This window comes from Mesorhizobium sp. B2-2-4, assembly GCF_006442375.1.
GTDB lineage: Bacteria > Pseudomonadota > Alphaproteobacteria > Rhizobiales > Rhizobiaceae > Mesorhizobium.
The window spans coordinates 112,813-332,864 of the sequence record NZ_VFWB01000003.1 but is presented as its reverse complement, the minus strand read 5'-3'; the positions used below and the strand labels follow the sequence as shown (position 1 = coordinate 332,864).

The window sequence follows — 220,052 nt, the reverse complement described above, 5'->3', positions numbered from 1 at the left end:
CAGCGGGTTTTCCCTGTCCCAGGCCGGGCACGGATACGACACCCGAAACGCCTTTCGATATCACGCCAACGAAGATGCGGCCCTGCTTCGGCGGGTGGTGAGAAGAGGCGAACCGATCTACGCGGAGGATAAAGACTTCGCGGCCGAAAGTGGATTACCCTTGTGGCAGGAGCAGATGCCATGACGGCGACGTCAGCAGGGGCTGGGGAAGTGGTGCCGCTTGCGTGACTCGAACACGCGACCCCATCATTACGAATGATGTGAACTGGCCGCTTTTCAAGGGTTTTGTAGAGCAAAAGGCGAGGAACGCAACGGAAACATTCAAGGGTTTCTGTACGGTTTCTGTACAACGTGCGCGGAAGGTGATGAACTATAGCCGGAGCTTCAATTGTAGTGCCGGCCATGGTGTTGCGCGAGTGGCTGGAAACCAAGGCCTATCTCCCGGTGCGCCAAATCGATGAGGACAGCGAAACAGACGGGAGCGCTTAGTACGCTCCGCTTCGGGCAAGCGAAAGCCCGCGCCTCGGCGGAGGACACGGGCCCGATCGGGGGGCCGATCTTCGGCAGGCGATGGGGGGCACCACCTGCCGCGCACATCAACTATTAGCAGTAGCTAATGTTCCGTCCGGGCTGGATCAGGGCTGGTCTCATCCCCGAAACCGCTCGGTGTGCCAGGTGATCTTGCCGTCGACCTTCATGGGCTTATGGATCATCAGCCGCTTCGGCAGGTGCTCGGGATGCACTTCAAGCAGGGTGATCGTCACCTGCGGCTTGCACCGGCTGCAATCGAACTTCAGCGACAGCGGGTCGACACCGCCGCCATACACCATCATCAGATCGGCCGACCGACAGTAGCGAACATTGCCGCAACTGCATTCCACCTTCACAAGCATGTTGTGCCGGGTTGCCTTGCCCAGCGTGTTGATCGGATCGTGTGCCATGCTGACAAATGAGGAACATATTCCTCACTCGTCAAGAGCCTCTTGACTCCAATGTTCTCTTTTCGTTCACTGTAGGCAGGATAGCCACAAGGAGGATGATATGGACCTCGTTCTGTCAGTTCCGGGTGCATCGCCCGAGGAAATTTCGCGAGGCTTGGAGGCAGCAGAGGAGGCACTAGAACGCGCTGGTTTCACTGCCGAGGAAGCCGCTTACGGTGCCTTCGTTGTTGAAGGCTGGGACATCAACGGTCCGCCCGAAGATGGTCCCGACCATTCGGCGTCCCGCGCCGCAAGTGCTTGGGGGCAAGCCCATGCCGCAGCATTGGAGGCCTGTTGTGGCGGCTGGCCGGAGAGCCGCATGCCCATATCTGTAACGCTGGAGTTGTTGACCGATCCGGAGACGCAACTCGCCGATCGTTCGACAGCGCTGGCGATGCTTCGCGAACATCTCGAGCAAGATGGCAAGGACACGTTGAACGGGGAGGACGCGGTTTTGGCTTGGCGGGTTGCTACCGAGGTCGTCGACCAGCTTTCAATGCGCGACCTTATTGGCGACCTGTCTATGGCCTTTACCGCCCTCTCCCTTTCGCATCGTCGCCCGGATGAGCCGATCGAATCGAAGCGCCGAGCTGTTCGCGACGCAATCAACGCGCTGGAGGCAGCAACCGAGAAGCCGACGTCACACTGATGCCGAAACGCAACCGCGTCACGCCGGCGCCATCGGTTATCGACCGGGATTGGCCGCACCAGGTCGCCTTGCCGGATGACATCTGCACGGACCGGAACCTGACCATGATCACGAAGTTCTGCCAGGACATCGGCGTCAAGCCGCAGATAAGGCGTGTGCAGGCGATATGGCCGAACGGCAAATACGAGGACTATCGCATCCACTGCTTCGCCGACGTCACCGCGGCGAAGGCGTTCCTTGACCATTTTGGCGGCGACGTGTTCGATCCGAAACGCGATCGGGAGGGTGGGAAGATCCGGGGTGTCTGGCGCCGCACTGGCGAATACAAGCGCATCCTCGACCTTGGCCCTTTGAGCGTTCCCGAGATCCTGCGCAACTAGGGGCAAGATATGTGTAATCTCTACAACCTCACCACCAGCCAGGAGGCCATACGCCAGTGGACGGGTGCCCTCCGGGATATCCTCGGCAACCTGGAACCGTCGATCGACATCTATCCGAACAGGCCGGGCCCGGTGGTTCGGAACGCTCAAGATGGGCAGCGGGAGGTCGCCAATCTCCTTTGGGGCATGCCGACGCCGGCCGAGCGCGTGAAAGGTGCCGCCGACTACGGCACGACGAACATTCGCAATCCACAGTACGGCCACTGGCAGCAATATGTTGGTATCGAGCATCGTTGCGTCGTTCCCGTAACCAGCTTCGCCGAGCCGTCGCCGGCGCCTGGCGACAAAGACCCCGAAACCGGCATCCAGCGGAACTACTGGTTCGCGTTGAGCGAGGACCGCCCCTTGTTCTTCTTCGCAGGTCTGTGGACGCCCTGGCATGGCGTGCGCAAGGTCAAGGATGGTCCGGGCGACTTCGAGCTCTACGGCTTCATGACGACCGCGCCCAACGCGCTGGTCAAGCCAATCCACGAGAAGGCTATGCCGGTGATCCTGACGAGCCAGGAAGAGATCGAGACCTGGCTTACCGCGCCCTGGTCGGAGGCGAAGAAATTGCAGCGCCCCGCACCCGACGATGTCCTCGTGATCGTTGACAAGCCAGCGACCCAGATCAAGTTCCCGCAACAGGCGCCGCAGCAGGGCTCATTATTTTAAAAGCGGCGGAGTTATAGCCGTGCGATGATCCCCCCGGCGCACGGCTCATTACGTGCAGCTGTGGACCGTGCCTTCCTTCAATAGCTTTTGCCAATCTGGCCCGAGCGTGTCGCGGGCGGGGATCGCCTGGGCTGCACCTTGCTCTCCATCCTTGAACATCTTCACCCCGAGTGCTTGGTGGTGTCCACCTGACACGATGGTCGGTCCAGGGATGTATTGGGTATTGGCGTTGAACGTCGCCGTGTTGCCGTACACCGACGCGCTACCCATGGTCTGGTAGCTGCCAGGCATCTGGGTTACGCGAACGTCATTGCTCGCCGCCGCGTCATAGATGATGTAGCGATCATATCCTGCCTTCAGCGTTTCAATCGCCGCCTGCTTTTCGGCAACGCGTGCCGCGCCAATGCCGCCACACACTGGCGCGGCCGAAGACTGAATGATCGCGGTGTTGGCGGACGTTCTCATGGCGCTGCTTGCAGCACACGCTGACAGAAGCCCGCATGATAGCGCGAGCGCGATGGAATTGGCTTTCATGATGCCCCTGCTCCTGACCCATGTCGAATAGAGCCGGGGCGCGCTGCGCTGTCAATCTGGTGCGGCGAGATCTGTCGTCTCGTCCGCGGCGTGTTTTTTGCGCGACGCACGGTTCGTTTTCGCTCGACCGCCGCAGGAATCGCATTTGGTTCTCCAGGTCGTCATGCAGATGGCGAGCGATTTCTGTAGCCGCTTAGCTCTCCCAGAAGTCCTTCAGCTTGGCGTGGCGCAGCTTTTCCTCACCCTTGAGGAATTTGACCCGTCCGACCAAACCCGGCTTCAGCCATTCGGCCTTTTCCTTTTTCAGACCCTTCGGCACTGGCCCGCCGACCTTGCCCTGCACGCGATCCCACAGGCGCTGGCGCTTGTCGGCCTTGAAGGTGACGAAGGCACCGCCCTTGTAGTGGCCCTTGTCGGCCATCAGCACCATGGCCGGCTTCCCGGTCTCGCGCTGCACACCAATGATGTCCATCTCCTTTTCGTCGAAGCATTTGATCTTGCGCCAGTTCATTGTCGGGCCACTGCGGTGGATGCTGATCTTGCGCTTCGAGACAACGCCCTCAAGGTTCGTCTCGCAGGCAAGGTGATAAACGGCATCGCCGGTGCCCGGCAGCGCCTCGCTGAACTGGATCCGGCCACCGGCCGGGATCATCGCATGCAGGATCTCGCGGCGGTCCTCCACCGGCATGTCGCGCAGGTCGTGGCCGTTGAGATAGAGCAGATCGAAGGCGACGAGATAGAGGTCAGGCGACGGCGTGCGCTTGCTGACCGCAGCCTGCAAGCCATGGAAGTCGGACAGGCCGGCCTCATTGATCATGATCGTCTCGCCCTCGAGGATGAAGGTCTCGGCCTCTATTGCCGCGGCTTCTTCAGCGAGGTGGCGATATCGCCCCGTCCAGTTGTGCCCTCTCCGGGTGAGCAGGCGGATGCCGTCGGCGTCCTTGATGACCTGTGTGCGGTAACCGTCGAACTTCACCTCATGCAGCCAGTCGCCACCCTCGGGCGGGGTGTCGACAAGCTCCGGCTCCATTGGCGGGATGAACTTCAAACGCATGAACTGACTCGCGAGGCCGCGATTCAATTAGTTTTAGCTAAAATGGTTCCGGAACTTTTGCCGCGGCGCTGTGTTCGATCGGTCATGAAGATCGAAGTGGACGAATGCAGGCTGGCGTTGACCATGATCCGAAGGACCATAGAGGAGCACTGCCCGCCGGGGGTGCTGCCCAACGAAGAAATGATCAATGGGCTCTACAGCCCTGATCTGATGGGCGAGGCGCAGGCCATCTCTGCGGCAATCGTGGCCACGGTCGAAAAATTGCAGTTGCAAGCGACGGTGAAGCCGCCAGCGCCAAGCATCAAGGCATAGCCGAAAAGCACCCGCCCAGAGCACGGAAAGTCCCCTCGGCTACCTGGCAGAGCCCTTCAATTCTTTCCAAATCTTGGCTTCGCGCACCAGGGAATTCCAGTCGGTGCCGATGAGCTTGATCAGGCCGCGCGCCTCTGCCACGGAGATGTCAACCTCTCTGGCCAGCCTCCGGGCGAGGAACTGAATGCCCGGATCATCCTCTTGTCCGTCGCCGGTATCTGTCATCGGAACCTCCTCTGGGTTCCAGAAACTTGCCGGAAGCCGTTTCGTTTCGCTCGGCAAACAAAAAGCCCGCCCCGGCCTGAGCCGAGACGGGCTATTGAGCCGACGTTGAGGGAGGGAGGGAGGAGCATCGGCCAGACGCCTAACCTCTCACGGCGCCGGTCGTTCCAGGTCGAACGAAAAAGCCCGCCACGGCATCTGGCTTGAAGATCACCGTCGCCGGTCAAACGGCAGCAACGCCTTCGCCCTGCTTGGCGGCGCGCAATCATTCTGTGTCGCGGGTTTGGGCTGGCTATTGGCAGCGGAGTGCGGCATGAAAACCCTTAGAGCTTGTCGCCGATACGGTTTTGACAAATTCGCCAGTTTATATATCGTGTGGAACGCGGCTTCGTGATTTGCGTTAATCCTTGCTTAGAATTATCGCCAGACACTGATGATACCTCCGGAAGCTGAATGTCTGCTGCCTTGTTAAAAGAACATGAACCAAGTTTGCATGCTCGCGAGCGCGGCAACCGCATCGCGAATGCTCAGCTGTCCGCCATAGCCGCTGATCTTAGGCATATCCTCATGGAGGATAACGCTTTTCAGAAATGGCAGGTCGAGGCAATCATCGATATCGTAGTAGGCGCATTGAGGCAGAATGAGCGCCTAGACGCCTCTGCTTGGCAAAAAAGGTTGCACTCAAAGGGATTCCCAAAGGAATTCGCGCAAGCCTTAGCTTCTAAGTTGTCTAATAAATAGTCATTGCCGTATACGATTGATTCGAGAATCAATAAGAACCAATTTAGGTTCTTTTCAAACGGCAACAATGAATTCGCCCACAGAGCGACGTGAAGTCCAACTCCAAAAAGCCGAGAAAGTGCGGGACTTTCTCGGCAAAACTGATTCCGTCAAAGATTTGGCAACGCGCGCCACCCTAATGCATGATCGGGTGGCCGACAGCGTGCGTGATATATGCGCACAAGAAAACGACTGTTTTAACGACAGGCAGATTACCATCTTGGCCGACATCGCAATCCATGTTGCGCTCCTGATGGACCCTAGCCAAAAGAAGCCGAAGGGCTTGTGGGGACGGTTTTGGTACGAGTTTCGCGAGCTAAGTATGCTCTCGCGCGTCGGTGCATTGTCAGGCGTTTTGGCGTTAGGTATCGGGCTTTTGACGATGGGAGCGTGGTCCGTGAGTGGGATTAAACTAGCGATGACTTGGATGGATAAACAGAGCGTGGCAGCAGAGATTCAGCCAGGTACGGCACCGAAAGCCGCGCCAACTGAACCTGCTACAAAATAGTTCGCAGCATAGCCCGCCGCTGCCAGCCCTTTGCGGTCTTGATGTTGTTCATGGGCGGCTCTACGAGCGCGGCACCCCATCCCTCACGATCCGCCTTGCGGTCTCGCGGTTTGACGCGCTCCACAGCGGCCAGGCGCAAAACTAGTCTTCAGGCGCCGGCTTGATCTTCCGCACGACATACTCAAACAGGATGTCGGATATCCACATTGCCGAGACGCCGATCAGGAAGGCCGCCGCCAGTGTGGTTGTGTCGTTGGTTGGATCAGGCATCGGCAGGCCAGTTGCCTGGAAGTAGGCGACAGCCGGTAGCGTGAGATACGCTGCCGCCAGGGCTCCGCAGATGGGCGACGCGATCATTTCCCGCAGCTTGTATCGATGGCGGGACAATGCGCGCAGAATGCCTCCGGCGAGGCCCGCAACAACAACCGGCCCTTTGATGCCGAGGAGGTCGAACAGATCATGCATCACGGCTTCCATCCGCAGAGTTTCTGGCCAGTACGATTGTGCGCGAGAATGCCCCTCACCTCGGCATCCGAGAGGGCCGCAATGGCCGCCGCAGAGAGCCGTATGGGGCTTTCGAGGGCGCAGAAACTGCCTTTCGTTGTCGTGCAGCCGGCAAGCGCGATGAGGAGCGCGAGCGTCAATCCCTTGACCATGTGCCGAGCTCCTTTCGTGCAGCATCGGCCGGCAACGCGCCAACATCGTTCTGCACCTGGTCCTTGATGTCTCGAGCCTCGACTTCAGCCGCAGCCTGCTTGTCGCGCTCACGCTTGGCGCCACGCAGATTCCCCCAGCCGATGCCGAGGACGGTCGCCAGAGCGCCAAGTGCGGCAATGGCGATTGAGGTGTGGGTGAGCAGGAAAGCGATGATCGCGGTCATTGCTGCACCACGACGACATTCGGCTTGTCCCTGGTGAACCAGCCGGCGATGAAAACAAGCAGCACGGGGACGCCCGAGGAAACGGCGGCGATGAGATCCGGCGAATACCAGGTGGGCGCCAGGTTCTGAAGCGCCAGCGAGCCGACCGACACAATGATGGCCCATGCCGCCGTGGCAGCCGTCGCAACCGCGACTTTGTTCGTTGGCTGGCTGCTGGGCTGGTTGATCGTTTCCATGTCAGCCTCCGAAGTGAAGTTTGGCGATCACCGCGGCAATTGCGGCGACGATGATCCCGAGCAGCCCCCACCCCGTTTTGCTCTTGGGCACTGTCGGGGCCGTGGATGGTGCGGGAGCGACCGGCGTAATAACCGGCGGCTGATTGCCCTGCTGGGTCACAACGACCACGCTGGGGGCCGCAGGAGCGGCGGGAGGCACGGCGGGCTGGATGAAGGTAGGCGCAGGCGCTTTGCTCATCAGCAGAGCCTGGGAACGGACAGAGGCCACGCGGCTTGTCCAGCCCTTGCCGAACTCGCCCCATGTCGGCAGGCGCTTCAGGAAGGCCATTCGGGCATCGCACAGCGCATCGATCACGACGCCGGCCGGCTTTGCCTTTGCCGCCATCACGGTCGCTGGCCCCATGCGCCCGTCCTGAACGACGCCAGCAACTGCCTGAAGGTATTTCGCCGCCCTCCCTGGTCCGCTATTCACCGCGAAATCGAACACGGCGTAATCGACGCCATCGGGCAGCTCGGCGCCGGCAACGGCATCCCAATAGAAGCGGCGGTAGACTGTCGCCACCTGGTCATCGGTGATCTTGCGCAGGTCTGCCTTTGTGGCGTCCGCCTTCACGTAGCGGCGGAAATTGGCGAGGGTGACGCCCTTCATGGTGGCGCCACCGGGGTCTTTCGGGTTGTCGCTCCATCCACCTTCGGATTTCAAGACGAGCGCAAGCGCCCGCACGAAGTTGCGATCCATTAGCAATTCCTTTCGATGTAGGAGTTGGCTAGAGATCGGCCCGGGGAGATCGGGGCCGATGGCAAGTTTCAAAGTTGAGGCGATGAATGGCACGAAGATGATCAGCACCACTTCAGTGGAAGCCCACAGCCACGTTCATGCCGTTATGAAAGCGATCCAGCGACCACTGAAGCCGGGGCGAACACCCGGCAGACCGTGGGTGCGCGTCACCGATCTTGGCACGCCTAAGATCAGCGAGTTCGAATTTGCGAGTTACCGGAACCTCAAGTCGCCAGAATAATTTCCAGCTGTAGAGGCCGACCATTTGGATCCAGCGGCCGCGGGGGGTACGGCTGAATGCGCTGGGCGGGCTTCAAGAGGCATCGATGGCTGAGTACGTCGTGGAGGAGTTGAACGGCAACGCCGTCTTCAGGCGCAACAAGATAGAGGCGCCAAGCGCCATTCAGGCGGCTTCCTCATTGACGGGTCGGACTGTGACAACCGGACGCGAGCCCGGAATGATGTGGATACGGGTCACAGACGAACAAGGCCACGTCAGCGAGTTCCACTAGTGACCGAATACGAAAAACAGCACGGCAATCGGGGCGGCCAATGGCTGTTCTGGATTGTTTTTGTGTTGCTGGTGATCGCTGGCGCGATCTGGTGGTTGAGATAGCCGGGTAGAATCGACTCTCGTCAGCTACGGTGCTTTGAGGCCGACGGGTTTAGCGGGAGGAAGAAATGAAACCTGAGGAAGTCTGGAGCGGACGGGTCCTGAAACTATGGCAGGAATGGGCGCCCTCCATGGGCGTTGTCATTGCGATCTTGGTCTGCCTGGTCTGGACGGTTTACCTGCCGATCGTCGGGTTGCGGCACCTCTTGGGGTACTGAACGCTGGCCCTTGAACGCCCTGCGCAGCCGAACTACGCAGCGGCAGGAAGAGCGTTCGTGGGAACCGGCACCGTGCCTGGCAACTGCGAAACGATCGGTCGCAAACGGGCCGCCAGGCGCTTGCCTAGATTATGGCTAGGCGTCTCAACGACTACATGGAGCACCCACGCCAGCCCGGTTGCGCCGGCCGTTACGATGATCAGGCTCAGCCACGCCTTTACGCCAAGATCGAGCAACACCCGCAGGCCGGCATAGCCGGCGACGCCATGAATCACATACAGCGGATAGCTGATGTCGGCGAAGAAGTCGCCGATACGGGTCCGCTGGAAAAGTTGCGGGAAGCTGGCGGCAAGGGCGAAAACCAGCACGGCGAACCCATAGGTCCACGCCATCGAAGCAAGGCCGGGCATCGCCTGTCCGAGCAGAATCGAGAACCCGAAGAACAAGCTTGCACCGAGAAATAGTGACCGTTCGGCGGTGAGCGCGCCAACGTGCAGGTAGTGAAAAACAACTCCGATGAACATGAAGATTAAGAACGGGACGGGTACAAGGAAGGCTGGCCCGAAGCTGTTGTGGATCATGTAGAACTCACATGCCGCCAGAGCCGCGGGAACGGCAAATACCCAGATCGAGCCGCGCCGAAACAGCGCTACAGCAAGGGCGCAGATAACGTAGAACTTGATCTCGATCTCTAGCGTCCAGACGATCCCGTCGATGCTCGGCATTCCGAAAAATTCACGAAGCCCCGGCAGATAATGAATTGCGACTTCACTGATGCTGAACGGCCAAGGAACGCTAAAATATCGCCCAACCAGCCAAATCGACAGAATGGTGATCGAAAACCCGGCCATGTAGAGCGGGATAATTCGAAAAAGGCGCCCTACGAGAAATCCCTGCCAGGTCATGTTGCGAAGCGAAAAGGGGATGACGAAGCCACTCACCAGAAAGAAGAGCGCTACGCCGAACGCACCCCAATTGAACTGAGGCACTGTCGCATGAAGCCAGCGCAGGTACGTCGGAAAGGCAAAGTGCTCCGGCAGCAAGGGCGCGTGGGCCAGGCTTGCGACAGCATCGCGCAACGTCCAGAAATTGTAGGTATAATGCGAGATCAGGACACAGACAGCCGCAATGCCTCGCAAGGTGTTTGCGAAGTCGACCCGCGATGTAGTCCGGTCCATTGTTGCCTCGCTGCCTCCGACACTGCATCCATATGCCAAACGGGATCGAATGCAAAGTTGCTACCGCGTTGCCGAGTTTGGTCACGGGCTCAGAGGGCGTTCTAAGGTGCTGCGCAGGCAGAGTTAGCCTCCCGGCCACAGCTCGTCTGCCGTCACTCGATCGCCAGCGGGTCCGTGGCTCTCTCGCCCCACTGCGCGGCGACAGCATCCGCCACCATCTTCTTGAAGCGCTCCTGTTCCGCTTTCGCCGCGGCGATGTCGGCTTGTTCCTGTTCGGCCGCAGCGGCTTGCCGCTCGGCTTCCTCGCGTTGCCAAGCGGCGTAAGCCTCCGCTTTCTTCTGCTTATATTCCTCGATGCTGGCTGCGACAGACTCTGCCTGTCGATGGGTCACAGCGATCTCGTCGACACGGGCGAATTCCGCACTTGGCAAGGGTGGGAAGCCCATCTCTTCCAGGTTCGAATTGAGGCTATCTGCGATCTCCTCGGCGGACTGGTCTGGCATGATCGGCATGCGGTGGGGCTCTGACGAAATGATATTTTCGCCATCGGAAATGATCTTCAGCAACTTCAATCCGATTGAGCCGTCCGCACAAAGTGTAATCTGGTCGAGTTTGACAGAGCGCATGGATTTTATTTCCTTCTTCTTTAGGCAGCTTCGTAAGCTACCGCAAACATAATACCTGTCGTGTTGTTGAAGTTTGCGTCGGTAAAGACGCCGCCTGGGGGAGTATAGAGGGTCAAGGCGGTGCCGCCCGCAGGCATGGCGCAACCCGCCACAGTGACCCCGACCGTGCTGGAAAAGAAAGGCACGCTGCCGCCATAGAAGCTTGCGTTGGCGGAGGCTTGGAACGGTATTCCGGTTATGCTCGCTACACCGGTAGAAGTTCCTTTGGCGGTAAGGGTCGCATATCCCCAAACTACCGCTAGAGCGCCAATTTTAATATAGCGCCCGGAGCGTATAGCGGCGATCATTCCGACGTTGGCACCGCCGAAGGCAGGGGTGGGTGTATATGTGCCTTCTTCGTAATCATCCAGTGTGTTTGCGTTTGCCGAAGGTATCTGCACAGACGGGAATTTTATTTGTCCACCGTTGACAGTGAGGAGGTCAGACAGAGTTGCCGTGGCACCGGAAAGATTGGCAATGCCGGAAAGATTGCCGCTGTCGTCAAGCGTCACCGCCGACCCTTGCGCGGTGACCCCGCCCGTTCCGTCTGCTCGCAACAGACGATTGTCGCTCGCCCCGAGCGCGCCGCCAAGGGCCGCAATCGTTGCCCGTAGCGAAGCGGCGTCGGCGTCATTAATGAGTGTTTTGGCGAACGCGCTGAAACCAAGGGTGTCGAGTGCCGCAGACGCGTCGGCATCGTCCACAATACTGCGCGCGAACGGCGTGAAATCCGCCAGGGCCGCCGTCCCGGTTCCGGTGAAGTAAGGCAGCGTGTTGGCCGCACTGACCAGGTCTGCAATCGATGCGAGATTGCCGTTGGCGAGAGCCTCAATCAGCGCGGCAGCCTGCGCCGTTAAGCGCGAGCCGTCCGGCTGGAAACGGATGCGATAGGCCGACCCGACCAATGCGGTATCCGGCCAGTTCTCGGCAAGCACCAGGTGAGTGTCATCGGTGACCGAAAGAATGGCGATGCTGCGGCCGAAGCGCTTGAATTCGTCGCCCGGTCGAATGGCCGCCAACGTCCAGGCCGTGCCGACGCCGGTAACGTTCGGCGAGCCGTTGGCAACCGAAACGGTGCCGGTCACATAATCATCGAAGACGGCCATGTCAGTTTGCCTTCGGCTTTTTGGCCGGCACCTCGGCCGGCTCCATCGCGGCAAGCTTGGCTTCCATCTCGGCCACCTGCGCCTTCAGGTTCGCGTTGCTCTGCGCCAGGAACAGGATCCGGTTCCTGGATGCCTTCGCCGCCGCGTCGAGACGCTCGACCTCCTCCTCCAGCGCAACCTGCATTGAGATGGACATGGTCTCGGGTTCATTGGTTGTCATTTTGGGACCTCTGTTTGGGTGTTTGTTCATTTTTTCCACCAGTTTGCGGTGACGGAGCAGTCGATCGTGATGCCGGCGCCACCGGCTGGCGTATGGTTGGTGTCGATGCGATAGGTGAATGTCCCGACCGGCGCGGCCGCATCGAGAAACACCGGCTCATAGACCCCGGAGTTGCTGTTGTAGGTCACCGATCTCAGGACCGTATCGACGCCGCCCACCGTTCGAACCAGCCTCATGTTGACGGTAGCGCTGCTGCTGCCGCCGCCGGCCGTGTAGACAGAATTCATCCTGGCGAAGACCAGAACGGGAATCGCACCCGTGTTGTTGACGGTGATTGTGGCGCGGGTGACGAATGAGGGTCCGTTGGCACCGGTCGAAAGAAAAAAGGCCTGATTGTCCCAATCGGTGATGGCATTGCCGGCGATGAGCGACGTGATGACCGTGCCGTTCTGCAATACAACATTGGCATCGAGCGACTTGGTTACGATATTGACGGCTGTCAGGTTCCGGATACGTGCATTGGTGATGAAGGCGGTGCCGGCATCGAACAGCGCCGTGACGACACCACCGGCTACAACCACAAACTGATCCGTATCGACGACAATGCGCGCGGCTGTTGCCGTTGCCTCAACATACCATCCGGACGAGCGGAAAGTGCTGCCCGACGTGACCCTTGCCTCGATGCCGATGCGGGATGACCAGCCGGCCGCCGGTGTGTAGTCGGTGCCCATTCGGAACGTGGAGCCGGCAGAGACGTCGCCGACGGTAGTCTGCAAGGCGATGATCGCCGAAGCGTTGGCCGCGATCGTACCGGCTTGAGCCGACACCGTCGTCGACAACAACGACACGGCGGTCGAACTGGCAACAACACCAGTGACCGGATCGTTGACGGTCGCCTCGAGAGCCTCGATCTTGAGGGCGAGCGCGGAGCCGGGACCGGTCGCAGTAATGATCTCTTCAGTGAACAGCGCGACTGCGCCGTCGGTTGTGGACCGCAGTTCCCGCCGCAGTTCCTGCTTGTCGGAAAAGCCCACAAGGAAGTTGCCGGCGCTGTTCGTCGACACCGCCTGCAACTGCTCAAGGACGTCGCGCACCGCATTGCCGGTCCACGCCTGTAAGTCCTTCACATCCTGCGCGAGCTGGTCGAGGTCGATGGGGTAGAAGTCGGCGCCGACCAGGCGCGCATCGAGCGTCGTGACTTGAACCCAGTCCGTCCATGGGATGGTGCGCGGCGGCTTCGATTGCAGACGATAGCGGGCCTCATAGTCGGATGACGAGATGACGCCGGCCGTCAACTGCGCAACGGTCTGATCGGCTGTCGCCGTCTCGCCCATCACGGCGTCGGGCTGATCGACCGGCCGATATTGGAATTCCACGCGGTCGATCGTGATGTCTTCGATCGCGTTCCACGAACCCCGAAGTGCTGCACGCTGCGAGCCCGTCGCGGTCTGCATAATGATTGGATCGAGGTGGTAGTTCTCCAGCTCGCTCTGATAGTCCGGCGCGCCCGGCACCACGGAATCGGGCGGCAGGGTCTGATAGGCGGTCGGGTCGAAGATGCCTTCGCCGACTTCCTGAACGGTCAGATAGACGGCGCGGCAGGCCTTTGGACCGAGCGGGCCGAGACGGCGCCGCAGGATCTGGAAGCTCTTGTCGAATCCGTCGGCCTTGTCGCTCTGCCACCTGATCCACTGGCCGACCTTGAGGCCAAGGAATTTCGGCCGCAGGCAGATTTCGGCATTGCCCTGGTAGCGGCTGGCGCGCAGGGCGATATCGTTCAGCCGATCGCCGACGGCCGGGTCGGTCACCGCCTCATAGCCTATCGATGCGGCCAGCCGCTCGCGATCGGCCGCGAAGGCGTCGGCATCGGTGCGCGTCGCCAGCGGCAACGGCTCATAGAAGGTGGTCGGATCGTAGTATGTGCCGGCGATGGTGTTGACGAGCTCGGAGCGCGTGCGCTTCAGCGAGATGCGCTCGTCCTCGTCGACCAGCAGATCGGCGTCCGTGATGGTGGCGACGACTGCCTGGTTGGCGCCGGCGATCGGATATTCGCCGGCGGGTCCGTTGTACCAGGAACCGGCGCAGGCGGCGAGGATCGGCTCCATGTTGTTGGCATGGGTGATGCCCTGGCCGGCCGAGGCGATGTAGGACGAGGTGTAACGCGGGCCGCTGACCATCGCCTCGTCGGCGATGTTGGCGGCGAGCGTCCAGTTCGCCAGCGGCAGGCGCGATGCCGCGATACCCTTGCCGACGATCAGCTGGTCGCCGAGATAGAAGCCGCGCTCCAGATTGTAGGCCTGGACAATCGGATTGTAGGACGGTCCCCATGTCGCCGGATCGCTCCAGCGCTGGTCGCCGTCGCCGCCTACCGAATCGTCCTGCCGCCAGTCGTAGCAGACGCCCTCGACCTCGAAGAATGCATCCCAGGGATTGGGAAGCTTCTCCCGGTCGAGCTGCTGGGTGACGACGGCATAGGCAAGGCCGGCAAGCCGGTGCGCCGCTGTCCAGCGGCCGGGCGGATTGCTTTCCTCAATGAGGTTTGGATCGGCGGCCTGGTCGAGCGCGCCCGTATAGACCTTGATCCAGATCTCGGCGTCGATGTCCTGGACGCGCAAGCCCCGTTCCGGGTCCTCCACGCCGCCGAGCGTTTTCCATGCGCCCTCGTAGCGAACGCGCGTGACGCCATTGATGCGGAAATGGGAGAGGACGTAGACGTCCTGGACCCTGCGGTTGCCCGTCTCATAGGTGTTCCGGTAGATGAAGTGACCGGCAAGGCCGCGCTTGCCCAGCACCACTGTGCGCGGCAGGTTTTCGCCATACTGCGCCTGAAGATGCGTGACCTGCGATGGCGCCGACGGCGTGCCGATCAGGGCGCCGACGGCATATTGCGCGGCGATGCCAAGGCCGAGGCGCGCCACGCCGGCCAGGATCGTTCCCGAACTCAGGAACGCCGACGCACCCGTCAGGATGCCGCCAATGCTGGTGACGACCGGCGCGAGGAAAGGCATCAGTCGCCCACGCGGAAAGCCGAGCGGATTTCGGTCTGCGGCACGAAGGTCAGCCCGGTCTCTGTCTTCACGGCCGCGCCGTATTCGCAGATATAGCCGGCGCACAGCTGACCATTGCGCTCGACCACGGCCAGGTCGCCGCGACGCGCCATCAACCGCGGCATCTTCGGAAAGAGGCTGGCAAGCGCCTCCTCGACATTGGCAAAGCCGCGCTTGCGCAGCAGCCGCGCGGCGCCGGCTTCGGTCTTGTACCGGCCGGCCACTTCCGCGAACGGATTGGCTCCGATGACCGCCTCGACAGCTTCGCCATCGGTTTGCAGGCAATCGGACACGCCCCACACGCCAGGCATGGCGAGGTGCTTCTCGGTCACGCGCGCGAGGCGGCGATCCCAGTCTTTGAGACGAGGTTGCGAGGTCATGCTTTTGTGGCTGTCCAGGTGGTGAAGCGACGATCAGAAGCTGATGTCGAATTTCTCGGTCTTGATGCTGGTGGCGTATTGGAAGCCAAGGTCGCCGGCCGAGATCAGCTGCTGGTCTTCGTTGCTGGCGGATCGGTAGCCGTCACGGTGGTTGTCCACCGCACCGGAAATCACATGGCCTTCAAGCCGAAGCTGGCCGCCCGACTGGACGTGGTCGATGAAGTCGACGTAGCCGAACGCCATCTCCTGCTCGACATAGAGCAGCTCGCGCGTGTCGGGATCGAAATAGGCCTCGTAGATCCAGCACGGCCGGCCCTTGTAGTCTTCCTGCTCGATCTGGGCGAGAATGTCGGGCGTCACGCCGAAGTCGGTCGCGACCGGCATGGTGACGACAAACTCGGTCGCCTCCATGCCAAGCGAGCCTTCCGGCGGTTCCGCCGAGAGCAGCTGGTTCGGCCTGTAGGTGACCGGCCCGCCCCCGTCGTCATAGACCAGGTCGTAATTGCCCAGCCACATGCCATGGAAGCCGGAGCCCAGCTGGAACTTGATCATGCTGCGAATGACGACGCGGCCCTCCTCGAGCAGGTCCTGCAAGCGGGTCGGGAAGGTCATTTCGGCACCTCGACCAGGGTGAAGGCGGCGACCGGCTTGTGATCGTCGGGAATGACGAAGGAGCCCGGCACCACGCGGCAGTTCAGTTCCGGATTGAGGAACTTGGCGATAGCCCCGGCGGTGATGTAGACCGGTATCGCCGGCTCGACCGTGAGGCCGATCGCGCCGGCCGCCGCGACCGCGCCGACGACGACGCGATGCAGCGAGCGATTGCCAGCCTTTTGCAACGAGAACAGATCGCCCGGCATCATGGTCAGACCGTTGACGACGCCGTTGATCGCGACGGTGAAGCCGTTCGTGACCGAGACAAGGTTGCCGTCATCGGCCAAAGCAGGCGCGGTGGGATTGCCCCAATAGGCCTGCGGCAGGCAGATATCGACCGGACGCCAGACGACGGTGACCTTGCCGAGCCTGGCCTGTGCGCCGAACGCCTGTACCAGCATCAATTCGCTGGCGCGCAGCGATTTGGTGCGCATCGGGATCTGCCAATAGGAATCGGCATATTCCATGAAGCCGACATAGCGCTCGCCCGCGCGATCGACCGAGACGGAGTCGACCAGAGCCGGCCGCGTCAGTTGGAACCGGACCGCCGGCAGGTCGATCGTCATGCACGGATACCCTTGATCTTCATTTCGCGCAGCGATTTCGCGACGTTGGAGGTAAACTCACGCTGCTGTTGCTTCATCACCGCCTGCAATTGCTCGGTTACGCCCGGTTGCGCATTGGGGCCGACCGTGATCGACGGGGCGTAGGTAATGGCGGCGCTGGGACCGGAGGCCGAGACCTTAGCCATCTGCATTGACACGTCGTGCGGATACACGCGGCTGCCGCTTGGCAGGTCGACGATCTCGCCGCCTCGTTCGTTGATGATCGCTGGACCACCCGGCGCGGAGCGTGTCCCGCCGGCAAAACTGCCGGTGATGAATTTCCCGAGGAGGCCGAAAATTCCGCCAAACGAACCGCCGGAGCTGCTGCCGGAGGCAGGTGCGAAAAGACTATCGAAGGCGCTGTTCAAGAGCAGATCGGCAAACTTCTTGCCCAGATCAGCCAGCACGTCGCCCAGGCTCTTCGCGCCGGATATTGCTTCCATCGCTCCGGACTTGAACGTGTCATAGAATTCACCCGACGCCTGCTCGGCGTCCTGCTGCTCTTTCTGTACTTCTCGCAGGACCTCCGCCTGACGGCCGTAAGCGGCCGAGGCGGCGTCGATGGTTGCGATCTGATCGGGTGAAAGGTGGACCGCGTCGAGGTCCGTGACACCCTTTTTAGCGGCTTCCTCACGCAGGCGGCGCAACGCCTCCTGTTCGAGGTCCAGCGCCATCTTGCGCTTCTGCTGCTCTTCAAAGGTGAGGCCGATCATGCTGGCCTCTTGCCGCAAAGCCTCCGTCCGATCCTTCAGTCCCTGAATGTCTTCCTTGATATGATCGTCGGCGGAGAGGCGCTGTGGACGGGCAGCGCGGCGGGCCGCCGCCGCAGCCGCCTTGTCCTGAGCAGCGAGAATGTCTTCGCGGTTGGGAGCGCTGTCTGGCGTCGGGGCTGATCCCGGCAAGTCGACCGTGTTTCTCTCGCCATTGGCAAAGCGTCGAGCGCCGCCGGAGCCGGGAAATTGCGGCCGGCCGGCGGCCGCCGCAGTCTGGGTATTCAGGCGTTCTTGCGCCGCCGTGGCATTGTCGAGAACGGCGGCAAGAATCGCGACTGCCTGCGCCATGGCGTTGACGGCCGGCACGCCGGACTGGGCAAATATCGCGGCGAGATCCTGCTCGACCTTCCTGGCATCCTCGGCCTTGGCGGTATGATCCTGGATGCTGTCAGCCAGCTTCCTGAAATCGGCTTGCAGGTCGGTCAGCTGTCCCGGCTTAGCGATGCCCTGCACCTGGTCGAGGACATTGGCAAGATCGACATTAAGCGCCACTACCTTTTGCTGCGCATCCTCGAACTGCTTGCCGATTTCGATGTCGCCCGCTTGCAGGATATCGGCTTGGTCCTTCAGCCGCTGCCGTTCGTTGTTGTAAGCCTTGAGCGCGGGCAGAGCTTCACCCCATTTCGCGGTGACGCGGTCGATCAACTCGGCTTCCTGCCTCAACGTCTCCGCGGATTTTTCGCCACCTGATACGAGGCTAGCGAAATACTGGACCACGAAGCCGCCGCCGGCAATGATCGCAATTGTCGCCAAGCTGACGGGATTTATCATCGACAGGAATGCGCCGCCGACTGCGGCGACCGCGCCCTTCACGCCGGACGGGCCGAGCGCTTGAGTAATCTGCGTGCCCTGCTGGAGGGCAATCAGAAAAGGAGACTGTCCACCGGCCAGCTGCACGCCGATATCGTTGAACTGCGCGGCGAGGTTGCCGGTTTCAACCTTGAAGGCCTTGATCGACTTGGCAGCCCGGTCGATGCCGGGCGATCCTTTGCTGCCGATGTTGGACAGCGCAGTCTCGGCCTTCGTGCCGTCCGCCTCGATCGAGGAAAATGCCGAGCTCGACTGCGCCTGTGCCTTGACCAGTGCCTTTTCAAGCGACGTGAAACGTGCTTCGAATATCGCGAGCAGACGCTCGGCTTCGATGGCCATGGGGGGGCACCTTGGACAATTGGTTAAAAGGGCTGATCGCCGCAGCTTGCCTCGTTTTGATGACAGCCATCGGCTACTTTGTATGGGTGGATCATCAGCGCGCAGCCGAGTCCAAGCAAAGACAAGAGGCACGGGACATGCAGGCGATGTGCGATGTGCTGCTTGATGATTTAAAATCAGGCAACACAGAACGACATTGGCGCGTAGCAAACGTCGTTCATTGCCTAAATAACGGAAATCTAAGCGAGAACGACTTTCTGAGGAATAACCTGGTCGAAGTTTTGGATAAAGCTCGCCCCCTGGTAGAGAAGCAGAAATAGTGCCCCCTAATGCAGGCTTCGCGCCGCCTGCACCGCCGCCTCGAACTCATCATCGCTTGGCGCGCCAGGCTTGCCGCCGTGGGCCTTGTTCCACTGACGCCCGATGGCGATCCATTGCCCGAGAGAAAGCGCGCCGACATTCTGGATGCCCATCAGGACCGCGTTCCCGTAGACGGCGGCGAAGTCGATCCGGGCTGGCTCGACTTCGCCGTCTGTTCCCCCGATGGCGCGTCCCCATAGACCTTTCCGAGGGCAGCACCGAGAATCCTCAAGGCAACCGCCTGCCCCATGACAGGGCCGTATTCCTCGATCATTGCTGACGTGCGCGCATCGGCCGCATCGCGCTCGACGCCGGCACCGATGAGACCGAGGCGTATGATGTGGCGCCATTGCTTTTGCCGAAGGAACGGCAGTTCGGACGCAAGAGCGGCCTGGGCGAGGAAGATCGACATGTCGAGTTCCGCCTCAAGCTCCTCGATCTCGGCCATGCCTAGCCTGTAGGTGGTGAGGACACCCGCAAGGCGGATGTCGATCGTGCCGTGCTGTGTCATGCCGCCGCCGGCGTCCAGTCGACCGGACCATCGGAAACCAGCGTGACCGACACTTCCGCCTTCTGCTTGCGCGTGCCGGTCACCTCCCATTGGGTGAGCTTGAAGGCGCCGGCCCAATAGCCGCCACCGTTGGCGAGGCTAACGCCGTTGAGCAGCACGCGGCAGTTCTTGGAATCATCGCCGATGAACCAGTCGTTCCAGTCCGAAACCGACGGCGTGTTGAGCTTGCCGGAACCGGTGATGGTCGCCGACAGGCCGTCCTTGGTCACCTGCTTCCATGCCGGTGTATCCGGCGCGTCGCAGTAGGGAATGACGTCGTCAGTGGTGTCGGACGAGAACTGGATACCGCGATCAGTATTGATCAGGCAATCGGCCGTAAACACTTCCGGCGAGGCGCCATCGCCGATCTGGACGAGCAGCTGCTCGCCGTTGAGCACCTTGACTGGTGTAGGCATCGATATTTCCTTTCGCGTGAGAGAGGTCAGGCTGGTTCCAAGACATGGCGCACGGAAATTATCCCGTGCTTGCTGACGCCATCCGGATCGTCGAGATAGCGAACGCTTTCGATGGCGGCGAGGACGACCGTGAAGCCATCGACGCCGGTGACGCCAAGAAGCCGCGGCACGACAGCGGCGCCTATCGCCATCACCTCGAGCTTGCTGCCGGTATCTGGCTCCGACCAAATGTCGATATCCGTGAAGACTTCCCAGCCGTCGACGCAAGCCGTGCCGTCATCGAATATTTGCGCCGGACCGATCTTGATGTATGGCGACGGCGTGTCGGCAGGCACGGTGTCGAAGACCTTCGCGCCCACGATCGGCAACACCGGGGCGGTGAGCGCGGCATAGATCGCTCTTTGCAACTGATCGCCGATCATTTGCGGAAAGCCTTCTTGGCGCCTGTCGAGACGGCGCGCGCCAGCCGCGGCTTGGCTCGCTTCTTGCCGATGCGAAAGCCGGGGAAGAAAAAAGGATTGGCGGGCATCTTCTTCGTGCCGAATTCCTGTAGCACAGCATTCTGGAATTCCACGCCGCGGCTGTTCTGTACCATGGTCGTGGCGTCGCCGGCGAACATGGTCACGGTCAGATCGGTCGAGCCTTTCGCCGGCGCACTGGAGAGGCCCGCACCTTCTGGCGCTTCATCGCCCAACACATAGCCGATGGACCGCTTCAGCTTGCCTTCCTTGACCGGCGCAAAGCGCTGCTGAAGATCGTTCGTTTCTTCCGCCGACACGACGAGCGCCTTCTTGATCTCGTCGCGCATGGCCGCAGGAAGGGCTGCGATCTGGCCAAGGAATTTTTGTTTGCCGGCAATCTTCATCCCGAAGCGCCGCCACTTTGTGCCAGAAGATCAATCCAGGCCCGATCCTGTGACTCGGTCGCGTCGAGGATATTGAATATAGTACCTTTGCGAGCATCGCGGACGCGCCAGCCAGTGGTCACTGGCCGCGTCAACGATGTCGCGCGCACGCGGATCACCTGAGTGTGCTTGCCTTGAAGGCGGTCGTTCATGACGGCTTCGCCAACGTTACGATGGACGTAAGCCGCAGCACACGAAAACTGCTCCTGCCATCCAGTGACGACACCGCCGCCGCCATCCGAGCCGGAGCCACGTTTGTCAAAGACCACGCGCTGGCGAAGGCTACCAGCGTCAGCTGGCATCGACATAGGCCGTCTCCTTGATCTTGTCGGCGCGCCTGGTTGCCGTTGCCTTGCCGGCAGCAATTGCCTTCTCGGCGCATTCCCTGGTGACATTCTGTACCATGCCGGCCTTGTAGGCTGTCGTGTGGCGGCCTTTCAGGTCATCGGGCGAGAAGTCGTAGTCGGCAGTGAACTTGACCCACATCAGACCCAGGCCTCCTTGATCCATTGAACGTTCGGCAATTGGTGAGGCTTCCGCTCGCCGTGGAAGTAAACAATTCGAGCGTCGCCGAGGCCGCGTTTTTCCACCGTGCCTTTGAACGACACGACGTGGCCGGGGAATTCGTCGTCGATGAACCGGTGCGGGAACTTCCGAACCCACTCCATGTCGTTCTCGCCTTCATGGGCCGTCCCGATCAGTTCGTGGCCGGCCGGCACAAGCGCGACACCATTGCAGGCCCGCGACAGTCGATACGGGTCTCGAGGTAATGCGAAGCGCTTTGCCGTCAGGCAGTATTCGGCGAGGTGGTCGACGTTACCGGCGATGACCGTGTCCAGGCCGCAGAGGATCATCGGGCCGCCGATTTCATAGGGGCGGATGCAATCAGCATATCCGCCCTGGCCAAGCACCGGATTGACGATCTCAAAAACTGGTTCCTGAAACTCGTAGGCCCGGTCGGTGTACACGATGAAGCGGAAAGGCACCGTCATATTGCGCCGAAAGCCGCGGTAGAGCTTTTCGACCCACGTCTCGTCATAGCAGCGCGAGAAGTCGCGCGACTTGCCGTTGGATTGCCAGAGTAGCGTCGCGACGGTCAGCATGCTTTGGCCAACCGCATGCGCTTCTGCCGCCAGTCCGCGGGCACCTGGGCGATGTAGCCGTTCTCGGCGCGCCATACCCCACCAGGCGGAACGTTGCGCGTCACGCGCGAGCAGGCCGCCACGACGGCGCCGGCGCCAATGGTGACACCCGGCAGGATGACGGCATTGGCGCCGATCATAGCGCCATTCTCAATCCGAACCGCGAAATGGTTGCCGTCCCGCAGCTTTGCATCGTCGTAGCCACCGACATCAACGGACGGCCAGCAATCATTCGCCAGCACGACATTCGGGCCGACGAACACGTCATTGCCGATCTGAAAGCCCGGCCCCATGACGACGCCGGAAGAGATCTTGCAGCGGTCGCCGAAGATCGGGCCGGTGAGCACGGCACAGGCCCCGACAGAGCAATCCTCGCCGAGCACTGTACCCATGATCACGGTCGCGAACTGCCACACCTTGCTGCCAGCGCCGATCTGCACCGCGTCGGGATCGACATGGGCCTTCGGATGAATGGTCGCGCGATGATGGATCATCCGTAGATCCGCCGCTCGTCGCTGAGTTCCTCGAAGCCCGCCGGAACACTGGTGATCGGCTTGTCCGAAGCTGTCGCCCGGTTTGCGTACCAATGGGCTGCGAGCATAAAGATTGCCTGGATGTCCATCGGGTTTTGCGACAGAGCCGGATCGTCACCGGAGCCGCTTTGCTCCGGATCGTCATAGCCGGCTGAAAATCGGACCCGCACCGGCAACCACGTCGTCGTCGACAGGGCAGGTCGGGCGAAAGAGCTGCCGTTGAACTCAATACGAGCTCCGCGATCCTCGTTGACGTGTGCCTGCCACTGTGACGGATCGAGCGTCTGCTCGGTGCCGGCAGGGTCGAGGTAAACCACGACGAATTCGCTTCGGATCGGAACCACCGGAATTTCAATGCAAGACCAGCCAGGCGCACGCCACTCGAATTCGGTTGGCAGCATCGTGCGGCGGGTCCGCGTCTCGTAGCGCGTCGTTGCCGAACGAATGATGCGTTCGATGTCGTCCTTCTCCTCATCCGGCGCGCCTTCGAAGCGGATGCGATTTTTGAAGTCTGCGACCGAGATCACAAGGCCTTCCGGAATGGTCTTCCTGATCAGCATGTCAGCGCTTCCATAAGGCTCATCTGTGGGTAGGCCGTCAGTCTCGAGACTGGGCTGGCGTTGATGGCTCGAATGCCGAGGCTGGAGATCACGTCCGCCGCACCGTCGACGGCACGGCACCAGCGCTCGACGTTGCGAGCTGTCGGGTTGTTGAGGCCGTGCTGATGACGACCGTGCCAGTGAACACCATGATCAAGTCGCATGTCGTAACCGACAAGGATGATTTTCGATGCTCCGAACTGCACCGCCAGGTTCAGTGCGTGAAACCCGCTGTTGCCACCCCAGCCGAGCACGCCAGGCTGTTTGACCAGCAGCCGGTCGTTGTCCTTTACGATGGTGACGCGATGGATGCCCCAAGGCGATCTATCGCAAGCCGGGTCTTGGCTGATCTTGATACCGTTGAACTCTGGAACCCCAGAAAACGCTCTCCACCACGAATAGTCGCAGGCGTAGAGAACGTCCGCCCATGGCGCGAGGCGCCAGGAGTTGTTGATGGTGATTACTCGGCAGCGTCCTTGGACTTGTCCGAGCGGCGCGTCGCTCGCTGATGGTCCTCCTGCGACGATGACAACGGTTTGCCCTGACCAGTCTGGGAACCATCCTGGCGCTGTTCCAAAGGGCGGGCCTTGTTTTCAGCCTCCCTCATCATCTTGTTTTGCGGAGCCTGTTTCATCTTCTCGATCACTCCAAGCTTTTCCAGTCGCCCCGCTTCGATCGGGGTCAGGTCACGGGTATCGCCCTCGACGAAAGCTCCATGCTCGCGAAGGACCAGGTATTTCTGTTTCTGCATTGCAGCCTCCTTCGGTTCATAGAGCGGGCGACCGAAGCCGCCAGCCTTGATGAGCCGAACTCAGACGTTGCCGAAATCGCCGTAAATGAAGCACTCCGGACGGTAGACACAGAGCGCCAGACGCTCTTCACCGCGAATGGTGACCATGTTGCGGATGAAGTTGTCGCGGTCCTCGGTCGACAGAAGGACGTTGGCCTCCTGGCGGTCGAAGATTTGAGCGCCGAGCTTGAAAGCGCCAGTCAGGAACTTGTCGACGGTCATTGCCGGCGTCTCGACCACCGGCAGGCGCCACAGGGTCGGCGTGGTGCCATCCTGCGGATTGCCGATGATATAGCGGCCGACTTCATCCTTCATGGTTTCGATACGCGCCCAATCGGTCGGGTGCAGAACGTGACCGGTCGCCGGATATTCGGCCAACACCGCCTGCAACATGGCATAGCGGATCTGGTCGATCATCGTGACGCCGGTGCTGAGCGGGATCGGCGAAGAGAAGGCGGTCGCCTGGGGGATGATGCCCAGAAGATGCACGCCAGTGCCATCGCCTTTCAGGATCTCCTGCTCTTCGACGAACATCAGGCCGTAGCGCAGACGCCCGTCGATCGCCGACTGAAGCTGCGGAGCGTCGTCGAGGATCTGCAGTGAGGTCTGCACCCAGTGCGCGATGGTCGCGACCTTGGCAGTCTCTTCCGCATACTCGATCGTGCTCTGCGGCTTCAATGCACCTTCCGACACCGCAGCAGCGGCGTTTGTAAAGCCCGTCTCCTGAACGAACTGGATCGAGTTGGAGTTCGTCCGGCCGGGAGTGAGCAGGTCGCGCACCGTCATGCGACGTTCGGGCGGGGTGACAATCCCCGGGACGCGCTGCGGCGTGACGAGTGCGCCGGCAGCGGTATCAGCACCGGTGCCCAACGTGGTAATCGCCTTCAAAGAGACGGAAACACGGCTCTTGCCGCGCGCCCGGTCGGCCAGGAACGCCTTGACCGACTCGTCCTCGACCACGCTTTGGCCGATGGATTTCTCTTCCTGACGATCCTCGCCACCGCGCCGCGCGAGCTTCTGCTCGGCCTCGGTCATCCGGGCCGCGATCTCGTTGAGCTTGACCAGTGCTTCGTCGGCGGCCTTCTTTGCCTCCGTCGTCATGGCCTCGCCGGACTTCAGCTTCTTGTCCGCGTCTTCCGCGAACTTTTTCACCTCGTCGGTGGCCTGTTTGAGGCCGGCCGCCAGGGCCTTCATGTCCGGTTCGGTTTCGCCGGCTTCCTTGCGGCCGAACTCACGACCGCGCTCGTAGGCATGCGCGTCCATTGCGACGCTGGCGAGCAGCGCGCGAGCAATCATCATCGTCTTCATGGGATTGGGCCTCCTAAGCCCCGAGTTTCGGCAGGCTGAAGCCCGCCAGTGTGTCCGAGAGGGATTTCAAGCCCTCGCTCTGCGTCGCCGCGCCCTCGGACTCGCTCCGGAGCAGATAGGCCAGCCCGTGATTGGCGATTGCCACGCGCTGGGACTTCGAAAACCCTACCTCGCGTAGGTAGCTCTCGAATTCGGGAAGGGTCGGTAGCTGGCCGTGCGCCAGCTTGAATTTGACAGCCTCGACTCGGGCTTCATCGTTGGCCGGGAACGTGACCAGGCTGACCTCGACGAGTTCCAGCGTGGTCAGCGTGCGGATGCCGGTTTTTTCGTCGTAGGACGATTCCCGCACCCAATACCCGATCGACAAACCGGTGACGGCGCGCGCCTTCATGAGCGCATGGGCTTCACGCGCTTGCGAAACGTCGCTGATGAGCAGCGTTCCGGAGCCGATCAGGCCCTTTTCGTCTTCTTCCAACTTGTCCCAGATGCCGATCGGTTGGTCGGCCCGGTGCATCCAGAGGACCGGAACCGGCCGGCCCTTGGCGGCGAGCTCCTTAAGGCTTTCGGCGAAGGCGCCAGGAGCGACGATTTCCTTGTAGCTGTCGACTACGCCGAACACCGAGCCGTAGCCCGAGAACGCTCCGTCATCGCCGACTGCCTTCACCTGAAGGTCGAAGTCGCGCACCTTCAACGTCCGATGCTTGCGGTTCATTGATCCTGCTCCAGTGGAGGCCGCCGTTGTGGCCAATGCGGGCCTTGACGGCCTGTTCAATGAGTTGGTCGAGTCCGAGCCATCCCAGGAGGGCGGTGCGCGCCTGCTGATCGCCTGCGCCGGCGTTCTGGCCGAGTTGGTCCAGCGGCAAGAGGTTGGACTGGACGGTCAGAACGTCGCCGCCTGGTAGCGGCGGATCGTTCTCCTTGGCGCGAAGCTCATTGCGGGTTTTCAGGCCATTCTGTGCCTGCACCGACATGATCGCGGCGCGGCCGGCGCTGTCGGCGCGCAAAAGCCCTTCAAGGTTGAATTCGACATAGACTGAAGCACGCTCTTTCACGTCGATGAGCTGCTTTTTGATCGCCTGTTCGATGCGGGTCAGGTACGGACGCAGCGAGAAGGTCAGAAAACCGATCATCTGCTGTTCAAGGCCGGTGCCCCAACTGGTCGTTTTCTCCGTATGACCGACCATGAAGGGCGGCACACGGAACCAGCGGCATAGTTCTTCGACGTTGAACGCGCGACCCTGCAACAATTGCAGGTCCTCGGCGGGCATGCCTTCGAAGTTCTTCCAATCCATGCCCTGTTCGAGGATGCCGGCGCGGCTTGTGCTACGCGCACCGGTCACCGGATCGAGGAAGGTCTCGCGCAATTCCCTTTTTTGGTCTTTCGTCGACCCTTTGGGGACAATCAGCCAACCTGAAGGCCTCGTTCCAGTCCGGAACGCGCTTGTCGCGGCCATGTCGGTGTCGATCGCCAGGCCGAGCGTCTTTCGGGCATAGGAGATGGGGGAAAGCCCGACATCACCACCCGCGCCGAAGCCGCGAACGTGAAAAATCTCGTCTTCCCGGTACTCGCGGCGGCCCTTTGGATCGCTGTAGACATAGACTCGTGCCCCGTAGCGATCCCGTTTGACCACCATCAGGTCGGGATAGAGGAAGTTCAGCGACTGCAACCCGCCGGCGCCGATCACCTTTTCAGCGTAGAAATTGCCCCAAAGACAGAGATTGGCGACCGCAGCTTCCCAAAATTCGGCCGCCGTCATGTCGGCGTTGGGGCTGTCGTGTATCAATCCATAGAGACCATGCGCAGAATCGGCGGTGCGCTTGCCTTGAGCATCCTTCCGATAGACGCCGAGCGGCAACGTGCCGATGGTTTCCGACAGAAGGCGCACACACGACCAGACCGTGCCGAGTTGCATTGCGACATCAGGCGTCAGTGGCCTGGCCTGCTCATCGTGGCGTTGGCCCGGATCGTCGCCGCCGGTCAGCTTCGCTTTGTAGGATGCACTGCGGAAGAAGATGCTTCCGAACCATCCATCAGCACCGAAAACGGCCATCAAACCACCATTGCGTTCGCGATGATCGAGGCGAAATCGACCGGTTCTTCCTGAATTTCGCTGGTCGCCGCGCCCGTGGATTCGGCGATGGACACCATTCCGTCGATACGTCCGCGTGAGCGCTTCTTGTCGAAAGCCCGGTTGTTCATCGCGTCGGCCACGATCGCCGCGTTCGCCGCGCACATGGTCGTGACTGGGCTGGCATCGATCACGATGTCGCCGTTCAAGATCGCGTCCTCAAGCCGCTCGATAGACTTCGGCATGCAGAGCGCACGTTCCTGAAATACGATCCGCGTCCCTTGCCCATGCCTGACCAGCATCAATCCGGTGCCTGTCGGATCGTCGGGGCCCTCGTACTTCCACACCTCGAAGTCGATCCGCTCGCAGGCGTCGATAAAGTCGTCGATTTTGGCGGGGTCAAAGGCCAGGTATTTGACGTTATGGACCTTGCAGATTGCCTGGATTTTCGCGGCTACGAACTCGTAGCTGATCGTGGCGCCAGGCGTGGCCTCCATCAGCCCTGCCGCAACCCACTCCGGATAAGGTGCGTTGTCGTCGCGGGCGCGGTCCTCGATGCCCTTCTTGACCGTGAAATACCAAGTCTTGGTGTGGAGCTTCAGGTCTTTGCGCCATGTCGCCGACAGCGCCGTCAAATCGTTTTTCTTCGACAGGTCGAGGCCAAGCCAACAGTCGGCGCCGGCCATCTCCGTTTCGTCGACCGTGCCTTGGCAGGAATTCCAAGCTTCCTCGGAAACCCAAAAGCCTTCCGTGCCGACGCGCATGCCGAAGACAAGCCGCTTCGTCGACAACGCTTCCGAGAGCATCAGCTTGGCGGTCGCTACCTTGCGACGAACGTTCTCAATCGGGAACGTCTCGCCCAGCGCCGGCATGGACTTCGGCCAGACCGCCTCGTTGTCGAAAACGGTTTCTTCATCGCGCTTGTCGACCCGGTAGATGACGCCGAAAAGGCTGTCGTCTTCCACCTGGCCGGTGATGACCCGAGTGAACAGGTCAGAATATTCAGAACCTACGATCTGATTGGTGCCCGGCGTGTTGGTGCCAAGCATCATCAGCGGATCGCCGCTCATCTTGTCGATCGCCGCCTTCCATGTCTGGATAGAGTGCGACGTTTTCATTTCGTGGATCTCGTCGGCCGCCACGAAGTATGGGCGGGGTCCGGCGATTGCGTCCGTGCTGGCGAGCGGGAGGAACTTCGATCCCGTTTCCGGGTGCTCGATCATCCAGGCCAGATCGCCAGTGCCGCGAATAATGACGCGGCCCGACGATTCCAGGCTTTCGAATTCATCCTCGTTCCGATCGGGCATGTTTGCCCGGCACATGGCGGCCGCGTCGTTGAAAACGACCTTGGCTTGGTCCTTGTCGCCGGCGATCGCGTAGCACTCAGCACGCTTCTTGCCGTCGAAACCCATCATGTAGAGCCCGACGCCCGCCATCAGCGGCGACTTGGCCTGCCCCTTGCCGGTTTCCATCCACGCTGTGCGGAAACGTCGAAGCCCATCGGTGCGCTGCCAGCCGAAGATCGAGGCGGCAACGAAGCCGTGCCACTTGAGCAACTGGAAGGGCTTGCCGACCTTTTCGCCTTCCGTGATCGTCAAGACCGACGGAAAGAAACCCGCAATTCGCTTCGCCTTATCCGCATTGAATGTCAGCCCGCGAGATGAACCGTTATCCAGATCGCGCAAATGACGCTGGCAGGACGCCTTGACTAGGTCCCCCGCAACAATCTTGTCGTCCAGAACGTCGCACGCGTAGAGCGTGGCGAGATCGTCAGCCGCTGGCCGTGCCGAAATAGGCATCTGATGCTCGCTGTGTGCGCTGCTTGCGCTCGGCCTTCGTCACCGAGCCGCGACGCCGCGGCGAGATGCCCAATTCCTGCTCCAGCACCGATGCGTCTGAGCCAGCCTCCCGCATGGCGGTGAAATAGGGGCTGATCCTCGCAATCGACTTGCTGTTGCCTCGGCGTGGCTTGCTGACGACGCCATGTTCCGCGACCTCGCGATACATGCGGTCGAACATGAGGTATGCGCACACCAGCCGCTGGATCGAGTGCCCATTCGCGGCCGCCAACAGCTGACGATCCTTCAACTCGGTGGTGACGATGCGCCAATGTTCCCGTGCCGCCGCGATCTCGAGATCGTCGTTGAACAGCGAGGTCCAATCGGGTTCCACTACCAGTGATCCAGTACCTTCGATCACGTCCATTGCACTTCCACCCTATGGGGTGCCCTTAACTTTTTGTTCTGATTTCATTTGCCGCAAAAACGGAGGGGGGACGCGGGTACCGGCCGGCGAGGTCGATGACTTTCGACCCGCCCTCCCACTACGCGATATCCGTGCTACGGTGATAATCCTGGTTGAGAATGACGTGTTGGAGGGCAAATGGCGACCTATGAACTGCTTACGCGTTATCTGAACAACCAACGCACTCGCGAAATTGTCCTGTCGATTGAGGAAATCGAGGCTATTGTCGGGGACACTCTTCCGACTAGCGCTCGGACGCGGCCTCAATATTGGGCAAATGTCGTGAGAGACGAACAGCGTTCATCCCCCAACCGAGCTGTGCGCAAGGCCGGCTACTCGGCTTTCCTGATACCATCAGATCAGAAGGTGAGGTTCGTCCGCGACTAGCTTATTTGACGGGCGTTCCAAGGATGGTTCGGATCCACCGGCCGGCCGTTGATGTCGGCGCCTATCGTATAGCCTCGAGCCTCCTCGCGCTGGATCAGCGTGTCATGGTCGCTCTTGCAAACTGTCTCAGTGTTGTCGAGATCGAAGAACAGCGTCTCATCGCCTTTGTGCGCGATCTTGTGATTGATGACCGCCGCTTGCGGATGATGGCGATTGCCTTCGATGACCAGGCATCCGCACCGCTGGCAGGTCCATAGATCGCGGCGCAGGGCTTGGCGTCGTATGCCCTGAGGGCCGCACCAGCGAGGGTCCCGGTAGAGCTTGCGGTATGCCTCAGCTTCTAGGGAGCGAGGATGCGGCTTCTTCTGCACTAAGGCACCTTACGGGAGCGCATGGGCCAGATCGGCGGCCGGTTGGTCGCGGCAACCATTTGATCGGTAAGCCCTCATAGGTGAAGAAAGGAGAACGCTATGAAAGACGTCCTTATCGCGATGGCTTACGCTCTGATTGCCATTGCTCACTTGATGTAACGGAAAAGCGCCTGGTCGGAACCTGAGCGGATCCATCTGTTTGGGTCCCGACCAGTACCGCAGTTAGGGGAGTGATGCTCCCTTGTAGCAGGACACGAAAGGCCCCTTTCCGGTGTTTGATATCACCGCGCAATGGTAAGCCGTTTTCGACGAAGCATCGAAAATCATCATGCCGCTACCGGAAGCCACCAGCCAGTTTGGCGCTGGCGGTGATTGGGTCTTGGCCAGCACCCCACTGCCCAGCAGAATAGCAGCAGCAACTATCAGCGTATCGGCTCGGATTTGCACTTGGTACCCTCCCATCGGTTGTCACTCGCCCGAGTATGAACCTGGCAAGACAGTGTTGGTAGGGGTAGCGGAGGTATCGGGGCCGGCAGACCAACGCGCAATGATCAGCTTAGGCGGCCCGAGCGCATGTAGGCATTGTGAGAAATTGCTGAGCTTTTATAAAATTGCTCAATTCGTCCGACGTGCCGGCTAAACCATTCGTAAACCATGCCCACAAGGTAAATATTTCATGGCGAACCGATCAGGTTGCAGGCGGTTGTGAGCGGGTCTGCAATAAAGAGGCCCACCTATGCACCTTCTATCCGTCGCGACCGCTCTGTTGATCTCCTTGGCGGTCGCATACGTGAGTTGCTTGTGGATCTTCAGTCCTCACACAGGCCGTTTGTTCGAAACCCAGGCTTCGGTGATGGCTATCAGCGATTTCACGGATGAGGCCAAACCCGCCAATTGCGACATGGTGTGGAGGAACAAAGCCGCTAGCGGGAAGTTAAGATATTAGCGTAGACTAATATGCTTGCAGAGGTCGGCGCAGCGTTGAGCCAGATGCTTTGCTGGTCTCATCAACTTGGGAGGGCGCTATGTGGCTCACACTCACAGACAAAGATCTGAACACACCCGTCGCGATCAACTTTGATCAAGCCATTTCGATGAACCCGCATCATAGCGGACACGGCACTGAAATCTTTTGCGGGCCAGGAGTCGGATATCTTGTGGCCGAGCGAATGACGGACATCGTTAGTCGCCTTGGTCACCTTCGAACTTGAGCGCATCAAGGAGTACCGGGGACCGGATTTCGGTGCCGAACTCAGAATTCGAATAAACTTCGTCAGGGGTCGGGGCGGCGATCTTGCCCCTCATCGCCTCGGCTGGTGACTGTGAAGCCCCGCGCAGACAGGCGTATCGCCAAATCAGTTGGTAGGACTCTATTCCTTTTTCTGAATTTTTGCAACAGGCCCACTAGCGACGACCTTGCCGCCGAACATATCCAGAAGAACCCGAACGCTGTTGACGCTCCTGCCCGTCAGCATTACGGCGTCAGCGCCGGCAAAAGGACCTTCCATTACCGTTATGCCTTCACCGGCTTTGATCCGCAGACCATGGTCGCGCATCTTGTCGAACACACCCTTTTCCTCGGCATCGCGAATTGCCTTGATATCATCGCCGGGGATCGGCACCGGCTTGCCCTCAACGTCGCACAACACACCGTTCCGAACCAATCCATCGCAACTATTCAAAGCACCCCACTTCACATCGTGGGCTGGCGTGAAGATATAGCCGAGGAACAGCGGGAAGTTCTTCACCAGCCAAGCCTTGGTCCGATGGTGCCGGTACTCATGCCGATATTGCGGCATGTACACTGGGATCGCCAGGCGCTGCATTTCCGTCATGGCGCGATACTCGGCGCCCGGCTTGGTCTGGACTGCGAGCCAGGCAGGCTGCTTGCCGCCAGGGATGATTTTTGTCTGTGCGTTCAACTGTTTTCCTTCCAAGATTCGCGCCGCGCGGGATCCACCCCAGCGCGGCGCCGAGTTTTTTCACGCCACCAGGCGCATCACCTGTCGCTTCTTCTTCGTCTTGCGGTACCAGATCGACGCGAGAGCCCGCCATTCCGGGACTCGCTGATCCTTGGCCAGGATTCCGGCTTGGTCCTCAGCAGTGAGGTACATGTCACCTATCGTCTTGGTGAGCTCTTCAGGGTCGACCCTTTTCGACATGTCCGGATCAGTCATGACGTATTCGGCCGCCTTAATGTGCAAAGCAGTAATCGGGGCCAAATGGGCGTTTGCCAGGACCTCGAGGATCACACGAGCGCCCAATGGTTCGCGCCGTGATACAAGACCCTTGATGGCCGCGATCGCGATGGTATCACCAGGTTGATATTTGCCCGTCTTAGGCAAACTTTTTAAGACTTTGACCCCGGCGCGCTTACAGGTGCGGTCAACATCGACCGCTTCATCATAGCCAGCCAGAACTGCGGAATGGTGCAGTTGTAGCGCAGTAATCCCAAGCCTGTGGGTGTTCTGTCCGACAAACGCGGATGCTTGTGACTGCGTGTCCGGCGCGTCGACGATCATGACGGGTATGAGGTCGATATGCGGGTTGCTGGCGGCGGCGATTGCTGTGTGCTGTCCATCAAGGACTTTGAGAATGGTTTGCCCCTCGTGCTCCGCATAGGCGCAAATCGGCGGTTTGAATTTCGTCCAGCAGAAGTTTTGAATTACCTTCCGAATCTGCTTTCGACCCCGATCGCCGATCTGGCGTTGATATCGGTGATCTACGTAGAGCGTTGTCGGATCGACGCGCTCACAAATGGGTTCTCCCGTAGTAGGTACATGAGGGGTGATATCGGCGGCAGTAATTGGGGCAATGCGGTTAAGCAGTTCCACTGAAGATTTCCTGTTTCGCAGCTCAGCCTGAGCGGGGGCGCCTCGACATGAGCGCGCGCAGGCTTCGTTGCAGCCGAGCGCGTAGGGCTCGACCCGACCGATTTGGGTTTCCCCGAGATTCCCCGTTGCTGCCCACCTTTCGCGTAGAGCTTGGTGAACAAAAGGTTGCGTCGGGAGAACGGCGGCATGCTTCGAACCCGTCGTCACGACGCCTTCCTCTTGTTGAAGGGCACGACGTTCGAGCCGTCGGTCTTTTCAACGGCGCCTTCTTCTCTTGGGGTAATCCCTAAGGGGGAATAGGGTGCAAAATCTGGAGGGACAGAACTACAAATTCTGGAGGGACAACCCCCTTCTTGTCCGTCCACTTTTTGGAGGGACAAATCGGCTTCTAGTCCCTCCATTCTATGGACTGACGATTTCGCCCGCAGAGCTACTTTTTTCTGCCGTTGCACTTCGCGGTTATGGGCAAGTCGTGCAGCGACCATGTCCAGGGCTTCGTCGCGCCAAGGGTTGATCAGTTGATAGGTCGAGACCTTCCCGCCCTTGCGGACTGGGATAAGATACGCCCGCTTTTCGTCGTTGTTGCCGAGAAGCCGGGACCGGCTTTTCCAGAATTGCCCATGGCTCAAGCCTGTCATTGCCATAGCCAAGGATGATGCCAGCCAAGCCCTGCCTTGCGGCCAAGACATCACCGCGAGGTAAGCGGCAAGTACCTTCAAATCGGACGGACTGACCATTGGGTCAGCGTTCACAGTCTCAATCAGGTCAAGCTTGAAGGCGGCTTTCGAACTATCGAGTTCCTTTTTCATGAGGTGCCTTTCCTTCGCACCGCGCGCGCCATGACCGCTGTCAGCGCTCGCTGCACGACAAAGATGCTCGATTGCTGATGGAGGTCGTTGAAGTCCGTCCCAAGGCCCGGCGGCATGCCGTAGGGAAGCGATGTTTTGCGCGCGTAGAACTCGCTGGCGCCCAAGCCGCCGAACTGAACAAGGGGCTTGTCATTTTCAGCGCCAATAAAAACTCGCCCCTCCAGGTGGCGAGCGACGGCGACGATATTGGAGGCGGAGAAGCAGCACAGGACAGTTGGGCGAATCTTCATGCCGTGCAGCGCCGCCCGGATCGAAAGGCCGGTGGCATACCCCTCGCACAGCCACGTATCCACGCCGGCGGAGATCCTATGCGAGGCCCCCGACACCTCGCCCCCAAACAGGAACTTCTTGGTGCCGTCTTCCCAGATCATCTGAACCGACGTGACCTTGCCGTTGATCCTCGCCGGCACCAACAACGCCAGCGCGCGATCAGTGTCAGGCACCAGATAATCGCCGCCGATCCGCCGCGCATCGCTGGCGTCGATGACAAGGCCCTTTTCCTCTCGGAACCCCTTTGACGCGAGATAGGGATGCAGCCCCGTCCTTGAGGTCGCCAGCATCGCTGAAGCCACATTGGCGGCTCGCGCGGCGTCGGCCTTTTGCTTCCGTTTTGAGAACTCGATCTGCTTTGCGATCTTCTGCCGATCGCGCTTCTCAACCTCACCACCTATGCCGACTGTCACGGTCTCGCCGGTCTGCCAATTAAAGGCGGTCACGTGAGTGTCGTTGATAATGACCCGACCGTCACCCTTTCCGTTCTTGCCGGAGAGAGTGTCTGTATGAAGCCACTTGCCATAGCTGCGGCCCTTTGGCGGGATGATGCCGACTGTGGAGCAGGCTTTGCCGATCGCATCGTCGATGCTCATGCAGCTCGCCTCGAATTGCTCTTCTTTCGGAACTGGCGGATTTCCCGCTCTATTAGCCCGTACTCATCGGTTTGAACCGCGCCGTACTGGCAGGCCGCGTCATATAGGCCGTACGGCAATTTCGAGTTGGGATAGATGCCGCGCCAAACTCCGTACGCCCATTTTCGAGACGCTTCCTCGCCTCTGGTCCCGTTGGCCAGGCAATAGGCAAGCGCGGCATTCCAGATAGCGCGAGGATTGGCCAGGCAGCCCGCTCTCAGCCCCTTGCGAGGTTGGAACGCCGCCTTGGTGCTCATTTCAAAGTCGATCAGTTCGCCTTCGACTGTCTGGATTTCACCGCGCCTTGGCCGTTCCCAACCGCAAGACGCGCAGGCGATTGCCGCGGCTTCCATCTGCATGCCGCAGCCGCCGCAATAGTATTTCTGCCTGACAACATCCGAAGGCTCGCGGACCTCGCTGTCCTTCTTCTGGGCATTGGACAGGCTGTCGACGCCGTATTCGTAGAGCCAGGCCGTGTCCTCGGCAAAGGATATGCAGTTGCCGGAGTGGTCGAGCCACAGACCGAACTCTTTGCCCGGCGCCGTCCGCATGACGCGGCCCATTTCTTGAATGTGTGACGAGAAGGACTTGCGGTAGGGCCTGCACGATATGCCGCACAACACGTCGGGCACGTCGAAGCCCTTGGTCAGCACCGCGCAGGAGACAAGCCCGTCAATGGCACTGTCTGGCTTGCGGAATTCCTCGATCTTGTCGTCCCGCTCCTTGTCCGACTTGTCGAGATAGCTGATCTGCTGAAAGTTGAATCCCGCCTCGGCGAACTGCCGGCAAAGCTCCTCGCCATGGCGGACCGAAGGCGAGAACACGATTGTTTTGACCGGGCGGCCGAAAAACGCCTGGGTCTGCTCGACCCACGTTTTCACAACGTCGCCGACAATGACGATACCACGCTGGCCGGCTTCCTCGTCGGCAAACTCGCCGTTCGGCTTTTTCTTGACCCCGGCCATGTCTGGCGCAACGCACGCCATAATTTTCAGCGGCGTCAGGTACTTCTCGTGAAGCAGGCGGTTGACGGTGGCGCCGTTGACCAGCCCGTCCCAATTCTCAGCCATGCCCGCGGTGAACGGTGTTGCCGTCAGCCCAATGACCCTGGTCTTCTTGAACCGCTTAAGCCGCGCCAGCGTTTCGGCGTACTGGGCATGGCACTCGTCGTAAAAGATCAGGTCGGGCTCATAGCCAAGATCGCGCCGTTCAAACGTTTGGATGCTTAGGATCTGGACGTTCTTTTCCGGCGCGTAGCGATCATTCATGCCGTTGTCGCCCTGGATGACGCCGTGGTCGATGCCATAATCGTTGAAGCGGTCGCTGGTCTGCTTCACCAGGGTGATGCGATCGACCATGAACCAGACGCGCGATCCCTTCTGGAGGGCAAGCCTGATCAGGAACATGGCCGTTTCGGTCTTGCCGAAAGCTGTCGGTGCAACGAGCACGATCCACGACACGCCGGCCCGAAGCCGGTCGCGAAGCTGGCCTTCGACATGGGACTGGTGTGGACGAAGAACGAGCTCCTTCAAGTGGCCCTCCGATCAATAATCTCTGAGGCTTTGCCGACGAACCACGTCCAGTCGGCAGGCTTTACATCTTTTGGAGTGCTGGCCAGCAACAGCCGGGCAAAGTCATCGGCCGCTGCTCGGTTTAGCCCGCCATCATGTTCGATGATCGCGGAACGCTCGTCGAAGTCGCCTTCCTTTTCGAGAAGGGCCGCGATCTGTTTGCCATGACGTTTGATGAAATCGAGCGAGCCCGCAGGCAGCTTCTTGGCATTGACAAGGTGAAGCTTGCCGCCGTCGAGAACGACGTTCGCGCCTGCCGCTCGGAGGCGCGCTACGATTTCGCCAGCATCAGCCATTGGTCGGATCACCGGCATCAATGTCGATGGTGATGGTCCCTGACCAGCCCAGCTTCTGAGCTTCAGCTTGCCAGTATTTGGCGCTCTTCATCCAAGAGGCTTTATCGGCGCTTTCGCTGTACAGCCTCGTTTCGAGAGTGCGGATCACCTCGTCCTTGTCGGCTAAGATCTTCTCAAATCCGCCCTGCTCGAACTGGACGCGAATCGGGCCGAATTTCGCTATGTCTGCGCGGTAGGAAGCATTCTCCGCCTCCAAAACGCGCACCTCTTCCTCCAGCGCAGCAATGTGGTCCTGCTCTGCGAGGCCATCGCCTGGCTGGCTCATCTGCTTGGCCATGGCATCGGCACGGGCCTGTTCGCGCTGCTTGATCGCATCGGGCAGGGCGGCCCGGTGTTCGTCGCGCTGCCGCTCGTGCACGATCTTCGCCGCTTCCTTCACCGCTCGCTTTTTGGCGATAATGTCTGTGGCCGCTTTTTCTGGCTCTTCGCCTTCTTGAACGCGCGCACTGATTTCCGCCTTCACGGCGGGCAGATCATCCTTGATCGCGGCCACGTCGCGCTGGGTGATTTGTGCCGCATGCGGCACAAACTCTTCGATCTCCCGGACGACCCGGCCCAAATCGAGGAGCCGGTAGGAATTGCGCCGAGACATAGCGAACTCGGCGTTGACGTAGGCTTCCCAGGTTGCGTACCGCAGAGCCTTCCAGGCCTCGCGCTCCCGCGCTTCCAGAAGTAGCGACCACACGTTGTCAGCGGCCTTGCGGATACGGACTGTGAGGGCTGCGGCTTCTTTCTCAGTCAGTGGCCGACCGGTGACGGCTGTGGTCTTGGCGACTTTGCGGATCATCATGCTGCCTGCATCTCCAGCAGGCGCCGCAATTCGGCATATGCTTCTGGGAGGCTCGGCCCTGACGCCGTCGCGCCGCTCGTTATATCCCGGATGATCACGGTTCCGTCGGCCGTGGTAATGCTGGTGTAAGCAGCCGCCATGAAGTCGCGGACCTTCTGAGCAGTCTCGGGCCAGCAGCGTCGACCTTCCCTCAAGCGAGCGACGAATTTCGGGTCGTTCAGCGCGATTTGGCCGATTTTGGAATCGGGCATCTTCAGTTTGCTCTGGAAACTGGCGATCTCGCAGAGAAGGTCGGTTCGTGTGTCCATCTCGATCCTCAAGGGGAAATTTCCTATTAACCAATAGGCTAAAACCCTAGTGACGGTCAAGCGTCGATAGGCTACAACCCTCTAGCGCATTGATCGCAAGGGGAAAAAACGCTGTGGACAGTGATTGGGAAGCCAGGTTTCGGGAGAGAATGGAAGCTCAAGGGCACACGATGAAATCGCTGTCTCTGGCGGCGGGCCTCAATGAATCATTTGTTCGGGACATGCTTCAGCGTAAGCGGCGCCCGAGCTTGGATAAGTTCTCCCGACTTGTCGCCGTACTCGGCACCACCGTTGCCGAGATCATGGGCGAGGATGTCTCGACAGAGGGCTCTCGGATGGTCCCTCTGATGGGCTTTGTCGGCGCTGGTGCCGAGGTTGAACCAGACTTCGAGCAAGTGCCGGAAGACGGACTAGAGCAAATCCCCGTGCCCTTTGCCTTGCCGGCGGACATGATCGCCTTCCAGGTCAGAGGCAGTTCAATGCTCCCGCAGTTTAGAGATGGGGCGGTCCTGATCGTCTATCGGGAACAGCGCCGGTCGATTGAAAGCTTTTATGGCGAGGAAGCAGCGGTGCGGACAACGGACGGCCGGCGCTTCATCAAGACGATTTTCCGCGCCAATCAAAGTGGGCGCGTCAACCTTATGTCGTGGAATGCCCAGCCGATCGAAAACGTCCATCTTGCCTGGGTCGGCGAGATATTCACCGTCTTCCCGCCCAAGTCACTCCACCGGGTAGCTAAACAAGGCGGCATCCAAGGCAATCTTCGGTTGAAGAGTGCTTGAGGGGAAATAGCCTATTGACGAAAGGGGAAATTACCCCTTAAGGTTGGGCTTCATCAACGATGGAGCCCAGAAGATGAACGCCGTTTCCTGCCATTTCGAGGCCGAACTGCTGGCGCTTAGCGTCGAGTTCGGTAGGGCCTGGGCCGCAGAGCGCGACGCCTTCGCCGCCGCCGATCTTGCCAGCATCGGCAACAGCACCCCTGAAGTCGACGAGGCCCACGACCGTTGCGCTGATCTGGCAAGACAGATGCTTGAACACCAGCCGGTAACGCTGGAAGGCGTCAAGGTCATGGCTATGGTCTGGGGCTGGCTGCACTATCAGTCACACAAGCTTGACAGCTACGATGGCGGCGAGGTCGGGAACGATTTAGACGAACGCGCTTCGCACGCCGTCATGACGTTCCTGCTTAAAGACTGCACCGCGTGACGCAGACCTATTCCAGATCTAGCTTCCGCTGGCGCCGCGTTAGGACTTCCTTGGCGGCTCGCTCGACCGCTTCGGCATCGCCTGGCGCAGAATCGACGGGCTGTGAAAGTCCAGGATCGTTCTGGCGGCGCGCCTCGCGTTCTGTTCGCCTTTCTGCACGCTCTTCGGCCTTCTTTGCCTCCGTCAGTTCCCGCATGGTGCCGGACATCGCTTGGAAGAACTGGCCCAGTGGCATGTCGACAGAAGGCGTCCCCTGTTTCAGGGCCTCCAGTCTGATGATGATTTGCGGTGGATGCTTCGGTCCGACAAATGACTGCTCCAGGCGGGAGACGATTTCAGCGGTTACGCTTCGTCCGAGCTCCAGCGCGGCGTCTTCAAGCCGGAGCTTCAGCGCCGCCGGCATTCGGATGTTTATCTGTGGATCTTCACGGGCCATGCACTGGATATATAGCACGGTGCTATTGCCGACAATAAAGCACGGTGCTATATTTCGCCATGGTTAACGGAAGGAAAGGGACATGAGTCGGTCCGACCCGAAATTTCTAATGAGACTCCCAGCGGACGTGAAAGCTTTCATCGTCTCGCAAGCCGCGCGGAATGGCAGTTCACAGAATTCAGAAATCGTGAGGTGCATCCGCAATCGCATGGACGAAACGAAAACGGCGACCAGCGAGCCTGGCAGCTCAAACTGATCGCCGTTCCGAAATGAAACCGCCCTGGCAGGCGGCTCCCCAATCATCAACCCCGGTGAGAGAAGATGACCACAGACAGAAATAGCACTTCAAACGTGAAAGTTCAAACCAAGCGCTCGGGAGCCAAACAGGCGCACCCGGCCGACGATCTCTCTTTCATGCACCGGAAGCCGCGCGACATCGGCGGCATCAATTACTGGAACGTCGAGCCGTCCGGCAGTTACAGCCGAGACTGCGACAAGGGTCACGCCCTAGCCCTGGAATATCTCAACTACATCGGTCGGTATCCGACGAACGGGAACACGACCCTGCTCGGCTGCATCGTCAACGACATGTGCCACGTAAGGCAGGAACAGCGGCTGCCGTCTCAAAACCACCTAACCGGCCTTGAAATCGGGTTCCTGCTGGAGGTCAACCGCTACGCCATGGCGGCCATGAAAGTCGTTGTGCAGACGATGGGCCAGCTGAATGGAGGCGCAAAATGACCGCGCCTTCCGAAGACCTGAACGATTTGCAATCCGACATCGGCAATCTCGCACATCTGCTGGCGGTCCTCTATGGCCAGACGACCGAGCAGGAGTTTGTCGTGAATGGAGTGCGCAGTTCGTTAGCCGATCAGATTTGCGCGTTAGCGATGATCGCCCGCGACCTTGCCGAAAACCTGAACGCGGCGATTGACGCCTGCCACAATAGAGTTTTGGCCGACGCTCGCAGCAGGAAGGCGGTGCGGTCATGAACGCAGCCCTGACCCATCGAGACTTGGAAGCGGAAGTGCGGGACGCCGTCTTGGCAAACCGTCTGGTCCTCACTTGGATAAACAGCCATTTCGAGACGCAGGCCGAAAATAGCAACTATCGCGTTCATGAGAGTGACGCCGAAATGCTGGTTTTTGCCGGACGAATCGCACTGGAAAAGAGCGAGGCTGTTCTGACCAAATGGGAGGCTGTGCAAGCAGGCGATGGGGACGTTAGGTAGTGACCGCGCCAGATCCCTATGAGGATTCGCCGCTGACCCTGAAGGAGGCTTGCCAGATTTTCTTCAGGGGCCGCATCACGCCGGTCACGTTGCGAGCCGAAGCCCGCCGTGGCAGGTTGACCATCATGCGGGTAGGGCGGGCTGACTTTGTCACCCCCCAGGCAATGAGGGAGATGATGACGAAATGCCAAGACCAGCCAAAGGAGCTCGGCTCTACCTCCATCCAGTCGAACGCCAATGGCTCATCCGAGACGGATCGGTCACAAAGCGCACTGGCTGCCGCGAACCAGATCGGGCAGGCGCTGAAAAAGAACTCGGCGCCTACATCGGCACGAAGTTCAAACCAGTCGCCCGGGAAAGTGATCCCTCTAGGATCTCGGTGGCCGAAGTCCTGACCGCCTACGGGCGCGAGCATGCCCCTGGTACCAAAGGGTCAAGCCCGTCGATGGCGGGCTACAACATCGTCAGCCTAGCTGCATGGTGGAATACCCGCGCCATCAGCGAGATCAACAAGACGACCAGTAAGGCCTATTCCGATCACCGTCTTGCGTCTGACCGGGTCAATTCGACCGGAACGCCGCGGCGCGAGCTGGCGATTCTGCAAGCCGCAGTGAATTTCTGGCACGAGACACATGGCCCGCTGACGGCGGTGCCGCAGGTAACGTTGCCAGCTAAGCCGCCAGCGCGCAGCCGCTGGCTTGACCGTCACGAAGCCGCCCGACTGCTGGCTGGCTCTCTCGGCTGGTATCAATGCCACTGGTCGGACATCGCCACGCGGCGCCGGCATTCGAAATGGTGCCGCTACATGGGCGGCATCAATCGCCACCTGGCCCGCTTCATCCTGCTTGGCCTCTATACCGGATCGAGGAAACAGGCGTTGCTCGGCGCGCAATGGATGGCGAACCTTTCGGGGGGCTGGATCGATCTGGAGCGCGGCATCATCTACCGCAGAGCAGTCCAGCAGGAAGAGACGAAGAAACGCCAGCCGGCAGCGAAGCTCGGGCGACGCATACTGACACATCTGCGGCGCTGGAAACGGCTGGACGACGCGGCGCGCGCCGAGGCGGCAGAACAGCGGCCAGCCGACGAGCAGCAGAAGCCCTTGCTGCTCTTCCTGCACGTCGTCTCATGGCGGGGAGGCGGCGTCGGATCGGTGCGCACTGCTTGGGAAGCTGCTGTTGAGCTGGCTTGGCTTGACGAAGTGACTCCGCACGTGCTCAGGCACACACGCGCCACGTGGCTGATGCAGGCGGGCGTCGATAAGTGGCAAGCGGCCGGCGCACTCGGCATGTCGCTTCAGATGTTGGAAGAAAATTACGGACACCATCACCCGGACTGGCAGCGGGAAGCCGCCGAAGTCTAGGTTTCTGTGCGGTTTCTGTACAAAAACCGCCAGGTGTCCAGCTATGTCATTGAAAATTTGGTGCCGCTTGCGTGACTCGAACACGCGACCCCATCATTACGAATGATGTGCTCTACCAACTGAGCTAAAGCGGCCCGGGAAGCGTTAGGCCTCCAAGATGGGCTGGGTGATAGACTCAACCGACGGCGAATTCAAGATGGGCGATCGCGAATTCAGGATGCGGCCCGGCAATTCGTGTTGCGCGTCGTTCCGCCCTGACACATCGCCGACAAAGCCGGCTGCCACGCCCTTACCGATCGGCCGGGACATTGCGCCTGGCCCCGTGCCTCCCTGCCGGCAAAGATCAATGAAGCATGTTGATTTCGTTGCCGGAATACCGCCAAGATGGACTTTGGACACTCCAACGAGGCAGAATGCGGACGCTCGCCCGTTGATTGATTGGTCGGCTGCGGCTAACGATCATGGCGAGGTTTGGGCAACGCACAGAGGGATCTCGCTTGGACGCAATCGAAAAAGCGATCCGGAACGCCCTCGAAAGAGGCAATGCCGAGGACCGCGCATACCGCGAGAAGGTCTATCGCTCGGCTTTCGCCGCGCTCGACCGCGCGCTCCAGGCCAATCCCGGCGTGACGGTGGAAGTCGCCATCAAGCGCCGCAAGGCGATACAGGCCAAGATCACCGAAATCGAATCCGAATTCCTGCCGGCGGTGCCGGATGTCGCTCCCCAGGCTGAGTCCGATGCACCGGCGGTCGAGCTTCCGGCGAGCCCGGCCGCACCCGCCGCAACCGGCGAGAGCGCCGCACCGCCCGCAGTTTCCGTCGACGAGCCTGCGCAGCCGGCTGCCGATGCCCCGCGCTCACGCGTCTTGCCGGTCGTTCCAGACATCATGCCCGACGCGACCCTTTCCGGCGTGCCGTCCATCGACATGTCGGCTCCCGCTTCGTCCGAGGCGACGGCTGAAGTGGCGCCCGATCGCGACGAGAGGCGCATCAGGGGCCGGCGGCTGCCGCTGACCGCCATCTTCCTCACCGTGACGCTGCTCGCCGCGGTCGGCATCGGGCTGTTTTTCGCCATGCAGACCGGCGTCTTCAAGACCCAGGCTCAGCTCGACACCGCTCCGCCCGAAGCGCCGCCGACCGTCGAGGACGACGATTTCACACCGGCCGATGGCGAGACCGGGCCGGAAAAGCCCGGCGCTGCCGATCAGGCGCGCAACTGGATCAACGTGTTTTCGCCCACCGACCCGGCGCATGTCAGCGCTCCGTCGGACGCCAAGGCGGAAACGATGAAGGACGATTCCGGGCCATTCCTGCGCATCCAGTCCGGCGCTTCCGGTTCGGCGATCAGCTTCGATGTCGGGCAAGGCGTGCTGGAGAAGCTCGCCGGCAAGCACGCCGTGTTCGATATCGTCGCCCGCGCCGAGGACGGCAAGGACACGCAGATCTCGGTCGACTGCAATTTCGGCGAGCTTGGTGATTGCGGCCGCAAACGCTATGCGGTCGGCCAGCAGCGCAACGAATATCTCTTCGACGTGAAATTCCCTGACAAGCGGCCCGGCTCGGCCGGAACGATCGCCATCAACTCCGATTTCGACAAGCAGGGCAAGGCGGTCAACATTTACGAGATACGCGTCTCCGTCGAGCCTTGAGCGCCGGCACCGGAGAGGGTGCGATCAACGATCGAGCAGCGCCTGCAGCGTCTCGATGCGGTCGGCCTCGTTGGCGGGCTTGTCCCAGCGCAGCCGCGAGATGCGGGGAAAGCGCATGGCAACGCCGGATTTGTGACGCGTCGAACGGTTGAGCCCTTCGAAGGCGACTTCCAGCACCAGCCCGTTGTCACGGTCGGCGCGCACCGAGCGCACAGGCCCGAAACGCTCGATCGTGTTGTCGCGGACATATTTGTCGATCTGCCTCAATTCCTCGTCGGTGAAGCCGAAATAGGCCTTGCCGACCGGCACCAGTTCCTCCTCGCCTTCCGCTCCGGACCAGACGCCGAACGTGTAATCGGAGTAGAAGCTCGAGCGCTTGCCGTGGCCGCGCTGGGCGTACATGAGCACGGCGTCCACCGTGTACGGGTCACGTTTCCATTTGAACCAGGGCCCCTTCGGCCGGCCGGCGACATAGGGCGAATCCCAGCGCTTCAGCATCACGCCTTCGATGATCGGGTGCGGCGGCGCCCGGCGCAGTTCCTCCAGCGCCTGCCAGTCCGAGAACGCGACGAATGGCGAAAGATCGAAGCGGCTCGGGTCGAGCGTTTTCACGAAGTTTTCGAGGCGGACGCGCCGCTCCCGGAAGGGCAATCCCCGCAAATCCTCCGCGCCGACCTGCAAAAGGTCGTAGCAACGCATGAAAGCCGGATATTGCTGCTGCATCTTCAGTGACACCGTCTTGCGGTTCAACCGCTGCTGGAGATCCGAGAATGTCCCTGTCGCTTCCCGGGGATCGCCGACCAGCAATTCCCCGTCGAGCGTGGCCGAGAAAATCATCGCCTCGGCGAGGTCGGGAAAGGCGCCGGAGACATCGTCGCCGGTGCGCGAATAGAGCCGGCGGATGCCGCCTTCCGACACCGCCTGGACGCGGATGCCGTCCCACTTCCACTCGGCCGCGTAATCGGCGGGGTCGAGCCTCTCGAGATCGCCGTCGCCGACCGGGTTGGACAGCATCACCGGCCGGAACAGTGCCCGCGCGGCCCTCTCGGGCTTTGCGGCCTTGCCTTCCAGCCATGCGAACAAGGCTGTGTACGGCGGCGACAGCCCGTGCCAGAGTTCCTCGATCTCGGCGACGTCGACCTTGCCGAAATCCGCCAGTGCCTGCTTGGCCAGCCGCGCCGACACGCCGATGCGCAACCCGCCGGTGACCAGCTTGATGATGGCGAAGCGGGCCGAGATGCCGGCACTGTCGAGCAGGTTTGACAGCACTTTCGGGCCGTCGGAGCGGCTCGCCGCCTGCAGCTTCGCGACCACCTCACCGAGCGTCGGCTCACGGTTCGGTATGGTTCCGGGCGTCTGCGGCCAGACCAGCGACACGGTCTCGGCGAGATCGCCGACATAGTCGTAGGAATAGCCGAACAGCACCGGATCCATGCGTTCGGTCACCAGGGTGCGCAGCATCGCCGGCTTGATCGCGGCGATGTTGAGGTCGCCGGTGATGGCAGCCAGCGCCAGCCCGCGATCGGGATCCTCGACGCTGCGGAAATAATCGGTCAGCAGCGTCAGCTTGCCGTTGCGCGACGGCGTCAGCACAAGGCGGTCGAGCAGTTCGGCGAAGCGATTCATGCCATCAATCGCCCTCGTCCTCATACCCCACCAGATGCAGTGGCCGCGCAGCGATCCCTTCGAGTTCGCACCAGCGCACCAGCGCCTCCTCGCGGCCGTGTGTCACCCAGATTTCCTCTGCGCCGGTCTCCTTGATCGTGGCGGTCAGTTCGTCCCAGTCGGCATGATCCGAAATGATCAGCGGCAGCTCGACGCCGCCCTGCTTGGCGCGCTGGCGGATGCGCATCCAGCCCGAGGCGAAGCAGGAGATCGGATCGGGAAAGCGCCTCGCCCAGCGATCGGCGAAGGCGGCCGGCGGACCGACGACGATGGCGCCGGTGAAATCATCCTTGCTGGCGCTCTCCACTGTCGCCGGCTCCAGCGTGCCGAGATCGATGCCCTGGCTCTGGTAGTAGTCGCTGAGCTTGGCCAGCGCGCCGTGGATATAGATCGGCCTGTCGTAGCCGGCGTCGCGCAACAGATGCGTCACCCGTTGCGCCTTGCCCAGCGCGTAGGCGCCGATGAGATGCGAGCGTTCGGGGAACTGCGCCGCCGATTTCAGGAGCCTGGCGATCTCCTCCTCGTCCGGCGGGTGGCGAAACACCGGCAGGCCGAAGGTTGCCTCGGTGATGAAGACGTCGCACGCGATTGGCTCGAACGGCAGGCATGTCGCGTCCTGCTGCCGCTTGTAGTCGCCGGAGGCGACGATGCGCATGCCCTGATGCACGACCGCGATCTGCGCCGAGCCCAGCACATGGCCGGCCGGATGAAAGCTGATGTCGACGCCGTTGAAGGCAATTCGCTCGCCCAGTCTAGCCGCCTGTGTCGTGCCTGCAAAACCCTCGCCATAGCGAAGCCCCATGATGTCCAGCGTCTGCTGCGTCGCCAGCACGGAGCCGTGGCCGGAGCGTGCGTGGTCGGAATGGCCGTGCGTGATCAGCGCCCGGTTGACCGGCCGCACCGGGTCGATGAAGAAGTCGCCCGGCGGGCAGTAAAGGCCCTCGGGCCGGGGATGGAGCAGGTCGCTGGCGCGCATTGTTCCAAGATAGTGGCTAATTCGGGCGCGGGAAGCCTGTTGCAAGAGACTGCTGACTCGGCCTACAGCCAACCGCCGGGCAGCAGTCAGGCAACGCGGTCTGAGGCCTGCGGGTGCCTCTGCTGCGAAAAAGCCCCAATCGCATGCCGGATTATGTCGGGGCAGTGTCGTACGGAGGGATTTTCCATGCGCTGGAACATGATGGCCTTGGCATCTTGCCTCGTTATGGCGGGCTGTGTCGGCAACTCCATGTCCGAGCGCCAGGACGAAAACGTCCAGTCTTCACTGCAATATGACAGCGTGCCTTGCGGCCAGTTGCTGGCGCAACGCAACGCCCTGGCTCGGCAATACAATCTGTCCCAGCAGGCCAAGCCGACATTCTCCAACCCCGCGATGGGCTTCGGCCCGTTCATTCCGGATATCCGCTCCAAGACCAAGCGCGATGCCGACAAGGCAAGCGGCGAGATCGACGCCATGAACCGGTCTATCGAGCGCCGCGATTGCGGCAAGCCGGACAAGCAGAAGAAGTTCGCTCTGCCCGGCTAACACATGTCGCCTGAAGGCGGTCCCGATGACCACATGCCAGGGGCCTAATATCCCGCTTTGCGGTCCACCAGGTTCTCCAGCTTTTCGCCCCGCTCGAAGGCGTCCATCTGGCGCAGCATGATCGGCGCCAGATGGACGGGATCGGACGTGGCCGCGGCATGCGGCGTCACGAACACTTTCGGATGGGCCCATAGCGGGCTGGTCTTCGGCAGCGGTTCGACCTCGAACACGTCGAGGCTCGCTTCCTTCAGCGTGCCGTCGCCCAGCGCGCGCACGATGTCGGCGTCCTTCTGCAGGCGGCCGCGACCGGCATTGATCAGCACCGAGCCGCCAAGACCGTTGCGCTTGCGCAATTCCTTCAGCACGCCGTAATTGATGATACCCTTGGTATCCGGCGTCAGCGGCAGCAGCACGACCAGTATGTCTGTGGCATTGAGGAACGGGATAAGCCCGGCCTCGCCGCAATAGGTCGCGACACCTTCCATCGGCCGGTCCGTGCGCGACCAGCCATTGACCGCGAAGCCGAGCGACAGCAGCGCCGACGCCGCCGCGCGGCCGAGACTGCCGAGCCCCATGATGCCGACAGAGATGTCTTCAGCGGTGCGCTGCGCCGGCTCGCGCCATATCTTCTTCGGCTGCTGCGACCGGTACAGCAGGCCCTGGCGGTGATGATCGAGCACCCGCCAGACGACATATTCGGTCATGTGCTGGGCCAGGTTGCCGGCGACGACCTTGACGATCGGCACGTCCGGCAGGCTGGGATCGGAGAAGATGTGGTCGACACCGGCGCCGATCGAGAAGATGGCGCGCAGATTGGGCAGCGATCCCAACAGGTTCGGCCGCTGTTTCCACACCACCGCATAGGTGATCGAAGGATCGCTGGCGCCGTCCGGCTCGAGCACCACCTCGCGCTCTGCGGACAGCAGTTCGCGCCAGCGCTGCGGGTGAAAGCCGGTGACGGCAAGCAGGATTTTGCCTTTTTCCATTTATGGATTTTGTCCTGTTGTTCGGTTTGGAGCAATTGCGGGAAAGGCGCGCGGCGCCTTTCCGTCCGGAATTGCGAAGGAAGGAGTCACTCGCTGACGACCCCCGTCGGGGCGGTTTCTATCTTGAAGGCGGCCGAGATCAGCGCCCGAGTATAGTCGGTTTGCGGCTTTTCAAAAATCTGTTCGGAAGGACCGGCTTCGACGATCTGGCCATTGCGCATGACGATGACATCATTGGCCAGGGCCCGGATGACCTTGAGGTCGTGGCTGATGAAGAGATAGGCGAGGTCATGCTTGGCCTGCATGCTGCGCAGGAGGTCGACGACCTGCGCCTGCACGCTCATGTCGAGCGCCGAGGTCGGCTCGTCCAGCATGACGAAACGCGGGTTGAGCACCATGGCGCGAGCAATGGCGACGCGCTGGCGCTGGCCGCCGGAGAATTCGTGCGGGTAGCGGTTGCGCGTCGCCGGATCGAGCCCGACTTCCTTCAGCACGTCGACCACCTTGTCGTCGCGCTCGTCGAGCGACAGCTTCGGCTCGTGGATCTTCAAGCCTTCTTCGATGATCTCGGCGATGGACATGCGGGGACTGAGCGAGCCGAAAGGATCCTGGAAGACGATCTGCAATTCGCGCCTGAGCGGGCGCATGGCGTTGAACGAGAGCTGGTTGATGTCGCGCCCGTTGAACTGGATGGTTCCGCTCGACGAGATCATCCGCGCCAGCGCCAGGCCGAGCGTGGTCTTGCCCGACCCGGACTCTCCAACCACGCCCAGCGTCTGGCCGGCCCGCACGGTGACGTCGATGCCGTCGACCGCCTTCACATGGTCGACGGTGCGTCGGAAGAAGCCCTGCTTGATCGGAAACCAGACTTTGATGTCCTTGCCGGTCATCACGGGTGCCGCGGCGCTGTTGGCCGCGGGTGGCTTGCCCTTGGGCTCGGCCGCCAGGAGATGGCGCGTATAGGCGTGCTGCGGATTGGCGAAGATGTCCTTGGTAGGCCCCATCTCGACGATCTTGCCCTTGGTCATCACGCACACCCGGTCGGCGATCTTGCGCACGATGCCGAGATCATGGGTGATGAACAGCATCGACATGCCCTTGCGGCTTTTCAAGCCGGCCAGCAGCTCGAGGATCTGCGCCTGCACGGTGACGTCGAGCGCCGTCGTCGGCTCGTCGGCGATCAGGAGTTCCGGCTCGTTGGCCAGCGCCATGGCGATCATGACGCGCTGGCGCTGGCCGCCGGACAGCTGGTGCGGATAGGCGTCGAGGCGCTTCTGCGGCTCGCGGATGCCGACCTCGTTGAGCAGGGCCAGCGTGCGCGCCTTGGCCGCGCGGTCCGCCATGCCCTGGTGCAGCTTCAGGATCTCGACGATCTGCTGCTCGATCGTGTGCAGCGGATTGAGCGAGGTCATCGGCTCCTGGAAGATCATGGTGATCTTATTGCCGCGCACCTGCCGCAGTTGCTTCTCGTTCATGGCGAGCAGGTCGGCGCCCTGGAACAGGATCCTGCCCGAGGGGTGGCTTGCGCTGGGATAGGGCAAGAGCTTCAGCACCGACAGCGCCGAGACCGATTTGCCGGAGCCGGATTCGCCGACCAGCGCCACCGTCTCGCCCTTGGCGATGTCGAAGGAGATGTGATCGACGGCCAGCGACTGCTGTCCGCCTTGCGCAAAGGCGACGCTGAGGTCCCGGACCGAGAGCAGGGGAGGCTCGCTCATCGGAACGTCTTGCGCGGATCGAAGGCGTCGCGTGTCGCTTCGCCGACGAAGACCAGCAGCGACAGCATCAGCGAGATGACGACGAAGCCGGAAATGCCGAGCCACGGCGCGTTGAGATTGCGCTGCGCCTGCTTGAGCAATTCCCCAAGCGAGGCCGAGCCCGGCGGCAGGCCGAAACCGAGATAGTCTAGCGAGGTCAGCGTCGAGATCGAGCCTGAGAGCAGGAACGGCAGGAAGGTCAGTGTCGCCACCATGGCGTTGGGCAACAGGTGCCGGAACATGATGGTGCGGTTGCGCACGCCGAGCGCGCGCGCCGCGTTGACGTACTCGAAATTGCGCGCGCGCAGGAATTCGGCCCGCACCACGCCGACCAACGCCACCCAGGAAAACAGCAGCATCAGCCCGAGCAGGATGAAGAAGCCCGGCGGCAATATGGCGGCGACGATAAGCAGGAGATAGAGCACGGGGATAGCCGACCATATCTCGATGAAGCGCTGGAACAGCAGGTCCGTCCAGCCGCCGAAATAGCCCTGTAGGGCGCCGGCCGCGACGCCGATCAGAGCCGAGCCGGCGGTCAGGATCAGTCCGAACAGCACCGAGATACGGAAACCGTAGATGACCCGCGCCAGCACGTCGCGCGCCTGGTCGTCGGTGCCCAGCCAGTTCCAGTTACCGACGCTGCAGGCCGGATCAGCAGGCCCTTGCGGGTACTGGTTGCAGCGCGTCTTGGCGTCATACTGCCAGGACGGCTTGGCCGGGGCTGCTTCGGGAATGGCGTTGTTGACGGTCTGGTATGAATAGCGGATCGGCGGCCAGATCATCCAGCCATTGGCGTTGATCTCGTCCTGGATCACCGGGTCGCGATAGTCGGTGACGGCATAGAAGCCGCCGAACTTCTCTTCGGGATAGGCGACCAGCACCGGAAACAGGATCTCGCCCTTGTAGGAGGCGATGATCGGCTTGTCGTTGGCGATGAATTCGGCGAACAGCGACAGCACGAACAGGACAAGGAAGATCCACAGCGACCAGTAGCCGCGCCGGTTGGCCTTGAAGTTCTGCAGGCGGCGCTTGTTGAGCGGCGACAGAAACGGCCGCGGCATCCGCTCCGGCACGACCCCGGCGGTAACACTTGCCTCCGACATCAAACGTCTCTCCGCTCGAAATCGATGCGCGGATCGACCCAGGTGTAGATGAGGTCGGACAGCAATCCGACGAACAGGCCGAGAAGCGAGAAGATGTAGAGGTTGGCGAACACCACGGGATAGTCGCGTTCGACCACCGACCGGAAGCCGAGCAGGCCGAGCCCATCGAGCGAGAAGATGTTTTCGATCAGCAGCGAACCGGTGAAGAAGGCCGAGATGAAGGCGCCGGGAAAACCGGCGATGACGATCAGCATGGCGTTGCGGAAGACATGGCCATAGAGCACCTGCCGTTCCGAGAGGCCCTTGGCGCGGGCGGTCACCACATACTGCTTGCGGATTTCCTCCAGGAAGGAATTCTTGGTCAGCAGCGTCGTCGTGGCGAAGGCCGACAGCACCAGCGCCGTCAGCGGCAAGGTCATGTGCCAGAGATAGTCCCCGATCTTGGCCGGCCATGACAACTGGTCCCAATTGTCCGAGACGATGCCGCGCAGCGGGAACCAGTCCCAGAACGAACCACCGGCAAACAGCACCATCAGCATGATGCCGAACAGGAAACCCGGAATGGCATAGCCGACGATGACGACGCCGCTGGTCCAGATGTCGAAGGGGCTGCCGTCCTTCACCGCCTTGCGGATGCCGAGCGGGATCGAGATCAGGTAGGACAGGAGCGTGATCCACAGCCCGATCGAGATCGACACCGGCATTTTTTCCAGGATCAGGTTGAGCACCGAAATGTCGCGGAAATAACTGTCGCCGAAATCGAACCGGATATAATTCCACAGCATCAGGCCGAAGCGCTCGAGCGGCGGCTTGTCGAAGCCGAACTGCTTCTCCAGCTTCTTAATGAATTCCGGATCGAGCCCCTGCGCGCCGCGATATTTTGAACCGACGTCGCCGGCGGCATCGAAATTACCACCGCCCGCATCGCCGCCGCCACCGCCCAGACGATCGCTGCCGCCCTGGTTCGTCAGCTTGGCGATGACCTGCTCGACCGGGCCGCCGGGGGCAAACTGAATGACGGCGAACGAGATCGCCATGATGCCGAACAGGGTCGGAATCATCAAAAGGATGCGGCGCAGGATATAGGCGCCCATCAGATGGTGCCCTCCCGACGCATGTGATTGGCGAAACCGTCGATGAACGCGCCTCTTTCCCCGTCACTATACGGGCAGAGGATGCCGGTCCACCCTCCGCAGCTGCGGCGCAGCTGCTGCGGAGGACGGGCAGGCAGGTGAGGGGCGGTGCTTACGCCCGCAAGAAATTCAGCCTTTGCCAATTTTTGCCGCCTTGCCCTTGTCGAACCACCACAGCGTCTCGACCGGAAAGCCGAAATCAGGCTTTTGCTCGACGAAGCCGAACATGTCCCAATAGGCGACGCGGTGATTCGCCAGATAGTATGTTGGAATCCAGTCCAGCCGCGCGCGCAAGACCCGATCGAGCGCTCTGAGCGCGGTGACGAGTTCGGACCGGCTTCGCGCCTTGCCGGCTGCCACGATCAACGCGTCGATGGCCTTGCTTTCTGTTCCGGGGTAGTTGCGCTGCCCCGGGATTTTCGCCATTCGAGAATCATAGAGCATCTCCAGGCTGTCATCAGTCGGCGTCGCCCCGATCGACCAATGCAGCACGGTAAGATCGAAGTCGAAATCGCTCTGCCGCTGTTCATATTGCGCCGAATCGACCTGCCGGATCGAAGCGTCGATCCCGATCGCCTTCATATTCTCGGACCATGGGGTGTAGATGCGAACGATGCCGTCATCCTCCGTCAGCATTTCCACCCGCAGCCGCTCGCCCTTGTCGTTGACGACGAAATTGCCCGCCCGCTTCCAGCCGGCTTGCGCGAGCAATCTCGAAGCCTCGCCCAGCAGCTTGCGATCATGGCCTGACCCGTCGGACAGAGGCTGCGTCACGGCTTCGCCAAAAACCTCCGGTGGCAACTCGGCCCGGAATGGCTCCAGCAGGACCAGTTCCTCAGGCGAGGGCAAGCCTTCGGCCTTGTAATCCGACCGTTCGAAGTTCGATTGAGAGCGCTCGTAAGAGCCATAAAACAACGCCCGCTTCATCCATTCGAAATCGAAACACCGGGCGATCGCCCGTCGCACCCGCTCATCGCGGAATTGCGCACGACGCTGGTTCAGTGCGACGCCCTGCATGTCTGGCGTCTTCTCGCCGGGAAATTCCCGTTTGACGACCTTGCCGTCCTTGAGCGCCGGAAAATCGTAGCCGGTCGCCCAGACCCGCGCGGTAAACTCCTCGCGAAAATGCGTGTCACCCTTCTTGAAGGCTTCGAACGCCGCCTGCCGGTCGAGATAGAAGTCGATGCGGATACGGTCGAAATTATACTGGCCGCGATTCACCGGGAGGTCGCGGCCCCAATAGTCGGGCACGCGCTCATATTCGACTGTCTGTCCCGCGGCCACTCGCCCCATTTTGTATGGTCCCGAGCCGAGCGGCGGCGTCATCGTCGAGGCATTGAAATCATTGACCGCATAAAAGGCCTTGGACACGATCGGCATCGCCACGATCCTGAGGATGTTTTGCGCGGACTGTTCGCCGTTGAAGGTAAGGTTGAGGGTGAGTGGATCCTCGGCGACCGCGTCGGTCATATACCGCAACGCCTGGGAAAGGTTCGGATGCCCTTGCTCTTTGTAAAGCTTCAACGCGAAGACGACGTCTTCGGCGGTTAGCGGCGAGCCGTCGTGGAAACGCGCTTGCGGTCGCAGCGCGAAGCGGAAGCCGTTGCGGTCTTGCGACAAGGTGACGGACTCGGCAAGCAGGCCGTAGACCGCATCCGGCTCGTCGAGCGCGCTTGCCATCAAGGAATCGAAACAGAGTTCGGTGCGCGGCGGCGCATCTCCTTTCAATACCAGGGAATTCAACGTGTTGAAGGTCAGGAAGCTTTGGTTGAGCGTGGCGTTCGGCGGCGCGAAATTCATCTGGCCGCCCTTGGGTGCATCCGGATTGACGTAGTCGAAATGCGTGAAATCCGGTTTGTATTTGAGGTCGCCGTAGGCGGACAGGCCGTGCAGTTTGGTGCCGGTCGCAATATTGGCAAAGGCTTTTCCGGGCAACAGGGCGGCGACAGCGGCGGCACTGCCCAGGCCCAGGAAATCGCGACGGGGCAGCACCGCCATCAATTGTTGCCCTTGTATTTGGCCGCCAGCGCCTTTTCCTTCTCCGGATCGATCCACCAGGAATTCTGGTCGGCGCCGATATAGCTCGGCTGTTTGGCGGGAATGCCGAATTTGTTCCAGTAAGCCAGCCAGACCACGGCTCGATAGTACTGCGGCACGACGTAGTAGTTCCACAGCAGCACGCGGTCGAGCGCATGGGTGGCGGCAACCAGATCGTCGCGGTCGGTGGCGAAGATGATGCGGTCGACCAGGGCATCGACGACCGGGTTCTTGATGCCGGCGTAGTTGCGCGACCCCGGCCGGTCGGCTGCCCTGGAACTCCAGAAGTCGCGCTGCTCATTGCCAGGCGATTCCGACTGGCCGAGTTGCCCGATAATGACATCGTAGTCGAAATTGTTGACGCGGTTGACGTACTGGGTCTGGTCGATGATGCGCAAAGTGGCGTCGACGCCGATCTTGCGCAGATTGGCGATATAGGGGCTGGAGATGACCTGGTCGGTGTCGTTCCAGCCGAGTATCTCGAACTTGAACGGCTCGCCGGTCTTGGCATTGACCATCTTGCCGCCCTTGATCACCCATCCAGCCTTGGCGAAGAGGTCGACTGCCTGCTTCAGGTATTTCCGCTCGGCCTGCGGCGAATCGTAGACCGGCAGCTTGAATTCCTGGGTGAACAGCTCGGGCGGCAGCTTGTCGCGATACTGTTCCAGAATTTCCAGCTCCTTGCCTTGCGGCAAGCCGCTGGAGGCCAGTTCAGTTCCCTGGAAATAGCTGCTGGTGCGGGTGTTGAACCCGTAGAACAGCGTACGGTTCATCGTCTCGAAGTCGAAAGGATAGGTCAGCGCGGCCCGCACCAGGCGGTCCTGGAACAGCGGGCGCCTCTGGTTGAGCATAAAAGCCTGCATCGGCTCTGGCGAGGTGGTCTTGAATTCCTGCTTGATGACATCGCCGGCCTTGACCGCCGGGAAATCATAGAATGTCTTCCAGCGCTTCGAACTGTTTTCCGGTTTGATGTCGTCAAGTCCGCCCTTGGTGAAGGCCTGCCAGGCGGCATTGTCATCAAGGATGTAGGTGAAACGCTGCCTGTCGAAATTCTCGCGGCCGACCTTCACCGGCAGCTTGGCACCCCAATAGTCCGGCACGCGCTGCCAGACGATTTCCGAGCCAGGCTTGAAGCTTGCGATCTTGTAGGCGGCGGAGCCGAGCGGCGGCTCCAGCGTCGGCCTGGTGACGTTGCGCTTCTTGCCGTTGGCATCCGTGCCTTCCCACCAGTGTTTCGGCAGCACGGCGAGGTCACCCAGGATTTTAGGCAGCTCGCGGTTGCCCTTCTGGCTGAAATGAAACTCGACTTCGCGATCCGAGACGGCCACGGCATCCGTGACGTTCTCGAAATAGCGGCTGTACATCGGGCTGTTGGCCTTCAGCACCTGGAATGACCAGATCACGTCGTCGACGGTGATAGGCTGGCCGTCATGCCACTTCGCGCGGGGGTCGAGCCGGTAAGTCGCCGAGGAAAAGTCGGCCGGGTATTTGTAGGCGTCGGCGATCAGCGGATGACTGACACTGCCTTCGTCGGTCGCCTGCTCCATCAGCGTGTCGTAGAGCAGGCCGCCGCCGAACCCGACCAGGCCGGCGGCCGGTGAACCCTGCACGATATAGGGATTGAAGCTGTCGAACGTGCCCAGTACCACCGAATTCAGCGTGCCGCCTTTGGGCGCGTTGGGATTGACGTAGTCATAGTGCTGGAAATTGTCGCCATATTTGGATTCGCCGATCAGCGATGAGGTGGTGCGCCATTCATCGGCCAGGGCCGCCTGCAACCCCGCGGCCAGCAGGGCCGCCGCCAGCAACGATTTGAGAAGCACTCGGCCAAGCGTCATCCACTGTCCTCTTCGCGATGCGTGCCATCATCCAGAAAGGGCAATCTAGATGATTTGCCGCGCGTGAAAACCGCCATGCGCGGCTTTGTCGCCGCATATGCGGTTTTCCTAACGAAAAAGCCGGGCTGAACCCGGCTTTTTCAAGGTCGTCAAGACGAGATCCGGTTTATTGAGCAGGCGCCGGTGCCGGGGCGGCCGGAGCTGGTGCGGCGGGAGCCGCAGGCGCCGCTGGCTTGGCAGGAGCTGCGCCTTCGGCCGGCTTGGCCGGTGCGGCCCCTTCGGCGGGCTTGGCGGGGGCGGATGCATCGGCGGCAGCGCCCGGCGCGGGCAGCGGCTTGGGATTGTCCGACAGCGTGCGCAGATAGGCGATGACGTTGGCGCGGTCTTCTTCCTTCGGCAGGCCGGCAAAGCCCATCGCCGTGCCTTTCACGAATTTTTTCGGCGAGGTGATGAAGTGGTTGATGTTGTCGTAGGTCCACTTCTCTGTGCCGCCCTTGGAAAACTCCTTCATGCCGGCCGAATAGGCGAAGCCCTCATGCTCGGCGACCGGACGGTCGATGAGATCCCACAAATCCGGGCCGACCTTGTTGGGGCCGCCCTTCTCGCCGGAGTGGCAGGCCTGGCATTTCTTGAAGATGGCAGCGCCCTGTTCGGCACTTGCGTTGGCCAGAAGATCCGCGATCGGCTTTTCGGCGGCTGCCGGAGCGGCGGGACCGCCCTCGGCGGGCTCGGCGGCCTCGATGGCGAAGCCGGGCTTTTCCGGAGCGGGCGAGGCAAACAGCGCGTCCGACACGATGCCGACCGAGAACACCACGAAAACGGTTCCGAGCAATCCGGCGAGCAGCTTGTTGACTTCGTTGGAATCCATACGCCCCTTGCTCCCTTTTCCGGCGGACCGATCCGTCCACTCCGTCCGTCGGTATCGAGACCTGCCCTCCAGAGCCGGTCAAATCGCGCGGAAACTAGGTCTTTTGCTCCGGCGTTGCAACACCTATAAGGGCGCTTCCAGTGAGACCTTTTGCCACTTTCCCCTCCTCGTTTCGAACGCCCGCCAAACCGATGTCCACCTTGATCCTGATCCCCGCGCGCATGGCCTCGACCCGGCTCCCGGGCAAGCCGCTGGCCGACATTGCCGGCGCCCCGATGATCGTCCATGTCGCGCGCCGCGCCGCCGAGGCCGGGCTTGGCCGTGTGGTGGTGGCGACCGACACGCAAGGCGTGGCGGAAGCGGTGCGCGCGCATGGTTTCGAGGCGGTGATGACGCGCTCGGACCACGAATCGGGTTCGGACCGGATATTCGAGGCTCTGACGGTGCTGGATCCGGCAAACAAGGTCGAAACCATCGTCAATGTGCAGGGTGACCTGCCGACCATCGATCCCGCGATCATCGTGGCCTCGCTCAGGCCGTTCGAGGACAAGGCGGTGGACATCGCAACGCTCGGCGTCGAGATCGAGCGCGACGAGGAAAAGACCAATCCCAACGTGGTCAAGATCGTTGGCTCGCCATTGTCGGCCATCAGGCTGAGGGCGCTTTATTTCACCCGGGCCACCGCGCCCTGGGGCGAGGGCGCGCTCTATCATCATATCGGCCTCTATGCCTATCGCCGCTCGGCGCTCGAGCGCTTCGTGGCGCTCAAGCCGTCGCCGCTGGAACGACGCGAGCGGCTGGAGCAGTTGCGGGCGCTGGAAGCCGGCATGCGCATCGACGCCGAGATCGTGCGGTCGCTGCCGCTCGGCGTCGACACGCCGCAAGACCTGGAACGGGCCAGAACGATCCTTTCAAACTGAGCGCCGAACCGACACCCCTTCAACGAGAATTGGCCATGCCTGAAAAGACCAACAGAATATCCTTCCAGGGCGAGCCCGGCGCCAATTCCGACACCGCCTGCCGTAACGTCTATCCCTCGATGCAGCCGCTGCCGTGCCCGACCTTCGAGGATGCGTTCAACGCGGTCGAAACCGGCAAGGCCGATCTCGCCATGATCCCGATCGAGAACACCATCGCCGGGCGCGTCGCCGACATTCACCATCTGCTGCCGGAATCGAGGCTGCACATCGTCGGCGAATATTTCCTGCCCATCCATTTCCAGCTGATGGTGCTGCCAGGTGTGAAGCGTGACGAGATCAAAACCGTCCACAGCCACATCCATGCGCTCGGCCAGTGCCGCAAATACGTCCGCAAAAATGGCTGGAAGGCGGTTGTCGCCGGCGACACGGCGGGCGCGGCCAAGATGGTCTCCGAGGTCAAGGACCGCACCATGGCCGCCCTGTCCCCGGCATTGGCCGCAACGCTCTACGGCCTAGACATCATCGAGGAGAATGTCGAGGACACCGATTCCAACGTCACGCGCTTCGTCGTCCTGACCAAGAACAAGCAGTGGGCCGAACGCCCGTCGCCTGACGCCAAGATGATGACGACCTTCATCTTCCGGGTCCGCAACGTGCCGGCCGCCCTCTACAAGGCAATGGGCGGTTTCGCCACCAACGGCATCAACATGACCAAGCTCGAGAGCTACCAGCTCGGCGCCTTCACGGCGACACTGTTCTATGCCGACATCGAGGGCCACCCCGACGATCCGCTGGTCAAGCTGGCGCTGGACGAGCTTCGCTTCTTCTCGCGCGAAGTGCGGATCCTCGGCGTCTATCCGGCGAGTGAGTCACGCGAGCAGTGGAAGGTAGCGGATTGAGCTACCAGCCAAGGGGCACATAGTCGATCTCCATGAAGGTCTCGACTTCGGGGATCCAGCGGTCGCGCACGAAGGCGACGTGGTCGGGATGGTCGTTGTACCTGGTATAGGCGGCCTGGTCGGCGAATTCCATGGAGAAGCCGAACTGGTAGTCGTTCTTGGGGCTGACCTGGCGCAATTGTTCGAAATGGGTGACGCCCCTGATCGCCGAGAGGATTTTCCTGGCGTCGACCAGGAACCTTTTTTCCTCCAGCGAGTGCGGCGGATGCTTCAGCGTGAACACGACGGTATGGCGGATCATTTCCCTCTCCTGATTTCCATTATTCGCTGTCGACCCAGGCGCGGATCAGGTGATGCGCGATGGCTCCCTTCGGCGGCGTGATCAGATTGCCCGGATGCTCCCTGGCCAGCATCAGGCGCACCTCGTCGCGCAAGAACCAGCGGCAGTCTTCCAGCTCGTTGAGGTCGGCCTGGATGTCTTCATTGAGCGGCTCGCCGAAGCAGCCGATCATCAGCGAATAGGGGAATGGCCAGGGCTGGCTGGCGTGGTAGACGACGCGGCCGAGCCGGATTCCCGCCTCCTCCAGCGTCTCGCGGCGCACCGCCGCCTCGATCGTTTCGCCCGGCTCGATGAAGCCGGCAAGGGCGGAGTACATGCCCGGCGCGAAATGCCGGCCGCGCCCGAGCAGGCATTTCTCGCGCGTCGCCGTCAGCATGATCGCCACCGGATCGGTGCGTGGAAAATGCTCGGTGCCGCAATTCGGGCAATGGCGCTTGTAGCCGCCGGCCCGCATTTGTGACTCGGTCCCGCATTTGCTGCAGAAACGATGGCTGGCGTGCCAGGCGAGCAGCGCGGCGCCCTGCGCCATCGCCCCGGCGGCCGCTTCGTCGATCAGGCCTTGCATATAGACCGAGCGGTAGTCGATGGCCTTGACCGTTTCCGGAAGCTGTTCCGGCTCGAGGCCGGCGGTCACCGCCAGCACCGGGCCCTGGTCGGAGAATCCGAGCAGCACGCCGCTGCCGGGCAAGGTCTGGAAGGGCAGGCTTTCGGCGACGCCGAACCAGGGGTCGAAGCTGCCGTCACGAACCTTCAGGTAGAGCCGGCCGCCCTGCATCAAAAGCAGCCTGGTTCCAGGATCGGCGAGCGCTTTGTCGACCGAATCGTCGGCGCGGTTCTCGGATTGTCGGTCGATACTGTTGCCGGCGAAGCCGACGAATTGGCTCGGCTCGCGCAAGGGCGCGTCAAACAGGCTAAAGCTCATGCGGACTCTGGGCGTTCGGGATGGACACGTTCGGGATGGACACGGGAAGGCTTATAGCGCCGCCCTTATCGTTTCGGCAAACCGGCGCAGCTCGGAGCGCTGATAGGGCTCGCGCAGGCCGTGCCCCCACACCGGGCCTGGCCAGCCGGGATCGCCTTCCGAACGGGCGATGACGTGGATGTGCAGCTGGCGCACGATGTTGCCGAGCGCGCCGGTGTTGATCTTGGTGCAGCCGGTCACCTTCTTCAGCGCCTGAGCCACCATATTGGTCTCGAAGGTCAGCATTGTCTGGTCGAGCGGCGTCATGTCGTGGATTTCCTCCACGCCCGGCCGCTGCGGCACCAGAAGCAGCCATGGCCAGCGGCGGTCGTTCATCACGCGCAGTTCACACAGCCCAAGCCACATCAACTGCTCGCTGTCCGCCTCCAGCCGGGTATCCAGCGTGAATCCGGCCTTCAGGCCCGGCAGCATCGGCGTTTCCCTTGCTTTGGTGTTTCCTCAGAGTCATGAACGCTAGAGCGGCTGCATCGAGGCTGCAAGCGAATCTCGTGGCTGGTGCAGCCGATTTGCCTGCGCCCTTGCATTTCGTCGCCGAATTGCCGATATGGACGGCGGGAGGTTGGTGGTGGACGATCCACTCGCCAACCGGGTCAGGTCCGGAAGGAAGCAGCCCTAACGAGCCCGGAACGGGTCATTGTTCCAGCCTCCCACCTCATCGGCCCTTCTCGCGACGTTGACGACGCATTGCAGCGCGGGCGAAACTATGCGCAGGAATCGGCCGCCTTTTGGCGCGGCCATTTGGAGTTTTGCGGGCGAATGAGCGAAGCCGGAAATTCGGGACCAAAAAGCCTGGAGATAGGCAAGGCCGGCGCCTATCGCGTGCTGGCTCGCAAGTACCGTCCGGCGAATTTCTCCGAGTTGGTCGGCCAGGAGCCGATGGTGCGCACGCTCACCAACGCTTTCGCCACCGGCCGCATCGCCCAGGCCTGGATGTTGACCGGCGTGCGCGGCGTCGGCAAGACCACGACCGCGCGCATTCTCGCGCGGGCCCTGAATTATAAAACGGCAACAATCGACCAGCCTTCCGTCGACCTTGCCGTGCTCGGCGAGCACTGCCAGGCGATCATGGAAGGCCGCCATGTCGACGTCATCGAGATGGATGCCGCCTCGCACACCGGCATCGACGACATCAGGGACATCATCGAACGGGTGCGCTACGCGCCGGTCTCGGCCCGCTACAAGGTCTACATCATCGACGAAGTGCACATGCTGTCGACGCAGGCCTTCAACGGCCTGTTGAAGACGCTGGAAGAGCCGCCGCCGCACGTCAAGTTCATCTTCGCCACCACCGAAATCCGCAAGGTGCCGATCACCGTGCTGTCGCGCTGCCAGCGCTTTGACCTGAGGCGCATCGATGCGGCTGTGGTGAAGGCTGATCTCGCCCGGATAGCGGGCCTGGAAGGCATCGAGGCGGAAGACGACGCGCTGGCGATGATCGCGCGCGCGGCCGAGGGGTCGATGCGCGATGCTCAATCGATTTTCGACCAGGCCATCGCGCATGGCGGTGGTGCGGTCAGCGCCGAAGCCGTGCGCGCGATGCTGGGTCTCGCCGATCGCGCCCGCGTCGTCGATTTGTTCGAACATGTCATGAAGGGTGACGTTGCCGCGGCACTGGCGGAATTGCGCGCGCAATACGACACCGGCGCCGATCCGGCCGCCGTGCTGACCGACCTTGCCGAATTCAACCATCTCGTCACCCGGCTGCGTTTCGTGCCGGCCGCCGCCGACGACGCGGCGCTGTCGCAGGACGAGCGCGAGCGCGGCGCAGATTTCGCGCGGACGCTCTCGATCAAGGTGCTGTCGCGGACGTGGCAGATGCTGCTCAAGGGCATCCCGGAGGTGCAGTCCTCCAACCGGCCGGTAAGTGCAGCCGAGATGGTGCTGATCCGGCTGGCACACGCGGCCGACCTGCCTACGCTGGACGAGGCATTGAGGTCGCTGGAGAACGGCCTGCCGGCGCCGGGCGCCGCGCCGCGTTCGAACGGCGCGCCGGCGAGCCCCGGTAATGGCGGCGCTCCTGGTGGCAACGGCGCCAGCGCAGTGGCGCAGGCGCGCATGCCCGGCGGGTCGGGCGGCGCGCAGACCATGCGGCTGGTGGAAGCCGCGCCCGCTCCGGCCGCCTTCATTGCGCCTGTGCAGCCGGCGCCGGAGGCGCAGCCAATACCGCTGAAATCGCTGGCCGATATTGTCGCCCTTGCCGACGCGCAGCGCGACATCGCCTTCAAGGTGCTGGTCAAGCGCTGCATCCGCCTCGTGCGCATCGAGCCCGGCCGCATCGACGTCAGCCTGACCGACGATGCGCCCAAAATGCTGCTCAACGATTTGACGACCAAGCTGCGCGCCTGGACCGGTCGCAACTGGCTGGTGTCGCTGTCGAAGGAAGAGGGCGGCCAGACGCTGGCCGAAATGGAATCGACCAGGCGCGAGAACGCTTTGCTCGACGCCAAGAGCGATCCGACGGTCGCCGCCATCCTGGCGCGTTTTCCCGGCGCCAGGATCATCGACGTGCGCATCCCCGACGCGCCGGAAGCCGACGCGGTCGAAGCCGAAGTGCCGGTCGAGCCGCCGGCGGACGACGACGAACCCTGACGAAACCACGACTCTGCAAAGGATCGGACCATGAAAGATCTTCTCGGCCTCATGGGCAAGGCGAAGGAAATGCAAGCCAAGTTCCAGGCTATGCAGGACGAGATCGCCACGGTCGAAGCCGTCGGCCAGGCCGGCGGCGGCCTGGTCATTGTCACGTTGACCGGCAAGTTTGAGATGAAGTCGCTGAAGATCGACCCGTCTCTGTTCAAGGAGGATGAGGTCGAGATCCTCGAAGACCTGCTTCTGGCCGCTCACAATGACGCCAAGGCCAAGGTCGAGCAGATCATGCAGGAAAAGACCAAGGCGCTGACCGCCGGCCTGCCGATTCCGCCGGGAATGAAACTGCCGTTCTAGATGCATGTCGCCCAAGAGTGTGCGACAGTTTTGGGGATAACGACATGCATAAAGCCAAAGACTAGTTGGCCATGGCCGAAGAGCCGTCCGAAAGGCTGATCGAGCAGCGTATCCGCAACAGGATCTACGAGATCCTGGAAATCCTGGCCGATTCTGATGCCGGCGTCGATCTCGTCGGCATCAAGGGCTATTTCAACCTGTTCGAGGATTTCGTGCATCGCCCCTCGATCGAAGCGGGCACTTCGGCGCTCTCGAAGGAAGAACGCGCCATCGTGCTGGAGATCGCGGATTTCCTGGAGGCTGCCGGGGAGGCCAACCCCGATTTCACCAGGTCCGAGTTCATCGACAGCGACTGGCCGGGAAAGATCGCGCCGGTCGCCCGCAATGCGCGAGCATTGTTCCTGAAGCGCGGGCTGTTCTCGGAGAAATTCGAAGAAATTGAGCCAGGACGGCCGGCAGCGATTTCAGCCGGGCGATAATGCATGTCGTCCAAAAGCGGTCTCGGCCTGGACAAGGGCGTGCATAAAACAAAGGCTTGAAGTCCGGATCTTGCCACGTAACTGTGCCAGTTTGGCAACAGCATCTCACTAATAACGTTTTAGCCATCATTTTGCCCGAAAGTGTCTCATTCTTGCCGCAGCCTGGGGGCGGGCATCGAAGTGAGAGGGTTACCTGTTGATTGCCACGCGATGGAAGACGCCGCTGTTGCTCGGCGTCGTCACGTCTCCCCTGTTCCTGGCCGCTTGCAGCCAGACCGCGTCACACGGCATGTCCAGCCTGACCGACGCCATCACGCCGAGTTTCCTGAGCTCCCGCGGCTACCACACGCCGAAGGACAGGGAATGCCTGGAAAGGGCGATGTTCTTCGAATCCAACCGGTCGAGCCGCGATGGCATGATCGCCGTCGGCACTGTCGTGATGAACCGGCTGCGCTCCGGCAAGCATGGCGACACCATCTGCGCGGTGGTGGGCGAGCGCGGCCAGTTCGCGCCCGGCGTCATGACCAGGCCGATGAATTCGCGTGCCATGCCCGATGTCGAGGAAGCCGCCGACGCCGTGCTCAAGGGCGAGCGCAAGGCCAAGCTCAAGAACACGATGTATTTCCACACCGCGGGCCTGCGCTTCCCCTACAAGAACATGCATTACACCATGGTCGCCGGCGGCAATGCGTTCTACGAGAAGCGCGGCCGCAACTGGCAGCCGCTGCCGGACGAGCCGACGGTCGCGGTCGCCTCGGCCGAGCAGCCAGCAGCCCTGCCCGGAGTTGCCGCGACTCGTGTTGCTTCCGCCGAGCCGGCGGCCAAGACATCCGATCGCACCGCTGCGGCCTACGTGACTGCCGCGGCGGAGCCGATGCGCTCCGGCAAGGCGGCCCAGCAGACCTACGTGACGGCATCGGCTGCGCCGGCCGCAAAGTCTGCGCGCGTCCAGGAAAAGCCGACGATGGTGGCGATGCAGGAGCCGATGGAGGAACCGGACGCCGCTCGTTTTGGCGGGACCTTGAACACGAAGGTCATTTCCTCGGTGCAGGGCGCGCCGCAGGAAGCGGCGATGGGATTCCAGTCGACGCCTGAGAACACCGATGCCATCGGCGCGATGATCGTCAGCCAGAGCCGTCCGCTCGAAACCAACTGAGGCGGGCCGCACTTGACGGCCTGCCGGTGCTGGTTGGAGACGCGGTCCGGACGCAAAACCGCTTCGCACTTTTCGCGGAATTGCTCTAGATCAGGGCAATGTCCAAGCGAATCGCGGGTCCCGAGATCGAACGCCTGATCCAGCTCCTGGCCAAAGTGCCGGGGCTCGGTCCCCGCTCGGCCAGGCGCGCCGCGCTGCATTTGATCAAGAAGAAGGAACAACTGCTGTCGCCGCTCGCCGCCGCCATGGGCGAGGCGGCCGACAAGGTGCGCATCTGCTCGACCTGCGGCAATGTCGACACGTCGGACCCCTGCATGATCTGCACCGATCCACGCCGTGACGCCGGCACGCTGATCGTCGTCGAGGACGTCTCTGATCTGTGGGCGCTGGAGCGGGCGGCGGCGATGAACGTGCGCTACCATGTGCTGGGCGGCACGCTGTCGCCGCTCGACGGTATCGGCCCCGATCAGCTCAACATCCGCTCATTGGTCGACCGCGTCGCCGGCGGCGAGGTCAAGGAGATCATCCTGGCCGTCAATGCCACGGTGGAGGGCCAGACCACAGCCCATTACCTGACCGATCAATTGTCCGGTTTCGAGGTGAAGATAACGCGGCTGGCGCATGGCGTGCCGGTCGGTGGCGAACTCGACTATCTCGACGAAGGCACCCTGGCGGCAGCGCTGCGCTCCAGGACGGCGTTTTGACGCGATTGCGGGGAAGGATGCTTGTCACGATGATCCCGCATCCTCAAAAGTTGGCGTTCCGTGGCGCCCCCCTCTGTCCTGCCGGACATCTCCCCCTCAAGGGGGGAGATTGGCAATTTCGCAGCCGCCATTTCCTTTTCAACGGCGGTGTTTGGCGAAGGCAGAGACAACAGTCGATCTCCCCCCTTGAGGGGGAGATGTCCGGCAGGACAGAGGGGGGCGCCACGGAACGCGGCCTCCGCAAGTTCTGCTTTGCGTTTTTCCTGGCGATACTGGCTGCACTGTTCCTCTCCATCCCCGCCTCGGCCGCCAAGATCGACGACCAGTTCCGCGCCTGGCTGTGGAACGATTTGTGGCCTGACGCCAAGGCCAAGCGCATTTCCAAGCAGACCTTCGATGCCGCTTTCGACGGCGTCAAACCCAATCTCAAGCTGCCCGATCTTGTCATGCCCGGCGAGAAGCCGAAGACGCCGCAGAAGCAGCATCAGGCCGAGTTCGGCTCGCCCGGCGCCTATTTCGCCGAGAAGACCATCCGCGCGGTCACATCGGGCGGGCGGACGCGCGAGGCGGCCAACGCCAGGACACTCGCCGCGATCGAAAAGCGCTATGGCGTGCCGGGCGAGGTCCTTTTGGCGATCTGGGGCCGCGAAACAGGGTTCGGCGCGGCGAAGATGCCTTACGACGCCTTCGAGGTGCTGGGCACCAAGGCGTTCATGTCGACGAGGAAGGACTTCTTCCGCACCGAGCTGCTGGCGGCGCTCGAGATCGTCCAGCGCGGATTGGCCCCGGTGGATGCGATGAAATCGTCCTGGGCCGGCGCGCTCGGCCAGCCGCAGTTCATGCCGACATCGTTTCTCAAGCATGCGGTGGATTTCGATGGCGACGGGCGCGTCGACATCTGGAGCTCGACGCCTGACGTGCTCGCCTCCATCGCCAACTATCTCGTCCATTATGGCTGGGTGAGGGGACGTGGCTGGGGATTCGAAGTGACCGTTCCCGAGAGCGTCTCCTGTTCGCTCGAAGGCCCCGACCAGGGCAAGACAATCTCGCAATGGGCCGCAATGGGCATCAAGCGTGTCGGCGGCAAGGCATTCCCGGCGAGCGAGCTGAAGGCCGAGGGCTTCCTGCTGATGCCGGCCGGCCGCAGCGGCCCAGCCTTCATCGCCACGCCCAATTTCTACGTGCTGAAGCAATACAACACCAGCGACCTCTATGCCCTCTTCATCGGCCATGGCGCCGACCGCATCGCCCATGGCGATGCGAATTTTTCCGGCAGCTGGGGTGCGGTCGGTGACCTCCACCGCTCCGACATCGCCGCCCTGCAGCGGGCGCTGGAGGCCAAGGGCTACGATGTCGGCAGTGCCGACGGACTGCCCGGCTTCAAGACCCGCCGCTCGATCGGCGCCTGGCAGGAAAAGAACGGCAAACCCGCCACCTGCTTCCCCGATGCCGGCCTGGTCGCTGCTCTGAAGTAACTCCCACGTCAGGGTTTTTTCTCGAATGCGGCCTCTGTTGGCCTTCGCATGCTCCGGCTCGCCCGCCTGCCACTATGATCCAGTGAGCCGACGCATAAATGCTCGTTGCCCGCCGCGAGGCCGCCGGATATGCTGTTGACCAACTGGACAAAAACCACGACGGTAAGTGGTCAAAGGGGGCCCTTGTCGGCCTGGAAAAACACCGCAACCCTGAGCCGGGAACTCAGGTCAACAAAACAGGGAACAATCACCATGATGATGGAAAAGCTTGCTCTACGATCCCGCATTCTGCTTGCGGGTGCCGCAATGTCGGCGCTGCTTCTGGCGGGAGCGCCGGCTGGCGCGGTCACGCCAGCCGACACGCTGGTCGAAGGCTTCGCCATCGATGACATCATCTCCATGGATCCGGGCGAGGCATTCGAGCTGTCGACCGCCGAGGTCACCGGCAACACCTATGACCTGCTGGTCCGGCTCGACCTCAGCGACACCTCCAAGGTCAAGGGCGACCTCGCCGAAAGCTGGACCGTCTCGGACGATGGCCTGACCTACACGTTCAAGCTCAAGCCCGGCCTGAAATTCGCCTCGGGCAACCCGATCACCGCGGCCGACGTCGCTTATTCGTTCGAACGCGCCGTCAAGCTGGACAAGAGCCCGGCCTTCATCATCGACCAGTTCGGGATCAGCGGCGACAATGTCGCCGAAAAAGCCAAGGCGGTCGATGACACCACCTTCCAGTTCATCGTCGACAAGGCCTATGCGCCGAGCTTCGTGTTGAACTGCCTGTCGGCCACCGTCGCCTCGGTCGTCGACGCCAAGCTGGTCAAGGAACATGTCGCGGCGGTCACGCCGAGCGCCGACTACAAATGGGACAATGATTTCGGCAATGCCTGGCTGAAGACCGGCTATGCCGGCTCGGGCGTCTACAAGCTGCGTGAGTGGCGCGCCAACGAGGCCGTCGTGCTCGAACGGAACGACAATTACTACGGCGAAAAGGCCAAGCTTGCTCGCGTCATCTACCGCAACATGAAGGAAAGCTCGGCACAGCGCCTGGCGCTTGAAGCCGGCGACATCGACGTCGCCCGCAATCTTGAGCCAAACGACCTCGACGCCATTGCCAAGAACGCCGACCTCACCACAACCAGTGCGCCGAAGGGCACTGTCTACTACATCAGCCTCAACCAAAAGAACCAGAACCTCGCCAAGCCCGAAGTCCGCCAGGCCTTCAAATATCTGGTCGACTATGACGCGCTGAGCTCGACCATCCTCAAGGGCATCGGTGAAATCCACCAGACTTTCCTGCCCAAGGGCGTGCTCGGAGAACTGGACAAGAACCCGTTCAAGCTCGACGTCGCCAAGGCCAAGGAACTGCTGGCCAAGGCAGGCCTGCCCGACGGCTTCAGCGTGACCATGGATGTGCGCACCGGCCAGCCGACAACCGGCATGGCGGAATCGATCCAGCAGACGCTCGGCCAGGCCGGTATCAAGCTGGAGATCATTCCCGGCGACGGCAAGCAGACGTTGACCAAGTACCGCGCCCGCAACCACGACATCTATATCGGTCAGTGGGGCCAGGACTATTTCGATCCGAACTCCAATGCCCAGACCTTTGCCTCGAACCCGGACAATTCGGATGAGGGCAAGTCCAAGACGCTGGCCTGGCGCAACGCCTGGGATATTCCGGACCTGACCAAGCAAACCGAAGCCGCTTTGCTGGAGAAGGATTCGGGCAAGCGCGCCGACATGTACAAGGATCTGCAGCAGAAGATCCTCGATACCAGTCCCTTCGTCATCATCCATCAGCAGCTGGAAGTCGCCGGGTTGCGCAAGAACCTCAAGGGTTTCGCGCTCGGCCCGAGCTTCGACACCAATTTCGTTGGGCCGGTTTCCAAGGAATAGCGCCGGCGGATGAGCGTAGCTGAAAATCAGGCGGCGGCAGGGCGCGGCAGCGCCCGTGCCGTCGCCATTTTCTCATCGATCGGCCGCTTCCTGGTGATCGCGATCACGACCTATCTCGGTCTGCTCGCGGTGACCTTTTTCATTGGCCGCGTCATCCCCATCGACCCGGTGTTGGCCGTGCTCGGCGACCGGGCGCCGGCCAATGTCGTGGAACGCACGCGCCGCGAGATGGGTCTCGACCTGCCGCTGGTCGAGCAGTTCTATATTTATGTCAAAAATGCCCTCAATGGTGATTTCGGCACCTCGGTGCTGACCACCAATCCGGTCATGACCGACATCCGCCGCGCCCTTCCGGCAACGACGGAACTGGCGACGTTGGGTACACTGATCGGCGCGCTGTTCGGCGTGCCGCTAGGTGTGCTGGCCGCCGTCAGGCGCGGCAGCCTCATCGACCAGGTCGTCCGCGTCATCGGCCTGATCGGCTATTCCGTGCCGATCTTCTGGCTTGGCCTGCTCGGGCTCGTCCTGTTCTACGCCAAGCTGCAATGGGTTGCTTTCCCGGCACGGCTCGACGTCGTCTACGAATACACCTTCACGCCGATCACTGGCTTCTACCTTCTCGACTCGGCGATGCAGGGGCAGTGGGATGTCTTCTGGGACGCCTTCCGCCACATCATCCTGCCGGCCTCGCTGCTCGGCTATTTCTCGCTCGCCTATATCAGCCGCATGACGCGCTCCTTCATGCTCAACGAACTCGCCCAGGAATACATCGTCGCCGCGCGCGCCAAGGGCCTGTCGGAAACCCGCATCATCTGGGCTCATGCATTGCGCAATGCCGCCGTGCCGATGGTGACAGTGATCGCGCTCTCCTATGCCGGGCTGCTCGAAGGTTCGGTGTTGACCGAGACGGTCTTCTCCTGGCCCGGCATCGGCCTCTACATCACCAATTCGCTGCAGAATGCCGACATGAACGCGGTGCTCGGCGGCACCATCGTCATCGGCTCGGTGTTCATAGCCATCAATCTTCTGTCCGACCTGCTTTACCGCGTGCTCGACCCGAGGACCAAGGTAAGATGAGCAGAGGAATCCCACTTTCAGGCTCGGCTGCGGCCCACCCCGGCCCTTCGGGCCACCTTTCCTCTCCCCCGTCGAACGAGGAAGAGATGGTCTGCGAAGCAGACCGGAGTGGGGGTCGACAGCGCCAAGAGGCATCGTCATGACCGCCTCCGACGCCGCCCCCCTCTCCCGCCGCGACTGGCTGCTCAGCGAGCGGCCGGCCTCGCGCATACAGGCGAGGCTCGGCCGCGCCTATGTCGCGTGGCGGCGTTTTTCCGCCAATCGGCTGGCCTTTCTCGGCCTGCTCATCATCATCGCACTGCTGGTCATTGCCGCCCTTGCAGGGGTACTGGCGCCTTATTCGCCGACTTTCGGCGATCTGAAGAATGCGCGCCTGCTGGCGCCAAGTGCTGAGCACTGGTTCGGCACCGACGATCTCGGCCGCGATATCCTCTCGCGCATTCTCTACGGCTCGCGCTGGACGCTCTATGTCGTCATCCTGGTCGCCATCATCGCCGCCCCCATCGGCCTCGTGGTCGGCACCGTCGCCGGCTATGCCGGCGGCTGGACCGATGCCATACTGATGCGCATCACCGACATCTTCCTCGCTTTCCCCAAGCTGATCCTGGCGCTGGCCTTTGTCGCGGCCCTCGGCCCCGGCATCGAGAACGCGGTGCTCGCCATCGCCATCACCTCCTGGCCGCCCTATGCCCGCATCGCGCGTGCCGAAACGCTGACCGTGCGCAATTCCGATTACATCAAGGCGGTGGAACTGATGGGGGCCTCGCCCTTCCGCATCGTGCTGCGCCACATCATGCCGCTCTGCATCTCCTCGCTGATCATCCGCGTGACGCTCGACATGGCCGGCATCATCCTCACCGCCGCCGGCCTCGGGTTCCTCGGCCTCGGCGCGCAGCCGCCGCTGCCCGAATGGGGCACGATGATCGCTTCGGGCCGCCGCTTCGTGCTCGACCAATGGTGGGTGGCCGGCGCGCCGGGCTTCGCCATCCTGATCGTCAGCCTCGGCTTCAACCTGCTTGGTGACGGCCTGCGCGACGCGCTCGACCCGCGGAGCGGCGACCAATGAACGGCGAAACGAGGACACGGCCGGAACGCGCATTGCTCGAAGTCGACGATCTGCGCGTCACCTTCCCGACGCGCACCGGGCTGATCGAGGCGGTGCGCGGCGTTTCCTTCTCGCTAGGCCGCGAGCGGCTCGGCATCGTCGGCGAGAGCGGCTCGGGCAAGTCGCAGACCGGCCGTGCCATCATGGGGCTGACGCCGCCCCAGGCGCGGATATCGGCGAAGAGGCTGGCTTTCGACGGCATCGACCTTCTGGCCGCATCGCCACGTGAGCGCCGCGCGCTGCGGGGCAATCGCATCGCCATGATCCTGCAGGATCCGAAATATTCGCTCGACCCGGTGATGAGCATCGGCCGCCAGATCGTCGAGACGCTGCGCACCCATGAGAAGGTCTCCAAGGCCGAGGCGCGGGAGCGCGCGCTGGCCATGCTGGAAGCCGTGCAGATCCGCGACCCCCGGCGTGTCTTCGACCTGCATCCGCACGAGGTCTCCGGCGGCATGGGCCAGCGCGCCATGATCGCCATGATGCTGATCGCCGGGCCGGAAATGATGATCGCCGACGAGCCGACCTCGGCGCTCGACGTCACCGTGCAACTCGACGTGCTCGGCATTCTCGACCGGCTGGTCGGCGAGCGCGGCATGGGGCTGATCTTCATCTCGCACGATCTGCGCCTGGTCTCGTCCTTTTGCGACCGCGTCATCGTCATGTATGCCGGCAAGGTGGTGGAGCAGCTCAAGGCCTCCGAACTCGGTCGCGCCCAGCATCCCTACACGCGCGGCCTGCTCAACTGCATGCCCAAGATCGGCGCCGATCGTCACCCGCTGCCGGTGCTCGACCGCAAGCCGGAGTGGGCGGCATGACATCAGCAATCGCCGTCGACGGGCTGGAGGTCATCTTCGACCGCTTTCGCGCACTGAAGGGCGTCAGCCTGGACGTGCAGCCGGGCGAATCCTTCGGCCTGGTCGGTGAATCCGGCTCCGGCAAATCGACGCTGCTCAGGGCGATCGCCGGCCTTGCGCCGGTCGCTTCGGGCAGCATCGCGGTCAACGGCAAGAAGCTCGGCGCGCGCCGCGACAAGGCCTTTTACCGCGAAGTGCAGATGGTGTTCCAGGATCCGTACGGTTCGCTGCACCCGCGCCAGACCATCGACCGCCTGCTGCAGGAGCCGCTCGCCATCCATGGTTTTGACGACGGGGAAAAGCGCATCCAGCGGGCGCTCGACGAGGTCGGTCTCGGCAACGGCTTCCGCTTCCGCTACTCGCATCAATTGTCGGGCGGCCAGCGCCAGCGCGTGGCGATCGCGCGCGCGCTCATCCTCGAACCGTCGGTCCTGCTGCTCGACGAGCCGACCTCGGCGCTCGATGCCTCCGTGCAGGCCGAGGTGCTCAACCTGCTCGAGGAGGTCCGCCGGCGGCGCAAGCTCACCTTCCTGATGGTCAGCCACGACCTCGCCATCATCACCCATATGTGCGAGCGCCTGATGGTGATGCAAAGCGGCGAGGCGGTGGAGAATTTGACGGCGGGTGACTTGGTCGAGCGGCGCGTGACGAAGGATTACACGCGCAATCTCTTGCGGGCCAGCGACGGGTTTGTGAGGGTGTAGCTGAACTTTCAACGCGACGCTGATCGCCCCTTGTCTTCAGGCCCTGCCGCTTTCCGGGATGGCATCATCGGCCGGCGCAGTGCTTTCCTGCCCTCGCTTCGGCTCCTTGATCCTGAACCACGTCACATAAAGCGCCGGCAGGAACAGCAGCGTGATCGCAGTACCCGCGATGATGCCACCCATCATCGCGTAGGCCATCGGTCCCCAGAACACTTCGCGCGCGATCGGGATCAGCGCCAGGCTGGCGGCGGCGGCCGTCAGCGCGATCGGCCGCATCCGGTGTTCGGTCGCCTCGATAACGGCGGCCCAACGGTCCTTGCCCTCCGCGACAAGGTCCTCGATCTGCACGATCAGGATGACCGAGTTGCGGATCAGGATGCCGATCAGGGCAAGCACGCCGAGGATGGCGACGAAGCCGAGCGGCGCGCCGCTCGGCACCAGGGCCGCCACCACGCCGATCAACCCGAGCGGCGCCACCGCAACGACCAGGAACAGGCGCTGGAAGCTCTGCAGCTGGACCATCAGGATGGTTGCCATCACAAACAGCATCAGCGGCACGACGGCCGCTATCGGCCCCTGGCTCTTGGCGCTTTCCTCAACGGAGCCGGCGGTCTCGATCGAATAGCCCGGCGGCAGCTTGGCGATGAAGGCATCGACCGAAGGCTTCAATTCGTTGACCACCGTTGCCGGTAGAACGTCGCCGACCAGGCCGGCCCGCACCGTGATGGTCGGGATGCGGTCGCGTCGCCACACCGTCGGCTGTTCGAGCTCGTAGCGGAAGTTGGCCACCGCCGCGAGCGGGATGGCCTCGCCGGTGCTGGTCGGCAGTTGCATGTTCTGCAACGTCTCGATCGAACCGCGTTCGGCCTCGCGCGAGCGCGCCACCACATTGATCAGATAGGTGGCATCGCGCACTTGCGTGATGGTGGCGCCGCCGACGGTGCTGTTGAGCGCGCTGGCGATGTCGGAGGAGGTGATGCCGAGCTGCCGCGCCTTGTCCTGCAGCACGTCGACCCTGAGCACGCGCTGCGGCTCGTTCCAGTCGAAGGTCGGCGCGGCGAGTTTGGGATTGGCTGAAATCACGCCGGCGAATTGCTGCGCCAGCGAGCGCACCGTCTGGATGTCGGGCCCGCCGACGCGGTACTGCACGGGGCGGCCGACGGGCGGTCCGAGTTCGAGCAGCTTCACGAAGGCGTCGGTACCGACGAATTCCTCGCGCAGCAGCTTTTCCAGCGCCGGCTTCACCCGGTTGCGCGCCTCGATGCTCTTGGTGACGATGACCGTCTGGCCGAAATAGGGATTGGCCGGTTGCACGTCATAGGCGAGCACGAACCGCACCGCGCCTTGGCCGATATAGGACGAGAAATGGTCGATGTCGGGATTGCCGACCAGCGCCCGCTGCTCGAACCGCTCCATCTGCTCGCGCGTGTCGGCGATCGAGGAATTCTGCGGCAGGTTCCAGTCGACGATCAGCTCCGGCCGGTCCGAGGGCGGGAAGAACTGCTGCTGCACCAGGCCGAAGCCGGCGATCGACGCGGCAAACAACAGCACCGTGGCGATGATGGTCAGCCAGTGATGGCGCACCGAGCCGACAAGGGCACGCCGGAACAGCGAGGTGAAGCGGCCCGGCTGGTCGTGATGCTTCGTCTTCATCGTCGCCGGCAGAATGGTGACGCCGAGCAGCGGCGCGAAAAGCACCGCCACGATCCACGACACCAGCAGCGACACGGCGATGACGACGAACAGGGTGAAGGTGTATTCGCCGGCGGCGCTGTTGTTGAGGCCGATCGGAATGAAGCCCGCGACGGTCACCAGCGTGCCGGTCAGCATCGGGAAGGCGGTCGATGTGTAGACATAGGTCGCCGCCTTGCGCAGGCTATCACCGACCTCCAGCCGCGCCACCATCATCTCGACCGCGATCATCGCGTCGTCGACCAGAAGCCCGAGCGCGATGATCAGCGCACCGAGCGAGATGCGCTGGAGCGAGATGCCGAGATAGGACATGACCGTGAAGGTGATGGCCAGCACCAGCGGGATCGACAGCGCGACGACGAAGCCTGCGCGCATGCCGAGACTGATGAAGGACACGGCCAGCACGATGGCCACCGCCTCGAACAAGGCGCGCGTGAAGCCCGAGACCGCTTCCTCGACGATGACCGGCTGGTCGGCGACCAGATGCACGCCGACGCCGACCGGCAGGTCTGCCAGCACCTTGTTCATCGCCTCATGCAGCGCCTCGCCGAATTTGAGCAGATTGGCGTTGGGCTTCATGCCGATGGCAAGCCCGATCGCGTCCTGGCCGTTGAAGCGGAACAGTGCCGTTGGCGGATCGACATAGCCGCGCGTGATCGTCGCCACGTCGCTCAGCCGGAAGAAGCGGTCGTTGACGCGAAGATTGATCGCGCGAAGGCTGTCTTCGGAGGTGAACTGGCCGCCGACCCGCACGCTGATGCGTTCCGGGCCGGACTGGATTACGCCGGACGGCGTGATCGCGTTCTGCGCTTGCAGGCTTGCCACGATCGCCTGTTGGTTGAGGCCGAGGGCCGCGATCTGGCGGGTCGAGAATTCAAGGTAGATCGCCTCGTCCTGGGCACCGACCAGGTCCACCTTGCCGGCATTCGGCACGGTCAGGATTTTTGTCCTGACATCCTCGACATAGTCGCGCAGCTGGCGCGGCGTCAGCCCGTCCGACGTGAAGGCATAGATGTTGCCATAGACGTCGCCGAAACGGTCGTTGAAGAACGGCCCCTGGACGCCTTGCGGGAACTGCGCCTTGATATCGTTGACCATGTTGCGCACCTGAATCCAGTTCGGCACGACATCGCGCGCCTTGGTGGTATCCTTCAGGTTGACGAAGATGACGGTCTGGCCGGCTGTGGTGACGGATTTCGTGTAGTCGAGGCTGTCGAGTTCCTCGAGCTTCTTCTCGATGCGGTCGGTCACCTGCTGCACCGTCTCCTTGACCGAAGCGCCGGGCCAATTGGCCTGGATGATCATGGTCTTGATGGTGAAGGCGGGGTCTTCCTCGCGGCCGAGGTTGAGGTAGGAGAAGATGCCGGCCGCAACGAAGACCAGCATGAAATACCAGACCATCGAGCGGTGGTTGAGCGCCCAGTCGGAAAGGTTGAAGCCCTTCATGAGGCCCCTCCCGCGGGCAGTTTGACCTTCTGACCTTCGGTCAGGCTGTGGACGCCGGCGGTGACGACGCGCATTCCCGCTTCCAGCCCCTGAGCCACCGTGAAGGTTCCGCCGTTCCTGGAGGCAACCTTGATCTCGCGCGTGCTCACGCTCGATGTCTGCGCATCGACGATCCACACCCTGTCGGAGCCGTTCCTCTGGAAGAGCGCCGACAGCGGCAGTTCGATCGTCGGCTCCACCGTGGTCATGCGCGTTGCGGTCACGGTCGAGCCGAGCCGGAAGGCCTGCGGCGGATCGGTAAGCGTCAGCCGCACGCGCCGCGTGCGCGTCGAGCCCTCGGCCTGCGGCGCGATCTCGCGCAGCTTGGCCTCGGTCCGGATCGTCGGCAGCGATTGCAGGATGACCTGGAACGGCGTGCCGGCCGTGAGATCGCCGGTCAACTGGTCTGGAATGTCGACCACCGCTTCGCGCGGGTCCGAGCGCGCCACGGTGACGACCGTCTGGCCGGGGGAGACCGTCTGGCCGACCTCGGCGCCGACAGCCGTGACGACGCCGTCGAAATCCGAGAACAGCCTGGCATAGCCGAGCTGCTCCTGCGATTTGGCCAGCGAGGCCTTGGCCCGCTCGACACTGGCCTCGGCCGCCTTCCTCGCCTGCTGCGCGGCATCGAACACGGCTTGCGTGGTGTTGGCGGTGGCAAGCAATTGGCGCTGGCGCTCCTCGCTGGCGGCGGCGTTGGCAAACTGTGCCTCGGCATTGGAGAGCTCGGCCTTGGCCGCCTGGACGGACAGCTCCAAGGCGGTCGGGTCCAGTGCCGCGATCGTCGTGCCCTTGCTGACGATGTCGCCGACATTGACGTCGCGGGACACGACCCGGCCGAGCAGGCGAAAGGCGAGATCGGCGCTGACCTGCGGCTCGACCGATCCGGCGAAGCCGAAGACCTGCGTGGTGCGCGGCTCGACCACCACCGACAGCACCGGCCGGATGATCTCCGGCGGCTTTTCCTCCGATTTCGAGCAGGCCGCGAGCGCGCCAAGCGCGATCACGCCAAGCAGGAGGCGCGGCAGCCGGCTCATTGGCCCGCTCCCGATATCTCGATTTTCTGACCCGCACTGAGGAGCTGTCCGCCCGCGGTGACGACGCTTTGGCCCTCCTCCAATCCCCTGGCGATGACGACGGTGCCGGAATTGAAAGCCAGCACCTCGACCGGTGCCATCGTCACCGTACCGGTCGAGGGATCGACGATCCAGACCGCCGGCTTGCCGGCGCTGGACGTCAATGCCTGCCAGGGCAGCAGGATCGCCTTGGCCGGTTTGGCGCCGACCGAGCCGATGACGGCCGCGCCCAGCGGCATGCCGGCGGGCGTATCGGCAATGCCGACCTTGACCCGGATCGAGCCCGACGCCGGATCGACCGCCGGGGAGATTTCGCGCACCTTGCCCGTTGCCCTGATCTGCGGGTCGGACAGGAGCGTGATCGTCACCGCCGGCGAGGTCGGCGTCCTGGCGACCAACGTCTCCTGGACGTTGAACACCGCGTCGCGGTCGCCGTCCTCGGCGACGGTGAAGACGGTCTGCGCAGCCTGCACCACCTGGCCGGTTTCGACTTGGCGGGCGGTGATGACGCCCGCGGCGCCAGCCTTGAGTTCGGTGAAGGACAGGTTCTGCTTGGCATTGGCGAGCGCGCTCTGCGCCGCGTCGAGGCTGCCTTGCGCCACCTTCAATGCCTGATCGGCGGCGTCATAGTCGCGCCTGGTGGTGTAACCCTGGGCAAGCAGCGTCTTTTGCCGCTCGAAGGCGGCGGCGGACTGGGTCAGCTGCGCTTGCGCCGCGTCGAGATCGGCGTGCGCCGAGCGCAAATCGGATTCCTGCTCCTGCGGGTCGATGCGGGCAAGCACCGCGCCCTTGTCGACATGCTGGCCGACATCGGCAAGCCGTTCGGCGACGCGGCCGCCGACCCGGAACGACAGATTATTCAGCGTGCGCGCCGCGATCACCCCGGTCAGCGCGGTTCTCGGCGCATAGTCGGCCATCGCCACGGTCTCGGTGCGCACCATGATCGGCAGCTTTTTCTCGGCCGCTTCCTGTTTCTGGCAGCCGGCCAAAAGCAGGACGGCCGTGCAAGTGAAAAGCGCTACGCCGATGGAAAAAGTCGAAAAATTGGAAGGTTTGACCGATGGCGGCGAGACGGACGATGTCGCGTTCCTGCTCATGGGTTCCCTCAGCCGCAGGCCGCTCGCCGATCGCGATGCCTCGCGGATCCCGGCACGATAGTCGATCTCCCGAAAAAGGAAACCGGACTCGTACCCGTGTCAGGCATCCGACTCGGGTTTGCAAAGGCCTGACGACGGCCAGTCCCGGCCGGGCAGCTTTTCGTGATAGGAATTTTTTCCTTGACGAGGTGAAGGCAACTATGATAGATATTTGGATATGGTGCTGAGTTGCGCCAGGGACCCGCCGCACAGGCGGGTTTTTCCGTTCAATGATCCTCAACAGCGCGCCGCGAAGGCTCCGAACCCGTTAACGCAGTCCGTTGCCCTGGTACGGATATCGCCGGCTGGTCAGGCGCGATACCTCAGGCCCAATCGCCTGCCGGCGGTGCCGACTTGAGGAAAGCATGAAATAAGCCCAGAAGACATCTGATCAAGCAGAACGGGCGCCGGCCCTATGAGGGACATCATGAAGAACTCAGCCATTTCCGAACGCAAGAGCCAGTCGATCTCGCGCGGTGTCGGTATGACCACGCAGATTTACGCCGACCGGGCCGAGAACTCGGAGATCTGGGATGTCGAGGGCCGCCGCTACATCGATTTCTCCTCCGGCATCGCCGTCGTCAACACCGGCCATCGCCACCCCAAGGTCATCGAGGCGGTCAAGGCGCAGCTCGACCGCTTCACCCACACCTGCCACCAGGTGGTGCCCTATGAGAGCTATGTACGGCTGGCCGAGCGGCTGAACGGCATACTTCCGGGCAAGTTCGAGAAGAAGACGATCTTCGTCACCACCGGCGCGGAGGCGGTCGAGAACGTCATCAAGATCGCCCGCAATGCCACCGGCCGCCAGGCCGTCATCGCCTTTGCCGGCGGCTTCCATGGCCGTACCTTCATGGGCATGGCGCTGACCGGCAAGGTCGTGCCCTACAAGGTCGGCTTCGGCGCCATGCCGGCCGACGTTTTCCACGCCCCGTTCCCGGTGCCGCTGCACGGCGTGTCGGTGGCCGATTCGCTTGCCGCGCTCGATCGCCTGTTCAAGGCCGACGTCGATCCGGCCAGGGTCGCGGCCATCATCGTCGAGCCGGTGCAGGGCGAGGGCGGTTTCTACGAGGCGCCGCGCGATTTCATGACCGCGCTGCGCAAGATCTGCAATCAGCACGGCATCCTGCTCATTGCCGACGAGGTGCAGACCGGCTTTGCCCGCACCGGCAAGATGTTTGCCATGGAGCACCATGAGGTGACCGCCGACATCACCACCATGGCCAAGGGCCTGGCCGGCGGCTTTCCGCTGGCGGCGGTCACCGGCCGCGCCGAGATCATGGATGCGCCTGGCCCCGGCGGGCTGGGCGGAACTTATGGCGGCAGCCCGATCGGCGTTGCCGCCGCGCACGCGGTGCTTGACGTGATCGAGGAAGAGAAACTGTGCGACCGCGCCAACTCGCTCGGCGCCAGGCTGAAGCAGCGTCTGGGCTCGATCCGCGACGACGTCCCCGAAATCGTCGACATCCGTGGCCCCGGTTTCATGAACGCGGTCGAGTTCAACGACGTCAGGAAGGGCTTGCCATCGGCGGAGATGGCCAATGCGGTCAGGCTGAAGGCGCTCGACAAGGGGCTGATCCTGCTCACCTGCGGCGTTCACGGCAACGTCATCCGCTTCCTGGCGCCGCTCACCATCCAGGACGGCATCATGAACGAGGCGCTCGACATTCTGGAAAGCTCGATCCGCGAGGTTCGCGCTGCCTGAAGGGCCGGCGCCCATTTCTCCTGACGGCTTACACTGAGCCCGGTGAACGTGCCGTCAGGAGCTCGGATTCTGTAACCAGGCTGGAATGTCCATCTTGGCGTGCAGCACCCGCCAAACATCGATATGGTCGGTCTGTTCAAGATAAAAAATCAGGTATGGATAGCGCCTGACTTGCACGCTACGCAGACCAGGCAATCCAATTTCGTAGCCATATCTCAGAGAGCCCGATGCCGGATGGCTGGCTAGCAGTTTGTAGGCGTTTTGAAGCTCCTCGATGTAGCCCAATGCCGCGCGCGAACCAGCTTCTCGCGTATAGTAATCGACAGCATCCTCGACATCCCGCAGGGCTAGTTTTCGAGGAATGATCGCCTTTATGGGCACCTACTCTATTGGCCCTGCGCCCGTTTCCGCAGCGCGGCGAAATAATCGTCGTCAACCGGAGCGCCCGGGGCGGACGATGCGCCCTCAAGGAGCAAGCTGCGCAGAAGCTGACGATCCTGATCGCGGCGGATCAATTCACGCACATACTCGCTGCTCGTGCCATAGCCGCGATCGGTCACTTGCTGATCGACAAAATGCTTCAAGCTTTCCGGCAGGGAGATGTTCATGGTGCTCATTCAGGCATTTTATAGCCTATGGCAAAAATTGGCAATCTTAGGCACTGGCCTCGGCTGACTCTTTGTTCTGGAACGCGGCCAGCGCCGCTTTCAATCCGTCCGGCCCCGCTGCCACCGTCTGTGGCGCCGGCGAGAAGCCGGCGCTCAGCATCTTGCGGCCGAGCATGTGGTCGCCGGGGCGGTTGACCGATTCGATGCCGAGCAGCCTGTCTGCGGCATAGTGGTAGATCGAGAACTTGTTGTCGGCGAGATCGCCCAGCACGACATGGCTGTCGCCGCCGGACGTCAGACCGACCATCTGCAGCTTCATGTCGCCGATGTCGGACCAGAACCAGGGCACGGCCGAATAGGCGTCGGCATGGCCCGTTATGGTGCGCGCGGCAAGCCGCGCCTGGTCGGTAGCGTTCTGTACCGATTCCAGCCGCACGTCGCCCCCGGTGAACCAGTGTCGATAGGAGGCGGCGTCGCCGATGGCGAGGATTTCCGGCACCGAGCTGCGCATCTGGTGGTCGACGCGAATGCCGTTGGCGATGGTGAGGCCGGCTTCCCCGGCCAGTTCGACATTGGGCACGGCGCCGATGCCGACGACGACCATGCGCGCCGGCAGCCTTTCGCCTGACGAGGTGATCGCGGCCGTGACATGGCCGTTTTCGCCTTCGAGCCTTGCGATCGTGGTGCCGGTTAGAATGTGCACGCCGGTCGCTTCCAGCCGCTGGCGGACATGGCCCGCCACGATCGGCGCCACGGCGCGGCCAAGCAGCCGGTCGACCGCTTCCACGACCGTTACGGTGCGGCCGGCCGCGCGCAGCGTCGCCGCGATCTCCAGCCCGATGAAGCCGCCGCCGAGGATGACGACGTCTTCGCTCCGTGTGCTCAAGTCCCGGATCAGCCGCGCATCGGAAAGCGAGCGCAGCGACACTACACCGGACAGATCCACGCCGGGCAGCGGCAGCAGGCGCGGGCGCGAGCCGGTGGCGAGGATCAGATGATCGAAGGCAAGTTCGCCGCCGCCTGATATCTCCAAACGGCGACGTCCGGCATCGATGCGGTCGATCCGAACGCCCGGCCGGTAGTCGACGGCGCTGCCGGTGTAAAATGCCTCGCCACGCAAGGGTTGCGGCTTGGCCTCGGCATCCTTGATGAAGGTCTTCGACAGCGGCGGCTTGTGATAGGGCAGCTCGTTCTCATCGCCGACGAGGATCACCGGCCCGTCATAATCGTCCTCGCGCAGGCTTGCCGCCGCCTGCACGCCCGCATGTCCCGCACCGACAATGACCACGCCGTTCTTCATCGCATTCCGATCCCGAACTTGATTTTAGGATGTCTCGCCACGTGGCAATTGTCTGGCGCCGCCGCAAGGGGGCATTTGCGGGTCGCACCCGGAACGGCGGCTGTCAATCGGACAGTTTGGCGATGAAGTCGGCACACGGTGCAGGCGGCTAAAGTTGAGTATCGCAGTTTAGAATAATTCTAAACTGTTGTTTCGATTGAGTTTTCCTGTCGATTTTCGTTGACTTCCATCTGTCCTGAAGCTTTATGGGGCCTCGCGCATCGGCGCATCCCTTTGATGTCTGGGCCTTGAACCCTTTCGATTGGAGGCATTTTGGTGTCTTTCTTCTTCGACCCGCGCGACAGCGCGGCATGCCCCGCGAATGACGGCCTGCACATGGCCTGGCGCCGGTTGTCGCGCGCGCCGTTCACAAAATTCCCGAAAAACTGGAGAGTGATAATGACGGCACGACATGGCAGCAGGCTTGCGGCGATCAGTGCCACGGCGCTGCTGACGGCGGCGGTGTTCGTGCTGCCGGCCAAGGCCGAGAGCGATCCCAAGGCGGTCATCAAGACCTATGCCGACATCGCGCTTGCCAAATACGAGGATTCGCTGACCACCGCGCAGGCGCTCGACAAGGCGGTCGATACCTTGTTGGCCAAGCCTTCGGCCGAGACGCTCAATGCCGCCCGCGAGGCCTGGAAGGCATCGCGCGTTCCCTACCAGCAGACCGAGGTCTACCGCTTCGGCAACAAGATCGTCGACGACTGGGAAGGCAGGGTGAATTCCTGGCCGCTGGACGAAGGCCTGATCGATTATGTCGCCAAGAGCTACGGCACAGAATCCGACGCGAATTCGCTCTACACGGCCAATGTGATCGCCAACAAGGAGATCGAGATCAACGGCAAGAAGGTGGACGCCTCGAAGCTTTCGCCGGAATTCCTCTCCGGCACGCTGCAGGAGGCCGGCGGCGTGGAGGCCAATGTCGCCACCGGCTACCATGCCATCGAGTTCCTGCTCTGGGGTCAGGACCTGCACGGCACCGGACCGGGCGCCGGCGAGCGCCCCTACACCGACTATGATCTCAAGAACTGCACCGGCGGCAATTGCGACCGCCGCGCGGAATATCTGAAGTCGGCCAGCACGCTTTTGGTGTCCGACCTCCAGGAGATGGTCGGCGACTGGAAGGAAGGCGGCGCTGCGCGCAAGAACCTGGTCGACGGCGAGCCGAACGCCGCCATTTCGGCCATCTTCACCGGCATGGGCTCGCTCTCCTACGGCGAACTCGCCGGCGAGCGCATGAAACTCGGCCTGCTGCTGCACGATCCGGAAGAGGAGCATGACTGCTTCTCCGACAACACCTACAATTCCCATCTCTATGACGCCGTCGGCATCCGCGCCGCCTATCACGCCAGCTACACCAGGCTGGACGGCACCGTTATTTCAGGGCCGTCGGTGGCGGACATGGTCAAGGCGGCCGATCCGGCCATCGACAAGGAACTGTCTGACAAGCTCGATGTCACCGTCGCCAAGATGGAGGCGATCAAGGCCCGCGCCGAAGGCGGCGAGGCTTACGACCAGCAGATCGCCGAAGGCAACACCGAGGGCAACGCCACGGTGCAGGCGGCAATCGACGCACTGATCGACCAGACCAAATCGGTCGAACGCGCCGTCGGCGCGCTGAAGCTCAACGCCATAGCCTTTGAGGGTTCAGACAGCCTTGATGCGCCGGACAAGGTGTTCCAGTAAGCGTCGAAGCCTGGAAGCCCGGGCCGAAGTCACAAAGGGCTTCGGCGCGGGGAAGATAGAGTCAAGCCACACGGCGCGGAAGGCGCCGTCAGCCATCCGAGCAAGTTTATGCTGATCTGCCATTGCAACATCATCACCGAGAAGGAGATTGAGCAGACGATCGTCGGGCTGCTGGACCAGGATCCCTGGCAGCTCATCGTGCCGGCAAAAGTCTATCACGCCATGCACAAGCGCGGTCGCTGTTGCGGCTGCTTCCCAAATGTGGTCGAAACGATCATTCGGGTCACCGAGAACTACCACGCCCGCTCGCAGGCGAGCGGCGTGGACATCGTTTCACATCTGGATCGCGTCAGAGGCCTGCGCGTCCAATACGGGAGCAGAACCCATGAAAGGCGAACCACAGATCATCGAGCGGCTTAACGAGGCTCTGTTCCTGGAGCTTGGTGCCGTCAATCAGTATTGGGTCCATTTCCGTCTGCTGGAGGACTGGGGATACGCCAAGCTCGCCAAGAAGGAACGCGCCGAATCGATCGAGGAGATGCACCATGCCGACAAGCTCGTGGCCCGGATCATCTTCCTGGAAGGGCACCCCAATCTGCAGTCCGTGGCGCCGCTGCGTATCGGACAGAACGTGAAGGAAGTGCTCGAATCCGACCTTGCCGGCGAGTATGACGCTCGCACCGCCTACAAGCGCTCGCGCGAGGTCTGCAACGAAGCCGGCGACTATGTCAGCATGAAACTGTTCGAGGAACTCTTGGCCGACGAGGAGGGGCACATCGACTTCCTCGAGACGCAGCTCGATCTGCTTGCCTCGATCGGCGAGGAAAAATACGGCCAGCTCAATGCCGCATCGGCGGACGAGGCGGAGTAAGGGCATGCGGGAATGCGGCGCACCCTAGCATTGCTGCGCCGCTGGCGGCGGGCCGAAGGCCTGTTGTCAAACAGAAAACCGGGAAGCGTCGTGCTTTCCGGTTCGGCCGCCATCATTCTTTTGACCTTCGCCACGGGCGGGTCCGGCTCGCAGCAGCCCGCCAATTTCGCCGCCACGCGCACCGACCTCAGCCCGAAGGATCAGGCGCGCGTCACAGCCGTTACCAGGCCGACCAAGGACTTCTCGAAACCCGAGCAGTTCGAATTGATGCAAGGCGGCGCCGGCACATCCAGGAAGGACGTCAACCGCGATTCCTTCTCGCAATCGTCGGCCAACATCACCTTCGAGGAAGAAGGCACCTTCAAGCTGGGCAACGCCCTGTTCCGCAAGAATTGGGTCTCGTCGCCGTCCTCGACGCAGGCTTCCGACGGGCTCGGACCGCTGTTCAACGAACGCGCCTGCCAGAACTGTCATCTGAAGGACGGCCGCGGCCGTCCGCCGCAAGGCACCGGCAGCACGTCGATGTTCCTGCGGCTGGCGCGCGAGGCGAGCACCGAGGAGGAGAAGGCTGGGCTTGCCGACCACAGGCTGCTCAACATCCCCGATCCGGTCTACGGTTCGCAGCTGCAGGATCTTGCCGTCCCCGGCCTCCGCGGCGAGGGCCGGATGCGCGTCGATTACAGCGAGGAAAAAGTCGGGCTCGGCGACGGCACCGTGGTTTCGCTGCGCAAGCCCACTTACGCGGTCGATGATCTGGCCTACGGCCCGCTCGATCCGCGCACCACGCTGTCGCCGCGCCTGACGCCGCCGATGATCGGGCTTGGCCTCATCGAGCAGATCGCGCCCGCTGATATACTCGCCCATGCCGATCCGAACGACCGGGACGGCGACGGCATTTCCGGCAGGCCGAACATCGTGCGCGACGGCATGAGCGGCGAGCTCACCCTTGGTCGTTTCGGCTGGAAGGCGCAGACCGCGTCGATCCGCCAGCAGGCCGCGGATGCCTTTGCCGGCGACATCGGCATCTCGACGCCGGAGGAGCCCAAACATTGGGGCGACTGCACCGCCGCCGAGAAGGATTGCTTTGCCATGCCGGATGGCGTGCAGGAGCGGCTCGGTCAGGCCGAGGCGCCGGCGCCGGTCATGGACCTCGTCACCTTCTATTCGCAGAACCTGGCCGTGCCGGCACGCCGCGACCTCGGCGCCCCTGATGTGCTCGCCGGCAAGAAATTGTTCTACGAGATCGGCTGCGTTTCCTGCCACGCGCCGAAATTCGTAACCCGCCGCGACGCGCCCAACAAGGCGCAGGCCTTCCAGCTTATCTGGCCCTATTCCGACTTCCTGCTGCACGACATGGGCCCCGGCCTTGCCGACGGCCAGGCGGTGGGCGAGGCGACGGGCAACGAATGGCGCACGCCGCCGCTATGGGGCATAGGCCTCACCGAAACGGTCAACGGCAACAATTTTTATCTGCACGATGGCCGCGCCCGCAGCCTGGTCGAGGCGATTCTTTGGCATGGCGGCGAGGGCCAGAAATCGCGCGACCGCTTCGCCGCCGCCGATGCGGCCGACCGCGATGCCTTGGTCAAATTCCTGGAGTCCCTGTGATGTTGAAGCGTTCCGCGCTGGTAATCCTTCTTCCTCTGGCCCTGCTGGGCGTCAGCCCCACATCGGCGGCGGTGAAGGCCACCGACGTCATCCAGCGGGCAATCGACGGCTTTGTCCGGCCGGCCTATGCCAGTCTGCACGACCGCGCGGCGGGCTTGAACAAGGCGATGCACGCGCTTTGCGAAAAACCCTCAAAGGGCGATCTCGATGCGGCACGCGCCGAATTCTCGCGCACGGTGGATGCCTGGTCGTCGGCCGAGATCATCGGGTTCGGCCCGATCAAGGAAAACAACCGGCTGGAGCGAATGCTGTTTTGGCCGGATCGCAAAAGCATCGGCCTGAAACAGGTGCAGGCCGCGCTGGCGGCCCAAGACCCGAGCGCCACCGATCCGGCACAGCTTTCCGGCAAGAGCGTCGCCATGCAGGGGCTCGGCGCCTTGGAGTTCGTGCTCTACGGTGACGGCGCCGATGCGCTTGCCGGCAAGAACGATCCCTATCGCTGCGCCTATGGCGCGGCGGTTGCCGGCAACATCGAAACCATGGCCGGCGATGTCGCCGACGCCTGGAACAGGCCGGACGGCTTTGCGGCGCTCTGGGCCAATCCGGGGCCGCAGAATCCGCTCTATCGCGACGGCACGGAAGCGGTGACGGAACTGGTCGGCATCTTCATCAACGAGCTGGACATGGTTCGCGACGTGCGCCTGAAAGGCTTCCTGGGCGGCAAGCCGGAGACGGACAAGCCGAAACAGGCGATCTACTGGCGTTCGCAAAACACCACCAATTCGCTGGCCGGAAACCTTGCCGGCATCGACGGGCTGTTCGAGGCCTCGAAGCTCGGCGATGCGCTGCCGGCCGATGCGCGCTGGATGGCGGAATCGATCCGTATCCAGCTGGTCAACGGCGTCGCCACCGCGAAGTCGGTCCAGGGCCCGATCGACATGGCGCTCGCCGACCCGGCGCTGCGCGCAAAGCTCGAGCATCTCGCGCTGATCACCTCCAGCCTGTCGACCCTGTTCGGCACCAGGCTGACCGCCGAATTCGGCCTGACCGCCGGTTTTTCCTCGCTGGATGGGGACTGAGCGTGAAAACCTCCCTCATTGACCGTCGCGATTTCCTGAGAGCCGCGGGCATCGGTTTTGCCGCCGCGATGGCGCCGCCGGCCTGGGCAAATACGCTTGCCGCCGATGCCGTCTTCGCCACCGCCTTCGTCAAGCGCGACGGCAGCTATGGCGCCGCAATCCTGTCCGAGGCCGGCAAGCTCCTGCACGCGATCGACTTGCCCGACCGCGGCCACGACGTCACCTTCGATCCCATATCGAAGCGCTCAGTGGTGTTCGCCCGCCAGCCCGGCACCTTCGCCGTGGTCTTCGATCACGCCGGGCGCGATGAACCGCTGACCATCGCCAGCATCACCGGCCGGCATTTCTTCGGCCATGGCGTGTTCTCCCCGGACGGCGCCTTGCTTTATGCCACCGAGAACGATTTCGACAACGCGACCGGCGTCGTCGGCGTCTACGACGCGCGGGCGAAATTCAAGCGCCTTGGTGAATTCCCGACCTATGGCATGGGACCCCACGAGCTTCTGCTCCTGGGCGACGGCAGGACGATCGCCGTTGCCAATGGCGGCATCGAGACTCATCCCGATTATGGCCGCGCCGAGCTCAACATCGCCACCATGAAGCCGTCCTATGTGCTCATCGACCGTGTCACCGGCGATCTGGTCGAGAAGCACGAATTGCCGGCGGCGCTGCACCAGCTGTCGATCCGCCACATGGACACCGACCAGACCGGCACCGTCTGGTTCGGCTGCCAGTACAGGGGGCCCGGCACCGACCGTCCGCTGCTGGTCGGCCGCGCCGCGCGCGGCAAGGATTTGCAGCTCCTCGACATGCCGCGGGATGTCCTGTCCGGCTTCCGCAACTATATCGGTTCCGTCGCCGCCAATCCGGTTGCCGGCACCATTGCCGTCTCTTCGCCGGAAGGCAATTCGCTTGTGGTGATCGATGCGGCGAGCGGGCGGCTCGTCTCGTCAAGCGCACTGGTCGAGGTCTGCGGCGTGGCGCCAGACGGGACGGGTTTCATGGCTACCACCGGAGCCGGCGAAATCGTCGAGGGCAATGGCGCGACACGGTCCGAACCGGACTACGTCTGGGACAACCATATGCTGCGCATACAGCCGGCCGCATAGACACCTTCCCGCTGCGTCGGAGCGAAGCCGCTTAAGAAATTATGCGCTTTCCCCTTGCGGTGGCGCGCTGTGGCAGGCACAGGGAATTGTTTTTCGAACCGGTCGTTTCATGAAAGTGCTCGCCATCGACTGTGCCGCCAACCTCTGCGCCGCCTGCGTCTATGATGCCGTGGCGAGGCAGGAACTCGGCCGCGCGGTGCTCGATTTAGGCAAGGGCCATGCCGAGCATCTGATGGCAGTCATCGCCGAGGCGCTGAAGGCCGGCGCAACCGCCTATGCCGGCCTTGGCGCCATCGCCGTCTCCGTCGGCCCCGGTTCCTTCACCGGTCTGCGTGTCGGGGTTTCCACGGCGCGTGGCCTGGCGCTGGCGCTCAAGGTGCCTGCAATCGGCGTGACGACGCTCGAGGCGCTGGCAGCCGAGGCGGCACGGGCATTTCCCGGGCGCGCCGTGCTGGCCGCGCTCGATGCCGGCCGCGAGGAGATCCATGCCGCTCTCTATGATGAGATGTCGGTTTTGACTTACGGTCCGGCCGTGGTCACACTGGCGGATGCCGTGGCCATGGCGAGCGAGCGGTCTTCGGTGCTCGCCGGAACCGCCGCGACGCGGATCGCGGCATCCGCCGGACGCTCCTTCGACATCGGACCCGAGACGGCGACCGCGGACATTCTCACTTACGCCCGCCTGGCGGTCGCCAAGGGCGACGGCGAGAGGCCGAAACCTCTTTATCTGCGCGGCGCCGACGCCAAGCCGCAGGCCGGGTTCATACTTTCCAGGCAAGGGAAATAATGCGCATACCTTTTCTCCAGTCGCGCCGCCGCGATTACGCGCTCGAACCGCTCAGGACCACCGACAGTCCGGCGGTCTCGCTGCTGCACCGCGAGGACTTCGTCCGCCCCTGGACCGATGGCGAGTTCGCGGCCTTGCTCGAACAGGACACCGTGTTCGGCTATGCCGCGCGCGAAACCGGGCAGGGCGCCAAGCCGCCGGTCGGCTTCGTGCTGGCCCGGCTGGCGGCCGGCGAAGGCGAGATCCTGACCGTTGCAGTGGCGCGGTCGCATCGCCGCCAGGGGCTCGGCTGGCAGTTGATGGACGCGGTGCTGCGCGAACTGCACGCGCAACGCGCCGAAGCGCTCTTCCTCGAGGTCGACGAGACCAATGTCGCCGCGATCGCCCTCTACAGGCGTCTCGGATTCCGCGAGGTCGGCAAGCGCCCCAACTATTACAGGTCGCCCGAGCATGGACCGACCGGCGCGCTTGTCATGCGCCGCGATCTTCGCTAGCCAGGGTTTCGGGGTGGAGCGATGATCGGAAAAATCAGGATTCTCCTGGCGATAGGGCTGGTCGTCGCCGGTTCGCTGATCCTGGTGCCTTTGCAGGTCCTGTCGATGAAGACCGGCTGGTGGCCGGAAACCTTCATCCTTAAGATCTGGCACAGGCTGATCGTCAGGGCGCTCGGCATGCGCATCCATGTAAACGGCACGATGTCCGACCGCCGCCCCTTGTTGATTGCCTCAAATCACATCTCCTGGACCGACATCATGGTGCTGGGTTCGTTTGCCGATGTGAAGTTCATCGCCAGGGCCGACATGGAAGGCTGGCCGCTGATCGGCATGCTGTCGAAGCTGCAGCGCACCGTCTTCATCGAGCGTGAGCGCAAGCGCTCGTCCGGCGACCAGGCGAGCGAGATCGCCAACCGCATGGCCAAGGGCGATGCCATGGTGCTGTTTGCCGAGGGCTCGACGGGCGACGGCAACATCGTCCTGCCCTTCAAGAGCACGCTGTTCGGTGCCGCCTCAATGGCGATTTCGGAGGGCGCGGCGGAGCAGGTCTTCATCCAGCCGGTAGCGATCGCCTATACCCGGTTGCATGGCGTGCCGCTCGGCCGCCGGCACCGGCCGATCGCGGCGTGGATCGGCGACGAGGATCTGATGCCGCACCTCAAGGTGCTGATGGCCGAAGGCGCGCTCGATGTCGAGGTGCATTTCGGCGAACCGATCGCCTTCGCCAAGGGGTCGAACCGGAAGGAAACGGCGAAGCTGATGGAAAGCCGCGTGCGCGAAATGATGCAGGCGGCACTGGCCGCGCCGCGCCCGAGCCGCTGAATCCCGAAGGCCCCCAGGCAGAATCGTCTGTTTTTTGTCGCGGAAAGGCGTTAGAAGCCGCCGGATGGACTTGAACACGGTTGAAACCGACGACATCGGCACTGCGGCTGGACAGCAGCCAGTGATTTCCGCGGCAGCGAAAAAGGTCTTCGTCAAGACTTATGGCTGCCAGATGAACGTCTATGACTCGCAGCGCATGACAGATGCGCTGGCCGCCGACGGCTACACGGCGACGCAGACCATCGGCGAAGCCGATCTGGTGCTGCTAAACACCTGCCATATCAGGGAAAAAGCGGCTGAAAAGGTCTATTCCGAGCTCGGCCGCATCCGCGAAATGAAGGCCGAACGCGCCGCCGCCGGCCGCGAATTGCTGATCGGCGTCGCGGGTTGCGTGGCGCAGGCCGAAGGCGCCGAGATCATCCGCCGCTCGCCCGCCGTCGACCTGGTCATCGGCCCGCAGACCTATCACCGGCTGCCGGACGTACTGGCCAGGGTGCGCGGCGGCGAGAAGATCGTCGAAACCGACTACGCCATTGAGGACAAGTTCGAGCACTTGCCGCAGCCGAAGCGCGCCGAGGTGATCAAGCGCGGCGTCACCGCCTTCCTCACCGTCCAGGAGGGCTGCGACAAGTTCTGCACCTTCTGCGTCGTGCCCTACACCAGGGGGTCCGAAGTGTCGCGGCCGGTGGCACAGATCGTCGCCGAAGCCGAGCGCCTGGCGGAAGCCGGGGTGCGCGAGGTGACGCTGCTTGGCCAGAACGTCAATGCCTGGCATGGGCAAGGCGAAAACGGCGAGGAATGGGGCCTTGGCCGCCTTCTGTTCAGGCTGGCCGAAATTCCCGGGCTGGCGCGCCTGCGCTACACCACGAGCCACCCGCGCGACATGGACGACGAGCTGATAGCGGCCCATCGCGACCTGCCGGCACTGATGCCGTATCTGCATCTGCCGGTGCAATCCGGGTCCGACCGCATCCTGAAGGCGATGAACCGCAGGCACACGGCGGATGATTATCTGGCGCTGCTCGACCGCATCCGCGCCGTGCGGCCCGATATCGCGCTGTCGGGCGATTTCATCGTCGGTTTCCCCGGCGAGACCGAGGCGGATTTCGAGGCGACGATGGAGCTGGTGCGCCAGGTGAACTACGCCTCGGCCTTCTCGTTCAAATATTCGCCGCGCCCCGGCACGCCGGGCGCCGAGATGGCCGGCCATGTGCCGGAAGCGGTCAAGGACGAGCGTTTGCAGCGGCTCCAGGCGCTGCTTTTGAAGCAGCAGCAGGATTTCGGCTTGAGTCTCGTCGGCCGCACCATAGATACGCTGATTGAGAAGCCAGGTCGCCAGGCCGGCCAGAAGGTCGGACGCTCACCTTGGCTTCAGCCCGTTATTGTTGATGAAAAGGCCGGCGAAATCGGTGACATTATCCAGGTGCGAATCACGAAGACGGGTTACAATAGCCTGTTCGCCGAATTGGTCTGATGACCTCGGCAGATGAGGAGAGACGGTTGAGCGCAGCGGAGCTGAAGAACCTGCCCCCGGTACCGGCATCTGGGGCTTCTGACATGGCGCACATCGTACTGACTTTCGACAACAACAAGCTTGCCAGCGCCCTCTACGGCCAGTTCGACGAGAACCTCGCCCGGCTCGAGCAGAAACTGGGCGTCGACATCCGCTCGCGCGGCAACCAGCTGACCATCAAGGGATCGGCTTCCGCCGCCGAGCAGGCCCGCCGGGCGCTCGACAATCTCTACGGCATTCTCCAGAAGGGGGTGGATATCGGCCAGTCCGATGTCGACGGCGCCGTGCGCATGGCGGTCGCCGCCGATGACCAGCTCACGCTGCCGACGCTGGAGCGCAAGGGCAAGGTTTCCGCCGCCCAGATCTCGACGCGCAAGAAGACGATCTACGCCCGCTCGCTCACGCAGGATGCCTATATGCGGGCGCTGGAGCGCTCGGAACTGGTGTTCGGCATCGGCCCGGCCGGTACCGGCAAAACCTACCTGGCGGTGGCGCATGCGGCGATGCTGCTCGAACGCGGCATGGTCGAGCGCATCGTGCTGTCGCGGCCTGCCGTCGAGGCCGGCGAGCGGCTGGGCTTCCTGCCCGGCGACATGAAGGAGAAGGTCGATCCCTATCTGCGGCCGCTCTACGACGCGCTCTATGACATGATGCCGGCCGACAAGGTAGAACGCGCCATCGCCGCCGAGGTGATCGAGATCGCACCGCTCGCCTTCATGCGCGGCCGCACGCTGGCACACGCCGCCGTCATCCTCGACGAGGCGCAGAACACCACGCCGATGCAGATGAAGATGTTCCTCACTCGTCTGGGCGAGAATTCGCGCATGATCGTCACCGGCGACCCGACGCAGATCGACCTACCGCAGAACACCAAGTCCGGCCTTGTCGAGGCGCTCCGGATCCTCGATGGTGTGACCGGCATGGTGACGGTCCGCTTCAATGAAGGCGACGTCGTCAGGCATCCGCTGGTCGCCGAGATCGTCAAGGCCTACGACCGTGACGGCAAGCTCGCCCGCGGTCTGGGGACCGAAGGCTGATTTGATCGAGCGACCTCATGGTTGAGCCCGAAACGCCGAACGGGCCGGCTCCGCCGCTGCCCGTCGACATCGATCTGACGGTCGAGGCCGGGCATTGGCCGGACGAAGCCGAGCTTGTCCGGCTGGTCGGCGCCGCCGCCGCCGCTGCATTCGCCGAGACGGGCCCCACGGGCCATTCCGAACTCAGCGTCGTTTTTTCCGACGATGCCCATGTCCAGGCGCTCAATGCCGGCTGGCGCGGCAAGGACAAGCCGACCAACGTCTTGTCTTTTCCGGCTTTTCCTTTCCCCAAGGGCGGTCCCCTGCCGCCGATGCTCGGCGATATCGTGCTGGCCGCGGAGACGGTGGCGCGCGAGGCGGGACTGGAAGACAAGCCGCTGGAGAACCATATTTCCCATCTCGTCATCCACGGCCTGCTGCATCTCATGGGCCATGATCACGAGACCGATGCCGAGGCCGAGGAGATGGAGGCCGTCGAGCGCGCCGCGCTCGCCAGACTTGCCATTCCCGATCCCTACGCGTAACTACAAAACACCAATTGACGGACGAAGATGAACGACAAACCTGAAACTGCCGTCCGCCCCGACACCGGCAGTGCGACCAAGGCTTCCGACACGTCGGAAGAGGGATCAAGTCCGAGTACCGTTACCCCTGGTGTTGCCAACACCGGCAGCGTCGCCAGTGAGCCGTCGCCTGCCGGGCCTTCCCTGTTCAACCGCGTTCTGGGCCTGTTCAGGCAACGCAACGGAACCAGCCTGCGCGAGGAGATCGCCGGCGCGCTCGCCGAGACGACGAGCGATGTCGAATCCTTTTCGCCGGGCGAACGCGCCATGCTCAACAACATCCTGCGGCTGCGCGAGGTGCGCGTCGAGGACGTCATGGTGCCGCGCGCCGACATCGAGGCGGTCGAGATCACGACCACGCTTGGCGATCTGCTTGGCATGTTCGAGCAGTCCGGCCATTCCCGCATGCCGGTCTATGCCGAGACGCTCGACGACCCGCGCGGCATGGTCCATATCCGCGACGTGCTGGCCCATATCACCAAGATTGCGCGCGTCAGGAAAGGCCGGGCGACCAGGAAGACACCCGCCGCCACGGTTCTCGACCTCACCCAGGTCGACCTCTCGCGCACCATAGGCGAACTGAACCTGATCCGGCCGGTGCTGTTCGTGCCCCCGTCCATGCTGGCCTCCGATCTGATGGGCCGCATGCAGACGACCCGCACGCAGATGGCGCTGGTCATCGACGAGTATGGCGGCACCGACGGGCTTGTCTCGCTCGAGGACATCGTCGAGATGGTGGTCGGCGACATCGAGGACGAGCACGACGACGACGAGCCGATGATCACCCAGACCGGTGAAGGCGTGTTCGTCGTCGACGGCAAGGCCGAGATCGACGAGGTTGCCAAGATGATCGGCGGGGATTTCGCCGCCGGCGAACATGGCGAGTATGTCGACACCATCGGCGGCATGATCTTCAACACGCTTGGCCGGGTGCCGGCGCGCGGCGAGGTGGTGCAGGCCATCCCTGGCTTCGAGTTCCATGTGCTCGACGCCGATCCGCGCCGCGTCAAGCGCGTGCGCATCGTGCAGAACCAGAAGGGCGAACGTCGCCGCCGCGCCGCGGCGCGCACCGAGCAGGCTTAAGCGCCTGCGGATGACCGAAGACCCCTTCAAGCACGCCGCCTTGGGATCCGGCGTGTTCTACAGGGATCCGCGGGCCGCGCTGGATTGGCTGGAGGCAGCTTTCGGCTTCGAGCGCAGCATGGTGGTCAGCGATGCCGACGGCAAGCTCGTCCATTCCGAGATGCGGTTCGGCGACTGCTACATCATTGTCGATTCCGAATGGAGCGACTACGTCGCCAGCCCGGCCTCGGTCTCGGGCAAGAACACGCAGTCGGTCTATGTCAGGCTGAAAGACGGCATTGATGCACATTGCGAGCAGGCGCGGACGGCGGGTGCCGGTATAATCCAGGAGCCGGCGGACCAGTTCTACGGCGAGCGCCAGTATCGGGCGCGCGATCCCGAGGGCCATGTCTGGACCTTCACCCAGACCATCCGCTCCGTTCCGCTGGAAGAGGCCGAACGGCTCGGCGACGTGCGCATAGAAGGGTGGCACCGCTGATCCATGTCGCCCTAAGTAACTTCGGTTTGGGAGGAGGACATGCACAAAAACAAAGACCTAAGGCGCGTCGTCTGATCAGTTCAAACGCGATGCGCTCCAGCAGTGGTGAGTGGGTTTCACGGCAGACCACCCGAAGTTTGGAGCGCAGGCCGCGGCCTGATAAATCTGCTGCCGTGATTCGCACGACTCGGAACAATGCATGAACCGCCTGGCCGGCCGGATAATTCTGTTTTGGGGTTGGCGGCGTGCTCTCGTGGCGTTCCTCGCGGGCGCCCTGGCGGTGCTCGGCCAGGCGCCGTACGATTTCTTTGCCGCTTGTTTCATTTCGTTTCCGCTGCTGGTCTGGCTGCTCGACGGGGCGACCGGTGAGGCCTCGGGCAGCCTGTTTGCGCGGCTGCGGCCGGCCTTTGCCGTCGGCTGGTGGTTCGGCTTCGGCTATTTCCTCGCCGGCCTGTGGTGGATCGGCTCGGCCCTGCTTGTAGAGGCCGACAGTTTCGCCTGGGCGCTGCCCTTCGCGGTGGTCGGCATCCCCTTTGCATTGGCCTTCTTCTACGGCTTTGCGGCCATGGTCGCCCGGCTCCTGTGGAGCAACGACATCGGCCGCATCGCGGCCCTGGCCGCCGCCTTCGGGCTGGCCGAGTGGCTGCGCGGCTTCCTGTTCACCGGCTTTCCCTGGAATGCGATCGGCTACGCGGCGATGCCGGTGCCCCTGCTGATGCAGAGCGTCTCGGTCACCGGGATGGTCGGCATGAACGTGCTCGCCGTGTTCGTCTTCTCGCTGCCGGCGCTGCTGGCGGCGCGCACGCATCTTCGTCTTGGCGTCGCGCTGCTTGTCGTGCTCGTCGCCGCTCATGCCGGCTTCGGCTATCTCAGGCTCAACGCTCCGGCCGCGCCGGAGGCCCGCACGATCGATGTGCGCATCGTCCAGCCGGCCGTCGACCTTTCGGAAAAGTGGGACGCCTCGGTGCGCGGCCGTATCTTCGCCACCTTGATAGGCCTGTCGGCCAAGGCGCCGGACCCCGGCCATGAAAAGCCGCAACTGATCCTGTGGCCCGAAACCTCGGTCCCGTTCCTCCTCACCGAGCGGCCGGACGCTTTGACCGCACTGGGCGACATGCTGGACGCCGGCCAGATGCTGATCGCCGGCGTCGTGCGCGAGGAAGGCGGTGCGGCGGCCGGTGCCGGCAGCCGCTACTACAACTCCGTGGTGGCGATCAACGACAAGGGCGAAATCGCTGACGCCGTCGACAAGGTCCATCTGGTGCCGTTCGGCGAATACCTGCCTTTCGCCGACCTGCTCGATCGTTTCGGCATCGAACAACTGGTCGCTGGCCCGGTGACCTTCACGGCAGGCAATGAGCGGCATGCGATCACGCTGCCGGATGGCGTCCGCGCCTTGCCCTTCATCTGTTACGAAGTGATCTTTCCCGAACTGGTGGCGGTTGACGCAACGTCAGCGCAGCTTATTGTCAACGTTACCAACGATGCGTGGTTCGGCGATACGCCGGGTCCCTATCAGCATTTCAGGCAGGCTCAGATTCGCGCGGTGGAGAACGGGTTGCCCTTGTTGCGTGCGGCCAACAACGGCATCTCGGCGGTTGTCGACCCACGGGGGCGCATCGTCGATGCGCTGGCGATCGACGCGCGCGGGGCCATCGACGTCCGTGTGCCAATCTCGCGGCAAGCTGTCGTGTCCGCCGGCCAGCTGCGCATTAACGGAATGCTGATCATGTTGCTGTTTGCCCTGGCTGCCGTCCTGTTCAATGTAAGGCAAAGGCTACGGGTGAATTGACAGTCGACACATTAGAAACTCATACTGTAACGCCTGAAAATTTCTCGAAGCCGGTGGATCGTTCTGTTGGGGCAGTCGCCTCCGGCTTTGTTTGGGTAGGAAAAAATCACAAAGCCGAAAAAATTCGGCGAGGAAAAAATGACAGAAGATAACAAGAAGAAACCGAATCCGATCGACATCCATGTTGGAAGTCGCATCCGGCTTCGCCGCAATATGTTGGGAATGAGCCAAGAAAAACTAGGCGAGAACCTCGGCATCACATTTCAGCAGATACAGAAATATGAAAAGGGCACCAACCGTGTCGGCGCAAGCCGCCTGCAGGCGATAGCATCCATACTCGGCGTGCCTGTCGCCTTCTTTTTCGAGGATGCGCCGGGCCAGGAGAGCCCGGCCGGCCGCGGTTTCGCGGAGGATGCTTCAATGGCTTTCGCCGTGGAATTCTGCGGCAGCCCGGAGGGCCTTCAGCTCAACCGGGCCTTCGTCAAGATCGCCGACGTCAAGGTGCGTCGCAGGATCATAGACCTGGTGAAGTCGCTGGCGTCCGAAGATTCCGACTGATCCGCAACAGGACTCGAACCGGCGGCATTCCGGCCGCTGGTGGTACAAAATATCGACATCGACATCCATGCCAGAAGGGCGGCACCGCTTGACGAGCGGCGCTTCGCCCCGCTAACACGTGGCGCGCCAAATCGGCAGCCTGCCGATCGTTTTTCAAGAGGGGACACCCGTGACGCGGCAGAACTACTTCTTTACCTCGGAATCCGTTGCCGAGGGCCATCCCGACAAAGTCTGTGACCGGATATCCGACGAGATCGTCGACCTGGTCTACCGTGAGGCCAAGAAGACGGGCATGGACCCGTGGAAAGTCCGCGTCGCCTGCGAGACGCTGGCGACCACCAACCGCGTCGTCATCGCCGGCGAGGTGCGCGTTCCCGAGACGCTGCTGAAGAAGGACAAGGAAGGCAACATCCTGAGGGATGCCGCCGGCCATCCGGTCGTCAACCCGGCGAAGTTCAAGTCGGTCGCCCGCAAGGCGATCCGCGAGATCGGCTATGAGCAGGCCGGTTTCCACTGGAAAAAGGCCAAGATCGACGTTCTGTTGCATGGCCAGTCGCCCGACATCGGCCAAGGCGTCGACAATGCCTCCGACCGCCAGGGCGAGGAGGGTGCCGGCGACCAGGGCATCATGTTTGGCTATGCCTGCCGCGAGACGCCGGACCTGATGCCGGCACCGATCTACTACAGCCACAAGATCCTCGAACTCCTGGCCGCCGCCCGCCACCAGAACAACGGCGATGCCGGCAAGCTCGGGCCGGACGCCAAGAGCCAGGTCACCGTCCGCTATATCGACGGCAAGGCCGCCGAAGCGACGCAGATCGTGCTGTCGACCCAGCACCTCGATGCGAGCTGGGATTCCAAGAAGGTGCGCAAGGTCGTCGAGCCCTATATCCGCGAGGCATTGGGTGACCTCAAGATCGCCGACGATTGCATGTGGTACATCAATCCGACCGGCAAGTTCGTCATCGGCGGGCCTGATGGCGACGCCGGGCTGACCGGCCGCAAGATCATCGTCGACACCTATGGCGGCGCCGCACCCCATGGCGGCGGCGCCTTCTCGGGCAAGGACACCACCAAGGTCGACCGTTCGGCCGCTTATGCGGCGCGCTACCTGGCCAAGAACGTTGTGGCGGCGAAACTTGCCGACCGCTGCACCATCCAGCTTTCCTACGCCATCGGCGTCGCCCAGCCCTTGTCGGTCTATGTCGACCTGCACGGCACCGGTAAGGTCGACGAGGCAAGGCTCGAGGAGGCGCTGCGCACTGTGATGGACCTGTCGCCGTCCGGCATCCGCCGCCACCTCGACCTCAACAAGCCGATCTACGCCAAGACCTCGTCCTACGGTCATTTCGGCCGCAAGGCCGGCCGCGACGGATCTTTTTCCTGGGAAAAGACCGATCTCGCCAAGGCGCTCAAGGATGCTGTCGCTGCCTGAGGGCGGCGACAGGACCTTGATCAGCCGATGAGTTCCGGGGACAGGCCAAGCCGCGCGACAGAAGCCTTCTTCGGCCGTCGGCGCGGCAAGCCGGTTCGCCCGCAGCAGGCGGCGGCGCTGGAAAGCGGCCTCGACACCTATCGGCTCGATCTGACGACCGAGGCGCCGTCGGATCTGCGGGCTCTGTTCGAAGCCGATGTTTCCGCCGTTCGCCTCGAAATCGGCTTTGGCGGCGGCGAGCATCTCCTGCATCGCGCGACCGAAGCGCCGATGACCGGCTTTATCGGTGTCGAGCCCTTCGTCAACGGCATGGCCAAGATGATGATGGCGATGCGGGAAAAGCCGCTGGCCAACCTCAGGGTCTACGACGACGACGCCACGCGGCTGCTCGACTGGCTGCCGCAGGCCTCGCTCGATGGCATCGACCTGCTCTATCCCGATCCGTGGCCGAAGAAGAAGCACTGGAAGCGCCGTTTCGTCAGCCCGGTCAATCTCGATCGTTTCGCACGCGTTGTGAAGCGTGGCGGCGAATTCCGTTTCGCTTCCGACATCGACACCTATGTGAACTGGACCCTGCTGCATTGCCGTGCGCATGGCGGTTTCGCCTGGCAGGCTTCAGAGGCCGTCGACTGGCATCGCCCCTACGATGGCTGGCCAGGCACCCGCTACGAGGCGAAAGCCGTCCGCGAGGGCAGGCGGCCGGCCTATCTTACCTTCATCAGGACCTAGGCATCAGGTCCCAGGCATCGGGATTTGGGCATCAGGATCTGGGCCCTTCGTGAGGGAGAGATCTTCAATTGTTGCGGGGACACAGAAATCGAATGTCGCCCGTTGGCCGGAGTTCAGAAACGGCCGATCTTGTCGAAAGCCGTCGGATCCATGCCGAGGCTGCGCAGATCCTGGGCGCGCGGCTTGCGGCCGGCTTCCACCGCCCGCGACGCGGCTACGGCGCTGCCGAATGTGGTGAAGAGATCGCCTATGGCGGAAAAAACCTTGCGGCTGTTCATTGTCATGTCCTTTCGCGTGCGGTGACGCGCTATCGCTGTCGCTTTGTGCAATGCAACATAGATAGGAGCGCGGCTTGAGGACCAACAAGGGCCGTTGCCGCATGGATGGCATGCACCTGGCGCAACCCCAATGCGCCAGGACATTCGCGCAGTTGGGACGGCGGGCTTGAAACACCGGGGCGGATCGTTTATATCAGCCTCAAATTCTTGGTCGGTATGACGAAGAGTGGGTCCACCCGGTCCCGCTCTTTTTTATTACCTGCCGACGGCTAGAGAATGATCGACAGGAATCGAATGACGTCAACGGCAAGCGAGAGCGACGATCGCATCATCCGCGAAAGCGGCATCGATGCACGCATCGCGCTGATCGTCCAGCCGGTGCTGCGCGGCATCGGCTTTCGCCTTGTACGCGTGCATCTGTCCGGCCAGAACGGGCTGACGCTGCAGATCATGGCTGAGCGCGAGGACGGCACCATGACGGTCGAGGATTGCGAAGAGGTGAGCCGTGCGGTGTCGCCGGCGCTCGACGTCGACGATCCCATCGAGAAGGCGTATCATCTCGAAGTCTCATCGCCCGGCATCGACCGGCCGCTGGTGCGCAAATCGGATTTCTCGACCTGGACCGGTCATCTGGTGAAGATGGAAACATCGGTCGTTGTCGCGGATCGCAAGCGCTTCAAGGGCAAGATCGCCGAAGCCGGTGAGAACGATGTGCTGATCGAGCGCGACAAGGCGGCCTACGGTGAGGAGCCGACAGTGCGCGTGCCCTACGACGCCATTGCCGAAGCCCGGCTGATCCTGACCGACGACCTCATCCGTGATGCATTGTCGAAGGACAATAGGGCGCGCAAGGAAGCCAAGAAACGCCGCGGCGAACCGGACGACGACGTACCGGAGGGTACGGAACCGGGCGCTACGGAAGAACACGAACAGGAAAGTTGATTGAGCTGCCAGGCCCCAGGGGCCGGCAACAGGCTCGGGAGAAAAAACATGGTTGTAAGCGCCAACAGACTTGAACTGCTGCAGATTGCCGACGCGGTCGCGCGTGAAAAGTCGATCGACAAGTCGATCGTCATCGCCGCCATGGCTGATGCGATCCAGAAGGCGGCACGCTCGCGTTATGGCCAGGAGACCAACATCCGCGCCGACATCAACCCCAACACCGGTGAGATGAAGCTGCAGCGGCTGATGGAAGTGGTCGAGAAGGTCGACGACTACGCCACGCAGATCGCCATTTCCTCGGCGCGCGAGCGCAATCCCGATGCCCAGCTCGGCGACTTCATCGCCGAACAGCTGCCGCCGATGGATTTCGGCCGCATCGCCGCCCAGTCGGCCAAGCAGGTCATCGTGCAGAAGGTGCGCGAGGCCGAGCGCGACCGCCAGTATGACGAATACAAGGACCGCATCGGCGAGATCGTCAACGGAACCGTCAAGCGCGTCGAATACGGCAATGTCATCGTCGATCTCGGTCGTGGCGAAGCAATCATCCGCCGCGACGAGCTGATCCCGCGCGAAAACTACAAATATGGCGATCGCGTCCGCGCCTATGTCTACGACGTGCGCCGTGAGCAGCGCGGCCCGCAGATCTTCCTGTCGCGCACCCATCCGCAGTTCATGGCCAAGCTCTTCACCATGGAAGTGCCGGAGATCTATGATGGCATCATCGAGATCAAGTCGGTCGCCCGCGACCCCGGTTCGCGCGCCAAGATCGCCGTCATCTCGCGCGACAGCTCGATCGATCCGGTCGGCGCCTGCGTCGGCATGCGCGGCAGCCGCGTCCAGGCGGTCGTCGCCGAATTGCAGGGCGAGAAGATCGACATCATTCCGTGGTCGCCCTCGGCCGCATCCTTCATCGTCAATGCGCTGCAGCCGGCGGAAGTCGCCAAGGTCGTGCTCGACGAGGACGCCGAGCGCATCGAAGTGGTGGTGCCGGACGACCAGCTCTCGCTGGCCATCGGCCGCCGCGGCCAGAATGTGCGCCTCGCTTCGCAGCTCACCGGCTGGGATATCGACATCCTGACCGAGGCCGAGGAATCCGAGCGCCGCCAGAAGGAATTCGTCGAGCGCTCGGCGCTGTTCATGGAAGCTCTCGACGTCGACGAGATGGTCGGCCAGGTGCTCGCCTCCGAAGGCTTCACCAGCGTCGAGGAAGTCGCCTATGTCGATGCCGGCGAAATCGCCTCGATCGACGGCTTCGATGAGGATACCGCCTCGGAGATCCAGACCCGGGCCCGCGAATATCTGGAGAAGATCGAAGCCGAGCACGACGAAAAGCGCAAGGCGCTGGGCGTCAAGGACGAGCTGCGCGAAATCCCCGGCATCACCACCGCCATGATGGTGACGCTCGGCGAGGACGGCGTGAAGACGATCGAGGATTTCGCCGGCTATGCCGCCGACGACCTCACCGGCTGGAAGGAACGCAAGGACGGCGAGACCAAGGTGTATCCGGGCGTGCTGGCCGATCATGGCGTTTCGCGCGCCGATGCCGAGCAGATGGTGCTCGCGGCCCGTCTCAAGGCCGGCTGGATTTCCGAAGACGAGCTTGCAGCCGAAGAAGCGCCGGCTGACGAAGCCGTTGGTGCGTGAGGTGAAACCGCATCGCACAGAAACCGCCCTTGGACGAGATGAACGATCGCACCTGCATCGTCACCCGCAAGCAGGCCGAACCGGATGAACTGATCCGGTTCGTCGTCGGCCCGGATTCGGCCGTCGTTCCGGATCTCAAGAGAAATCTGCCCGGCCGTGGTTGCTGGGTGAGCGCCGACCGCCTACATATCGACAAGGCGGCGGCCAAGAACCTTTTTAGCCGCGCCTTTAAGGCACAGGTGGTCGTGCCGCCCGATCTCGGCGGCATGGTCGATGGGCTGCTTTCCAGATCCGCCCTTGGCATGCTGGGTCTCGCTCGCAAGGCAGGGGCGATCGCGCTGGGCGCCACCAAGGTGGAGAGCGCGGTGCGCGGCGGATTGGCGCTTTTCGTGCTCCACGCGACCGAAGCCTCGGACGATGGCGTGCGCAAGATCAGCCAGGCGCGGCGGGCGACCGTCCATATTGGCGGCCCCTCCATCCTTGCCTACAAACTTTTCTCCGAGGCCGAGTTGAGCTTGGCATTGGGGGGTACAAATGTGATACATGCTGCCGTCCTCGCGGGAGACGCGGGTAAGGCGGTCCAGAAGCGCATGGTTGCGCTCGACCGATATCGGGGCGGTACCCCGGACGATCTGGCAATGCTTGCGGCCGTTGCTGACGAAGATGAGGCCGCAGAGGATATGGAATGAGCGATACGAAATCGGGCGACGACAAGACGTTGAGTGTTACGCCGAAGAAGACCTTGACGCTGAAGCGCCCCGGCATGGAACAGGGCACCGTGCGCCAGAACTTCTCGCACGGCCGCACCAAGTCGGTCGTGGTCGAGACCAAGAAGCGCAAATTCTCGCTGCCCGGCGACAAGCCGGAGCCGGCGGTGGCGGCACCCGTGTTCACCCCGAAGCCGGCGGTCGCGGCGGCTCCCGTCGTGCAGGAGGCACCCAAGGCGCCGCCTCCACCTCCGCCGGCACCGGTCGAGCGCAGCGGCATGGTGTTGAACGAACTGTCGCGCAGCGAAATGGAAGCGCGCCGCAGGGCGCTCGAAGGCTCCAAAGCGCGCGAGGTCGAGGACCGCCAGCGCGCCGTCGAGGAAGCCAAGCGCCGCGCCGAGGATGAGGAGCGCCGCAAGCGCGAGCGCGAGGAATCCGCACGCCGCCAGGCCGAGGAAGAAGCGCGGTTGCAGGCCGAGGCCGAATCCCGCCGCCGCGCCGAGGAAGAGGCGCGTCGCCGCGCGCCGCAGGCCGCCGAACTGGCGACCGCCGACGAGGAAGAAGAGGTCAAGCCGAAGCGGACTGGCGCCGGTGCGCCGGTGCGCCGTCTGGTGACGCCCGAAGTGGCGCGTCCGGCCAAGCCGACCAAGGGCGAGGAAGACCGCCGTCGCGGCAAGCTGACTTTGAACTCCGCGCTTTCCGACGAGGATGCGCGGGCCCGTTCGCTGTCGTCGATGCGCCGCCGCCAGGAAAAGTTCAAGCGCGCGATGCACAATGAGCCGCGCGAGAAGGTTATGCGCGAAGTGATCCTGCCCGAAACCATCACTATCCAGGAACTGGCGCAGCGCATGTCCGAGCGCGCCGTCGATGTGGTCAAGTTCTTCATGAAGCAGGGCCAGATCCTGAAGCCGGGCGACGTCATCGACGCCGACACGGCGGAACTGGTCGCCACCGAATTCGGCCACACGGTCCGCCGCGTCGCCGAGTCCGACATCGAGGAAGGCCTGTTCAACATCGCCGACCGTCCGGAAGACCTGGTGTCGCGGCCGCCTGTCGTGACCATCATGGGGCATGTCGACCACGGCAAGACCTCGCTGCTCGACGCGATCCGCAACGCCAATGTCGTCTCCGGCGAGGCCGGCGGCATCACCCAGCATATCGGCGCCTATCAGGTCGAGAAGAACGGTCAGAAGATCACCTTCATCGACACGCCCGGCCACGCCGCCTTCACGGCCATGCGCGCCCGCGGCGCCCAGGCCACCGACATTGCCATCCTGGTGGTGGCGGCCGACGACAGCGTGATGCCGCAGACGATCGAATCGATCAGCCATGCCAAGGCGGCCGGCGTTCCGATCATCGTGGCGATCAACAAGATCGACAAGCATGACGCCGATCCGCAGAAAGTGCGCTCCGAGCTGTTGCGCCACGAAGTGTTCGTGGAATCGATGGGCGGCGAGGTGCTGGACGTCGAAGTGTCGGCGACCAAGGGCACCAATCTCGACAAGCTGCTCGAAGCGATCCTGCTGCAGGCCGAAATCCTCGACCTCAAGGCCAATCCGGACCGCACCGCCGAGGGCGTCGTCATCGAGGCGCAGCTCGACAAGGGCCGTGGCCCCGTCGCCACCGTGCTGGTGCAGACCGGCACGCTGATGCCGGGCGACATCCTTGTCGCCGGCAATGAATGGGGCCGGGTGCGCGCGCTGGTCGACGATCGTGGCGAACACGTCAAGGAAGCGCCGCCGGCGATGCCGGTCGAGGTGCTCGGCCTCCAGGGCACGCCGCAGGCCGGCGACCGCTTCGCCGTGGTCAACAACGAGGCCCGCGCCCGCGAGATCACCGAGTACCGCCAGCGTCTGGCCCGCGAGAAGGCGGTTGCCCGTCATGCCGGCCAGCGCGGTTCGCTCGAACAGATGATGTCGCAGCTGCAGACGAGCGGACTGAAGGAGTTCCCGCTGGTCATCAAGGGTGACGTGCAGGGTTCGATCGAGGCGATCAACGCAGCGCTCGACAAGCTCGGCACCGACGAGGTGCGTGCGCGCATCGTCCATGCCGGCGCCGGCGCCATCACCGAAAGCGACGTGTCACTGGCGGAGACGTCGGGCGCGGCGATCATCGGCTTCAACGTCCGCGCCAATGTGCAGGCACGCGCCGCTGCCGCGGCCGCTGGCATCGAGATCCGCTACTACTCGATCATCTACAACCTCGTGGATGACGTGAAGGCGGCTCTGTCGGGTATGCTCTCGCCGGAGCGTCGCGAGACCTTCATCGGCAATGCGCAGATACTCGAGATATTCGACATCACCAAGGTCGGCAAGATCGCCGGCTGCCGTGTCACCGAAGGCAAGGTCGAGCGTGGCGCGGGCGTGCGCCTGATCCGCGACAACGTCGTCATCCACGAAGGCACGCTGAAGACGCTGAAGCGCTTCAAGGACGAGGTTTCGGAAGTCCCGGGCGGCCAGGAATGCGGCATGGCCTTCCAGAACTACGAGGACATGCGCGTCGGCGACATCATCGAGTGCTTCCGCGTCGAGATGGTAACCCGCACGCTCTGAGTTCGTGTGACGTCCGTCATGCCAGGCGGTGGCCGAGAGGCCGCCGCCTGGCAAACATTTGAGACATGAGGCACGGTCCTATCCCGCGCCCCACGCTTTCAGGATCGAGAAAAAATGCCCCGTTCGACCACATCAGGCCCATCCCAGCGCATGCTGCGCGTCGGCGAGCAGGTGCGCCATGCGCTGTCCGAAACCTTGCAGCGCGGCGAGATCATCGATCCGCTGGTCGAGAATGCCGTGGTTTCGGTGTCGGAAGTGCGCATGTCGCCCGACCTCAAGATCGCAACCGCCTTCATCTCGCCGCTCGGCGCCACGGACGCCGGCGCGGTGGTCGAGGCGCTCAACAAGCATGCCAAGTTCATCCGCGGCCGTGTCTCCGGCGCGCTGCGGCAGATGAAGTACATGCCCGAGTTTCGCTTCCGGCTCGACACCTCCTTCGACAATTTCGCCAGGATCAACGATCTCCTGAAATCGCCGGAAGTGGCGCGCGATCTGGATGCGGACGACGACGATAAGGACAGCGAATAATGGCGCGCCGCGGCAAGAAGAAGGGCCGGCCGGTCTCGGGCTGGGTGGTGCTGGACAAGCCGGTCGGCATGGGCTCGACCGAGGCCGTCTCCAAGATCAAGTGGCTGTTCCAGGCGGAGAAGGCCGGCCACGCCGGCACGCTCGATCCGCTCGCTTCCGGTATGCTGCCGATCGCGCTCGGCGAAGCCACCAAGACCGTGCCCTACGTCCAGGACGGCGCCAAGATCTACCGCTTCACCGTGGCCTGGGGGCAGGAGCGCTCGACCGACGACCTCGAAGGTCCGGTGACGAGGGACTCCGACCGGCGCCCCGTGGAGGCCGAAGTGCAGGCGCTGCTGCCGAAATACACCGGCGTCATCATGCAGACGCCGCCGCAATTCTCGGCCATCAAGATCGCGGGCGAACGCGCCTATGATCTCGCCCGCGACGGCGAGACGGTCGACATTCCCGCGCGCGAGATCGAAATCGGCCGCCTCGACATCGTCGAGCACGGGGCCGATCACACGGTTTTCGAGGTCGAATGCGGCAAGGGTACCTATGTGCGCTCGCTGGCCCGCGACATGGGCCGCGATCTCGGCTGCTTCGGCCATATTTCTGAACTGCGCCGGATCGAGGTCGAGCCGTTCACCGCCGAGGATTTCGTCACCGTCGCCGAACTGGAGGCGGCGCGCTTCGGCGAGCAGGGTCATGGCACGCAGCAACCGTCCCCCGATTCGATAGAAGCGCCGATCGATTTTGCCGCGATCGACGCGCTGCTTGTCGACACCTCGGCGGCACTCGACTGCCTGCCGCAGATAGCCATCAGCGACGATGCGGCGACGAAGATCCGCCTCGGCAATCCCGTCATCATCCGCGGCCGCGACGCGCCGGTGGAGGCCGAGGAAGCCTGCGCGACCGCGCGCGGCAAGCTGGTGGCCATCGGCGCCATCGAGCAGGGCATGTTCAAGCCCAAACGGGTCTTTGCCGGGTGAGGGCCCTCGTCTAATCTCTATGCGATATCTATCCGAGGGGCCGCATGGCAAAGGTTGAGGCGATCAAGACGCGGGCGCCGCTCAGGGCCAGGCGGCCGCCGGTCGGTGCATCGCCCGGAACGCTGATCGCCGATCCCGCGGCGCGACGCTCGGAACTGCGGCTCACCCTGATCTCGCCGCAAAAGTCCAAAACGATCGACAATGCCAGCATCGACGACGTCAATGCCAATTGCGAAAAGTGGCCGGTCATCTGGCTGGACTGCACCGGCCTGGCCAATATCGAGCTGATCAAGGAGATCGGCCGCATCTTCAGCCTGCATCCGCTGGCGCTGGAGGACGTCGTCAACACGGGCCAGCGGCCGAAGGTGGATTTCTACGAAGACCATGCTTTCGTGGTCGTGCGGATGATCGACGACGTCGCCTCGCACCGCTACGAGCAGATCGCCGTTTTCCTTGGCAAGAATTTCGTCGTCACCTTCCAGGAGCGCGAAGGCGATCCGTTCGATCCGGTGCGCAAGCGCATCGAAAGCTCGGCGCCGAACCGGCTGCGCGCCCGTGGCGCCGACTATCTCGCCTATGCGCTGATCGACGCTATCGTCGACAGCTACTTTCCGCCGATCGAGGCGGCGGGCGAACTCGTCGACAGCATCGAGGACCAGATGCTGCACGCACCGCACAAGCATCAGATGCAGCAGCTTCATGGATTGCGGCACGACGCCAATGTGCTGAAGGGGGTGCTGTGGCCGATGCGCGACGCGCTGGCGACGCTTATCCGCAACGACGTGCCCTATGTGAAGGCCGAAACCAAGGTCTTCCTGAACGATACGCTCGACCACGCGCTGCGGCTGATCGAGCTGGTCGAGAACCAGCGCGACATGCTGACCGGCCTGATCGAGATGCATCTGTCGCTGAGCCAGGCACGCACCAATGACGTCATTTCCTATCTGACGATCGTCTCGGTCATCTTCATGCCGCTCACGTTTCTGGTCGGCGTCTGGGGCATGAATTTCGATCCGGAGACGTCGCCCTGGAACATGCCTGAGCTGAAGGCCTATTACGGCTATCCCTTGTCGCTGCTGTTCATGGCCGTGGTCGCGGTTGGGCTGATTGCCTTCTTCAAATGGAAAAAATGGCTTTGACAGGGATAACTTGCCGTTTTGGCGTGAAAAGCCGGCTTCGTGAATTGGGCTGGTGTTTTCTTGGGAATTGCACTATATGCGCCGCAGCTTAGCGCTATGACGCTCTGCTTGCACCGGCCCCTGCTGGACGACATCCCGGCTGAGGGCGACCCGTTTCCTCGAACAGATAAGGAAAAACACGATGTCGATTACTGCCGAGCGCAAACAGGAATTGATGACTGAATTCGCAACCGCCAAGGGCGACACCGGGTCTCCGGAAGTTCAGGTAGCCATCCTATCCGAGCGCATCAAGAACCTGACCGACCATTTCAAGGACCACAAGAAGGATAACCATTCCCGCCGTGGTCTGCTCGCTCTCGTCTCCCAGCGCCGAAGCCTGCTTGATTATCTCAAGCGCAAGGACGACACGCGCTACCAGACGCTGATCGAGAAGCTCGGCCTGCGCCGTTGACGAATTGACCGGCGGGCCTCACAAGGGCCCGCCGGTCGCGCATTTGAGCACCGGACCAATCCGATCTCGAATGCAGGTACTGGAGCGCCGCGCACCCATCCGGATGCCGGACGGACGCTCCAACAAGTTGAGTTTGCGCGTGACGCATTCCACAAGCCGCTGCTTGTGGGGTCATGCGCAGGGCCAGTCGGATCGATTGGCCAAATCCGGTTTCGAGCGTGCAGAGGGCCCCCTCGAAGCCACCCCATGGACGGTCATGGGGCAGGATTGCAGGACGCTCGCGCGGCCATCCGGCCGACATGGATCGAGCTTCCCGTTGTCTTGCCCGTGGCTGCCCGAGAAAGGAAGCCAGGGGAAAGGGCACCCGCGCACGCTGAAACGGCGCGGCCCTTTCCTCATATGAAGGACAAGACATGTTCAATCACCACAAAGTGGAAATCGAATGGGGCGGTCGCCCGCTCATCCTCGAAACCGGCAAGATCGCGCGCCAGGCCGACGGCGCCGTGCTCGCCACCTACGGCGAGACCAAGGTTCTCGCCACGGTCGTTTCGATGAAGGAGCCCAAGCCGGGCCTCGACTTCTTTCCGCTGACCGTCAACTACCAGGAAAAGACCTACGCCGCCGGCAAGATCCCGGGCGGCTATTTCAAGCGTGAAGGTCGTCCGAGCGAAAAGGAAACGCTGGTTTCGCGCCTCATCGACCGCCCAATCCGCCCACTCTTTGCCGACGGCTACAAGAACGACACGCAGATCGTCGTCACCGTCGTCCAGCATGATCTCGAGAATGATCCGGACATCCTGTCGATCGTCGCCACCTCGGCGGCCCTGACCCTGTCGGGCGTGCCCTTCATGGGCCCGATCGGCGGCGCCCGCGTCGGCTACATCAACGGCGAATACGTGCTCAACCCGCATGTCGACGAGATGCAGGAATCCAAGCTCGACCTGATCGTCGCCGGCACCGCCGACGCCGTGCTGATGGTCGAGTCCGAAGCCAAGGAGCTCGGCGAAGACCTGATGCTCGGCGCGGTCATGTTCGGCCATCGCGGTTTCCAGCCGGTGATCGACGCGATCATCAAGCTGGCCGAGGTCGCCGCCAAGGACCCGCGCGACTTCACCGCGCCGGACTATTCCGCTCTCGAAGCCGAGATGCTGAAGATCGTCGGCGACGAGCTTCGCGACGCCTACAAGATCACCGACAAGCAGAAGCGCTATGCCGCCGTCGACGCCGTCAAGGCCAAGGTCAAGGCGGCCTTCGCTCCGGCCGAAGGCGAAGAGCCGAAATATTCCTCCGAGCAGATCGGCAGCGTGTTCAAGGAGCTCCAGGCCAAGGTCGTGCGCTGGAACATTCTCGACACCGGTTCGCGCATTGACGGCCGTGACCTGAAGACCGTGCGCAAGATCGTGTCCGAGGTCGGCGTCCTGCCGCGCACCCACGGTTCGGCGCTGTTCACCCGCGGCGAGACCCAGGCGCTGGTCGTCGCCACGCTGGGCACCGGCGAGGACGAGCAGTATGTCGATTCGCTGACCGGCATGTACAAGGAGAAGTTCCTCCTCCACTACAACTTCCCTCCCTATTCCGTCGGCGAGACCGGCCGCATGGGCTCGCCCGGCCGCCGCGAGATCGGCCACGGCAAGCTCGCCTGGCGCGCCATCCGCCCGATGCTGCCGACCGCCGACCAGTTCCCCTACACGCTGCGCGTGGTCTCGGAGATCACCGAGTCCAACGGCTCGTCGTCGATGGCAACCGTCTGCGGCACCTCGCTGGCGCTGATGGATGCCGGCGTGCCGCTGGCCAAGCCGGTCGCCGGTATCGCCATGGGCCTGATCAAGGAAGGTGAGCGCTTCGCCGTGCTCTCCGACATCCTGGGCGACGAGGATCACCTCGGCGACATGGATTTCAAGGTCGCCGGCACCGCCAACGGCATCACCTCCTTGCAGATGGACATCAAGATCGAGGGCATCACCGAGGAGATCATGAAGATCGCTCTCGACCAGGCCAAGGACGGTCGTCAGCATATTCTCGGCGAAATGGGCCACGCGCTGTCCGGCGCGCGCGCCGAGCTCGGCGAGTTCGCGCCGCGCATCGAGGTCATGCACATCCCGACCGACAAGATCCGCGACGTGATCGGTTCCGGTGGCAAGGTCATCCGCGAGATCGTCGAGAAGACCGGCGCCAAGATCAACATCGAGGATGACGGCACGGTCAAGATCGCTTCGGCGAACGCCAAGGAGATCGAGGCGGCGAAGAAGTGGATCCACACCATCGTCGCCGAGCCGGAAGTCGGCGAAATCTACGAAGGCACGGTCGTCAAGACCGCCGACTTCGGCGCTTTCGTCAACTTCTTCGGCCCGCGTGACGGCCTCGTCCACATCTCGCAGCTTGCCAACGACCGGGTCGCCAAGACTTCGGACGTCGTCAAGGAAGGCGACAAGGTTTGGGTCAAGCTGATGGGCTTCGATGAGCGCGGCAAGGTCCGCCTGTCGATGAAGGTCGTCGACCAGACCACCGGCAAGGAAATCGTTCGCGACAAGAAGGCTGAGAGCGAAGAAAACGCCGCCTGAACGGCCTGACCGAAAAATCGAAGCGGGCGCGGCTCATGTCGCGCCCGCTTTCGTTTATGGAGCAAAGGCATGTCTGCCGAACCGCTGAAGACACTTTTCCATCCATTCGAGGCCGAGGCGGTCGCTTTGCCAGGCAAGGGCGAACGGGCGCTTTTTCTCGGGGCCGAATCCGGCTTGCGGACACCGCAGGACTTCGACGCCGAGCTGCACGTGGTGCAAGGCTTTCGGCCGCATTTTCGCGCGCTGCAAGCCGCGGGCTTCACTGTCACCCCGCAAACGCAAGGCGATGGCTTTGACGCCGCGCTGGTGCTCGCGGGCCGCCATCGCGGCCAGAACGAGCTGCGCATCGCGGATGCGCTGGAGCGCGTCGCCGAGGGCGGATTGATCGTCATTGCCGGCGGCAAGGATGATGGCATCGCCAGCCTGCGCAAGCGCATGGACGAGCTTGTGCCGCTCGAAGGCCATCTGCCCAAATATCACGGCATCGCCTTCTGGCTTCGCCGGCCGGCCGGGACGGAGACGGCAGCAGCGCTGCGTGCCGCCAATCCCGCCGGGCTGGTCGACGGCCGCTTCAGCACGGCGCCCGGCATGTTTTCCTTCGATCGTGTCGATGCCGGTTCGAAGTTGCTGGCGGACCATCTTCCGGCCGACCTGCGCGGCCATGTCGCCGATTTCTGCGCCGGCTGGGGCTATCTGGCGGCGGAGATGGAAGCGCGTTCGCCCGGCATCTCGGCACTTGATCTCTATGAGGCGGATTTCGCTTCTCTCGAAGCCGCCAAAGCCAATCTTGCCACGGCCAGCCAGTCGGTTGCGAAAGGTTTCTTCTGGACGGACCTGCAGGGGGAGCCGGTCGAGCGTCGCTACGACGCGGTCATCATGAACCCGCCTTTTCATCGCAGCCACGCGGCCGAACCGGAGATCGGCGCCGGCCTGATCCGGGCAGCGGCAAAGGCGCTGAAGCCGGGAGCACGGCTGTACATGGTGGCGAACCGCCAGCTGCCCTACGAGCCGGTACTGGCCGCCGCCTTCTCCAGCCATGCCGAGCTCGCCCGTGACGGCATGTTCAAGGTTCTTTCCGCGCGTCGCTGACACGCAACGGCGTGACACTCAGTGCAGATTGGCGACGCGCCTCGAATCCTCGATGACATGTCCCTCGCCGGCCATGACCGCAAGCGGCGCCGGCCGGCCGAACAGATAACCTTGCACCACCTCGCAACCGGCTGCCCTGAGCAGTGTCGCCTGGTCCTCTGTCTCGACACCCTCGGCAATGATACTGACGCCGAGTGCTCGCGAGAGGCCGACAATGGTCGATACGACGGCGCCGGAGCTCGAATCCGTATCGATGCGGCTGACGAAGGAGCGGTCGATCTTCAGCTTGCCGAAGGAAAAATCGATCAGGTAGCTGAGATTGGAATAGCCGGTGCCGAAATCGTCGACGGCAACCGAGATGCCCATATCGGCAAGCTCTTTCAGGATGGCGGCGGCGCGGTCGCGGTCCTGCATCATGGCCGTCTCGGTGACTTCCAGCTCCAGCCGCGACGGCTTGATGCCGGTGGTCCGCATCGTGTCGCGCACGAGGCCGATGAAGTCCTTGGTCATGAACTGGACCGGCGAGATGTTGACGGCGACGAAGCAGTCGTCGGGTAAATGGCGGGCGTCGCTGCATGCCTTGCGCAGAACCCATTCGCCGATCGGATTGATCATGCCGGTTTCCTCGGCGATCTGGATGAACTCCAGAGGTGGGATCATGCCGCGTTCTGGATGGTTCCAGCGGATCAGCGCTTCATAGCCGACGATGCGGCCGCTCGGCAGGTCCAGCTGCGGCTGATAGTGAAGGTCGAAATCACCGCGCTCGAATGCGATGTGCAGCTCGGATTCGACCCATTGGCGATGATCGGCGACCCGCCCCATCTCGGTATCGAAGACCGACCAGTTGCCGACTCCCCTGGCGCGCGCATTTTGCAGCGCCAGGTTGGAGCGGCGCAGGATGAGGACCGGGTCGACGCCGTCCTTGGGCATCGCCACGATGCCCACCGACAGGCTCACCGATTGCTGGTGGCTGCTGAGCTCATAGGGCTCCATCATCTCGTCGATGAGCCTCTCCACCATAGCTTCCATCGTTCCCTGAATCTGATGATCGGGAAGCAGCACCGCGAACTCGCCGGCGCCGATGCGCCCGATCTGCACGCGCTCGGTTACGCAGGCCTGCAGCCGCTTGGTGAAGGCGCGGATCAGTTCGTCGCCCTGGCTGTAGCCGATCGCGTCGTTGATCTGCTTGAACCGGTCGATGTCGATGTCGATGAGGAACATCGGGGCCCCGGTGCGGCTCGTCGCGCAGGCTGCCTCGGCGATCTTGCCGACCATCGCCGGACGCGCCAGCAATCCGGTCAGCTTGTCGAACTGGGTTTCGTTGAAGACGAAATCAGCCGATTCATCGACGCCGGCGAAGAAAGACATCGCGGCTCCCGCCGCCGCCAATGCGCAAAGGGCAGCCATGATCGCCACCATCACGTCCGCCGGCATGCCGGCAAAGCCGTCGCCAAGCGCGTGCTTCAGCCCCCAGATGCCGAGAATGAAACTGCCAATGCCCGAACTGGCTATGGTGATCAGCCGGAACACCGGTGTGCGGTTCGGGTTGCTGACGGCAGGCATTGAAAGTCCCCAAATTGCGGGACTCTATAGCCGATAGGCCCTTAAAATGAGTTTCCGCGAATGCATCCAATTTTATTGGAAGGGAATTATTTCTTCGCAGGAGAAAAGACTATTTCGCGAAATGGCCTATTCGCTCGCGCGATCCGTCTGCTTCAGCTCCTCGAGCGTCGGCATGGAAACGATATGATAGCCGGAATCGACATAGTGGATTTCGCCGGTGACGCCGGAAGCGAGGTCGGACAGGAGATAGAGTGCCGAGCCGCCGACCTCGTCGATGGTCACGGTGCGGCGCAGCGGAGAATTGCGCTGCTGGTAAGAGAACATGTGGCGCGCGTCGGAAATCCCGGCGCCGGCAAGCGTTCGCACCGGTCCGGCCGATATGCCGTTCACCCTGATGCCGCGCGGGCCGTAATCGTTGGCGAGATAGCGCACGCTGGCCTCGAGACCGGCCTTGGCGACGCCCATGACGTTATAGTTCGGCATGACGCGCACCGAACCGGCATAGGTCAGGGTGATCATCGATCCGCCATCCTGCATCAGGGCCGCGGCGTGGCGCGCGACCTCGGTGAAGGAATAGCAGGAGATGACCATGGTGCGGACGAAATTGTCGCGGCTGGTGTCGGCGTAGAGGCCCTTGAGCTCATTCTTGTCTGAAAAGCCGATGGCATGGACCACGAAGTCGAGCCCGCCCCAGGCCTTGCCCAAGGTCTCGAAGGTGGCGTGGACCGAGGCGCTGTCCTCGACATCGCAGGGAACCACCAGCGCCGCGCCGAGCTTGTCGGCAAGCGGCTTGACCCGGCGGCCGAAGGCGTCACCCTGGTAGGTGAAGGCAAGTTCGGCCCCATGTTCGGACAGTTTCCGGGCTATGCCCCAGGCGATCGAATGATCGTTGGCGACGCCCATGACAAGCCCGCGCTTGCCCTTCATCAATCCGTCCATGATCGCCAATCCTCGTGGAAAAAACGTGGCCTTATGCGGAATAGCGCTGGAAAACCAGCGTTGCGTTGGTGCCACCAAAGCCGAAGGAATTGGACAAAACGGTGTCGATCCTGGCGTTGTCGATGCGCTTTCGCACCACCGGCATGCCCTCGAATTCGGGGTCGAGAGTCTCGATATGGGCGCTTTCGCCGATGAAACCGCCTTGCATCATCAGGATCGAATAGATGGATTCCTGCACGCCGGCCGCGCCCAGCGAATGGCCCGTCAGCGATTTGGTCGAGGTGATGAAGGGCATCTTCTCGCCGAACACCTCGCGGATCGCGCCCATTTCGCGGGAATCCCCCACCGGCGTCGAGGTCCCATGGGTGTTGATGTAGTCGACCGGGGTGGTGACGGTCGCCAGCGCCTGCCGCATGCAGCGGACCGCGCCTTCGCCCGAGGGCGCAACCATGTCGAAGCCGTCCGAGGTGGCGCCGTAGCCGACGATCTCTGCATAGATCTTGGCGCCGCGCGCCTTGGCATGCTCCAGTTCCTCGAGCACCAGCACGCCGGCGCCGCCGGCGATGACGAAGCCGTCGCGATCGACGTCATAGGCGCGGGAAGCGGCAGATGCCCTGTCATTGTACTTCGACGACATGGCGCCCATGGCATCGAACAGGTCCGACATCGTCCAGTCGAGATCTTCGTGGCCGCCGGCGAACACCATGTCCTGCTTGCCCCACTGGATCAGTTCGTAGCCATTGCCGATGCAATGCGCCGAGGTCGAACAGGCCGACGAGATCGAATAGTTGACGCCGTGGATCTTGAACCAGGTGGCCAGCGTCGCCGACGCGGTCGACGACATCGCCTTCGGCACCGCGAATGGGCCGATGCGCTTGGGGCTGCCATTCTTGAGCGTGGTTTCGGCCGCCTCGACGATGGTGCGGGTGGAAGGCCCGCCCGAGCCCATGACGATGCCGGTGCGCTCATTGGTGATGTCGCTCTCGCCAAGGCCGGCATCGGCGATCGCCTGGTCCATGGCGACATGGTTCCAGGCCGCTCCCTGGCTCAGGAAGCGCATTGCGCGGCGATCGATCATGGCGCTGGGATCGAGCGTCGGCGCGCCCCAGACCTGACAGCGGAAGCCGTGCTCGGCGAAGGAGTCGGAGAAGCTGATGCCGGATTTGGCGTCATGCAGCGAGGCTTGCACCTCGTTGGCATTGTTGCCGATCGACGACACGATGCCGAGGCCTGTGACTACGACACGTCTCATTCGCAACTCCTTCCAGGAATGCTGGCCACGAAGTCGGCCAGGGCGACGGTCAAGCGACCGCCGACTGCTTGGACAGACCGACTTTCAGGTCCGTTGCCGCGTATATGGGTTCGCCGTCCGCCTTTAGCCAACCATCGGCGATGCCCAGCACCAGCCGGCCACGCATCACACGTTTGAATTCCACGCCATACTCGACCTTTTTAACCGAGGGCGTGACCATTCCCTTGAACTTGACCTCGCCGGTCGACAGCGCCATGCCTTTGCCGGGTTCGCCCAGCCAGCCGAGATAGAAACCCGTCAGCTGCCACAGGGCATCGAGGCCCAGGCATCCAGGCATGATGGGATTGCCGATGAAATGGCAGGCAAAGAACCACAGGTCCGGCTTGATGTCGAATTCGGCGCGGATGAAGCCCTTGTCGAAAGCCCCGCCTGTTTCGCTGATCTCGGTGATGCGGTCAAACATCAGCATCGGCGGGTAAGGCAACTGGGCATTGCCCGGTCCGAACAGCTCGCCGCGGGCGCAGGCCAGCAATTCTTCGTAGTCGTAGCTGGATTTCGAACCCGCCATCAATCTCGTTCCCATATGTCCCGGGCGCTGGCGCGCCCTTGTCGTTGGTGTCCTAACACAATCTGTTTCAGGCCGGAAACCGGCGTTTGCGCTTAACCCGCCAGTCTTGCCGGGTCAATGCGCGCTATTGATCGCATCCGGACGACAGAATATATGTCGAAAGGGGTCCGGTTTCGGCAGACATCCATTTTTTTGCCATTCTGGACGTGTCTTGAGGCGGAACTGTGAGCTTGGACGACCAGATGGACCGGGGCTGCCGGAAGGAAAATGTCGCTGTGGACAAGCGGGTTCGTGAAGCCGGCCTGAGGCCGACACGGCAGCGCATTGCGCTTGCCGACCTGCTTTTCGCCAAGGGCGACCGCCATCTGTCGGCCGAGGAACTGCACGAGGAGGCCGTCGCCGCCGGCGTGCCGGTGTCGCTGGCCACCGTCTACAACGCCCTTCACCAATTCACCCAGGCGGGACTCCTGCGCATTCTGGCTGTCGAGGGCGCCAAAACCTATTTCGACACCAACACCTCCGATCATCACCATTTCTATATCGAAGGCGAAAACCGGATTTTCGACATCGCCAATGGTCCGGTCACCGTCACCAACCTACCGGAACCACCCGAGGGGATGGAGATCGCCAATGTCGACATCGTGGTGAGGCTGCGCCCCAAACGCGCCGAATGACCGAAGGCCAAGCACGTATGCACGGCCGGGCACGTATGAACGGCCAGGAATGAAACCCCTCGATCTGGCTGTCCGGCTGGAATGGGCCGCTGTCGCGGTGTCCGCTATCGTCTTTTATGCACTCGCCGGTGCGTCCTGGTGGTTGTTCGCCTTGTTGATCCTGGCGCCTGATCTGTCCATGTTCGGCTATCTCGCCGGGCCGCGCGTCGGCACCGCCTGCTACAATGCCTTCCACATCTTGGTCCCACCGGTGTTTTTGGTGCTTGCCGGCAGCCTGTTCGGCAATGCAGCCGCTATAGCGGTTGCATTGATCTGGATCGCCCACATCGCTATCGATCGCGCGCTGGGTTACGGCTTGAAGCTGTCGAGCAGCTTTCAGGATACCCATCTCGGCCGCATCGGCCGCTAAACGGTCCGGCCTGCGGTTCAAACGAATCGGGCAAGGCCAAAAATCAGTCCTTGACCCGCTCGCCGGGATAGGCGCCCCAGACGACGGATTGGGCGAGCCAGCCGGTATGGCCATCGAGCGTCATTTCGCACCACTGGCCGTCGCAGGATTTGATCGTGCCCATGACGCCCGGCTCGACGATCGCCACCACGCTGGCGTCCTTTTCGGGGCTCCTGAGGAGATTGATCTGGGCGCCCTTGCCGCGCTGCCACGGCGCCACGATCGCCGTGCGCCGGCCCGAAAGCAGCGACTGGTTGATCCAACCTTCCGAACCGTCGGCGTCGCGCACGCGGCGCCATGTGTCGAACTCCTGGATGATCTCCATCGGCAGGCCGGCCTTCAGATACATCCAGTCGACCGAGTAGTTGGCGCCCGGCCCGACACGCGAATTGACGCGGCCGGATTTCAGGCTGACGAATCGTGGCAGCGGCAGGCCGCTCGGCCCGAGCGTGACGACGCTCTGGGCGGGAGCCGCTGCACCTTGCGCGCACAGTTGGGGTGAATAGAGCAGAGCGCCGAGAAATGCTGCGCTGAGGGTCAGGCGAAGCGACGCGAAACCAGACACTTTCGTTCCTTTCGGCGCTGGCCTGCCGGCCCCGGCGCCCCTTTTTCTTTGTCTTCGGCGGCACCGCTTGGTACATGGGTAAATCGGCTACCGCGACCGGCTTCCAGTTTCGCCGGTCTTGGTTAAAGAGGTCTCAACGAGGGAAGCAATGGCAGGCAAAAAGAAGCCTCTCGTGGTCATCACGCGAAAACTGCCCGACCCTGTCGAGACCCGCATGCGCGAGCTGTTCGACGCAAGGCTGAATGTCGAGGACAGGCCGATGACGCAGCCGGAACTGGTCGCGGCGGTCAAGGAGGCCGACGTGCTGGTGCCGACGGTGACCGACCGCATCGACGCGGCATTGATCGCCCAGGCCGGCGAAAACCTCAAGCTGATCGCCAATTTCGGCAATGGCGTCGACAAGATCGACGTGGCGGCCGCGGCCAAGAAAGGCATCACCGTAACCAACACGCCCAACGTGCTGACCGAGGATACGGCCGACATGACGATGGCGCTGATGCTGGCGGTGCCGCGCCGGCTGGCGGAGGGCGCCAATGTACTCACCGGCGACAAGAAATGGGCCGGCTGGTCGCCGACATGGATGCTTGGCCGGCGCATCTGGGGCAAACGGCTCGGCATTGTCGGCATGGGGCGTATCGGCACCGCCGTTGCCAGGCGTGCCAAGGCTTTCGGCCTCTCCATCCACTATCACAACCGCCATCGCGTGCTGCAGGCGGTCGAGGACGGGCTGGAGGCGACCTATTGGGAAAGCCTCGATCAGATGCTGGCCCGCATGGACATCATCTCGGTCAACTGCCCCTCGACGCCGGCGACCTTCCATCTGCTTTCGGCGCGGCGGCTGGCGCTGCTCCAGCCCACCGCCTATATCGTCAACACCGCGCGCGGTGACATCATCGACGAGGAGGCGCTGGTCAAGCTGATTCAGGATGGCAGGATCGCCGGCGCCGGACTCGACGTCTACGAGCACGAGCCCGCATTGAACGGAAAACTGCTCAAGCTCGCGACCAAGGGCAAGGTCGTGCTTTTGCCGCATATGGGGTCGGCGACGCTCGAGGGCCGCATCGACATGGGCGAGAAGGTGATCATCAACATCCGCGCCTTCGTCGACGGCCACCGCCCGCCGGATCGCGTGCTGCCGCTCAGGACCTGAGCGGCTTCGCAACATAATGTAAGTGGAAACTTACGAAACAGTCTTGCGCATGGTGACCGAAGTCGGTCGCGCATAACCTTCATGCGCCGTTCTCACGGTCTCGCGAAAACCGAGCCGGGCAAAGGCTGCCTGGTTCCCAGCCAGCTCGATTCGCGTCTGCAGCTCGATTGCGGCCTTGCCGCGGCTGCGGGCAAAATCCTGGACGGCTTGCATCAACAACCTGCCGATGCCCTGGCCCTGACAGTCCGGCGTGACGGCGAGCTTGCCGACATAGAGGTGGTCGGTTCGTTCCAGGGCGAAGATGCAGCCGACGATCCTGTTGCCGCTGAGCGCCAGCATGCCGGTCTCGCGGCGGGCTTTGTCGCGCAAGGTTTCCGCGGTGAGCAGGTGCGCCGAGGACGGCGGGTCGATGATGCCGTCCATGAAGGCGAAAGCGCGCAGGATCAGGGCGAGCACTTCGTTCCAGCGGTCGAAATCGGCCGGAATCCGGGTGATGACGATATTGGCAGTGCGCGTCAACGTCAGTTTCGTCTCTTGTAGCGGATGGTCTCGAAACGCGCGGCCAGCGCGTCATAGAGCAGCAGTCGTCCGATCAGCGGCTCGCCAATGCCGGTGATCAGCTTGATGGCTTCCATCGCCTGCAACGTGCCGATGACCCCAGTCAGCACGCCAAGCACCCCGGCCTCGGCACAGGACGGCACCAGACCCGGCGGTGGGGCCTCCGGGAAGAGGTCGCGGTAGCCGGGGTTGGAGGTGCCGTCCCTATCGGCTTGGAACGGCATCAGCACGGTCACGGAGCCATCGAAACGGCCCACGGCGGCGTGCACCAGCGGCTTTCCCTCCGCCGCGCAGGCATCGGCCACGACATAGCGCGTCTCGAAATTGTCGGACCCGTCGACGACCACGTCGTAACGGGCGACGAGGGCTTGGGCATTGTCCGCGGTCAGGCGCAATGTGTGGATTTCGACAGCGGTATTGGGATTGATGCGGGCGATTGCCGCCTTGGCGCTGTGGGTTTTCAGCATGCCGACAGTGTCGGTGTCGTGAATCACCTGCCGCTGCAGGTTGGAGAGCGAAACCGTGTCGTCGTCGATCACGCCGAGCGTGCCGACGCCGGCTGCGGCAAGATATTCAAGCACTGGTGCGCCCAATCCGCCGGCGCCGATGACCAGCACCCGCGCTCGCTTCAGGCGCTGCTGGCCGGCGCCGCCAATTTCGGGCAGCACGATGTGGCGGGCATAGCGTTCGAGTTCTTCGTCGGTGAGGGCGGTGGCGATCATGGCTCGATCATATAGCGGGAGAAAAACCTTGTCAGGTGCTCACACAGCCATCGGCGCGACCGTGCCGTGATCCACGATCAGGAACTGCGCCCGGCCCGCCAGGCTGGAAAACAGCGCCGCATCGGTTCCCGTCATGAAAGCCTGGCAGTTCAACTCCTCCAGGATCGAGAACAGCGCCGCACGCCGGCCGCCGTCGAGATGTGCCGCGATCTCGTCGAGCAGCAGGATTGGCGTCAAGCCGGACATCTCGCCGGTCAATCTGGCATGTGACAGGACAATGCCGACAAGCAACGCTTTCTGTTCGCCGGTCGAACACAGCGCCGCCGGCATCGCCTTGGGTCGGTGCCGGACCACGAGATCGGAGCGGTGCGGGCCCTCGAGCGTGCGCCCGGCGGCGCGGTCGCGGTCGCGGCCCCCGGCGAGCGTGCGGCGGAACCGCTCCTCGACGTCGACAGCCGGCGTGTTGGCGATCTCGGCTTCCAGATCGCCCGACAGGCCGATATCGGCCTGCGGAAACGGGCCGCTGTCGGGCAGCCTGTCGATCATGGCGGCCAGAAGGCGCACCATTTCGGCGCGCGCCGCGGCGATCGCCACGCCTGTCTCGGCCATCTGCGTCTCGATCGCCTCGAACCAGCTCAAATTCCGCGAACCTTCCGTCAGCAGCCGGTTGCGGCCGCGCATCGCCTTTTCATAGTCGAGGGCGCGCTGTCCGTGGCCTGGATCGATCGCCAGCACCAGCCGGTCGAGAAAGCGCCGGCGGTCCGCGGCCGGTCCGGTGAACAGAGCGTCCATGGACGGCGTCAGCCACACGACGCGCAGCCATTCCAGCATGTCCTCGGCCGATCGCGCCGTGGCGCCGTTGATACGCACCCGCCTGCCGCCCTCGCCAAGACTGTCGCCACTCGAAATGCCCGTCCCTATCTCGACTTGGCCGTCAGGTCCGTCGAGCCGTGCGTGCAGCGCAAAGCCGCCGTCACCGCCCTCACGCGCGACGTCCGCGTAAGGCGCGCGGCGCAGGCCGCGGCCCGGCGTCAACAGGGAAATCGCTTCCAGCAGATTGGTTTTGCCAGCGCCATTGTCACCGGAAAACACCACCGCGCCCGGCTCAAGCTCGACCGACAGCGCCGCATAGTTGCGGAAATTGGTAAGTGTAAGCTTACTTATATGGGTTTGTGCCGGCAACCGCTACTGCTCTACACCCGCATCGGCATCAGCACATAAAGCGCGGTTTCATCGGCCATGTCGTGGATCAGCGTTGGCGAACCGGCGTCGGCCAACATGAACCGGGCCTCTGAACCGGTCAATTGTGCGGCAACGTCGAGCAGGTACTTGGCGTTGAAGCCGATCTCGATCGGGTCGGCTGAATAGTCGGCGGCCAACTCCTCGGTGGCGCTGCCCGAATCCGGATTGTTGACCGCAAGCGTCACCTGGCCCTCACTGATCGAAAGCTTCACCGCGCGCCCGCGTTCGGAGGAGATGGTCGAGACGCGGTCGACGGCGGCCGCGAAGCTCTGGCGGTCGATGATCAGCTTCTTGTCGTTGCCGGTGGGAATGACCCGCTGATAATCGGGGAAGGTGCCGTCGATCAGCTTGGAAGTCAGGATGACGCTGCCGATGGTGAAGCGGATCTTGGTGTCCGACAACTCGGTGGTGACCGCCACGTCGGGATCATCGACCAGCTTCTGCAATTCGCTGACCGTCTTGCGCGGTATGATGATGCCCGGCATGCCTTCGGAACCCGCCGGCGCGTCGATCTCGGCGCGCGCCAGGCGATGGCCGTCGGTCGCCACCGAGCGCAGCTTCAGCTTGCCGCCGACCTCATGTGTGTGAAGATAGATGCCGTTGAGATAATAGCGCGTCTCCTCGGTGGAGATGGCGAACTGGGTCTTCTCGATCAGCCCCTTGAGCGCGACCGAGTCGAGCCGGAAGATATGCGAGAAGGATCCGGCCGAAAGCTCGGGGAAGTCCGATTGCGGCAGGCATTGCAGTCGGAAGCTCGAGCGGCCGGAGGTCACCGTCATGGCGTTGCCGTCCTCGTCCGTCTTCAGCATCACCTCGGCACCGTCGGAAAGCTTGCGCACGATGTCGTAGAGCAGATGCGCCGGAACCGTTGTCGCGCCACCCCGCTCGACCTTGGCCGGCGTCGCTTCCGTCACCTCCAGGTCGAGGTCGGTGGCCTTCATTTCCAGGCTGGCGCCTTCGGCGCTGAGCAGCACGTTGGACAGGATCGGTATGGTGTTGCGCCGCTCGACCACGCGGTGGACGTGGTTGAGCGACTTCAGGAGATTTGACCGTTCCAGGATAACACGCATGACGAACCAGGCTCGCTTGAATGAATGAGCGGGTCTCCGGCTGGCGGCGTCCCGCGAAAGGTCTGAACAGGCTTCAGAATCTGCGTAAACTGACAGGAAAAAACCAGCAAACGCAAGCCCGCGCGACCGGTTCGGGCCGGCTACGCGGGCTTTCTGGGGATAAAGGCGGCGAAGCACGCCGCCAGGCGTTTTCGAACGGCTCAGGCCTGGTCGTTGATCAACCGTCTCAACAGTTCCAGTTCCTGCGCCAGCGTGTTGTCGCCGCCGGAAAGATCCTCGATCTTGCGCACTGCGTGCAGCACCGTTGTGTGGTCGCGGCCGCCGAAGCGCCGCCCGATCTCGGGCAGCGAGCGCGGCGTCATCACCTTGGACAGATACATGGCGACCTGCCTCGGCTTGACGATGGTGCGCGTGCGCCTGTTGGACAGCAACTCGGTCTTCGACACATTGTAGTGCCGCGCGACGATGCGCTGAATATCCTCGATACGGACCCGCTTCGGCTCGCCGGTGCGGTAGATATGGCCGAGGATCTCGTCGATGCGATCGATGGTGATCTGCGGCTCGAAAGACTGGCGGAACAGGAGTTGATTGAAGGCGCCTTCCAGTTCGCGGCCGCTGCCGGTCACCGTGCGGGCGACGTGATTGAGGATCTCGTCGGAGATGTCGAGGGAAGCGTCGTCGTGCCTGGCGGTGGCGAGGCGCAGCTTGAGCATGCCCAGGCGCATGGCGAAATCGGGGGCCGACATTTCGAGCGCGACGCCGCCATTGAGGCGCGAGCGGACCCGCGGTTCGAGGGATTCCAGTTCCGACGGGGGCCGGTCGGCGGCGACGACGACCTGCTTGGCGCTGTCGAGCAGCATGTTGATCAGATGGCAGAATTCGTGCTGGATCGACTTGCCCTGCAGGAATTGCATGTCGTCGATGATGAGCAGGTCGATATCGCGAAGCTGTTCCTTGAGCGTCAAGGCATTGTTGTCGCGGATCGCGGTGGCGAAGCGCCACATGAAATATTCCGCCGTCAGGTAGACGACGCGCGATTTCGGGTTCTGCTTCAGCGATTCCGCGGCGATAGCCTGCAACAAATGGGTCTTGCCGAGGCCGACCGTCGCATGAAGGAAGAGCGGGTTGAAGCGCACCGCGCTCGACTGCGATTCCGCCACGGCCTTGGCCGCGGCGAAGGCCACCCGGTTCGACGGCCCTTCGATGAAAGAGGCGAACGTGTAACGCGGATCGAGCGGCGATCCCAGCACATTGTGGCGGAACTCGCTCTCGGCCGGCATGCCCGGGCGCGGCGCCGGAGCCCGCTCCAGCCTGCCGGGGCTTACGGTGCCGGCGGCCAGCGCCGTCTGCGTTTGTCGCGTCATCTTGCGCGCCGGCGCCAATTCCGGTTCGGCATGGCTGCGCCCCTGGCGGGTGGCTGTGCGCACGATGATCTCGATCTTGAGGATCTCCGGATCCTCGTGCTTCCAAAGCTCGCAGATAAGGTCGAGATAGTGGCCGTTGATCCACGAGCGCAGGAAGGCAGTGGGCACCGAAATGCGAACGATGCCCTTTGAAGCCTCCGCGACCTTCATGCGCCCGAACCAGCTCGAATAGACTTCGGTTCCCAACCGCGCCTTCAACTGGGCCTTGACCCGGTCGAACTTCTGTTCCGCGTCGCTGGAAGCCGCCATCTCATCAGCTCCGATCAGATTTCCTGAAAATGGGATGTCATTGGTAAGCTCCCTTTCGACGCCGCTCTGCATGATCGAGTTCCTTGTCTCTGTACCTGTTTTTCCGCCGGGGATGCGCCTCCTGCATCCGTGTTCCAGCGACTGCGCTTTGCTACGACGCCCGCTGCCGCCGCCGGCAGATGAACGTCGCCCATTGTCCAGGGAACCGGTGCCGGCCCATGGAAGCCAGTCCGTGTTGGGTATGTCAGGGCAATGCAACACCGTCCGGCGAAAATCGCCGGCGCTGTCGACCTGCCATGTATAGTTACGCCAGTCCCCTACCGTATCGAAAAAGAGCAAACCAAACCTGTTCGCGGACTTGATCCGCGCCACAAACCCCGCCAATTTAAGCTGGCCCATTCAGGCTGGGTCAGGGCCACCCGGCCCATCCCTTTCGATGGACCGACATTACCGAAATCGCTGTGGATAGGGCAAGGCCACGTCTAACGGATTTTTAAGGAATCTGGTTAGGTCCGGCGCGCCGAAGCGCCATGCGGCAGCACTATAGTTTGACAAAGCCATTGTGATTCAAACCCTTTTCCGGCGAATATGAAAAAGCCGGGCTGGCGCGAAATTTTGTGAAATAAATCGCTTGACAGCCAGTTGTTCTCCTGGCGCTTCGCCGCGCTGTGGACAACGTGTGGATGACTATCTGTAACTAGCTGGGAAATATTGATTATTTCTGCGGAGGGAGAATTTTTTAGCCGACACTTTTCAAGTATCTGGACCATCAGCCGGCACGCATATGCCGGCAAAGCATTTCGGACCGCAAACTCCGCTTTCGACGCCGTTTCCGAGTATTCTTTTTAAGTGCTTGCCGGCAAACGAAAAAACCCGGCACTATCGGCCGGGTTCTCAGAAGATCAGTCCGGAAAGGGACGTCAGGCCGACAGCACCTTGAGGCGCTGGGCCAGCCGTGAAACCTTGCGGGCCGCGGTGTTCTTGTGGATCACGCCCTTTGTCGCGGCACGCATCAATTCCGGCTCGGCGGCCTTGAACGCCGCCTGCGCGGCGGCCTTGTCGCCGGAGGCGAGCGCCTCCTCGACCTGGCGCACATAAGTGCGGACGCGCGAGCGGCGGTTTTTATTGATCGCCGCGCGGCGGACGATCTTGCGCGTTGCCTTTTTGGCCGAGGATGTATTGGCCATGATGCCTCTCTTCTGATCTGGTCGGCGCATGCGGCATGCCGCAGGGCACAAAAAACAAACGGGCAGCCACAGGGCCGCCTCGGTTGGTGCGGCTTATAGTTCAGCTTTCCCGGCGCGTCAACGCTGGCTGGCGTTCTTTTTGGCTGTCGTCGCGCCGGAGCATTTTTTCAGCCACGCCGAAGCATTTCGCGCCCCGGAGGTGCGCTGTCAGCGATTGGTGAAATTCGGCTTGCGCTTCTCGGCGAAGGCCGCCATGCCTTCCTTCTGGTCGTCGAGCGCAAACAGCGAATGGAACAGTCGACGTTCGAACCGCAGCCCCTCGGCGAGCGTCGTTTCATAGGCTCGGTTGACGGCTTCCTTTGCCATCATCACCGACGGCAGCGAAAAATCGGCGATCTTGGCCGCCGCCTTGACGGCCTCCTCGACAAGCTCGCCGGCAGGCACGACGCGCGAGACCAGGCCGGAACGCTCGGCCTCCGCGGCATCCATCATCCGCCCGGTCAGGCACATGTCCATCGCCTTCGACTTGCCGACGAACCGGGTCAGGCGTTGTGAGCCGCCCATGCCGGGAATGACGCCGAGCGTGATTTCGGGCTGGCCGAATTTTGCCGTGTCGGCGGCGATGATGAAGTCGCACATCATCGCCAGTTCGCAGCCGCCGCCCAGCGCATAGCCCGCCACCGCCGCGATGATCGGCTTGCGCGCCCGGGTCAACTCTTCCCAGCCGACGAAAAAGTCCTTGATGTAGGCATCGACGTAGGAAATCGACAGCATTTCCTTGATATCGGCGCCTGCGGCGAAGGCCTTCTCGGAACCGGTGACGACCATCGCGCCGATGCCGTCATCTGCCCCGAACACGTTTACCGCGGCCACCAATTCCGCCATGACCTGGGAATTCAGCGCATTGAGCGCCTTCGGCCGGTTCAAGGTGATCAGCCCGACCTTGCCCCTGGTTTCAACGACGATCGTTTCATAGGCCATGGCTTCGGCTCCTCTTCCAGGCAATTGAAGATCGATCTAGCTCACCGCTGACAGGTCCGGCAATAGAAGGTCGAGCGGCCGCTCTGCGTGATGCGCTCGATATGGCCGCCGCAGCCAGGCTTGGAGCAGGGTTCGCCCTCCCGGTCATACACCGCGAAGGAGTGCTGGAAATAGCCCAGCGACCCGTCGGTCTGCATGTAGTCGCGCAGCGACGATCCGCCGGCCGCAATGGCATCTGCGATGACCGAGCGGACCGCCACGGCAAGCCCCCGGCTTTGCTCACCCGCTTTCTTGCCGGCTTTGGCTATCGTGCCCGCCTCGCGCAGCGGCGACAGCCCGGCGCGCCATAGCGCCTCCGAGACATAGATGTTGCCGAGCCCGGCTATCAATCTCTGGTCGAGAAGAGCGGCCTTCAGCGGCGATTTCCGGCCCTTCAGCAGTGAGGCCAGCAGCACTCCGTCAAGCGCATTGCCGGTGGGTTCGACGCCGAGCCCCGCCAGCATCGGATGGGTGTCCGGCGGCCCTTCGCAAAACAGCATGAAGCCGAAGCGACGCGGATCGTTGAAAACCACGCGCGAGCGGGTGCCGTCCCGAGAGGCGACGTCGAAGATGACATGGTCGTGCGTCGAACTCTTCGACCGCTCGTGATGGAACACGCCGGGCATTTCGGCAGCGTCGGCCGTCTCGATGCGAAACGAGCCCGACATGCCGAGATGGCAGATCAGGGCGGGACCGCCTTCGAGATCCATCGTCAGATATTTGGCTCGGCGTCCGAGCGCCGTGATCGTCTTGCCGGTCAGCCGCTCGGCGAATTTTTCGGGGAATGGAAAACGCAGGTCCGGCCGGCGTGCCTCGGCGCGGATGATGCGGGCACCCTCCAGAACCGGCTCCAGCCCGCGCCGGACCGTCTCGACCTCGGGCAATTCAGGCATGGCCGCCCATATCCGGGTAAAAGGAAGTGCCGTAGCGGCCGTGCGCCAACCCGAGATGTTCGGCCACGGTTTCACCAATGTCGCAGAATGTCGTTCTCAGCCCGATGTCGCCGCCCGTCAGACCTGGTCCGATGCCGATCACCGGAATGCGTTCGCGTGTGTGGTCGGTGCCGCGCCAGGTCGGGTCGTTGCCATGGTCGGCCGTCAGGATCAGCAGATCGCCCTGTCGCAATCTCGCGAATGCTTCCGGCAGTCGCCGGTCGAAGGCCTCGAGCGCGGCGGCATAACCTGCAACATCGCGGCGATGGCCGAACTCGGTGTCGAAATCGACGAAATTGGCGAAGACGAGATCGCCGTCGCGGGCCGCATCCATTGCATCAAGCGCCTGGTCGAACATGGCCATGTTGCCCGCGGCCTTGCGCACTTCCGAAATCCCCCGATGGGCAAAGATGTCGCCGATCTTGCCGACGGCGATGACGCGGCTGCCACGCGCCGTCAGCCGGTCGAGCAATGTCGGCTCGGGTGGCGGCACGGCGTAGTCGTGTCGATTGTAGGTCCGCTCGAAAGTGGCTGCCGTCTCGCCGACGAACGGTCGCGCGATCACCCTTCCGATCCTCAACGGATCAACCAGGCGACGCACCACCTTGCAGAATTCGTAGAGCCGCTCCAGGCCGAAATGGACCTCGTGCGCGGCGACTTGCAGGACTGAGTCCACGGAGGTGTAGCAGATTGGCTTGCCCGTGCGGACGTGCTCCTCACCGAACCGTTCGATGATCTCGGTGCCAGGCGCGTGGCAGTTGCCGAGAATGCCCGGCACCTTGCCTTCGCGGATGATGGCCTCGGTCAGTTCGGAGGGAAAGGCCGGGACCGTGTCGGGAAAGTAGCCCCAGTCGAAACGTACCGGCAGGCCGGCTATCTCCCAATGGCCGGATGGCGTGTCCTTGCCGCTCGAAACCTCCTGGGCGGCACCGTGGAAGGCATTGGCGACGAGATCCGTCCCGAAAGAGGCAAAGCCCAGCCCCGTCGCGGTCTCGGCAGCCTTGCCAAGTCCGAGCGACGCCATGTTGGGAACAAACAACGGTCCCTGGCGAAGTCCTTCACGATCGGCGCGGCCTTCCGCACAGGCCTCGGTGATATGGGCGAAGGTGTTGGCACCGGCATCGCCGTAGCGTTCGGCGTCGGCGGCGCCGCCTATGCCGAAGGAATCCAGGACGAAGAGGAAAGCACGCGCCATGAGAACATTGTTGCCGGTTTGAGCATCCAGACATAGGGTTCCACGGCGGCATTGGCAATTCGGAAACCAAACGGCAACCGCTCGGCGCGATAGTCCGGAACCAATTCATTGACGGATCGCAGGACCGGGTCTCCCATGAAAGCTGCCCTGAAGACATGCGCCGCTCTCATGATCGCGCAAGGCGCGGTCTGGTCCGGCTCGGCGCACGCCGACTGGCGTGACGATATCGGCACGTTTCGCATCGGCATCGTCGCCGAACCCGGCGCCGCCAACACCGTTCCAGGCCTGGCGCGGTTGACCGAGGCCTTTACCAACGCGCTGGGCATGAAGGTGGAGTTCGTCGTTGCCCGTGACTATGCCGCGCTGATCGATGCGCAGGCCAATGCCCGCATCGAATATGCCGTCTACTCGGCGACCGCCTATGCAACGGCGTCAAGACGCTGCGAGTGCGTCGAACCGCTTGTGGCACCGGTCGATTCCGATGGCGCGGTCGGCATCCGCGCCGTGCTGCTGACGAAGGATGGCAAGGTGCCCAGCCTGGCCGCGATGGAAACCCACCGGATCGCCATGCCGCCGGCGGACAGCATTGGTTCTCTTTTGCCATTGGCCGGACTGGCTGCCGAGCACGTCAAGATCGCAGAGGACGCATCGTTTCTGGTTCACGCCGGTTCCGCCTCGGCCGCGGAAGGAATGCTGGTCGATGGCCAGGCCGATGCCTTGTTCGGCTGGGCGACGGCGGCGGCCGACGGCGAGCCAAGACTATCGGGCACGCAGGCAAGGCTCGAAGCCGCCGGGCTTTCGGCGACCGCCCTTCAAGTCGTATGGACGTCGGGTTTGCTGAGATACGGTCCTCACGCGGTGCGTAGCGATCTCGACCCGGAAGCCAAGCGCCGGTTGGCGGTTTTCCTGACCAATCTCAAATCGACGACGCCCGACATCTACGACCTGCTGGAATCGAGGCATTCCGGCGGTTTCGCCACCGTGGTTCCCAAGGATTACGAGATGGCGCACGCCATCGTGCGTCTGGTGTCGGACGGTGGCGTGCGGCGATAGGGTCGTCAGCAGTCGCCGCAGGGGATCGTCAGGCTTCTGCGCGGACGCAGATAATAGGTCTCGCCCATCGATATGTTGTTGAAGACCGTCGTCAATCCGGCCGTCTGTGAGCTGTCTGCGGACCAGGTGATGATCGGTTTGTAACCAAGTTTGCTTTCGACACGAATGAGAAAGGTGCCTGCGACCCTGAGCGTTGCCGGAACCGTAGTGGTTGCGGGCAGGGCGGTGCCGATACTGTAAGCACCATTGACCACCTTGCGCGACCACACCACGTTCACCCTGGGCGGCGTGTCGGTTGTGACCTGTATTGCCGTGATGGTGATATCCGGCTTCGAGCGATTGTACGGCTGCAAGGTGGAGGTGCCGATCTTCATGATGGCATCCAGATCCGCCTTGACGATGGTCGGCTGCTGCGTGACCAGATCCGCGACCATGCTGCCGATGCGGCTGACCTTCTTGCTGGTCTCGATGGCCTGCGAAGCCTCCATGGTGATGAAATACATGATCAGCAGGATTGGCACGATGAGAGCGAACTCGACCGCCGCGATGCCACGGCGATCGCGTATGAAACCGACCCACTTCCCCCAGCGTCCTGCAATTTCTGGATGTGCCCCCGCACGCATCATGCCCGTCCCTTTTTCTTGGCTTTGCTTTCGCCGCGAACTCAGTTGTCGAATGGCTCGTTCTGCCAGGTCACCGATGCAAAATGCAGTGTCTTGTTACCGCCCATCGACTGAGCCAGAAGATCGGTCATGACGGGCCATTTGTAGAAGACCCGCAGCATGTTCTTCGATTCTGCCAGGCCCGGCGTGGTCGCGAAGGGCTGCGAGTTGGCGCCTTGCATCAAGATGATCTCGCCATTCTCGATCTTGAAGCTGGCCGTGGCCGCGTCGGCGAACGTGGTATATGCGCGAAGGTCCACGTCCAGCTGATTTGGGCAATCCTGCGAGACGATGATCTTCAGTTTGTCGCAGATCATGGTCTTCAACTTGTCCCCGGCGACGTCGGCCGGTCTCAACTGCCCGGTGCGCAATTTGCGCGCGATGTCGTCGGTGATGTTGGCCATAACTTCCTGGCCGGCAAATGAGATGCAGCTTTCCAGGATGGCGAAGACAAGAACCGCGAACGGCAATGCGAGCAGCGCGAATTCCAGTGCCGTACTGCCGCGGCGGTCGCCGGCGAAGCGTGCGAAAAGCCGTGCCCGTCTTGCCTTGCGGTCGCTTGTCGAGACGAATTCGATGCTCATGCTCTGATCCTGCCCATCCCCAGACGGTCTCGGCAGGTGTACTAGTGCAAACCAGTTGAAGTCCGGTTTGAATGATCGTTAAAGTCGCCGCGGGCGCCTTAACCACCCGCTAACCTGGACCGCGTGCCTACCGGCTGACGCTCATCTCGGCTTCTGAGGATTTTTCGGCTTCGCTCTTGTAGGAGCTTTCGCAATAGGGCGTGCAGGACATGGTCTGAACTTCAGCGCGCCGGTAGATGCGCACCGACGAGGCCGCCTGCCGCACGACGGTGATCTGTTCATCGATGATCGGGCTGCCATCCTGGTCGAGGACGACGAGGTTGGTGACGCCGAAGCCCTTGCCAGTCAGCACGATCGTCGAGGCGTCCTGCACGGACGCGTCGGCGATTGCCGGGTTGCCGACCACGATCGTGTCGGCGGGGCGCGACAGTTTGACGATCTTGGCCTGGTTCATGGTGACCTCGATGCCGGTGTCGGCCCTGGCGGGCATGACAAAGCTCACGGCGGCAAGAAGCACGGCAATCAGGATCGACGATTTCGGCTCGGCCATTGACGCGCTCCAGGCGGGCGGACTGTTCAACGGAACATGAACGAGATTGGTGAACCAACGGTTAAGCAGGCCCGGGCGCCATATGCCGCGATCGTCATACGCGCCGCGGAGCTGTTTCTTTTGCGGCTGCTTGCCTGGGAATTGCGCCTCGGCCGGCGCTTAGCCCATAGTTAACCACGCAATATGTTCCAACCGGGAAAGGAATCGGTAAGGCTGTTTATTAAGTCGATCGAAAGAGCTTCTCCCTAGATTGGCAGCATCCGATCAACCATCACAGAAGTTGACGGAAGTGCTGTAACACGTGGAGTAGGAGCTCTCGAATGTCTAATCTCATTGCACGTTTCGTAAAGGACGAATCCGGCGCGACCGCTATCGAATATGGTCTGATCGCCGCCCTCATCGCGCTCGCCATCATCGTCGGCGCCGGCGCGCTTGGCAACGCCATCAACGCCAAGTTCGAAGCTATCGGAACGTCCCTGAACAACGTCCCGACGCCCTGAACGACGTCAAGTATATTGAGCGCTCGGATTGCGTTCTGGACAAGGGCCGCCACCTGGCGGCCCTTGTTCTATTCAATGTCTTTTTGCCCTGGGCCTCATCAATCGTTAATCGAACATGCTTAGATTGAGTGCGGCTTAATCCGATAATAGGCATAGCGCCGATGCTTGAAGCCCTGATCTTCGTCGTCTTCCCGTTCTGCATGCTGTTCGCCGCGATCTCCGACATGCTGTCGATGACGATCGCCAATCGCGTGCCGGTGCTGCTCGTCGTCGTCTTCGCGCTGGTTGCGCCGCTGACCGGCATGGAATGGGCGGCCTATGGCTGGCATTTCGCCGCCGGCGCGCTGGTTCTTGCCGCAACGTTCGGCCTCTTTGCAATGGGCGGCATGGGCGGCGGTGATGCCAAGCTGCTGGCCGCGACCGCCGTGTGGATGGGACTCAACATCCAGCTCGTCGAGTATCTCGTGGTCTCGACCTTCATAGGCGGCTTGCTGACGCTTGCCATTCTCGTCTACCGGAAGTCGCCGCTTGCGGTTTTTACCGGCCGCAATCCGTTCCTGCGTCACTTCGCGGACGAGACGACCGGGGTTCCCTACGGCATCGCGCTCGGTTTGGGCGGATTGCTGACCTACCCGGATTCGCCCCTGATGGTCTGGGCGCTGGCCAGGCTGGCGGCCTGACCTTACCGATCATTCCTTGGCTGTGTTGCGGCTGGCTCCGCGGAGCGGGGCTGGCTGTTTGTCCGTGGCTGCGCAATACAGCTAATTTATGTAAACCTTAAATTAATCACGATCGTAAGCATTACATTAACCTTGTTTTGACGATTGCCGCTGCAAAGTCCGGCCTGGCTAGGTGGTTTGCCAAGGCGAGGGTTCGGACAGATGCCAGCATCCCGATTGATTATTCTGAGCGTGGCGGTCGCCGCGGCGGGTGGTGCTGGCTATGTCGCGAAGAACATGGTCGCCGCGCCGCCACCGCAGATCGTCGAGTCCGGTCCAGCGGCTCCCGCCGTGGCATTGCAGGACGTGCTTGTCCTGTCGGGTGATGTCACCATGGGCAGCCAGCTCGAGAACAACATTGCCTGGCAATCCTGGCCGGCCGACGGCATCAACGCCAATTTCATCACCAAGGCCACTGCTCCCGACGCCCTGGAGAAACTGAAGGGGTCCATAGCCCGTGTGCCGATGTACGCGGGCGAGCCGGTGCGGCGTTCCAAGCTGATCGGCGAGGGGCAAAGCTTCATGTCGTCGATCCTGCCCTCCGGCATGCGGGCGGTCGCCACGACGATATCGGCCGACACCTCTGCCGGCGGCTTCATCCTTCCGAATGATTTCGTCGACGTCATTATGACCCGCCGGGCCGATGCCAACAGCGGCGGCTCCGGCTTCAACACCGAAACCATCCTCAAGAACATCCGCGTCCTGGCGATCGACCAGACCATCCAGGAGGACGAGGAAGGCAAGAAGACCAGGGTGGGCCAGACCGCCACGCTGGAACTGACGCCCAAGCAGGCGGAGATCATCACCGTCGCCCAGCAGATGGCGGATCGCCTGACGCTCGCGCTGCGCGCGATCACGGACACCCAGGAAAAGAATTTGGATGAGGCCGACTATCTCGTTTCCGGCAATGGCCGCAAGGGAACGGTCAGGCTGATCAAGTCGGGCGAAGTTTCCGAAGTGGGGGCAAGGAAATGAGGCTAAGCGGTAAACTGCCGGCGATCATGGCAGCGGCTTTCGGCCTGCTGCTCATTGGGACAAACGTGCAGAGCGTTGTCGAGGCCAAGAGTGCACAGGTTTCGGCTTCGGCGGCCACCCAGCGCGTCAAGCTCGGCCTCAACAAGTCGGTGGTCATCGACCTGCCGAGTGATGCCTACGACATTCTTGTCGCCAATCCGACCGTCGCCGATGCGGTGACCCGCACCGCGAGGCGCATCTACCTGTTCGGCAAGGCGGTTGGCGAGACCAACATCTTTGTGTTCGGGCCGAATGGCGAACAGATCGTCAGCCTCGATCTGGCCGTCGAACGCGACGTCGCAGGCCTGGAGGATTATATCAAGCGCTTCATCCCGACATCGTCCATCAAGGTCGAACTGCTGAACGACAACGTCGTCCTGACGGGAACCGTCGACACGCCGCTGGACGCCAAACGCGCCGTCGACCTGGCGACGATCTTCGTCTCGGGCGGTGAAGCGACGACGGGACAATATTCGCAGACCGCGGCCGGCGGCTCGGCCCAGAGTGGTGTCGACATCAACAATCCGGACCAGGAACGCCGCGTCTCGAAAATCGTCAATCTTTTGCAGATCATCGGCGACGACCAGGTCACGCTCAAGGTGACGGTCGCCGAAGTCAGCCGCTCCGTGATGAAGCAGCTTGGCGTCAACATGGTGGGCAGCGGCGGTAGCAACGGCATCAGCTATGACGCGATGAGCACCCCGGCATACGGGCTTGGGAAACCGCTCTCGCAATTCTCGGGAGCTTCGATCGGCACCTCGGCGCTTCAGGCGTATCTAAACGCAATGGAGCAAGGTGGCGTCATGAAGACGCTGGCGGAGCCGACCCTCACCGCCGTGTCGGGTGAGAAGGCAACATTCAGGGTCGGTGGCGAGTTCAATCTCATCACCAGCCGTACGAACAATGTTTCGGACGAGAACAAGACAGGGCAGGTCACATACACCAACGACAAACTTGAATACGGCATCGGCCTGGAGTTCCAACCGGTTGTGCTGTCGGCCGGTCGGATCAGCCTCAAGGTCCGGACGTCCGTGTCGGAGCCTACTGCCGAAGGCGCCACCACGCTGGAAGCTGCAGGCAGGTTGCCCGGAACCACGCTGTTGTCTATCCGCAAGAGACTTGCCGACACGACCGTCGAATTGCCGTCAGGTGGTTCGATGATGATCGCCGGCCTCGTCCGCGATGACGTCAGGCAGGCTGTCGCCGGCCTGCCCGGGCTGACAAAGATCCCGGTGCTCGGCACACTGTTCCGAAGCAGAGACTTCGTGCGCAACGAGACCGAACTGGTGATCATCATCACGCCCTATCTGGTGAAACCGGTGGCACGAAACGACCTCGCCAAACCTGACGACAATTTCAACGCCGCCAGCGATGGCGCCGGTATGTTCCTGGGCCGAGTCAATCGTGTCTACGGCACAATGCAGACGGACAAGCCCAGCGGCCGTTATCACGGCGTCGTCGGCTTCATCTACAAGTGAACGGGGAAGCGGACATGTCTCAGTCAGCATTGCAGGCAAGGACCATCGCCATGACCACGCGCTCCGGCCGTTCGGGAATTCTCCGGCGCGCCATTCCTGCCCTGGCGGTGGCGATGGCGGCATTGCTGGCCGGCTGCGCCCAGCGCGACAGTGTCACCGTCGGCGCCATTCCAGACGACTACCGCACCAACCATCCGATCGTGATCGCCGAGAAGAACCAAAAGATAGATCTACCTGTCGGTGCAGGTGACCGCGGCATGACCGGCTCGCAGCGCGATACGCTCCTGGGTTTCCTCGACGGCTATGACAAGAGTGCTGCCCCGACGCTGACGATCCAGGTTCCGAGCGGCTCGGCCAACGAGGTCGCCGCCGCCGCCGCAGCGCGCGATTTCGCCCGGCTCGCGATTGCCGCGGGCGTCAAGCGCAACCGGATCGTGGTCGTCTCCTATCAGGCTGCCTCGAGTGAGACATCCGCCCCGATCCGGGTCGCCTATATCGCCGTGAAGGCCCAGACCGACAAATGCGGACGATGGCCAGATGACCTGCTGGAGACGTCTGAGAACAAACACTATGCCGATTTCGGCTGCTCCTATCAAAACAATCTCGCCGCCCAGATGGCCAATCCGGCCGACCTGATCGGGCCGCGCAAGCAGACCACCATCGACGCGGAAAATCGTGGCGCGGTGATCGACGTCTACCGCAGCAGGGGTATTTCGGACGAGTTCCTCGGCAATTCTGAAGTGACATACTGAGCCGCGCCCTAAGGAAAAGAGAAGTCACGGAAAGATGACCATGAGCAATCTTGCCTATGACACCCCCGTGGACGGCGGTGAGACCTCGCCGCAGGACATCGCCGCGATGCAGGCGCTGCGGCCGGTTCCCCGCATCTCGATCCAGGCATTCTGCGAGACCGAGGGTGTCGCCAATCCAGTCGAGCGCGCCGGCGAGGACCGCCGCATGACCAAGGCCCATCTCAAGGTCCATATGGGCGGCGTCCCCACGGCCATCGAATTCTACCAGTCGGCGCCGACGCCGAACCTGATCCTGCTGGAGTCGCGCAGCGAACCCAAACAGCTGCTGGAACAGCTCGCGCAGCTCTCGGAATATTGCGACCCGTCTTCCAAAGTGGTGGTAATCGGCCACTACAACGATGTCGGCCTCTATCGCGAGCTCATCCGCTCCGGCATTTCCGAATATGTCATCGCGCCGGTGTCGATGGCCGACATCGTCAGCGTCATATCGTCGATCTTTGTCGATCCGGAAGCCGAGCCGCTCGGCCGCTCGATCGCCTTCGTCGGCGCCAAGGGTGGCGTCGGCTCTTCCACCATCGCCCATAACGTGGCTTGGGCGATGTCCTCCCTGTTCAAATCCGAGGTGGTCGTCGCAGACCTCGACCTCGCTTTCGGCACGGCCAACATCAATTTCGACCAGGATCCCGCGCAAGGCATCGCCGAAGCGGTGTTTTCGCCCGAGCGCATCGATGAAGTCTATCTCGACCGGCTGCTGACCCAGTGCGCCGAACACCTTTCGCTGCTCGCCGCGCCCTCGACGCTCGAACGCGTCTATGATTTCGATCCCGACGCCTTTACGCAGCTTGTCGACACCGCGCAGCGCACCGTGCCGCTCCTGGTGCTCGACGTTCCCCATGTCTGGACGGGTTGGACCAAGAACACCCTGATCAAGGCCGATGAAATCGTCATCACGGCGACGCCGGAACTGGCCAATTTGCGCAATACCAAGAATTTGGTCGACATGCTCAAACGGCTTCGTCCCAACGACTCGCCGCCCAAACTCATCATCAATCAGGCCGGCGTGCCCAAACGTCCGGAGATTTCCCCGTCCGATTTCGCCGAGCCGCTCGGCCTGGCCGCGATGGCGATCATCGGCTTTGACCCGCTGCTGTTCGGCAATGCCGCTAACAACGGACGTATGCTTGGTGAAATGGACGCCAAGAACCCGGTTGTCGCCACGATCAACGAAATTGCCCATGTGCTGACCGGCCGCAGCGAAATCCGGGTGAAGAAAAAAGCGGGTCTCGGAAATCTGCTCGGCAAGCTTTCGCGCAACAAGAAATGATGCTTCTTCAGTGGAATCGGTAGTCGATCATGTTTGGTAAGAGAGGCAGCGACGACGGCAACCGGTTCAAGCCGGAATTCCGCCAGCCGGCACCGGCGCCGACCGCGCCAGCCGTCGCGGATTCGGCCGATACGGCGGTTCTTGCGAGGCCGGCGGCCGCACCCGCGTCGAGCGCTCCTGTTGCACCGCCGGCCCGCCGCGCGGTCGAGTCGCCGCCGATAGCTCCGGAGCCGAAGCGGGCGGCGCGCGAAAAGAGCGAAACCTACTACGACACCAAGAGCCAGGTCTTCGCCGCCCTGATCGACACGATCGACCTGTCGCAACTCGCCAAGCTCGATCCCGAAAGCGCGCGCGAGGAAATCCGCGACATCGTCAACGACATCATCGCGATCAAGAATTTCGCGATGTCGATCGCCGAACAGGAAGAACTGCTCGAGGATATCTGCAACGACGTGCTTGGCTATGGGCCGCTCGAGCCATTGCTCGCCCGCGACGACATCGCCGACATCATGGTCAACGGCTCCAAGAACGTCTACATCGAAGTCAACGGCAAGGTCGAACAGACCGGCATTCGTTTTCGTGACAACCAGCAGCTTCTCAACATCTGCCAGCGCATCGTCAGCCAGGTTGGCCGCCGCGTCGATGAATCCAGCCCGATCTGCGATGCGCGTCTTCCCGACGGCTCCCGCGTCAACGTCATCGCGCCGCCGCTCGCCATCGACGGCACCGCGCTCACCATCCGCAAATTCAAGAAGGACAAGCTGACGCTCGATCAGCTGGTGAAGTTCGGCGCCATCTCGCCGCAAGGAGCCGAGGTTCTCAAGATCATCGGCCGTGTCCGCTGCAACATCGTCATCTCCGGCGGCACCGGCTCGGGCAAGACGACACTGCTCAACTGCCTGACCAACTACATCGACCGCGAGGAACGCGTCATCACCTGCGAGGACTCGGCCGAACTGCAACTACAGCAGCCGCATGTTGTCCGTCTGGAAACCCGCCCGCCCAACCTCGAAGGGGAAGGCGAGGTGACGATGCGGGATCTGGTCAAGAACTGCCTGCGCATGCGGCCCGAGCGCATCATCGTCGGCGAAGTGCGCGGACCCGAAGTGTTCGACCTTCTGCAGGCGATGAACACCGGCCATGACGGCTCGATGGGAACGATCCACTCGAACAGCCCGCGCGAATGCCTGAATCGCATCGAATCCATGATCGCAATGGGCGGTTTTTCGCTGCCGCAGAAGACCGTGCGCGAAATCGTCGTCGGCTCCATCGACGTGATTATCCAGGCGGCACGCCTGCGCGACGGATCGCGCCGCATCACTCACATCACCGAGGTGATCGGAATGGAAGGCGACGTCATCATCACGCAGGACATCGTCCTCTACAACATCAAGGGCGAGGACGCGAATGGGCGGCTGCTGGGAGAGCATGTATCGACCGGCATCGGTCGCCCGCATTTCTGGGACCGCGCCCGCTACTATGGCGAGGAGCAGCGCCTCGCAATAGCGCTTGAGGCGATGGAGAAACGCGCTGACTGACGCTGCTGCAGGCGTAAGGGTTCTGGTCGATGTTTGGAATTGACGGCACCGTATTGGCGTTTGTCGTGCTCGCCGGCTTCAGCGCCGGCGCGGTCGCCTATGCATTCCTGTTCACCCGGATCAGCAACGAAAAGCAGGCCGGCAAGCGGCTGGAAACGATCAAGACCGCGGAGACGGATCGCTCCGTCGTCAAGGCCTCGCGCGATCGCGTGGCGGAGGCGGCCAAAAGACGCAAGTCGGTCCAGGATTCCTTGAAGGAACTCGACGAGAAGCAGAAATCCAAGGACAGCGCGGTCAAGAAACCGCCGCTGAAAGCCCAACTGCGCCAAGCCGGCCTGAAGGTTTCCATCGAACGCTTCTACATCTATTCCGCCATTTGCGGCCTAGCCCTGACGATCATCGCCTTTGTGGTGGGGGCGCCGCTTTTTGTTTTGCCTGGCGTGCTGCTGGCCGGTGCGCTGGGCCTTCCGCGCTGGTTCGTCTCATTTCGCCGCGCGCGGCGGGTCAAGGCATTCCTCAACGAATTTCCCAACGCGCTCGACATCATCGTGCGCGCGGTCAAATCCGGCCTGCCGCTGAACGATGCGGTGCGCCTGATCGCCAATGAATCTCCCGAGCCCGTCAAGGCCGAGTTTCGCCGCATCGTCGATTCGCAGCAGATGGGCCTGTCGATCCCGGATGCCACCTTGCGCATGCCCGAAACCATGCCATGCACCGAGGCGAGCTTTTTCGGCATCGTCATTCAGATCCAGTCGCAGGCCGGCGGCAATCTCTCCGAGGCGCTGGGCAATCTTTCGCGCGTGCTTCGCGACCGCAAGAAGATGAAGGCCAAGGTCCAGGCGCTGTCGATGGAAGCCAAGGCGTCCGCCGCCATCATCGGCGCGCTGCCTTTCATCGTCGCGTTTCTCGTCTATCTCTCCAGCCCCAACTACCTGATGCCGCTGTTCACCACGAGCATCGGTAACCTGATCCTGGGGGTTTCGGCCGTCTGGATGTCGATCGGCATCTTCGTGATGCGCAAGATGATGAACTTCGAAGTCTAGGGCCGCGGCATGACCGAACAAGTCGTCAAATCACTGACGGATCCCGGCCTCCTGATCGCGCTGCTGGTCGGCATTGCCGTGTTCGCGACGGTCTTCACCTTGCTGCCGGCATTTGGCGGAAACCAGCTCAAGGCGCGCATGAAGTCGGTCGCGCTGGAACGCGACGAATTGCGCGCCAAGCAGCGCGCGCGGCTTGCAAGCGAGGCGGATCGCCGCCGCAAGGGCCTGCGCGAAGAACAGTCGATCGGCATGCGCAACATCGTCGACAGGCTCGACCTGCGGCGCGCCCTCGCCGACGAGGGTACCTTGCAGAAGCTCAAGGTTGCCGGTTTCCGTGGACAGAACCCGCTGACGCGGTTTCTCTTCTTCCGCCTCGTGCTTCCGTTTGTCGGCTTCGCACTGGGCGTGATCTACATATTCGTGCTCGGAGGACTGCCGCAGCAGCCATTGTTCATCCGGCTGTTCGTCTGCGTCCTCGTTGCCTATGGCGGCTTCTACGCACCGGTCGTCTATGTCAACAACCGCGCCACCAAGCGCAAGCAATCGATCCAGATGGCATGGCCGGACGCGCTTGACCTGATGCTGATCTGCGTCGAATCTGGCATGTCGGTGGAAGCGGCATTGCGCAAGGTCGCCGACGAGATCGGCGCCCAATCGGTGGCCCTTGCGGAAGAATTCATCCTGACGAACGCCGAGCTCTCCTATCTGCAGGAGCGCAAGCAGGCCTATGAGAACCTCGCCAGCCGCACCGGCCTGGAATCCGTCAAGTCGGTGTCGCAGGCACTCGTCCAGGCCGAGCGTTACGGCACCCCTGTGGCGCATGCGTTGCGCGTGCTCGCGGGTGAAAGCCGGGACCAACGCATGAACGCTGCCGAGAAGAAGGCCGCCGCCTTGCCGCCCAAGCTCACCGTGCCGATGATCCTGTTTTTCCTGCCGGTGCTGTTCGCCATCATCCTCGGCCCTGCCGGCATCCAGGTCAGCCAGCGCGGCATCTTCGGCCAGGCGCACGAAACCAGCAGCCAGTAGGTGAATCTGACCGATCCAAAGAAAAACCGCGCGGCTGACGCAGCGCGGTTCTCTTATGCAGGGTTCGGTGGCCGCGTGCCGCTCAGTTGGTTGCGGCTTTCGCCTTGTCCTGATCCTTGAGCTGGCTCCAGGCATTTTGCTGAGCCAGCATCTGCCTGAGATAAGCGACATTGGCCTGCGCCTGTTCGGGTGACAGCTCCTGCGAGGCGATCTTCTCGGCTTCGTCGAAGCGGCCCTGCAGGCCGACGACCAGCGCCAGGTTCTGGCGCACGCGGCTGTCGGCATTCGGCTGCTGTGCGGCCGAGCGCATATAGGTTTCGGCGGTGCGCAGGTCGCCTCCCAGCACATAGGACATGCCAAGGTTGGAAAGCACCGAAGGTTCGTTCGGCTTGAGCTCCAGCGCCTTGCGGTAGAGCTGGCGCGCGTCGTCCTTCTGGCTGAGCTGGTCGAGAATGGCCGCTTCCGCCGACACCAGCCTCCAGTCGGGATATTCCGGCGTCTGCGCCCGGCGCACGGCATCAAGCGCCGCCTCGAACTGGCCGTTGGCGGCCAGCGCCTTGCCGTAGGCGGCAAGCACGTCGCGATCCTTGGGATAGGCGATCGCCAGCTTGCGCATCACGGCAAGCGACTGGTCGGCATCGCCATCCATCTGCAGCGCCGCGGCGAAGTTGGTCGCTATCCGCTTATCGTTGGGATTCCTGGAATAGGACTGGCCAAGCGCTGCCGTCGCATTGTGCAATTCTCCCGCCGACATCGTCTCCAGCGGCTTGCCGCTGGTGCGTCCGATCGAGCCTGTGCTGATCTTGTCGGTTCCGCAGCCGGCAACGCCTGCGGCCAGCGCGAGCATGAAGGCCGTGGTGATGAGCCGCTTTCCGCTGGCGTTCATCGTGCGGTTCGTCGACATCGGCACCCTGGGCCTCCATTCGTGCGCGTGGCCATTGCGTGACCATCTTCCCTCTCGAAGAAATATTCTGTTAACCCTAACGGACAGTTAAGAAGCGCCGAATCGACGGACGTCGGCAGGAGAACATCGAATGTCAGTGGAACTGGTCGAGAACAAGCTGAACAACCCGCTTCCTGTCCATCTGGTGGCTAAGGACGGTCTGGAGACGGCCGGTCTGACGTCATCAGCCGTGGCGTGGGCCAGGGCCAACGGCTTCTCCGGCGAAGCGGGCAGGACGCTCATCGTGCCTGCGGAAAACGGCGCGCTCGGCGGTGCCTTGTTCGGCATTGGCGACGGCGAGGGCGCGCTGGCCGTCGGCGCGCTGGCGAAAAGCCTGGCGGAGGGCGACTGGCATTTCGCCTCCGCGCCGGCCGAGCCGGAGCTGGCGGCGATCGCGCTGGCCCTCGGCGGCTATGTCTTTACCCGCTATGGCAAGAAACCGGGCAAGGCGCTGCGCTTCGAATTGCCGGCCGGCGTAGAGGCAAAACGCGTTCGCCGCATCGTCGAAGGCGTCTTCCTGACGCGCGATCTTGTCAACACGCCGACCAGCGACATGGGGCCGGACGAGCTGGAGAAGGCGGTTCGAGCCCTGGCCGAAATTCACAAGGCCGAAGTGTCGGTGATCAAGGGCGACGACCTCATCAAGCAGAATTTCCCGATGATCCATGCCGTCGGCCGCGCTTCGTCCGGTGCACCGCGCCTTATCGACATGGGCTGGGGGCCAAGGAGCGCGCCGAAAGTGACGCTGGTCGGCAAGGGCGTCTGTTTCGATACCGGCGGCCTCGACATCAAGCCGTCGTCCGGCATGCTGTTGATGAAGAAGGACATGGGGGGCGCCGCCAATGTGCTGGGTCTGGCCTCGATGATCATGGCCTCCGGATTGAACGTGCGGCTGCGCGTGCTGATCCCGGCCGTCGAGAATTCGATCGCCGGCAACGCCTTCAGGCCTGGCGACGTGTTGGCGAGCCGTAAGGGCATGTCAGTCGAGATCGGCAACACCGACGCCGAGGGGAGACTGGTTCTGGGCGACGCGCTGGCGCTGGCCGACGAGGAGGAGCCGCAGTTGCTTGTCGACATGGCGACACTGACCGGGGCTGCCCGTGTCGCGCTCGGTCCGGACCTGCCGCCCTTCTACACCGGCGACGAGGCGCTGGCCTCGGACCTGGCGGCCGCCTCGCTGGCGGTCGAGGATCCGCTGTGGCGCATGCCGCTGTGGCGGCCCTATGATGCGAAGCTGTCGTCGAAGATCGCCGACATCAACAACGTCACCACCGATGGGTTCGCCGGTTCGATCACCGCGGCGCTGTTCCTCAAGCGTTTTGTCGAGAAGACGGCAAGCTGGGCGCATTTCGACATCTTCGCCTGGAACCCCGCCGATCGTCCGCACGGACCTGCCGGCGGCGAGGCGCAAGGCATCCGGGCACTGGAGCACGTCATCTCGAAGCGTTTTGGCTGATGTGGCGGCGACTTTCAGGGCCGGCAGATTGCTGAAACTGAAACGGAACCGAAACAATTTGCCGTCATTCTCGTGCGATGTCGATTTCGATGCGCCCGAGCCAGGCCTTGCGATTGTGGCAGCAAGTGATGCTGTCGCAGGTGCGCGACGACGCGCCCGACCTCACCATGCGCCAGACGGCTATCCTGTTCACCATCTATCTCGATCCGCCGCCGCACACGGTGCGCGGGCTGGCGGCCCGTCTCAACGTCACCAAGCCGGTCATCACCAGGGCGCTCGACACGATGGGCGCGCTCAAACTGGTGTCGCGCCATCGTGACGAGCTCGACAAGCGCAACGTGCTGATCAAGCGCACGGTCGAGGGCGCCCTCTTTGTCGAGCGCTTCGGCGATGGTATCATCGCCAAGGCACAAGAGCTGCCCATCTGACGACCAGCCGCTTCAATGGATGAACTGATTTGACCGCCAGGGATGCCCGCCTCCACGCCTTTCGGCCCGATCTTGCCGATGCGAGATTGAAAGGAGAGGTCGCTGCCGACCGCTTTGTCGCCGGCCGGCCGGCGCGGATTTCGATCCCGGTTGCCGATATCCGTAAGGCTCCGCGTCCAGACGCTGGTGTCAACACGCAAGCGCTATTCGGCGATGACGTGCTCGTTTTCGAGGACAGAGAGGGCTGGGCCTGGATCCAGGCCGAACGGGACGGTTATGTCGGCTATGTCGCCGACGCCATGTTGGGCGGGCGGGATCATGCGCTCACCCATATCGTCTCCGTGCCCCGAACTTTCCTCTATCCCGGCCCGGATCTGCGCCTTCCGATCGCGGGACAGCTGTCGATGGGGTCCACCGTCACGGTGACCGGGTCCGCCGAAACGCGCGGCACCCACTATGCCGTCCTGCCCTCCGGTGAGGCAATCATAGCGGGTCACCTGCGGCCGCTCAGTAATGTGGCCGCCGACTATGTTTCGGTGGCCGAGATGTTTCTCGGCACGCCATATCTCTGGGGTGGTGTCTCCGGCTTCGGCATCGATTGCTCCGGCCTCGTGCAACTGGCGATGCGCATGGCCGGCGCCGATGTCCTGCGCGATTCCGACATGCAGGCGCAGAGCATCGGCGAGCCGCTCGATCCAGGCCCCGATTATTCCGGCCTGCGCCGCGGCGATCTCGTTTTCTGGAAAGGCCATGTCGCCATCATGACCGATGCCGAGACCATGATCCACGCCAACGGCCACACCATGTTGGTGTCGCGCGAAGGCCTGAAGGAAGCCGTCGCCCGCATCGGCTATCTCTACGGCGGGCCGACGGGGTTCCGGCGGCCCTAGCGCCAATCCTCCCTTCTCCCAGGGAGAGAAAAACTGCTCGATCACCTTTTGTTCCGATTGTTCTTGGCGTTAGCGCGCCGTCGCGCTAACTCTGACGCGTGACAGAGAAGCCGCGCCTTGCCGACCAGAATGCCGCCGTCATTCTGCCCGACCCATTCCTCAGATGGTTTGGCGAGAAGGGCTGGGCGCCGCGCGCGCACCAGATCGAATTGCTGGCGAGGGCTCAGGCAGGGCAGTCGGTACTGCTGATCGCACCGACCGGCGCCGGCAAGACGCTGGCCGGGTTCCTGCCTTCGCTGACCGAACTGGCCGTCAGGGCCAGGCGAAAACCGGGTCAGGCCCATCGCGGCATCCACACGCTCTACATCTCGCCGCTGAAGGCGCTGGCTGTCGACATCGAGCGCAACCTTGGCAAGCCGGTGGAGGAGATCGGGCTCTCCCTCACCATCGAGACCCGCACCGGCGACACGCCGGCGCACAAGCGCCAGCGGCAGAAGCTGGTGCCGCCCGACATCCTGCTCACCACGCCCGAGCAGCTTGCGCTGCTGATCGCGGCACCCGATGCCAGGCGTTTCTTCGAAGACCTGCGCTATGTCGTGCTCGACGAGTTGCATTCGCTGGTGATTTCGAAGCGGGGTCATCTCCTGGCGCTTGGTCTGGCGCGCCTGCGCCAGTTCATGCCCGAGCTTCAGACCATTGGACTGTCCGCCACTGTGGCCGAACCGGACGAATTGCGCCGCTGGCTGGTCGGCCAGAATCCGCCCAAAAATACGGCAAGTCCCGAAATGGCCGAACTGATCGTCGTTACCGGCGGCGCAAAGCCCGAAATATCCATCTTGGATTCGGAGGAGCGCGTGCCCTGGGCCGGACATTCGGCCCGCTACGCGACGCCCGAGATCTACCGCGAGATCAAGCGCCACAAGACGACCCTGCTGTTCGTCAATACGCGCAGCCAAGCGGAGTTGCTGTTCCAGGAACTGTGGCGCGTCAACGAAGATACCTTGCCGATCGCCTTGCATCATGGGTCGCTCGATGTCGCGCAGCGGCGGCGGGTCGAGAAGGCGATGGGCCACAATGCGCTGCGCGCCATCGTCGCCACCTCGACGCTCGACCTCGGCATCGACTGGGGCGACGTCGACCTCGTCGTGCATGTCGGCGCACCCAAGGGAGCGAGCCGGCTGGCGCAGCGCATCGGCCGCGCCAACCACCGCATGGACGAACCATCCAAAGCCGTCCTCATCCCGGCCAACCGCTTCGAGGTGCTCGAATGCCGGGCAGCGCTGGATGCCAACTACCTCGGCGCGCAGGATACGCCTCCACTGGTCGATGGCGGGCTCGACGTGCTGGCGCAACATGTCCTTGGCTGTGCTTGCGGCGCACCTTTCCGCGCGGACGATCTTTACGAGGAGGTGCGGTCGGCGGCCCCCTATGCCGGCCTCGATCGGCCGACATTCGACCGCGTCGTCGATTTCGTCGCCACGGGTGGCTACGCCTTGAAGAGCTATGAGCGATACGCCCGCATCCGCCTCAACAAGGAGGGATTGTGGCGGGTATCCAATCCGCGCGTGGCCCAGCAATACAGGCTGAACGTCGGCACTATCATCGAGGTGCCGGCGCTCAACGTGCGTTATGTCCAGGCCGGCAGCAAGGGTTCCGTGTCGCGCGGCGGCAGGGTTTTAGGCAAGATCGAGGAGGCTTTCCTCGAGACGCTGACGCATGGCGACACCTTCATGTTCGCCGGCAAAGTTCTTCGCTTCGAAGGCATTCGCGAGAATGAGTGCTTCGTCTCGAACGCGCCCGGCAGCGATGCGAAGGTGCCTTACTATGGCGGCGGCAAGTTCCCGCTTTCGACCTATCTCGCCGAACAGGTCCGCGCCATGCTGGACGATCCGCAGCGGTGGAAGAAACTGCCCGAGCAGGTGGCCGACTGGCTGCGCTTCCAGGTCGACAAATCGGTGCTGCCCAAACGCGATGACCTGCTGATCGAGACCTTTCCGCGCGGCAACCGCCACTATCTGGTCGCCTACCCCTTCGAGGGCAGGCTGGCCCACCAGACGCTCGGCATGCTGCTTACCCGCCGTCTGGACAGGACGGGCGCCAGGCCGCTTGGCTTCGTCGCCACCGACTATGCCTTGGCCATTTGGTCGCTGGGCGACATGGGGGCGATGTTCAAAGCCGGAAAACCCTCGCTCGGCGCGCTTTTCGATGAGGACATGCTTGGCGACGATCTCGAGGCCTGGCTGGCAGACAGCTGGCTTCTCAAGCGCACTTTTCGCAATTGCGCGCTGATTTCAGGGCTGATCGAAAAGCGTCATCCCGGCAAGGAGAAGAGTGGCCGTCAGGTGACTGTCTCGACAGACCTTATTTATGACGTCCTGCGCAGCCATGAGCCGGATCACATATTGCTCCAGGCGACGCGCGCGGACGCGGCGGCGGGCTTGCTCGATGTCAGCAGACTTGCGGACATGCTCTCGCGCATTCAAGGTCGAATCATGCATAAGAACCTCGAACAGATATCGCCGCTCGCCGTGCCGATCATGCTCGAGATCGGCAAGATGCCGGTGCACGGCGAAGCCGATGAAACGCTGCTGATGGACGCGGCCACGCTGGTTGAGGAAGCCATGGGGCCGGAGATGGCTGAGGAATGAATTTTTCGCTGGCGCGCGCATCGTTGATCGCCGACGCCGATCTGGTCGGCATCGCCGGCGAACGTGCGGTCTGCGATCCGCGCGGCGTGCTCTACTTTCCCGAGCTCAAGCTTCTGGCCGTTTCCGATCTGCATCTGGAAAAAGGCTCATCGCTGGCAAGGCGCGGCATGCTGCTCCCGCCCTATGACACCGGCGCGACCTTGCTGCGATTGCAGGCCGTCATCTCGGACTACCAGCCGGCAATCGTGATCAGCCTGGGCGATTCCTTCCACGATGGCGGCGGCGCCGAGCGCATGCATCGAAGTTTCCGCGAACGGCTGGAGGCGCTGATGGCGGGCCGCGACTGGTTCTGGGTGGCCGGCAACCATGACCCGGAGGCGCCGGCCGACCTGCCGGGCGATACGGTGCGCGAACTCGCCATCGGCTCGTTGCTGTTCCGGCACGAGCCGTCGAAGCTGCGCGTCGAGGGCGAGATATCGGGCCATCTCCATCCCTGCGCCCGCATCGTCCAGCAGGGCCGTTCAGTGCGGCGGCGCTGCTTCGCCGGCGATGGCGGCCGCATGATCATGCCCGCCTTCGGCGCCTATACCGGCTCACTCAACGTGCTCGACCGCGCCTATGCCGGCCTGTTCCGCCTGGAATCGCTGATGGCCTATATGCTCGGCACGGACCGCATCTTTGCGATTTCAGGCTCGATGCTGCGACCCGGCTGAAGCCGCTATTTCCCGTAGTAGAGAGTGACCGTGTGCTTCGCTTCGGCGAAGAACAGCCAACGTTCGACCAGCATGCCGACAAACTGTGCGACCGCGGCGAACACCGATGCGAGCGCCGCGAAAGGTGACGGCAAGGCGAAGGCCGTAATCAGCAGCAAGGCGGGCAGCGCGAAACCCAGGAGCTGGGTGATCCGCCGCAGCTTTGCGCTGTGCTTGCGCGCGATGCGAAAACCCATTTCCTTGAGCAAATAATTTTCCTCGGTATGCGGCCATTCCAGCGATCTAACCGTCCCCCCGGCAAGCCCGGTTGCGGTGTTGGCGTTGGTGGGGATTTCCAATTGGTCGTTGTACCGCCAGGTCGCAAGCTTCCAGGCCCAACCGAGCAGGGTCAGCAGTACGCAGGCTGCCAGAAGCATTTTGGAACCGACGGCAAAGCCTTGGCATAGCGCGGCCAGAAGCACACTGCCGCTCATCGCCGAGAAAATGAGATAGCCGGGCAAGGTGTAAGGGCTGTGCCACTGAGCGATGGGTTTCAGCGAGGCATAGATCATGCCGGTCATGCAGACGGTGATGACGGCGCCAATCGTTGCCAGAAGTCCGGCGGCGGCGACCCAGCCATCGGTGCGGCCAAGAATGACCCAGCCAATGCCGAACAGTCCCGCCGGGACGAACGTGGCGACCGAGGCGACGCCTTCGCGCGACAGCCAGGAACTGCGCCATTGCGAGAAGGCACGCCAGGCGCGTTCGGGGCGGCCGAGATGTCCGGTCGAGGACAACAGGCCGGCGGTGATCAGGCCGAGCGCCAGTCCCATGCCGATGATGCCCAGCCAGAAATCGGGTGCGATAACGCCAAGTGGCGCCAGCACGCCGAGCAGTGCCAGCAGGCCGTAGCCGGCGCCGGTGGCGGTGGTGAAGAAGACGACGGAGAAGGCTGGATGCATGGGGTTTAGTTCGAGAGCATGCGGTCGACCCAGCCGAGGAACCCACCCTCGGCCCTCACCGGCTCCAGGGTTGGCGCAGAAATCTTTGCGGCGCGTTCGGTATGCGCGCGCGGCGGCAGGTATTTGTTGGTCGGGCGGTAGCCGAGTTCCGGCATCAGGTCGACACCGCCACGCTCCTCAACCAGTTGCGACACCGCCGAGGCGGGGTCGCCGAGATCGCCGAAATGCCGTGCGCTGGTCGGACAGGCCGCGACGCAGGCCGGCACGCGGTCCTCCTCGGCCAGATTGTCATTGTAGATGCGGTCGACGCAGAGCGTGCATTTCTTCATTACGCCGACATCGGTGTCGAATTCGCGCGCGCCATAGGGGCAGGCCCAGCTGCATAGCTTGCAGCCGATGCACTTGTCCTCATCGACCAGCACGATGCCGTCCGAGGCTCGTTTGTAGGAGGCGCCGGTCGGACACACAGTGACGCAGGCCGGCGTCTCGCAATGCAGGCACGAGCGCGGGAAGTTCACCGTGCGGCCGCCCATCGCGGTGGTGTGCTCGTAGCTGTGCACGCGATTGAACCAGACGCCGTCGACATGGCCGCCATAGGGGTCGATGTCGGTCAGCGGCGCCATGTGGCCGCCGGTGTTCCATTCCTTGCAGGCGGTGACGCAGGCCTGACAACCGACGCAGGTGTCGAGGTCTATGACCAGGCCTAGTTTTTTGCCCGTGTGGGCGGGGACGCAGGTCATTTGGCGGCTTCCCTGTTCATGCGGAATTCGGCGCCAAAGCGAAGTGTGTCCGGCGATGGCTGGAATTGCGGCGGCTGGTGGAAACGCTCGAATTGCGGCTCGGTGAAACCGGCTTCCTCCGCCGCGCATTTGACGATGCGCACCTTGAGATCGAACCATGCCGCCTGGCCGGTCACCGGATCGGAATTCGAATACCGCCTGCCGTTGGTGTCTGCCGTGGTCTGGTCGCCGATGATGTGGTTGAGCAGGAAGCCGCGATTGCTCTCGGCGGCATCGTCCTTCAGCCCCCAGCTGCCGCGCCTTTTGCCGATGGCGTTCCAGGTCCAGACCGTGCTTTCGTTCACGCCCTCGACCAGCTTGATCTGTCCCTTGACCTTGCCATTGATGCTTTCGATCCACACCCAGTCGTCGTCGGCAAGGCCGAGACCTGCGGCGGTCCTCTCATGCACGAACAGCCGGTTTTGGCTGGTGATCTGCCTCAGCCACGCATTCTGCGAACCCCAGGAATGGTACATGTGCATCGGCCGCTGCGTCAGCGCATGCAACGGATATTTCTGCTGGTCGACGGCCGCTTCCTCGAACGGCACGTACCAGAAGGGTAGCGGGTCCATGTAGGTCTCGATGCGCTGGCGTTCGCTCTCAGGCGGCACGGCCCGACCATGGCCGCGCGCGGCAAGACGAAAGCGCTGCAAGGGTTCGGAATAGAGCTGGAAGACGACTGGTTCGGCCTTCGGGATGAAGCCCATCTGCACCGCGAAATCGAGATAGGACCGGTTGGCCATCTTGTAGTAGCGCTGGTCCTCAGCGAAATCGTGGTGCCAGAAGCCGCCATTGTCGATGTAGCGCTGCAACTGGTCCGGGTTTGGCTCGCCCTTGCCGGTCGAATTGCCGTCCTTGCCGCGCCAGCCGGCAAGCGGGCCGATACCGGGCGTGCGCTCGTGATTGACGATGTAGTCGGCATAGTCGGCATATTTGGCCGCCCCGTCTTCTCTGACGAAACCCGGCAGGCCGAGGCGCGCGCCGAGCTCGATCAGCACCGATTGGAACGGGCGCACGTCCCGGTCCGGCTCGACCATGGGATGGCGTATAGCATCGCCCGGTCCGTCGGCATGGCTGATCGGCCGGTCGAGCAGGCTGATGCAGTCGTGCCGTTCGAGATAGGTTGTGTCGGGCAGCACGAGGTCAGCGAACGGCACGGTCTCGGAATAATAGGCGTCGGAATAGATGATGAAAGGGATCTTGTAATTGCCCGCCTCGTCGAGGTCGGTCAGCATACGAATCGTCTCGACGGTGTTCATCGAGGAATTCCAGGCCATGTTCGACATGTACATCATCAGCGTGTCGATCTTGTATGGATCGCCGGCCCAGGCGTTGCGGATGACGGTGTGCATCAAGCCGTGCGCAGCGAGCGGCGCCTCCCAGGAATAGGCCTTGTCTATGCGGATCGGCACGCCTGCCTCATCGACCAGAAGGTCGTCAGGCCCGCAGACGAAGCCGAGCGGCATGCCGTCCAGTGGCGTCATCGGCCGGACGTTCTTGCCGGCAGGCTTCGGTCCTGGCGGCGCGCAACGCGGATAAGGCGGTTTGAAGCGGAAGCCGCCCGGGACGTCCACCGTTCCGAGCAGCACCTGCAGCAGGTGAATGGCGCGGCAAGAATGAAAACCGTTGGAATGGGCTGAGATGCCGCGCATCGCGTGCATCGACACGGGCCGTCCCCTAATCGTCTCGTGGCGGCGGCCGGCCCAGTCGGTCCACGCCACCGGCAGTTCGATCGTCTGCTCAAAGGCGACATGAGCGAGCTCGGCGGCGATCCTGCGGATCGTATCGGCGGCAATGCCGCAGCGCTCCGCGACCGCATCGGGCGAATAGCTCTCATTGAGGTATCGATCGGCGATCAGCTGGAACACCGGAACGCAGCGACGACCGTCGACGGTGAAGCTGCCGGTCAATGCCGGTTTGGCGCTGGCGTCGGTGGCGCGGACAGGCACCTTCGCCACCCTGTCCCAGGCGAGCGGGTTGCCGGCGCTGTCGCGGACAAACAGCCCGTCATCGGCCGCACCCGGATCCTGGATGACGAGCACATGGGCGTTGGTGTAGCGCAGGAGATAATCGAGATCGACGCGGCCTGCCTTCAAGAGCTCGTGGATGAGGGCGAACACGAACAGGCCGTCGGTGCCCGGCCGGATGCCGATCCAGTCGTCGGCGATGGCGTTGTAGCCAGTGCGACATGGGTTGATCGACACCACCTTGGCGCCGCGCGCCTTCAGCTTGCCGAGGCCGATCTTGATCGGGTTGGAATCATGGTCCTCGGCGACGCCGAAAAGCATGAAATACCGGGTATTGTCCCAGTCGGGTTCGCCGAACTCCCAGAACGAGCCGCCGATCGTATAAAGCCCGCCTGCGGCCATGTTCACCGAACAGAAACCGCCATGCGCGGCGAAGTTCGGCGTGCCGAACTGGCTTGCCCACCAGCCGGTCAGGGATTGCGATTGGTCGCGGCCGGTAAAGAAGGCGAGTTTCTTCGGGTCGCTGCGGCGGATGGACGAAAGCCGCTCCGCGGCGATCGTCAGCGCTTCTTCCCACTCGATCTCGCGGAATTCTCCCGAGCCGCGCGAGCCGGTGCGCAGCAGCGGCTTTTTCAGCCGGGCAGGGCTGTAATGCTGCATGATGCCGGAGCTGCCCTTACCGCAGATCACGCCGCGATTGACCGGATGATCCTTGTTGCCGTTGATGTAGCGGACCTTGCCGTCCTTGATGTGCACGTCGATGCCGCAGCGGCAGGCGCACATATAGCATGTGGTCTTGGCGATGCGGTCGGAGATGGCGGGCGAGGTGTCGACGCCATCGTTCTCGTCGGGTGCGTTCGTGTCGGCGAGCGGGCGTTGGGACGGGGCGGAATTCGCGCCGCGCAGAGATCCTTGGGTCATGATCCCCGAGCGCTTCTGCGGTTCGCGGCTTTGGCCCTGGTTTTCGGCCCGGGACCGCGCATGTAATGCTCTTCCGGATGATAGCGATCGCCGGCCAGCCGCCGCCGCAGGCCGCGGGTCCAGTGCGCGAACAGGGACTTGAACCGCCCGATCATTTCATTCTCTGTCAATCGGTAGCGAATTTTTTCTAACTTCGATTGAAAACTTAGAATAAGCCTATCAACCCGTCTAATCAGTTGTTCTTGTAAATTCGATCGATATTGGTTCTTAATGCCTTATGACACTTGACCAGTTGCGGATATTTGTCGCCGTCGCCGAGCGCGGCCACATGACCAAGGCGGCGGAGCTGCTGGGCATCTCCCAATCGGCCGCGTCGGCCGCCATCCGCGCGCTTGAGGAGCAGCACGGCGTCCATCTGTTCAACCGCGTCGGCCGCAACATCGAGCTTGCCCAGACCGGTCACCGGTTCCTGCCAGAAGCCAAGGCCGTACTGGAACGAGCCGCCGCCGCACGCAATGTGCTGGAACATGTCTCGCAGACGGTTGCCGGCAGCCTCTCCATCGCCGCCAGCCTGACGATCGCCAGCTATTGGCTGCCGCGCCGGCTGGCGTCCTTCCACGAAGCCTATCCTGCGGTCAGGCTGAGCGTCAGCATAGGCAACACCAGGCAGGTCGAAGCCAGCGTGCTGGATGGAACCGCCGATCTCGGCTTGGTCGAGGGGCGCACCGAGTCCGACATATTGCGCCGCGCCAAGGTCGATATCGACCGGTTGATGCTGGTGGTTGCCGGTTCTCATCCCGAGATCGCCGAAATCGCGCCGGGCCGCCCCGACATAAAAGGGCTGCGCTGGATCATCCGCGAGGGCGGTTCCGGCACGCGGGAGGTGCTGGAGGATCTGGCGCGCCGCGAAGGGATTTCGCTTGACGACCTGCAGATATTTCTGGTGCTGCCGAGCAACGAGGCGGTTCGCCAGGCGGTCGAGGCCGGTGCCGGCGCCACCATCATTTCGGAGCTCGTCGTCGGACGCGCCGTCGCCGAAGGCAGCCTGCGGTCCGTGCCGCTCGAACTGCCGAAACGCGACTTCGCCATGATTACACATCGCGACCGCCAGGCAAGCTTGGCCCAGATGGCGCTCAAGGCGCATTTGGGGGCCGACGAGAAGGCGTCCGCGCGTTCGTGAATTGTCCGGATATCAGCCGAACTTGCGCTGCGCGTCCAGCGCAAGGCCAAGTCCGACCGAGCCGAACATGTCGCCCTCGATGACCGAAGCCTGAGGCACCAGGGACAGGATTTTTTGTCTCGCCAGCGGGATCGCGGTGGATCCTCCGGTCAGGAACACGGCGGTGATGTCGGACGACTTGACCCCGGCGTCGCCGATGGTCTGGACGACCGTGGCGGCAACGCGCTCGATGTCCCTGGCGATCGTGGCGTCCAGCGCCTTTCGGGTGATCTCGGCGGCGAACTGGACTTCCGGCAGCCTCACCTCGACATCGGCCGAGACCTTGTCGGTCAGCTCGATCTTGGCCCTTTCGACAAGAGCGGCCAGCGCGTGCCCGTACCGGTGCTCGACGATCTGGATGAAGCGGTCGACGAGATCGGCGCGCTCGGCCTCGTAGCGGATCTGGCGCAGATGCGTCATCGCCTTGGCCGTGTAGACCAGGTTGATGCGTTGCCATGTGGCAAGATCGATGAAGTAGCTGGCCGGCAGGTTGCGCTTGCCGTCCTTGGTCGGGCTGAGGTAGCCGAGTTCCGGCATCACATGCGCGATGCTGAGCAATCGGTCGAAGTCGGTGCCGCCGATATGGATGCCGCGGCTGGCCAGGATATCGTCCTTGCGGTCAAGCGAGCGGGCACGCTGCGGCGAGACCCTTACGATCGAGAAGTCCGACGTGCCGCCACCCATGTCGATGATCAGCGCCAGTTCCTCGCGCGTCACCTTCTGCTCGTAGTCGAGGGCCGCCGCGATCGGTTCGAACTGGAAGGCGATATGCTTGAAGCCCTGGGCGCGGGCGGCTCCTTCGAGCTCGCTTTGTGCCCTGGCATCGGCCTCGGCGTCGTCGTCGACGAACTGCACCGGCCGGCCGAGTACCACGCTCTCGACGGCGCCGCCGGCATCGTCCTCCAGTCTTTTTCGCAGATGGCCGAGGAACAGGTCGACGATCTCCATGAAGCCGATCGATCGCGCCTTGATGCGCGTCTTTTCCTGCGCGAGCGCGCTGCCGAGCACGCTCTTCAGCGAGCGCATCAGCCGACCTTCGACGCTGTCGGTGTAATTGGCGATTGCGTGGCGGCCGAAACAGGTACGGTTGTCCTCGAAGTTGAAGAACACGGCACTTGGCAGCGTGACCTCGCCGCCTTCCAGCGCGACGAGGTGCGGCTGGCCGCTCCTGACCACGCCCACGGTGGAGTTGGAAGTGCCAAAATCGATGCCGGCGAATGCTGGTCGCATCGCAGCCTCCTGTCATCTCTGCTAAAGCAGCGGTTCGGCGCCGTCTGTGAAGCGTGCGCTCTCTGTCGTCCGGGGTGATCGGACCGCTCTGCCGAATTGAATTGTGCGTGTTGCCCGGTAGACCGGGAGGTGGCGGTCTATAGCATGATCCGGGAAAGGAAAACCCCTTTGTAGCCGCTTTAGTCCTTGCGGAAGATCAACCTTCCGAGCCAGCCCGTCACCATGGCCAGCGATATGGCGAAGACGCCGTAGAGGAAGGAATAGTCGTGGGCGACACGGAAGATCGACTGTTCGAAACCGGATTTGCGGATCTCGAGCTGGGCCGAGCTCTCCTTGATGAACAGGCCGCTCTTGAACAGGAACGCGCGCGCCTTGTGGGTGCCGACCGGAACGTTCGGCGCCAGCCGCACCGTGGCGCGGAACAGGTTCTGTGACAGGAACTGCACGCCGCCGACATTCTCGCTGTAGAGACCGGTCGCGGCCTTGCGTTCGCGCAACGCCGCGGTGAATTCCTCGATCGTGGCCGGGCTGTCGCCGGCATCGGCCGGCTGCATGTAGAGATTGGAGGCGCCGAGCGACAATTGCCTGTAGCTGTTCGGCTCGGTGATGTCCTGCAACGGCCGCGTCGTCGCCACCGAATAGGACACCGGCACGTTTTCGAAGGTCTCGGATTCCAGGTTGACCCAGACGCCGAGCACCCGGTCCTTGCGGCGCACCACCACCGGCTTGGGTGGACCTTCGAGCACGACGATGATGTCGTAGCGGCCTTGGCGCGCCACCAGCGGATCAGGATTTTCCAGCGAGCCGAAAATGGTCAGGTCGGCCCCGGAAAAGCCGGCGGTGATCGAGACTTTGTCGGTGGAAAGGCCGATCTGGATGCTTTCGGTCGGCGGCGTCTGCGCCTTCGCGGGTGCGGCGGCGATCAATGACAGAAGAGCGGCGGTTGCGAGCGCTTTCAGGCCATTCATCAGTTGAAGCCCGCGCCGGACAGCGAATAAAGATTGGGCGGCGTGACGAAGAGGTCGATGGCAAGCCTTATCGCCACCGCCAGCACCAGCATCGCCAGCAGCGCTCTCAACTGCTCGCCGCGCAGCCGCTGGCCGGCCTTGGCGCCATATTGCGCGCCGGCGACACCACCGGCCATCAAAAGAAAGGCCAGCATCACGTCGACCGTCTGATTGGTGGTGGCGTGGACCAGAGTGGTGTAGGCCGAGGTAAAGATGATCTGGAACAGCGAGGTGCCGATGACGACGTTGGTCGGCACTTTCAGGAGATAGATCAGAGCCGGCACCATGATGAAGCCGCCGCCGACACCCATGATAGACGACAGGAAGCCGATGGCCGCGCCCAGCCCAAGCACGGGGATGACGCTGACAAACAGCTTCGAGGCCCTGAATCGCATCTTCAGCGGCAGGCGGTGGATCCAGTTGTGCTGGCCGGATTTCTTCAGCACCGGTGCCGCGCCGCTGCGCGTGGCGCGCAGCGCATTGATGCTTTCGACCAGCATCAGCCCGCCGACGGTGCCCAGAAGCACGACATAGAGCAGCGAGATGAACAGGTCGAGCTGTCCCAGCCTGCGCAGGAAAGCGAAGACGTAGATGCCGCCGGTGGAACCGACGATGCCGCCGGCAAGCAGCACCCCGCCGAGCTTGAAGTCGAGCGTGCCGCGCTTCATATGCGACAGCGCGCCGGAGAAGGATGAGGCGATGACCTGGTTGGCGCCGGTCGCCACCGCGATTGCCGGTGGGATGTTGTAGAAGATCAGGAGCGGCGTGATGAGAAAACCGCCGCCGACGCCGAACATGCCCGACAGAAAGCCCACCGCAGCGCCCATGGCCAGCAGCACGAAGACGTTGACGGAAATTTCCGCAATCGGGAGATAGATGCCCACCCGTCGGTCTCGATCAGTTTGCCAGTCGGCGAATACCGCCGTTGCGGATAGTATCGCACCGAAAAGCCAATTTTTCCTTGCGCCGAAGCGGCGGCGGGGTCAAACCCCGCCGCCGCGCCGAAACAAAAAACATCTCAAGCAGTTAACAGGCAAATGTGTGGCAGGGGCGTCGCGGATACGACGCTCCTGCCGCTATTTGCGCGCCAGCAACGCCTTGACCAGCTTTTCGTCGACCGCACCGGTCGCAGGCAGCTTGTTGTCGGTCTGGAACGCGACGATCGCGTTCTTGGTCTTCGCGCCCATCACGCCGTCGGCGCCGCCGGCGTCGTAGCCGTTCTTGTTGAGGATGAGCTGGATGTTCTTGACCGCCTTCTTCATATCGATGCTGGCCGTGGTCTGCGGTGTGCCATCTTGCCAGGATTCGGGAATGTCGGCCGAATTGGCGGCCTGATCGAGCGGCTTGGCCTTCCACAATTCGGTGGCGGCGCGGGCGCGCTCGAGTTGCTCGGGACGCAGCGCGTTGGCGATCTCGTCGCGCTTGGCGGCAGCGTCCTTGTCGCCGGTCTTGGCGACGAGCGCGAACCATTTGTAGGACTCCTCCAGGTTCTGCTTCATGCCGACGCCCTTGGCGGCGAGGATGCCGAGATTGAACTGGCTGTCCTTCACGCCGAGATCGGCGGCCTCCTGGAACCAGTGCGCGGCCGATTCATTGTCGGTCACGCCGTCCGCGGCCATGGCGAACAGCACTGCCAGATTGTGCATTGCGCTGGCGTTGCCCTGCTCGGCGGCGAGCTGGTACCAGGTCTTCGACTTCTTGATGTCGCGCGGGACGCCGATGCCCTTCTCGTAGAAATTGCCGATGCGATACTCGGCCGGAGCGAAGCCGAGTTCCGCGGACTTTTCATACCATTTGGCCGCGGCCGCCATGTCTTCCTTGACGCCGCGCGCCTCGGAATAGCGCGAGCCGATCTCGAACAGCGCCTTGGCGTCGCCGGTGGCTGCGGCGTCGCGCAGGGCGACCGGGCCTGCATCGGCGGGAATGTCGAATTTGGCCGGGGCCGCGGGAGCGCCGGCGGGCACGACGGCGCCGGTGCTGTCATTGGCCATGGCCGGTGCAGCCACTGTCGGTTGGATACCGCTGTCCGTCGTTTGCGTTCCGCCGGCAGCAGCGGAAGGTGCCGGAGAAGAAGGAGCCGCTGGACCGGCGGAAATGGGTTCTGCCGAAGCCATCGCGTCGGAGCCTGCCGCACCCGCGCCGGCAGGCATGACGGGAGCCATCGCCGTCGGAGCCCGCTCCGCCGTCGGGCCAGCGTTCGTCGGCCCATCGCCGTCCGACGGCATGGCGAGCGCGGTCTGCGCCACCATGTCGTCCTTGACCGCCGGAGCGGAGGGCTCGGCCTGCCTGACCTCACGGGCCGGTTCGCTGTTCGCTGCCGCCAACTGGGTTTTCGGCCTGGGCGGGCTCGCAGCGTCGACGAATGCGGTTTCCAGCGGTTGCGAGGCAACGGCCGGCGCATCATTGCTTGCCACCTGGGCGGGATCGGCGAGGAACGCCTTGCCAAGCTGCAGGCCGGCAAGCGCCAGCATGATCGCAGCGGCCGCCATCAGAATCGGCTTGCGCCGCGCCTTGAGCAGGTCGCCGATCCTGAGCGCCTTCACCGGTCCCTTCATCGTCGACTGGCGCTTCAAGGCGTCGGCCTCGGCGGCGGCGGCCTGCGCCGCGCGGCGGGCCGCCGCGATGAAGTCCGATTTTGCGGCATCGCTGTCGCTGAGCTTTGCCGGTTGCCCGCGCTCGTCGCGCACGCGCTTCATGATGGCGTTGAGGTCGGGCGCGCCGGAGCCGGGCTCCAGTGGCCGGTTGGCCATTTTCGGGTCGAGCGGCTCGTCGAGATCGACGCTCGGGATTTCCGGGCCCGGCACCGAGCCCGCCAGCGGCGGAACGTCTGCTTCCTTCTTGCCCTTGAAGGCGCGCGCCAGGCCGCCCAACATCGATTTGCGGCGGCCTGCCGGCTCGCCCTTCCCGGCGATCGGATCGGAACCAAGCGCGGCCATGGCGGCGGCGGCCGCCGCCTCCGCGGGCGAGCGCGCACCCGGCCCGCGTGGCGAAGGGGGCTGGCTGCGCATGATCGCGGCGGCGCGGCCGTCGAGATCGGCCATGTCCCCTGTCAGCGGCATGGGCTCGTCGATATCCATCGACGGAGCGTCCACGGCCATCTTGCCGGCTCGCGCACGGCGCTTGCCGATCGCTTCATCCGGGCGTGCGTCCAGGAGCTCGCTCATCGCCTCGGACGGTTCGCCTGGCTCCAGCGAACCCAGCCTGTCGACGATCTTGAGCAGCGTGTCGTGGATGGCCTCGAACGTTCTCGAGTTACGCTCGTCGGAACGGCGTGTCAGCGTCTCGAGCGTCTTCAGGTCCTGGGCAAGGCCGGAAACTGCCGACGTGTCGGCGCCCGAGCCGGCCAGCGAGCGCACCGCGTTCTCGGCCGCCTCGCGCGCCGCGCCAAGGATGGAGTCGCGCGTTCCCGCCAGCGCCTTCTCGATTTCATTGAGGCGTGGGCTGATGTCCTCGAACTCCGGCAGCGGTGCGCTGGGCCTGGACAGGTGGGCGGACAGGCTGGCGACTTGCGCCTCCAGGCTGCGGATCAGCGCCGGATCGATGCCGGCGACTTGCGCGGCGGACGAGTCCAGGCGGCTCGAAATGTCTTCGAGCCGGCTTTCCAGGCCACGGATCGCGGCTTCGCCGGCGGGGTCGGGAATGCGTGTTTCCATGCGCTTGGCGAGCGCCGTGAAGCGGGCATCGATGGCTTCCATGATGCCGGCGCCGTCGACTTGCGGCATGCGCTGGTCGAGCCGGTCGGCAACTTCGTCCAGTCGGCGCTCAAGGTCGCGGAACAGCATGTTGCCCTGTTCGATGGCGTCGCCCTGGCGCCGTTCCATCATCGACGACAGCACGTCGAAGCGTTGCTCAAGCCCGTGGAAGATATAGTCGGCGTCGGGCATGGCCGGCGCCCGGTCGATCTTGTCGGCGATGAGCGCGATCTGCTTGGCCAGCCGTTCCATCGCCTGCTCGGGCAGGGCGGCGCGGCCGGCGAGTTCGTCGACCCGGCTCGACAGCGTGTTCAGCCGGTCGACGACGGCGTTGCCGGGGTGGTCCTGCGCCACTTCCTCGATCTGCCGGGCGAGCGAATCGATCCGTTTCTCGATGCGCTCGAAGGCTTCATGGTCGAGCGTATTGGCCTGTGCCGCGACGGTCGAGGCGACGATGGCGCGGGAGATCTCGTCCAGCCGCTCGTCGATCATGGCCAGCGTGCTGCCGCCGCGATTGTCCTGCTGGCTGGCGAAATGATCCACGGCGCTGGCCAGCGTGCGGACCTTTTCCTCCAGCGAGCGCAGGGATAGCGATTCCGGCAGGTTGTTGACGGCGTTGCTGATCTGCTCCAGCCGATCGGTCAGGCCCGAAATGGCGGGGTCCGGTGAGCGGTTGCGCTGGTCGGCGTCGACGCGGTCCTCGAAGGCTGTCCAGCGACGATCGAAATCGTCCCAGCGGCGGTCGACCTTCTGCACGCTCTCCTCGCGCGCCAGCGTGTCGAGCGCGGCTTTGACCTGTTCGAGTTCGAGCCGCAGCATGTTGACGCTTCTGTCGTCGCTTTTTTCCGACAGCGTCTTGATGGCGCCGGAAAGCCGCTCGAATTCGAGGCCAAGTTCGGCGCTGCCCTTGCCCGAAGCGCCTGACTTGGCGTTTGCCAGCAGGGCGCGGTCGATGTCCTTGCGCAGCGCCTCGAATTCGCTCTGCAGCCCGGCAGTCATCTGGTGGCGCAATTCCTCGCGCATGCCGCGCAGCTCGCCGGCTATCTTGCCGACCATGGCAACGCTGTCTTCCTGGCCGCGGATGCGGTCGATATCGCGGGCAAGGTTCTGGTAGTTCTGGCCGACGGCCGGCGCCGGCATCGGCGCCTGCGGATGCGGCGCGGGCTGCGGATCCTGGTACCAGCGCGGCTGAGCCGAAGGCTGTGCTGCGGGATAGCGCGGTTCGGCGCCATATTGGCGGGGATCGGGACGTGCCATCGTATCCTCGCGCGTCCTCTCTAGCCGCTGTTCCAGCGTCTCCAGCGAGCGGTTCAACTGCTCGAGCGTGGTCTGAGGCCTGCGCTGCCTGCCGGCGTTGAGTGTATCGAGGTAGGACCGCTTGCTGTTCATCGGTGCGTCCGTCTTTCAGATTGGCCGGTTTGCGACCAGCTCCCCAAATCCTCGCCGGAACGAAGGCGGCCGCACCACGGTGGAAGACAAGCTTCCCGGGGTTCACCCACGCTCCGAAAAACCGTGAAAAATTCGATACAGGATAAACACGGGTAGCCGACATGCGCACAATTCGCCCAACGTGGTAAACAACGCGTTAACTCAAAAAATAATGGAATCAATGGGTGCGTTACAATACAGGGTGGCGCGTTACGGGCTGGCGTTCATGCTGCGTTCGCGGCGACCGGCGTGTTGTCGTTGGCCGTCGACATTGCTGCGTCGTACCGCTTGATGGCCCAAATTATCGCGCGGCAACACCAGATGAATCGATAGGTGTAGTCCTCAAGCGTATGGTCCCAAAAATCGGTAAACTCTTGACCGCTGACGGGGCACTTCCAATCGAGGGCATAGCGGATTGCCTCTTCAAGCGTGCTCGCGTGAAGGATGCCAGACCACTCGTCCTTAATTTCAGCCCAAGCCTTCCTGCGGTCCCCTTCGCTGTCAAAGTGCCAATCTTCGAAGTCGCGCTTCAGGCACTCGACATACAGATCATGATCAAATTCCCTGTGGCCGCCGTGCCTGTCGTGCGCGGTGAGCTTCTCGGCCCAATAGCCAGGATTGATGTCGCGGTCGCGGAAGAATTCAAACATGTCCGGAATGCGCGAGAAAACGAATGTCCCCATGTCGCCACTGAAGGCAAGGTATCCCGGCCAAGTGGTAATGTGAAAACCATAGGCGAACGTCCCTGATGCGCGAAAAGTCAAGTGGCGATGTATTCCGTTGTGGGCATGAATGGTCATCTCATGCGCGGACACGTCTTTCTCGAATTGCTCTTGGCTGGGCTTACCCATCACTTCTTTCCCCTCTTAGCCGTCCTGGCATCCGCAAACCGCTCTGCAGCCTCGAGCGTGGCGCGATCATAAACGGCTGCTGTTGTCTTGGTTGACGCGTGACCGGCCACCTTGGCTGCGTCGTCGGTTGACACGCCGCTGGCGCGGCCTTCTGTGATTCCAGATGCCCGCAAGTCGCGCGCCCACACATTGGCCGGTATACCCGCCGCTGCACGATCAATGCGCCAGAACTCGCCGAAGTAATTTGACGAGTACGGCATACCCGTACCCTCTGCCACGATGACCGGTCCCTGCCTTTTCTCAATAGGCCAGTGCGCAAGCTCCTCCATGACCATCGGTGCCCTGCTCAATGGAAACGTGACTGCCAGGCCGGTCTTTGCGCTCGTCTTAGATGGTACGTATCGCAGCACCAACTCAGCGTCGATATCCTCCCATCGAATACCAAACCATTTCTTAGCGAACTTCATGCTTGTGTGCGGCGCCATAACGACATCGCTTATTAGTGACGCGTCCATCGGCCACCACTGCCCAATGACGTCCCACAAGCGCAGCGTAGTCTCGAACACCAACGCATAGACTAAGGCCGACGATGGCCTATCGCCCTCGTGTGCCGACGAGCGCAGCGCAATGACCTGCTCAGCCGTAATGATCGACTCTCGCCGCTTCGGATTCGGGATCTTACGGCTCGCCGCTTTTAGGGACTCTCGCAACTCTGTTACAGCGCGCCGTTCTGGCGTGCCAGATTTGAAGCTCATGACGGCGTAGGTGATTGCAGCATCCAACACAGCGCGCATCATCTTGGACGCGGCTAGCTTAACGCCGCCCTCCGACCAAGCCTCATGCCAACGCTTAAGGTCGACGCCAGTTATGCCGTCAAGCCGCTTTGCGCCAATCTCGTAATCAAGCCGCTTAAGGTAGAACTCATACGGATGACGCGAGCCAGGACGGAGCGAGTGGAATGGACTATCCTCTTCGGTTTCGTATTTCTTGAGGATGTAGCTTACCGTGCCGTCAAAACTACCAACGTGGCCGCGCAGACCAGACTTCCAAGCGTTCATTTCAGACTGCAGCGAAACGCACCGACCAGCAAGTTCCTCCGGACGGTCGCGCAAATGCGCAAGGTTGACTGTGCGCGGCTCGTAACCTGACGCAGACGCGACCCAAATGGGCGTCTTGCTTGCCCGCCGCTTTATCCATTTTAGGCCAGGCGCAGTGATTAGGCCGCCTTCTTGTTCCGCGTCTTCCATCCGCCAAGCCTTTCTTCCCCGTCAGGCTTAGCCATAGCAAAGCCCGCGGTGATGCCAAAGTACCCTTCATAGAATTTCCGCACCAGCGGAACCGGACGCCCGCCGTGTAGCGCATCGACTGCCGGGAAGCCTCTGCGCTCGATTGTCGGCAAGACAGCCTTAAGCCAATACTCCATTTTGGCCCTTCCAACAATTGCCGCGGCAATGTCCTTGTCGCTTGCGAATAGCGGCAGGCGAGCGAATGGGTCGTTATCATTTGCCGCCGTCATTTCGGCCACCCCTTGACCATATCGGTAATCCCAATCACCGTATCGCGCGGCATGTCTGGAGCTGTGGTGCAGGCGGTTAGCGCAAGCAGGACGGCTAACAGCAATGCGCGACTCACGCCGCCCTCCTATCACCGCGCCGCACATTCGAATTGACAGCCCGCCTGCGCCCGCCAACGTCCATTCCAAGCATTCCGGCAAGCTCTCGAGCAACGCAGCGCGCTGCTTGGGCGGTTGCTATAAGTTTGCTGCGGTCGGCGTCATGCGACTTGTCCGCAAGTCGCTCGTTAAAGCGCGCAATGCTGAAGAATGTCGACGGCGTGGAGCCTTGTGCCATGGCTTCGGTTGCGGTTAGCATGTTCATGAAATCCTCCAGGTTGCGCCGTGTAAGACGCGGTTGGCATCGACTTGCGACTGTGAATTGGTGTTGGCGGCGATGCGCGCGCGGATGACGTCACGGGCTGGATCGCCGCGCCTCACCCGATAAGCCGACGCCTGAAGCAATGCAGGCAATTCGCTTGCAAACTGCAATGCGAATTCTTTCTGCGGCAGGTTGTTATTGGCGGCAACTCGATGCTCCAACTCATCGGCGGTCTCGGCGATTCCCGCATCAACGGCCGCCGCATATTCTCTCGCTGCGTTGGCGTCCGGCTCGTCAAGCAGCGGCAGCACGTCATCCAGCCCGCCACTAAGAACCAATGCCAGGATATTCTTTTCCTGTAGGATGGAGTCTTTGGCTTTGTGCTTCAGAACGTAGTCTTCGCCCTTAGCCTTGACCCACAGTCCGCTGTCGAACCGAACGACAAAGCCTTCTGCACCCTGAATGGCTCGAGCGTAAGCGAGGAAGTCAGTTGCGCTGGCGTAGGTGGAGTCGTGGGTACGGACAGCAGGAACCTTCATGTCCTTAGCTGCTTTACGCACCCATTCCATGGTCCAATAGTAGCCAGTCCGATTATCGCGCAGCGCCAAAATAGTCAGGGCGCTCTCGTCGTACCGAACAACAATTCGATTGTCTGGCGCAGTCCATTCAAAGATTGGAGTTACGCCATCCTCTAGTAGGCCAAAGCAGCTTGCGCGGACGCGATCAGTAAGATGCCGCTCAGCTTTGCGAGCGACATCGGTGCGACCCATGCGCGTCATGAGGACAACTTCGCCATCGACAATCGCAGGATGGATCATCGACCCGTCGAGCTTGTCCATGATGGTGTGCGGCTGGCCGAAGTCGATCTTGTCGGGTTGCGTGTCCGGCGTCTGCCCGATGTTCATGAACTTGTGCAGTGGCCGAGACAGGATCCGACCATCTGGAGTGAACTTGAGTCCGCGGCATTCGATACGCGCTGGGTGATCAAACGTGTCGACACCAGCAAAGACGTAGTCGATGACGCTATACCCGTCCTTGTGCGCGACCACGAAGTCTGGGCGGCCTTCGATGTGGGGCAGGACGTCGTTGATGTGGTTGATGGGGAAGTGTGTCATGCCACCTCCTGTTTATCGCCATAGCGCAGATCGATGACATGCACGTTCGGCAGGCTGTCGCCGGTCAAGATATCCTTGAGAGCCGATTGAAAGCGCTCGTGGTGATATTGGATGAGCGGCACGTCATTCACCTCAATGGTGTCGCGCCAGCCTGCGTCAGCAAACTTCTGCGCGAGCGGACGATCAACAACAATGTAAGTGATGCGCGCACCAATCGGCGCAAGCGCAACGCATGCCAGCCGATCACGGCGGCGCAGATTGGTCGCATCGATGCAGACCGGCAACCCGCTATCCATGCGCGCCTTGGCGATGCGGTGCAGCGCCGTGAACACATCTTCATTGCGCGTCTGGTTGCGGAAGTCGCCGGTATATTCTGCGCGCAACTCGTCGCTGGAGATATAACCAGGCAAACCCTTGGCATAGTGCGTCTTGCCTGCACCTGACGGCCCAACCATAAGCGTCAGGATTGGCCCATTGCCGTCGTGCGCGATCTTGCGCCCTTCATCCTCCCAATTGGCCACCACCTGAAAGCACGGAATGCCTTCCGCTCGCCACATGTCGACCACCCGCTGCCGATCGTCGTAGACCAAGTCAGGCCGCTCATATTCTTGGTTGAGCCAATAGCGCTTCAGTTCGACGTCGGGAGTGTTGTCGCCTTCGGCCCGCATGTGCTGCAGGTAGCAAGGGTCGATGCCCATGTCGGACAACCAGTTTTCGGTGTCTGTGCGAACCACATCGCTGCGCCCAGACCAGATGCGCACCTTGTGGCCGGCGTCGAGATGCGCCTTGAACGTCTCGATGACGTGCGGCACACCCAAGTCGTACTTGCACGCCGCGAAGAACGACTTCCAGTCGCGCTTACCGCCTCGCACGAAGTGCGTGCGGTGGTCGATGTTGGCAAGTGTGCCGTCTAGATCGAAAATCACGAACATGCGTTTCTCCAATTCTTCAAACGCCAGGCATCTCAAACCGGCAGCCGTTAAGCCAAGCCACTATGCGCGTCTCGGATATGGCCACCGCATAGAACCCCAAACCCACTAGCGCCTCTTGCGCGCTTATGGCTGCGACATGGCCGCTGCGCCACAACGCGGCTATGCTGTCAGCGCTGTTGATCTTTTGGATTAACGTGGTCATTGGCGCGCGCCGTTGCTGGCCGTCCGCATGCGCCAAGCTGTCTCGCCATGCTGCTCTATGAAGTTGTCGAGGCGGTCGGCCAACGCGCTAAACAATAGCGCGGTTTGCTTCTTGCCGTGACTCTTCTCGCAGCCTCTTGCCAATTCGGCTACGGCGCGCAGTTCGGCTTCGGCTTGCGCGGTGATCACGACACACCGCCAATGGTGTCGACCCAGCACACCTTCTTGCCATTCCATTTGCTGTCCATAGACTGGTCTGCCCAATCATAGAGATCGGACATCATCCAATCGAAATGCTCTCTGGTGGCGCTATCGTCTTCGGACAGGGCCTCAAAGCCGTCCGCGATGTCTTGACGTTCATCGTCAAAATCCATCATTGTTCTGCCGACGCCTTCGCCGAACGGCTGCAGGGCGGCAAGCCGTGCGGCAATGACGCCAGCCAAGGCTTGATGAGTTATCTCACCCTCCTGTGCCATGCGCCATTCGGGCTGCAATTTCAGTGTGCGCTGCCAATTAGCCATCACGCACCGCCCGCCGTCGCATATGCAAGAGCAAGCACGGCAAGCGCGAATGCCGCAACCACAACGCCAGCAATCAGCGACTGTGTGAGCGTGATATCCGGCTCGGGCTTACGATTCAGTTCGCGGCGGTAGGCTGCACCGTTGACCATGAATGAACGGCGCGGATCGCGCAGGGTGGTGGCGGTCATGATTGCACCTGCGTAGCAAGTGCAATCACCGAACGCGCGTACCGCGTCGCGGCGGCCATATTGGGATTGATGCAATCCCACTCCGCGATGACAGTAACCGCTTCCAGAGCGGCCAACAACTCCGGCGCGGCGGCGATCAGGCGGGCGCCAGATTCGCTGATGTAAGGCTCAGTAAGCCGCTGCCCTTGTTCGTCGTAGACGCTATGGGCTACGCCCTCACTGGTTTCCTCGGCATCGTACGCCCACTTTTCGGTCGTCATTCCCGTAACTCCCTATTCGGAGCCAGCACCCATCAAGGGTGTACGGGACTCATATACCGCTTTACCGATATAATGTCAAACACAAAAGCGGTATGTCGCCACCTGCCTCAAGCGGGCCGGATAAACACCACCGGATGCACGCTCACCACCTTGTTGCGCGGGAAGGTTATCTCTTTGTCGGGATTGAACTGCCGCAACCTCAAGCTCTTATCGGTCCATCCGACGAATCGCTTTATGTATCCGCGCGGCGCGTTTCCCTTATCAGCGCCCTCGATCTGCACAATCACATCATCGCCGGAACGAGCCGGCTTGCCGGGATGCACCCAAACCGTATCGCGCGGCTCGTACCGCGGCGACATGCTCTCGCCGTCCACATAGACGGCGTACGCATCTGGCACGTCCTCCATGCCGGGCGGGCTTACCACATAGTCAATGATGGTGCCGTTGAAATGGTACTCGCCATCCGTGCCGCCTACCGCCTGCCCGAGTACAGGGACACGATGCACCATCGTAGGCACCAAGCCGGGGCGCCTATATAGTACGTCTTCTTCGGTGCGCGGCATGCGCACGCGCCCCTTGGCTGCAGTTGCTTTCCGGCTAGCCTCGAGCAGGCCATCGGCAGCAAGGCCGAGAGCCTCCGCAAGCGCGTGGCGCTTCTCTGTGCTTGGTCGGGTGACCTTCCCAGACTCAATATCGGCAATGGCATTCAAGCTGTATCCAACGGCTTCGGCAAGCTCCAGCCTGGACAATCCCTTGCCTTCGCGGGCACCCCTAATAAGGTCGCCAAGGTAGTTGATCGATTTCATGACCATTTTCCGTTTTTCGTTTGTAGGCCAAACGCTTGGCCTGCGCCCCGCCGCATCTTTCGCCTAGATATACCGCTTTACCGCCACTCGCAAGCCAATTTAGCTTGACATTAAAGCGGTAAAGCGGCATAACCAGAACACGGTAAACGAATCGCGGCTGCGTTCGTTCCGGAGGCCCAAGGAAAAATTTCATGGACAATGCAGTTGTCCGCGCTCGGCGCGCGGCTGGGGAAAGTTTGCACTCAATCGCAAAGGATCTTGGCGTTTCGCATGTGACTGTTTTTCGCCGCCAGTGGGGCGGGCGCGTGAGACCGAAGCTTGAGCCGACCAGCCGCAGCTACACGGTCGAAAAGACCGCAATCGGCAAGTGCAGCACTGACTATGAGACAGTGCATGTGAGTCTGGCGCGGAGTGCGGCTTGTTATGAATGAGGCTGGGCAGGTGCTTATTGGTGGGCTTGTGACGCTTACCGGCGCTGTGATCGAGCGCGGGCCGGATGGCTTCCTTGTGCAGTACGAACGCGGCGGGGAAGTGGTGCGTGAGTGGTTCATTGCGGACGAATTGGTGCCGCTCGGTTTTGATGATGGAGACGGCATATGATTGGAAGCCGATGCAGGATTTTGCTTGGTGACTATGACGGCAATGTCGTCGGCAAGCGCACTTACTTGGGTGAGGCTGACCGCTACGCCGTCCGCTACCTCGATGGCGGCGGCCCGCAGGAACGGTGGTTCCAGGCGCACGAAATCTCATTCGATGGCCGCGAGGCCGAAGGCAATGTGGTCGAATTTAGGGAAAGGGCAAGGGCATGAATATGCATGTGAAGGCGCTGAAAGTTGGAGACAAGGTGCGGGCGCTGCGGGACACGACAGATGTTGTGGCTGGCAAGAGCTACATGATTTCGAACGTTTGTGACGGCGGCGATGTTCTCGTTTGGGATGATGTTGGCGACATGAACCGCCTCGTAGCCGGCTCTTACGAACCCGCCCCATTGTTCGCCGTAGGCGACAAGGTGCGGGTGGTCGATAACAAGGACAACGGCGGTCGTCCAATCGGCAAGTATACAGTCGGCGGGACACACACCATCACGAAGGCGACAACGGGTTCAAAGGGCGATGCATGGCTCCTTGATGGCCACTTCCAGTATCTGCACTCGCACCAGATCGAACCGATTCTAGCCTACTCATCCTGCGCCGCAGCCGAAGTCGACAACATTGCCGACGAGTATGGCGCACCGAAGAAGGCCACCCTCCGCATCGAAGCTGGCAAGTTCTACAAGACGCGCGACGGGCGGAAGGTCGGGCCGGCGAGCAAGACTAAGTGGCCTTCAGGCGAGTTCGTGTGGTCGCTTGGAGAGATGTGGCTTTTCAAGGATGACGGAACGTCTGGAGGCGAGAAGCACGACAATGACCTCATCGCCGAATGGCAGGACGAGCCGGTTGCGGCTCCGAAGTTCAAGGTTGGTGACTACGTGAAATCGCACACCAATAGCGTGACCCAGTATGTCGTCACTCGCGTCGACGGCGACAAACTGTACACCAAGGCGCGGGATGCATCTGGCTATAACTACGGTCCGCATGACGCAAGCATGTTCTACCACGACGAACCTGCCCCCACCACCATCGCAGACATCGTAGCGCGCCACAGCCAGACCGGCACGGCGATCGTCTGTGTACTCGAGAACGGCCAGCCCGCACCTGCAACCCGTCCTTACGTCCACACCACGGCAAGCGCCGCCGAAACCGAAGCCAACCGCCTGGCGCGCACCAATCCCGGTAAGGAGTTCGGCGTCTACACGCTTGGCACTGTGGCTAAGGTTGAGAAGGTTTACGACCATGAGTGGCAGCGGTTGGCGGCTGGTGGGCAAAAGATCAATGCCATCCGTGAACTGCGCGGCATAACCGGACTCGGTTTGGCTACAGCCAAGGATGCCGTTGAGGATTGGCTGCGGCGCGAAGCCGCCTAACTACGATTTTTGCTCTGCGTCTCTCCGTTCGTAGAGCAAGCCGCCACGGGGTGCAGACTGTGGCGGCACCCTTTCACCACCCACCGCAACCACCACACTAATGCTGGCGCGGCCAGCATTAGTCAGGAGGGACTATGACCTCGCCCTGGTCCATCATGGACGAATACGACCCCGACTTGCACGGCTCGCCAGCCAGCGATGAACCGGACACTATCCCGCCCGCCGAACAGCGCTACATGGCGGTGTGGCTTACCGTCGCCATCGTTGTCGCGCCCTTTGCAATTTGGTGGCTGCTGTGATTGCCACCTCACTAGCATGGCCGCCAGCTTGGCTGATCGGCCTTACCGTACTCACCGTTTACGCAGCATGGAGGATTAGCGTTGGCTATTGATTGGAATGATGGTGCGCCCGCAGATACCATTGAGACTGAACCTGCGTTCTGCGTCTTCTACGCTGGCGCCAAGACTGGCAAGACAACGCTTGCCAGCGAGTTTCCTGCGCCGCTGTACGTGCGTACCGGCAAGGGCGAACGCGCACCGGCTGGCGTCAAGATGAAGTCGTTCGGCGTGTCCGAGACGTATGAGGACGTCATCGACCAGGCTGACTGGATGCTGCAGACCGAACACGACCGCAAGACGCTGGTGGTGGATTCGGCTGACGGGCTTGAACAGCTTATCCGCGCCAAGGTGTGTGCCGACAACAAGTGGGCAAACATCGAGGAACCGGGATTCGGGAAGGGATATGCGCTCGAGCTTTCCATATGGCACGAGTTCGTCAACAAGATCCTCGACCTGAAAGAGGCTGGCTATTACGTTGTTGTCATTGCGCACGTCAAAGCTAAGACGGTTCCGGGCGTCACGACCGACAGCTACCCGCGCTACATGCCAAACCTTCGCGACGATGCGATTGGCGCCCTTATCGATGCGGCAGACCTGATTGGCTTCCTGCATCAGCGCGTTTCAATCAAGAAGGAAGACGCCGGCTTCAAGAAGACCAACACTCGCGGCGAAGGCGGCGGCGAGATGCTTATCGCGGTGCAGGAGCGCCCCGGCTTCATTGCGGGCAACAGGTACGGCATCGAAAAGGCAACGCTTCCGTTCAAGCGAGGCGAAGGCTTCAAGGTGATGGACTTCTATTTCCAGCGGAATGCGCTGCCCGCCGATGAGGCTGTGGACGATAAGGGTGCAGACGAATAGTGCAACCCGCCAACGACAACGAACAGCTTCCGCGAACTCGCGCGGAGGCTAAGGCGATCGGGTCTACTTACTATTTCGACGGAAAGAAATGCAAATACGGCCACGTTTCAAAGAGACTGACCAGCAATGGTGGGTGCTCGGAATGTAAACGAGACCGCGCCATCGAATGGAATGCCGAAAATGCGGATAAGGTGAAGGAATATAATCGTCGATGGTATGCAGACAACACAGACAAAGCGAAGGAGAGATCGCGCCTACACCGAATATCGGACCCTAAACGAGCGCGAGAATACCAGATCCAGTGGAGTGCTGCCAACCGAGACAAGGTACGCGAATCGAAGAGGAGATCAGAGAAAAAGAGACTGGCTACCGCAAAAGGGAAATTGGAGAAAAGCGTAAAGGCTGCAATATACAAGGCTATAACAAAGGGCTCAAAGAACGGTCGTCATACGTTTGACCTCTTGGGGTACTCCTCTGACGAACTAAAGAACCACCTTGAAAGTCAATTCCTTCCAGGTATGTCATGGGATAACTATGGGGATTGGCACATAGATCACAAAATTCCGAAGTCGGTCTTCAATTACACTACACCAGACGAGATTGACTTCAAACGAGCGTGGGCGATGTCAAACCTCCAGCCGCTATGGGGGCCAGACAATTTAGCCAAGGGCGCAAAACTAACCACCTCATTCCAGCCATCACTCGCATTAGCAGCCTAATTCAAGGAGAACAAAATTGGGCATTTCAATCGACTTCGACTACGAGATCAATACCGATACCGACAAACAAGGCGGCGGCGGAATTGTTCCGCACGGTCACTATCGCATTTGGGCGGAGGCTATCGAGTTTCCTAAAACCAAGGACGAGAAGGGTCGCCAGGCCGCGATCATCTTTGAGATTCAGGAGCCTGTCGAGTTCAAAAATCGCAAGTTCCGCGAATGGTGGACAATGATCCATTCGGAAGAGTTCGGCAACAGTTCTTATCGTTTTGGGAAGCCTGCCTTCGACCGTTTCTGTCGTGCCGTCCAAGTGGTAGTTGAACGCGGAACAGACAGCGACGAACTTCTGTTCAAGTCCTTTGTGGTTGAGATTGGCATTCAGCCCGGCAACGGTACAGACGCCAATGGCAAGCCATATCAGGACAAAAATCAGATCCGAAAATTCTTCTACGAGGACGACCAGGCCAAGGAACCTGTGCCGGAACTCGGCGTGATCGGTGACGGCACTATGCCAGCAAAGGCGGCAAGCAAGCCTGCCAACGACAACAAGGCGGTTGCGCCTGCCGCAAACGCAGCACCGGCCGCTGCCAAGAAGACTCCTTGGGGCGCCAAAAAGGCGGCCTAACCAACACCTGGCGGGCTTCGGCCCGCCACCTTCCCACATAGAGGAGACTGCCAATGCGTATCGAGCGCCACGAATTCGCTCGCCTTCTAGCGGCCGTTACCAAGGCGGTGCCGACACGAAATACCATCCCGATCTTGGCAACGGTGCGTCTGATCGCAAAGGACGGAAAGCTCACCGCCACGGCAACCGACCTTGATGTTGAGATCACGGGCAGCATTGAGGCCGAAGGCGACTTTGCAGCGTGCATTGACGCTAAGCTGCTGGCGGGCATTGTCGCCAAGGTGACTGGCGAACCCGTAGATATCAGCCAGGACGAAATAGGTGCCACGCTTAAGGCTGGCCGCTCCAAGTTCAAACTTGAGACGCTTCCGGTGGTCGATTTCCCGACGCTCGACCACGGCAAGTTTATGGCTGAGTTCGAGGCTGATCTTGCGGCGCTGTTTGCTTCTGTTGCGTTCGCTATGTCGCAAGAGCAGGCGCGCTCATATCTCAATGGCGTGTATCTCGAGCCGACCGCCGTCACGGCAACGGATGGCCACCGACTTGCAACGCGCAAGTTCCATGCGATCGGCAAATTTGCGCCGGTCATCGTGCCGCGGCCTCTTGTACCGATGATTGCTGCTGGCAAAGGCACAGTTCGCCTGTCGGATGGCAAGATCCAGATTGAGACTGCATCGGCCACCATTACATCGCGGCTGGTTCACGGCACGTTCCCAGACTACGAGCGGGTCATTCCCACTACCAACAAAAAGATCGCTACGGTCGACGCAGATGCGCTCCGCCAAGCGGCTGGCCGTGTGACGCTGATTTCCAACGAACGGGGCAAGGGCGTCAAGTTGGTTGTCAACAACGACGGCATCAGCTTGTGGGCGCGTGGCAGCGGTGAAGCCGAAGACTTGGTCGACGCAGAATACGAGGGCGAGCCGGTCGAAGTCGGAATGAACGCGCAGTACCTGGCCGACATCCTTACCGCCATGCCTGACGGCGCTGCCAACGTCGCGATCGCCGATGGTGGTTCGCCGGTCCTATTCACGTCGCCGGCCGATGCGTCGTTGCGCATCGTTGGCATGCCGATGAGGGTATAGGGATGGACGAGGATGTTTACCAACTGCTCTGCCGCGCATGGGATGAATTGCGCGCCGGCAACTATGATGAGGTCGACTTAATGCTTGAACGCATCATCAATCGCAAGTGGGGCGACGTCACTGAGTGTGACGGACAGTATCGGATGTTCGACGCTGACGCGAAGATCGATCCGACACGCAACTTCTTCGCCAACGCACTCGGCATGCAGGTTGCCGTGCATTGCGGTGAAGCGGCATGACCACCGCCGCAACCCAACTCGAGATCGCCGCGCAACGGCTGAAAGAGGCCGCGCTTATCGTGCGCGGCAAGGGCTTCAGAATGGAAAGCTACGACCTCGAGCGCGTGGCGTTCGATTGCCTGGCTGTGGCTGAGAAGGAGGGGAAGAAGTGAGCGACGAAAAACCAAAAGCCAAGATCATTGGCACTGACAACTATGCGCGCGAAAGCGTAGCCGATTTCCTCGTCTGTGAGGGAGTCGCAAATGAATATGTCGGCGAGTTGATTGTCAATCTGCTGAACAACAGCGAGGGCGCATCCGCCAGCACGTTCTATCGCCTAGTGCCGGCCGACCACAAACTGTGGCGCGGCATGGCGGAGCTTGTTTGATGACCTGCCTAGTCGGCCTCATTCATAGCGGCAAAGTGCACATGGGCGGCGACAGCGCCGCCTCGGTCGACAACGCCATTGAGGTGCGCACCAACCGCAAAGTGTTTCGCAATGGTGCCTACGTGATTGGCTTCACTGGCTCATTCCGTGTCGGGCAGCTGCTGCAGTACGCCGTTATTGAAGAACCGGGCAAAGACCTGATGGCGCATCTCGTTAACGCCGTTGTGCCCGTCCTGCAGAAGTTGGCAGGCAAGGAGACCGACGAAATTATGATCGGCCATAGCGGCCGGCTGTTCAAAATCAGCAGCGATTACTCCGTTGCCGAATACCCTGAATACGCCGCAGCGGGCACAGGAGAGCCGTGGGCGCTTGGCCGCATGCATGGAAGCCTCGGCGCACCGGAAGCGCGCGCAGTGGCCGCACTAGAGGCTGCACAGGCGCACTGCACAGGTGTGCGGGCGCCGTTTGTAGTGGAGATTGCATAAGTTGGCTGAAATCCCCACAGAAGCACCAGGCGAAACCGCCACCGTCGCCGCTATCTATGCGGCGTATGAGGCCGCCAATGAGCCGCGCGACGGCCGGTCCATATCGGTAAGCACGCTGGCCGAGGAATGCGAGCGCAAGCTGTTCTACGACTTCAGGTGGGTTTCGCCACACGAGAACATACCTGGCCGCACGTTGCGGATTTTCGAGACTGGCAAGTTGGAGGAAACCAGGTGGATTGAAAACCTGCGCATGATCGGCTGCGAGGTTGTCGAGTTCGACGGAACCGACCGTGACGGCAACCCAAAGCAGATCATGGTTGAAACCTGCGGCGGCCATGTGCGCGGCTATCTTGACGCGGAAATACTCGGCTTGCCGGAAGCGCCGACCAAATGGCACGTCGGCGAAATAAAGTCGCACAATACTAAATCGTTCGCCAAACTGCTTAAGGACGGCGTGCGGAAGAGTAAGCCGCTCCACTTCGCGCAGATCCAAACCTACATGCACAAGCGCGGACGCGACCGCGGAATCTATCTGGCCGTAAACAAGGATACGGACGAGCTTTACGCCGAGCGGCTTAAACTGGACGTCGAGTATTGCCTACGGCTCGAGGCGAGGGCACAGCGTATTATCGACGCCAATGATCCGCCCGCAAAGCTGTACGAAGACCCGACCGCTAAGATGGCGTTCGCCTGTGGCTGGTGTCGCCACCGCAGTGTTTGCCACGAAGGCGCGGCACCGCGGTCCAACTGCAGGACTTGTCTTTATTCATCGCCGGAACAGGGTGGCGGTTGGAGTTGTGCCCGGTTCAGCAAGCCGCTCAGCATAGACGAGCAGGCGTCGGGCTGTCCGGCACACCTCTGGCTACCCGGACTTATCAACGGTGAGCAGATCGATTGTTCCGAGGAGGAGGAATGGATCCGTTACCGCATGGCGGACGGCACAATTTGGACTGACGGCGCAAGCAACGACAACGAGGAGCAACAAGATGCAGCATGACAAGAACAAGCGCCCCGCCGTCTTCGACGCAGCCGTCATGGCCTATCGTCCTGCGCTCATCAAGCTTGCGCGTAAGCTGACGAACACGCCCGACGAACGCGAGGAACTAGTGCAAGATACGCTCGCCTATGTCTTCAGCCACTGGGCGAACTTTCGCAACGACCCGACCGCGCCGAAGAACGGCATGTACAATTGGCTTACGTTGAACATGCGGTCGATCGCGCAGGGCAAGCGCAATGTGGCGGCCAATGCTCGCAAGAACATGCCACGCGCCAGTGAGCTTGCCGCATCCATGGTGTCCGTGGCGGCCAGCCAGGAGAACATCGTTTACGCCAAGCAGATCGTGCGGCGCCTTTCGCGCAGCCGCGAAGGTCGCATGCTGGTGCGCATCGGCGGTGGTGAGATGCTGAAAGATATCGGCAAGCGCCGTGGCATTGGTGCGGAGCGCGTCAGGCAGCTTACCGACAGGGCGCGTGATGGGCTGAAGAAGGTGGCGGCTTGATGCTCGAACTGCGCGATTACCAACGAAGCGCTGTCGACGCGCTGTTTGAATATTGGAGCGACAAGCCCGGTTCGCCACTTATCGTGCTGCCTACCGGCGCAGGAAAGTCGTTGGTGCTGGCTACCATATGCAAGGAGTTGCTAGAAAACTATCCCGGCATGCGCATCCTTATCGTTACGCATGTGCGGGAATTAATTTTGGGCAATTATAAAGAACTGCTCACCATCTGGCCGTTCGCGCCATGTGGCATTTTCAGTGCGGGCGTAGGGCGTCGCGACGCGCATGCGCAAATTATCTTTGGCGGCGTGCAAACCATCTACAACAAGACCGAAGAGATCGGCCACATCGATCTCATCGCGATTGACGAGGCGCATCTGATACCGCGGAAAGCAGACACGCAGTATGGCAAATTGTTCGCCGGCCTCGAGGCTATCAATCCAGACGTCAAGCGCATTGGGCTGACTGCCACAGACTACCGTCTAGGTGAAGGTCGGTTGACGGATGGCGATGGTGCCATGTTCGATGACGTCTGCTTTGAACAGCCTATCGGCGACATGATCGACGGCGGATATCTGTGCCGACCGATTAGTAAGGGCATGGCTACGGCGTTCGATCTTACCGGCGTCGGCAAGGTCGGCGGCGATTACAACCAGGGCAACCTACAGGCGGCGGTCGACAAAGAGGATGTCAATGCAGCGGTCGTGGATGAAATCATTACCTATGGTCGCGATCGCCGCGCGTGGCTCCTGTTCTGTAGCGGCGTTGAGCACGCCTTTCATATGCGCGACGAAATCCGCAAACGGGCTATCAATGGCGTACCGATTACCTGCGAAGCAATCTCCGGAGGGACGCCCACCGCTGAGCGCGATCGCATCCTCGCCGATTTCAAGGCCGGCAAGATCAAGGCACTTAGCAACAACTCGGTGCTAACCACTGGCACCAATTTGCCAATCATCGACCTTGTTGCGTTCTGTCGTCCAACACTGTCGGCTGGTCTGTACGTTCAGATGGCCGGCCGCGGTCTCCGCCTTTATCCAGGCAAGGCTAACTGCCTGTTTTTGGACTTTGCCGGGGTCGTTCGCAAGCATGGGCCGATTGATGCGGTAGTTCCTCCGCACATGCGGAGCGGATCGGGTGAGGCACCCGTCAAGCAGTGTCCGCAGGATAGGGCTGACGCTAAGGGTCAAATGGGCTGCGGATCTCTAGTGCATGCATCCGCGCGCTGCTGTCCGGATTGCAATTACGACTTTCCGATTGACGACAAGCCCAAGATAACCGGCCAAGCCGAAGACGTCCCTATGTTGTCCAAAGGCGAGGCAACATGGCGCCCTGTAACGGAAAGGCGCTTCTATATACATCAGAAGCCAGGAAAGCCAGATAGCGTGAAGTGCGTTTACGTCTGCGGCATGACGCAGATCAACGACTTTATGGGGCCGGGGCATATGGGGTACTTTAAGGCGAAAACTGACAAATGGTGGGCTAAGCATTCCGGCGCCAGACCCTTTCCAAAAGACTCTCTGGAATTTTTGCAGAGGCAAGCCGAATTGAACATTACGGAGTCGGTAGCCGTTCGACCGTCCGGAAAATACTGGGAAGTTTCTGATTACAAGCCCGGCGAAGCGAAAGCGCACGACAACGATAACGAACGGCCTTCGGCAAACGACAACGGTATCGGATACGCCCGATGGGACGAACTTGAGGTGCCGTTTTGACGGAGACTAAAACTTGCACCAAGTGCGGGGAGACGAAGCCTTTAGATGCATTCCACAAGACAAGCGACGGCAGTAAATTTGGCGTTCGATCTGCAAGGAGTGTCGGGCGATCGATGGCAAGAACTACAGGGCAGACAACCCTGATAAGGTCAAGGAAACGGCTGACGCTTGGACGGCCAGAAATCCCATAAAGGTTCGCAAGCGGCTAATCAGATATTATGAAGCCAATAAAGATATCATAAATGCCAGAAGCAGGGCGTGGAAGCTTGCTAATCCTGAGAAAAGAAAAGAGATCGAACGTCGCTCAAGAGAGAAGAAGCGGAAAACAGTTAGGGGAAAATTATAGAATGCCATGCGCGCCGGGATACATCGCGGCATAGTTCGCGGTGGGAAAATGGGGCGACTAACGTTTGATCTTCTTGGGTATAAAGTTGACGATCTTAAATCGCACATAGAGAAGCAATTTTTGCCGGGTATGAGTTGGGATAACTACGGAAAAGGTGGTTGGGAAATAGACCATGAGACACCACTGTCGGCTCACAATTATAGCACGCCAGACCATATAGACTTTAAGAAGGCGTGGTCGCTAAGAAACCTTAGACCAATGTGGCTATCTGATAACCGGAGTAAGGGTCCAAAATTGACTAAACCATTCCAGCCATCGCTAGCATTAGCCGTTCCAGCCAACGACAACAAACCACAAGAGGTAGCAGCGTGAAAACCCCAACCGAAGTCCTTACCGCAGAGTTGCGCGGCTGCTGCCATAGCTACGTCGGCGCTCCGGCACTAGCGGTGCAGTGCGTCGCGGCTCTAAGGGCGGCTGGGTGGATAATAGTGCGGCACGATAGCATACGGTTGGCGCAGGCGCATGCGCGGGCTGAGTACAGGGAAGCCGCCTAGTTATTGCGCGGCAATAAACCGGGCGCAAAATGACACGTTGGCGCGCCATATGCGCCAGATATGAAACGTGAAGGTTACAAAAATGAAACCAGCCAACGACAACTATCTCCAAGCCGACGTCGCAAACATCTTAGCCCACATCGACGGACTGCTTACCGCATATCCAGAGCTTGCCGAAGACGCCGAACTGCGGCGCGATATGCTGAAAGGCAGCACCGCGGCCTTCGACGTCCTGACTCGCCTGGTAGGCATTGAGCGTGACGCCGACAGCATGTCCAAGGCGGTTGCTGAGCGTATCAGTGATTTGCAGGCGCGCCGTCAAAGAGCCGATAAGCGCAAGGAAGCAATGCGAGTGCTTATGCTCCGCATTATGAAGGCGGCTGACATCCAGAAGGCATCGCTGGTCGAGGCTACTGTGTCTGTGGGCAAGGGTAGGGATAGCGTGGAGGTGACGAATGAAACCGTACTGCCGCGTGCATTCCTGAAGGTGGTCAAGACGCCGGACAAGACGGCCATCAAGGCGGCGCTTGATGCGGGCCGCAAGGTTAAGGGTGCCGCGATTAAGACCGGTGAGGATGTGCTGACTGTAAGGGTGGCGTGATGGGCGAGTTTACCAAAACCGATCACCTCGACAGCAAAGTCACGCTTTACGGAGGCGACAATCGCGACGTGCTCAAGTCGCTACCCGACAATTCAATCAGTGCGATAGTCACAGATCCTCCCTACGCGCTAGTGTCGATCCAAAAGCGGTTCGGCGGGCCGAACGCATCTCCGGCCAAAGACGGCGACGTCTACAGCCGCGCCAGCGCCGGGTTCATGGGGAAAAATTGGGATACTGGCGAGGTTGCCTTTAGCGAGGTGTTTTGGGCTGAGTGCCTGCGCGTCCTAAAGCCTGGCGGGCATGTCGTAGCGTTCAGCGGCACACGCACTTACCACAGAATGGCGGTTGCGATCGAGGATGCTGGCTTTGAAATCCGCGACCAGTTGGCTTGGGCATATGGCAGCGGTTTTCCGAAGTCGCATGATGTCAGCAAGGCGATTGATAAGGACGCTGGTGCGGTGCGTGAGGTTGTTCGCGAACGCTATACGACAAAGCGGCTGAAGCCCGGCGCAACAGTAGAGAAGGAAGGCGAGTGGGGCAAGCAGGATGTTGCCTATACGGCTACCGACACAGCACCCGCAACAGACGCCGCCCGCGAATGGCAGGGATGGGGCACCGCGCTGAAGCCGGCGTGGGAACCTATCTGCCTAGCGCGCAAGCCTTTGGCGGGCACTGTTGCGGCCAACGTGCTTGAGCACGGTACGGGGGCGTTGAATATTGACGCCACCAGAGTCGGAACAGAAGGCGGAACGGCCTTTGGCCGCGTCGGCGGCTATCTCACCGCCAAAGCCGGTGCGCCGATTGATGCCGGCCGCTGGCCCGCCAACATCGTGCACGACGGCAGCGACGAGGTGGTGTCGTGTTTCCCCGATACGGCGAGCGGTGGCGCACCAACTGCTGGAGATCGCAACGGTGTAACCTACGGCGAGTTCGGCGAGCGCTCACTGACAAACCACGGGGCAAACTCCGGCTCCGCCGCCCGCTTCTTCTACACTGCCAAAGCCGACAAGCTCGACCGCATCGGCAGCAAGCACCCGACCGTCAAGCCTGTCGATCTGATGCAATGGCTTGTGCGGCTGGTCACACCGAAGGGTGGACTGGTTCTGGATCCATTCGCCGGTAGTGGCAGCACAGGCGAGGCGGCCTGGCGCGAGGGTATGAGGTGTATCCTGATTGAGCGTGAGGAAGAATATCAGGCCGATATCGCGGAACGCCTGCGGTTGGCGGACAAGGGGCCGACTACCCGCAAGGCGCGTGCCGTCAAGCAGGTGGCGAACGACAACTTGCCGCTGTTCGGCGGAACGGCAGCGGGGGGGGGTGCGCGGTGAAGGGCGCCAAATCTATGGTCACTTCGCAGACCAGAACGCGCGCAGCAACGGACGGCGGAATCATGGCGGGTAAGGGTGGATTTGGTTTTCGTATTCGCGAGCAACGTCAGAAAGCAGGTGCCGCATGAGCGAACACGACCCCACAACGTGCCACGTCTGCGGTCGCCATGCGGTTGGCGTAGGCTTCGCAGGGCGTAGGCCATCAGACAATAGGTGGCTATGCGCTGAATGCCTGCCGCTCATTGAGTACGTCAAAGACATAAAGCGATGGGATCCGTACGAGGTGAAGGCGCTCGATGCGGTTGACGAAGCCACAGGCGAATTTGCGGCCGAGAATGGCGCCGACCTGGCCGCATATAGTGACGAGCAGCGCCGCGGCCTTTGGACAACAGCAATCAAGGCACACCAGGCGGAGATTAGACGGCTGGTGCGAACGGATGAGGCGATATTTTGAAAGTCCTAGACCTATTCAGCGCTGCGGCCGGCGGCTGGTCGCTAGGGATGCACCGTGCCGGATATCGAACCATTGCTGCGTGCGAAGTCATTGATTGGCGTCGCGCGCTTTATTCGCAGAATAACCCCGGAGTACCCGTCTATGATGACGTCACCACCCTTACCGCAGACCGACTTGTTCGGGATGGTGTTGGACTTCCCGACATCATCGTCGGCTCGCCGCCGTGCCAGGATATCAGCAGCGCAAACACCAAAGGTAAAGGTGTCGACGGCGAGCGCTCCGGCCTCTACTTCGAAGCCGTCCGCCTCATTGACGAATGCAGGCCTCGTTGGTTCGCTCTTGAAAATAGCGCTAATCTCCGAACTCGAGGCGCAGACCGGATCATCGATGCGCTGGCGGCAATCGGCTACACCTGCTGGCCATTCGTGGTTAGTGCTGGAGACATCGGTGCAAACCACGAGCGCAAGCGAAGTTGGCTTATCGGATTCTCGCTTGCCGACGCCAATGGCATCGGACGGAATGCAGGATGGCAAGGGTGGCGGGGCGGGATCGACCTATCCTTTCAGGATGATATTGGCCACACCGCGGGCATCGGACATGAGAGCGGGCGGCCACGGCGACACGGGCAGGATGGGTACTGTTCGCCACATTCTCCACGAGTCATATCTTCCTACGCCTCGGGCATCAGAGGCGCATCACGGGCCGGACATGACATCTCATTCTCCGAATATAAAGGCGAGAATGGCGAACAACGACCCGCGGTGGCAGGGCGCACGAGCACTAGCAGCATTACTACAGAGCCATGGGCTGACTGGAACGGCGGCCTTGCCCATCACTTACGGGTGGATGATGGGTTATCCGGCTGGGTGGCTCAGTCGCGCATTGCGATCGGCGGTCCAAGAGGGACGGTTGCGGCAAGTCTCATCGTTGAAGCCTTCGGCGATGCGGTCCTCCCGCAAATCCCTGAAGCAATCGGTCGCGCAATCTTGCGAGTAGAGGCGGCATTGGTCGCCGTCTCGCGCACCGCCGCCAACGACAATCAGGAGCGCACCATTGCAGCAGCCTAGCAGCCTCGAAACCGCACGTTGGTACACAAGCCATGGCGTATCTGTTTTCCCCTGCCGGGAAGTCGAATCCGATGAGATGGATCCGGCAACCGGCGAATTTACACTGAGGCCTGAAAAATCACCCTACAACTCCAACGGGCTCAAGGGCGCCACCCGGTCGACTCGCATTGTCGACATCTTCTTTGGGGACAAGTTTCCCGCCGCGGCAATCGGTGTGCCTACTGGCGAGCCGCTTGGGGCGTGGGTGCTTGATCTCGATAAGCACGGCGATCTGGACGGCCACACATGGCTTGCCGAGATGGAGGCCAAGCATGGGCCACTGCCGGAAACGGCGCGTGCCAGCACTGCCAACGGCGGAACGCATGTGTTCTTCCGGCATGTCGATGGTGTGCGCAATCGTGCAGCCATTGCGCCGGGCGTCGACACGCGTGGCGATGGTGGCTATATCCTCGCACCAGGCAGCGCCATGGCTGATGGTCGCGCCTATAAGTGGACGAACCACGATGGCCACGGTTTGCCGGCATTCGCCGAGGCCCCGCAGTGGTTGCTGGATTTGGTCGTAAACAAACAGCCGGCAGCCGCACCAGAGCAGCGCACCGAGTATGTCTACAAGCCAAGTTACGATAGCGGCGAAACTTCGCATGCAGAGATTGCCGAACTCCTAACATATGTAAGCCCAGACTGCGGATATCAGGATTGGGTTAGTGTGCTGATGGCTATTCATTCGGCGCTTGGTTCGGACGGCTTGGCGATTGCCGATGATTGGAGTTCGCGCGGAAAGAAGTATCGCCGCGGCGAAGTTGCCAGGAAGTGGAAGGGCTTCAAATCGAGCGGCATAAACCTTGGCTCTCTATGCGAGTTAGCGCGTCAAGGTGGCGCTGATTTGTCTGCCATCTCCCGCAGTCACAAACAATACACCAGCACACCAAGCGGCGACACGGCTGGCTTTCTAGAGGGTGTCGATGCCAAGAAGGCGGCTCAACAACAGTCCGCAGCCGCACCAGAACCGTCCGCCACCGCCCAACCCAAGCAGCGCAGCAATGAGCGGTTCGACAAGACGTGGTTTGACCAAATAGAAGAGGGAGCACCGAAGGAAGCGTTATTCAAAGGGCTGCTTGGTGCCGGTGAATACACCACAGTCAGCGGACTGCCCGGCACAGGTAAAAGCGTCATCGTCACAGACCTAGCCTGCCACCTAGCAGCCAAAATGGATTGGCACGGTCGCAAACTGAAGAAGCACGGTCTGGTGATCTATGTGGCGGCCGAGCGTAAGAAGCTCACCGAACGCCGCATGATGGCTTTCCGCAAGCACCATGGCGTCAAGGACGTGCCTTTGCTGGTGGTTGGTGGTCGGCTGGACTTCACGCGCAACCTCGATGACGCAAAAGCACTTATAGCGCTTATCAAGGAGGCCGAAACCGAAACCGACCTGCCGTGCGTATGGGTCATCATCGACACGCTTACGCGCGTCTTCGGGGCCGGCGACCAGAACGCATCGAAGGACATGACGAAGTTCGTGCAGTCGTGCGACGAGATCCTGTTGGCCACACAGGCGCATGTCACGGCCATCCACCACAGTTCGTGGTCCGGTGAGCGGGGCAAGGGTGCTATCGACTTGGATGGTGCAGTTGACGCCAGCTATATGGTGAAGAAAGAGCACGGCAAATATAGGCTGGTGTGCGACGGCACCAACGACGGCGACGAGGGCGACATTCTGGCCTTCAAGATGGAGTCCATCGAACTAAGCCAGGACGAGGACGGTGAGCCTACAACGGCTCCTGTGGTGGTTAAATTGGAGCCGGACACAGTGCCCGTCAGCGGCACACTGAAGGGCTACAAAGGTGAGGTGCTTGCCGCCTTGCATGCCGCTATCGCACAGGACGGCATAGAGCCGGAAGGCGATGCATTCCCTGACGTGCAGGTTGTTGACCTCGAGACGTGGCGGCGCCACTTCTACGCATCCCGCGACATGGAGTCGGTGTCCGTAGCAGCAACAACCAAAAAGCAGTTCCAGCGCGCACCGGAAGACCTAGTGAAGGCAGGCCATGTGAACCAGATTGGGCTTTGGTATTGGTCTGCGGGTACAACCGAATAGAATAAGGCGCAAATGTGACCGATTTTCACTTTGTCCCTTTGTCCCAATTTTGTCCCCATTAAAAATCAAAAGGTTAAGTCGCCAAAAAGACAACGGGGGACAAAATGAGGGACAAAAATCCATCTACCTCAGGTTGTCACAACCTAGAAAGACAAAAGACATTCTGAAAAGGGCTTTGTCCCGGCTTTTGTCCCGTTTGTATACAAACGAGTTGGGACAAGAGGGACAAAATGGGGGACAAAAAAAGACAATTGTTTTCAATGACTTAATCCAGTCTTGTCCCTCTTGTCCCGATTTTGTCCCCAAATTTTTATACCCGAACACCACTGGGGACAAAAACCCCCCTTTCTTTAGAAAGGGGTTTTGTCCCGATAGTTTGTCCCGAAGGAAGAAAGATAGAAATGTCCCCGCGCCAAACAGCCCTCCATCCGGCCCGCCAAATCGCAATCGACACCGAAACCACTGGCGTGGATATCCGCACCGACCGCATTGCCGAAATAGGCGCCATCGAACTCTACGACCTTCTGCCGACCGGCCGCACGTTTCACGCCTACGTCAATCCCGGTGTGCTAATGCCGACCGACGCTACAGACGTTCATGGCCTGACCGATTCCTTCCTAGCCGATAAGACCACCTTCGCCAATATAGCGCCCAGCCTCATGGAGTTCATCGGCGACGCACTGCTGGTGGCCCACAATGCCAGTTTCGATATCGGCATGCTTAATGCCGAGCTTGTTCGCCTCGGTCTGCCCATCTTGGCCAACACGGTCATAGACACGCTGGCTATGGCTCGCGCTAAGCATCCTGGCGCGCCGTGTTCGTTAGACAGCCTGTGCAGGCGCTACGGCGTGCCCACAGCGGCCCGCACAAAGCACGGCGCGCTTATCGACGCCCAATTGCTCGCCGCGGTCTACGTCGAGCTTGTGGGCCGGCAGGGCGGCTTGGATTTGGGTGTGGTGCTGCCTACTAACGCAGTGGAGATTGTGCTGCCGACGCGCGCGCCTCTCCCACCAAGGGTGACGGAAGCCGAGTTGGTGGCGCATGCCGCAATGATGGAAGCAATTAGGGGAGCACGGATATGAACGCACGTAGCAATAGCAAATCCACCAGCCAAACCGTTCGCATCAATGGCGCTCGTGTGCGGCTTGTAACCACCAACGGCAAAGTCACCACAAAGCCGGCGCCGATGCTTGAGGAAGATATGCAGGCCGCTATGGCGACGGCCCTGCGCAAGATGCCAGAGTATGGCAAGCGCTTTCTTTTCGCCGGCGACATGAATGCCGAGCGTCGTGGCCACAAGGCTCGATCCAAGGCCGTCAAGACCGGAATGGCGGCCGGCGAGCCGGACATGCGGATTTATGGCGAGGGCGGACGGCTGCTACTAGTTGAGAACAAGGTGGGCAATTCCAGCCTTACGGATAGCCAGGAGCGTCGGCATCCGGCTCTGGCTGTCATCGGGCATCCCGTAACCATCGTCCGCGCCACTACGCCAGAGGATGCCGCAGCGCTAGTTGTGGAATTGGTGCGGGGTTGGTTGGGTGTAGGACTGGAGAAAGTTGCCGCTTAACAATACATTTAGGGCAGACAACGCAACACGGCACTAAATATGGGGATTGATATGGTACGCAAAAACGGTAAGCGCTCGATCGATGAGTCAACGCCGGGATTCACAGAAGTCGGTTACGACGAGCCAATGAGGCACATGGAAGATGATATCGACGTGATCGCGCGTCGTGAAATCGAGGAAAATCGCATTGCATAACTACAAGACATTCGCTGAAGCGCTTACGGCTGAACCGCGGCAGAGTGCCAAACCGAAGGCAGCGAACGATAACAAGCAGCCGCGCAAGGAGCATCGCTACCGTGGAACGCTGCCCGCGTTGCGGTGGCTGTACGATAACCACCCCGAACTAGCAGAGCCTGTAGCCGCTGCGGTGCAAGCACTTGCGGTGAGCAATTGGGATCCGGAGGCCACTGATGACTATCTGGAATCCCGCCCGACGATAGGCGAAATAGAGCGGGCGGCGAAGAATGACGACGGCGAGTGGTTGGAGCCAACGATAGAATCTGACCGCGACGGCAACCCATATATCCAACTTGGCGCGCTGAAGTTCATCAAGGGCGAACTCGCAGAATATGGCGAGACAAAGAAGGGCGGCAAACTAGCGCCACGAGATCGCGCCAGATCGCGAGTTGATGAGCAGTCAAAGCCGCGGGACGCGAGCCGTTACATATTTCGCACGACGACCACTACGCCGTCACCTCTACGCGCAGAACCATACCAGCGGCCATTTAGTGGTGAGCCTGCGCTTATACCCATGTACGACCCGCAAAAAGGCGTAGAGGCCAATCGCGCCGTATTGCAAGCGTTTGGCGTTGATGGCTCAGTCTCGTTTGAGAACTTACCGTTCCATGCCACTCGTTGCCGCCCGGCCATTGCGAAGGGAGCGGAGTTTCTTGGTGGCGTCGTGCAAATGAGCGGAAATTCTTCCAGCGGCGCGGTTAACATGGGCGAATTGCCTGACGCGCCAAAAGGTGACGTTATCAAAATAATCGAGGACATAGCGTCCGGTGCGTCGCTAAAGGATATCGGCGAGCGCATGGGATTTGTTGGTGTCCGTGTCGATAGGATGGCAAAAGAAGCGATTCTTGATGTTGCGCGGGTTTTATCTGCGTCCAACGATAACAAAAGGAAAAGAAAAGCCGCATAGAGTCCATTTAGCGCCGCCCCACAACGTATAGTGTGAAGGGGTAGGTTTGCGAACACTACTCCACGCTCGGCCACCTAGCGCCGGGCGTAACTATACGAAGATGCTTGCGGCTCCGTGAGGAAGTCCGTTTCTGCGCATGCAGCCGGTAGACGTGTGGTATTGCATGCCGACTTGCCGCGATGGGTTACACGCCATCCATTGCCATCTTCGTACCTTATCGCCCGTCCGCGCGCCTCCTCTCGCTGCGGTTGGGCGGTTTCGCTGCCGGTTGAGACATGTGGGCGGCCACGCAAGAAGTGGCAACGCCCCGGTCTCCCGGCAGCGCTCAATTTGCCGAAAGGCAATGCAGCGCCGTTATCCCTAGCGCTGGATAAATATGAGGTTCACCGCAAGGTGTTCGGGGCCGAGCTAGCACCGGCATGGGTCAAAGGCCATAAGGGCAAAGTACATGCGGCGCGGTATCGGCGCGCACCAATAACCACCCGCCAAGGCAGCAACGGCTAATTGCCGCCAAGTGTCTTGGCTATATCAACCCACAAGAGGAGAACACACATGGACGCACACATTAACTGGTTCAATGGCGACCCTATTAAGGTCGAGCCTGACGATCTATTCTTCCCCGGCGACGTTGTTACCCTGCTTACTGGCAGCCCGCTCATGACTGTCCTGTCGGCATGCGAACATGGGTGCGTTGAGGTGGCTTGGTATGACGACCACAAGGGCATGAACATCGATGCCTATCCAGAGGAAGCGCTTGTGCACTGGGATGGTGAGGATTGAAATCTAACTAAACGCAATCGCGATTCTCGACCTCTCGCGGTTGTCTGCGGCGGGCAAGCTTCGGCTTCCCGCCGTTTCAATATGAGGTCGACAGGGAGTCGAGACCTTGAAGTGTGAAGCGCCAAATTGCGATAGAGAGTCACGATCCAGATACCGCGATGGACCGCTGGTTTGTGGACTGCACTATCAAAGACTTTTACAGCATGGAACGTTCGACCTTCCTAAGAAAACAGAGAAGGTATGGGCGACTTGCTCTATTGATGGTTGTGACAATCCATCTAGGTCGGTAGCCGGAACATATTGCGAAAAGCACTATTATAGGCAATACAAAACAGGGACGACAGACGATCCGGTCTTTGGCCGCACTTATGTGGCCTCCCACGGATATGTCATCTCATACAGCCCCGCACATCCGATATCTTGCAAGGCAGGAACTCTGTATCAGCACAGGCAAGTGCTGTACGACGCCATCGGCGGCGGCGAGCACCATTGCAATTGGTGCGCTCAGGCGGTCGAGTGGAGCGCAAAAGGCATACGTAAGCTGGTAGTTGACCACCTAGACAACGACAAAGAGAACAACACCATAGAAAATCTGGTGCCGTCATGTCATGCATGCAACGCCACGAGAGGATTGTTCATGTCTTGGGTAATCAAGCATAAGGATGATCCCTTTCTGTCGCGCTTATTCACGGCGGCGAACGATAACGCTTCAGCGTTTAGTTGTGATGAAGTACGAGGCTAATCGTCCTTGGCGACACCTGTACGGAACGGCACGTTGGCAGAGGCTGCGTGAATGGCAACTAAGTCAGCAGCCCTTGTGTGAGTGGTGCCTAGAGCAGGAGATAGTTGAGCCTGCTACCGAGGTTCACCATGCCGTGGCGCACAAGGGAAACCTAGACCTATTCTGGTCTGGTCCATTCATAAGTACATGCAAGCCATGCCACTCAAGCCGAGGCCAAATGGAGGACCACGGCAAGACCGTGGTGCGGTATGGCGCTGATGGGTGGCCTATTTGATGGGTAGGGGGGGGTGCCTCCATCTCTGGAGGCGTCGATAGCCCGTACCGCGCGTCCCCATTCGCGCACATAAATCCAATTCAAATGTTGAGGTCAAAGGATGGCCAGGCCGCGTTTACCGCCTGCCAAGGCGAAGGTGCTTGGTGCCGACGTAAAGCATAAGCCCCGATTTGATGGGCGCAACGCCCCGGAAGTTAAGGGCGGCATAGGCGATCCTTTTACATGGCTTAACGACAAAGCGCAACAGGCTTGGCGTGAGATTGTTAGCGAGGTGCCGTGGCTTAATGAGAGCCATAGAGGGTTCCTGGCTATTGCCGCAAACATCCGCGGACGAATGATTAACGGAGATGATGTCGGCGTTCAGGCGATGAACCTATTGCGCCAGTGTTACGGCCAAATGGGAGCCACGCCTGCGGACTCTACGAAGATTGGCATAACTCCAGATGGTAGCGAAAAAGAGCCGGGCGAAGAGTTCTTCGACAGATAGCCGGAAGGCGGATAGCCTAGAGGTTGGCGGGTCGAACGATCCTATTACCGCTTACGCTCGCGCCGTTGTCGCAAGAGAAATCGTAGCCGGGCCGCACGTCCGCAATGCATGCCAAAGACATCTTGACGATTTGAAGAATGGTGCTGAGCGCGGGCTGCACTTTGACCTTGCTGCTGCGCATGACATTCTTAGGTTCTGCCGCACGGTATGCAAGCTCAAGGACGGCCAGTTCGACGGCAAGCCGTTCAATCCGCACGCCTCGCAGGAATTCATTCTAGGCTCTTTGTACGGGTGGAAGAAGGCTGATGGCTTTCGTCGGTTCCGCCGAGCCTATATCGAGATGGGCAAAGGTAACGGCAAGTCACCGATGGCGGCTGCTATCGGGTTGTACGGGCTGGTTGCAGACAGCGAGCCAGGCGCGCAGATATACGCCGCAGGCAAGGACAAGGCGCAGGCTTTCGTCTTGTTTCAGGACGCCGTTTCCATGGTGCGGCAGTCGCCGCTTCTCGACGCCAAGCTGCACATGAGCGGCGGCACGGGGCAATTTGTCGAGAATATCGCCTACCTGAAAAAGGGCTCGTTCTTTCGGGTCATATCCCGTGAGGGAGCCTCGTCCGGACCGCGCCCCACGGTGGCGCTTTGCGACGAGTTGCACGAGCACCCCAATAGCGGCGTGATCGAGATGCTCGAGCGCGGATTCAAATTCCGACGTCAGCCGCTTATGGTGATGATCACCAATTCTGGCTTTGACCGTACATCGGTCTGCTGGGATGAGCATCACCATGCATGCTCAGTTGCTGCCGGCGTCCCAAAAGAACTGCTTGACGACGATTATACGTACGTCGGGGATCCGATAGACGACACGACGTTTTCGTATGTGTGCGCTCTGGATAAGGACGACGACCCGTTCACCGATCCGTCATGTTGGGTGAAGGCAAATCCGCTGCTTGGCGTCATTCTGACGCATGAGTACATGGAAAAGAACGTCGCGCAGGCGCGCGACATTCCATCCAAGCGCGGTAACATCCTTCGTCTGCACTTCTGCGTATGGACCGAGTCTGAAACCACATGGATACCGCGCCCGCTTGTTGAGCGTGTTATGGCGGAGTTTGACCCTTACGAGGTTCACAAGGGCAAGCGCATTAATGCCGCCGGCCTTGACCTGTCTGGCAAGATCGACCTTACCGCAGCGGCTTTCGTTATTGAGACGGGCGGCAAAGAGGTAACGCGCACAGATGGCGCGGTTGTTGTGCTTCCGACATACGATGCGTGGATTGAGGCGTGGACGCCTCGCGACACGATGGACGAGCGCGCGAAAGCGTCAAGTCTTCCGTATCGGCAGTGGTACAACGACAACTATCTGCGTGCGCCGGAAGGCACTTCAATTCGGTATGATCACGTTGCGGCGCTGTTTGCCAAGATCCACACGGACCACGGCATAGACGTCCTAGCATATGACAAATATCGGTTTGACGATTTCGAAAATGAGCTTTCCGAGTACGGGCTTGATATTAAGTCAGTAATGCACCCGCAGGGTGGCAAGAAGCGCGCAAAGCCTGACGCCAACAAGGCCGAGGCGGCAAAGGCCGCTGGCGAAGAAGTTCCTTTGGGACTTTGGATGCCTGGGAGCCTTGCAGCGCTAGAAACGCTCATCCTTGAAGAGCGCATAAGGATACGGAAAAGCCCGGTTATCCTTGGCGCCATCATGGCCGCCCATGTCGAGACCGAACCCGAGATGGGAAATCAGTTCCTATCGAAGAAGAAGTCGACACAAAAGATCGACGCCGCCGTTGCGCTCTGCATGGCGGTTGGTGCTGCGGTGGATGGGGCTGTGACAGTCCAAGAGCCGAGCAGTCCTTGGGACGATCCAGAATTCAGCGTCTTGAACGCAGCTTAATTTGGCGGGATAAATGGGAATATTTGACGTATTTTCCCGCCAAAAGGCGGATAAGGCACCTGAACGGCGCGATTCCATCGAAAACCAGAACATACCGGTAAGCGCCGAGAATTTCCTGGCATATTTCGGAATCCAGTCGATAAATCTGCCCGCAGTGACGATCGATAGCGCCTTGAGCGTGCCTTCTGTGTGGGCTGCTGTCGCGTTCCTGTCGCGGACACTAGCGGCGTTGCCGCTGCACGCGTACCGCGACACTAAAGAAGGACCCAAGCAGCTTACTGGCCGCCTTGAGGCGCTACTGCACGACGCTCCGAACCCGGAACAGGGTTCGTTCAAGTTCAGACAGTGGTTCTGGCAGCAGGTTTTTACTGGTGGCCGCGGATTAGCATGGATCGACCGCACGCCGCAGGGTGTTGACTCTATCTGGCCGATGGACCCGACGCGAACGACCATTCAGCGCAATGGCGGCAGGGTCTTTTATCAGTTTGGCGACTCGGCCCATCCGGTAAAGACATACCCGGCCGAGGACGTTATCGATGTCCCGTTCATGCTCTGGCATGACGGGCTGAGGCACTACGGCCCGATTACTATGGGGTCGAAAGCTATTCAGCTTGCCTTGGCCATGAATGATTATGGCAGCAACTTCTTTGCCGGTGGCGGTGTGCCGCCTTTGGCATTGACTGGCCCGCTACCGGTAGGCGCGGACGGCATTAAGCGCGCACAGGCAGATATCAAACGGTCTGTCGACGCCGCCAAGAATGCTAATGAGCCGATTTTCCCAATTCCGGCTGGATACACACTCAACCCGGTTGGCTTGGATCCGGCCAAGGGGCAGATGATCGAGGCCCGTCGCTTCCAAGTAGAAGAGATCGCCCGCATCTATCAGTTGCCGAAGGTATTCTTGCAAGACCTGATCGGGGCGACGTTCAGCAACACCGAGCAGCAGAACCTGATGCTGGTGCAGCACCTTGTTGGCCAGTGGGCCGAGGCTTTTGAGGACGAATTGAACCTCAAGCTGTTCGGTCGCAATGGTGGCGCCGGCAAGTACGTCGAGCACAATCTTGATGGCATCCTGCGTGGCGACTTCCTTACCCGCATGAACGGCCTCGGCCAGGCTGTGCAGAATGGCCTGCTTACGCCGAACGAAGGCCGCGCGTTGGACAATAGGCCGGCGATGGCCGAAGGCGACAAGTTGTATATCCAAGGGGCGACGGTGCCTCTTGGTAGCAATATCGCCGCGGCAACAACGCCGGAAAAGTCTGCACCCGCAAACGACAACAAACCAAATGGGGCTGCTGCCGCATGACTGAGATTGAAAAGCGCGGCGGTTCGCTAGGCGTAGAAATGCGTGCCGCCGATGGCAAGCGTACGCTGGTAGGCTATGCTGCGGTATGGAACAGCGACACCACGATTGGTGATTACTTCGTTGAACGTATCGCGCCAGGTGCCTTTAGTAAGGCAATCGGCGGCGACATCCTGGCGCTCTACGACCACGATATGGGCCGGGTACTGGGTAGGACGCGCTCAAAGACATTGCGCCTGTATGAGGACGCCAAGGGTCTTGCTGTAGAGATCGACGTCCCCGACACTTCGGACGGAAATGACCTGTGGACGCTCGTTGAGCGTGGCGATGTCAGCGGTATGAGTTTTGCATTCCGCGCCACAAAGCAGGAGTGGGATGACACTGGCGATTTGCCGAAACGCACCGTGATTGAGGCTGAACTTTACGAAGTGACGGCGACAGCTAATCCAGCCTATCCCGACACCACGCTTGCCGCTCGCTCCCTAGAGGCGGCCCGCCAAGAAGCAGAACAGCACAAGAAAGACGCCGAAAGGCGCGCGGCTGACGCAGCCGCAGCCAAGAGGCGTATTGCCGAGCGTGAAGCTCAGCAGGAGCAGCGAATTCGGGGCATCCGGCAGGACGCTCCGTAGTCACCCGGCTTAGCCGGAGGGCCGGACGGAAAGTCCTGCCATTTCAACCCCCACGGCCGCCATTTGTGCGGCCTTTTTCATATGGATATTGCAATGACTCTCAGGGAACTGAACGAAAAGCGTGGCCGTCTTGTCACGCAGGCCCGCGAAGCGCTTGACGCCATCAAGGCCAACACTGACGAAGCGCGCGCCGCAGAGCTTGACGCTCGCCACGACGCGATTATGGCTGACTTCGACAAGATCGAGGCCGACATCGCACGCGAGCAGCGCATGGCCGCCGCCGAAGAGCGCATCAACAGGGCTGCCGAGGAAGAGCGCAAGGCTAAGCGCCCGACCGGTAGCGACACCGATACTCGCGGCACCGACGAGCCGAGGAAGGCAGAATACCGTGAGGTGTTCCACAAGTTCCTCGCTGGTGGCGCCTCGCTGGACGCACTCGACGCTGAAGAGCGCGCCGTCCTCCGCGCTGGCGTACAGGATATCGAAACGCGTATCCAGACGGGCGGCACCAACACCGCTGGCGGATACACTGTCCCGGTTGAACTGCAGAACATGCTCGTCAAGGCCATGAAGGCTTGGGGTCCGATGTACGATGGCAACATCGTCAGCGAACTGAATACCTCGTCTGGCAATGCCCTGCCGATCCCGACCACGGATGACACCGGCAATACCGGCGTACAGGGCACGGAAGGCACAGCGCTCACTGACGACGGCTCGGCTGATGCCGCGTTTGGTCAGAAGCAGCTCGAGGCTTACGACTTCAATACGAAGTTCGTGAAATTCTCCTGGCAGCTTGCGGCGGACAGCATCTTCAATATGGAAGCCCTGCTTGCCGACCTGCTTGGCGAGCGCCTTGGCCGTCTGGCCAATGCCCAGCTCACGACCGGCACCGGCTCTTCGGCGCCGAACGGCATCGTTACCGCTGCGTCGCTCGGCAAGACCGCAGCTTCGGCCACGGCCATTGCGTCTGACGAACTGATTGACCTGATCCACTCGATTGACCCGGCCTATCGCCAGTCGCCGAAGGTTGCGTTCCAGTTCAACGACCTCACGCTGGCGGCCATCCGCAAGCTGAAGGACGGCCAGGGCAACTATCTGTGGGCTCACGGAGACTATCAGACGCAGGAGCCGGCTCGCGTTCTTGGCTATCGCTACTATATCAACCAGGCCATCGCTAGCATCGCCACTGGCAACAAGACCGTGATCTTTGGTGATTTCGGTAAGTATTGGGTTCGCAAGGTCGGCTCGCCCGTCATTGGCGTTCTGCGTGAGCGCTTCTGGCCAGATCTGGGCATCGCCGGACTGATCCGCTTCGACGGTGAACTGCTCGATACCAAGGCAGTCAAGTATCTCGTCCAGGCGTAATTCTAAAGGGGGCGCTCGAAAGGGCGCCCCACCTCTTGGAGGCGATATGAAAATCAAACTGCTTGTGAGCCTTGCTGGTGCATACAGAGCGTTCAACGCTGGCGATGAACCAGATTGGGACGATGCAGACGCTATTCGCCTTATCGAGGCTGGCTTTGCAATTCCAGTTGCGGAAACCAAGATTGAACGCGCGGTAGCGACACCGACTGCGGAAAGGCGAAAGCGAGATGTGGCTTCAGCCGACAGTAACAATAGCGGCAACTGATGAGCCGGTAACACTCGCAGAGGCGAAGCGACAGGTTCGCGCTACCGATTTCAATGACGAGGATGACTATCTGACCGATTTGGTCAAGGTGGCGCGCAATCACGCTGAAAAATACTGCGGCGTTTCTCTGGCTGAGCAGACGGTTGAAGTGCAGGGCGAGGACTGGTGCGACTTGTCGCACTTGCCTGTGCGACCCGTTCAATCGGTTACGTCGATTTCATATGTTGATGACAGCGGCGCACCGCAGACCCTTGCGACAACGGTTTACGAACTGCGTGGCGATGCCGTCGTACTGAAGTACGGCCAGGCGTGGCCATCGATGCGATCCGGATCCCTCATAACGCTGACGGCTGTTGTGGGCTTTGGAGCCGTTGAACCCGCCGTCAAGCATGCAATTTTACTGCGCATAGCGGACCTTTATGAAAGCCGCGAGAGCGCAAGCGAAGCAAATTGGACAACCTTCGATTCGCTGCTGAGCAATCACCGTTATTATTAAGCCGCGGCCAAGGCCGCCAAGGAACAAACAAAATGCGCGACTCTTACAACGACATTGGCTTTATCCAGTCGTTCGCCCCCGCGGCTCGCAATGCCACCGCTAACGGTACCGGCGTTGACCTGCTTGGCTTCTCTGGCGCCGTTCTTGTCATCCACGCAGGCGCGTGGACGGACGGCACCCACACTTTCGATATTCAGGATTCGGACGACAATTCGACGTTCGCGTCTGTAGCGGCCGGTCTCTATCAGGGTACCAAGCCCGTTGTCAGCTCGTCTGGCACGGCTAGCAAGGTCTATAAGGTCGGCTACCTCGGGGCCAAGCGCTATCTGCGCGTATCTGTGACCGTCGCAGGTGCCACGACTGGTGCCGTGTATGGTGCGTCTATCCTCCTCGGCCATGCCGCCACGAAGCCAGTTGCGTAACTAGGGGAAAATCATGGCAACCCAGATTCTTGCTACGGGATCCACGGCAGCGGACTCAGCTGACGTAACGGTTGCCGCAGGCACTCCGATTACTGTTGGGCTTAAGGGCGTTGTCGACGCAAACGCGCTTGTCATCATCTATCTTAAAGATGATGGAGCCGCCTACAACCAAGTTGGGCGCCTCACGTCTGACGTTCCTTCGATCATGATCTCCGCACCCGGCACTTACCGCTTCTCTCGTGCTGCTGGTGCTACGTGCGGAGCGTTCAGCGGTTGATGGCATGAGCAGGCTATTTGACCCTCTTTTCGGGCCGCTTATGCGGCCCGCGATGGCAAGGGGGAAGGCCATCGGCCCCACTGATCCGTTCCAGCGCTTTACTTATGATGTCAACTTTGCTGCAGGCACAGCCAAGGGCACCACGCAGCCCTACGGCAACAACACCAACGACGGTCGCGCTTTCCGCGACCCGAACAATGTTGGCGCGACGTTTGTTCCCAATGCGGCCGGGTTGCTGGTGGCTTGCACCAATGCTGGCCTGCGGCGCTCCGATCGTGGCCATTGGCAGTATCCGGCGCATAGCCAACGAGCGCTGTGGAACCGCGATCTGACGAACGCCGCGTGGACAAAGACCAACCTGACGGCGACAAAAAATCAGGTCGGCGCGGACGGCGCCAACAATGCTGCTTCTTCGATCACTGCGACTGCTGACGGCGGAACCGTCACTCAGGGGATCACTCTCGCCCAGAACACCTTCCTGTTCGCGGTCGATATCAAGCGCCTGGTCGGTACCGGCACGCTGGAAATGACCGTCGACGGCGGCACGACGTGGCAGGCGGTGTCGGGTATCACTGCAGCGTATTCGCAGAAGTTCATCGTTCAGACGCTCGTAACCAACCCGGTATGCGGTTTTCGGATCGGCACCAGCGGTGACAGTTTCGCGGTTGATTTCTGCTCGCTGCATACCCCGGCCAACGCTGGCGTGAATATTCCTGTCCAGTATCGCGTGACCACGACAACGGCAGTCGTTTCACCTGGTCAGTCGCGGCCTACAGCCGATGCAGCCGACCTTGGTCCTTTGATTGGCGTCGCACGCGCCCCGTTCGGCTTTTACTGGCAGGGCCGCAGCGAAAGAGGTGTTGGCGCAGGCGTCATCACAGGCGCGACAAGCGTTTTCTGCACGGTAATTACTGGTAATGCAGTCAACTTTGCGGCTGGGGCCGGAACCGCTGCCACGGTGACAGGGGTCTTCAACACCGGCATAGGCAGCGTCAACAAGATCGCCGGCTTCTACGATGCTACTGGCAATATCAAGGTTGCGTGCAATGGCGTTGTTGGCGTCAGCACCGGGGCGACGGCCGAGCCTACGCTTGATCACTGGGATCTTGGGACGAACGGCGCAGGCGCGCGATCGATCTACGGCCTCAACGAGCGGTTCGCCATGGGGGCCAGCATAACCTTTAGCGACGCAGAACTTGTCGCAATGACAACTTAAAGGCGCTGCGGCGCAAAGGAAAATCAATGACCGATCTTGTCATCACCGCGACCGGCGTCTTGGTCGGCGCTAACGCATCAATCGAGCATGGCTTTGCCGCTGCGGCAATCACCGCCGGCCAGGTCGTGTATAAAGACGCGACCGGCAAGTTTAATTTGGCGGACACAGATAACGCTTCCGCCATCGTGCGCACGCCGAAGGGTGTCGCGCTAAATGGCGCGGCCACGGGTCAGCCCGTTGCTATTGTCACCAAGGGCGACGTCACGATCGGCGGCACCATTGAGGCTGGCACGGGCTACTGGCTATCTGGGACCGCGGGCGGAATTTGCCCTGTGGCGGACGTAGCGGCCGGTGACTATCCCTGCCTGATCGGGATCGGCAAGTCGACTACGGTCCTGACCGTCGATATTCAGGCGCCTGGCGTTATCAAGGTCTAATGTGGGTCCGTTTTAGCACGCCGTGGAACTGGCGCCTTGCGGGAAGCACTGTGGCTTACCGGGCTGGTGACTACAATGTTCCACGCGCATGTGCCGAGTTGGCCTTAGCCGCCGGAGTTGCTGTGCGGTTGCGCAAAACGAATAAGGACGAAGCGCCATGGCCAAGCGATCCGGTGCAGGGTCTCTAAATTGCAAGGTAACGTTCCAAGCGCGCGGTATCCGCGAGGATGGTTACGGAGGAACTGTAACCGGGCCTTTCGAGGATGTATTCACCATCTCCGCTCGCCTCGCTCCGAAGTTCGGTGCCGACGTTGAAACGGTTACAGCGGCCCGTCTAGCGGCCCTACAGCCCTATAATCTGACAGTGCGTAGTTGCTCCAATACCCGCGCCGTCACGCCTGCGTGGCGCGTCTACGATGCTCGCAAAGGCATGGTGGATGGTGCTCCCGTGCGCGTTTTCAACATAAAGACGATCGTGAATCCTGACGAGCGCTCTCAGTATGTCGAGATGCTTGTTGTGGAGGGCGAGAGTTCCTAATGGCCTTCCAAACCAAGATCGTTGGCCGCGAGGCATTGCAGCGTCGCCTTGATGAGTTAGTGCCGGAAGCCAGCAAGGCAGCCGCACAGGCAAAGATTGAGGTTGCGCGCGAGGCTGCAAGCCGCATCTCCAGCCGTGCGCCAGTCGGCGCGACGGGCGTTCTGAAAGACAGCATCATCGGGGCGCGCCAAGCGGATATGCCTGGCGTAAAGCCAGTTGGCGGGCAACAGTCCAAGGATCCGGACGCGACTGGCGTATACGCTGATTTCACTTGGAAGTTTATCGAGTACGGCACAGCTCCGCATAAGATCACCGGGCGCAACGGCAAGAACTTAGCGTTTACTGGCAAGGACGGCAGCCTAGTCTCCGCCCCGTCCGTTAATCACCCCGGCTCCCGTGCTCATCCCTTCGTCTTCTACACATGGAAGGCGTACCGCAAAACAGCCAAGGCCAAAATCAGCCGCGCTATTAGCAAGGCCGTCAAAGCTGCATCGGGGAACTAAATGGCCGCACCGGCACATGAACTTGTCGGCGTCGCCACAGCGCGGCTGCGTGGCTATGCGCCCCTTACGGCACTAGTGGCGGCCACTCGCATATTCTATCGACCGCCCGCATCGTATTCGCCGCCCTACGTCACGATTGACGACGTTACGACACGGCGTGATGATATGCAGTGTGTGTCGGGGGTAATTGCCAGCCTGACAGTCCACGTCTGGACAGACGACAGCAATCCGTTGCCCAATGGCGGCGGTGCGCTGCAAGACGCTCGCGCGATAGCATGGGAAGTCGCTAACGCTTTGCATCACTACCCGCTTGCCCTGCCGAACAATCGCCTGGTGACGCTCGCTCATACCGGCGAACGCGTGTTTTACGACGCAGACGGAACTACCGGCCATGGCGTTGTCGACTTCGAAGCCGTGATCGAAGCCGCGTAGACCAAACTAACCACCCCAAAATCAACAACTGCCCGCCATGCGGGCTTTATTTTTATGGAGCCTACCCATGGCAGTAACCCCAGGCCAGCAGACTGGCCGCCTCTTGCTCATCCAGATCGGCGACGGAGCCAGCCCTGAGGTCTTCACCAATCTTTGCGGCATTCAGACACGCAGTTTCAACATGTCGGCCAATGACGTCGACACCACGATTCCTGATTGCGAAAATCCTGGCGACACACCGCAGAAGACCGGCGTCCCTGGCATCAAGAACCGCACGTTTACCGGTTCTGGCAAGTTTGTTGCGGGAGCAAACCAGACGATATTCATGGCGTATGTCACGGATGCGACTGTCTTCAATGCGAAAGTCATCGTGCCTGGCTTGGGCACCTTCACTGGCGCCTGGTATGTGACCGACTTCACGCTGAACGGCGAGCAGGAAGGCACAATGGGCTTTGACGCCACCTTCATGGCTGCCGGCGCACTTGACTTCGTTGCAGAGGTATAATCATGACACTTGAGGTCAACGGCGCACGAGGGGAAGTCGCACTTAAGGTTGGCGGCGTTGACCTCGTTATTGCGGCCACTATGGCGGGTCTGGCCGCAGTCTCGACGCGGCTCGAGTGCAAATCACTTGCCGATCTGTTCGTGCGCCTGTCGGGCGTGGAAGTGGCGGCAACGCACGCCGCTATCGAGTTGCTTACCATAAAGGGTGATTGGGTTGCCGCGCAGGCCAAGATGAAGCTTAAAGACTTCAAGGCTTGCGCTGATGCATTCGCGGTTGCCCTTTCGCATCACTTTAGTGATGACGAGGGAAACGGAGACGCCGCTCCGGTGGTGGCGGGGTAGAAAAGCCGTTCCCATGGCGAGATTGGATGAAGGGCGCGTTTGGCGTCCTTCATTGGACGCCTGACGTCTTCTGGCGATCGACAATTACCGAATATATGCTGGCAATTGAAGGCTTCAACGACGCTAACGGCGGCGGCAAGAAGGACGAAGCGCCGAGCGACGAAGAGTTGGCGGCCTTGGTGGCTAGGTATGGTTAGTTGGATGCCCTGAGACTCGAAGCCTCTACTGCAGAGAGGTAAGGCAATGCTCTTGCCGCAAACGCCCTATCCTTTGATGCGCACCCGCCGACGATAAAATCCATTGAACTCTCCGACAGTGCCGCAGGAAGAGTTCCGTTAAGGCGGAATTTCTTTAGTTCGCCAAGGCGCTGTTCGCAGTATTGCACATCGGAGGCCACTTTCTGGCGTGCGATATCGGTTCGGTATGCGACGTACTGGCTGGTTAAATAAAAGCCTGTGGCTGCAATTATCGCCAAGCTAGCCGCACCCACAAGAAACTTCATAACGTTGCCTCGCTGGAAGGTCCATAAATGGCCGATAAGACCGATGACCTTCTAATTTCTGTATCTACCGACCTTACTACCATCAAAAGGCAGCTTAAGCAACTCGGCCAGGATATAGGCACGACTACCACAGGAATCCAAAAGCAGTTCGATGGCTTAGGCAAGGGCATAGATCGGTCCCTGTCTCCTGTGCAAAAGCGCATCAACGATATGATGGGCATTGCAAGTCAGGGCGCCAAGCCGCTTAAGGAGTGGAAGGGCGCGCTTGCGGATGTAGCAGTTGGCATTAACGGCGTAGGCAAGGGCGCGCAGATAACTTCCAACCAATTGCTGAATCTGTCGCGGCAGGGCAATGACGTCGTTACGATGTTTGCGCTTGGCGCGCCGGCAATGCAGATTTTTGCATCGCAGGCTGGACAGGTTTATGGCGCGCTGCAAGAGGGACCGGGTGGCGTAGCCGGGTCGCTTAAGGGTCTTGGCGCACAGGCGGTATCTCTAGCAACAAAGTTCCCGCTGGCCACTGCTGCCATTGCCGCAGCTGGCGTAGCCGCCGCGGCGTATCTCGCGCTAGGCGGTACTTCCATCCGCTCGTTGGACGAAATTCTCAAGAGCCACGCGGAGAATATCAAACGCCTTGGCGATGCCTACGATGAAGTTGTCGGCAAACAGCAGAAATATGCTCAGGTTAGTGCGGGCACAGCCGCACTAGTCAACGACAAGGATTTGGCTGACGCCAAGGCAAAACTTCAGGCGGCGATTAATGATATCTTCTCGTCTGCCACCACGCAGAGCGGCGTTGGTCGCGGGGGCGGTACAAGAGAATTCGTTAAGGCACAGTTCCAACCTTTCGAGGATGCTCTCAACGATCTGAAAAACAGCGCAAAGGACACGAGCGCGCTCCGGATCTTCACCGACGCGGTCACTGCGATCGGGCAGGCTGATCCTAATTTAAAGGGGCCTGCGCAGGATCTGCTTACTTTTGCCAAAGGCGCACTAGACGCTGCGTCTGTCGTAGAGACGGTTAGCGGCGCTTTCCCTGACGCTATCGACAATGCTGACGGCTTCAAACGTGCGCTGGCTGGCATAGATTCCAAATCAGCCCAAAAGGAACTGCAAGACCTATTCGACAAGGCACGAGACGGGTCGGCAAGTGCCGACGAAGTTACTGCGGCATTGGATAGATTGTCAGCAACGAACCTCAATCTGGCCGGCCCAATCGCCGAGTTGGAAAAGTTCTTCAATGCAGTCATTGCGGCCCGCAACGCAACAAATCAGGTTCTTTCGCCACTTGGAACTATCCCCCCCGTCTACAGCGGGGGTGGGCAGTTTCAGAATGAAGATCAGGTTCAAACCGATAGGGCTAATGCCACCAAGTCGCAGTTTCAGATAGAGCAAGAGAAACTTGCCAAGAAGAGCCACGGTGCCAGGGCGCCAAAAAAGACCGCCGATGACCGATTTGCGAACGACCTTCAATCCATCCGCGACCGCACTGCCGCGCTGAACGAGGAGCTAAACTCCCTCGGACTCACCTTCGAAGCCCAGCAAAAGCGCAAGGTCTCGCTCGACCTCGAGCAAGAGGCACTGAAGCAAGTCCGCGAGGAAGCCCGCAAAAAGGGCGACACAGACTGGCAGAATGCACAGCTTTCGCCGGCACAGGTCAAGGCGATCGATGACGTATCCGACGCCTACGCAAAGCAAGCCGACGAGCTGCGCAAGGCGCAGGAAGTTCAAGACTTGCAGCGTGACGTGCTCAAAGGTGCGTTTGACGATCTGCGATCCGCCTTGGATGACGGCAAGCTCGACTGGCAGGACTTTGCCACGATCGCTGAAAACGCCTTGGACAAGATCATCGACAAGATCGAAAACGATCTAGTCGACGCCATCTTGCAGGCCAATTCATCCGGTGGCGGTGCAGGTGGTATAGGCAGCATCTTCAGTTCGATCTTTGGTGGCGGTGCGGGTGCGTTCCCGGCTGCGCCTGGTGGCACTGGTGGCCTATATGCGGACGGTGGTTACACTGGCCCTGGCGGCAAGAAAAAGGTCGCAGGTCTCGTCCACAAGGGCGAGGTGGTGTTCAGTCAGGACGATGTGAGCCGCAATGGTGGCGTAGCTGCTGTCGAGGCTCTGCGCCGCGGTGGCTCTATTGCTGCTCCGTCGATACCGCGCATTCAGGCGCCAGCCAATCAGAACTTCGCGCCAAGCGTGACCTTTGCGCCCGTCATCCAGATGCAGGGCGGCGGCAATGATACAGGCCAACAGGTGACTGACGCGCTCAAGAAGTTCGACAAGGACTTTACTCCGCGCGTCGTCAAGGCGCTGCGGGAAGCCAAGACGCGAGGGATGGTGTGATGGATATGGTGGACAAGCGCGACGAGCGCATAGCCGCCTTAGAGGCGCAAGTCGATGTGTTGATTTATGCGATGACGACGATGAACGCGATCATTCAAGAAATCGATAGCGACTTCACCAACCGAGTTGTGCGCGCCAACCGCGAGGCTAAAATAAGGGGGATGGTGTGAGCACAATAGACCTTCCCGCCGTCAACTTTCAGGCATCCTATCCGCAGATTGTGGACTCCGTGTCGGTCTCGCGCTCCGGAACGCGCGCTATGGCCTTTGTCGAGTATGCAGATGCCTACTGGACGATCGCCATGCGCACCGTTCCGCTACTCGCTTCGGAGCGCCTCTTAGTCGAGGCGTTCAAGGATGCGTGTAGGGGCGGACTGCAAACGGTGCTCTACACGCCGAAGCACATGTGCATACCACGCGCCTATTGGGGCGACTCCTCCAACTCAAAGCTGGCGAACAACGGCAATCTGGTTTCGATTACAGGCAACAGCCTGGTAATCAACAGCGTCGACAACGGGCTAACCCTCGGCGCGGGCGACCTGATCTCGGCCACGACTGGCGAGTACAATGCGTTGTTTCGCATACGGACTGGCGGCGTTGCATCTGGCAACAGCATAACAGTCACGGTTGAACCAACCGTTCCTGCGTACATCACGGCTGGTGCGGTTATGCGGTTCAAGAATCCGATTGCCAACATGCGCGTGATGCCAGGGTCGTTTGAAATCACGGACGAACTTATCCCGACTGCTTCGTTCACTTTGGTGGAGATTCCGAAATGACGCTACTGCAGGCGAACATCGGAACGATGACGGCCGGCATATTGCAGAGTCGTAGGCGGAGGAAGAAATGACCTTCCCAACACGCCTGCAAGACGTGCTGGACGATGGCATTGCCGTCGTTCGCTCTGGCATCAAGATCGTTTGTACGACCGGCACCTATGGCTTTTGGAACGGTAAAGGCGACATCACTGTCGCCGGGCTGGTATACTGGCCCAACGCGCTTATTACCGTGTCTGAGCCTGTCTATGGCTTGGGCACGGCCGCGTCGACATTCACGGTCGAACTCATTGCAAAGCGTGATTCCGGCTTAACGCCCGATAAGCTTCTGCTTGTCGAAAACGAAGGCTACAAGGACGCGCCGACAACTGTCTATGACTTCTATTTCGATCCGGACGATCACTCGTTCCTGCATGCGGAGCCTGGCGCTTACGGCTTCATCGATACGATCGACCACTCGCGCGAAGGTGGCGAGACGAAACTGATTGCCAATGTGCGCTCCGGCGCCATCGCCAACCACCGCGACGGCTACCGTACGGCCAGCCATGAGGACCAGCAGTTGGTCTCTGCCGGCGATATGTTTTTCCAGTACGCCAGCAAGGTGAAGCACGAGAGCTTCGACATCAAGTTCGACTAGCCCAACGGCGGCACTACCAAGGACATAGCTATGCTTACCTTAACCCGGTTGCCCGACTGGGATCGCCGCCTTGCGCGCGTGGTCAACCAGCACAGCAGAACGCCTGGCGAGTGGGGCGTTTCCGATTGTCTGCTTACCGTCATGGATGCGGTTATCGCCACAACCGGCTTTGATCCGGCCGAAGACATCCGCGGCACATACAAAACAGAGATAGGCGCCGCACGGATACTGCGCAAGCGCGGCTTTACCGACGTAGAGCAGGCGCTGGCGAGCTTATTCCCGCCCGTTGCAACGCTTAGGGCGCAGCGCGGCGATGTCGGCGTTGTGGAGCGCGACGGCGCTTTGTCGTGCGGCTTTGTCTGCGACCGCGGCTTTGCCGTGAAGGGAGAGCGCGGCCTTTCCTTCGTCCCACAAACAGAGATTAAGTCAGCATTCAAGGTGGGCTAGCTTATGGGTTTTCTAGTCCCGCTATTCTCGACCGTCCTTGGGGCGGTCGGGCTCGGTGGCGTTGCGTCCTGGCTGGGCGGTTCGACCATTCTTGCCGGTCTTGCGCGGTTTGGCCTTGGCCTTGCCGCCAAGTACCTTATCGGCAGCCTCATTCCGCAGCCAAAGGCGCAAGCGCAGACTTCACAGCTTGACACGACCTACGGTGAGGATCTTGCGCGTTCCGTTGCGTTTGGCAAGGTCGGCACTGCCGGCCATCTAGTCTATCGTAACTCCTACGGTTCCGGCAATCGCTCTGTGCAGGATGTCTACATCCTGTCGAACTTCCAAATCACTGGGGTAACGCGCGTTCGCTACAAGGGCGAATGGAAGACGCTTGGCGGCACAGAGGACGCCACGAAGGGCTTCCGCATCGAGAGCATTGACGCCGAGGTTTGGGTCAAGCTCTACACCGGGACAATGACGCAGACGGCGGATGCCGGTCTGATCTCCAAGGCAAACCCGACAGGCCGCTGGACGACAGACCACCGCGGCGCGGGCATCGCCTATGCCATCGTTACTTCATTCCTTGACCGCGAAAAACTTCAGCAGCCATGGGAAGCCTTTTTCGAGATTGAGGCGGCTCCGCTTTATGACTGGCGCCTCGATAGCACTGTGGGTGGGTCTGGCTCGCATCGCTGGGCAGATCAGACAACATGGGAGTTCTCAGAAAACCCTGTTCTGATGGCCTATGCGCTCGAGCGTGGCATCTTCAACGGCACCGAGATGATGGTCGGCAAAGGCGTTCCTGCGTCCCGCCTGCCACTGGCGCAGTGGACCATTGCTGCCAACATCTGCGATGAGTTTGTCGGGGATGGCGCTCGCTACTCCGCTGGCATTATTGCTGCTGCCGGATCGGGCATCACGCACGACCAGAACATGCAGCCTTTGCTTGAGGCTTGCGCGTCGACGTGGGTTGAAGACGCCACCGGAGAGTACCCGATAGTCGGTGCGGCACAGTCTACCGTGCTGACGTTCACCGACGATGATATCATGGTCGATGAGCCGTTTCGGTTCTCGGTTAAGCGCACCAAATCCGAACTGATCAACACGCTTGCCGGCACGTACTTCGAGCCAGACAACTTTTATGAACAGACGCCATTCGCGGTTCGCATCGACGCGGCCGCACTGGCCGAGGACGGAGAGCGTCTGGCCGTCTCGATACCGTACGACGCGGTGAACAGATCCGACGTGGCCGATCGTTTGGCCGATATCGCGTTCAAGGCCAGCCGCTACCAGGGCAACGCGGAAATCTGCATCCATCCGAAATTCCTTGCCGATGCGCAGGTTGGCAGATGGGTTGAGTGGGATTCTGCGGACTACGGAACGCGCACTTTCCAAATCGCGGAAAAGCGCCTTGGCCCATTTGGGGAGAAAGCCTGCCGTAACGTCTATCTGACGTTACAGGAGGTCAGCGAGGCCATTTTTGACGGCACGGCATATGTTACCGTGCCCGTCGTTCCTGTCGACCCTGGCGCGCCCGACTACGCCTCTACCGCAGCGAATTTCCTGGCCGCTGGCATTCAGATTCAGGCGGCAGGAAGTACCGAACGGAAGCCGGCAATTAGGTTTACATGGGACGCGTTTGATGACGTGACGGTCGCAGCCGTTGAGGTCGAGTATAGACCGCTCGGCCAAACGGACAGCATCGTCAATCACGCAGACATCCCGCTGCAAGTCCTTACCGTGTCGGATGGCGTTCTGGCGGGGACCGAATATGAATATCGCTACCGGATTTTAACCAATCCGTTCCGCACGACGTTCTACACGGATTGGGACACGGTAACGACGCCGCAAGCGGTTATTGCTGATATCTCTGTCGGTTTGGCGCAGATCCAAGAAGACATGCGCAACTTCTACATGTCTCTTAGCGCCGGCCTACAGGACACAAGAGACAGGCTTGCTCAACTTGCCGCATCCGCGGTCGACGCCTCAGGGCGGGTGGCGGAGGACAACTCTGTTGCGGTAAGGTTCCGTAATGCTACCGCAGCAGCGCAGCAGACGCTTGAGGCATCAATCACCGAAATAAACGGTGAACTCGTTGCGCTGGCGGCCGCCACCACCGCCGTGGAGGCTTCTGTCGGCCTAATCTCGGCGGATGGCTTGTTCCAACTTATAGTTCAGGCCGGAAGCGGTGATGTCACTTCAAGGCTGGTGGCTCAAGTTAGAGCGACCACCGGCGATGTATGGGCTGACGCAGGGTACTTCATGGAGGCTGGCTTCACGGGCGGCAACCCGCTTGCTCCGTTTTCTCGTTTCGTCATTAAGGCCAACCAATTCGTTGTAACGGACGGAACTAGCACAGGCACTCCGCTGACATTCGAATCGGGCGTGCTCAAGTCTCTCGTGTCGAACCTAGGCACGGTTACTGCTGGCGTCCTTAAGTCACCGGATGGCTTGGTCAAGTTCGACCTTGCCGGTAAAAAACTGGTGTTCAGCGAATGACGACGGACCGGATCCTGCTCAACGGGGACAGATTGCTTATCACGAAGCCTGGCGTAGACGCGTCAGGCTCGCCTGCCGATGCGAATAAGATATTTGATAGCGATTGGGCGTTTGGCGGGGCAATCATCGCCTCAGGTTTCTATGAAGGTTTATACGAAGGCGTCGGGGGTGCAGTGGGAAATCATGTTATCAACTTCCCAGCAACTCTCGACTATATACCAAGCGTTTTGATTTTCGATGCGTTGCCACCAGGCGCTTATGTTGGTGGCAACCTGTCTGCCGGCTTGACAATATTCGGTCCTTATCTGGTCCGCTACAATCCGATAACTGATCCGAATGACAAGCGGTATCAATTTGCGACAATCACAAATAGCCAAATATCGATCCCATATTTGCCGCGCGTTGGCATTGGATTTAATACAATCACAGCCGGCAACTATAACTACACTTACGACGCAGCCGGAGATGGAACGCGCCACAGGGCTTTCGCTTATTGCATATTTGCGGTGTGATTGATGTCTAGAGTGCATCTCGGGCTTAAAGGTGGTCGCATAGGTCTATGGACTTCTCCGACAGGCGTAGACGCCTCCGGTGAGGCCGGACGTATGACCCTGAACAGCGACTACGACCACTTGAAGATCCATCAAAGCGGCCAAGTAAGCGCTAGCGGCGCTGCATCTGGCGGCGCTTATCAATATGCAGCGATAACCATTACGTTTCCTGACTTGGGTTTCTATCCACTGACCTTCGTCGGAAGCTCCCCTAGCACGCAAAGGGGCTTGTTGTTTCCGGCGGGATTTTCCAACGGTGCTGGCATATGGGGCGGCACTGGAACGGATGTGTTCACCTATATCGGGTACGTCACAAAAACCGATAGGATAGAGATTCCCGCATTTACAACCTTCTATCCGAGTCTGACTCTTACATATTTTGTCTTCAAGAACAGCTTACACTCATGACGGATAGGATTTACTTAGGTTACAGCGGCGGAAATCCGATCTTCCGACTTTCCAGACCAGGGAAAGACATATCCAGTTCGGACATAGCGGACATCGTTTTGAGAGAGGATAGCCTAACATTTAGGCCATCGCTGTCTGGAACCAAGATATTCGCTGGGAATGGCTCACAGTCAGTAACGTTGTCGGGGTTCAGTGCTCCCCCGTATGTCATGCTTAAGTCGAACGATTCATTTCCCCCGCACTTCTTTGATTATTACGCAAAGCTCAATGATGCCTTCACGTCGCTGAGCATCGTCAACGTGCGCAATATCGCCCGCACCATAACGTACTACGTGTTTCAGAACACGATGTAGCGGCTCCTCCCCCTAAGGACAATCCATGACATCGATATACGATACCGGCACGGTCTCCGTGACGAATGGCAGCGCTGCGGTTGTCGGCTCGGGTACCGGTTGGGCTGTTTCGCTCGTCAAGGGCGGGACGCTCTATGTCGAAGCGCCCGGAAATCCGATGCCGATCGACGTCGTGACTGACGACACGCATCTGACCGGCGCTGTGAAATGGACCGGCGCCGATGGCACATACAACTATGCCATCGTGCGCGAGAGTTCCGACGCTGCCAGTGTCGTCGACCTCTACGACAAGCTCTCACGCGTCCTGGTGACGCTCTCGCTGGCAGGCATCCATCCAAACGCCTCCGGCACGATCGCAGAACGCAATGCGATCACCCTCACGACAGGTGATGAAGGTTTCTTGTTCCTGCATGCCGAGATCGGCGAAGACCTTGTCTTCTATCGCTGGACCGGCACGGCGTGGGAAGGGCCGTTTGAACTCAAAGGTGATCAGGGACCGCGGGGCGCTCCTGGGCTGGGCGTGGGCGGATACGGCCTGCCACCGGGAGGGGTTACTGGGCAGTTCCTGCGCAAATCAAGTGACGCCGATGGCGAAACAGATTGGGAAACCGTAGATACGGACGCATTTATCGCGGGTCCGGACGCTGCTGCGGATAACGCCCTGGCAAGGTTCGACGGCACCACCGGCAAGCAGACGCAGGCATCTACCTCGCACCTCTCCGATACCGGCGTTCTTCGGCTCGGCTCAACCAGTGCCCCTGGTGCTGAAGTTCTTGGCGTCCACGCCGGCCCCGGAGCGCCGGCTACCACAGGCGTCACGTTCCTTGCTGCCCAAGCGGTAACGGCGGACAGAACTGGTGGGTATCATCCGTTCTCTGACGACTCCACGTACAACGTTCCGACTGCTGGGGGGACTGCTGCTGCCTCGTTTGACGCCACGGTAGCAGTGGGTGGCACACAGGATTATAACCACTTCGCCGGGTTGCAATGGCGGACGACTTACGGCTCGACGGGCACGCTAGCCAACATGTATGGCCACGTCGATCTGCCAGCCATCACGGCAGGCACGATCACTAACCGGTTCGGCTCCAGCATCTGGGATATAACCAAACTCGGCGGCACGGTAGTCAACAACTATGGGCACTACGTCAAGCAACTGACGGCAGGCATAAACAATTGGGCCTACTATACCGAAGGCAACACCCCGTCCTTCATTGGCGGGATCAACTTTGATGGTGTTGGCGGCCTGTTTGGGCTTAAATCCCTGAACACGGGGCCGCTTGCTGGCTTCCGCAATGTCCTCATCAACGGTGCGATGATGGTGTCCCAACGGGGCACGTCGTTCACCTCTGCCGGATCGCTCAACAACAGCGGCAACTACACGCTCGATCGCTGGAAGCTGCTTTCGGACGGGAATAATATTGCCAATGTCAGCCAGTCGACGTCTGTCATTCCCACCAATGGTCTGAATTCGCTGCTAGTGCTGACAGCCACCGCCGCCAAGAAATTTGGCTTCCTGCAAATCATTGAGCAGAAAAATCTCATTGGGCTATTGGGGAAAACGGTGACGCTTTCCTTCGAGGCTTCGCAGGGAGCAAACCTCGCTGGCTATAAGGCGGCTGTCCTGGCTTGGACAGGAACGGCGGACGCGCCGACGAATCCGATCTCAGCATGGAACGCGGACGGTACGATCCCGACGTTTGCAGCAAATTGGACCTTGGAAAATAACGTCGCGCCAGTCGCGGTCGCTGCCAATGCTGCGGCTTTCACAAGGTTCTCTGTGGCGGCCACACTCGACACCGCCAGCACCAAGAATTTGGCTGTCTTGATCTGGTGTGACGATCCGGCGGCGGCAACCACAGGTGACCCATGGGCAGTGACCGATGTGCAGTTGGAGATCGGCGCGGTTGGCACACCTTTCGAGCGCAGGCCATGGGAGACCGAACTCAACCTGTGCAAGGCCTTTTTTCAGAAGAGCTTCCCCTATGCTACTGCGCCCGCAGAGGGGGTGCTCGCTCATTGGAAGCCGGGCTTTGGCTGGTCAACCACCGCTATTGGTGTCGGGTTCATGCCTTTCAGCACGACGATGCGTGTTGCCCCGACTTTGACGTTCTATAAGCCCGGGGGCGGCGTCACTGGCACCAATGGCAGGTGGCAGTGGTACGATGGCGTTTCGTCTTACCAGGACAGCAGTGCCACGGCCGTTGCCACGACAGTCTCACAAGAGGGTTTCGACGTGAACCTGACTGTCGTCGGTGCCGCAGCAAAGTCCGCATACATCGTCCAAGGCCACTGGACGGCAAGCGCCGAACTCTAGATCGAAATTTCCGCAATGTGGAGATTGTATTCGTCGTTCGTCAGATCGCGATAGCTCCAGACGCCGTTGATCTTGCGGCCCCAAACATAGGTCTCAGTGGACTCGGTACCGTCAATAAGTGTGACACGCCCCCAAGGGCGCTCAACTACATGCCATTCATGCCGATCCAGCAATTTATCCAAAAGCTTCATGGGGCATTTGATACCCGAAAACCCCGCCCTCAGCAATTGCCCTAATCCCCAGCCCGAAACCAGTTCGTCCGCCCGCTGACGAACTCCGTTACCCGGACCCATTCGCCTGATTTCGGCTCCCGGCCGAGACCATAGCTAAAATTCAGAACCGAACAGTCTGCCCATGCCTTGGGTGGAAAGGTTAGCCATGACCCGCACAGAGCGGGCCACTCTGTGGCTCCGCCTCTCCCGCCTGCTCAACAGCCTCACGGGCGGCAATCCAAAACAGACCTTCTGCGCCCGCATTGCTGCCAGCAATCCCGACTGCCTGTTCTGCCGCCTGATGGAATGGGTCGAGCCGAACCATTGCTTGGTGGAACTCAAGCGCTGGCGGGCGGCTAACCACTAATAAATCCTAAAGGACTTTCAATGCGCCTCATTCCTGAATGGCGGCGCGTGCTTTGCCATGCTTACAGCGTCCATTTCGTGGCTGTTTCGCTCTTCTTCGGGGCACTCGACGTCATAGCCAATTTCTGGACGCTGTTCGATGGGCTGTTGCCCATTTCGCGCGGCTGGTTCGCCGTCCTCGGCACGGTGTTCGGCATCGCTGGACTCATCGGCCGCTTCATCCCTCAGCCGAAAATAAACGGAGGCAGTAATGCCGATAAATAGGATCCTGCCGACAAGGCGGGCCAAGGCGGCTATCGCGGCTGTTGTAGCCGGCGCCGTTGCCGTTGGAGGCTTCATGCTTCCGGCAAGTACGCCACCCGCCGTGGCGATTGCCGTCAATAGCTTGATCATGCCGTGGGAGGGCCTTGTGCTCAAATCCCATTGGGATCGGTACGCCAAGATTTGGGACATCTGCTACGGCGAGACTAAGGACGTAACGGCCGGCATGGTAAAGACCAAGGCTGAGTGCCAGAAGATGTTGGTGACGCGTGTCGTCAACGACTACTACAAGCCGCTGACCCGGTGCATCGCAGATTTCGATAAGATGCCTATCAGCCTCCAAGCGACGCTGATTTCAGGGGCTTACAATTTTGGCGTAGAGGGCACCCCGCGCCACCCCGGCGTTTGCAAGTCTTCCGCCGCTCGCCTCGCTCGATCCGGTGACTACCACGGTGCCTGCTTGGCGCTCACCGCCTTTAATAAGGCAGGCGGCCAGATCGTTGAAGGTTTGGTGAAACGCCGAGAGATGGGCGACGCACAGCGCATAGGCGAGGCCGAGCTTTGCGTCTCCGGTCTACCAGGTGCCGCATGAAGCTACTCAACGCACTAACGGGCGGCTATGCCTCGCTCATCCTGTATGGGCTTGCCGCCTTGGTGGTCGTGGCCGCCTTCGGCTACACCTATCACTTGGGCAGCGCGCACAGCACTGCGGTGTGGTCCGCCAAATACGAGCAACGCGAAGTCGCCATCCAAGCCGCAACCAATGCCGAAATTAGCCGCCAGGCACAAGCCAACGCGCAGGCAAAGGCGATCGAGGCCAAGCGCCTTGACCAACTCGCGGCCGACAACGCTGCGCTAGAACAGAAAATCAAGGAACTCTCAGATGAAGCGAACGCTGACCCTGATCGTGATCGCGTTTGCCTGTCTGTCGGCAGCGGGTTGCGTATCGACGCAATCCATTAAGGTACTGCCGCCGCCTACGCTGTCGGAGCCGGACCGTTCGCTCCTGGTGTTGTGCCTTGGTCCTGTTCGCCTGCCGAAGGGGCAACTGACGCAGCGCGACGTCGAGCGGCTTTGGATTTCCGACCGCAAGGCTTTGATTGAATGCGGCAGCCGCCAGAAGGCGCTCCGCGATTATTACCACGACCGCGATGCGGCTATCCGCGGAGCGGCAAGCAAGTGACCATTACCGCGGACACAGTGTATTTTATTCTCGCCATCCTTGGTGCGGCCGGTGGCATCTACTGGCGGTGGGGCGGCATGATTGGCAAGGTGCGCGACGACTTGGCCGCGCATAAATTGCACGTTGCCGAAACGTACGTCACCAAGGCCGGAATGCAGGAGCAGACCGCGCAGATCATGAAGGCCATTGAAGGCATCGGCCACAGGCTCGATGGTTTGAGCGAGCGGCTTGACCGCTCATTCGAAACCAAGCCTCGCACTCGCACCTAATTTCATCACCTACCATTTTCGCCCCGTTCGGCTTCGGCTGGACGGGGCTTTTTTCGTTTGTACCGCTTTAGATATTGACATTATATCGGTAAAGCGGTAGATTGGGAATCACAGTTGCAGAATTGCAGTTAGCAGCCACCTACACCACAACCGGGAGATACCCACATGCGCAGACGCATTGCAGCAGCCCTTTTGCTCGCCGGTAGCATGCTAAGCGCATGCGCGGTGGATGGCACTTTCCACACGGGTTCGATTGCTGACGCCATCAAGTCGGATGCCGCAACGCAAACTGCCGGAAGCGCGGTGCGCATCGAACTCGCGATGAGCCTCGGCTCGGGCGTCTACATCGGCAATGGCGTGATCATCACGGCGGCGCATGTGGTTGCAGATGCCACCCGTCCAGCCGATGGCGGACTGCCGACCGTGCGCCTCATCAGTGACCAGGGTGATGTGCAGGAAGGCGAAGTCCTTTGGCTCAACAAGGACTATGACATCGCCGCCGTGCGGCCGAAGAACGCGCGGCGCTTCACTTCCGCGCCGCTCGCCTGCCGCGATGTGGTTGTCGGCGAGCAGTTGGTGGCAGAAGGCAATCCGGCTGGCGTCCAGTTCATTTCGATGCACGGCTATGTGTCGGGTTCGCCGCGCCCATTCCTGCCGAATTGGAAGTCTGGTTTCGTCACCGACATGACGGTGATTTCCGGGATGAGCGGCGGCGGCATTTACGACGCTGGCGGCGACGTGATCGGCATCACGGTCGGGGCATTCGATCCACACGGCCAGCAAGGCCAGACGGCGCAGGGCGGCATGGGGTTTGCGGTGCCGAGTAGTGTGGTCTGTTCGCTGCTGGGAAGGGGTGCGTGATGCCAAAGTGGCTGTCGCGTGAAGTTGGAATCATTCTCTTTGCTGGTATCGACGCTGTTGGTGCCTGGCTGGTGTCGGAGGCGCTGTCAGTCGACTTTTGGTCGGTCCTTCTGATCACCGTCCTATTCACCGCAAATCGCGCCATTTGGGATATCAAGACATGACCCTTAGCAAGCGCCTTTTCATCATCAACTTTGCCGGTGCCTGTCTTGTAGTTTGGGCTTGGTGGCTGGGGTATGTTGGCTTTGTCTACAGCCACGACATCAGCCGCATTAGCTACATCATAACTGCGCTTTTTTCGGCAAGCATCGCCGCAATCTTCCTTGGTAAGACAAGCCATATCGAACGCGCAGAGGTGTGGCTTGTGACGCTTGGCCTTATCGGCAACGTTGTGGGCTTCATCATCGCGCTACAGCACATCGACACCGGCTCGCTCGGCAGTGCCGAAGGCGTCCAGAAGGTTGCGGCTAGTCTGCTTGCAGGAATGGGCGTGGCGTTCTGTTCGACGCTTGTTGGTGCGGTTGCGGCACTGTGGATTAGCGTCAACGGATGGGTTGTCGGGAAATGAGCATCAAGCAAATCATATCGTGGGGCGCAGCCTCCCTAATTGGCAGCACCATCTATCATGCGGCAATCGGAACAGATCCTGATCGCGCATCGGCTATGTTCGGCGGTGGTTTCAGTATGCTTGTGACGCTGGCGCTTATGGCTTGGATGTTTGACAAATGACCCCCATCCTCGTGCGCGACCTGCTCATGAACATGCTGTTGGGGCTTACCGCTCTGGTAGTGCTTGTCCTTGCGCAAATAAATCCACCAGCAAAGGAAGCCGACAGCGCCAAGCCGCCAGGCCAAATGATGGTGTGCGCATCCTGGCTGGGCCACGACGATATCGACCTCTGGTTTCGGCCTGCCGGTCAAGAGAAGGCGACAGGCTACTCGAATAAGAATGGCGGCGTGGCCGACCTGCTGCTGGATGACCTCGGCACGGAGAACATACCGCACGTTGAGTGCCAATTCGCAAGCAGTCTGCCTGACGGTTTATGGGTTATCAATCTGCACGGCTATTCCGTGCCAGATGCATCCGTGCCGGTTCACGTTGTAGCACGTATGGGTACGGTGAAGTTGGTTGAGACCAATCTCGACATCCGCCTCAAACAGGAGCGCACCGTTGTGCAGTTTCGATTGGCTGGCGGTGCGGTGGTATCGGGGTCTGAAAATCAAGTTTACGTGCCACTGAGGAGTGCCAGCAAATGACCCAATTCGCATGGGCAGGCTTGGCTTTCTTAGCGTTCCTTATCGCGGCGTGCGGCTTTAGCGCCTTTGGTTTGTGGTGGATGGGCGAAGTGGAGGATTTGGGGTGAGCGAGATACCGAAGGACGTGGGAGCCGCAGCAGTTCGTGCGCTTGCGGCACCGGAGTACGAATACTTTGAAAGAGTTTCCCAAGCCATCCTCGCTGAACGCAAGCGTTGCGCGGATATTGCTCGGTCTAGATTTACGATAGAGACAGTAATCAAGACGGCCAAGGGTGAGCCTTACCTCACCGGTAAGGCGGCAATCTATGCAGCAGAACGTATAGCCGACGCCATCGAGGCCAACCCATGACCATCCCCGCAACCTGGCTAGTCCTCATGCTGGCACTCGCCGCCTACGCATGGTTCGCCTACCGAAAGCCTTACGTACTGCCAGTATTGGCCGCAGCCGCCGCGCTAGCGATGTATGTGCCAACCGGTACGCCGCGCCTTACTGCGCCGCCTGCTGGCCACTACACGGTGCTTGGCGCCGACATTCAAGTGGATGTTGCGATCTATGCGCTGCTTAAGCCGGAAGGCGGGCCTGCGGTGTACTACCGCCTGCCGTACAGCACCGCGCAGGCCAATGCGTTGCAAGCCGCCATGGATGGCGAAGGTGGCGCTAGCGCTACGGTGGGCGAGGGTGGTGGCGTTGCTTATGACGGCGCGCCGCCCGTTTCTGGCGATGAAGCGAAGCATGCGGAACAGCCGCAATTGAACGTTGGAGGGTGAGAGATGGTCGAGTGGCTTAAGGACTGGCTTGGCATCAATCGTTACAATGTCGCCTATGAGGTTGAGTATGGGGCGCCTCTAGCGATGACGGTTCGCGGCAGTTCCGATCGCTCATGCAGCAAGAGCGTGGCCGAAAGCGTTGCGCGAGACATGATGCTTGAGCGTCATCGCTATCCAAGTGGCCGCGTCGCGGCAAAATATTGGGTTGTGCCGCACGGCACCGTAATTGAGGATGTTGCCCATTGACTCCCCGCACGCCTGACGAAGCGCTGCTTGCCACGCATGCCGCGTACCTCGCCAACGGAAAGAACCAGGCGCATACCGCCAAAGTCTTGGGCGTAAGCCGCGAAACGGTACAGCGGCATGTGCGGCAGGCTGCGGAACGGGGGTTGGTCGACGGTGTTCCGCAGGTCACAAAGTCAGCGGTGCCGAAAAAGTCGGCCAGCGAACATGCATCAGCTCGAGCGGAAGCAATGCGCGAATGGCTGGTCCAGATGATGACTGGCACGCGCTATCCGATCACCAATCCGGAAGCGGTTCACGTCGAGGCGCAAACCGGCTTGCGGTATGACCGAGCCGCCGAAGTATATGTCGAGTCTGAGCGCGCACCAAAGACGTGGGTTTCTGACACTCTGCGTGTCGAACCAGTTGAGGACTGCCGCAATAGGAAGTACCTGTTCACGGGCGCGCAGAACGATGCGCCGGTCCACGAGGAGTTTTGGACGAACCTTCGGGCCTTCGCGACCTTCATTGGCGCAGAGATTGTGGTTGGCCCATGGACCTACGAAACGTCATGGTTCAACGAAAACGCGCCGACATCTCGCCAGTACGACCCTCTGATTTCCGATTTCATCGCTTTCGGCCAAATGGCGATCGGTGACAACTTCATCTTTGCAGGCGAGATGAACACGCTGCCTACGGCGGCGCGCCCGATATCGGATCTTGTTACGTACAGCCGTGGCCGGTGGGCGGTGTTTCCGCACGCCAAGCTTCAGTTGAAGAGCGTGCCGTCGACCGATCCTGCAATCCAGGCGCATCAGGTGATGACGACTGGCGCAGTCACCAATCCGAAAGTCATCCCGCGCAAGGCTGGTATTAAGTCCATTTTTCACCACATCATCGGTGCGACTCTGGTCGAGTTCGATGCGGCTGGCGACATCTTCCCGCGCCAAATTAGTGCCTCGGATGACGGCTCGTTTTATGACCTTGACGTGTTCGTCTCAGGTGGCCAGGTAACGACGGGCCACAAGGTGCGGGCTGTTGTCTGTGGCGATATCCACGAGCGCAAGTTAGACCACAGGAACGCACTTGCCACCTTCGGATTTGGCACCGACACGACGTCCACATATCGTGACAACGTGATTGATACGCTTAGGCCAGATGTCGTCCTGGCGCATGACATCTTCGACAACGAAACGCGCAGCCATCACCACGCCAACGACAACGCTCATTTCTTTGAGATGGCAGTTCGTGGGCGCACCAGCGTTATGGATGAGGTGCGTGGTGTTACTCGCTTCCTGACGAGGTTGCGCCGACCTGGGGTTACGCCGGTCGTCGTGGAAAGCAATCACGACCTAGGCCTCGAGCGATACGTCCGCGAAGGCAGATACCGCAATGATGGCATCAACGCCCGATATGGTCTGATGCTTGACGACGCGTATCTTGCCGCCCGCGAAACGCAAGCCGTCGCATTGGAAAGTGGCGCACCGGTTCCGTCATACAGTCTGCTTGAGGCAGCGGCGCGCATGTTGTCGACTGACGCCCTATCTGGCGTTGAGTGGGTGCATGATGGCGACAGCTACGTAATTGATGGCGTTGAGTGCGGCAATCACGGCTTCCGTGGTGCCAATGGTTCCAAGGGTACAATCTCTGGATTTGCGCGCATCGGCCGGAAGATGAGCATCGGCGACAAGCACTCGCCAGAAATCATGGATGGCGTTTATTGTGCAGGCGCGATGAACCTTCGGCACGGCTACAATAAAGGGCCAAGCTCGTGGGCGGTGTCGCACATCATCCAGTACCAGAACGGCAAGCGCACCTTGATTACTCTCCAGAACGGCAAGTGGCGGGCAGCCAAGCCGGTGGTCCGTGTTAGAGCAGCCAACGACAACGAACAGCAGAGGAGTGCGGCGTGATGGAAGTAGGTAGAATTACCTTTGCACCTCGCGACGTTATTCCCAAGAATTACGACTCCATCGCGCGCCGCTACGTCGAGCACGACACGCTGTCGCAGGAGACGTTTGGGGATATTGACCCGGTTGTCGAACGCTATGGCTATCTGGCCAACAACAACACGCGCTCGGTTGCCGAAGCAACAAGGCGCGGCGACACCATGCAGACTTACACGGCCCGCCATTTCCATCCGTTGGATGCGCGCCCCGACGAAGTGCATATCGAGGATATCGCACACAGCCTGTCTTTGCAATGCCGGTACGCCGGCCACTGCAATCGCTTCTACAGCGTGGCCGAGCATTCCGTGCTCATCGCCAACTGGATCTGGTGGCACGGCTCGGCAGCGGACGCGCTAGCCGGGCTGTTGCACGACGCTACGGAAGCGTACTTGGTCGACATGCCGCGCCCCGTAAAGCGCAGCATGCACGAATACCGCCTGCATGAGGCCGCGCTGTGGAAGGTGATTGCAAAACGGTTCGGCCTGGCCGAGGAAATGCCGGCGCTAGTCCACGAGGCGGATAACCGCATCATTTCCGACGAGCTAGTCAACATGCGGCCGATGGATTGGCACGCCAAGCATAATAACCCTTTGGGCATCGAGTTGCGCTTCTGGTCGCATCAAGAGGCAGAGGCGGCGTTTCTAGGGACTTACGAAAGGCTCCAAAACATGGGGGTGGCGGCGTGATGCGGTATCTAACCAACGGTTGGAACCTGTGGTTTGCCGCGACTATCTGTTGTGGCGTCGCAGGTGCACTGAAAGTGTCTATCGGTGACGGTTTTGGCATGGCTGCGTGCGGGTTTGCCGCTGCTGCCATCGCCGCGATGGTGAGGGATCTGGCATGAACACCTTCTATCCCGGCCAAGAAGTCGTCTGCGTCGACGCAACCCAGCCGCCGCGCACCACAATCCCGCTCGGTATCACCGAGGGCCAAACCTACGTGCTGCGATGGGTTGGCCCATACACAAGCTACGTCGACGGCGAGTTCATCGGCGTTCGCCTAGAGGGCATAGAACGCGGTCAGTGTCCGACCTACGGACACGACGACCCCCCGTTTAACGCCCGCCGCTTCCGGCCGCTAGTCAGCGACCCGCTGGCAATCTTCCGGCGCATTGCGGTGGATCCCAAATTTAAGGTGGACGCACCAGAAGGTCCGGTGCGCGATCGTCCGACAAGAGAAGGCGCACCAAGGCGCAAGGTTAAGGAGGAGGTGTGATATGGTGAAGGCTTGGATTGCTCTATGCGTTCTGTACACCTTGGCGAGTGGCTGTGCGATAGCTGCAACTGGTTTGTACAGTGGCACCGTTAATGCGTTAGTCGCAGCAGTCATCGCGATCGGCCTTCCGATTTGGATGCTGGCCGGATACCTGTCGGAGAACCTGAAATGACCGCCGCTCTCGCCTACGACCCATGGGGCGGTCATGACCTACCCGCCAACGACAACCGCGTGCCGCGTATCGGACGGCCGCCACTCATTGGGCTGACAGGCAAGCGGAATGTCGGCAAGTCGACAGTCGCTGCTCTCCTGCACAAGGAGTTTGGCTTCGTCTCCGTGCATCCTTTCGCGTCCGGCAAAGAGGCATCGCGCGAATGGCTTATTGCGGCCGGCTTCGATGCGGACGACGCTTGGGAAATGATTTATGGCGATCTTAAGGATACGCCGTGCGACCGCATGCCAGGTGGCGTTGCGCCGCGGTACTTCATGGAGAAGTTCGGCCACTTCATGGGCGCAACGCTTGGCGTTGAGTGGACGCTTGGGATGGAAATAGCATTGGTGCGGCAGCGCAAACCGCAAGCGCCAATCGTGGTCGAGTCACTGGTTTACGAGGCGCCGTGGTTCAAGGCACAGGGAGGCACCGTGTGGCGCCTGGAGCGTCCTGGGCACAAAGGGCCGTTCGGAGTTGAGAGCGACGCTGTGCAGGCCGCTGTGGTTGCTGATGCTACGATTTCGGCCGCTACCGTGGAGGAGTTGGAGCGACAAGCGCGAAAGATTGCACAGCAGATGGTGGGTGGCTGGTGATGACGCCTCAACAGATAGATGAGGCCGCAGCAAAGAGACTGCGCGCGCTTTTGGATTTGCCGCTGCCGCCGAGCA

Annotated in this window: 249 protein-coding genes, 1 tRNA gene, 1 other RNA gene and 3 pseudogenes (2 of these 254 only partly in view); 151 read left to right on the top strand and 103 right to left on the bottom strand. The window is 61.5% G+C overall.

The window, feature by feature from the left end:
- Positions 1–184: the 3' end of a hypothetical protein gene (locus tag FJ959_RS09970; RefSeq protein ID WP_140629962.1), read on the top strand. The gene continues 515 nt to the left of window position 1, outside the view; only the last 184 of its 699 coding nucleotides appear in the window; its start codon lies off the left edge, out of view; its stop codon occupies positions 182–184.
- Positions 185–647: 463 nt separating this feature from the next.
- Here FJ959_RS09970 and FJ959_RS09960 read toward each other — a convergent pair whose 3' ends face one another.
- Entirely contained in the window at positions 648–941 is a 294-nt protein-coding gene (locus FJ959_RS09960; protein WP_140629961.1) for a hypothetical protein, read from the bottom strand.
- Between the two features lie 100 nt (positions 942–1,041).
- Here FJ959_RS09960 and FJ959_RS09955 point away from each other — a divergent pair, with 100 nt between their 5' ends.
- The 3 genes from FJ959_RS09955 to FJ959_RS09945 are packed head-to-tail and all read left to right on the top strand — an operon-like array spanning position 1,042 to position 2,723.
- On the top strand, positions 1,042–1,629 hold the full coding sequence (locus FJ959_RS09955) for a hypothetical protein (RefSeq protein WP_140629960.1): 588 nt from the start codon (positions 1,042–1,044) through the stop codon (positions 1,627–1,629).
- The gene (locus tag FJ959_RS09950) at positions 1,629–2,009 is read left to right on the top strand and encodes a hypothetical protein (protein ID WP_140629959.1); all 381 of its coding nucleotides are present in this window, start codon (positions 1,629–1,631) and stop codon (positions 2,007–2,009) included. The genes FJ959_RS09955 and FJ959_RS09950 overlap by 1 nt, the downstream gene beginning before the upstream one ends.
- A 9-nt stretch (positions 2,010–2,018) precedes the next feature.
- Positions 2,019–2,723, top strand: a complete 705-nt coding sequence (locus tag FJ959_RS09945; protein ID WP_140629957.1) for an SOS response-associated peptidase — start codon at positions 2,019–2,021, stop codon at positions 2,721–2,723.
- 48 nt (positions 2,724–2,771) lie between these two features.
- On the opposite strand, the gene FJ959_RS09940 is transcribed toward FJ959_RS09945, so the two are convergent.
- Together FJ959_RS09940 and FJ959_RS09935 are read right to left on the bottom strand one after the other, a co-directional pair.
- Positions 2,772–3,257, bottom strand: a complete 486-nt coding sequence (locus tag FJ959_RS09940) for a hypothetical protein (RefSeq protein ID WP_140629956.1) — start codon at positions 3,255–3,257, stop codon at positions 2,772–2,774.
- Between the two features lie 193 nt (positions 3,258–3,450).
- Positions 3,451–4,311, bottom strand: coding sequence for an ATP-dependent DNA ligase (locus FJ959_RS09935; RefSeq protein ID WP_140629955.1), 861 nt, complete (start codon positions 4,309–4,311; stop codon positions 3,451–3,453).
- Positions 4,312–4,395: 84 nt separating this feature from the next.
- On the opposite strand from FJ959_RS09935, the gene FJ959_RS09930 reads away from it, so the two are divergent.
- Positions 4,396–4,623 (top strand): hypothetical protein, encoded by a 228-nt coding sequence (locus tag FJ959_RS09930; RefSeq protein ID WP_140629953.1) that lies wholly within the window; start codon positions 4,396–4,398, stop codon positions 4,621–4,623.
- Positions 4,624–4,662: 39 nt separating this feature from the next.
- On the opposite strand, the gene FJ959_RS09925 is transcribed toward FJ959_RS09930, so the two are convergent.
- Positions 4,663–4,848 carry a hypothetical protein gene (locus tag FJ959_RS09925; RefSeq protein ID WP_140629952.1) on the bottom strand — a complete coding sequence of 62 codons (186 nt, stop codon included), beginning with the start codon at positions 4,846–4,848 and terminating at the stop codon, positions 4,663–4,665.
- A gap of 196 nt (positions 4,849–5,044) precedes the next feature.
- On the opposite strand from FJ959_RS09925, the pseudogene FJ959_RS32125 reads away from it, so the two are divergent.
- From FJ959_RS32125 to FJ959_RS09910, 3 genes and pseudogenes are all read left to right on the top strand, one after another.
- Positions 5,045–5,162, top strand: a pseudogene (locus FJ959_RS32125) (IS1595 family transposase); the annotation flags it as partial.
- A 136-nt stretch (positions 5,163–5,298) separates the two neighbouring features.
- On the top strand, positions 5,299–5,586 hold the full coding sequence (locus FJ959_RS09915) for a hypothetical protein (RefSeq protein ID WP_140629950.1): 288 nt from the start codon (positions 5,299–5,301) through the stop codon (positions 5,584–5,586).
- A 67-nt stretch (positions 5,587–5,653) separates the two neighbouring features.
- The gene (locus FJ959_RS09910; RefSeq protein WP_140629949.1) at positions 5,654–6,133 is read left to right on the top strand and encodes a hypothetical protein; all 480 of its coding nucleotides are present in this window, start codon (positions 5,654–5,656) and stop codon (positions 6,131–6,133) included.
- 141 nt (positions 6,134–6,274) lie between these two features.
- Here the strand turns inward: FJ959_RS09910 and FJ959_RS09905 are convergent, their stop codons facing one another.
- From FJ959_RS09905 to FJ959_RS09885, 5 genes are read right to left on the bottom strand one after another with little or no spacing between them, the layout of a single operon-like run.
- A complete protein-coding gene (locus FJ959_RS09905) occupies positions 6,275–6,598 on the bottom strand; it encodes a hypothetical protein (protein WP_140629948.1) in 324 nt (107 codons plus the stop codon).
- Entirely contained in the window at positions 6,598–6,789 is a 192-nt protein-coding gene (locus FJ959_RS09900) for a hypothetical protein (protein ID WP_140629946.1), read from the bottom strand. Before FJ959_RS09900 ends, FJ959_RS09905 begins: the two co-directional genes overlap by 1 nt.
- Complete coding sequence (locus FJ959_RS09895) at positions 6,774–7,013, bottom strand: ABC transporter permease (protein ID WP_140629945.1); 240 nt, start codon at positions 7,011–7,013, stop codon at positions 6,774–6,776. Before FJ959_RS09895 ends, FJ959_RS09900 begins: the two co-directional genes overlap by 16 nt.
- A complete protein-coding gene (locus tag FJ959_RS09890) occupies positions 7,010–7,249 on the bottom strand; it encodes a hypothetical protein (RefSeq protein ID WP_140629943.1) in 240 nt (79 codons plus the stop codon). Before FJ959_RS09890 ends, FJ959_RS09895 begins: the two co-directional genes overlap by 4 nt.
- Before the next feature lies 1 nt (position 7,250).
- Positions 7,251–7,988 (bottom strand): glycosyl hydrolase 108 family protein, encoded by a 738-nt coding sequence (locus FJ959_RS09885; protein ID WP_140629941.1) that lies wholly within the window; start codon positions 7,986–7,988, stop codon positions 7,251–7,253.
- Between the two features lie 58 nt (positions 7,989–8,046).
- Here FJ959_RS09885 and FJ959_RS09880 point away from each other — a divergent pair, with 58 nt between their 5' ends.
- From FJ959_RS09880 to FJ959_RS31675, 3 genes are all read left to right on the top strand, one after another.
- Entirely contained in the window at positions 8,047–8,268 is a 222-nt protein-coding gene (locus FJ959_RS09880) for a hypothetical protein (protein ID WP_140629939.1), read from the top strand.
- A gap of 85 nt (positions 8,269–8,353) precedes the next feature.
- On the top strand, positions 8,354–8,539 hold the full coding sequence (locus FJ959_RS09875; RefSeq protein ID WP_140629937.1) for a hypothetical protein: 186 nt from the start codon (positions 8,354–8,356) through the stop codon (positions 8,537–8,539).
- A 169-nt stretch (positions 8,540–8,708) separates the two neighbouring features.
- Complete coding sequence (locus FJ959_RS31675) at positions 8,709–8,858, top strand: hypothetical protein (RefSeq protein ID WP_181171967.1); 150 nt, start codon at positions 8,709–8,711, stop codon at positions 8,856–8,858.
- Positions 8,859–8,890: 32 nt separating this feature from the next.
- Here the strand turns inward: FJ959_RS31675 and FJ959_RS09870 are convergent, their stop codons facing one another.
- From FJ959_RS09870 to FJ959_RS09830, 9 genes are all read right to left on the bottom strand, one after another.
- Positions 8,891–10,036 (bottom strand): acyltransferase, encoded by a 1,146-nt coding sequence (locus FJ959_RS09870; protein ID WP_140629936.1) that lies wholly within the window; start codon positions 10,034–10,036, stop codon positions 8,891–8,893.
- Between the two features lie 152 nt (positions 10,037–10,188).
- Positions 10,189–10,662, bottom strand: coding sequence for a hypothetical protein (locus FJ959_RS09865; RefSeq protein ID WP_140629934.1), 474 nt, complete (start codon positions 10,660–10,662; stop codon positions 10,189–10,191).
- A gap of 20 nt (positions 10,663–10,682) precedes the next feature.
- Positions 10,683–11,807, bottom strand: coding sequence for a hypothetical protein (locus FJ959_RS09860; RefSeq protein WP_140629932.1), 1,125 nt, complete (start codon positions 11,805–11,807; stop codon positions 10,683–10,685).
- A 1-nt stretch (position 11,808) separates the two neighbouring features.
- Positions 11,809–12,027, bottom strand: coding sequence for a hypothetical protein (locus tag FJ959_RS09855; RefSeq protein WP_140629930.1), 219 nt, complete (start codon positions 12,025–12,027; stop codon positions 11,809–11,811).
- Positions 12,028–12,053: 26 nt separating this feature from the next.
- Entirely contained in the window at positions 12,054–15,035 is a 2,982-nt protein-coding gene (locus FJ959_RS09850; RefSeq protein WP_140629929.1) for a hypothetical protein, read from the bottom strand.
- On the bottom strand, positions 15,035–15,454 hold the full coding sequence (locus FJ959_RS09845; RefSeq protein WP_140629927.1) for a hypothetical protein: 420 nt from the start codon (positions 15,452–15,454) through the stop codon (positions 15,035–15,037). Before FJ959_RS09845 ends, FJ959_RS09850 begins: the two co-directional genes overlap by 1 nt.
- A gap of 33 nt (positions 15,455–15,487) precedes the next feature.
- Positions 15,488–16,066, bottom strand: a complete 579-nt coding sequence (locus FJ959_RS09840) for a hypothetical protein (RefSeq protein ID WP_140629925.1) — start codon at positions 16,064–16,066, stop codon at positions 15,488–15,490.
- A complete protein-coding gene (locus FJ959_RS09835) occupies positions 16,063–16,674 on the bottom strand; it encodes a hypothetical protein (protein ID WP_140629924.1) in 612 nt (203 codons plus the stop codon). Before FJ959_RS09835 ends, FJ959_RS09840 begins: the two co-directional genes overlap by 4 nt.
- Positions 16,671–18,635: a phage tail length tape measure family protein gene (locus FJ959_RS09830; RefSeq protein ID WP_140629922.1), complete on the bottom strand. Its 1,965-nt coding sequence runs from the start codon at positions 18,633–18,635 to the stop codon at positions 16,671–16,673. Before FJ959_RS09830 ends, FJ959_RS09835 begins: the two co-directional genes overlap by 4 nt.
- Before the next feature lie 11 nt (positions 18,636–18,646).
- Between FJ959_RS09830 and FJ959_RS09825 the strand changes: the two genes are divergently transcribed.
- Positions 18,647–18,955, top strand: a complete 309-nt coding sequence (locus FJ959_RS09825) for a hypothetical protein (RefSeq protein ID WP_140629919.1) — start codon at positions 18,647–18,649, stop codon at positions 18,953–18,955.
- Positions 18,956–18,961: 6 nt separating this feature from the next.
- Here FJ959_RS09825 and FJ959_RS31670 read toward each other — a convergent pair whose 3' ends face one another.
- From FJ959_RS31670 to FJ959_RS09700, 26 genes are all read right to left on the bottom strand, one after another.
- Positions 18,962–19,108, bottom strand: coding sequence for a hypothetical protein (locus FJ959_RS31670; protein ID WP_181171966.1), 147 nt, complete (start codon positions 19,106–19,108; stop codon positions 18,962–18,964).
- Positions 19,108–19,506, bottom strand: coding sequence for a GTA-gp10 family protein (locus FJ959_RS09820; RefSeq protein ID WP_181171965.1), 399 nt, complete (start codon positions 19,504–19,506; stop codon positions 19,108–19,110). Before FJ959_RS09820 ends, FJ959_RS31670 begins: the two co-directional genes overlap by 1 nt.
- Positions 19,503–19,961 (bottom strand): phage tail tube protein, encoded by a 459-nt coding sequence (locus FJ959_RS09815; protein ID WP_140629914.1) that lies wholly within the window; start codon positions 19,959–19,961, stop codon positions 19,503–19,505. The genes FJ959_RS09820 and FJ959_RS09815 overlap by 4 nt, the downstream gene beginning before the upstream one ends.
- Before the next feature lie 26 nt (positions 19,962–19,987).
- Positions 19,988–20,383 (bottom strand): DUF3168 domain-containing protein, encoded by a 396-nt coding sequence (locus FJ959_RS09810; RefSeq protein WP_140629911.1) that lies wholly within the window; start codon positions 20,381–20,383, stop codon positions 19,988–19,990.
- Complete coding sequence (locus FJ959_RS09805; protein WP_140629908.1) at positions 20,380–20,826, bottom strand: HK97 gp10 family phage protein; 447 nt, start codon at positions 20,824–20,826, stop codon at positions 20,380–20,382. The genes FJ959_RS09810 and FJ959_RS09805 overlap by 4 nt, the downstream gene beginning before the upstream one ends.
- Entirely contained in the window at positions 20,823–21,173 is a 351-nt protein-coding gene (locus FJ959_RS09800) for a phage head closure protein (protein ID WP_181171964.1), read from the bottom strand. Before FJ959_RS09800 ends, FJ959_RS09805 begins: the two co-directional genes overlap by 4 nt.
- Positions 21,157–21,351: a hypothetical protein gene (locus tag FJ959_RS31665; protein WP_181171963.1), complete on the bottom strand. Its 195-nt coding sequence runs from the start codon at positions 21,349–21,351 to the stop codon at positions 21,157–21,159. Before FJ959_RS31665 ends, FJ959_RS09800 begins: the two co-directional genes overlap by 17 nt.
- Positions 21,351–21,968: a hypothetical protein gene (locus FJ959_RS09795; RefSeq protein ID WP_140629903.1), complete on the bottom strand. Its 618-nt coding sequence runs from the start codon at positions 21,966–21,968 to the stop codon at positions 21,351–21,353. Before FJ959_RS09795 ends, FJ959_RS31665 begins: the two co-directional genes overlap by 1 nt.
- Positions 21,962–22,501, bottom strand: coding sequence for a DapH/DapD/GlmU-related protein (locus FJ959_RS32465; RefSeq protein ID WP_140629900.1), 540 nt, complete (start codon positions 22,499–22,501; stop codon positions 21,962–21,964). Before FJ959_RS32465 ends, FJ959_RS09795 begins: the two co-directional genes overlap by 7 nt.
- Positions 22,498–23,100, bottom strand: coding sequence for a hypothetical protein (locus FJ959_RS09785; RefSeq protein WP_140629897.1), 603 nt, complete (start codon positions 23,098–23,100; stop codon positions 22,498–22,500). The genes FJ959_RS32465 and FJ959_RS09785 overlap by 4 nt, the downstream gene beginning before the upstream one ends.
- The gene (locus tag FJ959_RS32110; RefSeq protein WP_246678938.1) at positions 23,094–23,393 is read right to left on the bottom strand and encodes a hypothetical protein; all 300 of its coding nucleotides are present in this window, start codon (positions 23,391–23,393) and stop codon (positions 23,094–23,096) included. Before FJ959_RS32110 ends, FJ959_RS09785 begins: the two co-directional genes overlap by 7 nt.
- 206 nt (positions 23,394–23,599) lie before the next feature.
- The gene (locus FJ959_RS09775; RefSeq protein ID WP_140629892.1) at positions 23,600–23,890 is read right to left on the bottom strand and encodes a hypothetical protein; all 291 of its coding nucleotides are present in this window, start codon (positions 23,888–23,890) and stop codon (positions 23,600–23,602) included.
- Positions 23,891–23,950: 60 nt separating this feature from the next.
- Complete coding sequence (locus FJ959_RS09770; protein ID WP_140629889.1) at positions 23,951–25,237, bottom strand: phage major capsid protein; 1,287 nt, start codon at positions 25,235–25,237, stop codon at positions 23,951–23,953.
- Positions 25,238–25,250: 13 nt separating this feature from the next.
- Entirely contained in the window at positions 25,251–25,922 is a 672-nt protein-coding gene (locus FJ959_RS09765; protein ID WP_246678937.1) for an HK97 family phage prohead protease, read from the bottom strand.
- Positions 25,882–27,288: a phage portal protein gene (locus FJ959_RS09760; protein ID WP_281405973.1), complete on the bottom strand. Its 1,407-nt coding sequence runs from the start codon at positions 27,286–27,288 to the stop codon at positions 25,882–25,884. Before FJ959_RS09760 ends, FJ959_RS09765 begins: the two co-directional genes overlap by 41 nt.
- Entirely contained in the window at positions 27,288–29,105 is a 1,818-nt protein-coding gene (locus tag FJ959_RS09755) for a terminase TerL endonuclease subunit (protein WP_140629882.1), read from the bottom strand. The genes FJ959_RS09760 and FJ959_RS09755 overlap by 1 nt, the downstream gene beginning before the upstream one ends.
- A complete protein-coding gene (locus FJ959_RS09750; RefSeq protein WP_140629880.1) occupies positions 29,077–29,511 on the bottom strand; it encodes a P27 family phage terminase small subunit in 435 nt (144 codons plus the stop codon). The genes FJ959_RS09755 and FJ959_RS09750 overlap by 29 nt, the downstream gene beginning before the upstream one ends.
- Before the next feature lie 422 nt (positions 29,512–29,933).
- The gene (locus tag FJ959_RS09740; RefSeq protein WP_181171961.1) at positions 29,934–30,308 is read right to left on the bottom strand and encodes an HNH endonuclease; all 375 of its coding nucleotides are present in this window, start codon (positions 30,306–30,308) and stop codon (positions 29,934–29,936) included.
- Between the two features lie 1,370 nt (positions 30,309–31,678).
- Complete coding sequence (locus tag FJ959_RS09735) at positions 31,679–32,230, bottom strand: transcription termination/antitermination NusG family protein (protein WP_140629876.1); 552 nt, start codon at positions 32,228–32,230, stop codon at positions 31,679–31,681.
- 60 nt (positions 32,231–32,290) lie between these two features.
- Entirely contained in the window at positions 32,291–33,142 is an 852-nt protein-coding gene (locus FJ959_RS09730; RefSeq protein ID WP_140629874.1) for a hypothetical protein, read from the bottom strand.
- 203 nt (positions 33,143–33,345) lie between these two features.
- Positions 33,346–33,951 carry a hypothetical protein gene (locus FJ959_RS09725; protein ID WP_140629872.1) on the bottom strand — a complete coding sequence of 202 codons (606 nt, stop codon included), beginning with the start codon at positions 33,949–33,951 and terminating at the stop codon, positions 33,346–33,348.
- Positions 33,948–34,877 (bottom strand): hypothetical protein, encoded by a 930-nt coding sequence (locus FJ959_RS09720; RefSeq protein ID WP_140629869.1) that lies wholly within the window; start codon positions 34,875–34,877, stop codon positions 33,948–33,950. Before FJ959_RS09720 ends, FJ959_RS09725 begins: the two co-directional genes overlap by 4 nt.
- Entirely contained in the window at positions 34,874–36,448 is a 1,575-nt protein-coding gene (locus FJ959_RS09715; RefSeq protein ID WP_140629866.1) for a DEAD/DEAH box helicase family protein, read from the bottom strand. Before FJ959_RS09715 ends, FJ959_RS09720 begins: the two co-directional genes overlap by 4 nt.
- Complete coding sequence (locus tag FJ959_RS09710; RefSeq protein WP_140629864.1) at positions 36,445–36,783, bottom strand: hypothetical protein; 339 nt, start codon at positions 36,781–36,783, stop codon at positions 36,445–36,447. Before FJ959_RS09710 ends, FJ959_RS09715 begins: the two co-directional genes overlap by 4 nt.
- On the bottom strand, positions 36,776–37,633 hold the full coding sequence (locus FJ959_RS09705; protein ID WP_140629862.1) for a hypothetical protein: 858 nt from the start codon (positions 37,631–37,633) through the stop codon (positions 36,776–36,778). Before FJ959_RS09705 ends, FJ959_RS09710 begins: the two co-directional genes overlap by 8 nt.
- Complete coding sequence (locus FJ959_RS09700; protein ID WP_140629859.1) at positions 37,630–37,953, bottom strand: hypothetical protein; 324 nt, start codon at positions 37,951–37,953, stop codon at positions 37,630–37,632. The genes FJ959_RS09705 and FJ959_RS09700 overlap by 4 nt, the downstream gene beginning before the upstream one ends.
- A gap of 137 nt (positions 37,954–38,090) precedes the next feature.
- Here FJ959_RS09700 and FJ959_RS09695 point away from each other — a divergent pair, with 137 nt between their 5' ends.
- On the top strand, positions 38,091–38,723 hold the full coding sequence (locus FJ959_RS09695; RefSeq protein WP_140646411.1) for a LexA family transcriptional regulator: 633 nt from the start codon (positions 38,091–38,093) through the stop codon (positions 38,721–38,723).
- Between the two features lie 73 nt (positions 38,724–38,796).
- A complete protein-coding gene (locus FJ959_RS09690; protein WP_140629854.1) occupies positions 38,797–39,150 on the top strand; it encodes a hypothetical protein in 354 nt (117 codons plus the stop codon).
- A 7-nt stretch (positions 39,151–39,157) separates the two neighbouring features.
- On the opposite strand, the gene FJ959_RS09685 is transcribed toward FJ959_RS09690, so the two are convergent.
- Positions 39,158–39,604: an Arc family DNA-binding protein gene (locus FJ959_RS09685; RefSeq protein WP_210239504.1), complete on the bottom strand. Its 447-nt coding sequence runs from the start codon at positions 39,602–39,604 to the stop codon at positions 39,158–39,160.
- Positions 39,605–39,907: 303 nt separating this feature from the next.
- Between FJ959_RS09685 and FJ959_RS09675 the strand changes: the two genes are divergently transcribed.
- From FJ959_RS09675 to FJ959_RS09665, 3 genes are read left to right on the top strand one after another with little or no spacing between them, the layout of a single operon-like run.
- A complete protein-coding gene (locus tag FJ959_RS09675) occupies positions 39,908–40,327 on the top strand; it encodes a hypothetical protein (protein WP_140629849.1) in 420 nt (139 codons plus the stop codon).
- Positions 40,324–40,578: a hypothetical protein gene (locus tag FJ959_RS09670; protein WP_140629846.1), complete on the top strand. Its 255-nt coding sequence runs from the start codon at positions 40,324–40,326 to the stop codon at positions 40,576–40,578. Before FJ959_RS09675 ends, FJ959_RS09670 begins: the two co-directional genes overlap by 4 nt.
- Positions 40,575–40,817 carry a hypothetical protein gene (locus FJ959_RS09665; protein ID WP_140629844.1) on the top strand — a complete coding sequence of 81 codons (243 nt, stop codon included), beginning with the start codon at positions 40,575–40,577 and terminating at the stop codon, positions 40,815–40,817. The genes FJ959_RS09670 and FJ959_RS09665 overlap by 4 nt, the downstream gene beginning before the upstream one ends.
- Positions 40,818–40,833: 16 nt before the next feature.
- On the opposite strand, the gene FJ959_RS31660 is transcribed toward FJ959_RS09665, so the two are convergent.
- The gene (locus FJ959_RS31660) at positions 40,834–41,232 is read right to left on the bottom strand and encodes a hypothetical protein (RefSeq protein WP_181171959.1); all 399 of its coding nucleotides are present in this window, start codon (positions 41,230–41,232) and stop codon (positions 40,834–40,836) included.
- Positions 41,233–41,262: 30 nt separating this feature from the next.
- Here FJ959_RS31660 and FJ959_RS09660 point away from each other — a divergent pair, with 30 nt between their 5' ends.
- A complete protein-coding gene (locus FJ959_RS09660) occupies positions 41,263–42,180 on the top strand; it encodes a tyrosine-type recombinase/integrase (protein ID WP_181171958.1) in 918 nt (305 codons plus the stop codon).
- A 58-nt stretch (positions 42,181–42,238) separates the two neighbouring features.
- On the opposite strand, the gene FJ959_RS09655 is transcribed toward FJ959_RS09660, so the two are convergent.
- Positions 42,239–42,314: transfer RNA gene (locus FJ959_RS09655), tRNA-Thr, on the bottom strand.
- Between the two features lie 363 nt (positions 42,315–42,677).
- Here FJ959_RS09655 and FJ959_RS09650 point away from each other — a divergent pair.
- Positions 42,678–43,829 carry a hypothetical protein gene (locus FJ959_RS09650; protein ID WP_140496901.1) on the top strand — a complete coding sequence of 384 codons (1,152 nt, stop codon included), beginning with the start codon at positions 42,678–42,680 and terminating at the stop codon, positions 43,827–43,829.
- Between the two features lie 24 nt (positions 43,830–43,853).
- Here FJ959_RS09650 and FJ959_RS09645 read toward each other — a convergent pair whose 3' ends face one another.
- Together FJ959_RS09645 and FJ959_RS09640 are read right to left on the bottom strand one after the other, a co-directional pair.
- Positions 43,854–45,455: a cisplatin damage response ATP-dependent DNA ligase gene (locus tag FJ959_RS09645; RefSeq protein ID WP_140629840.1), complete on the bottom strand. Its 1,602-nt coding sequence runs from the start codon at positions 45,453–45,455 to the stop codon at positions 43,854–43,856.
- A 4-nt stretch (positions 45,456–45,459) separates the two neighbouring features.
- The gene (locus FJ959_RS09640; protein ID WP_140629837.1) at positions 45,460–46,470 is read right to left on the bottom strand and encodes a ligase-associated DNA damage response exonuclease; all 1,011 of its coding nucleotides are present in this window, start codon (positions 46,468–46,470) and stop codon (positions 45,460–45,462) included.
- A gap of 186 nt (positions 46,471–46,656) precedes the next feature.
- On the opposite strand from FJ959_RS09640, the gene FJ959_RS09635 reads away from it, so the two are divergent.
- On the top strand, positions 46,657–47,016 hold the full coding sequence (locus FJ959_RS09635) for a hypothetical protein (protein WP_140513098.1): 360 nt from the start codon (positions 46,657–46,659) through the stop codon (positions 47,014–47,016).
- A gap of 44 nt (positions 47,017–47,060) precedes the next feature.
- Here FJ959_RS09635 and FJ959_RS09630 read toward each other — a convergent pair whose 3' ends face one another.
- The 7 genes from FJ959_RS09630 to FJ959_RS09600 form a co-directional block, all read right to left on the bottom strand.
- The gene (locus FJ959_RS09630) at positions 47,061–48,002 is read right to left on the bottom strand and encodes a glyoxylate/hydroxypyruvate reductase A (RefSeq protein ID WP_140629834.1); all 942 of its coding nucleotides are present in this window, start codon (positions 48,000–48,002) and stop codon (positions 47,061–47,063) included.
- An 86-nt stretch (positions 48,003–48,088) separates the two neighbouring features.
- The gene (locus FJ959_RS09625; RefSeq protein WP_140629831.1) at positions 48,089–49,720 is read right to left on the bottom strand and encodes an ABC transporter ATP-binding protein; all 1,632 of its coding nucleotides are present in this window, start codon (positions 49,718–49,720) and stop codon (positions 48,089–48,091) included.
- Entirely contained in the window at positions 49,717–50,862 is a 1,146-nt protein-coding gene (locus FJ959_RS09620; protein ID WP_140523799.1) for an ABC transporter permease, read from the bottom strand. Before FJ959_RS09620 ends, FJ959_RS09625 begins: the two co-directional genes overlap by 4 nt.
- The gene (locus FJ959_RS09615; protein ID WP_140496886.1) at positions 50,862–51,956 is read right to left on the bottom strand and encodes a microcin C ABC transporter permease YejB; all 1,095 of its coding nucleotides are present in this window, start codon (positions 51,954–51,956) and stop codon (positions 50,862–50,864) included. The genes FJ959_RS09620 and FJ959_RS09615 overlap by 1 nt, the downstream gene beginning before the upstream one ends.
- 168 nt (positions 51,957–52,124) lie before the next feature.
- The gene (locus FJ959_RS09610; protein WP_140523801.1) at positions 52,125–53,993 is read right to left on the bottom strand and encodes an extracellular solute-binding protein; all 1,869 of its coding nucleotides are present in this window, start codon (positions 53,991–53,993) and stop codon (positions 52,125–52,127) included.
- Positions 53,993–55,870: an extracellular solute-binding protein gene (locus FJ959_RS09605; RefSeq protein ID WP_140523803.1), complete on the bottom strand. Its 1,878-nt coding sequence runs from the start codon at positions 55,868–55,870 to the stop codon at positions 53,993–53,995. The genes FJ959_RS09610 and FJ959_RS09605 overlap by 1 nt, the downstream gene beginning before the upstream one ends.
- Before the next feature lie 166 nt (positions 55,871–56,036).
- Positions 56,037–56,738 carry a cytochrome c family protein gene (locus FJ959_RS09600; protein ID WP_140496880.1) on the bottom strand — a complete coding sequence of 234 codons (702 nt, stop codon included), beginning with the start codon at positions 56,736–56,738 and terminating at the stop codon, positions 56,037–56,039.
- Between the two features lie 191 nt (positions 56,739–56,929).
- On the opposite strand from FJ959_RS09600, the gene FJ959_RS09595 reads away from it, so the two are divergent.
- A complete protein-coding gene (locus FJ959_RS09595; RefSeq protein ID WP_140629829.1) occupies positions 56,930–57,658 on the top strand; it encodes a 3-deoxy-manno-octulosonate cytidylyltransferase in 729 nt (242 codons plus the stop codon).
- 35 nt (positions 57,659–57,693) lie between these two features.
- Complete coding sequence (locus FJ959_RS09590) at positions 57,694–58,557, top strand: prephenate dehydratase (RefSeq protein ID WP_140629826.1); 864 nt, start codon at positions 57,694–57,696, stop codon at positions 58,555–58,557.
- A gap of 1 nt (position 58,558) precedes the next feature.
- On the opposite strand, the gene FJ959_RS09585 is transcribed toward FJ959_RS09590, so the two are convergent.
- The 3 genes from FJ959_RS09585 to FJ959_RS09575 are packed head-to-tail and all read right to left on the bottom strand — an operon-like array spanning position 58,559 to position 60,290.
- Positions 58,559–58,858, bottom strand: coding sequence for a Dabb family protein (locus tag FJ959_RS09585; RefSeq protein ID WP_140496873.1), 300 nt, complete (start codon positions 58,856–58,858; stop codon positions 58,559–58,561).
- 19 nt (positions 58,859–58,877) lie between these two features.
- On the bottom strand, positions 58,878–59,819 hold the full coding sequence (nudC, locus tag FJ959_RS09580; RefSeq protein WP_140496871.1) for an NAD(+) diphosphatase: 942 nt from the start codon (positions 59,817–59,819) through the stop codon (positions 58,878–58,880).
- Between the two features lie 51 nt (positions 59,820–59,870).
- Positions 59,871–60,290: an HIT family protein gene (locus FJ959_RS09575; protein ID WP_140556749.1), complete on the bottom strand. Its 420-nt coding sequence runs from the start codon at positions 60,288–60,290 to the stop codon at positions 59,871–59,873.
- Positions 60,291–60,433: 143 nt separating this feature from the next.
- On the opposite strand from FJ959_RS09575, the gene ffs reads away from it, so the two are divergent.
- The 12 genes from ffs (at position 60,434) to FJ959_RS09510 (ending at position 72,275) form a co-directional block, all read left to right on the top strand.
- Positions 60,434–60,530: signal recognition particle sRNA small type (gene ffs, locus FJ959_RS09570), an RNA gene on the top strand.
- A gap of 105 nt (positions 60,531–60,635) precedes the next feature.
- Positions 60,636–62,468, top strand: a complete 1,833-nt coding sequence (locus tag FJ959_RS09565; protein WP_140559691.1) for a DNA polymerase III subunit gamma/tau — start codon at positions 60,636–60,638, stop codon at positions 62,466–62,468.
- A gap of 30 nt (positions 62,469–62,498) precedes the next feature.
- Entirely contained in the window at positions 62,499–62,822 is a 324-nt protein-coding gene (locus FJ959_RS09560; RefSeq protein ID WP_140496865.1) for a YbaB/EbfC family nucleoid-associated protein, read from the top strand.
- Positions 62,823–62,893: 71 nt separating this feature from the next.
- The gene (locus FJ959_RS09555) at positions 62,894–63,301 is read left to right on the top strand and encodes a hypothetical protein (protein WP_140496863.1); all 408 of its coding nucleotides are present in this window, start codon (positions 62,894–62,896) and stop codon (positions 63,299–63,301) included.
- A 196-nt stretch (positions 63,302–63,497) separates the two neighbouring features.
- A complete protein-coding gene (locus tag FJ959_RS09550; RefSeq protein ID WP_140523817.1) occupies positions 63,498–64,457 on the top strand; it encodes a cell wall hydrolase in 960 nt (319 codons plus the stop codon).
- Between the two features lie 98 nt (positions 64,458–64,555).
- Positions 64,556–65,161: a recombination mediator RecR gene (gene recR / locus FJ959_RS09545; RefSeq protein ID WP_140513120.1), complete on the top strand. Its 606-nt coding sequence runs from the start codon at positions 64,556–64,558 to the stop codon at positions 65,159–65,161.
- A 197-nt stretch (positions 65,162–65,358) separates the two neighbouring features.
- Positions 65,359–66,636: a lytic murein transglycosylase gene (locus tag FJ959_RS09535; RefSeq protein WP_140629823.1), complete on the top strand. Its 1,278-nt coding sequence runs from the start codon at positions 65,359–65,361 to the stop codon at positions 66,634–66,636.
- 252 nt (positions 66,637–66,888) lie between these two features.
- Positions 66,889–68,532, top strand: a complete 1,644-nt coding sequence (locus tag FJ959_RS09530; protein WP_140496855.1) for an ABC transporter substrate-binding protein — start codon at positions 66,889–66,891, stop codon at positions 68,530–68,532.
- 9 nt (positions 68,533–68,541) lie between these two features.
- Entirely contained in the window at positions 68,542–69,609 is a 1,068-nt protein-coding gene (locus FJ959_RS09525; RefSeq protein WP_140629821.1) for an ABC transporter permease, read from the top strand.
- Positions 69,610–69,748: 139 nt separating this feature from the next.
- Positions 69,749–70,675 carry a nickel transporter permease gene (gene nikC, locus FJ959_RS09520; protein ID WP_140559687.1) on the top strand — a complete coding sequence of 309 codons (927 nt, stop codon included), beginning with the start codon at positions 69,749–69,751 and terminating at the stop codon, positions 70,673–70,675.
- Positions 70,672–71,532: an ABC transporter ATP-binding protein gene (locus tag FJ959_RS09515; RefSeq protein WP_140513126.1), complete on the top strand. Its 861-nt coding sequence runs from the start codon at positions 70,672–70,674 to the stop codon at positions 71,530–71,532. Before nikC ends, FJ959_RS09515 begins: the two co-directional genes overlap by 4 nt.
- Positions 71,529–72,275, top strand: coding sequence for an ABC transporter ATP-binding protein (locus tag FJ959_RS09510; RefSeq protein ID WP_140629819.1), 747 nt, complete (start codon positions 71,529–71,531; stop codon positions 72,273–72,275). The genes FJ959_RS09515 and FJ959_RS09510 overlap by 4 nt, the downstream gene beginning before the upstream one ends.
- 36 nt (positions 72,276–72,311) lie before the next feature.
- On the opposite strand, the gene FJ959_RS09505 is transcribed toward FJ959_RS09510, so the two are convergent.
- The 3 genes from FJ959_RS09505 to FJ959_RS09495 are packed head-to-tail and all read right to left on the bottom strand — an operon-like array spanning position 72,312 to position 77,625.
- Positions 72,312–75,413 carry an efflux RND transporter permease subunit gene (locus FJ959_RS09505; RefSeq protein ID WP_140629816.1) on the bottom strand — a complete coding sequence of 1,034 codons (3,102 nt, stop codon included), beginning with the start codon at positions 75,411–75,413 and terminating at the stop codon, positions 72,312–72,314.
- A complete protein-coding gene (locus FJ959_RS09500; RefSeq protein ID WP_140523837.1) occupies positions 75,410–76,489 on the bottom strand; it encodes an efflux RND transporter periplasmic adaptor subunit in 1,080 nt (359 codons plus the stop codon). The genes FJ959_RS09505 and FJ959_RS09500 overlap by 4 nt, the downstream gene beginning before the upstream one ends.
- Positions 76,486–77,625, bottom strand: coding sequence for an efflux RND transporter periplasmic adaptor subunit (locus FJ959_RS09495; protein WP_140629814.1), 1,140 nt, complete (start codon positions 77,623–77,625; stop codon positions 76,486–76,488). The genes FJ959_RS09500 and FJ959_RS09495 overlap by 4 nt, the downstream gene beginning before the upstream one ends.
- Before the next feature lie 466 nt (positions 77,626–78,091).
- Between FJ959_RS09495 and FJ959_RS09490 the strand changes: the two genes are divergently transcribed.
- Positions 78,092–79,369, top strand: coding sequence for a 4-aminobutyrate--2-oxoglutarate transaminase (locus tag FJ959_RS09490; protein WP_140629811.1), 1,278 nt, complete (start codon positions 78,092–78,094; stop codon positions 79,367–79,369).
- Between the two features lie 54 nt (positions 79,370–79,423).
- Here the strand turns inward: FJ959_RS09490 and FJ959_RS09485 are convergent, their stop codons facing one another.
- From FJ959_RS09485 to FJ959_RS09475, 3 genes are read right to left on the bottom strand one after another with little or no spacing between them, the layout of a single operon-like run.
- Positions 79,424–79,744 carry a type II toxin-antitoxin system RelE/ParE family toxin gene (locus FJ959_RS09485; protein ID WP_181167355.1) on the bottom strand — a complete coding sequence of 107 codons (321 nt, stop codon included), beginning with the start codon at positions 79,742–79,744 and terminating at the stop codon, positions 79,424–79,426.
- An 11-nt stretch (positions 79,745–79,755) separates the two neighbouring features.
- A complete protein-coding gene (locus FJ959_RS09480; RefSeq protein WP_140629808.1) occupies positions 79,756–79,986 on the bottom strand; it encodes a type II toxin-antitoxin system ParD family antitoxin in 231 nt (76 codons plus the stop codon).
- 37 nt (positions 79,987–80,023) lie between these two features.
- Positions 80,024–81,277: an FAD-dependent oxidoreductase gene (locus FJ959_RS09475; protein WP_140629805.1), complete on the bottom strand. Its 1,254-nt coding sequence runs from the start codon at positions 81,275–81,277 to the stop codon at positions 80,024–80,026.
- 438 nt (positions 81,278–81,715) lie between these two features.
- On the opposite strand from FJ959_RS09475, the gene FJ959_RS09470 reads away from it, so the two are divergent.
- From FJ959_RS09470 to FJ959_RS09385, 18 genes are all read left to right on the top strand, one after another.
- On the top strand, positions 81,716–83,005 hold the full coding sequence (locus FJ959_RS09470; RefSeq protein ID WP_140513142.1) for an imelysin family protein: 1,290 nt from the start codon (positions 81,716–81,718) through the stop codon (positions 83,003–83,005).
- Between the two features lie 108 nt (positions 83,006–83,113).
- Positions 83,114–83,425 (top strand): (2Fe-2S)-binding protein, encoded by a 312-nt coding sequence (locus FJ959_RS09465; RefSeq protein WP_140523850.1) that lies wholly within the window; start codon positions 83,114–83,116, stop codon positions 83,423–83,425.
- Positions 83,391–83,876, top strand: a complete 486-nt coding sequence (gene bfr / locus FJ959_RS09460; protein ID WP_140496826.1) for a bacterioferritin — start codon at positions 83,391–83,393, stop codon at positions 83,874–83,876. Before FJ959_RS09465 ends, bfr begins: the two co-directional genes overlap by 35 nt.
- Before the next feature lie 12 nt (positions 83,877–83,888).
- Positions 83,889–85,484: a di-heme oxidoredictase family protein gene (locus FJ959_RS09455; RefSeq protein WP_140629802.1), complete on the top strand. Its 1,596-nt coding sequence runs from the start codon at positions 83,889–83,891 to the stop codon at positions 85,482–85,484.
- Positions 85,484–86,563, top strand: coding sequence for an imelysin family protein (locus FJ959_RS09450; RefSeq protein WP_140629799.1), 1,080 nt, complete (start codon positions 85,484–85,486; stop codon positions 86,561–86,563). Before FJ959_RS09455 ends, FJ959_RS09450 begins: the two co-directional genes overlap by 1 nt.
- A gap of 2 nt (positions 86,564–86,565) precedes the next feature.
- Entirely contained in the window at positions 86,566–87,672 is a 1,107-nt protein-coding gene (locus tag FJ959_RS09445) for a DUF1513 domain-containing protein (RefSeq protein WP_140629797.1), read from the top strand.
- 109 nt (positions 87,673–87,781) lie between these two features.
- Positions 87,782–88,459: a tRNA (adenosine(37)-N6)-threonylcarbamoyltransferase complex dimerization subunit type 1 TsaB gene (tsaB, locus tag FJ959_RS09440; protein WP_140629794.1), complete on the top strand. Its 678-nt coding sequence runs from the start codon at positions 87,782–87,784 to the stop codon at positions 88,457–88,459.
- Positions 88,459–88,953, top strand: a complete 495-nt coding sequence (rimI, locus tag FJ959_RS09435; protein WP_140629792.1) for a ribosomal protein S18-alanine N-acetyltransferase — start codon at positions 88,459–88,461, stop codon at positions 88,951–88,953. The genes tsaB and rimI overlap by 1 nt, the downstream gene beginning before the upstream one ends.
- Before the next feature lie 21 nt (positions 88,954–88,974).
- Positions 88,975–89,775, top strand: coding sequence for a lysophospholipid acyltransferase family protein (locus FJ959_RS09430; RefSeq protein WP_140629790.1), 801 nt, complete (start codon positions 88,975–88,977; stop codon positions 89,773–89,775).
- A gap of 64 nt (positions 89,776–89,839) precedes the next feature.
- Positions 89,840–91,249: a tRNA (N6-isopentenyl adenosine(37)-C2)-methylthiotransferase MiaB gene (miaB, locus tag FJ959_RS09425; RefSeq protein WP_140629787.1), complete on the top strand. Its 1,410-nt coding sequence runs from the start codon at positions 89,840–89,842 to the stop codon at positions 91,247–91,249.
- A gap of 83 nt (positions 91,250–91,332) precedes the next feature.
- Positions 91,333–92,325: a PhoH family protein gene (locus FJ959_RS09420; protein WP_224518987.1), complete on the top strand. Its 993-nt coding sequence runs from the start codon at positions 91,333–91,335 to the stop codon at positions 92,323–92,325.
- A 17-nt stretch (positions 92,326–92,342) separates the two neighbouring features.
- The gene (gene ybeY, locus FJ959_RS09415) at positions 92,343–92,849 is read left to right on the top strand and encodes an rRNA maturation RNase YbeY (protein ID WP_140624828.1); all 507 of its coding nucleotides are present in this window, start codon (positions 92,343–92,345) and stop codon (positions 92,847–92,849) included.
- A gap of 27 nt (positions 92,850–92,876) precedes the next feature.
- Positions 92,877–93,971: a hemolysin family protein gene (locus FJ959_RS09410; RefSeq protein ID WP_140629784.1), complete on the top strand. Its 1,095-nt coding sequence runs from the start codon at positions 92,877–92,879 to the stop codon at positions 93,969–93,971.
- A gap of 10 nt (positions 93,972–93,981) precedes the next feature.
- Positions 93,982–94,449, top strand: a complete 468-nt coding sequence (locus FJ959_RS09405; protein ID WP_140496804.1) for a VOC family protein — start codon at positions 93,982–93,984, stop codon at positions 94,447–94,449.
- Between the two features lie 199 nt (positions 94,450–94,648).
- Entirely contained in the window at positions 94,649–96,241 is a 1,593-nt protein-coding gene (lnt, locus tag FJ959_RS09400) for an apolipoprotein N-acyltransferase (protein WP_140629782.1), read from the top strand.
- Between the two features lie 138 nt (positions 96,242–96,379).
- A complete protein-coding gene (locus FJ959_RS09395) occupies positions 96,380–96,799 on the top strand; it encodes a helix-turn-helix transcriptional regulator (protein WP_140496800.1) in 420 nt (139 codons plus the stop codon).
- Between the two features lie 169 nt (positions 96,800–96,968).
- Positions 96,969–98,234 (top strand): methionine adenosyltransferase, encoded by a 1,266-nt coding sequence (gene metK, locus FJ959_RS09390; protein WP_140496798.1) that lies wholly within the window; start codon positions 96,969–96,971, stop codon positions 98,232–98,234.
- Positions 98,235–98,261: 27 nt separating this feature from the next.
- Entirely contained in the window at positions 98,262–98,963 is a 702-nt protein-coding gene (locus FJ959_RS09385; RefSeq protein ID WP_140556714.1) for a tRNA (guanosine(46)-N(7))-methyltransferase TrmB, read from the top strand.
- Between the two features lie 113 nt (positions 98,964–99,076).
- Here the strand turns inward: FJ959_RS09385 and FJ959_RS09380 are convergent, their stop codons facing one another.
- Positions 99,077–99,241, bottom strand: coding sequence for a hypothetical protein (locus FJ959_RS09380; RefSeq protein ID WP_140496794.1), 165 nt, complete (start codon positions 99,239–99,241; stop codon positions 99,077–99,079).
- Positions 99,242–99,535: 294 nt separating this feature from the next.
- Between FJ959_RS09380 and rimP the strand changes: the two genes are divergently transcribed.
- From rimP to FJ959_RS09330, 10 genes are all read left to right on the top strand, one after another.
- Positions 99,536–100,183 carry a ribosome maturation factor RimP gene (gene rimP, locus FJ959_RS09375; protein WP_140557592.1) on the top strand — a complete coding sequence of 216 codons (648 nt, stop codon included), beginning with the start codon at positions 99,536–99,538 and terminating at the stop codon, positions 100,181–100,183.
- A 48-nt stretch (positions 100,184–100,231) separates the two neighbouring features.
- The gene (gene nusA / locus FJ959_RS09370) at positions 100,232–101,827 is read left to right on the top strand and encodes a transcription termination factor NusA (RefSeq protein WP_140496790.1); all 1,596 of its coding nucleotides are present in this window, start codon (positions 100,232–100,234) and stop codon (positions 101,825–101,827) included.
- Positions 101,828–101,865: 38 nt separating this feature from the next.
- Positions 101,866–102,516: an RNA-binding protein gene (locus FJ959_RS09365; RefSeq protein ID WP_140497289.1), complete on the top strand. Its 651-nt coding sequence runs from the start codon at positions 101,866–101,868 to the stop codon at positions 102,514–102,516.
- Positions 102,513–105,086, top strand: coding sequence for a translation initiation factor IF-2 (infB, locus tag FJ959_RS09360; RefSeq protein WP_140513170.1), 2,574 nt, complete (start codon positions 102,513–102,515; stop codon positions 105,084–105,086). The genes FJ959_RS09365 and infB overlap by 4 nt, the downstream gene beginning before the upstream one ends.
- A gap of 114 nt (positions 105,087–105,200) precedes the next feature.
- Positions 105,201–105,614, top strand: coding sequence for a 30S ribosome-binding factor RbfA (rbfA, locus tag FJ959_RS09355; RefSeq protein WP_140496786.1), 414 nt, complete (start codon positions 105,201–105,203; stop codon positions 105,612–105,614).
- Complete coding sequence (gene truB, locus FJ959_RS09350; RefSeq protein ID WP_140523878.1) at positions 105,614–106,585, top strand: tRNA pseudouridine(55) synthase TruB; 972 nt, start codon at positions 105,614–105,616, stop codon at positions 106,583–106,585. Before rbfA ends, truB begins: the two co-directional genes overlap by 1 nt.
- 44 nt (positions 106,586–106,629) lie before the next feature.
- The gene (gene corA, locus FJ959_RS09345; RefSeq protein ID WP_140496782.1) at positions 106,630–107,724 is read left to right on the top strand and encodes a magnesium/cobalt transporter CorA; all 1,095 of its coding nucleotides are present in this window, start codon (positions 106,630–106,632) and stop codon (positions 107,722–107,724) included.
- Between the two features lie 139 nt (positions 107,725–107,863).
- Complete coding sequence (gene rpsO / locus FJ959_RS09340) at positions 107,864–108,175, top strand: 30S ribosomal protein S15 (RefSeq protein WP_281405124.1); 312 nt, start codon at positions 107,864–107,866, stop codon at positions 108,173–108,175.
- A 413-nt stretch (positions 108,176–108,588) separates the two neighbouring features.
- Positions 108,589–110,736 (top strand): polyribonucleotide nucleotidyltransferase, encoded by a 2,148-nt coding sequence (gene pnp, locus FJ959_RS09335; RefSeq protein ID WP_140564849.1) that lies wholly within the window; start codon positions 108,589–108,591, stop codon positions 110,734–110,736.
- A 69-nt stretch (positions 110,737–110,805) separates the two neighbouring features.
- Positions 110,806–111,825, top strand: a complete 1,020-nt coding sequence (locus FJ959_RS09330; RefSeq protein WP_140629779.1) for a class I SAM-dependent methyltransferase — start codon at positions 110,806–110,808, stop codon at positions 111,823–111,825.
- An 18-nt stretch (positions 111,826–111,843) separates the two neighbouring features.
- Here FJ959_RS09330 and FJ959_RS09325 read toward each other — a convergent pair whose 3' ends face one another.
- The 4 genes from FJ959_RS09325 to fabA all read right to left on the bottom strand — a co-directional run bounded on the left by FJ959_RS09325 (position 111,844) and on the right by fabA (position 116,147).
- Positions 111,844–113,388, bottom strand: coding sequence for a bifunctional diguanylate cyclase/phosphodiesterase (locus FJ959_RS09325; RefSeq protein WP_140523885.1), 1,545 nt, complete (start codon positions 113,386–113,388; stop codon positions 111,844–111,846).
- A gap of 126 nt (positions 113,389–113,514) precedes the next feature.
- The gene (gene fabI, locus FJ959_RS09320; protein WP_140629776.1) at positions 113,515–114,327 is read right to left on the bottom strand and encodes an enoyl-ACP reductase FabI; all 813 of its coding nucleotides are present in this window, start codon (positions 114,325–114,327) and stop codon (positions 113,515–113,517) included.
- A gap of 31 nt (positions 114,328–114,358) precedes the next feature.
- Complete coding sequence (gene fabB / locus FJ959_RS09315; protein WP_140496770.1) at positions 114,359–115,579, bottom strand: beta-ketoacyl-ACP synthase I; 1,221 nt, start codon at positions 115,577–115,579, stop codon at positions 114,359–114,361.
- A 49-nt stretch (positions 115,580–115,628) separates the two neighbouring features.
- Positions 115,629–116,147 (bottom strand): 3-hydroxyacyl-[acyl-carrier-protein] dehydratase FabA, encoded by a 519-nt coding sequence (gene fabA, locus FJ959_RS09310; protein ID WP_140496768.1) that lies wholly within the window; start codon positions 116,145–116,147, stop codon positions 115,629–115,631.
- Between the two features lie 242 nt (positions 116,148–116,389).
- On the opposite strand from fabA, the gene irrA reads away from it, so the two are divergent.
- Both irrA and FJ959_RS09300 read left to right on the top strand, forming a co-directional pair.
- Positions 116,390–116,821 (top strand): iron response transcriptional regulator IrrA, encoded by a 432-nt coding sequence (gene irrA / locus FJ959_RS09305; protein WP_181165297.1) that lies wholly within the window; start codon positions 116,390–116,392, stop codon positions 116,819–116,821.
- Between the two features lie 49 nt (positions 116,822–116,870).
- Positions 116,871–117,230 carry a DUF4260 domain-containing protein gene (locus FJ959_RS09300; protein WP_140557599.1) on the top strand — a complete coding sequence of 120 codons (360 nt, stop codon included), beginning with the start codon at positions 116,871–116,873 and terminating at the stop codon, positions 117,228–117,230.
- 43 nt (positions 117,231–117,273) lie between these two features.
- On the opposite strand, the gene FJ959_RS09295 is transcribed toward FJ959_RS09300, so the two are convergent.
- Positions 117,274–117,834: an SH3 domain-containing protein gene (locus FJ959_RS09295; protein WP_140496762.1), complete on the bottom strand. Its 561-nt coding sequence runs from the start codon at positions 117,832–117,834 to the stop codon at positions 117,274–117,276.
- Between the two features lie 148 nt (positions 117,835–117,982).
- On the opposite strand from FJ959_RS09295, the gene FJ959_RS09290 reads away from it, so the two are divergent.
- Positions 117,983–118,984, top strand: coding sequence for a D-glycerate dehydrogenase (locus FJ959_RS09290; RefSeq protein ID WP_140496760.1), 1,002 nt, complete (start codon positions 117,983–117,985; stop codon positions 118,982–118,984).
- A gap of 30 nt (positions 118,985–119,014) precedes the next feature.
- Here FJ959_RS09290 and FJ959_RS09285 read toward each other — a convergent pair whose 3' ends face one another.
- The 9 genes from FJ959_RS09285 to FJ959_RS09245 all read right to left on the bottom strand — a co-directional run bounded on the left by FJ959_RS09285 (position 119,015) and on the right by FJ959_RS09245 (position 128,583).
- Complete coding sequence (locus tag FJ959_RS09285) at positions 119,015–119,503, bottom strand: GNAT family N-acetyltransferase (protein ID WP_140496757.1); 489 nt, start codon at positions 119,501–119,503, stop codon at positions 119,015–119,017.
- Positions 119,504–119,505: 2 nt separating this feature from the next.
- On the bottom strand, positions 119,506–120,264 hold the full coding sequence (locus tag FJ959_RS09280; RefSeq protein WP_140629773.1) for a molybdopterin-synthase adenylyltransferase MoeB: 759 nt from the start codon (positions 120,262–120,264) through the stop codon (positions 119,506–119,508).
- Between the two features lie 39 nt (positions 120,265–120,303).
- Positions 120,304–121,446: a DNA replication/repair protein RecF gene (gene recF / locus FJ959_RS09275; protein WP_140624821.1), complete on the bottom strand. Its 1,143-nt coding sequence runs from the start codon at positions 121,444–121,446 to the stop codon at positions 120,304–120,306.
- A gap of 11 nt (positions 121,447–121,457) precedes the next feature.
- A complete protein-coding gene (gene dnaN, locus FJ959_RS09270; protein WP_140496751.1) occupies positions 121,458–122,576 on the bottom strand; it encodes a DNA polymerase III subunit beta in 1,119 nt (372 codons plus the stop codon).
- A 200-nt stretch (positions 122,577–122,776) separates the two neighbouring features.
- The gene (gene dnaA / locus FJ959_RS09265) at positions 122,777–124,321 is read right to left on the bottom strand and encodes a chromosomal replication initiator protein DnaA (protein WP_140496749.1); all 1,545 of its coding nucleotides are present in this window, start codon (positions 124,319–124,321) and stop codon (positions 122,777–122,779) included.
- An 848-nt stretch (positions 124,322–125,169) separates the two neighbouring features.
- A complete protein-coding gene (gene rpsT, locus FJ959_RS09260) occupies positions 125,170–125,436 on the bottom strand; it encodes a 30S ribosomal protein S20 (RefSeq protein WP_140496747.1) in 267 nt (88 codons plus the stop codon).
- Positions 125,437–125,643: 207 nt separating this feature from the next.
- The gene (locus tag FJ959_RS09255) at positions 125,644–126,417 is read right to left on the bottom strand and encodes an enoyl-CoA hydratase (RefSeq protein ID WP_140564841.1); all 774 of its coding nucleotides are present in this window, start codon (positions 126,415–126,417) and stop codon (positions 125,644–125,646) included.
- A 41-nt stretch (positions 126,418–126,458) separates the two neighbouring features.
- On the bottom strand, positions 126,459–127,349 hold the full coding sequence (mutM, locus tag FJ959_RS09250) for a bifunctional DNA-formamidopyrimidine glycosylase/DNA-(apurinic or apyrimidinic site) lyase (protein ID WP_140496743.1): 891 nt from the start codon (positions 127,347–127,349) through the stop codon (positions 126,459–126,461).
- The gene (locus FJ959_RS09245) at positions 127,342–128,583 is read right to left on the bottom strand and encodes a phosphopentomutase (protein ID WP_140560884.1); all 1,242 of its coding nucleotides are present in this window, start codon (positions 128,581–128,583) and stop codon (positions 127,342–127,344) included. Before FJ959_RS09245 ends, mutM begins: the two co-directional genes overlap by 8 nt.
- Positions 128,584–128,718: 135 nt before the next feature.
- Between FJ959_RS09245 and FJ959_RS09240 the strand changes: the two genes are divergently transcribed.
- The gene (locus FJ959_RS09240; protein ID WP_140557605.1) at positions 128,719–129,636 is read left to right on the top strand and encodes a PhnD/SsuA/transferrin family substrate-binding protein; all 918 of its coding nucleotides are present in this window, start codon (positions 128,719–128,721) and stop codon (positions 129,634–129,636) included.
- 5 nt (positions 129,637–129,641) lie between these two features.
- On the opposite strand, the gene FJ959_RS09235 is transcribed toward FJ959_RS09240, so the two are convergent.
- From FJ959_RS09235 to FJ959_RS09225, 3 genes are all read right to left on the bottom strand, one after another.
- Complete coding sequence (locus FJ959_RS09235; RefSeq protein WP_140523898.1) at positions 129,642–130,262, bottom strand: TadE/TadG family type IV pilus assembly protein; 621 nt, start codon at positions 130,260–130,262, stop codon at positions 129,642–129,644.
- A gap of 38 nt (positions 130,263–130,300) precedes the next feature.
- Complete coding sequence (locus tag FJ959_RS09230; RefSeq protein WP_140513202.1) at positions 130,301–130,882, bottom strand: TadE/TadG family type IV pilus assembly protein; 582 nt, start codon at positions 130,880–130,882, stop codon at positions 130,301–130,303.
- Positions 130,883–131,009: 127 nt separating this feature from the next.
- Entirely contained in the window at positions 131,010–131,432 is a 423-nt protein-coding gene (locus tag FJ959_RS09225) for a pilus assembly protein N-terminal domain-containing protein (RefSeq protein WP_140496732.1), read from the bottom strand.
- A 320-nt stretch (positions 131,433–131,752) separates the two neighbouring features.
- On the opposite strand from FJ959_RS09225, the gene FJ959_RS09220 reads away from it, so the two are divergent.
- From FJ959_RS09220 to FJ959_RS09180, 9 genes are all read left to right on the top strand, one after another.
- The gene (locus tag FJ959_RS09220) at positions 131,753–131,932 is read left to right on the top strand and encodes a Flp family type IVb pilin (RefSeq protein ID WP_140496730.1); all 180 of its coding nucleotides are present in this window, start codon (positions 131,753–131,755) and stop codon (positions 131,930–131,932) included.
- A 161-nt stretch (positions 131,933–132,093) separates the two neighbouring features.
- Positions 132,094–132,612: a prepilin peptidase gene (locus tag FJ959_RS09215; RefSeq protein ID WP_140513204.1), complete on the top strand. Its 519-nt coding sequence runs from the start codon at positions 132,094–132,096 to the stop codon at positions 132,610–132,612.
- Between the two features lie 201 nt (positions 132,613–132,813).
- The gene (gene cpaB, locus FJ959_RS09210; RefSeq protein ID WP_140513206.1) at positions 132,814–133,626 is read left to right on the top strand and encodes a Flp pilus assembly protein CpaB; all 813 of its coding nucleotides are present in this window, start codon (positions 132,814–132,816) and stop codon (positions 133,624–133,626) included.
- The gene (locus tag FJ959_RS09205; protein ID WP_140513208.1) at positions 133,623–135,143 is read left to right on the top strand and encodes a type II and III secretion system protein family protein; all 1,521 of its coding nucleotides are present in this window, start codon (positions 133,623–133,625) and stop codon (positions 135,141–135,143) included. The genes cpaB and FJ959_RS09205 overlap by 4 nt, the downstream gene beginning before the upstream one ends.
- 14 nt (positions 135,144–135,157) lie before the next feature.
- Positions 135,158–135,895: a CpaD family pilus assembly protein gene (locus FJ959_RS09200; RefSeq protein WP_140513210.1), complete on the top strand. Its 738-nt coding sequence runs from the start codon at positions 135,158–135,160 to the stop codon at positions 135,893–135,895.
- A 34-nt stretch (positions 135,896–135,929) separates the two neighbouring features.
- Complete coding sequence (locus tag FJ959_RS09195) at positions 135,930–137,219, top strand: CpaE family protein (protein ID WP_140513212.1); 1,290 nt, start codon at positions 135,930–135,932, stop codon at positions 137,217–137,219.
- Between the two features lie 29 nt (positions 137,220–137,248).
- Positions 137,249–138,757, top strand: coding sequence for a CpaF family protein (locus FJ959_RS09190; protein WP_140560882.1), 1,509 nt, complete (start codon positions 137,249–137,251; stop codon positions 138,755–138,757).
- A gap of 29 nt (positions 138,758–138,786) precedes the next feature.
- The gene (locus tag FJ959_RS09185; RefSeq protein ID WP_140496708.1) at positions 138,787–139,800 is read left to right on the top strand and encodes a type II secretion system F family protein; all 1,014 of its coding nucleotides are present in this window, start codon (positions 138,787–138,789) and stop codon (positions 139,798–139,800) included.
- A 9-nt stretch (positions 139,801–139,809) separates the two neighbouring features.
- Entirely contained in the window at positions 139,810–140,826 is a 1,017-nt protein-coding gene (locus tag FJ959_RS09180; protein WP_140496706.1) for a type II secretion system F family protein, read from the top strand.
- An 82-nt stretch (positions 140,827–140,908) separates the two neighbouring features.
- Here the strand turns inward: FJ959_RS09180 and FJ959_RS09175 are convergent, their stop codons facing one another.
- Positions 140,909–141,730 (bottom strand): tetratricopeptide repeat protein, encoded by an 822-nt coding sequence (locus tag FJ959_RS09175; protein WP_140523904.1) that lies wholly within the window; start codon positions 141,728–141,730, stop codon positions 140,909–140,911.
- A 130-nt stretch (positions 141,731–141,860) separates the two neighbouring features.
- Between FJ959_RS09175 and FJ959_RS09170 the strand changes: the two genes are divergently transcribed.
- The 5 genes from FJ959_RS09170 to pdeM all read left to right on the top strand — a co-directional run bounded on the left by FJ959_RS09170 (position 141,861) and on the right by pdeM (position 147,904).
- Positions 141,861–143,225 carry a leucyl aminopeptidase family protein gene (locus FJ959_RS09170; RefSeq protein WP_140629770.1) on the top strand — a complete coding sequence of 455 codons (1,365 nt, stop codon included), beginning with the start codon at positions 141,861–141,863 and terminating at the stop codon, positions 143,223–143,225.
- A gap of 77 nt (positions 143,226–143,302) precedes the next feature.
- Positions 143,303–143,653, top strand: a complete 351-nt coding sequence (locus tag FJ959_RS09165; protein ID WP_140513216.1) for a MarR family winged helix-turn-helix transcriptional regulator — start codon at positions 143,303–143,305, stop codon at positions 143,651–143,653.
- Positions 143,654–143,682: 29 nt separating this feature from the next.
- Positions 143,683–144,543 (top strand): NlpC/P60 family protein, encoded by an 861-nt coding sequence (locus tag FJ959_RS09160; protein ID WP_140496697.1) that lies wholly within the window; start codon positions 143,683–143,685, stop codon positions 144,541–144,543.
- Positions 144,544–144,641: 98 nt separating this feature from the next.
- Positions 144,642–147,191, top strand: coding sequence for a ligase-associated DNA damage response DEXH box helicase (locus FJ959_RS09155; protein ID WP_140629767.1), 2,550 nt, complete (start codon positions 144,642–144,644; stop codon positions 147,189–147,191).
- Positions 147,188–147,904 (top strand): ligase-associated DNA damage response endonuclease PdeM, encoded by a 717-nt coding sequence (gene pdeM / locus FJ959_RS09150; RefSeq protein ID WP_140496693.1) that lies wholly within the window; start codon positions 147,188–147,190, stop codon positions 147,902–147,904. The genes FJ959_RS09155 and pdeM overlap by 4 nt, the downstream gene beginning before the upstream one ends.
- Before the next feature lie 5 nt (positions 147,905–147,909).
- Here pdeM and FJ959_RS09145 read toward each other — a convergent pair whose 3' ends face one another.
- The 3 genes from FJ959_RS09145 to FJ959_RS09135 are packed head-to-tail and all read right to left on the bottom strand — an operon-like array spanning position 147,910 to position 152,512.
- Positions 147,910–148,845, bottom strand: coding sequence for a DmsC/YnfH family molybdoenzyme membrane anchor subunit (locus FJ959_RS09145; RefSeq protein ID WP_140629765.1), 936 nt, complete (start codon positions 148,843–148,845; stop codon positions 147,910–147,912).
- 5 nt (positions 148,846–148,850) lie between these two features.
- Positions 148,851–149,585, bottom strand: coding sequence for a 4Fe-4S dicluster domain-containing protein (locus FJ959_RS09140; protein WP_140496689.1), 735 nt, complete (start codon positions 149,583–149,585; stop codon positions 148,851–148,853).
- A complete protein-coding gene (locus FJ959_RS09135) occupies positions 149,582–152,512 on the bottom strand; it encodes a molybdopterin oxidoreductase family protein (RefSeq protein WP_140629762.1) in 2,931 nt (976 codons plus the stop codon). Before FJ959_RS09135 ends, FJ959_RS09140 begins: the two co-directional genes overlap by 4 nt.
- A 277-nt stretch (positions 152,513–152,789) precedes the next feature.
- Here FJ959_RS09135 and FJ959_RS09130 point away from each other — a divergent pair, with 277 nt between their 5' ends.
- A complete protein-coding gene (locus FJ959_RS09130) occupies positions 152,790–153,692 on the top strand; it encodes a LysR family transcriptional regulator (RefSeq protein ID WP_140496685.1) in 903 nt (300 codons plus the stop codon).
- Between the two features lie 12 nt (positions 153,693–153,704).
- Here FJ959_RS09130 and FJ959_RS09125 read toward each other — a convergent pair whose 3' ends face one another.
- From FJ959_RS09125 to FJ959_RS09055, 15 genes are all read right to left on the bottom strand, one after another.
- Positions 153,705–154,961, bottom strand: coding sequence for an Hsp70 family protein (locus FJ959_RS09125; RefSeq protein ID WP_140629759.1), 1,257 nt, complete (start codon positions 154,959–154,961; stop codon positions 153,705–153,707).
- Positions 154,962–155,140: 179 nt separating this feature from the next.
- Positions 155,141–155,929, bottom strand: a complete 789-nt coding sequence (locus FJ959_RS09120; protein WP_140496681.1) for a TIGR02186 family protein — start codon at positions 155,927–155,929, stop codon at positions 155,141–155,143.
- Positions 155,929–156,852 carry a sulfite exporter TauE/SafE family protein gene (locus FJ959_RS09115; RefSeq protein WP_140496679.1) on the bottom strand — a complete coding sequence of 308 codons (924 nt, stop codon included), beginning with the start codon at positions 156,850–156,852 and terminating at the stop codon, positions 155,929–155,931. Before FJ959_RS09115 ends, FJ959_RS09120 begins: the two co-directional genes overlap by 1 nt.
- A gap of 192 nt (positions 156,853–157,044) precedes the next feature.
- Positions 157,045–161,049: a peptidoglycan-binding protein gene (locus FJ959_RS09110; protein ID WP_140629757.1), complete on the bottom strand. Its 4,005-nt coding sequence runs from the start codon at positions 161,047–161,049 to the stop codon at positions 157,045–157,047.
- A 263-nt stretch (positions 161,050–161,312) separates the two neighbouring features.
- Positions 161,313–161,939: a hypothetical protein gene (locus FJ959_RS09105; protein WP_140629754.1), complete on the bottom strand. Its 627-nt coding sequence runs from the start codon at positions 161,937–161,939 to the stop codon at positions 161,313–161,315.
- Positions 161,939–162,997: an integrase gene (locus FJ959_RS09100; RefSeq protein ID WP_140629751.1), complete on the bottom strand. Its 1,059-nt coding sequence runs from the start codon at positions 162,995–162,997 to the stop codon at positions 161,939–161,941. Before FJ959_RS09100 ends, FJ959_RS09105 begins: the two co-directional genes overlap by 1 nt.
- A gap of 158 nt (positions 162,998–163,155) precedes the next feature.
- On the bottom strand, positions 163,156–163,455 hold the full coding sequence (locus FJ959_RS09095; RefSeq protein ID WP_140629749.1) for a hypothetical protein: 300 nt from the start codon (positions 163,453–163,455) through the stop codon (positions 163,156–163,158).
- Positions 163,456–163,567: 112 nt separating this feature from the next.
- Positions 163,568–163,816: a hypothetical protein gene (locus tag FJ959_RS09090; protein WP_140629746.1), complete on the bottom strand. Its 249-nt coding sequence runs from the start codon at positions 163,814–163,816 to the stop codon at positions 163,568–163,570.
- Positions 163,813–164,928 (bottom strand): RNA ligase, encoded by a 1,116-nt coding sequence (locus FJ959_RS09085; protein WP_140629744.1) that lies wholly within the window; start codon positions 164,926–164,928, stop codon positions 163,813–163,815. Before FJ959_RS09085 ends, FJ959_RS09090 begins: the two co-directional genes overlap by 4 nt.
- On the bottom strand, positions 164,925–165,860 hold the full coding sequence (locus tag FJ959_RS31655; RefSeq protein WP_181181026.1) for an AAA family ATPase: 936 nt from the start codon (positions 165,858–165,860) through the stop codon (positions 164,925–164,927). The genes FJ959_RS09085 and FJ959_RS31655 overlap by 4 nt, the downstream gene beginning before the upstream one ends.
- Before the next feature lie 198 nt (positions 165,861–166,058).
- Positions 166,059–166,250: a hypothetical protein gene (locus FJ959_RS09075; RefSeq protein WP_140629742.1), complete on the bottom strand. Its 192-nt coding sequence runs from the start codon at positions 166,248–166,250 to the stop codon at positions 166,059–166,061.
- Positions 166,247–166,582 carry a hypothetical protein gene (locus FJ959_RS09070; RefSeq protein ID WP_140629739.1) on the bottom strand — a complete coding sequence of 112 codons (336 nt, stop codon included), beginning with the start codon at positions 166,580–166,582 and terminating at the stop codon, positions 166,247–166,249. Before FJ959_RS09070 ends, FJ959_RS09075 begins: the two co-directional genes overlap by 4 nt.
- Complete coding sequence (locus FJ959_RS09065; protein ID WP_140629736.1) at positions 166,582–166,770, bottom strand: hypothetical protein; 189 nt, start codon at positions 166,768–166,770, stop codon at positions 166,582–166,584. The genes FJ959_RS09070 and FJ959_RS09065 overlap by 1 nt, the downstream gene beginning before the upstream one ends.
- Positions 166,767–167,030: a hypothetical protein gene (locus tag FJ959_RS09060; protein ID WP_140629734.1), complete on the bottom strand. Its 264-nt coding sequence runs from the start codon at positions 167,028–167,030 to the stop codon at positions 166,767–166,769. Before FJ959_RS09060 ends, FJ959_RS09065 begins: the two co-directional genes overlap by 4 nt.
- Before the next feature lie 107 nt (positions 167,031–167,137).
- Positions 167,138–167,836: a helix-turn-helix domain-containing protein gene (locus FJ959_RS09055; protein ID WP_181175186.1), complete on the bottom strand. Its 699-nt coding sequence runs from the start codon at positions 167,834–167,836 to the stop codon at positions 167,138–167,140.
- Between the two features lie 191 nt (positions 167,837–168,027).
- Between FJ959_RS09055 and FJ959_RS31985 the strand changes: the two genes are divergently transcribed.
- The 50 genes and pseudogenes from FJ959_RS31985 (at position 168,028) to FJ959_RS08820 (ending at position 210,611) form a co-directional block, all read left to right on the top strand.
- Entirely contained in the window at positions 168,028–168,267 is a 240-nt protein-coding gene (locus tag FJ959_RS31985) for a hypothetical protein (RefSeq protein WP_140629729.1), read from the top strand.
- Complete coding sequence (locus FJ959_RS31650; protein ID WP_181175185.1) at positions 168,260–168,436, top strand: hypothetical protein; 177 nt, start codon at positions 168,260–168,262, stop codon at positions 168,434–168,436. Before FJ959_RS31985 ends, FJ959_RS31650 begins: the two co-directional genes overlap by 8 nt.
- Entirely contained in the window at positions 168,433–168,645 is a 213-nt protein-coding gene (locus FJ959_RS09045; RefSeq protein WP_140629726.1) for a hypothetical protein, read from the top strand. Before FJ959_RS31650 ends, FJ959_RS09045 begins: the two co-directional genes overlap by 4 nt.
- A 1,043-nt stretch (positions 168,646–169,688) precedes the next feature.
- A pseudogene (locus tag FJ959_RS32105) lies at positions 169,689–169,772 on the top strand (ribosomal protein L7/L12); the annotation flags it as partial.
- A 161-nt stretch (positions 169,773–169,933) separates the two neighbouring features.
- Positions 169,934–170,098, top strand: a complete 165-nt coding sequence (locus FJ959_RS31645) for a hypothetical protein (protein WP_181175184.1) — start codon at positions 169,934–169,936, stop codon at positions 170,096–170,098.
- Positions 170,099–170,179: 81 nt separating this feature from the next.
- On the top strand, positions 170,180–170,995 hold the full coding sequence (locus tag FJ959_RS09035; RefSeq protein ID WP_140629723.1) for an ATP-binding protein: 816 nt from the start codon (positions 170,180–170,182) through the stop codon (positions 170,993–170,995).
- A gap of 735 nt (positions 170,996–171,730) precedes the next feature.
- The gene (locus FJ959_RS09030; RefSeq protein ID WP_210239503.1) at positions 171,731–172,339 is read left to right on the top strand and encodes a hypothetical protein; all 609 of its coding nucleotides are present in this window, start codon (positions 171,731–171,733) and stop codon (positions 172,337–172,339) included.
- A 53-nt stretch (positions 172,340–172,392) separates the two neighbouring features.
- Positions 172,393–173,424 (top strand): DNA polymerase III subunit beta, encoded by a 1,032-nt coding sequence (gene dnaN, locus FJ959_RS09025; RefSeq protein WP_140629720.1) that lies wholly within the window; start codon positions 172,393–172,395, stop codon positions 173,422–173,424.
- Between the two features lie 2 nt (positions 173,425–173,426).
- A complete protein-coding gene (locus FJ959_RS09020) occupies positions 173,427–173,663 on the top strand; it encodes a hypothetical protein (protein ID WP_140629718.1) in 237 nt (78 codons plus the stop codon).
- Positions 173,660–173,815 carry a hypothetical protein gene (locus tag FJ959_RS31640; protein WP_181175183.1) on the top strand — a complete coding sequence of 52 codons (156 nt, stop codon included), beginning with the start codon at positions 173,660–173,662 and terminating at the stop codon, positions 173,813–173,815. The genes FJ959_RS09020 and FJ959_RS31640 overlap by 4 nt, the downstream gene beginning before the upstream one ends.
- Entirely contained in the window at positions 173,812–174,030 is a 219-nt protein-coding gene (locus FJ959_RS09015; protein ID WP_140629716.1) for a hypothetical protein, read from the top strand. The genes FJ959_RS31640 and FJ959_RS09015 overlap by 4 nt, the downstream gene beginning before the upstream one ends.
- Positions 174,030–174,515: a hypothetical protein gene (locus tag FJ959_RS09010; protein ID WP_140629713.1), complete on the top strand. Its 486-nt coding sequence runs from the start codon at positions 174,030–174,032 to the stop codon at positions 174,513–174,515. Before FJ959_RS09015 ends, FJ959_RS09010 begins: the two co-directional genes overlap by 1 nt.
- 1 nt (position 174,516) lies before the next feature.
- Entirely contained in the window at positions 174,517–175,512 is a 996-nt protein-coding gene (locus FJ959_RS09005) for an oxidoreductase (RefSeq protein ID WP_181175182.1), read from the top strand.
- Complete coding sequence (locus FJ959_RS09000; protein ID WP_140629711.1) at positions 175,502–176,014, top strand: sigma-70 family RNA polymerase sigma factor; 513 nt, start codon at positions 175,502–175,504, stop codon at positions 176,012–176,014. The genes FJ959_RS09005 and FJ959_RS09000 overlap by 11 nt, the downstream gene beginning before the upstream one ends.
- A complete protein-coding gene (locus FJ959_RS08995; protein ID WP_246678940.1) occupies positions 176,014–177,726 on the top strand; it encodes a DEAD/DEAH box helicase in 1,713 nt (570 codons plus the stop codon). The genes FJ959_RS09000 and FJ959_RS08995 overlap by 1 nt, the downstream gene beginning before the upstream one ends.
- 982 nt (positions 177,727–178,708) lie before the next feature.
- The gene (locus FJ959_RS08990; protein ID WP_140629706.1) at positions 178,709–179,227 is read left to right on the top strand and encodes a siphovirus Gp157 family protein; all 519 of its coding nucleotides are present in this window, start codon (positions 178,709–178,711) and stop codon (positions 179,225–179,227) included.
- Positions 179,227–180,555 carry a site-specific DNA-methyltransferase gene (locus tag FJ959_RS08985; protein ID WP_140629704.1) on the top strand — a complete coding sequence of 443 codons (1,329 nt, stop codon included), beginning with the start codon at positions 179,227–179,229 and terminating at the stop codon, positions 180,553–180,555. The genes FJ959_RS08990 and FJ959_RS08985 overlap by 1 nt, the downstream gene beginning before the upstream one ends.
- A gap of 283 nt (positions 180,556–180,838) precedes the next feature.
- Positions 180,839–181,009, top strand: coding sequence for a hypothetical protein (locus FJ959_RS31635; protein ID WP_181175181.1), 171 nt, complete (start codon positions 180,839–180,841; stop codon positions 181,007–181,009).
- Entirely contained in the window at positions 181,006–182,076 is a 1,071-nt protein-coding gene (locus FJ959_RS08980; protein WP_210239502.1) for a DNA cytosine methyltransferase, read from the top strand. The genes FJ959_RS31635 and FJ959_RS08980 overlap by 4 nt, the downstream gene beginning before the upstream one ends.
- Entirely contained in the window at positions 182,063–184,171 is a 2,109-nt protein-coding gene (locus FJ959_RS08975; RefSeq protein WP_140629698.1) for an AAA family ATPase, read from the top strand. The genes FJ959_RS08980 and FJ959_RS08975 overlap by 14 nt, the downstream gene beginning before the upstream one ends.
- Positions 184,172–184,572: 401 nt before the next feature.
- Complete coding sequence (gene dnaQ, locus FJ959_RS08970; RefSeq protein ID WP_140629695.1) at positions 184,573–185,253, top strand: DNA polymerase III subunit epsilon; 681 nt, start codon at positions 184,573–184,575, stop codon at positions 185,251–185,253.
- On the top strand, positions 185,250–185,738 hold the full coding sequence (locus tag FJ959_RS08965) for a VRR-NUC domain-containing protein (RefSeq protein WP_140629692.1): 489 nt from the start codon (positions 185,250–185,252) through the stop codon (positions 185,736–185,738). The genes dnaQ and FJ959_RS08965 overlap by 4 nt, the downstream gene beginning before the upstream one ends.
- A gap of 187 nt (positions 185,739–185,925) precedes the next feature.
- Positions 185,926–186,882, top strand: coding sequence for a hypothetical protein (locus FJ959_RS08960; protein WP_140629690.1), 957 nt, complete (start codon positions 185,926–185,928; stop codon positions 186,880–186,882).
- 552 nt (positions 186,883–187,434) lie between these two features.
- On the top strand, positions 187,435–187,662 hold the full coding sequence (locus FJ959_RS08955; protein WP_140629687.1) for a DUF2158 domain-containing protein: 228 nt from the start codon (positions 187,435–187,437) through the stop codon (positions 187,660–187,662).
- A 1,116-nt stretch (positions 187,663–188,778) separates the two neighbouring features.
- Positions 188,779–189,165 carry a hypothetical protein gene (locus FJ959_RS08940; protein WP_140629679.1) on the top strand — a complete coding sequence of 129 codons (387 nt, stop codon included), beginning with the start codon at positions 188,779–188,781 and terminating at the stop codon, positions 189,163–189,165.
- Positions 189,166–189,295: 130 nt separating this feature from the next.
- Positions 189,296–191,062: a terminase TerL endonuclease subunit gene (locus tag FJ959_RS08935; protein WP_246680790.1), complete on the top strand. Its 1,767-nt coding sequence runs from the start codon at positions 189,296–189,298 to the stop codon at positions 191,060–191,062.
- A 13-nt stretch (positions 191,063–191,075) separates the two neighbouring features.
- Positions 191,076–192,368, top strand: a complete 1,293-nt coding sequence (locus FJ959_RS08930) for a phage portal protein (protein WP_140629673.1) — start codon at positions 191,076–191,078, stop codon at positions 192,366–192,368.
- Positions 192,365–192,994 (top strand): HK97 family phage prohead protease, encoded by a 630-nt coding sequence (locus FJ959_RS08925; protein WP_140629670.1) that lies wholly within the window; start codon positions 192,365–192,367, stop codon positions 192,992–192,994. The genes FJ959_RS08930 and FJ959_RS08925 overlap by 4 nt, the downstream gene beginning before the upstream one ends.
- Before the next feature lie 93 nt (positions 192,995–193,087).
- Positions 193,088–194,359, top strand: a complete 1,272-nt coding sequence (locus FJ959_RS08920; protein ID WP_140629667.1) for a phage major capsid protein — start codon at positions 193,088–193,090, stop codon at positions 194,357–194,359.
- Between the two features lie 46 nt (positions 194,360–194,405).
- Positions 194,406–194,624 (top strand): hypothetical protein, encoded by a 219-nt coding sequence (locus FJ959_RS08915; protein WP_140629664.1) that lies wholly within the window; start codon positions 194,406–194,408, stop codon positions 194,622–194,624.
- Positions 194,587–195,120 (top strand): phage head-tail connector protein, encoded by a 534-nt coding sequence (locus tag FJ959_RS08910; RefSeq protein ID WP_140629661.1) that lies wholly within the window; start codon positions 194,587–194,589, stop codon positions 195,118–195,120. The genes FJ959_RS08915 and FJ959_RS08910 overlap by 38 nt, the downstream gene beginning before the upstream one ends.
- Positions 195,121–195,152: 32 nt before the next feature.
- Entirely contained in the window at positions 195,153–195,542 is a 390-nt protein-coding gene (locus FJ959_RS08905) for a hypothetical protein (RefSeq protein WP_140629658.1), read from the top strand.
- A 13-nt stretch (positions 195,543–195,555) separates the two neighbouring features.
- On the top strand, positions 195,556–195,819 hold the full coding sequence (locus FJ959_RS08900) for a hypothetical protein (protein ID WP_140629656.1): 264 nt from the start codon (positions 195,556–195,558) through the stop codon (positions 195,817–195,819).
- A gap of 4 nt (positions 195,820–195,823) precedes the next feature.
- Positions 195,824–197,035, top strand: a complete 1,212-nt coding sequence (locus tag FJ959_RS08895; RefSeq protein ID WP_140629654.1) for a hypothetical protein — start codon at positions 195,824–195,826, stop codon at positions 197,033–197,035.
- 26 nt (positions 197,036–197,061) lie between these two features.
- Positions 197,062–197,472 carry a hypothetical protein gene (locus FJ959_RS08890; RefSeq protein ID WP_140629651.1) on the top strand — a complete coding sequence of 137 codons (411 nt, stop codon included), beginning with the start codon at positions 197,062–197,064 and terminating at the stop codon, positions 197,470–197,472.
- A gap of 157 nt (positions 197,473–197,629) precedes the next feature.
- Positions 197,630–198,010 (top strand): head-tail adaptor protein, encoded by a 381-nt coding sequence (locus tag FJ959_RS08885; RefSeq protein WP_140629648.1) that lies wholly within the window; start codon positions 197,630–197,632, stop codon positions 198,008–198,010.
- Positions 198,010–198,513, top strand: coding sequence for an HK97 gp10 family phage protein (locus FJ959_RS08880; protein WP_140629645.1), 504 nt, complete (start codon positions 198,010–198,012; stop codon positions 198,511–198,513). Before FJ959_RS08885 ends, FJ959_RS08880 begins: the two co-directional genes overlap by 1 nt.
- On the top strand, positions 198,514–198,945 hold the full coding sequence (locus tag FJ959_RS08875) for a DUF3168 domain-containing protein (RefSeq protein WP_140629643.1): 432 nt from the start codon (positions 198,514–198,516) through the stop codon (positions 198,943–198,945). It abuts the gene before it with no gap.
- 67 nt (positions 198,946–199,012) lie between these two features.
- A complete protein-coding gene (locus FJ959_RS08870) occupies positions 199,013–199,450 on the top strand; it encodes a phage tail tube protein (RefSeq protein ID WP_140629640.1) in 438 nt (145 codons plus the stop codon).
- Positions 199,451–199,452: 2 nt separating this feature from the next.
- Complete coding sequence (locus FJ959_RS08865) at positions 199,453–199,791, top strand: hypothetical protein (RefSeq protein ID WP_140629637.1); 339 nt, start codon at positions 199,453–199,455, stop codon at positions 199,789–199,791.
- 20 nt (positions 199,792–199,811) lie between these two features.
- Positions 199,812–199,988: pseudogene (locus FJ959_RS08860) on the top strand (phage tail assembly chaperone); the annotation flags it as partial.
- A gap of 332 nt (positions 199,989–200,320) precedes the next feature.
- Positions 200,321–202,642 carry a phage tail length tape measure family protein gene (locus FJ959_RS08855; RefSeq protein ID WP_140629631.1) on the top strand — a complete coding sequence of 774 codons (2,322 nt, stop codon included), beginning with the start codon at positions 200,321–200,323 and terminating at the stop codon, positions 202,640–202,642.
- A complete protein-coding gene (locus FJ959_RS31625; RefSeq protein WP_181181025.1) occupies positions 202,642–202,812 on the top strand; it encodes a hypothetical protein in 171 nt (56 codons plus the stop codon). The genes FJ959_RS08855 and FJ959_RS31625 overlap by 1 nt, the downstream gene beginning before the upstream one ends.
- Before the next feature lie 89 nt (positions 202,813–202,901).
- On the top strand, positions 202,902–203,420 hold the full coding sequence (locus tag FJ959_RS08850; protein WP_210239501.1) for a hypothetical protein: 519 nt from the start codon (positions 202,902–202,904) through the stop codon (positions 203,418–203,420).
- A 67-nt stretch (positions 203,421–203,487) separates the two neighbouring features.
- The gene (locus FJ959_RS08845) at positions 203,488–204,054 is read left to right on the top strand and encodes a hypothetical protein (RefSeq protein WP_140629626.1); all 567 of its coding nucleotides are present in this window, start codon (positions 203,488–203,490) and stop codon (positions 204,052–204,054) included.
- Positions 204,055–204,084: 30 nt separating this feature from the next.
- Positions 204,085–204,501 (top strand): hypothetical protein, encoded by a 417-nt coding sequence (locus tag FJ959_RS08840; RefSeq protein WP_140629623.1) that lies wholly within the window; start codon positions 204,085–204,087, stop codon positions 204,499–204,501.
- Positions 204,502–204,504: 3 nt separating this feature from the next.
- Positions 204,505–206,982 carry a phage tail protein gene (locus FJ959_RS08835; RefSeq protein ID WP_140629620.1) on the top strand — a complete coding sequence of 826 codons (2,478 nt, stop codon included), beginning with the start codon at positions 204,505–204,507 and terminating at the stop codon, positions 206,980–206,982.
- The gene (locus FJ959_RS08830) at positions 206,979–207,494 is read left to right on the top strand and encodes a hypothetical protein (protein ID WP_140629618.1); all 516 of its coding nucleotides are present in this window, start codon (positions 206,979–206,981) and stop codon (positions 207,492–207,494) included. The genes FJ959_RS08835 and FJ959_RS08830 overlap by 4 nt, the downstream gene beginning before the upstream one ends.
- A gap of 93 nt (positions 207,495–207,587) precedes the next feature.
- The gene (locus tag FJ959_RS08825; protein WP_140629615.1) at positions 207,588–207,941 is read left to right on the top strand and encodes a hypothetical protein; all 354 of its coding nucleotides are present in this window, start codon (positions 207,588–207,590) and stop codon (positions 207,939–207,941) included.
- 378 nt (positions 207,942–208,319) lie between these two features.
- Complete coding sequence (locus FJ959_RS08820; RefSeq protein ID WP_140629613.1) at positions 208,320–210,611, top strand: hypothetical protein; 2,292 nt, start codon at positions 208,320–208,322, stop codon at positions 210,609–210,611.
- Here FJ959_RS08820 and FJ959_RS08815 read toward each other — a convergent pair.
- Positions 210,608–210,904: a hypothetical protein gene (locus FJ959_RS08815; RefSeq protein ID WP_140629611.1), complete on the bottom strand. Its 297-nt coding sequence runs from the start codon at positions 210,902–210,904 to the stop codon at positions 210,608–210,610. The two genes, FJ959_RS08820 and FJ959_RS08815, sit on opposite strands and share 4 nt — an antisense overlap.
- A gap of 85 nt (positions 210,905–210,989) precedes the next feature.
- Here FJ959_RS08815 and FJ959_RS08810 point away from each other — a divergent pair, with 85 nt between their 5' ends.
- The 19 genes from FJ959_RS08810 to FJ959_RS08730 all read left to right on the top strand — a co-directional run.
- Positions 210,990–211,190, top strand: coding sequence for a hypothetical protein (locus tag FJ959_RS08810; RefSeq protein WP_140629608.1), 201 nt, complete (start codon positions 210,990–210,992; stop codon positions 211,188–211,190).
- Positions 211,191–211,210: 20 nt separating this feature from the next.
- Positions 211,211–211,453 (top strand): hypothetical protein, encoded by a 243-nt coding sequence (locus FJ959_RS08805; RefSeq protein WP_140629606.1) that lies wholly within the window; start codon positions 211,211–211,213, stop codon positions 211,451–211,453.
- A gap of 73 nt (positions 211,454–211,526) precedes the next feature.
- Positions 211,527–212,042, top strand: coding sequence for a lysozyme (locus FJ959_RS08800; protein ID WP_246678936.1), 516 nt, complete (start codon positions 211,527–211,529; stop codon positions 212,040–212,042).
- Positions 212,039–212,413, top strand: coding sequence for a hypothetical protein (locus FJ959_RS08795; RefSeq protein WP_140629601.1), 375 nt, complete (start codon positions 212,039–212,041; stop codon positions 212,411–212,413). The genes FJ959_RS08800 and FJ959_RS08795 overlap by 4 nt, the downstream gene beginning before the upstream one ends.
- Positions 212,334–212,633 (top strand): dehydrogenase, encoded by a 300-nt coding sequence (locus FJ959_RS31980; RefSeq protein ID WP_210239500.1) that lies wholly within the window; start codon positions 212,334–212,336, stop codon positions 212,631–212,633. The genes FJ959_RS08795 and FJ959_RS31980 overlap by 80 nt, the downstream gene beginning before the upstream one ends.
- Positions 212,630–212,902: a hypothetical protein gene (locus FJ959_RS08785; RefSeq protein WP_140629598.1), complete on the top strand. Its 273-nt coding sequence runs from the start codon at positions 212,630–212,632 to the stop codon at positions 212,900–212,902. The genes FJ959_RS31980 and FJ959_RS08785 overlap by 4 nt, the downstream gene beginning before the upstream one ends.
- Positions 212,903–213,067: 165 nt before the next feature.
- Positions 213,068–213,763, top strand: coding sequence for a serine protease (locus tag FJ959_RS08780; protein WP_140629596.1), 696 nt, complete (start codon positions 213,068–213,070; stop codon positions 213,761–213,763).
- A complete protein-coding gene (locus tag FJ959_RS31620) occupies positions 213,763–213,927 on the top strand; it encodes a hypothetical protein (RefSeq protein WP_181175178.1) in 165 nt (54 codons plus the stop codon). Before FJ959_RS08780 ends, FJ959_RS31620 begins: the two co-directional genes overlap by 1 nt.
- Complete coding sequence (locus tag FJ959_RS08775; RefSeq protein ID WP_140629594.1) at positions 213,924–214,331, top strand: MotA/TolQ/ExbB proton channel family protein; 408 nt, start codon at positions 213,924–213,926, stop codon at positions 214,329–214,331. The genes FJ959_RS31620 and FJ959_RS08775 overlap by 4 nt, the downstream gene beginning before the upstream one ends.
- Positions 214,328–214,492 (top strand): hypothetical protein, encoded by a 165-nt coding sequence (locus tag FJ959_RS31615; RefSeq protein ID WP_181175177.1) that lies wholly within the window; start codon positions 214,328–214,330, stop codon positions 214,490–214,492. Before FJ959_RS08775 ends, FJ959_RS31615 begins: the two co-directional genes overlap by 4 nt.
- Complete coding sequence (locus FJ959_RS08770; protein ID WP_140629591.1) at positions 214,489–215,019, top strand: hypothetical protein; 531 nt, start codon at positions 214,489–214,491, stop codon at positions 215,017–215,019. Before FJ959_RS31615 ends, FJ959_RS08770 begins: the two co-directional genes overlap by 4 nt.
- A 103-nt stretch (positions 215,020–215,122) precedes the next feature.
- A complete protein-coding gene (locus FJ959_RS08765; RefSeq protein WP_140629589.1) occupies positions 215,123–215,368 on the top strand; it encodes a hypothetical protein in 246 nt (81 codons plus the stop codon).
- Positions 215,365–215,787 carry a hypothetical protein gene (locus tag FJ959_RS08760; protein ID WP_140629586.1) on the top strand — a complete coding sequence of 141 codons (423 nt, stop codon included), beginning with the start codon at positions 215,365–215,367 and terminating at the stop codon, positions 215,785–215,787. The genes FJ959_RS08765 and FJ959_RS08760 overlap by 4 nt, the downstream gene beginning before the upstream one ends.
- Positions 215,788–215,790: 3 nt before the next feature.
- Positions 215,791–216,033 carry a hypothetical protein gene (locus tag FJ959_RS08755; protein ID WP_140629584.1) on the top strand — a complete coding sequence of 81 codons (243 nt, stop codon included), beginning with the start codon at positions 215,791–215,793 and terminating at the stop codon, positions 216,031–216,033.
- A complete protein-coding gene (locus tag FJ959_RS08750) occupies positions 216,030–217,922 on the top strand; it encodes a helix-turn-helix domain-containing protein (protein ID WP_140629582.1) in 1,893 nt (630 codons plus the stop codon). The genes FJ959_RS08755 and FJ959_RS08750 overlap by 4 nt, the downstream gene beginning before the upstream one ends.
- The gene (locus tag FJ959_RS08745; protein WP_246680793.1) at positions 217,922–218,644 is read left to right on the top strand and encodes a hypothetical protein; all 723 of its coding nucleotides are present in this window, start codon (positions 217,922–217,924) and stop codon (positions 218,642–218,644) included. The genes FJ959_RS08750 and FJ959_RS08745 overlap by 1 nt, the downstream gene beginning before the upstream one ends.
- 154 nt (positions 218,645–218,798) lie before the next feature.
- Complete coding sequence (locus FJ959_RS31610) at positions 218,799–219,173, top strand: hypothetical protein (protein ID WP_181181024.1); 375 nt, start codon at positions 218,799–218,801, stop codon at positions 219,171–219,173.
- Positions 219,174–219,341: 168 nt separating this feature from the next.
- Complete coding sequence (locus tag FJ959_RS08735) at positions 219,342–219,977, top strand: hypothetical protein (protein WP_140629580.1); 636 nt, start codon at positions 219,342–219,344, stop codon at positions 219,975–219,977.
- A protein-coding gene (locus tag FJ959_RS08730; protein WP_140629577.1) for a hypothetical protein crosses the window boundary here: on the top strand, positions 219,977–220,052 show its 5' portion. The gene runs 347 nt beyond the window's last position; the window shows 76 of its 423 coding nt (coding positions 1–76); it begins with the start codon at positions 219,977–219,979; its stop codon lies beyond the right edge, outside the window. Before FJ959_RS08735 ends, FJ959_RS08730 begins: the two co-directional genes overlap by 1 nt.

Bases quoted from the DNA above. Each gene is read 5' to 3' on its own strand.
- FJ959_RS09960 (WP_140629961.1), bottom strand. From the start codon at position 941: ATGGCACACGATCCGATCAACACGCTGGGCAAGGCAACCCGGCACAAC.
- FJ959_RS09955 (WP_140629960.1), top strand. From the start codon at position 1,042: ATGGACCTCGTTCTGTCAGTTCCGGGTGCATCGCCCGAGGAAATTTCG.
- FJ959_RS09950 (WP_140629959.1), top strand. From the start codon at position 1,629: ATGCCGAAACGCAACCGCGTCACGCCGGCGCCATCGGTTATCGACCGG.
- FJ959_RS09945 (WP_140629957.1), top strand. From the start codon at position 2,019: ATGTGTAATCTCTACAACCTCACCACCAGCCAGGAGGCCATACGCCAG.
- FJ959_RS09940 (WP_140629956.1), bottom strand. From the start codon at position 3,257: ATGAAAGCCAATTCCATCGCGCTCGCGCTATCATGCGGGCTTCTGTCA.
- FJ959_RS09935 (WP_140629955.1), bottom strand. From the start codon at position 4,311: ATGCGTTTGAAGTTCATCCCGCCAATGGAGCCGGAGCTTGTCGACACC.
- FJ959_RS09930 (WP_140629953.1), top strand. From the start codon at position 4,396: ATGAAGATCGAAGTGGACGAATGCAGGCTGGCGTTGACCATGATCCGA.
- FJ959_RS09925 (WP_140629952.1), bottom strand. From the start codon at position 4,848: ATGACAGATACCGGCGACGGACAAGAGGATGATCCGGGCATTCAGTTC.
- FJ959_RS09915 (WP_140629950.1), top strand. From the start codon at position 5,299: ATGTCTGCTGCCTTGTTAAAAGAACATGAACCAAGTTTGCATGCTCGC.
- FJ959_RS09910 (WP_140629949.1), top strand. From the start codon at position 5,654: ATGAATTCGCCCACAGAGCGACGTGAAGTCCAACTCCAAAAAGCCGAG.
- FJ959_RS09905 (WP_140629948.1), bottom strand. From the start codon at position 6,598: ATGCATGATCTGTTCGACCTCCTCGGCATCAAAGGGCCGGTTGTTGTT.
- FJ959_RS09900 (WP_140629946.1), bottom strand. From the start codon at position 6,789: ATGGTCAAGGGATTGACGCTCGCGCTCCTCATCGCGCTTGCCGGCTGC.
- FJ959_RS09895 (WP_140629945.1), bottom strand. From the start codon at position 7,013: ATGACCGCGATCATCGCTTTCCTGCTCACCCACACCTCAATCGCCATT.
- FJ959_RS09890 (WP_140629943.1), bottom strand. From the start codon at position 7,249: ATGGAAACGATCAACCAGCCCAGCAGCCAGCCAACGAACAAAGTCGCG.
- FJ959_RS09885 (WP_140629941.1), bottom strand. From the start codon at position 7,988: ATGGATCGCAACTTCGTGCGGGCGCTTGCGCTCGTCTTGAAATCCGAA.
- FJ959_RS09880 (WP_140629939.1), top strand. From the start codon at position 8,047: ATGGCAAGTTTCAAAGTTGAGGCGATGAATGGCACGAAGATGATCAGC.
- FJ959_RS09875 (WP_140629937.1), top strand. From the start codon at position 8,354: ATGGCTGAGTACGTCGTGGAGGAGTTGAACGGCAACGCCGTCTTCAGG.
- FJ959_RS31675 (WP_181171967.1), top strand. From the start codon at position 8,709: ATGAAACCTGAGGAAGTCTGGAGCGGACGGGTCCTGAAACTATGGCAG.
- FJ959_RS09870 (WP_140629936.1), bottom strand. From the start codon at position 10,036: ATGGACCGGACTACATCGCGGGTCGACTTCGCAAACACCTTGCGAGGC.
- FJ959_RS09865 (WP_140629934.1), bottom strand. From the start codon at position 10,662: ATGCGCTCTGTCAAACTCGACCAGATTACACTTTGTGCGGACGGCTCA.
- FJ959_RS09860 (WP_140629932.1), bottom strand. From the start codon at position 11,807: ATGGCCGTCTTCGATGATTATGTGACCGGCACCGTTTCGGTTGCCAAC.
- FJ959_RS09855 (WP_140629930.1), bottom strand. From the start codon at position 12,027: ATGACAACCAATGAACCCGAGACCATGTCCATCTCAATGCAGGTTGCG.
- FJ959_RS09850 (WP_140629929.1), bottom strand. From the start codon at position 15,035: ATGCCTTTCCTCGCGCCGGTCGTCACCAGCATTGGCGGCATCCTGACG.
- FJ959_RS09845 (WP_140629927.1), bottom strand. From the start codon at position 15,454: ATGACCTCGCAACCTCGTCTCAAAGACTGGGATCGCCGCCTCGCGCGC.
- FJ959_RS09840 (WP_140629925.1), bottom strand. From the start codon at position 16,066: ATGACCTTCCCGACCCGCTTGCAGGACCTGCTCGAGGAGGGCCGCGTC.
- FJ959_RS09835 (WP_140629924.1), bottom strand. From the start codon at position 16,674: ATGACGATCGACCTGCCGGCGGTCCGGTTCCAACTGACGCGGCCGGCT.
- FJ959_RS09830 (WP_140629922.1), bottom strand. From the start codon at position 18,635: ATGGCCATCGAAGCCGAGCGTCTGCTCGCGATATTCGAAGCACGTTTC.
- FJ959_RS31670 (WP_181171966.1), bottom strand. From the start codon at position 19,108: ATGGGCATCCAGAATGTCGGCGCGCTTTCTCTCGGGCAATGGATCGCC.
- FJ959_RS09820 (WP_181171965.1), bottom strand. From the start codon at position 19,506: ATGACACAGCACGGCACGATCGACATCCGCCTTGCGGGTGTCCTCACC.
- FJ959_RS09815 (WP_140629914.1), bottom strand. From the start codon at position 19,961: ATGCCTACACCAGTCAAGGTGCTCAACGGCGAGCAGCTGCTCGTCCAG.
- FJ959_RS09810 (WP_140629911.1), bottom strand. From the start codon at position 20,383: ATGATCGGCGATCAGTTGCAAAGAGCGATCTATGCCGCGCTCACCGCC.
- FJ959_RS09805 (WP_140629908.1), bottom strand. From the start codon at position 20,826: ATGAAGATTGCCGGCAAACAAAAATTCCTTGGCCAGATCGCAGCCCTT.
- FJ959_RS09800 (WP_181171964.1), bottom strand. From the start codon at position 21,173: ATGTCGATGCCAGCTGACGCTGGTAGCCTTCGCCAGCGCGTGGTCTTT.
- FJ959_RS31665 (WP_181171963.1), bottom strand. From the start codon at position 21,351: ATGTGGGTCAAGTTCACTGCCGACTACGACTTCTCGCCCGATGACCTG.
- FJ959_RS09795 (WP_140629903.1), bottom strand. From the start codon at position 21,968: ATGCTGACCGTCGCGACGCTACTCTGGCAATCCAACGGCAAGTCGCGC.
- FJ959_RS32465 (WP_140629900.1), bottom strand. From the start codon at position 22,501: ATGATCCATCATCGCGCGACCATTCATCCGAAGGCCCATGTCGATCCC.
- FJ959_RS09785 (WP_140629897.1), bottom strand. From the start codon at position 23,100: ATGCTGATCAGGAAGACCATTCCGGAAGGCCTTGTGATCTCGGTCGCA.
- FJ959_RS09775 (WP_140629892.1), bottom strand. From the start codon at position 23,890: ATGCAGAAACAGAAATACCTGGTCCTTCGCGAGCATGGAGCTTTCGTC.
- FJ959_RS09770 (WP_140629889.1), bottom strand. From the start codon at position 25,237: ATGAAGACGATGATGATTGCTCGCGCGCTGCTCGCCAGCGTCGCAATG.
- FJ959_RS09760 (WP_281405973.1), bottom strand. From the start codon at position 27,288: ATGGCCGTTTTCGGTGCTGATGGATGGTTCGGAAGCATCTTCTTCCGC.
- FJ959_RS09755 (WP_140629882.1), bottom strand. From the start codon at position 29,105: ATGCCTATTTCGGCACGGCCAGCGGCTGACGATCTCGCCACGCTCTAC.
- FJ959_RS09750 (WP_140629880.1), bottom strand. From the start codon at position 29,511: ATGGACGTGATCGAAGGTACTGGATCACTGGTAGTGGAACCCGATTGG.
- FJ959_RS09725 (WP_140629872.1), bottom strand. From the start codon at position 33,951: ATGAAAAAGGAACTCGATAGTTCGAAAGCCGCCTTCAAGCTTGACCTG.
- FJ959_RS09720 (WP_140629869.1), bottom strand. From the start codon at position 34,877: ATGAGCATCGACGATGCGATCGGCAAAGCCTGCTCCACAGTCGGCATC.
- FJ959_RS09710 (WP_140629864.1), bottom strand. From the start codon at position 36,783: ATGGCTGATGCTGGCGAAATCGTAGCGCGCCTCCGAGCGGCAGGCGCG.
- FJ959_RS09705 (WP_140629862.1), bottom strand. From the start codon at position 37,633: ATGATGATCCGCAAAGTCGCCAAGACCACAGCCGTCACCGGTCGGCCA.
- FJ959_RS09695 (WP_140646411.1), top strand. From the start codon at position 38,091: ATGGAAGCTCAAGGGCACACGATGAAATCGCTGTCTCTGGCGGCGGGC.
- FJ959_RS09690 (WP_140629854.1), top strand. From the start codon at position 38,797: ATGAACGCCGTTTCCTGCCATTTCGAGGCCGAACTGCTGGCGCTTAGC.
- FJ959_RS09675 (WP_140629849.1), top strand. From the start codon at position 39,908: ATGACCACAGACAGAAATAGCACTTCAAACGTGAAAGTTCAAACCAAG.
- FJ959_RS09670 (WP_140629846.1), top strand. From the start codon at position 40,324: ATGACCGCGCCTTCCGAAGACCTGAACGATTTGCAATCCGACATCGGC.
- FJ959_RS09665 (WP_140629844.1), top strand. From the start codon at position 40,575: ATGAACGCAGCCCTGACCCATCGAGACTTGGAAGCGGAAGTGCGGGAC.
- FJ959_RS31660 (WP_181171959.1), bottom strand. From the start codon at position 41,232: ATGCTCGCGCCCGTAGGCGGTCAGGACTTCGGCCACCGAGATCCTAGA.
- FJ959_RS09660 (WP_181171958.1), top strand. From the start codon at position 41,263: ATGGCGGGCTACAACATCGTCAGCCTAGCTGCATGGTGGAATACCCGC.
- FJ959_RS09645 (WP_140629840.1), bottom strand. From the start codon at position 45,455: ATGAATCGCTTCGCCGAACTGCTCGACCGCCTTGTGCTGACGCCGTCG.
- FJ959_RS09640 (WP_140629837.1), bottom strand. From the start codon at position 46,470: ATGCGCGCCAGCGACCTGCTCCATCCCCGGCCCGAGGGCCTTTACTGC.
- FJ959_RS09635 (WP_140513098.1), top strand. From the start codon at position 46,657: ATGCGCTGGAACATGATGGCCTTGGCATCTTGCCTCGTTATGGCGGGC.
- FJ959_RS09630 (WP_140629834.1), bottom strand. From the start codon at position 48,002: ATGGAAAAAGGCAAAATCCTGCTTGCCGTCACCGGCTTTCACCCGCAG.
- FJ959_RS09625 (WP_140629831.1), bottom strand. From the start codon at position 49,720: ATGAGCGAGCCTCCCCTGCTCTCGGTCCGGGACCTCAGCGTCGCCTTT.
- FJ959_RS09620 (WP_140523799.1), bottom strand. From the start codon at position 50,862: ATGTCGGAGGCAAGTGTTACCGCCGGGGTCGTGCCGGAGCGGATGCCG.
- FJ959_RS09615 (WP_140496886.1), bottom strand. From the start codon at position 51,956: ATGGGCGCCTATATCCTGCGCCGCATCCTTTTGATGATTCCGACCCTG.
- FJ959_RS09610 (WP_140523801.1), bottom strand. From the start codon at position 53,993: ATGGCGGTGCTGCCCCGTCGCGATTTCCTGGGCCTGGGCAGTGCCGCC.
- FJ959_RS09605 (WP_140523803.1), bottom strand. From the start codon at position 55,870: ATGACGCTTGGCCGAGTGCTTCTCAAATCGTTGCTGGCGGCGGCCCTG.
- FJ959_RS09600 (WP_140496880.1), bottom strand. From the start codon at position 56,738: ATGGATTCCAACGAAGTCAACAAGCTGCTCGCCGGATTGCTCGGAACC.
- FJ959_RS09595 (WP_140629829.1), top strand. From the start codon at position 56,930: ATGTCCACCTTGATCCTGATCCCCGCGCGCATGGCCTCGACCCGGCTC.
- FJ959_RS09590 (WP_140629826.1), top strand. From the start codon at position 57,694: ATGCCTGAAAAGACCAACAGAATATCCTTCCAGGGCGAGCCCGGCGCC.
- FJ959_RS09585 (WP_140496873.1), bottom strand. From the start codon at position 58,858: ATGATCCGCCATACCGTCGTGTTCACGCTGAAGCATCCGCCGCACTCG.
- nudC (WP_140496871.1), bottom strand. From the start codon at position 59,819: ATGAGCTTTAGCCTGTTTGACGCGCCCTTGCGCGAGCCGAGCCAATTC.
- FJ959_RS09575 (WP_140556749.1), bottom strand. From the start codon at position 60,290: ATGCTGCCGGGCCTGAAGGCCGGATTCACGCTGGATACCCGGCTGGAG.
- FJ959_RS09565 (WP_140559691.1), top strand. From the start codon at position 60,636: ATGAGCGAAGCCGGAAATTCGGGACCAAAAAGCCTGGAGATAGGCAAG.
- FJ959_RS09560 (WP_140496865.1), top strand. From the start codon at position 62,499: ATGAAAGATCTTCTCGGCCTCATGGGCAAGGCGAAGGAAATGCAAGCC.
- FJ959_RS09555 (WP_140496863.1), top strand. From the start codon at position 62,894: ATGGCCGAAGAGCCGTCCGAAAGGCTGATCGAGCAGCGTATCCGCAAC.
- recR (WP_140513120.1), top strand. From the start codon at position 64,556: ATGTCCAAGCGAATCGCGGGTCCCGAGATCGAACGCCTGATCCAGCTC.
- FJ959_RS09535 (WP_140629823.1), top strand. From the start codon at position 65,359: ATGTCCGGCAGGACAGAGGGGGGCGCCACGGAACGCGGCCTCCGCAAG.
- FJ959_RS09530 (WP_140496855.1), top strand. From the start codon at position 66,889: ATGATGATGGAAAAGCTTGCTCTACGATCCCGCATTCTGCTTGCGGGT.
- FJ959_RS09525 (WP_140629821.1), top strand. From the start codon at position 68,542: ATGAGCGTAGCTGAAAATCAGGCGGCGGCAGGGCGCGGCAGCGCCCGT.
- nikC (WP_140559687.1), top strand. From the start codon at position 69,749: ATGACCGCCTCCGACGCCGCCCCCCTCTCCCGCCGCGACTGGCTGCTC.
- FJ959_RS09515 (WP_140513126.1), top strand. From the start codon at position 70,672: ATGAACGGCGAAACGAGGACACGGCCGGAACGCGCATTGCTCGAAGTC.
- FJ959_RS09510 (WP_140629819.1), top strand. From the start codon at position 71,529: ATGACATCAGCAATCGCCGTCGACGGGCTGGAGGTCATCTTCGACCGC.
- FJ959_RS09505 (WP_140629816.1), bottom strand. From the start codon at position 75,413: ATGAAGGGCTTCAACCTTTCCGACTGGGCGCTCAACCACCGCTCGATG.
- FJ959_RS09500 (WP_140523837.1), bottom strand. From the start codon at position 76,489: ATGAGCCGGCTGCCGCGCCTCCTGCTTGGCGTGATCGCGCTTGGCGCG.
- FJ959_RS09495 (WP_140629814.1), bottom strand. From the start codon at position 77,625: ATGAGCAGGAACGCGACATCGTCCGTCTCGCCGCCATCGGTCAAACCT.
- FJ959_RS09490 (WP_140629811.1), top strand. From the start codon at position 78,092: ATGAAGAACTCAGCCATTTCCGAACGCAAGAGCCAGTCGATCTCGCGC.
- FJ959_RS09480 (WP_140629808.1), bottom strand. From the start codon at position 79,986: ATGAGCACCATGAACATCTCCCTGCCGGAAAGCTTGAAGCATTTTGTC.
- FJ959_RS09475 (WP_140629805.1), bottom strand. From the start codon at position 81,277: ATGAAGAACGGCGTGGTCATTGTCGGTGCGGGACATGCGGGCGTGCAG.
- FJ959_RS09470 (WP_140513142.1), top strand. From the start codon at position 81,716: ATGACGGCACGACATGGCAGCAGGCTTGCGGCGATCAGTGCCACGGCG.
- FJ959_RS09465 (WP_140523850.1), top strand. From the start codon at position 83,114: ATGCTGATCTGCCATTGCAACATCATCACCGAGAAGGAGATTGAGCAG.
- bfr (WP_140496826.1), top strand. From the start codon at position 83,391: ATGAAAGGCGAACCACAGATCATCGAGCGGCTTAACGAGGCTCTGTTC.
- FJ959_RS09455 (WP_140629802.1), top strand. From the start codon at position 83,889: ATGCGGCGCACCCTAGCATTGCTGCGCCGCTGGCGGCGGGCCGAAGGC.
- FJ959_RS09450 (WP_140629799.1), top strand. From the start codon at position 85,484: ATGTTGAAGCGTTCCGCGCTGGTAATCCTTCTTCCTCTGGCCCTGCTG.
- tsaB (WP_140629794.1), top strand. From the start codon at position 87,782: ATGAAAGTGCTCGCCATCGACTGTGCCGCCAACCTCTGCGCCGCCTGC.
- rimI (WP_140629792.1), top strand. From the start codon at position 88,459: ATGCGCATACCTTTTCTCCAGTCGCGCCGCCGCGATTACGCGCTCGAA.
- FJ959_RS09430 (WP_140629790.1), top strand. From the start codon at position 88,975: ATGATCGGAAAAATCAGGATTCTCCTGGCGATAGGGCTGGTCGTCGCC.
- miaB (WP_140629787.1), top strand. From the start codon at position 89,840: ATGGACTTGAACACGGTTGAAACCGACGACATCGGCACTGCGGCTGGA.
- FJ959_RS09420 (WP_224518987.1), top strand. From the start codon at position 91,333: ATGGCGCACATCGTACTGACTTTCGACAACAACAAGCTTGCCAGCGCC.
- ybeY (WP_140624828.1), top strand. From the start codon at position 92,343: ATGGTTGAGCCCGAAACGCCGAACGGGCCGGCTCCGCCGCTGCCCGTC.
- FJ959_RS09410 (WP_140629784.1), top strand. From the start codon at position 92,877: ATGAACGACAAACCTGAAACTGCCGTCCGCCCCGACACCGGCAGTGCG.
- FJ959_RS09405 (WP_140496804.1), top strand. From the start codon at position 93,982: ATGACCGAAGACCCCTTCAAGCACGCCGCCTTGGGATCCGGCGTGTTC.
- lnt (WP_140629782.1), top strand. From the start codon at position 94,649: ATGAACCGCCTGGCCGGCCGGATAATTCTGTTTTGGGGTTGGCGGCGT.
- FJ959_RS09395 (WP_140496800.1), top strand. From the start codon at position 96,380: ATGACAGAAGATAACAAGAAGAAACCGAATCCGATCGACATCCATGTT.
- FJ959_RS09385 (WP_140556714.1), top strand. From the start codon at position 98,262: ATGAGTTCCGGGGACAGGCCAAGCCGCGCGACAGAAGCCTTCTTCGGC.
- FJ959_RS09380 (WP_140496794.1), bottom strand. From the start codon at position 99,241: ATGAACAGCCGCAAGGTTTTTTCCGCCATAGGCGATCTCTTCACCACA.
- rimP (WP_140557592.1), top strand. From the start codon at position 99,536: ATGACGTCAACGGCAAGCGAGAGCGACGATCGCATCATCCGCGAAAGC.
- nusA (WP_140496790.1), top strand. From the start codon at position 100,232: ATGGTTGTAAGCGCCAACAGACTTGAACTGCTGCAGATTGCCGACGCG.
- FJ959_RS09365 (WP_140497289.1), top strand. From the start codon at position 101,866: ATGAACGATCGCACCTGCATCGTCACCCGCAAGCAGGCCGAACCGGAT.
- infB (WP_140513170.1), top strand. From the start codon at position 102,513: ATGAGCGATACGAAATCGGGCGACGACAAGACGTTGAGTGTTACGCCG.
- rbfA (WP_140496786.1), top strand. From the start codon at position 105,201: ATGCCCCGTTCGACCACATCAGGCCCATCCCAGCGCATGCTGCGCGTC.
- truB (WP_140523878.1), top strand. From the start codon at position 105,614: ATGGCGCGCCGCGGCAAGAAGAAGGGCCGGCCGGTCTCGGGCTGGGTG.
- corA (WP_140496782.1), top strand. From the start codon at position 106,630: ATGGCAAAGGTTGAGGCGATCAAGACGCGGGCGCCGCTCAGGGCCAGG.
- pnp (WP_140564849.1), top strand. From the start codon at position 108,589: ATGTTCAATCACCACAAAGTGGAAATCGAATGGGGCGGTCGCCCGCTC.
- FJ959_RS09330 (WP_140629779.1), top strand. From the start codon at position 110,806: ATGTCTGCCGAACCGCTGAAGACACTTTTCCATCCATTCGAGGCCGAG.
- FJ959_RS09325 (WP_140523885.1), bottom strand. From the start codon at position 113,388: ATGCCTGCCGTCAGCAACCCGAACCGCACACCGGTGTTCCGGCTGATC.
- fabI (WP_140629776.1), bottom strand. From the start codon at position 114,327: ATGGACGGATTGATGAAGGGCAAGCGCGGGCTTGTCATGGGCGTCGCC.
- fabB (WP_140496770.1), bottom strand. From the start codon at position 115,579: ATGAGACGTGTCGTAGTCACAGGCCTCGGCATCGTGTCGTCGATCGGC.
- fabA (WP_140496768.1), bottom strand. From the start codon at position 116,147: ATGGCGGGTTCGAAATCCAGCTACGACTACGAAGAATTGCTGGCCTGC.
- irrA (WP_181165297.1), top strand. From the start codon at position 116,390: ATGGACCGGGGCTGCCGGAAGGAAAATGTCGCTGTGGACAAGCGGGTT.
- FJ959_RS09300 (WP_140557599.1), top strand. From the start codon at position 116,871: ATGAAACCCCTCGATCTGGCTGTCCGGCTGGAATGGGCCGCTGTCGCG.
- FJ959_RS09290 (WP_140496760.1), top strand. From the start codon at position 117,983: ATGGCAGGCAAAAAGAAGCCTCTCGTGGTCATCACGCGAAAACTGCCC.
- FJ959_RS09280 (WP_140629773.1), bottom strand. From the start codon at position 120,264: ATGATCGCCACCGCCCTCACCGACGAAGAACTCGAACGCTATGCCCGC.
- dnaN (WP_140496751.1), bottom strand. From the start codon at position 122,576: ATGCGTGTTATCCTGGAACGGTCAAATCTCCTGAAGTCGCTCAACCAC.
- dnaA (WP_140496749.1), bottom strand. From the start codon at position 124,321: ATGCAGAGCGGCGTCGAAAGGGAGCTTACCAATGACATCCCATTTTCA.
- rpsT (WP_140496747.1), bottom strand. From the start codon at position 125,436: ATGGCCAATACATCCTCGGCCAAAAAGGCAACGCGCAAGATCGTCCGC.
- FJ959_RS09255 (WP_140564841.1), bottom strand. From the start codon at position 126,417: ATGGCCTATGAAACGATCGTCGTTGAAACCAGGGGCAAGGTCGGGCTG.
- mutM (WP_140496743.1), bottom strand. From the start codon at position 127,349: ATGCCTGAATTGCCCGAGGTCGAGACGGTCCGGCGCGGGCTGGAGCCG.
- FJ959_RS09245 (WP_140560884.1), bottom strand. From the start codon at position 128,583: ATGGCGCGTGCTTTCCTCTTCGTCCTGGATTCCTTCGGCATAGGCGGC.
- FJ959_RS09240 (WP_140557605.1), top strand. From the start codon at position 128,719: ATGAAAGCTGCCCTGAAGACATGCGCCGCTCTCATGATCGCGCAAGGC.
- FJ959_RS09235 (WP_140523898.1), bottom strand. From the start codon at position 130,262: ATGATGCGTGCGGGGGCACATCCAGAAATTGCAGGACGCTGGGGGAAG.
- FJ959_RS09230 (WP_140513202.1), bottom strand. From the start codon at position 130,882: ATGAGCATCGAATTCGTCTCGACAAGCGACCGCAAGGCAAGACGGGCA.
- FJ959_RS09225 (WP_140496732.1), bottom strand. From the start codon at position 131,432: ATGGCCGAGCCGAAATCGTCGATCCTGATTGCCGTGCTTCTTGCCGCC.
- FJ959_RS09220 (WP_140496730.1), top strand. From the start codon at position 131,753: ATGTCTAATCTCATTGCACGTTTCGTAAAGGACGAATCCGGCGCGACC.
- FJ959_RS09215 (WP_140513204.1), top strand. From the start codon at position 132,094: ATGCTTGAAGCCCTGATCTTCGTCGTCTTCCCGTTCTGCATGCTGTTC.
- cpaB (WP_140513206.1), top strand. From the start codon at position 132,814: ATGCCAGCATCCCGATTGATTATTCTGAGCGTGGCGGTCGCCGCGGCG.
- FJ959_RS09205 (WP_140513208.1), top strand. From the start codon at position 133,623: ATGAGGCTAAGCGGTAAACTGCCGGCGATCATGGCAGCGGCTTTCGGC.
- FJ959_RS09200 (WP_140513210.1), top strand. From the start codon at position 135,158: ATGTCTCAGTCAGCATTGCAGGCAAGGACCATCGCCATGACCACGCGC.
- FJ959_RS09195 (WP_140513212.1), top strand. From the start codon at position 135,930: ATGACCATGAGCAATCTTGCCTATGACACCCCCGTGGACGGCGGTGAG.
- FJ959_RS09190 (WP_140560882.1), top strand. From the start codon at position 137,249: ATGTTTGGTAAGAGAGGCAGCGACGACGGCAACCGGTTCAAGCCGGAA.
- FJ959_RS09185 (WP_140496708.1), top strand. From the start codon at position 138,787: ATGTTTGGAATTGACGGCACCGTATTGGCGTTTGTCGTGCTCGCCGGC.
- FJ959_RS09180 (WP_140496706.1), top strand. From the start codon at position 139,810: ATGACCGAACAAGTCGTCAAATCACTGACGGATCCCGGCCTCCTGATC.
- FJ959_RS09175 (WP_140523904.1), bottom strand. From the start codon at position 141,730: ATGTCGACGAACCGCACGATGAACGCCAGCGGAAAGCGGCTCATCACC.
- FJ959_RS09170 (WP_140629770.1), top strand. From the start codon at position 141,861: ATGTCAGTGGAACTGGTCGAGAACAAGCTGAACAACCCGCTTCCTGTC.
- FJ959_RS09165 (WP_140513216.1), top strand. From the start codon at position 143,303: ATGTCGATTTCGATGCGCCCGAGCCAGGCCTTGCGATTGTGGCAGCAA.
- pdeM (WP_140496693.1), top strand. From the start codon at position 147,188: ATGAATTTTTCGCTGGCGCGCGCATCGTTGATCGCCGACGCCGATCTG.
- FJ959_RS09145 (WP_140629765.1), bottom strand. From the start codon at position 148,845: ATGCATCCAGCCTTCTCCGTCGTCTTCTTCACCACCGCCACCGGCGCC.
- FJ959_RS09140 (WP_140496689.1), bottom strand. From the start codon at position 149,585: ATGACCTGCGTCCCCGCCCACACGGGCAAAAAACTAGGCCTGGTCATA.
- FJ959_RS09135 (WP_140629762.1), bottom strand. From the start codon at position 152,512: ATGACCCAAGGATCTCTGCGCGGCGCGAATTCCGCCCCGTCCCAACGC.
- FJ959_RS09130 (WP_140496685.1), top strand. From the start codon at position 152,790: ATGACACTTGACCAGTTGCGGATATTTGTCGCCGTCGCCGAGCGCGGC.
- FJ959_RS09125 (WP_140629759.1), bottom strand. From the start codon at position 154,961: ATGCGACCAGCATTCGCCGGCATCGATTTTGGCACTTCCAACTCCACC.
- FJ959_RS09120 (WP_140496681.1), bottom strand. From the start codon at position 155,929: ATGAATGGCCTGAAAGCGCTCGCAACCGCCGCTCTTCTGTCATTGATC.
- FJ959_RS09110 (WP_140629757.1), bottom strand. From the start codon at position 161,049: ATGAACAGCAAGCGGTCCTACCTCGATACACTCAACGCCGGCAGGCAG.
- FJ959_RS09105 (WP_140629754.1), bottom strand. From the start codon at position 161,939: ATGGGTAAGCCCAGCCAAGAGCAATTCGAGAAAGACGTGTCCGCGCAT.
- FJ959_RS09100 (WP_140629751.1), bottom strand. From the start codon at position 162,997: ATGAACGCTTGGAAGTCTGGTCTGCGCGGCCACGTTGGTAGTTTTGAC.
- FJ959_RS09095 (WP_140629749.1), bottom strand. From the start codon at position 163,455: ATGACGGCGGCAAATGATAACGACCCATTCGCTCGCCTGCCGCTATTC.
- FJ959_RS09090 (WP_140629746.1), bottom strand. From the start codon at position 163,816: ATGAACATGCTAACCGCAACCGAAGCCATGGCACAAGGCTCCACGCCG.
- FJ959_RS09085 (WP_140629744.1), bottom strand. From the start codon at position 164,928: ATGACACACTTCCCCATCAACCACATCAACGACGTCCTGCCCCACATC.
- FJ959_RS31655 (WP_181181026.1), bottom strand. From the start codon at position 165,860: ATGTTCGTGATTTTCGATCTAGACGGCACACTTGCCAACATCGACCAC.
- FJ959_RS09070 (WP_140629739.1), bottom strand. From the start codon at position 166,582: ATGGCTAATTGGCAGCGCACACTGAAATTGCAGCCCGAATGGCGCATG.
- FJ959_RS09065 (WP_140629736.1), bottom strand. From the start codon at position 166,770: ATGACCGCCACCACCCTGCGCGATCCGCGCCGTTCATTCATGGTCAAC.
- FJ959_RS09060 (WP_140629734.1), bottom strand. From the start codon at position 167,030: ATGACGACCGAAAAGTGGGCGTACGATGCCGAGGAAACCAGTGAGGGC.
- FJ959_RS09055 (WP_181175186.1), bottom strand. From the start codon at position 167,836: ATGAAATCGATCAACTACCTTGGCGACCTTATTAGGGGTGCCCGCGAA.
- FJ959_RS31985 (WP_140629729.1), top strand. From the start codon at position 168,028: ATGGACAATGCAGTTGTCCGCGCTCGGCGCGCGGCTGGGGAAAGTTTG.
- FJ959_RS31650 (WP_181175185.1), top strand. From the start codon at position 168,260: ATGAATGAGGCTGGGCAGGTGCTTATTGGTGGGCTTGTGACGCTTACC.
- FJ959_RS09045 (WP_140629726.1), top strand. From the start codon at position 168,433: ATGATTGGAAGCCGATGCAGGATTTTGCTTGGTGACTATGACGGCAAT.
- FJ959_RS31645 (WP_181175184.1), top strand. From the start codon at position 169,934: ATGACCTCGCCCTGGTCCATCATGGACGAATACGACCCCGACTTGCAC.
- dnaN (WP_140629720.1), top strand. From the start codon at position 172,393: ATGCGTATCGAGCGCCACGAATTCGCTCGCCTTCTAGCGGCCGTTACC.
- FJ959_RS09020 (WP_140629718.1), top strand. From the start codon at position 173,427: ATGGACGAGGATGTTTACCAACTGCTCTGCCGCGCATGGGATGAATTG.
- FJ959_RS31640 (WP_181175183.1), top strand. From the start codon at position 173,660: ATGACCACCGCCGCAACCCAACTCGAGATCGCCGCGCAACGGCTGAAA.
- FJ959_RS09010 (WP_140629713.1), top strand. From the start codon at position 174,030: ATGACCTGCCTAGTCGGCCTCATTCATAGCGGCAAAGTGCACATGGGC.
- FJ959_RS09000 (WP_140629711.1), top strand. From the start codon at position 175,502: ATGCAGCATGACAAGAACAAGCGCCCCGCCGTCTTCGACGCAGCCGTC.
- FJ959_RS08995 (WP_246678940.1), top strand. From the start codon at position 176,014: ATGCTCGAACTGCGCGATTACCAACGAAGCGCTGTCGACGCGCTGTTT.
- FJ959_RS08990 (WP_140629706.1), top strand. From the start codon at position 178,709: ATGAAACCAGCCAACGACAACTATCTCCAAGCCGACGTCGCAAACATC.
- FJ959_RS08985 (WP_140629704.1), top strand. From the start codon at position 179,227: ATGGGCGAGTTTACCAAAACCGATCACCTCGACAGCAAAGTCACGCTT.
- dnaQ (WP_140629695.1), top strand. From the start codon at position 184,573: ATGTCCCCGCGCCAAACAGCCCTCCATCCGGCCCGCCAAATCGCAATC.
- FJ959_RS08965 (WP_140629692.1), top strand. From the start codon at position 185,250: ATGAACGCACGTAGCAATAGCAAATCCACCAGCCAAACCGTTCGCATC.
- FJ959_RS08955 (WP_140629687.1), top strand. From the start codon at position 187,435: ATGGACGCACACATTAACTGGTTCAATGGCGACCCTATTAAGGTCGAG.
- FJ959_RS08940 (WP_140629679.1), top strand. From the start codon at position 188,779: ATGGCCAGGCCGCGTTTACCGCCTGCCAAGGCGAAGGTGCTTGGTGCC.
- FJ959_RS08930 (WP_140629673.1), top strand. From the start codon at position 191,076: ATGGGAATATTTGACGTATTTTCCCGCCAAAAGGCGGATAAGGCACCT.
- FJ959_RS08925 (WP_140629670.1), top strand. From the start codon at position 192,365: ATGACTGAGATTGAAAAGCGCGGCGGTTCGCTAGGCGTAGAAATGCGT.
- FJ959_RS08920 (WP_140629667.1), top strand. From the start codon at position 193,088: ATGACTCTCAGGGAACTGAACGAAAAGCGTGGCCGTCTTGTCACGCAG.
- FJ959_RS08915 (WP_140629664.1), top strand. From the start codon at position 194,406: ATGAAAATCAAACTGCTTGTGAGCCTTGCTGGTGCATACAGAGCGTTC.
- FJ959_RS08910 (WP_140629661.1), top strand. From the start codon at position 194,587: ATGTGGCTTCAGCCGACAGTAACAATAGCGGCAACTGATGAGCCGGTA.
- FJ959_RS08905 (WP_140629658.1), top strand. From the start codon at position 195,153: ATGCGCGACTCTTACAACGACATTGGCTTTATCCAGTCGTTCGCCCCC.
- FJ959_RS08900 (WP_140629656.1), top strand. From the start codon at position 195,556: ATGGCAACCCAGATTCTTGCTACGGGATCCACGGCAGCGGACTCAGCT.
- FJ959_RS08895 (WP_140629654.1), top strand. From the start codon at position 195,824: ATGAGCAGGCTATTTGACCCTCTTTTCGGGCCGCTTATGCGGCCCGCG.
- FJ959_RS08890 (WP_140629651.1), top strand. From the start codon at position 197,062: ATGACCGATCTTGTCATCACCGCGACCGGCGTCTTGGTCGGCGCTAAC.
- FJ959_RS08885 (WP_140629648.1), top strand. From the start codon at position 197,630: ATGGCCAAGCGATCCGGTGCAGGGTCTCTAAATTGCAAGGTAACGTTC.
- FJ959_RS08880 (WP_140629645.1), top strand. From the start codon at position 198,010: ATGGCCTTCCAAACCAAGATCGTTGGCCGCGAGGCATTGCAGCGTCGC.
- FJ959_RS08875 (WP_140629643.1), top strand. From the start codon at position 198,514: ATGGCCGCACCGGCACATGAACTTGTCGGCGTCGCCACAGCGCGGCTG.
- FJ959_RS08870 (WP_140629640.1), top strand. From the start codon at position 199,013: ATGGCAGTAACCCCAGGCCAGCAGACTGGCCGCCTCTTGCTCATCCAG.
- FJ959_RS08865 (WP_140629637.1), top strand. From the start codon at position 199,453: ATGACACTTGAGGTCAACGGCGCACGAGGGGAAGTCGCACTTAAGGTT.
- FJ959_RS08855 (WP_140629631.1), top strand. From the start codon at position 200,321: ATGGCCGATAAGACCGATGACCTTCTAATTTCTGTATCTACCGACCTT.
- FJ959_RS31625 (WP_181181025.1), top strand. From the start codon at position 202,642: ATGGATATGGTGGACAAGCGCGACGAGCGCATAGCCGCCTTAGAGGCG.
- FJ959_RS08850 (WP_210239501.1), top strand. From the start codon at position 202,902: ATGGCCTTTGTCGAGTATGCAGATGCCTACTGGACGATCGCCATGCGC.
- FJ959_RS08845 (WP_140629626.1), top strand. From the start codon at position 203,488: ATGACCTTCCCAACACGCCTGCAAGACGTGCTGGACGATGGCATTGCC.
- FJ959_RS08840 (WP_140629623.1), top strand. From the start codon at position 204,085: ATGCTTACCTTAACCCGGTTGCCCGACTGGGATCGCCGCCTTGCGCGC.
- FJ959_RS08835 (WP_140629620.1), top strand. From the start codon at position 204,505: ATGGGTTTTCTAGTCCCGCTATTCTCGACCGTCCTTGGGGCGGTCGGG.
- FJ959_RS08830 (WP_140629618.1), top strand. From the start codon at position 206,979: ATGACGACGGACCGGATCCTGCTCAACGGGGACAGATTGCTTATCACG.
- FJ959_RS08825 (WP_140629615.1), top strand. From the start codon at position 207,588: ATGACCCTGAACAGCGACTACGACCACTTGAAGATCCATCAAAGCGGC.
- FJ959_RS08820 (WP_140629613.1), top strand. From the start codon at position 208,320: ATGACATCGATATACGATACCGGCACGGTCTCCGTGACGAATGGCAGC.
- FJ959_RS08815 (WP_140629611.1), bottom strand. From the start codon at position 210,904: ATGGGTCCGGGTAACGGAGTTCGTCAGCGGGCGGACGAACTGGTTTCG.
- FJ959_RS08810 (WP_140629608.1), top strand. From the start codon at position 210,990: ATGACCCGCACAGAGCGGGCCACTCTGTGGCTCCGCCTCTCCCGCCTG.
- FJ959_RS08805 (WP_140629606.1), top strand. From the start codon at position 211,211: ATGCGCCTCATTCCTGAATGGCGGCGCGTGCTTTGCCATGCTTACAGC.
- FJ959_RS08800 (WP_246678936.1), top strand. From the start codon at position 211,527: ATGCTTCCGGCAAGTACGCCACCCGCCGTGGCGATTGCCGTCAATAGC.
- FJ959_RS08795 (WP_140629601.1), top strand. From the start codon at position 212,039: ATGAAGCTACTCAACGCACTAACGGGCGGCTATGCCTCGCTCATCCTG.
- FJ959_RS31980 (WP_210239500.1), top strand. From the start codon at position 212,334: ATGAAGCGAACGCTGACCCTGATCGTGATCGCGTTTGCCTGTCTGTCG.
- FJ959_RS08780 (WP_140629596.1), top strand. From the start codon at position 213,068: ATGCGCAGACGCATTGCAGCAGCCCTTTTGCTCGCCGGTAGCATGCTA.
- FJ959_RS31620 (WP_181175178.1), top strand. From the start codon at position 213,763: ATGCCAAAGTGGCTGTCGCGTGAAGTTGGAATCATTCTCTTTGCTGGT.
- FJ959_RS08775 (WP_140629594.1), top strand. From the start codon at position 213,924: ATGACCCTTAGCAAGCGCCTTTTCATCATCAACTTTGCCGGTGCCTGT.
- FJ959_RS31615 (WP_181175177.1), top strand. From the start codon at position 214,328: ATGAGCATCAAGCAAATCATATCGTGGGGCGCAGCCTCCCTAATTGGC.
- FJ959_RS08770 (WP_140629591.1), top strand. From the start codon at position 214,489: ATGACCCCCATCCTCGTGCGCGACCTGCTCATGAACATGCTGTTGGGG.
- FJ959_RS08760 (WP_140629586.1), top strand. From the start codon at position 215,365: ATGACCATCCCCGCAACCTGGCTAGTCCTCATGCTGGCACTCGCCGCC.
- FJ959_RS08755 (WP_140629584.1), top strand. From the start codon at position 215,791: ATGGTCGAGTGGCTTAAGGACTGGCTTGGCATCAATCGTTACAATGTC.
- FJ959_RS08745 (WP_246680793.1), top strand. From the start codon at position 217,922: ATGGAAGTAGGTAGAATTACCTTTGCACCTCGCGACGTTATTCCCAAG.
- FJ959_RS31610 (WP_181181024.1), top strand. From the start codon at position 218,799: ATGAACACCTTCTATCCCGGCCAAGAAGTCGTCTGCGTCGACGCAACC.
- FJ959_RS08735 (WP_140629580.1), top strand. From the start codon at position 219,342: ATGACCGCCGCTCTCGCCTACGACCCATGGGGCGGTCATGACCTACCC.